Source organism: Streptomyces saintjeani, assembly GCF_055409605.1.
On the sequence record NZ_CP189624.1, the window covers coordinates 8,115,396 to 8,346,081 of the forward strand.

The 230,686-nt window shown below is 72.0% G+C and carries 129 protein-coding genes, 1 tRNA gene and 4 pseudogenes (2 of these 134 only partly in view); 83 read left to right on the forward strand and 51 right to left on the reverse strand.

Annotated features, from left to right (window positions below; genetic code table 11):
- The 3 genes from ACQCO7_RS36570 to ACQCO7_RS36580 all read right to left on the reverse strand — a co-directional run.
- On the reverse strand, positions 1–3,930 hold the 5' portion of the coding sequence (locus tag ACQCO7_RS36570; RefSeq protein ID WP_464077378.1) for a beta-ketoacyl synthase N-terminal-like domain-containing protein. The gene continues 618 nt to the left of window position 1, outside the view; the window shows 3,930 of its 4,548 coding nt (coding positions 1–3,930); it begins with the start codon at positions 3,928–3,930; the stop codon falls past the left edge of the window.
- 127 nt (positions 3,931–4,057) lie between these two features.
- Positions 4,058–10,672 carry an SDR family oxidoreductase gene (locus ACQCO7_RS36575; protein WP_464075828.1) on the reverse strand — a complete coding sequence of 2,205 codons (6,615 nt, stop codon included), beginning with the start codon at positions 10,670–10,672 and terminating at the stop codon, positions 4,058–4,060.
- Between the two features lie 450 nt (positions 10,673–11,122).
- Positions 11,123–11,701, reverse strand: a complete 579-nt coding sequence (locus ACQCO7_RS36580; protein ID WP_464075829.1) for a TetR/AcrR family transcriptional regulator — start codon at positions 11,699–11,701, stop codon at positions 11,123–11,125.
- Positions 11,702–11,891: 190 nt separating this feature from the next.
- On the opposite strand from ACQCO7_RS36580, the gene ACQCO7_RS36585 reads away from it, so the two are divergent.
- From ACQCO7_RS36585 to ACQCO7_RS36630, 10 genes are all read left to right on the forward strand, one after another.
- Positions 11,892–13,313 carry an MFS transporter gene (locus tag ACQCO7_RS36585; RefSeq protein ID WP_464075830.1) on the forward strand — a complete coding sequence of 474 codons (1,422 nt, stop codon included), beginning with the start codon at positions 11,892–11,894 and terminating at the stop codon, positions 13,311–13,313.
- Positions 13,314–13,358: 45 nt separating this feature from the next.
- Positions 13,359–13,432: transfer RNA gene (locus tag ACQCO7_RS36590), tRNA-Pro, on the forward strand.
- 174 nt (positions 13,433–13,606) lie between these two features.
- Positions 13,607–14,434 (forward strand): endonuclease/exonuclease/phosphatase family protein, encoded by an 828-nt coding sequence (locus tag ACQCO7_RS36595; protein ID WP_464075831.1) that lies wholly within the window; start codon positions 13,607–13,609, stop codon positions 14,432–14,434.
- Positions 14,431–15,249, forward strand: coding sequence for a hypothetical protein (locus tag ACQCO7_RS36600; RefSeq protein WP_464075832.1), 819 nt, complete (start codon positions 14,431–14,433; stop codon positions 15,247–15,249). Before ACQCO7_RS36595 ends, ACQCO7_RS36600 begins: the two co-directional genes overlap by 4 nt.
- On the forward strand, positions 15,242–15,985 hold the full coding sequence (locus ACQCO7_RS36605) for a phosphotransferase family protein (protein ID WP_464075833.1): 744 nt from the start codon (positions 15,242–15,244) through the stop codon (positions 15,983–15,985). The genes ACQCO7_RS36600 and ACQCO7_RS36605 overlap by 8 nt, the downstream gene beginning before the upstream one ends.
- Positions 15,986–16,017: 32 nt before the next feature.
- Positions 16,018–16,884 (forward strand): FkbM family methyltransferase, encoded by an 867-nt coding sequence (locus tag ACQCO7_RS36610; protein ID WP_464075834.1) that lies wholly within the window; start codon positions 16,018–16,020, stop codon positions 16,882–16,884.
- A 231-nt stretch (positions 16,885–17,115) separates the two neighbouring features.
- Positions 17,116–17,979, forward strand: coding sequence for a 3-hydroxyacyl-CoA dehydrogenase family protein (locus ACQCO7_RS36615; RefSeq protein ID WP_464075835.1), 864 nt, complete (start codon positions 17,116–17,118; stop codon positions 17,977–17,979).
- The gene (locus ACQCO7_RS36620; RefSeq protein ID WP_464075836.1) at positions 17,976–18,266 is read left to right on the forward strand and encodes an acyl carrier protein; all 291 of its coding nucleotides are present in this window, start codon (positions 17,976–17,978) and stop codon (positions 18,264–18,266) included. The genes ACQCO7_RS36615 and ACQCO7_RS36620 overlap by 4 nt, the downstream gene beginning before the upstream one ends.
- Before the next feature lie 2 nt (positions 18,267–18,268).
- Positions 18,269–19,381, forward strand: a complete 1,113-nt coding sequence (locus ACQCO7_RS36625; protein WP_464075837.1) for an acyl-CoA dehydrogenase family protein — start codon at positions 18,269–18,271, stop codon at positions 19,379–19,381.
- A gap of 28 nt (positions 19,382–19,409) precedes the next feature.
- Positions 19,410–20,492 (forward strand): HAD-IIIC family phosphatase, encoded by a 1,083-nt coding sequence (locus ACQCO7_RS36630; protein ID WP_464075838.1) that lies wholly within the window; start codon positions 19,410–19,412, stop codon positions 20,490–20,492.
- Between the two features lie 25 nt (positions 20,493–20,517).
- Here ACQCO7_RS36630 and ACQCO7_RS36635 read toward each other — a convergent pair whose 3' ends face one another.
- Positions 20,518–21,321 carry an AfsR/SARP family transcriptional regulator gene (locus tag ACQCO7_RS36635; protein ID WP_464075839.1) on the reverse strand — a complete coding sequence of 268 codons (804 nt, stop codon included), beginning with the start codon at positions 21,319–21,321 and terminating at the stop codon, positions 20,518–20,520.
- 185 nt (positions 21,322–21,506) lie between these two features.
- Positions 21,507–22,175 carry an O-methyltransferase gene (locus tag ACQCO7_RS36640; protein WP_464075840.1) on the reverse strand — a complete coding sequence of 223 codons (669 nt, stop codon included), beginning with the start codon at positions 22,173–22,175 and terminating at the stop codon, positions 21,507–21,509.
- Between the two features lie 425 nt (positions 22,176–22,600).
- On the opposite strand from ACQCO7_RS36640, the gene ACQCO7_RS36645 reads away from it, so the two are divergent.
- On the forward strand, positions 22,601–25,354 hold the full coding sequence (locus ACQCO7_RS36645) for a BTAD domain-containing putative transcriptional regulator (protein WP_464075841.1): 2,754 nt from the start codon (positions 22,601–22,603) through the stop codon (positions 25,352–25,354).
- Here the strand turns inward: ACQCO7_RS36645 and ACQCO7_RS36650 are convergent.
- Positions 25,321–26,634: an acyltransferase domain-containing protein gene (locus ACQCO7_RS36650; RefSeq protein WP_464075842.1), complete on the reverse strand. Its 1,314-nt coding sequence runs from the start codon at positions 26,632–26,634 to the stop codon at positions 25,321–25,323. The two genes, ACQCO7_RS36645 and ACQCO7_RS36650, sit on opposite strands and share 34 nt — an antisense overlap.
- 474 nt (positions 26,635–27,108) lie before the next feature.
- Here ACQCO7_RS36650 and ACQCO7_RS36655 point away from each other — a divergent pair, with 474 nt between their 5' ends.
- Entirely contained in the window at positions 27,109–28,179 is a 1,071-nt protein-coding gene (locus ACQCO7_RS36655; RefSeq protein ID WP_464075843.1) for a PucR family transcriptional regulator, read from the forward strand.
- A 15-nt stretch (positions 28,180–28,194) separates the two neighbouring features.
- Here ACQCO7_RS36655 and ACQCO7_RS36660 read toward each other — a convergent pair whose 3' ends face one another.
- The 4 genes from ACQCO7_RS36660 to ACQCO7_RS36675 all read right to left on the reverse strand — a co-directional run bounded on the left by ACQCO7_RS36660 (position 28,195) and on the right by ACQCO7_RS36675 (position 32,979).
- Complete coding sequence (locus ACQCO7_RS36660) at positions 28,195–29,310, reverse strand: substrate-binding domain-containing protein (protein ID WP_464077379.1); 1,116 nt, start codon at positions 29,308–29,310, stop codon at positions 28,195–28,197.
- A 96-nt stretch (positions 29,311–29,406) separates the two neighbouring features.
- Positions 29,407–30,498: an ABC transporter permease gene (locus tag ACQCO7_RS36665; RefSeq protein WP_464075844.1), complete on the reverse strand. Its 1,092-nt coding sequence runs from the start codon at positions 30,496–30,498 to the stop codon at positions 29,407–29,409.
- Complete coding sequence (locus tag ACQCO7_RS36670) at positions 30,498–32,051, reverse strand: sugar ABC transporter ATP-binding protein (RefSeq protein ID WP_464075845.1); 1,554 nt, start codon at positions 32,049–32,051, stop codon at positions 30,498–30,500. Before ACQCO7_RS36670 ends, ACQCO7_RS36665 begins: the two co-directional genes overlap by 1 nt.
- Before the next feature lie 133 nt (positions 32,052–32,184).
- On the reverse strand, positions 32,185–32,979 hold the full coding sequence (locus tag ACQCO7_RS36675; protein ID WP_464075846.1) for an IclR family transcriptional regulator: 795 nt from the start codon (positions 32,977–32,979) through the stop codon (positions 32,185–32,187).
- 178 nt (positions 32,980–33,157) lie between these two features.
- Here ACQCO7_RS36675 and ACQCO7_RS36680 point away from each other — a divergent pair, with 178 nt between their 5' ends.
- The 4 genes from ACQCO7_RS36680 to ACQCO7_RS36695 are packed head-to-tail and all read left to right on the forward strand — an operon-like array spanning position 33,158 to position 37,060.
- Positions 33,158–34,132: a cyclase family protein gene (locus ACQCO7_RS36680; RefSeq protein ID WP_464075847.1), complete on the forward strand. Its 975-nt coding sequence runs from the start codon at positions 33,158–33,160 to the stop codon at positions 34,130–34,132.
- Entirely contained in the window at positions 34,132–35,220 is a 1,089-nt protein-coding gene (locus ACQCO7_RS36685; protein ID WP_464075848.1) for an NAD(P)-dependent oxidoreductase, read from the forward strand. Before ACQCO7_RS36680 ends, ACQCO7_RS36685 begins: the two co-directional genes overlap by 1 nt.
- Positions 35,217–36,146, forward strand: coding sequence for an NAD(P)-dependent oxidoreductase (locus ACQCO7_RS36690; protein ID WP_464075849.1), 930 nt, complete (start codon positions 35,217–35,219; stop codon positions 36,144–36,146). The genes ACQCO7_RS36685 and ACQCO7_RS36690 overlap by 4 nt, the downstream gene beginning before the upstream one ends.
- Before the next feature lie 29 nt (positions 36,147–36,175).
- Positions 36,176–37,060: an NAD(P)-dependent oxidoreductase gene (locus ACQCO7_RS36695; RefSeq protein ID WP_464075850.1), complete on the forward strand. Its 885-nt coding sequence runs from the start codon at positions 36,176–36,178 to the stop codon at positions 37,058–37,060.
- A gap of 25 nt (positions 37,061–37,085) precedes the next feature.
- Here the strand turns inward: ACQCO7_RS36695 and ACQCO7_RS36700 are convergent, their stop codons facing one another.
- Together ACQCO7_RS36700 and ACQCO7_RS36705 are read right to left on the reverse strand one after the other, a co-directional pair.
- On the reverse strand, positions 37,086–37,280 hold the full coding sequence (locus ACQCO7_RS36700) for a ferredoxin (protein WP_464075851.1): 195 nt from the start codon (positions 37,278–37,280) through the stop codon (positions 37,086–37,088).
- A gap of 12 nt (positions 37,281–37,292) precedes the next feature.
- On the reverse strand, positions 37,293–38,480 hold the full coding sequence (locus ACQCO7_RS36705) for a cytochrome P450 (protein ID WP_464075852.1): 1,188 nt from the start codon (positions 38,478–38,480) through the stop codon (positions 37,293–37,295).
- Positions 38,481–38,692: 212 nt separating this feature from the next.
- Between ACQCO7_RS36705 and ACQCO7_RS36710 the strand changes: the two genes are divergently transcribed.
- Together ACQCO7_RS36710 and ACQCO7_RS36715 are read left to right on the forward strand one after the other, a co-directional pair.
- Positions 38,693–40,906: a helix-turn-helix transcriptional regulator gene (locus ACQCO7_RS36710; RefSeq protein ID WP_464075853.1), complete on the forward strand. Its 2,214-nt coding sequence runs from the start codon at positions 38,693–38,695 to the stop codon at positions 40,904–40,906.
- Positions 40,907–40,919: 13 nt separating this feature from the next.
- The gene (locus ACQCO7_RS36715) at positions 40,920–43,232 is read left to right on the forward strand and encodes an ATP-binding protein (protein ID WP_464075854.1); all 2,313 of its coding nucleotides are present in this window, start codon (positions 40,920–40,922) and stop codon (positions 43,230–43,232) included.
- Between the two features lie 20 nt (positions 43,233–43,252).
- On the opposite strand, the gene ACQCO7_RS36720 is transcribed toward ACQCO7_RS36715, so the two are convergent.
- A complete protein-coding gene (locus tag ACQCO7_RS36720) occupies positions 43,253–44,017 on the reverse strand; it encodes a thioesterase II family protein (protein ID WP_464075855.1) in 765 nt (254 codons plus the stop codon).
- Between the two features lie 6 nt (positions 44,018–44,023).
- Positions 44,024–49,678 (reverse strand): annotated as a pseudogene (locus ACQCO7_RS36725) (thioester reductase domain-containing protein); the annotation flags it as partial.
- A 278-nt stretch (positions 49,679–49,956) separates the two neighbouring features.
- Between ACQCO7_RS36725 and ACQCO7_RS36730 the strand changes: the two are divergent.
- The 11 genes from ACQCO7_RS36730 to ACQCO7_RS36780 all read left to right on the forward strand — a co-directional run bounded on the left by ACQCO7_RS36730 (position 49,957) and on the right by ACQCO7_RS36780 (position 117,326).
- A complete protein-coding gene (locus ACQCO7_RS36730) occupies positions 49,957–52,809 on the forward strand; it encodes an aminotransferase class III-fold pyridoxal phosphate-dependent enzyme (RefSeq protein ID WP_464075856.1) in 2,853 nt (950 codons plus the stop codon).
- A gap of 55 nt (positions 52,810–52,864) precedes the next feature.
- On the forward strand, positions 52,865–54,058 hold the full coding sequence (locus tag ACQCO7_RS36735; RefSeq protein ID WP_464075857.1) for an acyl-CoA dehydrogenase family protein: 1,194 nt from the start codon (positions 52,865–52,867) through the stop codon (positions 54,056–54,058).
- A gap of 28 nt (positions 54,059–54,086) precedes the next feature.
- Positions 54,087–55,436 carry a crotonyl-CoA carboxylase/reductase gene (gene ccrA / locus ACQCO7_RS36740; protein ID WP_464075858.1) on the forward strand — a complete coding sequence of 450 codons (1,350 nt, stop codon included), beginning with the start codon at positions 54,087–54,089 and terminating at the stop codon, positions 55,434–55,436.
- Positions 55,433–56,305 (forward strand): 3-hydroxybutyryl-CoA dehydrogenase, encoded by an 873-nt coding sequence (locus ACQCO7_RS36745; protein WP_464075859.1) that lies wholly within the window; start codon positions 55,433–55,435, stop codon positions 56,303–56,305. Before ccrA ends, ACQCO7_RS36745 begins: the two co-directional genes overlap by 4 nt.
- 56 nt (positions 56,306–56,361) lie before the next feature.
- Complete coding sequence (locus ACQCO7_RS36750; RefSeq protein ID WP_464075860.1) at positions 56,362–57,357, forward strand: 3-oxoacyl-ACP synthase III family protein; 996 nt, start codon at positions 56,362–56,364, stop codon at positions 57,355–57,357.
- A gap of 163 nt (positions 57,358–57,520) precedes the next feature.
- On the forward strand, positions 57,521–76,612 hold the full coding sequence (locus tag ACQCO7_RS36755) for a type I polyketide synthase (RefSeq protein ID WP_464075861.1): 19,092 nt from the start codon (positions 57,521–57,523) through the stop codon (positions 76,610–76,612).
- A 46-nt stretch (positions 76,613–76,658) separates the two neighbouring features.
- Entirely contained in the window at positions 76,659–97,280 is a 20,622-nt protein-coding gene (locus ACQCO7_RS36760; protein WP_464077380.1) for a type I polyketide synthase, read from the forward strand.
- A 21-nt stretch (positions 97,281–97,301) separates the two neighbouring features.
- Positions 97,302–113,114 carry a type I polyketide synthase gene (locus ACQCO7_RS36765; RefSeq protein WP_464075862.1) on the forward strand — a complete coding sequence of 5,271 codons (15,813 nt, stop codon included), beginning with the start codon at positions 97,302–97,304 and terminating at the stop codon, positions 113,112–113,114.
- Between the two features lie 297 nt (positions 113,115–113,411).
- Positions 113,412–114,530 (forward strand): sensor histidine kinase, encoded by a 1,119-nt coding sequence (locus ACQCO7_RS36770; protein WP_464075863.1) that lies wholly within the window; start codon positions 113,412–113,414, stop codon positions 114,528–114,530.
- Positions 114,531–114,680: 150 nt separating this feature from the next.
- The gene (locus ACQCO7_RS36775; RefSeq protein ID WP_464075864.1) at positions 114,681–115,904 is read left to right on the forward strand and encodes a DUF418 domain-containing protein; all 1,224 of its coding nucleotides are present in this window, start codon (positions 114,681–114,683) and stop codon (positions 115,902–115,904) included.
- A gap of 138 nt (positions 115,905–116,042) precedes the next feature.
- The gene (locus tag ACQCO7_RS36780) at positions 116,043–117,326 is read left to right on the forward strand and encodes a cytochrome P450 (RefSeq protein ID WP_464075865.1); all 1,284 of its coding nucleotides are present in this window, start codon (positions 116,043–116,045) and stop codon (positions 117,324–117,326) included.
- Here ACQCO7_RS36780 and ACQCO7_RS36785 read toward each other — a convergent pair.
- A complete protein-coding gene (locus ACQCO7_RS36785; protein WP_464075866.1) occupies positions 117,244–118,236 on the reverse strand; it encodes an EamA family transporter in 993 nt (330 codons plus the stop codon). The genes ACQCO7_RS36780 and ACQCO7_RS36785 overlap by 83 nt on opposite strands.
- 31 nt (positions 118,237–118,267) lie before the next feature.
- Between ACQCO7_RS36785 and ACQCO7_RS36790 the strand changes: the two genes are divergently transcribed.
- A complete protein-coding gene (locus ACQCO7_RS36790) occupies positions 118,268–118,879 on the forward strand; it encodes a MarR family winged helix-turn-helix transcriptional regulator (RefSeq protein WP_464075867.1) in 612 nt (203 codons plus the stop codon).
- A gap of 260 nt (positions 118,880–119,139) precedes the next feature.
- On the forward strand, positions 119,140–120,246 hold the full coding sequence (locus tag ACQCO7_RS36795; protein ID WP_464075868.1) for an NAD(P)/FAD-dependent oxidoreductase: 1,107 nt from the start codon (positions 119,140–119,142) through the stop codon (positions 120,244–120,246).
- Positions 120,247–120,296: 50 nt separating this feature from the next.
- Here ACQCO7_RS36795 and ACQCO7_RS36800 read toward each other — a convergent pair whose 3' ends face one another.
- From ACQCO7_RS36800 to ACQCO7_RS36845, 10 genes are all read right to left on the reverse strand, one after another.
- Positions 120,297–120,443 carry a hypothetical protein gene (locus tag ACQCO7_RS36800; protein ID WP_158002840.1) on the reverse strand — a complete coding sequence of 49 codons (147 nt, stop codon included), beginning with the start codon at positions 120,441–120,443 and terminating at the stop codon, positions 120,297–120,299.
- Between the two features lie 43 nt (positions 120,444–120,486).
- Positions 120,487–122,580, reverse strand: a complete 2,094-nt coding sequence (locus tag ACQCO7_RS36805; protein ID WP_464075869.1) for a GAF domain-containing sensor histidine kinase — start codon at positions 122,578–122,580, stop codon at positions 120,487–120,489.
- Between the two features lie 83 nt (positions 122,581–122,663).
- Complete coding sequence (locus ACQCO7_RS36810; protein WP_464075870.1) at positions 122,664–123,347, reverse strand: response regulator transcription factor; 684 nt, start codon at positions 123,345–123,347, stop codon at positions 122,664–122,666.
- A gap of 79 nt (positions 123,348–123,426) precedes the next feature.
- Complete coding sequence (locus tag ACQCO7_RS36815; RefSeq protein WP_464075871.1) at positions 123,427–124,548, reverse strand: NAD(P)-dependent alcohol dehydrogenase; 1,122 nt, start codon at positions 124,546–124,548, stop codon at positions 123,427–123,429.
- A gap of 126 nt (positions 124,549–124,674) precedes the next feature.
- Positions 124,675–126,237, reverse strand: a complete 1,563-nt coding sequence (locus tag ACQCO7_RS36820) for a GMC family oxidoreductase (protein ID WP_464075872.1) — start codon at positions 126,235–126,237, stop codon at positions 124,675–124,677.
- Complete coding sequence (locus ACQCO7_RS36825) at positions 126,234–126,767, reverse strand: VOC family protein (protein WP_464075873.1); 534 nt, start codon at positions 126,765–126,767, stop codon at positions 126,234–126,236. The genes ACQCO7_RS36820 and ACQCO7_RS36825 overlap by 4 nt, the downstream gene beginning before the upstream one ends.
- Complete coding sequence (locus tag ACQCO7_RS36830) at positions 126,764–127,162, reverse strand: hypothetical protein (protein ID WP_464075874.1); 399 nt, start codon at positions 127,160–127,162, stop codon at positions 126,764–126,766. The genes ACQCO7_RS36825 and ACQCO7_RS36830 overlap by 4 nt, the downstream gene beginning before the upstream one ends.
- Before the next feature lie 56 nt (positions 127,163–127,218).
- Positions 127,219–127,950: a cupin domain-containing protein gene (locus ACQCO7_RS36835; RefSeq protein WP_464075875.1), complete on the reverse strand. Its 732-nt coding sequence runs from the start codon at positions 127,948–127,950 to the stop codon at positions 127,219–127,221.
- The gene (locus tag ACQCO7_RS36840) at positions 127,943–129,157 is read right to left on the reverse strand and encodes a sedoheptulose 7-phosphate cyclase (RefSeq protein ID WP_464075876.1); all 1,215 of its coding nucleotides are present in this window, start codon (positions 129,155–129,157) and stop codon (positions 127,943–127,945) included. Before ACQCO7_RS36840 ends, ACQCO7_RS36835 begins: the two co-directional genes overlap by 8 nt.
- A gap of 875 nt (positions 129,158–130,032) precedes the next feature.
- Complete coding sequence (locus tag ACQCO7_RS36845) at positions 130,033–130,857, reverse strand: TetR/AcrR family transcriptional regulator (protein WP_464075877.1); 825 nt, start codon at positions 130,855–130,857, stop codon at positions 130,033–130,035.
- Positions 130,858–131,052: 195 nt separating this feature from the next.
- Between ACQCO7_RS36845 and ACQCO7_RS36850 the strand changes: the two genes are divergently transcribed.
- The 12 genes and pseudogenes from ACQCO7_RS36850 to ACQCO7_RS36905 all read left to right on the forward strand — a co-directional run.
- Entirely contained in the window at positions 131,053–131,166 is a 114-nt protein-coding gene (locus ACQCO7_RS36850) for a putative leader peptide (protein ID WP_319061084.1), read from the forward strand.
- A 100-nt stretch (positions 131,167–131,266) separates the two neighbouring features.
- A complete protein-coding gene (locus ACQCO7_RS36855; protein WP_464075878.1) occupies positions 131,267–132,142 on the forward strand; it encodes a glutathione S-transferase C-terminal domain-containing protein in 876 nt (291 codons plus the stop codon).
- 461 nt (positions 132,143–132,603) lie between these two features.
- Complete coding sequence (locus ACQCO7_RS36860; protein ID WP_464075879.1) at positions 132,604–133,581, forward strand: amino acid ABC transporter permease; 978 nt, start codon at positions 132,604–132,606, stop codon at positions 133,579–133,581.
- Positions 133,578–134,366, forward strand: a complete 789-nt coding sequence (locus ACQCO7_RS36865; RefSeq protein WP_464075880.1) for an amino acid ABC transporter ATP-binding protein — start codon at positions 133,578–133,580, stop codon at positions 134,364–134,366. Before ACQCO7_RS36860 ends, ACQCO7_RS36865 begins: the two co-directional genes overlap by 4 nt.
- A gap of 83 nt (positions 134,367–134,449) precedes the next feature.
- Complete coding sequence (locus ACQCO7_RS36870) at positions 134,450–135,469, forward strand: ABC transporter substrate-binding protein (protein WP_464075881.1); 1,020 nt, start codon at positions 134,450–134,452, stop codon at positions 135,467–135,469.
- Positions 135,470–135,658: 189 nt separating this feature from the next.
- Positions 135,659–135,748 (forward strand): putative leader peptide, encoded by a 90-nt coding sequence (locus ACQCO7_RS36875; protein WP_324610815.1) that lies wholly within the window; start codon positions 135,659–135,661, stop codon positions 135,746–135,748.
- A 106-nt stretch (positions 135,749–135,854) separates the two neighbouring features.
- Positions 135,855–137,057, forward strand: a complete 1,203-nt coding sequence (locus tag ACQCO7_RS36880; RefSeq protein WP_464075882.1) for an LLM class flavin-dependent oxidoreductase — start codon at positions 135,855–135,857, stop codon at positions 137,055–137,057.
- A gap of 20 nt (positions 137,058–137,077) precedes the next feature.
- Positions 137,078–138,451, forward strand: a complete 1,374-nt coding sequence (locus ACQCO7_RS36885; protein ID WP_464075883.1) for an NtaA/DmoA family FMN-dependent monooxygenase — start codon at positions 137,078–137,080, stop codon at positions 138,449–138,451.
- Positions 138,448–139,512: an LLM class flavin-dependent oxidoreductase gene (locus ACQCO7_RS36890; RefSeq protein ID WP_464075884.1), complete on the forward strand. Its 1,065-nt coding sequence runs from the start codon at positions 138,448–138,450 to the stop codon at positions 139,510–139,512. Before ACQCO7_RS36885 ends, ACQCO7_RS36890 begins: the two co-directional genes overlap by 4 nt.
- 18 nt (positions 139,513–139,530) lie before the next feature.
- Positions 139,531–139,812: pseudogene (locus ACQCO7_RS36895) on the forward strand (LLM class flavin-dependent oxidoreductase); the annotation flags it as partial.
- Positions 139,813–140,229: 417 nt separating this feature from the next.
- Positions 140,230–141,045 (forward strand): annotated as a pseudogene (locus ACQCO7_RS36900) (MsnO8 family LLM class oxidoreductase); the annotation flags it as partial.
- A gap of 782 nt (positions 141,046–141,827) precedes the next feature.
- Positions 141,828–142,046 (forward strand): annotated as a pseudogene (locus ACQCO7_RS36905) (hypothetical protein); the annotation flags it as partial.
- Positions 142,047–142,172: 126 nt separating this feature from the next.
- Here the strand turns inward: ACQCO7_RS36905 and absR1 are convergent.
- Complete coding sequence (gene absR1 / locus ACQCO7_RS36910; RefSeq protein WP_464075885.1) at positions 142,173–143,237, reverse strand: beta-glucuronidase AbsR1; 1,065 nt, start codon at positions 143,235–143,237, stop codon at positions 142,173–142,175.
- A 93-nt stretch (positions 143,238–143,330) separates the two neighbouring features.
- On the opposite strand from absR1, the gene ACQCO7_RS36915 reads away from it, so the two are divergent.
- Entirely contained in the window at positions 143,331–145,217 is a 1,887-nt protein-coding gene (locus tag ACQCO7_RS36915) for a helix-turn-helix domain-containing protein (RefSeq protein ID WP_464075886.1), read from the forward strand.
- 76 nt (positions 145,218–145,293) lie between these two features.
- Here ACQCO7_RS36915 and ACQCO7_RS36920 read toward each other — a convergent pair whose 3' ends face one another.
- Positions 145,294–147,897 carry a CHAT domain-containing protein gene (locus ACQCO7_RS36920; RefSeq protein ID WP_464075887.1) on the reverse strand — a complete coding sequence of 868 codons (2,604 nt, stop codon included), beginning with the start codon at positions 147,895–147,897 and terminating at the stop codon, positions 145,294–145,296.
- 309 nt (positions 147,898–148,206) lie between these two features.
- On the opposite strand from ACQCO7_RS36920, the gene ACQCO7_RS36925 reads away from it, so the two are divergent.
- The 3 genes from ACQCO7_RS36925 to ACQCO7_RS36935 are packed head-to-tail and all read left to right on the forward strand — an operon-like array spanning position 148,207 to position 150,772.
- Positions 148,207–149,634, forward strand: coding sequence for a S8/S53 family peptidase (locus ACQCO7_RS36925; protein ID WP_464075888.1), 1,428 nt, complete (start codon positions 148,207–148,209; stop codon positions 149,632–149,634).
- 35 nt (positions 149,635–149,669) lie between these two features.
- On the forward strand, positions 149,670–150,269 hold the full coding sequence (locus ACQCO7_RS36930) for an RNA polymerase sigma factor (protein WP_178855141.1): 600 nt from the start codon (positions 149,670–149,672) through the stop codon (positions 150,267–150,269).
- Positions 150,270–150,289: 20 nt separating this feature from the next.
- Positions 150,290–150,772: a hypothetical protein gene (locus tag ACQCO7_RS36935; RefSeq protein ID WP_464077381.1), complete on the forward strand. Its 483-nt coding sequence runs from the start codon at positions 150,290–150,292 to the stop codon at positions 150,770–150,772.
- An 18-nt stretch (positions 150,773–150,790) separates the two neighbouring features.
- Here ACQCO7_RS36935 and ACQCO7_RS36940 read toward each other — a convergent pair whose 3' ends face one another.
- From ACQCO7_RS36940 to ACQCO7_RS36955, 4 genes are all read right to left on the reverse strand, one after another.
- Complete coding sequence (locus ACQCO7_RS36940) at positions 150,791–152,005, reverse strand: cytochrome P450 (RefSeq protein ID WP_464075889.1); 1,215 nt, start codon at positions 152,003–152,005, stop codon at positions 150,791–150,793.
- A 49-nt stretch (positions 152,006–152,054) separates the two neighbouring features.
- Positions 152,055–152,852, reverse strand: coding sequence for an N-formylglutamate amidohydrolase (locus ACQCO7_RS36945; RefSeq protein WP_464075890.1), 798 nt, complete (start codon positions 152,850–152,852; stop codon positions 152,055–152,057).
- Between the two features lie 151 nt (positions 152,853–153,003).
- Entirely contained in the window at positions 153,004–155,220 is a 2,217-nt protein-coding gene (locus ACQCO7_RS36950; protein WP_464075891.1) for an NADP-dependent isocitrate dehydrogenase, read from the reverse strand.
- A gap of 117 nt (positions 155,221–155,337) precedes the next feature.
- Positions 155,338–156,402 (reverse strand): mechanosensitive ion channel family protein, encoded by a 1,065-nt coding sequence (locus ACQCO7_RS36955; RefSeq protein ID WP_464077382.1) that lies wholly within the window; start codon positions 156,400–156,402, stop codon positions 155,338–155,340.
- Between the two features lie 355 nt (positions 156,403–156,757).
- Between ACQCO7_RS36955 and ACQCO7_RS36960 the strand changes: the two genes are divergently transcribed.
- Together ACQCO7_RS36960 and ACQCO7_RS36965 are read left to right on the forward strand one after the other, a co-directional pair.
- Positions 156,758–160,534, forward strand: coding sequence for a hypothetical protein (locus tag ACQCO7_RS36960; RefSeq protein ID WP_464075892.1), 3,777 nt, complete (start codon positions 156,758–156,760; stop codon positions 160,532–160,534).
- Positions 160,524–160,865 (forward strand): hypothetical protein, encoded by a 342-nt coding sequence (locus ACQCO7_RS36965; protein WP_464075893.1) that lies wholly within the window; start codon positions 160,524–160,526, stop codon positions 160,863–160,865. Before ACQCO7_RS36960 ends, ACQCO7_RS36965 begins: the two co-directional genes overlap by 11 nt.
- Positions 160,866–160,903: 38 nt before the next feature.
- Here ACQCO7_RS36965 and ACQCO7_RS36970 read toward each other — a convergent pair whose 3' ends face one another.
- Positions 160,904–161,854 carry a lysylphosphatidylglycerol synthase transmembrane domain-containing protein gene (locus ACQCO7_RS36970; RefSeq protein ID WP_464075894.1) on the reverse strand — a complete coding sequence of 317 codons (951 nt, stop codon included), beginning with the start codon at positions 161,852–161,854 and terminating at the stop codon, positions 160,904–160,906.
- A 120-nt stretch (positions 161,855–161,974) separates the two neighbouring features.
- Here ACQCO7_RS36970 and ACQCO7_RS36975 point away from each other — a divergent pair, with 120 nt between their 5' ends.
- Complete coding sequence (locus ACQCO7_RS36975) at positions 161,975–163,909, forward strand: ABC transporter ATP-binding protein (protein ID WP_464077383.1); 1,935 nt, start codon at positions 161,975–161,977, stop codon at positions 163,907–163,909.
- Between the two features lie 70 nt (positions 163,910–163,979).
- Here ACQCO7_RS36975 and ACQCO7_RS36980 read toward each other — a convergent pair whose 3' ends face one another.
- The gene (locus ACQCO7_RS36980) at positions 163,980–165,371 is read right to left on the reverse strand and encodes an aminotransferase class V-fold PLP-dependent enzyme (RefSeq protein WP_464075895.1); all 1,392 of its coding nucleotides are present in this window, start codon (positions 165,369–165,371) and stop codon (positions 163,980–163,982) included.
- A gap of 291 nt (positions 165,372–165,662) precedes the next feature.
- Between ACQCO7_RS36980 and ACQCO7_RS36985 the strand changes: the two genes are divergently transcribed.
- The 3 genes from ACQCO7_RS36985 to ACQCO7_RS36995 all read left to right on the forward strand — a co-directional run bounded on the left by ACQCO7_RS36985 (position 165,663) and on the right by ACQCO7_RS36995 (position 168,116).
- Complete coding sequence (locus tag ACQCO7_RS36985) at positions 165,663–166,481, forward strand: acyl-ACP desaturase (protein WP_464075896.1); 819 nt, start codon at positions 165,663–165,665, stop codon at positions 166,479–166,481.
- 2 nt (positions 166,482–166,483) lie between these two features.
- A complete protein-coding gene (locus tag ACQCO7_RS36990; RefSeq protein ID WP_464075897.1) occupies positions 166,484–166,960 on the forward strand; it encodes an N-acetyltransferase family protein in 477 nt (158 codons plus the stop codon).
- A gap of 235 nt (positions 166,961–167,195) precedes the next feature.
- Positions 167,196–168,116: an SGNH/GDSL hydrolase family protein gene (locus ACQCO7_RS36995; protein ID WP_464075898.1), complete on the forward strand. Its 921-nt coding sequence runs from the start codon at positions 167,196–167,198 to the stop codon at positions 168,114–168,116.
- Positions 168,117–168,129: 13 nt separating this feature from the next.
- Here ACQCO7_RS36995 and ACQCO7_RS37000 read toward each other — a convergent pair whose 3' ends face one another.
- Entirely contained in the window at positions 168,130–168,789 is a 660-nt protein-coding gene (locus tag ACQCO7_RS37000; RefSeq protein WP_464075899.1) for a ScbR family autoregulator-binding transcription factor, read from the reverse strand.
- 105 nt (positions 168,790–168,894) lie between these two features.
- On the opposite strand from ACQCO7_RS37000, the gene ACQCO7_RS37005 reads away from it, so the two are divergent.
- From ACQCO7_RS37005 to ACQCO7_RS37020, 4 genes are all read left to right on the forward strand, one after another.
- A complete protein-coding gene (locus tag ACQCO7_RS37005; RefSeq protein WP_464075900.1) occupies positions 168,895–169,818 on the forward strand; it encodes a ScbA/BarX family gamma-butyrolactone biosynthesis protein in 924 nt (307 codons plus the stop codon).
- Positions 169,819–169,924: 106 nt separating this feature from the next.
- Positions 169,925–170,554, forward strand: a complete 630-nt coding sequence (locus ACQCO7_RS37010) for an aspartate/glutamate racemase family protein (RefSeq protein ID WP_464075901.1) — start codon at positions 169,925–169,927, stop codon at positions 170,552–170,554.
- Positions 170,555–170,663: 109 nt separating this feature from the next.
- Positions 170,664–172,115: an FAD-binding protein gene (locus ACQCO7_RS37015; protein WP_464075902.1), complete on the forward strand. Its 1,452-nt coding sequence runs from the start codon at positions 170,664–170,666 to the stop codon at positions 172,113–172,115.
- A 118-nt stretch (positions 172,116–172,233) separates the two neighbouring features.
- The gene (locus ACQCO7_RS37020) at positions 172,234–173,448 is read left to right on the forward strand and encodes a transglycosylase family protein (protein WP_464075903.1); all 1,215 of its coding nucleotides are present in this window, start codon (positions 172,234–172,236) and stop codon (positions 173,446–173,448) included.
- A gap of 102 nt (positions 173,449–173,550) precedes the next feature.
- Here ACQCO7_RS37020 and ACQCO7_RS37025 read toward each other — a convergent pair whose 3' ends face one another.
- A complete protein-coding gene (locus ACQCO7_RS37025; protein WP_464075904.1) occupies positions 173,551–174,705 on the reverse strand; it encodes a DMT family transporter in 1,155 nt (384 codons plus the stop codon).
- Between the two features lie 229 nt (positions 174,706–174,934).
- On the opposite strand from ACQCO7_RS37025, the gene ACQCO7_RS37030 reads away from it, so the two are divergent.
- The 6 genes from ACQCO7_RS37030 to ACQCO7_RS37055 all read left to right on the forward strand — a co-directional run bounded on the left by ACQCO7_RS37030 (position 174,935) and on the right by ACQCO7_RS37055 (position 182,332).
- Complete coding sequence (locus ACQCO7_RS37030; RefSeq protein WP_464075905.1) at positions 174,935–175,702, forward strand: (2Fe-2S)-binding protein; 768 nt, start codon at positions 174,935–174,937, stop codon at positions 175,700–175,702.
- A gap of 14 nt (positions 175,703–175,716) precedes the next feature.
- A complete protein-coding gene (gene glgA, locus ACQCO7_RS37035; RefSeq protein ID WP_464075906.1) occupies positions 175,717–176,877 on the forward strand; it encodes a glycogen synthase in 1,161 nt (386 codons plus the stop codon).
- A 52-nt stretch (positions 176,878–176,929) separates the two neighbouring features.
- Entirely contained in the window at positions 176,930–178,150 is a 1,221-nt protein-coding gene (gene glgC, locus ACQCO7_RS37040; RefSeq protein WP_409118945.1) for a glucose-1-phosphate adenylyltransferase, read from the forward strand.
- A gap of 136 nt (positions 178,151–178,286) precedes the next feature.
- Positions 178,287–179,891 (forward strand): wax ester/triacylglycerol synthase domain-containing protein, encoded by a 1,605-nt coding sequence (locus tag ACQCO7_RS37045; RefSeq protein ID WP_464075907.1) that lies wholly within the window; start codon positions 178,287–178,289, stop codon positions 179,889–179,891.
- Between the two features lie 63 nt (positions 179,892–179,954).
- Positions 179,955–181,433: an SDR family NAD(P)-dependent oxidoreductase gene (locus ACQCO7_RS37050; RefSeq protein ID WP_464075908.1), complete on the forward strand. Its 1,479-nt coding sequence runs from the start codon at positions 179,955–179,957 to the stop codon at positions 181,431–181,433.
- Between the two features lie 152 nt (positions 181,434–181,585).
- On the forward strand, positions 181,586–182,332 hold the full coding sequence (locus tag ACQCO7_RS37055; RefSeq protein WP_464075909.1) for a peptidoglycan recognition protein family protein: 747 nt from the start codon (positions 181,586–181,588) through the stop codon (positions 182,330–182,332).
- 330 nt (positions 182,333–182,662) lie between these two features.
- On the opposite strand, the gene ACQCO7_RS37060 is transcribed toward ACQCO7_RS37055, so the two are convergent.
- On the reverse strand, positions 182,663–184,378 hold the full coding sequence (locus ACQCO7_RS37060; RefSeq protein WP_464075910.1) for an IlvD/Edd family dehydratase: 1,716 nt from the start codon (positions 184,376–184,378) through the stop codon (positions 182,663–182,665).
- A gap of 47 nt (positions 184,379–184,425) precedes the next feature.
- Between ACQCO7_RS37060 and ACQCO7_RS37065 the strand changes: the two genes are divergently transcribed.
- Genes ACQCO7_RS37065 through ACQCO7_RS37075 form a run of 3 tightly spaced genes read left to right on the forward strand, consistent with a single transcriptional unit; the run spans position 184,426 to position 187,097 of the window.
- Positions 184,426–185,208: an IclR family transcriptional regulator gene (locus tag ACQCO7_RS37065; RefSeq protein ID WP_464075911.1), complete on the forward strand. Its 783-nt coding sequence runs from the start codon at positions 184,426–184,428 to the stop codon at positions 185,206–185,208.
- Positions 185,209–185,229: 21 nt separating this feature from the next.
- Positions 185,230–186,090 carry a fumarylacetoacetate hydrolase family protein gene (locus ACQCO7_RS37070; protein WP_464075912.1) on the forward strand — a complete coding sequence of 287 codons (861 nt, stop codon included), beginning with the start codon at positions 185,230–185,232 and terminating at the stop codon, positions 186,088–186,090.
- Positions 186,090–187,097: a zinc-dependent alcohol dehydrogenase gene (locus tag ACQCO7_RS37075; protein ID WP_464075913.1), complete on the forward strand. Its 1,008-nt coding sequence runs from the start codon at positions 186,090–186,092 to the stop codon at positions 187,095–187,097. The genes ACQCO7_RS37070 and ACQCO7_RS37075 overlap by 1 nt, the downstream gene beginning before the upstream one ends.
- Positions 187,098–187,262: 165 nt before the next feature.
- Here the strand turns inward: ACQCO7_RS37075 and ACQCO7_RS37080 are convergent, their stop codons facing one another.
- From ACQCO7_RS37080 to ACQCO7_RS37095, 4 genes are read right to left on the reverse strand one after another with little or no spacing between them, the layout of a single operon-like run.
- Complete coding sequence (locus ACQCO7_RS37080; protein ID WP_464075914.1) at positions 187,263–189,722, reverse strand: TIR-like protein FxsC; 2,460 nt, start codon at positions 189,720–189,722, stop codon at positions 187,263–187,265.
- The gene (locus ACQCO7_RS37085) at positions 189,719–190,720 is read right to left on the reverse strand and encodes an AAA family ATPase (protein ID WP_464075915.1); all 1,002 of its coding nucleotides are present in this window, start codon (positions 190,718–190,720) and stop codon (positions 189,719–189,721) included. The genes ACQCO7_RS37080 and ACQCO7_RS37085 overlap by 4 nt, the downstream gene beginning before the upstream one ends.
- Positions 190,717–192,885: a VMAP-C domain-containing protein gene (locus tag ACQCO7_RS37090; protein WP_464075916.1), complete on the reverse strand. Its 2,169-nt coding sequence runs from the start codon at positions 192,883–192,885 to the stop codon at positions 190,717–190,719. The genes ACQCO7_RS37085 and ACQCO7_RS37090 overlap by 4 nt, the downstream gene beginning before the upstream one ends.
- The gene (locus tag ACQCO7_RS37095) at positions 192,878–194,080 is read right to left on the reverse strand and encodes a hypothetical protein (RefSeq protein ID WP_464075917.1); all 1,203 of its coding nucleotides are present in this window, start codon (positions 194,078–194,080) and stop codon (positions 192,878–192,880) included. The genes ACQCO7_RS37090 and ACQCO7_RS37095 overlap by 8 nt, the downstream gene beginning before the upstream one ends.
- A gap of 175 nt (positions 194,081–194,255) precedes the next feature.
- Here ACQCO7_RS37095 and ACQCO7_RS37100 point away from each other — a divergent pair, with 175 nt between their 5' ends.
- Complete coding sequence (locus ACQCO7_RS37100; RefSeq protein WP_464075918.1) at positions 194,256–194,840, forward strand: TerD family protein; 585 nt, start codon at positions 194,256–194,258, stop codon at positions 194,838–194,840.
- A gap of 66 nt (positions 194,841–194,906) precedes the next feature.
- Here the strand turns inward: ACQCO7_RS37100 and ACQCO7_RS37105 are convergent, their stop codons facing one another.
- Positions 194,907–195,173 carry a GlsB/YeaQ/YmgE family stress response membrane protein gene (locus ACQCO7_RS37105; RefSeq protein ID WP_464075919.1) on the reverse strand — a complete coding sequence of 89 codons (267 nt, stop codon included), beginning with the start codon at positions 195,171–195,173 and terminating at the stop codon, positions 194,907–194,909.
- Positions 195,174–195,342: 169 nt separating this feature from the next.
- Positions 195,343–196,224, reverse strand: a complete 882-nt coding sequence (locus tag ACQCO7_RS37110; protein ID WP_464075920.1) for a helix-turn-helix domain-containing protein — start codon at positions 196,222–196,224, stop codon at positions 195,343–195,345.
- Between the two features lie 191 nt (positions 196,225–196,415).
- On the opposite strand from ACQCO7_RS37110, the gene ACQCO7_RS37115 reads away from it, so the two are divergent.
- The 4 genes from ACQCO7_RS37115 (at position 196,416) to ACQCO7_RS37130 (ending at position 203,029) form a co-directional block, all read left to right on the forward strand.
- A complete protein-coding gene (locus tag ACQCO7_RS37115) occupies positions 196,416–198,611 on the forward strand; it encodes an MMPL family transporter (protein WP_464075921.1) in 2,196 nt (731 codons plus the stop codon).
- A gap of 217 nt (positions 198,612–198,828) precedes the next feature.
- Complete coding sequence (locus tag ACQCO7_RS37120; protein WP_464075922.1) at positions 198,829–199,998, forward strand: sensor histidine kinase; 1,170 nt, start codon at positions 198,829–198,831, stop codon at positions 199,996–199,998.
- On the forward strand, positions 199,995–200,675 hold the full coding sequence (locus ACQCO7_RS37125; protein WP_464075923.1) for a response regulator transcription factor: 681 nt from the start codon (positions 199,995–199,997) through the stop codon (positions 200,673–200,675). The genes ACQCO7_RS37120 and ACQCO7_RS37125 overlap by 4 nt, the downstream gene beginning before the upstream one ends.
- 188 nt (positions 200,676–200,863) lie before the next feature.
- On the forward strand, positions 200,864–203,029 hold the full coding sequence (locus tag ACQCO7_RS37130; RefSeq protein ID WP_464075924.1) for an ATP-binding protein: 2,166 nt from the start codon (positions 200,864–200,866) through the stop codon (positions 203,027–203,029).
- A gap of 6 nt (positions 203,030–203,035) precedes the next feature.
- Here ACQCO7_RS37130 and ACQCO7_RS37135 read toward each other — a convergent pair whose 3' ends face one another.
- On the reverse strand, positions 203,036–203,599 hold the full coding sequence (locus ACQCO7_RS37135; protein WP_464075925.1) for an MBL fold metallo-hydrolase: 564 nt from the start codon (positions 203,597–203,599) through the stop codon (positions 203,036–203,038).
- 161 nt (positions 203,600–203,760) lie between these two features.
- Between ACQCO7_RS37135 and ACQCO7_RS37140 the strand changes: the two genes are divergently transcribed.
- Positions 203,761–205,119 (forward strand): alpha/beta fold hydrolase, encoded by a 1,359-nt coding sequence (locus ACQCO7_RS37140; RefSeq protein ID WP_464075926.1) that lies wholly within the window; start codon positions 203,761–203,763, stop codon positions 205,117–205,119.
- 68 nt (positions 205,120–205,187) lie between these two features.
- Here the strand turns inward: ACQCO7_RS37140 and ACQCO7_RS37145 are convergent, their stop codons facing one another.
- A complete protein-coding gene (locus ACQCO7_RS37145) occupies positions 205,188–205,577 on the reverse strand; it encodes a cold-shock protein (protein ID WP_029184760.1) in 390 nt (129 codons plus the stop codon).
- A 447-nt stretch (positions 205,578–206,024) separates the two neighbouring features.
- Here ACQCO7_RS37145 and ACQCO7_RS37150 point away from each other — a divergent pair, with 447 nt between their 5' ends.
- A complete protein-coding gene (locus ACQCO7_RS37150; protein ID WP_464075927.1) occupies positions 206,025–206,816 on the forward strand; it encodes a hypothetical protein in 792 nt (263 codons plus the stop codon).
- Between the two features lie 94 nt (positions 206,817–206,910).
- Here the strand turns inward: ACQCO7_RS37150 and ACQCO7_RS37155 are convergent, their stop codons facing one another.
- Positions 206,911–208,167 carry a right-handed parallel beta-helix repeat-containing protein gene (locus tag ACQCO7_RS37155; RefSeq protein WP_464075928.1) on the reverse strand — a complete coding sequence of 419 codons (1,257 nt, stop codon included), beginning with the start codon at positions 208,165–208,167 and terminating at the stop codon, positions 206,911–206,913.
- A gap of 219 nt (positions 208,168–208,386) precedes the next feature.
- The gene (locus tag ACQCO7_RS37160; RefSeq protein ID WP_464075929.1) at positions 208,387–208,791 is read right to left on the reverse strand and encodes a DUF5997 family protein; all 405 of its coding nucleotides are present in this window, start codon (positions 208,789–208,791) and stop codon (positions 208,387–208,389) included.
- Between the two features lie 57 nt (positions 208,792–208,848).
- Here ACQCO7_RS37160 and ACQCO7_RS37165 point away from each other — a divergent pair, with 57 nt between their 5' ends.
- Positions 208,849–209,571 (forward strand): LysR family substrate-binding domain-containing protein, encoded by a 723-nt coding sequence (locus ACQCO7_RS37165; RefSeq protein ID WP_464075930.1) that lies wholly within the window; start codon positions 208,849–208,851, stop codon positions 209,569–209,571.
- A 6-nt stretch (positions 209,572–209,577) separates the two neighbouring features.
- Here ACQCO7_RS37165 and ACQCO7_RS37170 read toward each other — a convergent pair whose 3' ends face one another.
- The 3 genes from ACQCO7_RS37170 to prcB all read right to left on the reverse strand — a co-directional run bounded on the left by ACQCO7_RS37170 (position 209,578) and on the right by prcB (position 213,915).
- Positions 209,578–212,343 carry a beta-L-arabinofuranosidase domain-containing protein gene (locus ACQCO7_RS37170; protein WP_464075931.1) on the reverse strand — a complete coding sequence of 922 codons (2,766 nt, stop codon included), beginning with the start codon at positions 212,341–212,343 and terminating at the stop codon, positions 209,578–209,580.
- A gap of 162 nt (positions 212,344–212,505) precedes the next feature.
- On the reverse strand, positions 212,506–212,982 hold the full coding sequence (locus ACQCO7_RS37175) for an Lrp/AsnC family transcriptional regulator (protein ID WP_010354673.1): 477 nt from the start codon (positions 212,980–212,982) through the stop codon (positions 212,506–212,508).
- Between the two features lie 93 nt (positions 212,983–213,075).
- Positions 213,076–213,915: a proteasome subunit beta gene (gene prcB / locus ACQCO7_RS37180; protein ID WP_464075932.1), complete on the reverse strand. Its 840-nt coding sequence runs from the start codon at positions 213,913–213,915 to the stop codon at positions 213,076–213,078.
- Positions 213,916–214,163: 248 nt separating this feature from the next.
- Between prcB and ACQCO7_RS37185 the strand changes: the two genes are divergently transcribed.
- Positions 214,164–215,426 (forward strand): FUSC family protein, encoded by a 1,263-nt coding sequence (locus ACQCO7_RS37185; RefSeq protein WP_464075933.1) that lies wholly within the window; start codon positions 214,164–214,166, stop codon positions 215,424–215,426.
- 149 nt (positions 215,427–215,575) lie between these two features.
- On the opposite strand, the gene ACQCO7_RS37190 is transcribed toward ACQCO7_RS37185, so the two are convergent.
- The gene (locus ACQCO7_RS37190; RefSeq protein ID WP_464075934.1) at positions 215,576–216,493 is read right to left on the reverse strand and encodes a sirohydrochlorin chelatase; all 918 of its coding nucleotides are present in this window, start codon (positions 216,491–216,493) and stop codon (positions 215,576–215,578) included.
- A gap of 184 nt (positions 216,494–216,677) precedes the next feature.
- Between ACQCO7_RS37190 and ACQCO7_RS37195 the strand changes: the two genes are divergently transcribed.
- The 7 genes from ACQCO7_RS37195 (at position 216,678) to ACQCO7_RS37225 (ending at position 228,729) form a co-directional block, all read left to right on the forward strand.
- A complete protein-coding gene (locus ACQCO7_RS37195; RefSeq protein ID WP_409118977.1) occupies positions 216,678–217,355 on the forward strand; it encodes a uracil-DNA glycosylase in 678 nt (225 codons plus the stop codon).
- A gap of 637 nt (positions 217,356–217,992) precedes the next feature.
- Complete coding sequence (locus ACQCO7_RS37200) at positions 217,993–219,474, forward strand: arabinofuranosidase catalytic domain-containing protein (RefSeq protein WP_464077384.1); 1,482 nt, start codon at positions 217,993–217,995, stop codon at positions 219,472–219,474.
- Between the two features lie 344 nt (positions 219,475–219,818).
- Entirely contained in the window at positions 219,819–221,243 is a 1,425-nt protein-coding gene (locus tag ACQCO7_RS37205; protein WP_464077385.1) for an arabinofuranosidase catalytic domain-containing protein, read from the forward strand.
- 150 nt (positions 221,244–221,393) lie between these two features.
- On the forward strand, positions 221,394–222,836 hold the full coding sequence (locus tag ACQCO7_RS37210) for an arabinofuranosidase catalytic domain-containing protein (protein WP_464077386.1): 1,443 nt from the start codon (positions 221,394–221,396) through the stop codon (positions 222,834–222,836).
- 50 nt (positions 222,837–222,886) lie between these two features.
- A complete protein-coding gene (locus ACQCO7_RS37215; RefSeq protein WP_464075935.1) occupies positions 222,887–225,289 on the forward strand; it encodes a ricin-type beta-trefoil lectin domain protein in 2,403 nt (800 codons plus the stop codon).
- Positions 225,290–225,331: 42 nt separating this feature from the next.
- Positions 225,332–227,314, forward strand: a complete 1,983-nt coding sequence (locus ACQCO7_RS37220; RefSeq protein WP_464075936.1) for an alpha-L-fucosidase — start codon at positions 225,332–225,334, stop codon at positions 227,312–227,314.
- 92 nt (positions 227,315–227,406) lie between these two features.
- Positions 227,407–228,729, forward strand: a complete 1,323-nt coding sequence (locus ACQCO7_RS37225) for a ricin-type beta-trefoil lectin domain protein (protein WP_464077387.1) — start codon at positions 227,407–227,409, stop codon at positions 228,727–228,729.
- Positions 228,730–228,783: 54 nt separating this feature from the next.
- On the opposite strand, the gene ACQCO7_RS37230 is transcribed toward ACQCO7_RS37225, so the two are convergent.
- The gene (locus tag ACQCO7_RS37230; protein ID WP_464075937.1) at positions 228,784–229,872 is read right to left on the reverse strand and encodes a WD40/YVTN/BNR-like repeat-containing protein; all 1,089 of its coding nucleotides are present in this window, start codon (positions 229,870–229,872) and stop codon (positions 228,784–228,786) included.
- A gap of 273 nt (positions 229,873–230,145) precedes the next feature.
- Between ACQCO7_RS37230 and ACQCO7_RS37235 the strand changes: the two genes are divergently transcribed.
- Positions 230,146–230,686, forward strand: the 5' portion of a protein-coding gene (locus ACQCO7_RS37235; RefSeq protein WP_464075938.1) for an Rv1733c family protein. The gene runs 107 nt beyond the window's last position; only the first 541 of its 648 coding nucleotides appear in the window; its start codon is at positions 230,146–230,148; its stop codon lies off the right edge, out of view.

Below are 230,686 nucleotides of genomic sequence, written 5' to 3' on the forward strand. Positions count from 1 at the left end.
GGCGTAGCGCGAACGCTCCACACCGGCCAGGGAGTTGCGCATGATCAGGTCCCGCGAGGCGAGGTCCGGCCACCGCTCGTGCACCAACGTCCAGCCGCCGGGGCGGAGTTCGGAGAGCGTGTGGCGTTCCGGGAAGCGTTCCACGGGGCGGGTGCGCGGGTCGTTGTCGAAACGGCGGTCCTGCCAGCCGGTGATCTCCGCCCAGAGCGTGCCGTCGACGGTGAGCTCGACGTCCGCCTCAAGGACGGTGTCGGTGAGCGCTGTGATCCTTACCAGGCAGGCGACTTGGGTGCCGGGGGAGGGGTGAGGGCCGTGGAAGCGGATCTCCCGGACACCGACCGGGAAGACGACCGTGCGCTCGGTGCGGGTCGCCATGATCCAGTAGCCGAGGAGCTGGCCGACGTTGTCCAGGAGGGCGCCGGGGGCCGGTGGGGTGGTGATGACGCCTCGGACGTGGCGGTCGCCGATCGCGGTGAGTTCGGTGACGCCCTGGAACGCCGGGCCGTGGAACATCCAGCGTTCTTCGTAGAGTTGGGCCGCAGTGTGGTCGGGGGTGCGTTCCGGGGCGGTGGGTGCGCTGCGAGGGGCGGGGTGCGGGTAGGCGGGGGCCAGTTCCACGGTCGCGCGGGCGCGGGGGCCGAAGGAGACCGCCAGGCGGTTCGTGGACCGGGTGGTGACGGTCACCGGGACGTCCACGGCCGGTGTGGCGGTGAGCCATTCCTCGAAGCGGGCGTCGTGGACGGCCACCGGGAGGAGGCCGGGGCGGGCTCGGGCGGCCGTGTCCATGATGTGCTGGACGATCGTGGTGGCGGGGACCACCGGCCAACGGTCCGAGACGTCGGGCCAGTTGGGGCGTTGGGGGAAGAAGCAGTGGTCCAGGAGGTAGGGCATGGTGTCGGGGGAGACGCGGACCGTGGTGTGCTGCGGGGTGTGCCGAGGGGTGGATCTGGCCGTCATCAGGGCGGTCGCCGTGGCGGCCGTCTCCCTCAGCAGCGCGCTGAGTTCGGCGGCGATCGGCAGGTCGGCGGCGATGGCGTCCAGCGGGTCGGAGGCTGGGCGGTCGAAGGCACGGCGGTCGGAGACTGGGCGCAGGACCGGGCGGGCCTCGGGCGGGAGTGAAACGAGGGCGCCGCTCAAGTCCAGGCGTACGGGGGCGGGTCGGGGGCGCGCGGGATCTGCCGTGGGCCGGTCGGCCGGGCGGCCTGGGGATGGGGGTGCCGGGCGGCGTGGGGACGGGAGTGCCGGGCGGCGTGGGGACGGGAGCGCCGGGGCCACCTGCGCCCCTGCCGCCCACAACGCCGCTGCCACGCGTCGGAGTTGGGGAAGGCCGTCGCGATGCGGGGAGTTGGCCGCGACCGTGAGGTGGTCCTGGGTGCCGAGGGTGTCGTCCACGAGGGAGCCGAGGCGGCCGGGGCCGACCTGGACGAAGACGCGGTGACCGGCGTCGTACAGGGCCTGGGTCAACTGGCGGAAGCGGACGGGCTCCAGGAGGTGGCGGACGAACAACGCCCGTATCGCGTCCGGGTCGTCGGGGAAGGGGGAGGCTGTGGTGCCGGACCAGAGGGGGACCGTCGGCGGGTGCAGGCGGAAGCGGTTCGCGGCCTGCTCGATGGGGGCGAGGTGGGGGCGGAGCATCGGGGTGTGGAAGCCCGAACGGAACGGCAGGACCTGGCTGATGACACCTCGGGCACGGAAGGCGCGGACGAACTCCTCGACCGCCGCGTCCGGGCCGCACACCATGGACTGACTGGGCGCGTTGTCGTGCGAGAGGACGATGTCGCCGTGCCCCGACTCGCTGATCGCGTCCAGGACTTGTCCGGCCGGTGCGCCGATCGCTCCGAACGCCAGGCCCGGGACGGTCACCGAGGCGGGGTCGAACCCGGCCATGAACGCGTCGACTTCGGCCCCGTCGTACAGGCCCGACGCGACCATCGCCGTCCACTCGCCGACACTGTGTCCGGCGACCGCGTCGGGGACGATGCCGCTGCGGCGCAGGGCCGAGTCCAGGAGGCGGCTGACGGTCACCACGTCGAAGCCGTGCCGGCCGACGTCGTCGACCTGCTCGCCGGGGGCGGGGAGAGCGGGGAGGCCGAAGTGGGCGGCGATGTCGTCGACGTGCGGGGTGAAGTCGACTTCCAGGCCGGGGAACAGGAAGGCGGTCTTTCCGTTGTCCCCGCCGAGCAGGGGAGCCGGCCGGAACCACACGTCGCTGCGGCCGTTCCAGGGGCGGGACTTGGCGGCGGCGCGACGGGCCAGGGTGAGGCGTTTGGCGGTGGGGTCCACGATCGCGAGGCGGGCCGGGCCCGCCGTGGGGTGGGGCAGGGCGGGGTCGAGACCGGTGGCGCGGAGGGCGGCGTCGTCCGCGTCGAGGAGCGCGGCGAGGGCGGTGGGGGAATCGGCGGCGAGGAGGAGGATGCGCTCGCTTTCGACGACCTTGACCCGAGCGGCGGCCTTTACGCTCGGGACGGCCCTGACCGGAGCGCTGGCGACGGCCTTGACCGAGGTGGCAGCACCCTCTTCCGGGACGGCTCCGACCGCAACACCCTTGATGTGTCCGCGAGTCGGCGACTCCAGCACCACGTGCCCGTTGATCCCACCGAACCCGAACGCGTTCACCGCCGCCCGCCGTACCTCCTCCTCCCACGGCTCCGCCTTCTCCAGCGGCCTGAACCGGGTCCGCGCCAGCGCGGGATGCGGATCGTCGCAGTGCAGCGTCGGCAGCAGCACCCCGTGATGGACGGCCAGCGCGGCCTTCACCAGCCCGGCGACCCCGGCGGCCGGCATCGCGTGCCCGATCATCGACTTGACCGACCCGATGACCGCGCCCCCGTCGTCCAGAGGTCCGCCGAACACCTCGGCCAGCGTGGCGAGTTCGGCCCCGTCACCGGCGGGCGTCGCCGTGCCGTGCGCTTCGAGGAGCCCCAGCGAACCGGGCGCCGACGGGTCGAGACCGGCGGCCCGCCACGCCTGGCGTACGGCGCGTGCCTGTCCGCCGGGGTCGGGGTTGACGAGGCCCGACGCGCGCCCGTCGCTGGAGATGCCGGTGCCCCGGATCACGGCGTACACCCGGTCGCCGTCGCGTTCGGCGTCGGCCAGCCGCTTGAGGACGACGACGCCGGTGCCCTCGCCGATGAGGATGCCGTCCGCGTCGCGGTGGAAGGGGCGGATGCGCTCGCTGGGGGAGAGGGCGCGGAGTTGGGAGAAGACGCTCCACAACGTGATGTCGTGGCAGTGGTGGACACCCCCGGCCAGCATCACATCGCAGCGCCCGGACGCCAGTTCGCCCACCGCCTGGTCGACGGCGACCAGCGAGGACGCGCACGCCGCGTCCACGGTGTACGCCGGTCCGCGCAGGTCCAGGCGGCTCGCGACCCGTGACGCGGCGAGGTTCGGCACCAGCCCGATCGCGGCCTCCGGACTGTCGGGCCCGAGCCGCTCGGTGAACGCCTCGCGTACGCGGTCGAGTTGACCGGCGGACAGGTCGGGCAGCAACTCGCCGAGTGTGCGCACGAGTTGGCCGGCCGTCCGGACCCGCTGGTCGAGCCGGACCAGCCCGGGAGTGAGGTAACCGCCCCGGCCCAGTACGACGCCGACCCGCTGCCGGTCGGGCAGTCGAGCGGCCCCGCCCGCGTCGTCCAGCGCGGCGGCGGCCACGTGCAGCGCGATGAGCTGGTCCGGTTCGGTGCCGGCGACCGACGCCGGCATGATCCCGAACCGGGTCACCTCCACCTCGGCGAGCCCGTCCACGAACCCGCCGCGCCGGCAGTACACCCGGTCCGCGACGGCCGGTTCGGCGGCGGTGCCGGGACGGTAGTAGTCGGCGTCCCAGCGGTCGGCGGGCACCTCGCCGATCGCGTCGACGCCGTCGCGGAGGTTGCGCCAGTAGGTGTCGAGGTCGGGGGCGCCGGGGAACAGCACGGACATTCCCACGATGGCGACCGGGACCTGACGGCCGACGGCGCCCTCGGCCGGACGGCCGCCCTGAGCCTGACGGCCGGTCCAGGCTTGACGGTCAGTCGGATCGGCGGCGTCTTCGGGGCCTTTGAGATCCACCCCGTCACCAGCCCGACGCCGTGTGCACGACCGCCGTCAGCGACGGATCGCCCCACGCCAACTCCCGCAGCAGCGCCGCCGTTCCCTCCTCCGGATCGATCAGCGCGACGCCGCGCCGCGCGTACTCCCGCGCCAACTCCGGCCCCACCATGCCCCCGTGGGCGGCATCGGGCGCCCACGGCCCCCAGTGCACGGTCAACGCCCGCAGCCCCGTACGCGCCGCCCACGCCGAACCCAGCGCCTCCAGCGCGTCGTTGGCAGCCGCGTAGTCGACCTGCCCGCGATTGCCCAGCACCGCCGAGATGCTCCCGAACAGCACCGTGAACCCCGGCCCGCCCGGCAGCTCCTCCAGCGCCGTCAGCAGCGCGTGCGCGCCCAGCGCCTTCGTCGCGTACACCCGCCGGAACGACTCCGGACTCTTCTCGGCGATCAGCCGGTCCTCGATCACCCCGGCCGCGTACACCGCACCGTCCAGCCGCCCGTGCTCGGCGTGGATCTCCTTCACCGCCTGCAACACGGCCTCGGACTCCCGGAAATCGACACTCCGGTACCGAACGGCACTGCCCAGAGCGGTCAGTTCGGCCAGCGTCCCCCGGATCTCCCGCTGCGCGAGCAGGAGTTCGGCCTCCCGGTTGACCTCCGCGAGACTCCCGCCCCGCGCGGCCAGGACGGCCCGCAGCTCGGCCGGGGTGCGCGCGACGGCCGTCGCCCGCTCCTCCGGACCGTCCGGTACAGGCGTACGGCCCAGCAGTTCGAGCCGGCACCGCGAGGCCCGCGCCAACGCCACGGCGCACTGCGCGGCGATCCCTCGCGCCCCGCCCGCCAGCAGCACGACGGCGTCCCGGTCGAGCCCCAGCGCGGCGGCCTCCGCGACCCCGTCCCCGGCGGGACCGGCCCCGGTGCTCCCGAGCGCCCCGAGCGGCGCCTCGGCCAGCTCGAACCCGTGCCGCCCAACTGCCCTCCACACCACGGCGGGTGACGCGTCGTCGGCCAGGATCTCGCCGATCACGGTGTCCGCCACGTCCTCGTCGACGTCCACCACCCGCGCCACCGTCCCCGGGAACTCCCGCGCCACGCTCCGGAACAGCCCGCGCAGCCCCACCGCGTCCCCGTCCACCGGCCGCACCGCCAAGAGCCACTTGGGCTCCCGGGCCAGCGCCGCCTTCAGCACCGCGAAGGCGTCCGGCAACACCGGCACACCGTCGGCCGCCCCCAGATAGATCACTCCGTCCACCGGGCCGTCGGCCTCGGTGAGGAGGTGTTCCATGTCCCGGACGGTGACCTCGGCGCCGTGCGCTGTCAGCCGGTCGGCGATGTCGGAGCCTTCGTCGCCGAGCAACACCCAATGGGTGCCCGCGAGTCGGGACGGCGGATGGTTGCCGGTGTCGAGCAGGACAGGGCGGAGGACGAGCCGTTTGGGTGCCTGGCCCGTCACCGGTTCCGCTGTCCGCGCGGGTTCCTCGCCGGCCACCGGTCCCGACAGCCGCGAGGTGAGCCAGTCGGTCACGGCGGCGGCCGTACGCGCCTTCGTCAGCTCCTCCAACTCGTCGTCCGCCAGGGCCGCGAGGTCGGTCGAGCCGCCGAGCCGACGGGCCAGTTCGCCCGCGATCTCGGCCCGTTTGATGGAGTCGATGCTGAGGTCGGCCTCCAGATCGAGGTCGGGCTCGATCATGTCGACGGGGTAGCCGGTGCGTTCGCTGATGATGTCGAGGACGACCTGGCCGACGTCCACGGCCTCCGGGGCCGGAGCCGGGGCGTTGACGGGGGCTGCCTCAACAGGTCTCTGCGGTACGGGAGTCGCCTCCAGGACCGGCATGGGTGGAGCCGCCGGTCTCTCCACCGCCCCCGTTCCGGCCCCTGCCCCGAAGTACGTGAGCAGCACGTCCCGTTGGGCCGCGATCATCTCCCGGCTGGTCCGCAGGAACTCCGCGATGAGGGCGTCCTGACCCTGATGGGGGTTCGTCGTCACGTTCGCCTCCGAGGAATCCAGGGACAGGGGGGAAGTCGTCTGTGCCACACGCCGGGCCGGTGTCAGTCCACCGGTCACCGGTTCGCCGTCGGCGGTCCGTACGAGCTGTCCGTCGACCGTCCAACCGGGCTGCTTCGGCGCCGGTGTGCGCACCGCGTCCACCGCTCCGCGTCCTCGCAGCAGCCACCCGGCCCGCACCGCCACCCCGGCGAGGGCGAGTTGAGCGAGCGCGTCGAGCCAGCCCCGCAATCCGCTGCCGGGGCGCGGCTCGCAGGCGACCGTCCGGTGTGGACGCTCTCCGAGCACCTGCCCGACCAGCCGCGTCAGCACCGACCCCGGCCCGGCCTCGACGAAGACGCGCGCGCCGGCCTCGTACATGGCCTCGATCTGGTCGGCGAAACGGACGGGGGAGCCGATCTGGGCGGCCAGTTCGGCGCGGGCCGCGTCGGGGCCGTCGCCGTAGGGGGCTGCCGTGCGGTTGGCCCAGACCGGGAACTCCGGGGCGTGGAAGGCGTGTTGGGCGAGGGCCGTGGCGAACCGGGGACCCGCGTCGGCGACGACGGGGCTGTGGAAGGCGCAGGCGACCGGGATACGGCGTGCGGTGAGCCCGGCCTCGCGCAGCAGCCGTACGGCTTCGGCGACCGCCTCCGTGGGGCCCGAAATCACTGTCTGGTCCGGCGAGTTGAGGTTGGCGAGCACCACGTCGCCCGCCTCGCCGAGGACGTGGGCGACCGTCGCCGCGTCGGACGACACCGCCGCCATCGTGCCCGGGTCGTCCCCGGCGGCGGCCAGGATCGCCGACGCCCGCTCCCCGCTCAACTCCAGCAGCGTTTCGGGGGAGATGACCCCGGCGGCGGAGAGGGCGACCAGTTCGCCGTAGCTGTGTCCGGCCGCCATATCGGGGTGGACCCCGGCGGCCGTGAGGAACGCGTACGCCGCCAACCCGGCGATGCCCAGGGCGGGTTGGGCGACGCGGGTGTCGGTCAGGGCGGCTTTCTGGCGGTCGCGGGTGGCGTCGTCGAAGGCGGCGGGCGGGTACATCGTCGGGGCGTGGGCTCTGCCCAGGTCCAGGTAGTGCCGGAGGCCGGGGAAGGCGATGAAGAGGTCGGCGAGCATGCCGGGGCGCTGGCTGCCCTGACCGGGGAAGAGGAAGGCGACCTTGCTGTCCGCCTCCGGCGAGGGCGCCGTGCCTGCGTCCGCCCCTGACGGGTGCACCTCCTCCAGCGCCTCCCGCAGCCCCCGCACCAACTCCCCCACGTCCGACGCCACCACCGCGAACCGCACCGGCTCCTCGCTCGCGTCCGCCCGCCGCGCCGCACTCAGCGCCAGATCCCGAAGCCGCCACGGCCCCTCGGCGGCCTTCAGCAGCTCCTCCACCCCCCGCCGCGCGGACGCCACATCCCGCCCCCGGAACAGGAACAGCTCGGCGGGCCACTCCGCGGCCCCCCGCACCCCCTCGTCATGAGCGGCGAGCACCACATGGAAGTTGGTCCCGCCGAACCCGAACGCGCTGACCCCGCCGATCCGTTGGCTCGCCGGACCGTCCCAGGGCCGGGCCTCGGACGAGAGCGCGAAGGGGCTCTCCCCTTCCTTCCAGGCCGAGTTGGGGGCCCGCACGTGCAGGGTCGGCGGCCGGACCCCCGTGTACAGCGCCAGCGCCGTCTTGATCAGCCCCGCCAGCCCGGCCGCGCACTTCGTGTGCCCGATCTGCGACTTGACCGACCCGAGCACACAACGTCCCGGCTCGGCGCCCGCGTTGCCGAACACCTCGGTGAGGATGGACAGTTCGGTCCGGTCCCCGACGACCGTCCCCGTACCGTGCGCCTCCACGATCCCGACCTCGGCCGGTGACACCCCCGCATTGCGGTACGCCCGTTCCAGCGCGGCCCGTTGACCCTCGGGCCGGGGTGCGGTCAGGCCCAGGGAGCGGCCGTCGCTGGAGGAGCCGAGTCCCTTGACGACGCCGTAGATCCGGTCCCCGTCGCGCTCGGCGTCGGCGAGGCGCTTGAGCACGACGCAGGCGACGCCCTCACCGAGCGCGATGCCGTCGGCGGTGGAGTCGAAGGCGCGGGAGCGGCCGGTGGGGGAGAGGGCGTGGACGGAGGAGAACAGGGCGAAGTCGTTGATGCCGTTGTGCAGGTCGGCGCCGCCGCACAGGACGACGTCGCTCGTCCCGGACAGCAGCTCCTTGCAGGCGACGTCCACCGCCGCCAGCGAGGACGCGCAGGCCGCGTCCACCGTGTAGTTGGCGCCGCCGAGGTCGAGGCGGTTGGCGATGCGGCCCGAGATGACGTTGGCGAGCATGCCGGGGAACGAGTCCTCGGTGAGGCGCGGGAGCTGGCCGTCCAGCGCCTGCGGGACCTCGCCGTAGTACGAGGGCAGGACGGAGCGTACGGTCGCCGCGTTCGAGAGGTCGCTGCCCGCCTCCGCGCCGAACACCACCGAGGTGCGCGAGCGGTCGAACTCCCGCCCCCCGTCGCCGTATCCGGCGTCGTCGAGCGCGCGCCGGGCGGCCTCCAGGGACAGCAGCTGGACCGGCTCGACGCTGCCGAGGGAGGTCGGCGGGATGCCGTACCGCAGCGGGTCGAAGGGGATGCGCGGCAGGAAACCGCCCCACTTGGAGTCGGTGGACGTGCCGTGGTGGACGGCGGGATCCCAGCGCTCCGGGGGGACTTCGGTGACCGCGTCGACGCCCGCGACGACGTTCGCCCAGAAGGAGGGGAGGTCGGGAGACCCGGCGAACATGCAGGCCATGCCGACGATCGCGACGTCCAGCGGCGCCGGTGCCTGCGGCTCGACCGCCGGGCGCGGCGAGACGCGTTCGGCGAGGAAGGCCATCGCGCCGGTCGTCACCGAGGCGTGCAGCGCGGCGATCGTCGTCGTACGGGAGCGCAGCACGGCCACCTCCCCGGCCATGAACATCCCCTCGGCGAGCTGCCGTTGCTCGTCCACGGACGCCAGCGCCCCGTCCTCGTCGCGCTCGACCCCCTTGCTGGCGATGCGCAGCCGGCCCACGTTCAGCCGCTCCAGCCGCTCCCACACCTCCCGCTCGGGCAGGCCCTCCGCCCGCAGCCGGGCCGCCTCCTCGCGGTAGCCGTCCGCGAACGGACTCGGCACGCACCGGGTGGCGTGACCCGGCGCCGACTCCAGCAGCGTCGTCGCCCCGGCGTCCAACACCCGTTCCTGGAAGAGGGGTTGGATGGCGCCCTGCCCGACGGCCTCCTCCGTGAAGAGGTACGCCGTCCCCATCAGGACGCCGACCGCAGCGCCCCGCGCGCTCAACGGGCCCGCGAGCGCCGTGACCATCGCCGCCGACCGCTCGTCGTGCACCCCGCCCGCGAAGAACACCTCCACGTCCGAGACGTCCCCGAAGTCCTCCAGGACCGCCAACTGGGCTTCCCACAAAGGGAACGCGGCGCGCGGACCGACGTGACCGCCGCACTCCGCGCCCTCGAACACGAACCGCCGGGCGCCCGCGTCGAGGAACTGCCGCAGCAGCTTCGGCGACGGCACGTGCAGGAACGTCCGGATGCCCGCCTCCTCCAACGCCCGTGCCTGGGACGGCCGTCCGCCCGCGATGATCGCGTGGGTCGGCCGGGACAGCCGTACCGCCTCCAGCTGGGCGGCGCGCAACTCCTCCGGCGCGAAGCCCAACACGCCTACGCCCCAGGGGTGTTCGCCCACCGCGTCCCGGGCCTGCGCGAGCATCGCCCGCGACCGCTCGCCGTTCGCCAGAGCCAGCGCGATGAACGGCAGTGCCCCTTCCTCGGCCACGGCCGCCGCGAACGCCGCCCGGTCGCTCACCCGCGTCATCGGCCCCTGGGCGACGGGGAGTTGAGTGCCCAGCGCCCGGCTCATCGCCGAATCCGGACCCAGCGTCCGCACGAGGCTGGCGTCGCGCAGGGCCGAGCCCACCGCGCCGCTCAACTCCCGTACCGTGCCGCGTACATCGCCCCACCGGTCGGCGAACCGGGCGGCGAGGAAGCCGTCCTGGCCCACCGGGAGCCGTACACCCCGGCGTTCCACGGCCCGGACGCCGTCCGTGACGGTCGACTCGGAGCCGTCCAACGTCCGGACGAGCGCGGCGAGTTGGTCGGGGAGCGACGATTCGGCCAGCAGCGCGAGCTGGGAGTCCAGGACGACCCCGGCCGCGCCGCCGGCGACCGCCGCCGCGGCCGTACGCGGTCCGATTCCGCCACCGGCCCACACCGGTACGTCGACCTCGGACAGGAGCTGCTGGAGGAGCACGAACGTGCTCAACTCGCCTACGGGGCCGCCGGATTCGGAGCCGCGTGCGATCAGGCCGTGGGCGCCGCGGGCGATGGCCGCGCGTGCCTGTGCGAGGTCGGTCACCTCGGCGAGGACCCGGTGGCGGCTCGAAGCCTCCCAACTGCGCTGAGCGGCAAGGACGATGGTCAGCTCACGGTCCGGCAGGTCCGCCGGGGTCAGCCGGCAGTGCGGACCCACCCGTACCCCGACCGGCGCCCGCCGTACCCGTTCCAGGGCCTCGCGTGCCGTGCGGTCGCCGTCGCCGAGGTCGAGGACGCCGAGGGCGCCGGACCGGGAGAGGGCGAGGGCGAGTAAGGCGTCGGGCCTGCCGAAGGGAGTGATGCCGATGATCATGTCCTCGGGGCGCACAGCGGGCGTCATGTCTCTCCAGAATCAACGCTTCGAGGAGGAAACTGCACAGTGGGGGGTGCGGGGACAGCAGCGGAAAACGGCAGGGTCGGACAACGGCTTCCCCGGCCATGCCATTTGGGCAGGGCTCGCCGGGGAAACGCCGGTCCGTCTTTCGGCGCGAGTGCGTGAAACGCTGGAAAGGTAGTGCGGTTATTACTCGCGGGTCAATAACCGCGCCGCCCCCTGATCGGCCGTCGAACCGATTCGGTCAGACGCAGGTCAGGGGGCAGCAGGGCGGAAAATGGACCAATCGTGGTGCGGGCGGGCGCCGTTCACGCCGGGCTCACGCCGCCGAAACACGGATGGTGGCGGGAAATGCGCTCGGATGGCCGCGCATGTCCGAAACGGCCCCCGGAATCAGGGCCGTTGATGACCGTCGCGGAAATTCCGTGTGGCGATCTCGGTGTGACCAGGAAAGGATCAGGCGGTCTTGCGGACCCCGTCGAGCGCGATCGACAGGACGCGCTCGCGCTGCGCGTCACTCGGGAAGTGGGTGGCGGTGACCCCCGCGACCAGCCGCAGCAGGTCCCCGAACTCCATGTCGCCGCGGGCCTCGCCGGCCTCCTGGGCGCGGAGGAACAGCGGGCCGCCCGACGCGTAGAGCGACTCGCGGCAGGCGTCGAAGATCTCGGACTCGTTCTCCAGCGCCTCGCGCACCGCGCGCTTGGTGACCATGTACGCGGTGAAGGCTTCCAGCCAGGTGACGACCGCGGGCCACGGCGGGAGGCCGGCGACCTCCTCGGCCGTCTCGCACAGGGCGTTGACCTCGTTCGCGTAGACGCTCTCGAACAGGGCGCGGCGGGTGGGGAAGTTGCGGTAGAGCGTGCCGATGCCGACGCCCGCGCGGCGCGCGATGTCCTCCAGGGACGCTTCGGAGCCGTTCTCCGCGAACGCCTCGCGCGCGGCGGCGAGCAGGGCGTCGTAGTTGCGGGCCGCGTCCTTACGGTGCGGGCGCTGGGCGGCGACGATCTCGGCGATGGGGTACGAGTGGGCGGTCACGGTGGCCTCCCGGGGCCGGTTCGGCGAAAGCGGAGGTTCATCTCCGGAACGCCTTGAAGCGGAGGGTTCCCTCCAGTAGAGTGGAGGCGTACCTCCACTTTACCAGTGGGCGGCCCGCCTTCCCCGCGCGGCCCCGCGGCGCTTCGCCGACCGCGGGTGCGGACCGCCCCCCTCTCCCGAGAGGTCCTCCATGCCTCGCACGTCCTCCCGTCTCACCTTCGCGGTCCTCGCGACAGGCGCGGGTGTGTTCGCCATGCTCCAGTCGCTCATCGCGCCCGCCCTGCCGACCGTGCAGCACGCCCTGCACACCTCGCAGTCGACGGTGACATGGGTGATGACCGCGTACCTGCTCTCCGCGTCCGTGTTCACCCCGATCCTCGGCCGCGTCGGCGACCTGATCGGCCGCAAGCGCACGCTCGTCGCCGTCCTGGCCGCCGTCCTCGTGGGCTGTCTGCTCGCCGCGCTCGCCCCCACCATCGGCGTCCTCATCGTCGCCCGCGTCATTCAGGGCATCGGCGGCGCGCTCTTCCCGCTCTCCTTCGGCATCATCCGCGACGAGTTCGCCGCCAAGGACGTGCCCGGGCGCATCAGCACCCTGTCCGCCGTCATCGCCGCGGGCGGCGGCGTCGGCATGGTCGCCGCCGGGCCGATCGTCTCCGCGCTCGACTACCGCTGGCTGTTCTGGATACCGGTCGCGATCGTCGCGGGGGCCGGGCTGATCGCCGTGCGGTACGTCCCCGAATCACCCGACAGGGCCTCGGGCACGGTCAGTTGGCTCGGCGCCGTCCTGCTGTCCGGCTGGCTCGTCGCCCTCCTGCTGCCGCTCAGCCAGGCGGGTACGTGGGGCTGGGGCTCGGCCCGCGTCCTCGGACTCCTCGGCCTCGCCGCCGTCCTCGCCGCCGCCTGGCTGTACGCCGAGTCCCGCGCCGCGAGCCCCCTCATCGACCTGAAGATCATGCGGCTGCCCGCCGTGTGGACGACCAACCTCGCCGCCCTGCTGTTCGGCGCGGGCATGTACGCGATCTGGTCCTTCCTGCCCGGCTTCGTCCAGACGCCGTCCAGCGCCGGGTACGGCTTCGGCGCCAGCGTCACCGCGTCCGGCCTCCTGATGCTGCCGATGCTCCTCGCGATGTTCGTCTCCGGCCTGCTCAGCGGACGCCTCGCGCCGCGCGTCGGCTCCAAGGCCCTCCTCGTCACCGGCGCCGGACTCGGCGCCCTCGCCCTCGGCTTCCTCACGCTCTGGCACGACACGCAGTGGCAAGTCGCCCTCGTCGCAGGCGTGTTCGGCCTCGGTATCGGGCTCGCGTTCGCGTCCATGGCGAACATCGTCGTGGCCAGCGTGCCGCCGGCGCAGACCGGGGCGGCGACCGGGATGAACGCCAACATCCGTACGATCGGCGGCTCGATCGGCGCGGCGGTCACGAGCGTCCTGGTGACCGGCCGCCTCCAGCCGTCCGGGCTCCCGTACGGCAGCGGCTACACCCACGGTTTCACCCTGCTCGCCCTGCTCTGCCTCGCGGCGGCCCTCGCGGCGCTCCTGGTCCCGACGGCCCGCTCGTCCCGCCCCTCGCCGCACTCCGCTCCGGCGAAGGCACCCGCTCCCGTGCGGTAAGGTTTACCTGCGTGTTCACACGGTCACCGACCGCGCGAACCGCACCGGGACGTGGCGCAGCTTGGTAGCGCACTTGACTGGGGGTCAAGGGGTCGCAGGTTCAAATCCTGTCGTCCCGACGGTGATGGCCGGAGGCCGTGTCAGAGAGATCTGGCGCGGCCTCCGTGCGTTCTGGGGGCGATTCGGGGGCCAGAAGGGCGAGCGGGCGGCGTGCACGGCCATTCCGGTGAGGAGGCCGGCGGGCTAAAATCGGCCGACGCACAGGGGCGGGCTGATGCGGGGGGCGGTCCTGCATGCGGATCATCAGCTGGAATCTTCTCGACGGCGGCAAGGGAAACGGCAGCCACAAGCGGCTGAACCGGGCGGTCGACATCGTGCACGCCTCCGCACCCGACCTCGTCTTCTTCCAGGAAGCGCGCGACTTCGACGCACACGGCTGCCGCCTGCTCGACGACGTAGGGGGCCGGCTGCGGTTGTCCGGGTTCCTGTCCCTGTCGGACAGCGGATACCACGTCGCCGCATTCGTACGACGGGATCTCGCCGTGACCTGCACCCGCTTCAGCCGTCCGGATTTCTTCCACGCGCTGATCGGTCTGCGCGTCGCGCTCCCGGACGGAGGCGTCCTCCACGCCCTGGGCGCGCACTGGTGTCCGGACTCCCCGGACGTCCGCCTGACCGAAGCGGTCAATCTGCTGAAGCTCGTCCGCGACGATGAGCCGACCCTGGTCGTCGGCGACCTGAACTCCCCGGACCCGCACGGCGATCACACGGCGGCGATGGCAGCGATGCGGCCCGAGGACCGTGCGCGCTACTGCGCGCCGGACGGCGGCGCGACCGCGGACACCCGCGCTCTTCGCCGACTGGAATCCGCCGGACTGGTGGACGTGGGGCGGCTGCACGGCTCGACCGGTCACACCCTGCCGACCGCGTTACCCGTGCCGGGGGCGGCTTTCTCCCCGCTACGGCTCGACTACTTCTACGCGACAGCCCAGTTGGCGGCCACGACCACGGACTACCGCGTCCTCAGGAACGCGGAGACCGACCGGATCTCCGACCACTACCCCATCGTGGTGGACCTGGACGTCACCCGGCTCGGTCCGGCCACGGCCGAGCCGTCATGACCGGCGTTCCGGAGCCTTCGAGACTGGAGAGCCGGAAAGTCCGGCGCCTGCTGCTCTGCTGCCTGGTCCTGCCTCCCGTCGCTTCGGTGGTCGCCTCGGCGATCGGGGCCCTGGACCTGACCGCGAGCCTGGCGATCATGGTCGGCGCCGACCTGACCCTCCTCACCATCCTGGTGGAGATCACACTCCAGGGCAGGGCCGCGCAACGCGCCGAGGTCAAGGCGTTCAGGAACGACGACGAAGCCGTGCCGTACCTGATCGCCCATGTCGTCCAGGAGCGCCCCCGCACGGTCGACCTGCTGGAGTACAGCGCGTTCGGAGCGCTGCCCCTGCTCGCGAAACTCGGTGAGGAGGGGTGCACGAGGCAGGTACGGCTGCTCGTCGCCCACCCGTCCGCCGCGATCAGCGACTACCAGCGGGACTACCGCCTCGCGGAGGGCCTGCGCGCGCTCGCGTACCGCATCCCGGCGGACCGCGCACGGAGCATCGGGCTCCAGATCAAGTGCTACTCGGAGACCGCTTCCCTGCGGGGGAGGCTCCTGGGCAAGGAGGTTCTGGCGGTCGGCTGGTACTCCTACGACGACCGCGGACTCGCCGACCCCGGGGGCCGGCCGCTGTCCGGCGGGTCCAACTCGCTCGTCGGCACCACCGTGCACAGCGCCGAGGGCCGGCACCTGATGAACCTCTACCAGCGCGTGTTCGAGAACCTGTGGCGGGACGCGGCCGAGCCCGACCAGGCGTGGGAGCCGTACCGCGGTGTGCTGCCGCACCTGCCCAGCGCGGAGTGGCTGACCGTGGTGCGGTCACATGCCTGACCCCTCCCGCACGGCGCCGGGCCGTCTGATCGCCGAGGGATGCGAAGCGCGGGTGTTCGGTCTCGACGAGGGGCGTGTCTTCCGGGTGAGCTGTCGTGGGTACGGCAGCGACGAGCGGACCTTCCGGGCCCATGCCGCGGCGTGGGAACACGGTGCCCCCGTCCCGCGTCCCTACGGACCGGCCCGCATCGGCGGGCTGCCGGGGCTGGTGATGGAACGTCTGGACCCCTCCCCTCTGCTGCACAGTCTGAGCAGGGCTCCGTGGACCGTGGTCACGGCCGGCCGCGTCCTGGGCGGCGTCCACGCGGCCCTGCACGGCGTGGCGGCACCCGCGTCGCTGCCCACGATGCACGACGTGCTGATGTCGCGCATCGCCCGCCGGGACCTGCCCCGCCACCGTCTGGAGCGGCTGGTGCGGAACCTTCCCACCGGGAGCCGGCTCCTGCACGGGGACTTCAACCCGGCCAACCTGCTGAGACGTCCCGCCACCGGGGCGTGGCTGACCGTCGACTGGTCCGGCGCCGCGCGCGGTTGCCCGGCCGCCGACGTCGCGCTCACCCTCGTCACCATCGCCCGTGGCGCGGCGCCGGCGGCGGCTCCGCGGTGGGCACGCGCGGCGGCGCCGGTGGGGCGACGGCTGTTGTCCCGTGCCTACCTCGACGGCTACCGGGCCCGGTGTCCTCTCGATCTGGACGCTGTACGGCAGTGGGCGGTGGTGTGGCGGTTGCTGCGGTGAGCGACGCCGGAAGACAGGGGCAGGAGGGGCACATGCACTCCGGGCAGGTCTGCCGTGAGTCCGGCGGCGCCGGTGGGGCGTTGGCGCGTCTCGCGCGGCTCGTTCCGGACCATGTGGCGTCGGGTCTCACCGGTCCGTGGTTCGGCGGCACGCGCAGGGCCGCCCTGGGCCGGTGGCTGCTGGGGCCGCTGCGCCGCCGGGACGTGGTCATTCCCTTCGGGGCCTGCGCGGGAATCCCGTTCAACGCCGGGGGTTCCGCCCCGAGTTTCGCCCTGGGGATCAGCGAACCCCATGTCCAGGCCGCGCTGCGTGATCTGCTCGGGCCGGGTGACGTGTTCTACGACATCGGCGCCAACGTCGGCTTCTACACGGCGCTCGGGGCGCGCCGCGTCGGCCCCGAGGGGCACGTCTACTCCTTCGAACCGCTCCCGGAGAACGTGGCGGCGCTGCGGCGCAACGTCGGCTTCTCCCGTTGGCCGAACGTGTCGGTGCTGGAATGCGCCCTCGCCGACCGGTCCGGACCGGCGATGCTCACACCGGCGGGGGAGCCCTTCTGGGCGCGGCTGAGTACGCTGCCCCCGCCGCCCGGGGCGCGCGCCGCGATCCCCGTCAGCTGCCGGTCCGTCGACGAGCTCGTCCAAGGCGGACAGATCGCCCTGCCGCACGTCGTGAAGATCGACGTGGAGGGCGCGGAGCTCGGGGTGCTGCGGGGCATGGTCGGCACGCTGCGTGCGGCCCGGCCCGTCATCGTGTGTGAGACGCACGGGACCGGGGAGGAGACGCGCGCCTTCCTCTCGGCGGCGGGCTACACCGTGGAGCCACTGCGGTACGGGTCCCGTTCCCGGCGCGGTGCGTCCCGCCATGTCCTCGCCGTCGCGGCCTCGGCGCTGAGGCCGTAGAGAGGGCCGGCCGGGCCGCGGCGTCACGTCGTCGTCCTCGCCCGGTGAAGGAACTGGCCGGACCGGCGAAGGGCCTTGGGGCGGGGCCCTCTTGGGACGGCTGCTCAGAGTTGCCGTCCCGGTTTGTGACTCCAGCGCGATCGGTCCGGGCGCGCGGTTGTGTTGACTGTGCACCGCATCATGCTGAACCTGCGGGTTTCGCGGGCTCGATCACGTGCGGACGGTGGTCAAGTGGGCACAGAGTCGGAGACATACCAACTGGGCGTCCTGGGCGCCGGTGTCATGGGTTCGGGTATCGCGGCTCTCGCGGTCGGGCACGGCGTACCCGTGGTCCTCGTGGACACCGATCCAGGGGCGCTGGCGCGTGCGGAGGCCGCCGTCGCCCACCAGGTGCGGCACGCCGCTCTGGTCGCGGCACTGCCCGCCGGGCCCCGGGGTGAGCTGATCCTCAGCACCTCCGCCGAGGACCTCGCCGGCGTCACGGCCGTCGTCGAGGCCGTCACCGAGGACTTCGCCGCCAAGACGAAGGCGCTGGCGGCGGCCACCGGAGCGGTCCCCGCCGGCACACCGCTGATGACGAACACCTCGGGGATCCCCGTCGACGAACTCGCCGACACCCTGCCCCGCCCCGGCGACGTCATCGGTACGCACTTCATGAATCCCCCGTACCTGATCAAGATGGTCGAGGTTAGCCGGGGACCGCGCACCGCCGGCGCGACCCTCGCGACCACCGAGCGGCTCCTCGCACGGCTCGCGCGACAGCCCGTGGTGGTACGCGACGCGCCCGGGTTCGTCACCAGCAGACTCCTGCACCCGATGATCAACGACGCGATCAGGGTGGTCGCCGAGGGTACGGCCCCGGCCGAGGTGGTCGACCTGCTGATGCAGGGCTGCCTGGGCTTCCCGACCGGACCTCTGCGCACGGCCGACCTGATCGGTCTCGACAACCTCGCCGACGCGCTCACCGCCCTGCACCTGCGGACCGGTGACGAACGCGCCGAGCCCTGCGCGCTGCTTCTGGAGAAGGTGCGCGCGGGCGACCTCGGCCGCAAGACGGGCCGGGGCTTCTACGACTACGGAGAGGGCATGAAGTGAGCGACACGGCAGCCGCCTCGGCGGACGAGGCGGAGGAGGCGGAGATCTCCGCCTCGCTGACGCGCTATCTCCACGAGCGGCTGAAGGTCGAGGTGGCGCCCGACGACGACCTGTTCGCCGCGGGTCTCGCCAACTCGATGTTCGCCATGGAACTCGTCGTCCACCTTGAGCAGACGTTCGGTGTGATGGTCGAGGGCCAGGACCTGAAACTCGACAACTTCCGCAGCGCCCGGTCCATGGCGGGACTCGTCACCCGGCTCCGTACGACCGCGGCCGGAGGCGTCTGACCATGAGCGTCGCCGTCACCGAGGAGACCGGCGAACGGGCACTGATCGCCCGGCTCGTCGGTGACCGGCCCGGGGCCTGGGACCTCGCCGGGGAGATTCCCGCTGAGGTGCTGCGGGAACTGGGCCGGCGGGGCCTGCTGTGCGCCCAGGTCCCCGAACGGTACGCCGGACGCGGGTACACCAGTGAGCGCAACGGTGAGCTGACCGCGTACGTCGGCAGCCTGTGCGGTTCCCTGCGGAGCGTCATGACCTCCCAGGGCATGGCCGCGTGGACCGTCCAGCGGCTCGCCGACGCCGGGCAGCGCCAGGCCCACCTGCCCCTGCTGACCGGCGGCCGGCTCGCCGCGGTCGCCTTCAGCGAACCGGAGGCGGGCAGTGATCTGTCCGCCATCGGTACCCGGATCGTCGCGGACGGGGACGAGGTGGTCGTCGACGGGACCAAGGTCTGGGTGACCGGAGCGTGGTACGCGGACCTGGTGCTGGTCGTCGGCCGGTACGCCGATGGGGCCGGTGTCGTCGTCGTCCCCGCCGACGCGCCGGGGGTACGGATCGAGAAGGTCGCCGACCCGCTCGGCTGCCGGGCCGCCGGACACGCCTCGGTGCGGCTGGACTCCGTCCGGCTGCCGTCGTCCGCGCTGCTCGGCGGTGGCGGGCAGCCGCTGTCCCTGCTGGTCACCACAGCGCTCGCGTACGGCCGGATGTCCGTGGCGTGGGGCTGCGTCGGCATTCTGCGCGCGTGCCTGGACGCGGTCGCCGCGCATGCCCGTACCCGGTACCAGTCCGGCCGGCCGCTGGCCGAGCACCAGCTCGTCGTCCGGCACCTGGCCGAACTGCTGGTGGCCGAACAGTCCGCGACCCGGGTCAGCGAGCACGCCAGTCGCTGCTGGGACGCCGGTGCCCCCGACCAGGTCACGGCGACCGTCCTGGCCAAGTACCTCAGTTCCGGACACGCCGTCCGGGGCGCGGCGTCGGCCGTGCAGGTCCTCGCCTCGGCCGGGGCGACGGACGGTCACGTGGTGGCCCGCGCCTACCGCGACGCGAAGTTGATGGAGATCATCGAGGGCAGCAGCGAGATCTGCCAGCTGATTCTCGGGCAGCACGCCCTGTCCCGGTGACATGCGCCCAGGAGGATGGGAGACGCCGATGTCCGGCAACACGCCGCCGTTGGTGAAGTGTCTGGTGTGGGACCTCGACAACACCTTGTGGCAGGGCACGCTGCTGGAGGACGCCCAGGTCCGCTTCGACGAGGCGGTACGGGAGGTCGTGGAGCGTCTCGACGAACGCGGCATACTCCAGTCGATCGCCAGCAAGAACGACCACGACCTCGCCTGGCAGCGGCTCGAAGAACTGGGCGTCGCCGACTACTTCGTCGTACCGAAGATCGGCTGGCGGCCGAAGTCGGAGTCGGTCCGGCGCATCGCGGAGGAACTCCGGTTCGCCCACAACACCCTGGCGTTCGTCGACGACCAGCCGGCCGAGCGCGCGGAGGTGGCCTTCCACCTGCCCGAAGTCCGCTGTTACCCGAACGGGCAGGTCCTTTCCCTCCCGGAGCTGCCGGAGTTCACCCCGGCCCGTACGACCGCCGACGCGCGCCACCGTCGTTCCCTGTACCAGGCCGGCTTTCGCCGGCAGGCGGCGCAGGAGGATTTCGAGGGTGCGGACAGCGCCTTCCTGCGCACCCTGGACATGGAACTGCGCGTCGGTCACGCCAGTGCCGAGGACCTGGCCCGGGTCGAGGAACTCACGTTGCGGACCAGCCAGATGAACGCGACGGGCGTGCACTACCCGGACCACGTGCTGCGCGGGCTCGTCGACGACCCCAGCCATGCCGTCCTCGTGGCCACCCTGACCGACCGGTTCGGGACGCACGGTGCGATCGGAGTGCTGCTGCTGCGGACGCAGGCGCGGGTGTGGCACCTCAAACTGCTGGCCACCTCCTGCCGCGTGGTGTCCTTCGGGATCGGCGGTGCCATCCTCAACTGGCTCATCGACACGGCCTATGAGGCCGGCGTGCACATGGTCGCCGACTTCCGCCGGACGGAGCGCAACAGGATGATGGACATCGCCTACAGGCTGGCGGGGTTCACCGAGGAGAGCTGCTCCTGCCTGGGCCCGGAGCACCTCGTGCCGGGTCCGCGGGACGACGGCGTCGTCAGGCTTCACCTGGTCCCGGAGCGCAGGACGGTCCCGGACACCATCAGGCTCGTCCCCCCGTCCCTGAAGTGACGGGGTTCACGACCCGGACCGCGGGTCACCAGGTGCCGCGGGCCGGCACGAGTGAGGTGCCGGGGTTCCAGTCGAGGGAGGTGTCCTGATTGAGGATGTGCAGGTAGAGATTCCGCAGGTCCTGGCTCGGCTCGTGGCCGAGTTGCTGGACGAGCGCGAGCCGGGCGCGGCGGTAGACGGCCAGGGCGTCGAGCTGCCGTCCGCATCGGTACAGGGTCACCATGCACTGAGCGGTGATGCGTTCGTGGGGGACCGGGACCTCGGTCAGGGAGACCAGGTCGGCGACGATGTCACGGTGTCTCCCGTAGGACAGCGCGATGCCGAAGAGGTCCTCCAGCACGCTCTGGCGCTGGTGTTCCAGGGCGCGCAACTCGGGCCAGGACACGCCCGACTCGGCCAGGTCCTCCAGCACCGGCCCCCGGGACAGAGCCAGAGCCGCCCGCAGGGCGCGGGTCGCCGTGACCGGGGATCCGGCGTGGAATGCCTCCCGGGACTGGCCGATCAGGGTGAAGAACCGCGTGCAGTCGAGCCGCACGGGGTCGACGTGCAGCGTGTAGCCGCCGTCGCCGGTGACGAGTTCCAGTCGGGCGTCGGAGACGGACGCGCCGGCCAGCCGGGCGCGGAGCCGGGATATCGCTTTGTGCACCATTTTGCCGGCCGTCGCGGGAGGGCTGTTTCTCCACAGGGCGGCCACGAGCCTGTCGGTGGTGACGACGCGATTGTTACGCAGAAGCAGCATCCCGAGGGCTGTGCGCTGGTGAGTTCCGGCAAGGGCGATGGGGGTGTTGTCGGCTACTACCTTCAACGGACCGAGTACAAAAAAATACATTTTTTGCTCTTCCGGTTCTTACTCTTTCGGCCGCAGAAATGACCTGAGGGTTTTCCGTGTCTGGTTACCGGCAGGCTAAGTCAGGGCTTCCATCGGCCCGGGTCGTGGACGTGCTTCTCGATCCTACGACCTTCAAGTACCCCTCGGTCGGGGTCTCCACTCCAGAGGAGAGGTGTGAACGGTTCTCAGGGGGTGCGCTTGCGGGCGAGCGTGATTCCGTCGGCCATGGGGAGGAGCGAGATCTCGACGCGTGGGTCGTGGTGGAGGAGGGTGTTGAGTTCGCGTACGGCGGTGGTGTCCGCGTGCCGGTCGGCGGGGTCGGTGACCCGGCCGAAGAGGACGGTGTTGTCGAGGACGGCGAGTCCTCCTGGCCGCAGGAGGCGGAGGGCTGTCTCGTAGTAGTGGGGGTAGCCGGCTTTGTCGGCGTCGATGAAGACGAGGTCGACGGTGGACTCGCCCTGTTCGTGGAGGAGGGCGGTGAGGGTGTCGTGGGCGTCGCCGATGCGGACGTCGATGAGGTGGTGGACTCCGGCGCGTTTCCAGTACGGGGCGGCGTAGCGGGGCCATTTGGGGTTGACGTCGCAGGTGATGAGCCGGCCGTCGGGGGGGAGGGCGCGGGCGAGGCAGAGGGTGGCGTAGCCGGTGAAGGTGCCGATCTCGACGACGGTGCGGGCCTGGACGAGTCCGGCGAGGAGTCCGAGGAGCTGGCCTTCCTCGGGCATGACCTGCATGGTGTGGCCCATGGGGAGTTCCCCGGTGTCCGATCGCAGGTCGGCGAGGACGTCGTCCTCGCGCAGGGAGATGTCGCGGATGTAGGTGAGCAGTTCTGCGGAGAACTCCGTCTGGTCTGCCACGTATCGGATCCTTCCTCGGGCCGGGGAGCCGGCTGAGCTGCGAGTTATGCGCATTGTGTGCAGATGATGAACAATTCGAGAACTTGTCCGCTTCGCGGCTCTTCGGGGGTTGTGGCGTGTTGAAAATTGTCGGTCAATATTGACCCAGAGGTCTGGTTTTTGGGTCCGAGGTGATGTGTATGTTCACTTCATGCCCTGTGTATAGCCGACGGCGTGAGGGGTGAGTCGTGGAATTCCAGGTCCTGGGTTCGCTTCGAGTGCTCTGTGGCAACGGTGAGATTCCGCTTCCCGGGGTAAAGAGTCGTGCCGTGCTCGGATATCTGCTCCTGCATCCCAATCAGGTTGTTTCGAGCAGTGCCCTGACCGCCGCATTGTGGAACGGAAGGGAACCCGCTTCCGCCCGCAAGATTCTTCACAATTCCGTGATGCAGGTGCGCAAGACGCTTTCCGGTCATCCCAAGGACCGGAACGGGGCCGCGGTGGAACTGCTGACGCGGGCTCCGGGGTATCTGCTCAAGGTCGGCGAAGAGCTGATCGACGTGACGCGTTTCGGATCGCTGGTGCGACGCGGTCGCACGCTGATGGCCGAAAGGGCACCGGAGCGGGCCGCGGCGGCCTTCCGGCAGGCACTGGACCTGCGCCACGGGGAGGTGCTGGTGGACCTGGTCGAGGCCGGTATCTCGTGGCCCGAACGGGACGCCGTCGAGAACGCCTGCCTGGACGCCTTCGAGGACTACGCCGAGGCGGAGCTGATGTGCGGCCGGCACGAGGAAGTGCTGGTGGAGCTCCAGAGGCTGACCTTCGCCACGGGACAGCGTGAACGGCTGCTGGGCCTGTGCATGATGGCGCTGGTCCGGTGCGGCCGGCAGGCGGAGGCCCTGGAGATGTACGAACGCCGGTGCGCCGTACTGGAACAGATGTTCGGCGTCGAACCCGGCCCCGAACTGCAACGGCTGCACCACGCGATCCGTACCCGCGACCCCGTCCTGCTGCTGCCCGGCGCCGGTTCGGGATGGTCCCGGACCGGTGGACCGGCCACGGCCCCGCAGCACGGGAACGCACGGGACGCCGGACCTTCGCGGCGGTTGCCCGGCGCCGCGGCGCCGGCTCCCGGACACGCCGACCGGATGCCGGCGGAGCGCAGGCAGGTGAGCCTGCTGCACGTGCGTGTCCTGTGGCGGTGGAGGGACCTCGACACCTTCCCCGAGTCCGTCGAGGAGAGGCAGACGCAGATGCACGCCGCGGTCCAGGAGGAGGCCGGCCGTTTCGGCGGAACCGTCCTGTCCCGGACGGGGGCCGACTGGCTGGTGGCCTTCGGCGCCGACTCCTGCCGCGGCGACGACCCGTACCGTGCCGTCCTGTGCGCGCTGGCCCTGCGCGCCCGGTTCGCCCACGGCGACCACGACGCCGGAATGGCCGACGACTACCCGGCGACGGACGGCGGGGTACTCGTCGTCGTCGCCTCGGGGCTCGCCCTCGTACGCGCCAGGGCCGACGGCGGGCCGCCGGCCGTCAGCGCGGCGGCCGGCGAGAGGTGCGCCTTCCTGCTGCCGTACGTCCAGCGCGACGAGATATGGGTCTGCGACCGGACCAGGCAGGCCACCGAGACCAAGGTCGTCTACCAGCGCGCCCAGATCCAGAGCGTGGTGTGGAACGCGATCGGCGTCCAGCCCTACGGCCGCGACCTGGCCGTTCCGCACGTGACGGTCGGCCGCGACCGGGAACGCGCGCAGCTGAACGCGGAGCTGGGCCGCTTCCTCGGCGGAACCGGATCCCACCTCGTCACCGTCGCCGGCGGCCCGGGCACGGGTAAGACCCACCTCACCGCGCACCTCCTGCGGACCGTCCGGCAACGGTCGGCGCACGAACCGGCGCCGCCCATCGTGCGGCTGCCCGCCGTGCTGGACGACTGGTCCCTGGCACACGCCCTGCGGGAATGCTGCGGCATCACCGCACACGATCCTCAGGACGTGGCGCGGACGAAACTGGACCGGACGGTCACCGACACGGCCCGCACACCGGACGAGGCGGACCGGACCCGCGCCGCGCTCCTCCCGCTCCTGGAACGGACACCGGGCCGCGACCGCTCCGGCGGAGGCAACGCCGACCGGCCCCAGGCCCTGATGACCCTGCTGGAGTCGCTGGCCCTGTCGCGCCGGCTCGTCCTGGTCGTCGACGACGTGGAGTTCGCCGACCCCCTGGTCCTGGATTTCGTCGACCGCCTCTCGGACCCGTCCGCTGGCGCCTCGGTGTTCGTGGTCGCCGACGCGCGCTACGAGGCACGGGAGACCCGGCCCTCCTGGTTCGGAACCCGGCGGCACGGCACGACGGTGACCGTGCCGCCCCTTCCGGACCGGCACCTGGACACGCTGTGGGGCCACCTGCTCCGCCACGCCGGCCTCGTCCCCTGCCCGCTGGAGGGGAACGCCGAGAACGCCGCCCCGGACGACCTGCTCACCGGGCTGCGCCGCGTGCTCGTGCCGGTGTGCGCGGGCGTCCCCCTGATCGCCCACGACTACGTACGGTTGATCCGGGACGCCCTGCGGCCCGGCGGCGAGGCCACGGCGGACGACACGCACGCCGAACGCCTCGTCCGCGCCGTACCCCCCACCCTGCGATGGCAGTCCGAGGCCGCGCTGGACCGGCTGCCGGGCGCACTGCGGGGCACGCTCCAGGACGCCGCCACCGTCGGCACCGTCGTCTGGGCCGAGGCCGTCGCGGCGGCCGGTGGCCGGGACCCGGCGGAGGTCCGTACCGATCTCGACGACCTGGTGCACCGCGGTTTCCTGTCCGCCGAGGACGGCGACACGCCCTGCCGGCATCCGCACTACGTCTTCCGCGACGCCGTCGACCGCCATGTCGCCTACGCGCGCCTGCCGCTCCAGGCGTGCGCGCAGAAGAGCGCCGACTACGCCCTGTGGATCGCGGGACACACCCCCGGCCAACGGGCGGAGTTCCTCCGGCACCGCGCCTGGAGCAACGGGCTGCCCCTCCCCGAGCCCGGTGACGCCGCCGGGACCCGGAAGCCCGACCACCAGACCCCGGCCGACCTGCCCCGCTGGTACCCGCACCAGCTGCTCCCCCTGGTCGAGGGGCTCAGGGCACGGCTCTACCACGACCAGGAGACGAAGACGGCGTTCCCGCTTCAGCATGACGCGCCCTGCCCCGCCTTCCCGTAGAGGCGCCGCCAGTCCACGGGCAACCCGTGCACATGGGCGTCCGCGAGCGCGGTGACGAAGCGCCGCATCCCCCCCTCGCCGCGCCGCAGGCTGGCGAGCAGCGACACGGGGACCCCCGCCTGGTCGGCGGTCTCCTGGAGGCCGAGGTTGAGCACCGGCTGCGGACCGCACTCGACGAACGCGTCGTAGCCGTCCGCGAGGAGCGCCGCCACCGTCTCGTGGAAGCGCACCGGCTCCCGGAGATTGCGGTACCAGTAGTCGCCGCCGAGCTCGGCCGGGTCGATCCGCCCGGCGGTGACACTGGAGTAGAAGCCCACGGCGGTGTCGCACGGGCGGGTCTCCTTCGACAGGCGCAGGACCTCGTCCCGGATCGCCTCCACATGGCCGGAGTGGGCGGCGAAGTCGACTCCCGGCAGCCGCCACCGCAGGATCCGGGCGGCCGAGAGAGCCGACTCGAAACCGGTGAGCGCGTCCAGGTCGCCGGAGACGGTCAACGCGCCCGGGCCGTTGACGGCGGCCACCCACAGCCGCCCCTCGTGGCCCGACAGCATCTCCCGCACCTGCCCGCCGGAGCCCATGACGGTGACCATGGCCCCGTCGCCGCGGATCGCGTCCAGCGCCCGGCTGCGCAGGGCGACCAGCCGCGCCGCGTCCTCCAGCGAGAGCGCCCCCGCCACGTGCGCGGCGGCGATCTCGCCCTGGGAGTGCCCGACGACGGCGGCCGGCTCGATCCCGAACGAGCGCCACAGGGCGGCCAGCGACACCATGGTCGCGAACAGCACGGGCTGCACGACATCGACCCGGTCCAGCGACGGCGCACCGCCGAGGCCCGTCAGCACCTGCTCCAGCGACCAGTCGACGTAGGGGGCCAGCGCCCGCTCACAGGCACGGACGCGCTCGGCGAACACCGGCGCCGAGCGCAGCAGGTCCGCGGCCATCCCGGGCCACTCGGTGCCCTGACCGGGGAAGACGAACACCGCCCGGCGGCCCGCCTCGCCCGTACCGGTGAGGAGGTTGGGTGCCTGCCGGCCGGAGGCGAGCGCGTCCAGCCCCGCCAGCAGCCCTTCTCGCGTGTCGTCGACGACGACCGCGCGCTCCCCGGACGACGCGGCGCCGGCGACGAGCCGTGCGCCGATCTCGGTCTTCGCCGTGCCCGGGTCCGACCGGACCTGCCTGCTCAGCCTGGCGGCCCGGGCGGCCAGGCCGGCGCCGGTTCTCGCGGACAACACCCAGGCCACCGGTACGGGGGCGGAGTCCTTGCCGTCGGCCTCGTGGCCCATGGGTTTTCCCTTCCGTCGCAGGAGATTCTAGGTAACGCCGGGCAACTCATGGCTCATTGCAGGGTATGAGTTACTCGGCTTATCACTGATACTCGGCAATTACCCAGTGATTCCTCGGCCCCGATCGCGGGGTGATATCTTTTGGATCACCGAGTCGCTCCCTATGGTCGGGACCATTTCCGCAGATGAAATGGAAACGCTGGAGGATGCGTTTTGATACATTTGCTGCGCCCCGTTGACCAAGAGGCGCTGAATCGGTCGGCCGTCGGCGCACCACTGCTCGACCAGGCGATTTCCTTGGTGGGCCCGGCAGCGGTGGGCTGGGTTGTGGAGAAGAGCCGGGTTCTGGTCGACCGGGTTGCCGCGAAGCGCGATTTCGAGGATCTCGGCTCCCGCGCCGAGCCCCGCCTTTTCGAGGCGGTCTCTCTGTGGGGACTGCTGCGGTTGGGCGGTCTGGATACCCTGCCGGAAAGCGTGAAGAACGAAATCGGTGACACGGTCCGCAAGGGTGTCGAATCCGGCATGCACGTCGAACAGCTGCTGCGCCGCGTACGTTTCATTCACGCGGAACTCATGCAGGAGTTCTTCGATTTCTGCGCCGCCGCCCTGCCCGTGGCGGAGCGCCCGGCGGCGATGCAGCGGCTCTCCGCGGAACTCTTCGACGGCATGGAGCGGCTGGTCCTGTTCGTCGGCAACACCTTCGCCCAGTGCCGGGCGCGCTGGCTCACCGGAGTCGCCCGAGGGCGGATCACTCTCGTCAACGCGATCTTGGAGGGCCAGCCGGTCGACCTGGCGAGCACGGTGCAGCGCCTCGGCTACGACCTGACGCTGCACCACGTCGCCCTGATCGTCGCCTGCGAGGAGCCCGTACCCGACCGGGTCGGCGGGATGAAGGACACGGCACTGAATCTGCTGGAGGCGGCCGGCTGCTCCTCCACGTTCCTGCTGCCCGTCGGCACCACCCGGCTGTGGGCCTGGGGAGGCCGCAGCACCGCCCGTCCCACGGCCTTCCGAAGCATCGAGAAACCGCTCGCGGTACCCGCCCACATCCAGGTCTTCTCCGGACTCCCGGGCGACGGCATCGCCGGCTTTCGCCGGTCCCACTTCCAGGCGCGCGCCTGTGAACCCCTGGAGACGGTGGGGGAGACCCGGCCCGCCGGCGTCCGCGACTACGGCGCGCTGGAACTCCTCCTGCTGCTCGGCAACGAGATGGCGGCGGCGACGGACTTCGTCGTGCGTGAACTCGGCCCGCTGGCCACCGACGACAAGGCCACCGCCGCGCTCCGGGAGACGGTCCTGTGCTACCTGGAACAGGAACGCAGCGTGGCCGCGACCGCCGAACTCCTCTACGTCGCCAAGAACACCGTCCTGTACCGCGTCAGGAAGGCCGAGCAACTGCTCGGCACGTCCCTGCGCGAACTGGGCGAGGACCGGCTCCGGCTGCACAGCGCGCTCTACCTGGTCCAGAAACTCGGCACCACCATGCTCGTCCCCCGGGACCGGGAGACACCGCCCGCCGCCCTGCCGAGCCGCCGCTCCGCCTGACCGCGAAACCGGGGGTCACTTCCCCCAGAGTTTCCGGTATCCCTCGCGGTACCCCGCCGGGTCCCAGGAGGACGTGCCGCCGGCGTTGTCGGCCGTGCTGATGTGGGCGGGAGCGACGTAGCCGCTGGCCGGTGCGCCGGAGAAGGAGCGGTTGAACTCGTCGACGATCTGCCAGCCCTGTTCCGAGAGCGGTTCGGGGACCGTCGCCGACTGGAACTGCCCGCTGTCGATGCGCTGGAAGGCGGACGGGTCGCCGTCGCCCGCGCCGATGTTGAACGGGGCTCCGCCGCCCTGTCTGCCCGCCGCCCGCAGCGCGGGTGCGGCGTCGGCGAAGTAGAGGTCGTTGATGGCGACGGAGTGCGTCCACCTGGTCCCGTGCCGGGACAGCAGCGCGGACACTTCCTGGGGCGTGCGGCTGCTGGCGTCGGCGATGGGGATGTTGGACGTCGTCAGGACCTTGACGTCGGAGCAGGTGGCGAGTTCCTTGACGATCAGGTCCGACTTGCCCTTGGCGAACGGGATGGAGGCGTCGGTGAAGACCACCACCCCGGCCCGGCCGTTGGACTGGCTGATGACCCAGTCGGCGCTGATCCTCGCGACGTCCTCGACCTTGGTGGTGATGTTGCTGAAGAGCTTGGGGCTGGTGCTGGGGCCCGGTGTGCCCACGGCGTGCCAGCCGATGAGCGGGATGCCGGCGGCGTCGGCCTGGGCGACCTGCTGAGCGGTCGACCTGGGGTCGAAGCCGGACAGGACGATGCCGTCGGGTCTGACGGCGACGGCCTGGCTGAGGGCCGCCTGGATGCCGGCCGGGGTGCCCTGGCCGTCGATGATCCGTACGTTCCAGCCGATGGCCTTTGCGGCTTCCCGCACACCGTCGGCGGTGCCCGCGACGCCGGGGTTGGTCATGCTCTGGGCCACGTAGACGATGTTCTTGCCGGACACCGCCCTGGGGCCGGTGGTCGGGCCGTTCCAGGGGGCGTTGACGTCTTCGGCCGCTTTGACGGCCGTCCTGGCCCGGGCGAGAGCGGCCGGGCAGCCGGCCTTCGCGGAGGATGCGGTGCCGGTGGCGGCGGCTTCCGAGCCGCGAGTGCAGCCCGAGGCGAAGGCGGTGACCACGGCGAAGGCGGCGATGGCCCTCAGTGGCACCGCGCGGGCGACCTGGTGGGTCACGGCGAGGCTCCTTGCTGACATGCGGAAGGGGGAAGGGGTGCTCATCAGGAGGGGGCGTCAGGAGGAAACGTTCCCGGCGCGCAGCCTGCGGCGGGCGGAGTAGCCGGCCAGGCCGACCGCGAGAAGAAGGGTGCCGCCGTTGAACAGGGACGTGGCCCAGAACTCGGCCCCCAGCTGCTGGATGCCGGCGAGACCGATGGCGAGGACGGAGACGGCGACCACGGTGCCGGCGGCGTTGGCGCGGCCGGGCCTGATGGCGGTGGAGCCGAGCAGCGCGCCGACGAAGGCGGGCAGCAGGTAGTCCATGCCGACACTGGGGTTGCCGATCTGCTGCTGGGAGGCGAGCAGGACTCCGGCGCAGCCGACCACGGTCCCGGAGCCGGCGAAGGCGTAGATGCCGTACCGGCGGGTGGGGATGCCGACCAGGTCGGCGGCCCGGGCGTTCGAGCCGATGACGTACAGGTAGCGGCCCAGCGGCAGCCGCTCCAGGAGCAGCCACAGGACGACGGCGAGGCCGAGGACGTAGAAGGCGGACACCGGCAGGCCGAGGAACTTCGAGTCGTACAGGTCGGTGAAGGCGGCGGGCAGTCCCTGCGGGCCGGGGACGATGCGGGCGCCGTCGGTGATCCAGCCGGTGCAGGCGTAGAGCACGCTGCCGGTACCGAGGGTGGCGATGAACGAGTCGATCCTGGCGAACTCCACCAGCAGGCCGTTGAACACGCCGACGACGCAGCCGCCGCCGACGACGGCCAGGCAGGCCAGCGGCCAGGGCCAGCCGTCGTTGACGATCAGCTGCATCGTCAGCACGTGGGCCAGACCGAGGCCGTAGCCGACGGACAGGTCGAACTTGCCGGTGACGATGGGGATCATCGCGCCGAGCGCGAGCATGGCCGGGATCGACTGGTTGGACAGGATCGAGGAGATGTTGTCGAGGGTCGGGAACGTGTCCGGCAGGGCGAGGGAGAAGACCAGGAAGAGCAGGGCGGTGAGGGTGAGCAGTCCGTAGGTGCCGATCAGGTGGCCGAGGCCCGCGCGACGGGAGGTGCCCTCCGGGGCGGCGGCGGTCGTGCGGGGGCGCGTCTTGGTGTCCTGGCCACCGCCGGACTCGGGCTGCTGCGGGCTGCGGGAGGATCCGGTCTCGATGGCCATCAGTGATCGCCTGTTCCGGTCAGCGCCGGCATGGCCGACGCGGCCTGGGTGAGTTCGGTGACGGTGAGGGTGTCGCCGGACAGTTCCGTCGTCGCGGCGCCCCGTACGAAGACCAGGGCGCGGTGGCAGACGTCGGCCACCTCCTCGAAGTCGGTCGAGATGAGGAGGACGGCGAGCCCTTGGGCGAGGGCGTCGTCGAGGAGCCGGTAGATCTCGGCCTTGGCGCCGACGTCGACGCCCGCCGTCGGCTCTTCGAGGATCACCACGCGGCGGCTCAGCCGGAGCCATCGGCCGATCATGACCTTCTGCTGGTTGCCGCCGGACAGGGTGGCGATCGGTGCCTCCGGGGCGGCGGGGCGGACGCCGAACCGCTCGATGAGCGAGCGGGCTTCGGCGCGCTCCCGCCGGGGGCTGATCCAGTGCCAGGGGGAGCGGGTGTCGACGCGCGGATTGGCCAGGAAGTTCTCCCGCACGGTGAGTTCGAGGGCGCAGCCCTCCTCCTGCCGATTGCTGGTGACGAAGCCGATTCCCGCGTCCACGGCGGCGGCGACCGACTCCGGGTGGTAGGGCCGGCCGTCGAGCAGCGCCCGGCCGCCGGTGAGGGGCCGGGTGCCGGCGAGGGCGCGGCCGAGGTCGAGGTGGCCGGCTCCCGTGAGGCCGACCATGCCGAGGATTTCCCCGGCGCGCAGTTCCAGGCCGACGGGTCCGGCGCCCTCGGTGGTGACGTCGGTCAGCCGCAGCACGGTGGTGGCCGCGGCCCCGGTGGTGCGGGGGCCGGGCGGCCGGTGGCTCTCCGGTTCGTGGCCGACGATGTCGCGCACGAGCCGGTCGGGACGGTGTTCGGCGAGGACGCCCTGGCTGATGAGACGGCCGTCGCGCAGGACCGCGAAGCGGTCGGCGACCCGGTAGATCTCGTCGAGGCGGTGACTGACGTAGACGATGGCGTGGCCACGGTCGCGCAGGGTGTGCAGGACGTCGAAGAGCCGGACGCAGTCCGCGGCGGGCAGGCTCGCGGTCGGTTCGTCGAGGACGATGAGACGGGCGCGGGTGGACAGCGCGCGGGCGATGGCGACGAGGGAGCGTTCGGCGCGGGTGAGGTCGGCGACGGCCGCGTCGGGGTCGAGGTGGCCGGCCACGATGTCCAGCGCCTCGACGCAGCGCCGGCGGACCTGCCGCCAGGAGACCAGGCCGGCGCGGCGGGGGTAGCCGGTGCCCAGGGCGACGTTCTCCGCCACCGTCATCCACTCCACCAGACCGAGGTCCTGGTGGATGAAGGACATCTCGGCGGACGCGGCGTCCGTGCCGAGGGGGTGGCCGGCCACGGTGATCCGGCCTTCGTCGCCGCGGTGGACACCGGCGAGGATCTTGATGAGGGTGGACTTTCCGGCGCCGTTGTGGCCCAGCAGAGCCAGGACGCTGCCCGCGTGCAGGTCGAGGTCCACGTCGGCGAGGGCCAGGGTGCCGCCGAACCGCTTGGACAGTCCGCGGATCGTCGCCAGCGGGCGGGAGGCCGGGGGGTTGGGGGGAGCTGTGTCGTCGGGAGCGTCGTTCACAGACTTCTCCGGAATGTGCAGGCCGAGGACCGATCCAACGGCTCGACCAACATCCTGAACTCGGCCCAGCATTGTGGTCAATCCCCGTGCCGGCTTTTATTCCCTCAAGCGGTTCCCGCTCCCGCCCGTGGGCTCATCCGCCGCCGGGGCGTGCTCCCGGCGGGAGCATGGGGTTCTCCAGTCCCGCCGCGATCGTCCGCAGATCCTTCAGCAGCGCCTCGCGCAGCCCGTCGTCGAGCCGCGCCTTGAGCACGGTGACACTGATGGCGAACATCGCCGAGTCGGTACGGAACCCGCTGACCGGCACGGCCAGGCAGACGACGCCCGCCGTGGCCTCCTCGTCGTCGATCGCGTAGCCCCGTTCCCGGGTTCTCGCCAGGTCCTCCAGCAGCGCGGGCGCGGAGGAGAGGGACCGCTCGCTCAGCGCGGGCAGGGTACGGCCGCGCAGCCGGTCCTCGGCCGCCGCCGGATCCAGGGTCGACAGGATGGCCTTCCCGGTCGCCGTGCAGTTGGCCGGGAAGCGGTCGCCGATGTTGGCGGTGAGCCGCAGCGGCTGAGTGCCGTCGTACCGGGCCAGGTAGAGCACGTCCAAGCCGTCCAGGACGGCGACGCGGGCCGTCTCCCGGGAGACGTGCGCGGTGCGCCGGCACAACTCGTAGAAGTCACGGACCTGATCCACCGTGGACAGGTAGCGGCCACCGAGTTCGACCAGCTTGCGGCCCAGGCCGAAGCCCGCTTCGTGGCGCGTGATCATGCCCGCGGCCTCCAGGGAGACGCAGAGGTTGCCCGTCGAGGATTTCGGCAGCCCCAGGATCCGGGCGATCTCGCTGACGGAGAGGCGGCGGCCCTGCGCCTCACCGAGCGTGTCCAGGATCGCCACGGCCCGTGTCACCGCCGGGACAAGGCTTTCCGGGTCGCTTGCGTTCACCCGCAACTCCATCCATCATTCTGTCTGTCGTACAGCATGCTGTGATTGTCTCTCGTATCTCACCGAACGACAATGCCGTCGGCGCACGCTTTGCGGTGAGTCCCGCCGAAGCCCCGACCGTGGTGCGCCTTCCGGACCGGCCGATGACATCCTCCGAGCCTTGGAGCGCTGAGCAGCGATGACCAGCAGCCCTTCCGATTCCCTGCCTCCTCTGGCCTCTTCCGTCTCCCCCGACAACGGACCGCACCTCTCGCGCGAGGAGTTCGACACCCTCTTCGAGACGGTGCGCGCCTGGGGCCACTGGACCCCCGCCGACCGCGGCGCGTGGAACCGGGTCACCCCGGCACATGTCCAACGCGCCACCGCTCTCGTCCGCAGCGGAACCACCGTCCCGATGGCCCTGCCCTGGAACACGACGGCGGGACCCGACAACGGCAGACCCGCCCTGCACCACATGACCGACCTCGGCGACGTGGAGAGCCCCGAGCCGTCCTGCCACAAGGACTTCATCGCCGTCGACTACCACGGCAAGGGCGTCAGCCACCTCGACGCGCTCTCCCACATAGCCTACCGGGGGCAGCTCTACGACGGCCGGACAGCCCGCGAGGTCGTCGACGCGGCCGGCGCCCGCTTCGGCGCCGTATCGGCCCTGGGCGCCCTGGTCACCAGAGGCGTCCTCATCGACCTGCCCGCCGCCCTCGGCGTCGACTGGCTCGAACCCGGAACGGCCGTGCACGCCGAGGACCTGCTCGCGGCGGAGCAGGCGCTCGGCGTGACCATCGGCGAGGGCGACGCGGTGCTGCTGCGCTCGGGACACTTCCGGCGCCGCGCCGAACTCGGGGCGTGGAACCCCGACGACGCGAGCGCCGGCCTCCACGTCGACGCCGTACCCCTGCTGGCCGAGCTCGGCATCGCGCTGCTCGGCGGGGACGGCGACAGCGATGTACGGCCGTCCCCCGTCGAGGGCCTGCACTCTCCCGTCCACGCCCTCGCCATCACCGCCATGGGCGTCCCCCTGCTGGACAACCTCGACCTGGAGGCGCTGTCCACCGCCTGCGCCACGGAGGGCCGTTACGAGTTCCTGCTCGTCGTGGCACCGCTGAACATCCCCGGCGGCACGGGCTCGCCCGTCAACCCGGTCGCGGTGCTGTGATGCCGGGTCCCCAGCCGGCCGGAAGCCGGTTCACCGTCGGCGTCAGCCACGACTTCCTCGGCGGCGACGGCCGCAACGTGTGGGGAGACATCCGGCTGAGCGAGCTGGACGCCGCCGGGATCGCCTGGCGTTACCTGCCCCGCGACACGGACGAACTCCTCGCGGCGGACATCGACGGCCTGGACGCCGTCCTGTTCGCGGCACCCTCCGTCACCGCCCGCACCTTCGCCGGCACCGGCCGGCCCCCGGTGCTGCTCGCCCGCTTCGGCGTCGGCTACGACGCGGTCGACCTCGACGCCTGCACCCGGCACGGCGTCCTGGTGAGCATCACCCCGGACGGAGCGCGGCGCCCCGTCGCCACGGCCGCGCTCACCCTGCTGCTGGCCGTGCTGCACAACGCCACCGCCAAGGACCGGCTGGTACGGGAGGGACGCTGGGCCGAGCGGGAACGGTGGATGGGGCGCGGGCTCACCGGCCGCCGCGTCGGACTGTTCGGCCTCGGCAACACCGCCCGCGATCTGGTCGGGCTGCTGCGGCCGTTCGAGGCCGACATCATCGCCTGCGACCCCTACTGCCCGCCGGAGACCGCGGCGGAACTCGGGGTACGTCTCACCGACGCGGACACGGTGATGGCCGAGTCGGACGCCGTGATCGTGATGTGCGCCCTGACCGAGGAGACCTTCCATCTGGTCGACGCGCGCAGACTGTCCCTGATGAAGCGTACGGCGGTCCTCCTCAACGTCGCCCGAGGCCCGATCGTCGACGAGACGGCCCTGATCAAGGCGCTGCGCGACGGACGCATCCGAGGGGCCGGACTGGACGTGTTCGAGACCGAGCCCCCCGACCCCGGCAACCCGCTGCTGCGCATGGACAACGTCGTCCTCAGCCCGCACAGCCTCGCGTGGACGGACGAGATGTCCGTCGGCAACGGCGGCAGCGCGGTCCGCGCCATCCTCGACGTGGCGACCGGCAGACTGCCCCGCTTCGTCGTCAACCGGGATGTGCTCGACCACCCGGGCCTGTCCGGGCGCCTGAGTGAACTGGCCGCCCGCAGCGGGCTGTTCACCGATGCGGAGCTTTCCACATGACCTCGCCGTCCACAGGGTCCGCACGGTCCGCGACGGTCGGCTTCGTCGGACTCGGAGCGATGGGGCTGCCGATGGCCGTCGGCCTGGCCGGGGCCGGCTTCGACGTCCTGGCCTGGAACCGAGGCCGGCCGGCGCTCGACTCGGCCGTCGCGGCCGGCTGCCGTGCCGTGGAGCACCCCCGACAGATGGCGGCCACGGCCCCCGTCGTCCTCACCATGCTCCCCGACCTGCCGCAGGTGCGGGACGTCCTCGACGGGCCGGACGGACTGCTGGCCGGCCCGGCACCGGCCCCGCACACCCTCGTCGTGATGGGCACCGTCTCCCCGGCCGGGGTCCGCGACCTGGCCGACGAACTGCGACCGCGCGGCCTCACGGTCGTCGACGCCCCGGTCAGCGGCGGCGTGACCGGCGCCCGTGACGCCTCCCTGTCCATCATGGCGGGCGGCCCGAAGGAAGCCGTCGAACAGGTCCGCCCGTATCTCGCCGCGATGGGGTCGACCGTGCGCCGCATGGGAGACACCGGAGCCGGATCGCTCGCCAAGGCGTGCAACCAACTCGTCGTCGCGGGAACCCTGGTGGCCCTCGCCGAGGCCGTCGTGCTCGGCGAGCGCGGCGGCCTCGAACCGGCGGCCCTGCTGGAGGTCCTGGCGGGCGGGCTCGCCGCCTCCGAGGTGCTGGCCCAGAAACGGCACCGTCTCGCCGACGGCGACTTCACCCCGTCAGGACCCGCGCGCTATCTCGACAAGGACCTCGGCTTCGTCCTGGAGAGCGCCGCCGACGTACGCGTCACGCTGCCGCTGTCCGACACCGTCGCCCGGCTGTACGCGGCGGTCACCGCCCAGGGCCTCGGTGACCTGGACAACAGCGTCGTCCTGCGACTCCTGCGCGAGGGCCACGGCCTCCCGCACCCCACGGCAGAGGACTGAACAGTGCAGACGGAATCCGAGGAGGCCTGATGCCGGGGAACGGGGAGGTAGGGGTGGCCGGACTCGGCGTCATGGGCTCGGCGATCGCCCGCCGGCTCCTGCGGCGCGACCGCGCGGTGCGGGTGTACGACATCCGGCCGGACGCCGTGGCGGCCCTCGCCCGTGAAGGGGCGCTCACCGCGAAGACGGCGGCTCGACTGGCCGGGGCCCGCACGGTGATCCTGTCCCTCAACACCGCTGAGATCGTCGACCACGTGGTGTTCGGCCCGGACGGCGTCCTCAGCGCCGCGCCGGACGGTGTGCTCGTCATCGACATGTCCAGCATCGACCCCGGCAGCACCCGCGCATTCGCCGAGCGCGCGGGGCGGCTGGGCGCGGGCTGGGTCGACGCGCCCCTCTCCGGCGGGGCTCCGGGGGCCGAGCGCGGCGACCTGACCCTGATGCTCGGAGGCGAGGAGAAGGACGTGGAGCGGGCCCGGCCCGTCCTCGCCGCACTGGCGGCCCGGCTGACCCACCTCGGGCCCGCCGGATCCGGACAACTGGTGAAGTCCGTCAACCAGGTGCTGGTCGGCTGCGGATTCGCCGCGCTCGCCGAGGCGGCGGCCCTGGTACGGGCGGCGGGTCTGCCACCCCGGCAGGTGCTCGGCGCGCTCAGCGGCGGCAGGGCCGACTCGGCGCTGCTCCAGGAGTTCTTCGTCAAGTTCGCCGAGGCCGACCTCTCCCCGACCGGACGCGTCAGCAACATGGCCAAGGACCTGGAGGCCGCCCGCGACCACGCGCGCTCGGCCGGCGTGCCGCTGCCGGTCACCACCTGCGTCGCCGAACTGCACCGCTGGCTCACCGCGGCCGGCCACGGCGACGCCGACAACGCCGCGCTGATGCACTACTACGCGCCCCGGGAGATACGGCCGTGAGGGCTCCCGCACCGCCCGCCGCAGCTCAGTCTTCGGAGATGCTGATGGCCCGGACCGGGCAGACGCGGACGGCCTCCCGAACCAGCGGGTCCCCGGCGCCGTCCTCGCGGCCCGGCAGCAGCTCGCTGAGACCGTCGTCGTTCTGGGTGAAGACACCGGGTGCGGTCAGGGCGCACTGGGCCGCGCCGACACAGGTGTCCTGGTCGATCTCGATACGCATGTCGGCCAACCCCTACCAGGTCACGGGAAGTTCGAGCATTCCCTGAATGGTGTCGCCCGGCTTGAAGGGGATCTCCTGCGCGGGCGCGGCCAGCCTCAGGTCGGGCAGCCGTTCGAAGAGTGTCCGCAGCGCGATCTCCATCTCGGCCCGCGCCAGGTTCTGCCCGAGACACTGGTGGACGCCGAAGCCGAACCCCAGGTGCTGACGGGCCGGGCGGTGCCAGTCCAGCTCATCGGGGTGGTCGAAGACATCGGTGTCGCGGTTGATGAGGGACGGCGTGAAGACGAGGCCCTCGCCGGCCCTGATCGTCGTACCGGCGATCTCGATGTCCTCGACGGCCAGCCGCAGGAGCCCGTCCGCGATGGCCAGGAACCGCATCAGCTCGTCCACCGCGGCGGGCCACAGGGACGGGTCGGCGCGCAGTTCGGCCAGCTTGTCCGGGTGCTGGAGCAGGGTGAAGGTGCCGAGCGAGAGCATGTTCGCCGTCGTCTCGTGTCCGGCCACCAGCAGGATGAACGCCAGGGCGACCAGGTCGGCCCGCTCCATCGCCCCTTCGACCAGCTGTGACCGGATCAGGTCGTCGAGCAGCCCGGCACCGGGCGTCACCTGTTTGCGGTCGATCAACTCGCCGAGATACGTGTCGAGTTGGGAGCCCGCGTCAAAGGCGTCCTCGGGCAGGCCGCGCGACATCCTGCGGCACTGCGCCTCGAAGAACTCGTGGTCCTCGTACGGGACGCCGAGCAGCGAACAGATCACCATCGACGGCACGGGCAGCGCGAAGGCGCTCACCAGTTCGGCCGACGGGCCCTGTGCCACCATCGCGTCGAGCAGCTCGTCGACGGTCCGCTGGATCTGCGGCCGGAGTTCAGCCGTCCGCTTGAGCGTGAAGCTCGGGATCAGCGTCCGCCGTTGGACGGCGTGCTCGGGATCGTCTATGCCGCACACCGTCGGACGGCGGTCCCGGACGCCCGTGGCGAAACGCGGGTCGGGGATCGGGAAGCCGTCGCGCCACGCCTCGACGGACACGCGCTGGTCGACCATCAGCTCGCGGGCCACGGCATGGCCGGTGACCACCCACACCTCGCGGCCGTCGAACAGGGTGATCCGTGACAGCGGCCGTGACAGTTCCTCGTAGGCGGCGGGCGGGCGATAAGGACAGGTGCGGTTCTGAGGAAAAGGCAGAGCGGCGGACTGTGTCATCGGTGACCTCGCAGGCGAAGGGCTGGAGTCGGCCTTCGGGCAGTAAACAGGCGGCGCCGGCCGGCCCGTTCGCGTCACGGTGCCAAAAACGGCCCCGTCTCTGGTCGCCCGGACCAATCCCGTCGGGCCCTTGGTCCGCGTCACCAGATTCGGGCGCGACGTTGGGACCGCGGAGCGAGAACCCGCACGCGCGCGGATTGTCTACTCACCGCATGCTGAGCTCGCGACCCGCCCCACCAGCGGTACGGCCGACCGCAGGGTTCCTGGACGACGGTCCGCCGGTGAGACCGGGTTCGTTCGTCGGCCGCCGCGGCGAACTGCGCAGGGTCCGGCAGGCGGCCGGCAGACACCGGCTCGTCACCCTGACCGGGCCGGGCGGATGCGGCAAGACCCGGTTGCTGGCGGAGGCCCTGCGCGGCTCACTCGCACGCACCGGCCAGAACGTGTGGTGGGTGGACCTCGCATCGGTGACGGTCGACGACATGCCGGCCGACAGGCTGGTCTCCACCATCGGTGACCAGCACGCCGTGCTCGCCCTGGACACCTGCGAGCGCGCCCTCGAACCCTGCGCCCGGCTCGTCGCCGAACTGACCGACCGCTGCCCGGGGCTACGGATCCTGGCCACCAGCCGGGAGGCACTGGCCCTGCCCGGCGAAGCGGTCGTCCCGGTGCCGCCCCTCTCCGTCCCCCCACCAGGGCAACGCCTGAGCCCCCGGGAGCTGCGGCGGACCGACGCCGTCCGGCTGTTCGTCGACAGGGCTCGCGCCGTCGCACCCGACTTCGAGCTGACCGAGGCCAACGCCGCTGCCGTCGGCACACTCTGCGCTCACCTCGACGGTCTTCCCCTCGCCATCGAACTCGCCGCGAGCCGGGTGGCGCGACAGCCGGTGGACGAGATCCTCCCCACGCTGTACCGCGACACGGATGCCTCCCACCGGCAAGCGAGCCTGCGCACCGTCGTCGACGGGAGCTACCAGTTGCTCGGCGCACGCCACCGGGCCGTGCTGCGCAGGCTGTCGGTACTGCCGCAGGACGCCGCCTTCGACGCCGCGGAGGCGGTGTGCGCCATCGGCGGCGTATCGGCGGCCGAACTGCCCGGTCTGCTGGCGGATCTCGCGGCGAAATCGCTGCTCACCCGATGCCCGCCGGCCGCCGGGGGCGGAATCCGGCAGCTCGGGACCGTCCGGCGGTACGCCGCCGACCGCCTCGTCGAGGCCGGCGAGCAGGCCGCCGCCCGGCAGGCCCTGATCACCTGGCTGGGCGACCGCGCGACGGAGTTCGTCCGGACCGGGTACGTACCGGAGGAGACGGCACGCTGGGTCGCCGCGCGGAGCGAGTACCTGGCCCTGGCGGTCAGTTGGACCGCCGACGGAGACCGACGTCACCTCGCCCTGGCCACGATGTTCGGCTGGCACCTGGCACGGGCCGGCGATCTCCGGGCCGCCGAGCGTGTTCTGGAGCAGGCGTCGCTGCGGTCACCGTCCGCGCCGCATCGTGATGTGCTCCTCACCCATCTCGCCGGGGTGCGGTTCTCCTCGGGCGCGCGGGCGGCCGGGATCCGGGGCCTGGAGCAGGCGGTTGCGGCGCTCGAACAGGCGGGGAACGACGCCGGTCTCGCCACGGCGCTGCTGGCCCTCGGCGCCGCACGCGCACGCGAAGGCGAGGTGGCACCGGCGGTACGGCACTACGAGGACGCGTCGGCGTTGCTGGCCGCGCGCGGCGAGCACGCCGGCGTCGCCGCTTGCCGGCTCTACCTCGCCTGGCTCGCGGCGCGGCGCGGGGACACCGATCGCGCGGAGCGGACCACCGAACAAGCGCTGCCGGTGCTCCGCCTGTACGGCGAGTCGCGCCTGGTGTCGTTCGGGTGGTGCACCGCCGGCACCGTGGCGCTGGCCCGGGGCGATCTCGTGACCGCGGAGTCGGTGTTCTCGCAGGCCGTCGAGTGCTCCGAGGACGAGGAACTGTCGCCCGCGCTGGACGGACTGGCGGCAGTGGCCGCGAGCACGGGCCGGCACCGGCGGGCCGTCGTCCTCAGGGCGGCGGCAGCAAGGCTCACGCGCCCGCTGTCCACCTCGCCGTGGCACAGCCTGTTCGCCGGCAAGCCGCTCGTCACCGGCCCCCTGCTCGAAGCGGATACGTACCGCGCCGCCGAGCGGCTGGCATGCGGGATGACCCGTCAGCAGCTCCTCGACTACGTGCACGGCGGCACCGCACGTCCCGCCACCGCCGAGCCACCGCTGAGCCGGCGGGAGAACCAGGTCGCCGAGTTCGTCGCGGCCGGGCTGACCAACCGCGGGGTCGCGGCGAGGCTCCAGATCTCGGAGCAGACCGTCGGCTCCCACATCACCAGCATCTACTCCAAACTGGACCTGGGTTCTCGCTGCGAGCTGGCGACGTGGCTCGCGGCCAGAGCCTCCGGCGAGTGAGGGCGGGACCGCGATGACGGCAACCTGGTCGCGGTGCTCGTCCTGCGGAGGCCCGCTGCCCACCGGGCGGCCCGGTCCGGCCGCGACGTACTGCTCCAACGCGTGCCGGCAACGGGCCCATCGCCGGCGTCGGCACGACCGGACAGCGCCCGGTGCCGCCGCCGGCACCGGCAGCGTCCGAGCCCTCCAGCCGACGGCCGACAGCTTCGTCGGCCGCGAGACCGACATCGCGCACGCGGGACAACTCCTCCGGCGCCACCGGCACATCACGCTCGTGGGACCGCCGGGCGTGGGCAAGTCCCGGCTGGCCCGCGAACTCGCCCACCGGACCAGGCAGTCCTATCCGGGCGGCGTGTGGCGCCTGGACCTGGGCGCCGTCACGCAGCCGGCCGAGGCCCGCGCCGACATCGCCGGGGCGCTGCGCCTCGGGCGGCTTCCCGCGCTGGTCCTGCTGGATGACTGCGACGAGGCCCTCGACGTGGCCGCCGAGCTGGCCGGGTACGTGTCCTGCCGGTGGCCCCACGCGACGACCCTGCTCACGAGCCGGGAACCGGTACGGCTCGCCGACGAGATGCCGGTGCTGGTCGGCCCGCTGCCCGCCGCTGGACGGGCCGACCGGGACACGCCCGTCAGCGCCGCCGTCCGCCTGTTCGTCGAGCGGGCCTGTGCCGCCGATCCCTCCTTCGCCCTGGACCCGGGCAACGAGGACGACGTGGTCCGCCTGTGCGCACGCCTCGACGGCCTGCCGCTGGCCATCGAGTGCGCCGCACGCAGAGCCGGGTTCTTCACGCCGGGAGAGATTCTCGAACGGCTCGGCGACGGACTCGACCTGCTGAGCGGGCCCGGCCGGTGCCAGGGCCCGCGCGAGGCTCTCCAGCGGAGCTACCGCCTGCTCGACCGGGGCGAACAGGCGGTGCTGCGGCGGCTGTCCGTGCTGGGCAGCGAGTTCGACCTGCCCGATGCGACGCTGGTCTGTGCGGGCGGGGACGTTCCCGCCGCCTCCGTCGGTGAACTGGTCGCCCGCCTCGCGGTGAAATCCCTCGTCTCCGTCGCCGGCGGGAGATACCGCCAGCTGAACGTGGTGCGCGGGTTCGGCCGTGACGTCCTCGCCGCCGAGGGCGAGGACGCCGACGTACGCGACCGGTGGGCCGCCGCGCTCGTCCGCGACATGGAACGGGACGACAGCACGAAACCGCACGTCGCGGCGGACCCCGAGACCCTGCTGGATGCCTGTGCCTGGGTGAGTGACCGCCGTCCTGAGTGGACGGGGCCCCTTGCCGTCGCGCTCGGCCGCGGCCTGCTTGGGCACGGCCACGTCCGGCCGTCCGACTACGACCTCGTGCGGTCCGCGCGCACCGTGGTCCCGCCGGCCTCTCCGTGGGCGGGTCCCCTGCTGGTGGAGTGCGCCGCACTGGCCGGCTGGGTCGGCGACAGCGCCGGCGCCCTGACGTTCGCGCTGGACGGCATCGAAGCCGCGCGTGCACCGGGCCGGCCGGCGCTGCTGGCCCGGGCGCTGCTCGAACTCGGTGCCGCGTACTCCTCGGCCGGTGAACTCGCCCGCGCCGGACGCTGCTTGGAGGAAAGCCTCGCCATGAACCGCGCGGCCGGACAGGAAGGACAGGCCGGCGTGTGCCTGTACCGGCTGGCGGCCAACGCCCTGTCCCTCGGGGACGCCCACCGCTGCGGCGCCCTGGCCGCGCAGGCCGTCGCGTCACTGAAGGTGTCGGGCCCCCGCCCGATGCTGCTGCTCGGCCTGCACCTGGTCGGTCATGCGGCCGTCGTCCGAGGCGACGCCGAACACGCGCGGGCGCGTTTCGCCGAAGGACTCGACGCGGCCGGGGGACTTCCCTGGGCCGCCGGTCTCATGCTGGAAGGCATGGCCGTCGGATCCGTACGGGACGGGTACGCGGCGCAGGGGCTCTACATCGGCGGCGCGGCACATCGCTTCCGCACCGAGGTCCCTCAACCCGGGCCGGGATGGGACCGGCTGGTGAGGACAACCCTGGAGCGTGCCCGCGGCGAGGTCGACGTACGGGAGAACCAGCGGATCGGCGCGGCAGCGGCCCGGGCGACGGTCCAGGACATGGTGGCCTACGTCCGGCCGCACGGGGCGTCCGACGACGACCCGACGGCACGTCCCCTCCTCGCCGAAGGGGAACGCGACCTGCTCACGCTGGTCGGGCACGGGCTGACCAACGCGCAGATCGCGCGGCGGCTGCGGATCTCACCGCGCGCGGTCGCCTACCGGCTGACCGGCGTGCGCCGCAAGCTCGGCCTGCGTTCGCGGACCGACCTCGCCGTATGGGCGGGCCGCGATTCCGGCTGAGGACGGCGTGGGGCCCTGTACTAGACGCGGTACGGGGACGCGGGGACGAGGACCTCGGTGATCGCCCGGATGACCTGCGCGCTATGGGCGTTGAGGTAGAAGTGGCCACCGGTGTAGGTCCGCAGGGTGAACGGCCCGTTCGTCTGTTCGCGCCAGTCGGCGGCCTCGTCGGGAGTCACCCGGGGGTCGCTGTCGCCGAGGTGGGCGTGGATCGGCGTTTCGAGCCGAGGACCGGGTACGAAACGGTAGGTCTCGACGGCGGTGTAGTCCGACCGCAGCGTCGGCAGGAACAGCCGCACCAGTTCGTCGTCGCCGAAGACCCGTTCATCGGTGCCGCTGAGCTTCTTGACCTCCGCGAGGAGCCCGGCGTCGTCGCGCAGGTGCACGGTTTCCGGGCGGATGCGGGTGGGGGCGACCCGGCCGGAGACGAACAGGGCGAGGGCCACCGTGCCGGCTCGTTCGAGCCACCGGGCCACCTCGAAGGCGACGCTGGCGCCCATGCTGTGCCCGAAGAGGACGGTGGGCCGGTCGAGCCACGGCAGCAGTACCGACGCGATCGTCTCGGCGAGGTCCACGATGGACGTGACACCGGCCTCGTGCCGCCGGTCCTGCCGGCCCGGGTACTGGATCGCCAGCACCTCGGCCCCCGGAGCCAGCGCTTTGGCGACCGGGAGGAAGTAGCTGGCCGAACCGCCGGCATGCGGAAAGCACACGACCCGGTACGGCGCGTCCTCGGCGTCGGCGAACCGGCGGATCCACCGGCCGTCGTCGTCGTTCCTCTCCATCATCCGTCACTTCTTTCCGTCGTCGAGAAAAGCGGGAAAAGCAGGGAAATAGCCGGATTCGGCGAAGAAGCGCGCATACAGTCCGAGAAGCTCGGGGGTGATCTCGGGACAGGTGATGCCGGATCCGGCGAGGGCCCGTTCGGTCCCGCCGACGTCGACGGGGACATGGCTCGCCTCGCCCAGCTTCATGAACACGCTGAAGACATCGATGACCGGGAACAGCGCGTTGTCGCGGTCGGCCCGTACGGTCGCCACGAAGTCGGCCCAGGGCACGTCGTCGAGCGGATAGCCGGATGCGCGGAGCCGGGCCGCCATCTCCCGGAAACCGGCCGGCTTGCGGTTCTGGAGGTGGAACGTCCGGCCCGTCGCCGACCGGGTCCGGGAGAGCTTCACCATGGCCGCCGTGACGTAGTCCACCGGGACCATGCCGATCAGCGCGTCGGCATCGGACGGCAGCGCCCCCGCCTGAATGCCGCCCTTGAGACTCAGCCAGATGAAGTCACGGGTCTGGCACGCCCCGTTGAGCTGGTCACCGCACACGACGTCGGCTCGGTAGACCGTCACCGGCACGCCGCGGCTCCTGGCGATGTCGATCATCCGCTCCGCCACGTACTTGCTCTGGGTGTACCCGGTCGGAAGCTCCGAGCCCGGCCCCGTGGGGTCGTTCGGTGCCAGCGCGCCACCGTGCGGCGCGCGGCGCGCGAAGACACCGGTCGACGAGAGGTAGTGCACCGGCACCGAGCGATACCGGGTGGCCAGCCTCAGCACCTCCTCGGTACCGGTGACGTTGGCCGCCTTCAGCGCCGAGTACGGCTGGAGCCAGTTGACGTTGGCGCCGACGTGGTAGATCACGTCGGCCGTGCGGGCGAGCGCGTCGTACGTCTCCGGCGCCAGACCGAGGCCGGGCCGGGCGAGGTCGCCGACGACGACCGCGAGCCGCTTCGCGTCGATCTCGTCCCAGAGCCGGTACCCCGTCAGGGCGGCGCGCAGGCGCTCGAACGCGGTCGCCTCGTCCTCGGCGCGGACGAGACAGTGGACCTTCGCCCCGGTCGACCGCATCAGCTCCCTGAGCAGGAAGGCTCCGACGAACCCGGTCGCGCCGGTCAGGAACACGGTGCCGGCGTCCGCGGGAACCGGGGCCGCCTCGACGGGCGCGGCCACGTCGGCGGCGAGCCGGATCTCCGCGTCGAAGTCCACGCCGGCCGGTGACGGGTCCGCGGGTGCCGGCGAGCCGCCCACCAGCTCGGAGTGCAGGTGCTCGACCAGCGCCGTGAGGTTCTCGTGGTCGAACAGCGCACTCGGAGACAGGCGCACACCGGTCGCCGTGCTCAGCCGGTTGCTGAGCTCGACGGCGGTGAGGGAGTCGAGGCCCAGCTCGGTGAACGGATGGCCGGGATCGATGCCGGTGAGGTCGTCGTGGCCGAGGGTCGCGGCGAGCTCGGTGTGGGTGTGGTGGAGGAGCTGCCGGTGCTGTTCGCCGTGGGACAGACCGGTCAGCCGCTGGAGCAGGGGCGGGGCCGCGTCGTCCGCGCCGGCCGGGGCGAGGGTGTGCCGGGCCTCCGACAGGTCGGCCAGCAGGGGGCTGGGACGTTGCGCGGTGAAGGCCGGGACGAACCGCCGCCAGTCGGTGTCGGTGACCGTCAGCAGCGTGTGACCGTCGAGCAACGCCTGTTCGAGCGCGGTGATCGCGGGCTCGGGGTCCATCGGCCGGAGCCCGATGCGGGCGAGGTGTTCCAGCACCTCCTGGCCGGCCAGGCCGTCGCTGCTCCAGGTGCCCCAGGCGATCGAGGTTGCGGTCAGGCCCCGGCTGCGGCGGTAGCCCGCGAGGCCGTCCAGGAACGCGTTCGCGGCGGCGTATCCGGGGGAGCCCGCGCTGCCCCAGCTGGACGCGCCGGACGAGAACATCACGAACGCTTCCAGGTCCAGGCCCAGTTCTCCGGTCAGCTCGTGCAGGAGCCACGCGGAACCGGCCTTGGCCCGCCACAACCCCGCCAGCCCCTCGGCGGTGATCTCCCCCACGGGGGCGTCCCCGTCGCCCACCCCCGCCGCGTGCACCACCGCCGTCAACGGGAACTCGCCGGGGATCGCACCGAGTACGGCCGCCAGCCCCGCACGGTCCGCCGCATCGCACGCGGCCACCGTCACCCGCGCCCCCGCCTCTTCCAGCCGGGTCCGCAGGCTGGCCGCACCGGTAGCGGCCATGCCACGACGCGACACCAGCACGACGTGCTCGGCGCCCCGCGCCACCGCCCAGCGCGCCATGTGCGCCCCCAGCGCCCCCGTCCCGCCGGTGATCAGCACCGTTCCGCGCATCACCCATGCGCGGTCGCCGCGCCCGGTGCCCGGGGCCGACCGCACGAGCCGCCGCGCGAACACTCCGGCCGGGCGTATCGCGACCTGGTCCTCGCCCCCCGGTCCACCGGACACCACCGACCGGAGCCGCCCGGCAACCTCCCGGTCGATCCGCTCCGGCAGGTCGACCAGCCCGCCCCACCGGTGCGGCAACTCCAGCGCCGTGGCCCGGCCCAGCCCCCACAACGCGGTCTGCTCCGGCGAGCGCACCGTGTCTTCCGGGTCCCCCGGCCCGACCGCGACCGCGCCCCGGGTCAGACACCACAGGGGTGCCGTCACCCCCGCCCCGGCCAGGGCCCGCACCAGCCACACCGTGCCCGCCAGGCCCACCGGCACGGACCCGGCGACACCGTCCCCGAGGCCCAGCAGCGAGACGACGGCGGTCACATCGCGGACCCGCGCGCCGGCCACCGCGTCCACGACCGCCTGTTCACCACCGGCCGGATCCACCTCGACCGGCACCGCCGCTCCCAGACCCGACGCCGCCAGCTCCTTCCACTCCGCGGACACACCCGGGGGGACGACCACCAGCAAGGTCCCGTCCCGCGCCCCGGCAGCGGGCGCCTCCCAGGGACGCCACCGGTCCTCGTACCCCCACGACTCGGGCGTCCCCGCCGCCGGGGAGGACGCACCGGAACCGCCGGCCCGCGCCGGTGCGAGCCAGTACGGCCTGCGCTGGAAGGGGTACGTCGGCAGGTCGATCCGGCGCGAGCCGGTACCGGCGAACACCGAGCGCCAGTCGATCCCGGTGCCGAGGACGTGAGCCTGGGCGAGCCCGGTGAGCAGCGTCCGCACCTCCGGCCGGCCGCGCCGTTGCAGTGCGACGAATCCCGCGTCCACGCACTCCCGGCCCATCGCGGCCAGGACACCGTCCGGCCCGACCTCGATGAACCGGGTGACGCCCTGGTCGTGCAGCCGGCGCACCTGATCGGCGAACCTGACCGGCCGCCGCACGTGCCCGATCCAGTAGTCCGGCGTGGACACCTCACTCGCCGGCGCGGCCATGCGGACAGCCGGTGTCCCGAACGCGAGCCGGCCCGCTGCTTGTGCGAACTCGTCCAGCATCGGTTCCATCAGCGGCGAGTGGAACGCGTGACTCACCTTCAGCCGGCTCACCTTGTGGCCGCGGTCGGACAGCGTGCGCGCGAGCGAGGACACGGCGTCCCCGCCGCCGGAGAGCACGACGGACCGGGGGCCGTTCACCGCCGCGATCCCCACCTCAGGGCCGCGCCCGGCCAGCAGCGGCAGCACCTCGTCCTCGGCGGCCTGGACGGCGAGCATCGCACCCCCCTCGGGAAGTGCCTGCATCAGCCGTGCCCGCGCCGCGACCAGAGCACACGCGTCCGGCAGGGCGAGCACTCCCGCGACGTGCGCCGCGGTGAGCTCACCGACCGAGTGGCCGGTCACGTAGTCCGGTGTGACACCCCAGGACGCGAGCAGCCGGAACAGCGCCACCTCGAACGCGAACAGCGCCGGCTGCGTCCACTCGGTGCGGTCCAGGCCCGCGCCCCCGAACACCACGTCCTTCAGCGCCCCCGGCAGCAGTCCGGCGAAGCCGTCGCACACCTCCTCGAAGGCGTCGGCGAACACCGGGAAGGTCTCGGCGAGTTCACGGCCCATCCCGGCCCGCTGCGCCCCCTGCCCGGTGAACAGGAACGCCGTCTGCCCCTCACCGGCCACTCCGTGCGGCGTCGTGGCGCCGGGGGCGCCGTCGGCGACGGCTCGCACGCCCGCGACGAGGTCGCCGACGTCCTTGCCGAGCACCGCGGCCCGGTGCTGGAAGGCGGTCCGCCCCGTCGCCAGCGAGTACGCGACGTCACGGGCCTCGACATCGCCCGCGGACTCCACGAAGGACACCAGCCGGGCGGCCTGTGCGCGCAGTGCCTCGGGAGTCCTCGCGGACAACAGCCACGGAACGACCGGCAGCGTGCGGCCGGCGTCGGCGTCGGTGTCGGCGGTGGCCGGTTCCGCCTCGGGTGCCTGTTCGAGGACGATGTGCGCGTTGGTGCCGCTCACGCCGAAGGCCGACACGGCGGCGCGGCGGGGCCGGCCGTCGTCCGGCCAGGGCAGCGCCTCGGTGAGCAGCTCGACCGTGCCCGCCGACCAGTCGACGTCGGAGGTGGGTTCGCCGGCGTGCAGGGTGCGCGGCATGACCCCGTGCCGCAGCGCCATGACCGCCTTGATCACACCGCCCACACCGGCCGCCGTCTGGGCGTGACCGATGTTCGACTTCAGGCTCCCCAGCCGGACGGGGCGCTTCGCGGTGTGCGCCTGGCCGTAGGTCGCGAGCAGCGCCCGCGCCTCGATCGGGTCGCCCAGCCGGGTTCCGGTGCCGTGCGCCTCGATGAGATCGACGTCCGAGGGGGCCAGCCGGGCGTTCGCCAGCGCCTGCCGGATCACCTGTTGCTGTGCCATGCCGTTCGGCGCGGTCAGCCCGTTCGACGCGCCGTCCTGGTTCACCGCCGAACCGCGCAGCACCGCCAGCACCGGATGCCCGCTCCGCTGAGCGTCCGACAGCCGCTCCAGCAGCACCATCCCCACCCCCTCGGCGAAGCCCATGCCGTCGGCCGCGCTGGAGAACGCCTTGCACCGCCCGTCCGGGGACAGGCCGCGCTGCCGGCTGAACTCGACGAAGAAGCCCGGGTTGGCCATCACCGTCGCACCACCGGCCAGCGCCAGGGACGACTCGCCGCGCAGCAGTGAGTGAGCGGCCAGATGCAGCGCTACCAAGGACGACGAGCACGCGGTGTCCAGCGTGATCGCGGGCCCCTGTAGTCCGAGTGTGTACGAGATACGGCCGGACGCCACGCTCGACGACGTACCGGTCATGAGGTAGCCCTCGGTGGCCGCCTCGGACTCGTCGCCTATCCCGTAGCCGTTGTAGAGGACGCCCGCGAACACGCCGGTGGCGCTGCCCCGCAGGGAACGAGGATCGATTCCGGCGTGCTCGATCGCCTCCCAGCCGGTTTCGAGCAGCAGACGCTGCTGGGGATCCATCGCCAGCGCCTCACGGGGGGACGTCCCGAAGAACGCGGCGTCGAACCCCTTGACGTCGGAGAGGAAGCCACCGCCGCGGTTGTAGAACGTGCCCGCCTTGTCAGGGTCGGGGTCGTAGCCGCTCAGGACGTCCCAGTCCCGGTCCGCCGGCATCTCGCCGATGGCGTCGACACCGTTCGACACGAGGTGCCACAGCTCCTCGGGCGACGACACGCCACCGGGGTATCGGCAGCTCATTCCGATGATCGCGATCGGCTCACGGGGGAGCGACTCCAGCTCCGCTATCCGCGCTTCGGCCCTGTGCAGGTCGGCGGTGACCCACTTGAGATAGTCGAGGAGCTTTTCCCGTTTTTCCATCGATGGCCGATCCTTTTCCCGTGTCCCGGCGAGACTGACCCACGATGAGCGTGGGTGTTCTCCCGGCGCCGGGGCAATCAGGGTTTTGGGAAACCCGACCCGTAACACGGGCGTGCGTTACGGGTCGCGCTTCCCGAACCCCCTATTGCGGGCGCTTCACCGGGCCACGGACGATGCCAAGGCACCGAGGACCGGAGACCGGTCGCGGGACGAGACGCACGTGAGGAGCCATCGTGGCAGGTCCGACCCGTTTCTCCGACGCGAGCCTGACCGAACTGCTCGGCGCCTTCGGGACCGACGTCGAGTACGTCCGGGGGAAAGGCGACACACTGTTCCATCGAGCGAGCGACGGAACAGAGATCGCTGTACTGGACCTCCTGAGCGGAGTCGGATCGCTCATTCTCGGGCACAATCACCCGGACCTCGTGGACGAGGCGAAGAGATTCCTGGACGCCGATTCCCCCGTCCACACCCAGATGTCCGTGCACGGAGGCGCCGACGAGGTCGGGCGTCTGCTCAACGAGATCATCCACCGTGAATTCCCCGGCGCGGAGGACTATCTGATATTCCTCGCCAACTCCGGCGCGGAGGCGGTCGAGGGAGCGGTCAAGCACGCGGAGTTCGACCGGCTGCACAGGGCGACGCGGCTGCTGGAGGACATCGAGTGCAACGCCGGCGACGCGATCGCCGCCGTCCGCAGCGGAGCGGTCCGGCTGCCGGACAGCCTGTCGTCGCTCCCCCCGGGTCACCCGGTGCCCACCACCGTCGAGGAACTCGAGCGCGTCCTCGCCGATCTGCTCGCCGGCAACCGGGAGAAGCTCGGCAGGCCCCCGGTCTTCTTCGCCCTGGAACGGAGTTTCCACGGCAAACTCGTCGGCAGCGTCCAGCTGACCCACGGCCCCTCCTACCGCGCGCCGTTCGCGACGCTCGGTCTCGCCACCCGGTTCGTACCGCCCGACCAGCCGGACGTCCTGCGCACGATCGCCGACGAGGAGCGGGTCACGGTGCTCGACGTCGTGGCCCGCGACGGCCGCATCGACATCGTCGAACGGGACTTCCCGGTCTTCGCCGCACTCATCGTGGAACCGGTCCAGAGCGAGGGCGGCATCCACGTCCTCACCGAGGAGTTCGCCACCGCCGTACGGGCGATCTGCGACGACATCGGCTGCCCGGTCGTCGTCGACGAGATCCAGAGCGGAATGGGCCGGTGCGGAGCGTTCTTCGCCGGCTCGCTCAACGGTTTCCGCGGCGACTACATCACCCTGTCCAAGTCACTGGGCGGGGGGCTCGCGAAGGTGTCGGCGACCCTTGTCCGCGCGTCGCTGTACCGCAAGGAATTCGAGTTCGTCCACAGCTCGACGTTCGGCCGGGACGGCTTCTCCACCGCCATCGCCCTCAAGACGCTGCGACTCCTCGAAGCGGACGGCGGGAAAGCCTACGAGCGCGCCGCCGAGCGGGGCGAACGCCTGCTGCACATGCTGCGTGGTCTCGCCCGCGCGTATCCCGACGTCATCGCCGACGTCCGCGGTCGCGGGCTGCTGATCGGACTCGAGTTCACCCCGCAGTACACCGCGACGTCGGCGATCATCAGGCAGCACGCGCTGACCGGTACCTTCGGCCAGCTCGTCGCGGGCTACCTGCTGCGGGTGCACGGCATCCGCATGCTGCCGACCGGCAGCGCACCCAACGTGCTGCGCATCGAACCGTCGATCTACCTCGGCGACGCCGAGATCGCCCAGCTCGAAAAAGCGCTCACCGAACTCTGCGCGGTACTGCGCCACCAGGACGCGCTGCACCTCGTCCATCCGGTGATCTCGCCGCAGACGCGGCCGGCCGTCGCGGTCAGGGACTTCTCGGCGACACCTGACGACCAGCCCGGTCAGCCGGACGACCAGCGCCCGGCGCGCAAGGTCGCCGTCATCAGCTACCTGCTGACCCCCGGCACACTGCGTGAACTCGACCCCTCACTCGGCGAACTGGACGACCGCCAACTGGAGACGTACGGCCGCAGGCTCGAACCGCTCAGGGCGATGCCACCCCTGCCCCCGACCCGGATCGACTCCCCGCTCGGCACGTCGGTGGAGCTCACCGTGTACCCGCTGGCCGTCACGTCGCAGCGGATGGCCGAGCGCATCCGGCAGGGACGGCACGCGGAGATCCGGCAGGACGTCGAGGCGTACGCGCGCATCATCAGGGACCTCGGCTGCGAGATCGCCGGGATCGGCTTCCACGCCGGAACGGCCACCGGCCGCAGCGCCGCCCGCGTCCCCGGGATCACGTTCACCTCCGGCCTGGCACTCACCATCGCGACCGCGCTGCGGGACCTGACGGCCGCGGCCGAGGAACGGCACGGCGGACTCGACGGGCTCACCCTGGCGGTGCTCGGCGGGGCCGGGCGCGTCGGCTCCACTTGCGCGGCACTGGCGGCGGAGGACGTGTCGAAGATCGTTCTCGTGGGCAGCGGCCGTGACGGCAGTGAGCAGCGGCTGCGCGCCGCGGCTCACCGGGTCTACCAGGAAGCCTGGTCACGCATCGCCGAGGGCGGGGAACTGACCGGCATTCCCGCGCTGCTGGGGAAAGAACCACTGATCGACGGCTGGCTGCGGGAACAGCGTCCCGGCGCCGAACCCAGCGGTGAACTCATCGCCCGGTACCTCCAGGACCGGTACGGAACCGATCCGTACGTCGCGGTCACCGACGCTCTCTCCGCGCTCGCGGAAGGCCACCTGGTGCTGTCGGCGGTGACGACTCCGACACCGGCCCTGACCGGCAAGCACCTTCGCGAAGGCGCGGTCGTGTGCGACGTGGCCGTGCCGGCGAGCACCGTGGACAGCGCCGCACTGCTGCGCGACGGCATCCGCTACGTCCGCAGCGGCGTCCTGGCGGCACCCGGCGGGGCCGGTCTGCCCGCCGGCGCACGAGGCGGCCTCGGCGACGGAGAACTGTTCGCGGGGATGGCCGAGGCGGTCGTGCTGGGGCTGGCTGAAGCCGGCCCCGAACGGTTCGGCGGCGCGGTCACCCGGTCCCAGGCGCACGACATCCTCGCGCTGGCCCACCGGCACGGGTTCACGCAGACCACGTTCTGAGGCGTCGGCCTCGAACGCCACGCAGAACTCCGACACCTCCCGAGGAGAAGAAACCATGACCGCAGACTCCGGCGCCCCGGGGCCGACCGCCTCGGCCGAACTGGTCGCGAAGGCCCATGAACTGACCCCGTTCCTGCGCTCCCACTCCGAGATCTCGGAGCGCGAGCGCACCCTCGCGCCCGAGGTCGTGACGACGCTGCGCGACGCGGGCTTCTTCCGGCTGACGACCCCGGCGAAGTTCGGCGGCCACGACCTCAGCCTGTCCGCCCAGATGGAAGTCATCGCGGCGGTGGCCAGGGGATGCGCGTCGGCGGGGTGGGTCCTCGCGGCCGAAGCGGCGTCGACGATGCTCGTCCACATCGTCTCGGAGGCAGCGATGGCGGAAGCCTTCGACGGCCGGCCGGACACGCTGATGCTGTCCACCGCCGTGGACCTGACCACGTCCACGGTGACGCCGACCGAGGGCGGCTTCCTGGTCTCGGGGCACTGCCGCTTCGCGACGGGAGCCGAGATCTCCGACTGGGCGCTGGTGACCTCGCTGGTGTTCAAGGCCGGCGACGAGGACCGCGTGCTGAGCTGTGTGCTGCCGATGAGCGAGGTGACGGTCGAACGGACGTGGAACATGTCCGGCATGAGCGGCACGGGAACCCACACGATCGTCCTCGACAACGTGTTCGTGCCGGAACACAGGACCCGGCAGTTCATCGTCTCCGAGGTGTACGCCAGCGACGAGGACGAGCGGCCGTCGTACTTCGTCCGGGCCAGCCTGACGACCCTCGCGGCGCTGGTCGGCGCGGCCCGGGGCGCGCTCGACGTCGTCCGGGAGAAGTTCTCGAAGGACCCGGCCGAGACGGACAAACCGACCGACTTCAGGGGCGCCGCCGCCATGGAGTCACCGGGCATCCGCCTGTGGTTCGCCGAGGCGGCACACCTGATCGACAGCAGCATGCTGCACCTGATGCACGCCGCGGGCCGGCTCGACGGCGTCGGATACGAGGAACCCGTCGAGTGGCTGGAACGCGCCGAGCTCAGGATGCACGCCTCCTCCTCGGTCCGGCTCGCACGCGAGGGCATGGAGAAGCTGCTCGACATCAGCGGTGCGCGTGGCTTCGCGCTGGCGAACCCGCTCCAGCGCTACTGGCGTGACCTCGCCGTCGGCAGCCGCCACGTCTCCTTCCACGCACCGACCGCGCTGGAGGACTACAGCCTCGCGCTCTGGGGGAAACGGCCCTCGCTCGTTCTCATCTAGCCGACCGGGCCGAGGAGGAAAGGACGCTATGGACACGCTATCCGAGGCTGTGCTGGCCGGTGCCTCGCCGGAGGAGCTGGAGCGCATCGCGCCACCGCCCGAGTACCTCGCCGCGCATCTGCGCGCCGAGGACGTCGATATGTTCCGCGGCGTCGCCGACAAGGACGTACGCAAGTCGCTGCGCGTCGGCCGGGTGCCGATGCCCGAACTCGCGCCGGACGAGGTGCTCGTCGCGGTGATGGCCAGCGCCATCAACTACAACACGGTCTGGTCGGCGATGTTCGAGCCGATCCCGACGTTCAGGTTCCTGCGCCAGCTCGCCCGCCGGGGCGGCTGGGAGGCCCGGCACGACCAGCCGTACCACGTGGTCGGGTCGGACGCGGCGGGCGTGGTGGTCCGGACCGGGTCCGGCGTCCGCCGGTGGAAGACCGGCGACCACGTGGTGGCCAGCCCGATGCATGTGGACAGCGAGGAACCGATCGCGCACGCCGACGGGATCCTCGGCGAGGAGCAGCGGGCGTGGGGGTTCGAGACCAACTTCGGCGGTCTCGCGCACTACGCGGTGGTGCGCGCGACCCAGCTGGCGCCCAAGCCGGCGCACCTGAACTGGGAGGAGGCGGCCAGCAACCCGCTGTGCGCCAACACCGCCTACCGGATGCTGGTCAGCGACCGCGGCGCGCGGATGAAACAGGGCGACGTGGTGCTGATCTGGGGCGCCGCCGGCGGTCTCGGCGCGTACGCGGTGCAGCTCGTGCGCAACGGCGGCGGCATCGCCGTCGGCGTGGTCAGTTCGCGGGAGAAGGCCGACCTGGTCCGCAAGCTCGGCTGCGACGTGGTGATCGACCGGCACGAACTGGGCATGCCGGCGGACGGCCGGCCCACCCCCGAGCAGACCATCGAGGTCGGCAAGCGGCTGGGGTCGATCATCCGGCGGGAGGTCGGCGAGGACCCGCACATCGCCTTCGACCACGTGGGCCGCTCGACGTTCGGGATCTCCGTCTTCGTGGTCCGCCGCGGCGGCACCGTCGTCACCTGCGGATCGAGCAGCGGCTACGACCACGCCTTCGACAACCGCTACCTGTGGATGCGGCTGAAGCGGATCGTCGGCAGCCACTCGTCCAACCTCCAGGAACACGCCGAATGCAACCGGCTCCTGTCGCTCGGCAGGATCCAGCCGGCGCTGAGCGAGGTCCACCCGCTGGAGGCGGTCGGCGAGGCCGCCCGCCTGGTCCAGACCAACTCGCACGCCGGGAAGGTCGGCGTGCTCTGCCTCGCACCCGAGCACGGCATGGGTGTCACCGACCCGGAGCGGCGCGCCGCCATCGGGGAGGACCGCATCACCCTGTTCCAGCGGGCCGCCGCGGCCGGTGCACGATGAACACGCCGCAGTGGCTGGGCCGCGTCGGCGTGGTGGGCTGCGGGGTGATGGGCACCGGCGTCGCCGAACTCTGCGCCGTCCGGGGCCTGGACGTCGTCGTCTTCGGACGCCGGGAGACCTCGACCGACGACGCGCGCGAACGCCTGGCCCGATCGCTGGACCGCGCCGTGAGCAAAGGCCGGACGACCGAGGCGGACCGCAAGGAAGCACTGTCCCGCATCTCGTTCACCACGGACCTCGGCGCACTCCACGACTGCCGGATCGTGGTCGAGTGCGCGCCGGAACAAGAACCCCTCAAACGGGAGATCTTCACCGCGCTGGACCGCATCGTCACCGACGACGACGCCGTCCTCGCCTCGGTCACCTCCTCGATCCCGATCACCCGCCTGGCCCGCGCGACCTCACGGCCCGCCAAGGTCATCGGCACCCACCTCTTCAACCCGGCACCGACCATGCCGCTGGCCGAACTGATCCCCACCCTGCTGACCGACGACGAGACGGTACGGCGGGCCGAGGAGTTCCTCGGCGGCACGCTCGGCAAGCAGGTGATCCACGCGCCGGACCGCGCGGGCTTCCTGGTGAACACCCTGCTGGTGCCGTACCTGCTGTCCGCCGTCCGCATGGTCGAGATGAACGCCGCCTCGGCCGCCGACATCGACCGGGCCATGATGGGCGGCTGCGGGCACCCGATGGGACCGCTGGCGCTGATCGACCTCATCGGCCTCGACGTCATCGCCGAGGTCGCGAACAGCCTGTACGAGGAGTACAAGGAGCCGCTCCACGCCCCGCCCCCGCTGCTGTCGCGCATGGTCGAGGCCGGGCTGCTCGGCAAGAAGACCGGGACCGGCTTCCACACCTACCGGACGTGACCGCTCCCGGGCCTTGACGGCCCGTGCGAGCCCCGACTGTTCACAAGGAGATCGGCATGCCGGTAGGCATCCTGGGAATTGGTTCGTATCTGCCGGAGAACGAGGTCTCCAGCGCGGACATCGCGCAGCGCGTCGGCGTCACCGAGGAGTGGATCCTCAGCAAGACGAAGATCGAGTCACGGCGTTTCGCCGCCGACGACGAGGCGACCTCCGACCTCGCGGCCCGCGCCGCGCGCGCCGCGCTGGCCTCGGCGGGGCTGACCCCCGACGAGATCGGCACGATCATCGTGTCGACGTCCACACCGGACTCCCCGCAACCGGCGACGGCATGCCTCGTCCAGAACCTGCTGGGCGCCCGGCGCGCCGCCGCGTTCGACGTGAACGCCGTGTGCAGCGGCTTCGTCTACGCACTGGCCCTCGCCGAGGGCCTGATCGCCGCGGACCCCGGCCGGCGCGTGCTCGTCGTCGCCGCCGACCTGTACTCCCGGTCGCTGGACTTCGGCGACCGCCGAACCGCCGTACTGCTCGGCGACGGCGCCGGCGCGGCGGTCGTCGGGGAGGTGGGCGAGGGCTACGGCATCCAGCGCATCGACCTGGCGGCGCACGGCGACCTACAGGCGCTGATCCACGTCCAGGCGGGCGGAACCCGTCGCCCGGCCTCGCACGAGACGGTGACCGACGGCGGGCACTTCTTCCGGATGGAGGGTCGGCGCGTACGGGAATTCGTCCTCGAACACGTGCCGCCGGCGCTCGCCCACCTGGTGAAGGAGGCGGGAGTCCCGCCGACGGAGGTCGGCCACCTCGTCCCGCACCAGCCCAACGGCGCGATGCTCGACGAACTGGACAAGCTGTCCGGATTCCCCAACGCGCGCCTGCACCGCACCGTGGAGCGCTACGGCAATGTCGGCAGTGCCTCCGTGCCGGTGACCCTGGACGCCGCGCACCGCGAGGGCGCCCTGAACGACGGCGACCTCGTGCTGCTGACCTCGTTCGGCGGGGGCATGTCGACCGGGCACTGCCTGCTGCGCTGGCGGCACCCCGGAACACGGTGACCCCGGAGCGACGGCGACGGGAGTTCTCCGGGTACGGACGCGATCCGCGCGCGGACGTCCGGGTGCCCGCGCCGCCGCGTTCCCCGCTGCCGGCCCGGACGGTCCAGGGCACCGGTCGTGGTGCGCCGTGAAACCAATGGTCCAGCACCTGCTCGGCCCTTGAATGCAGGATCCGCCCGCTGTTTTGGGCTGGCGAACCTATGGAGCCGATCCGGCCGAGCTGTTTACTCCCAAGGGCGCGAATCCACCCAGGTCTTGTCGGCAAGGGGCAGCGATGAACGGTGTTGACGTAGCACTCACGGCCGATGGGACCGATGCTGGCGAGATCGCCGTCGTCGGCCTGTCCTGCTGCCTGCCGAAAGCGGCCGGTCCGGCCGAGTTCTGGCGGCTGTTGCGTGAGGGCGTCGACGCGACCGGCGCAGCGCCGGACGACCGGTGGGCCGGCGATACGCACTCCCCCCGCCGCGGCGGGTTCCTCGACCGGATAGACCAGTTCGACGCGGATTTCTTCGGGATCTCCCCGAAGGAGGCCGTGGCGATGGACCCGCGACAGCGGCTCCTGCTGGAACTGAGCTGGGAGGCGCTGGAGGACGCGCGGATCGTCCCGGCGACACTGCGCGGCAGCCGTACGGGCGTGTTCGTCGGCGCGATGGGGGACGACTACGCCGTTCTGATGAGCCGTCTCGGACAGGAGGCGATCGGCCAGCACACCCTGACGGGGTCCAGCCGCGCGATCATCGCGAACCGCGTCTCGCATTTCCTGGGACTGCGCGGACCGAGTCTGACGGTGGACACCGCGCAGTCCTCGTCGCTGGTCGCCGTGCACATGGCCTGTGAGAGCCTGCGGCGCGGCGAGTCCACCGTGGCCGTCGCGGGCGGGGTGAACCTCAACATCCTGGCCGAGAGCACTGTCAGCGCCTGGAAGATCGGGGCACTGTCGCCGGACGGGCGCTGCTACACGTTCGATGCGAGGGCCAACGGCTACGCCCGCGGTGAGGGCGGCGCGGTGGTCGTGCTGAAGAAGCTGGCCGACGCACTCGCCGACGGGGACAAGATCTACTGCGTCATCGCCGGTGGCGCGGTCAACAACGAAGGCCACGGCGACGGCGACGGCAGCGGCCTGGCGGTCCCCAGCCGGTCGGCCCAGGCGGACGTCATCCAAGAGGCGTACCGGCGCGCCTCGATGGACCCCGCCGAGGTGCAGTACGTCGAACTGCACGGCACGGGTACCAAGGTCGGCGATCCGGTCGAGGCCGCCGCGCTCGGCGCCGCGCTCGGCACCCGGCGTCCGGCCGATTCCCCGCTGCTGGTCGGTTCCGTCAAGACCAACGTCGGTCACCTGGAGGGCGCGGCCGGTATCACGGGGATGCTCAAGGTGGTGCTGAGCCTCCGGCACCGCCTGCTTCCGCCCAGCCTCAACTTCGTGGAAGCCGGTCCGGACATCCCGCTGGACGAGCTTCGGCTGCGCGTGCATACCCGCCTCGCGGAGTGGCCCGAGCAGGGGCGGCGGCTGGTGGCCGGGGTGAGTGCGTTCGGGATGGGCGGAACGAATTGTCATCTGGTACTGGCGGAGGCGCCTGTTCGGGTCCCTGAGGGGGAGCCTGTGGCGTCGGCCGTGCCAGGGGTGGTGCCGTGGGTGTTGTCGGGCAGGTCGGAGTCGGCGTTGCGGGAGCAGGCGCGGCGGCTTGTGGCGCATGTGGAGGCGGATGCGGGGCTGGACCCGGTGGGTGTGGGTGCGGCGTTGGTGTCGACCCGGGCGAGTTTTGAGTACCGGGCGGTGGTTCTGGGCGCGGGCCGTGGTGAGCTGATCGCGGGGTTGGCCGGGCTTGCGGCGGGGGAACCGGGTGCTGGGGTGGTGGCTGGTCAGAGCGCGGCCGGTGGGCGTGGTGTGGTGTTCGTGTTCCCCGGTCAGGGTTCGCAGTGGGTCGGTATGGCGCGGGGACTGCTGCTGTCCTCACCGGTGTTCGCGGAGCGGATGGGGGAGTGTGCTCGGGCGTTGGCGCCGTTCGTGGAGTGGGATCTGCTGGAGGCGCTGGGGGACGAGGAGGCGTTGGGGCGGGTGGATGTGGTGCAGCCGGTGTTGTGGGCGGTGATGGTGTCGTTGGCGCAGGCGTGGCGGTCGTTGGGGGTGGTGCCGGCTGCGGTGGTGGGGCATTCGCAGGGGGAGATCGCTGCGGCGTGTGTGGCGGGTGGGCTGTCGTTGGCGGATGCGGCCAGGGTCATCGCGGTGCGCAGCCGGCTGCTCGCCGAGTCACTGGCCGGGCGGGGCGGGATGGTGTCGGTGCGATTGCCGCTGGCTGCGGTGGAGTTGTTGATCGCTCGGTGGGAGGGGCGGTTGTCGGTCGCGGCGGTCAACGGGCCCTCGTGGGTGGTGGTGTCCGGGGACGCCGACGCCGTTACGGAGCTGGTCGTCGCGGGCGAGGCGGAGGGCTTCCGGACTCGCCGGATGGACACGGACTGCGCGGGACATTCTCCGCAGGTGGAGGAGATCAGGGCCGAGCTGGTCGGGGCTCTGGCGGACATCGTGCCGGTGGAGGGGAGTGTTGCGTTCTATTCCACGGTTACGGGTGAGCTGACGGATACCCGTGAGTTGGATGCGGAGTACTGGTACCGCAATGCGCGGGAGACGGTGCGGTTGGCGGGCACGACCCAGGCGCTGGCTGCGGCTGGCTACGGGGTGTTCGTTGAGGTCAGTCCGCATCCGGTGTTGGTTCCGAGTCTGGAGGAGACGCTGTTCGAGTCTCATCCGGGGGCGGTTGTGACGGGGACGTTGCGTCGGGGTGAGGGCGAATCAGAGCAACTGCTGGCTGCTGTGGCTCGGTTGCACACTCGTGGTGTCCCGGTGGACTGGGCCGCGATAGTGGGCCAGGGTCCGGCGATCGAGTTGCCGACGTATGCGTTCCAGCGTGAGCGGTACTGGCCGGAGGCGGTGTCCGAGCCCGTGGTGGGGGCGGACGATGAGTTGTGGTCGGTGGTGGAGGGGTCGGATGTGGGGTTGTTGTCGGCGGAGTTGGGGGTCGATGAGCGGGCTTTGGGTGAGGTGGTGCCGGCGTTGGCGGCGTGGCGTGAGCGTCGTCGGGCTGGGTCGGTGGTGGAGGGGTGGCGGTTTGCGGAGAGCTGGAAGCTGTTGCCCGGGGCGTCTGGGGGTGTGTTGTCGGGTGGTTGGCTGGTGGTGGTGCCTGTCGGGTGGGGTGAGGATGCGTGGGTGGCTTCGGTGGTGGGGGCGTTGGGTGCTGGGGTGGTGCGGCTGGAGGTGGCCGGGGACACGGATCGTGCCGAGTTGGCTGGGCGGTTGGCGGATCTGCCTGAGCTGGCTGGGGTGGTGTCGTTGCTGGGTGTGGTCGAGGAGGCGTGTGCGGGGTTCGGTGCTACGCCGGTGGGTCTGGCGGGGACGGTGGGGTTGGTCCAGGCGTTGGGGGACTGTGGGATCGGTGCGCGGGTGTGGTGTGTGACGCGGGGTGCGGTGTCGGTGGGGTCGGGGGATCTGTTGGTGAGTCCGGTGCAGTCGGCGTTGTGGGGGTTGGGGCGGTCTGTGGCGTTGGATCTGCCGGGTCGGTGGGGTGGGTTGGTCGATCTGCCTGCTGTGCTCGACGGACAGACCGGTGGGTTGTTGCGGCGGGTCCTGACGGGTGATGAGGATCAGGTGGCAGTGCGGGGGTCGGGTGTGTATGGGCGTCGTCTGGTCCGGGCCGGGGGTGCGGAGGCGGGTGCTGGGGTGCGGCTGAGTGGTTCGGTGCTGATTACGGGTGGGACGGGGGGTCTGGGTGGTCATGTGGCGCGGTGGGTGGTGGCGCGTGGTGCTGAGCATGTGGTGTTGGTGAGCCGCCGGGGTCTGGAGGCTCCGGGTGCGGTGGGTCTGCGTGAGGAGCTTGAGGCGCTGGGTGTGCGGGTGACGGTGGAGGCGTGTGATGTCGCTGACCGGGAGGCGCTGGCGGGGGTGCTGGGGCGGGTGCCGGCGGAGTGCCCTTTGACGGCGGTGGTGCATGCGGCGGGGATCGGTGACGGGTATGTGCCGGTGGGGGAGTTGGAGCCGGGGCGGTTGGATGGGGTGTTGCGGGCGAAGATGGTGTCTGCGTGGCATCTGCATGAGTTGACGGCGGGGCTGGACCTTGAGGCGTTCGTGTTGTTCTCGTCGGGTGCGGCGAGTTGGGGTGCTGGGGGGCAGGCGGCGTATGCGGCGGCGAATGCTTTCCTGGACGGGCTGGCGGGATATCGGCATGGCGCGGGGCTTGCTGCGACGTCGATCGCCTGGGGTCTGTGGGCGGGTCCGGGCATGGGGGCGGCCGGCGTTGAGTCTGTGGAGGGGTACAGGCGGCGTGGTGTGTTCCCGATGGAGCCGGAGTTGGCGATGGCGGCTCTGGAGGGGGCGGTGCGCGACGGTTCGGTGACTCTCACGGTGACGAACACCGACTGGGAGACGTTCGCGCCGAGTTTCACGGTCGAGCGGCCGAGTGCTCTGTTCTCAGGCATTCCGGAGGCGCGCAAGGCACTCGCCCGGCCGGGTGGTGAGTCGGCGTTGCGGCGCAGGCTGGCCGGGCTGGGGGAGAGGGAACGTACGCGGGCGCTGCTGGATCTGGTGCGGCGGGAAGCTGCGGTCACTCTCGGTTTCGACAACGCTGATGCTCTGCCGGACGGGCGGGCCTTCCGCGATATCGGTTTTAGCTCGCTGACCGAGGTGGAGCTGCGGAACAAGCTGGCGGCGGCTACCGGTCTTGTGCTGCCCGTGAGCCTGGTCTTCGACTACCCGACCCCGGCCGTGCTGGCTGAGCATCTGGGGGCGGAGCTGCTGGGTTCGGAAGCGCAGGTCATGGCTCCCGTTGTGGTGAAGGCCGAGCCGGACGAGCCGATCGCCATCGTCGGGATGGGCTGCCGGTTCCCGGGTGGGGTGTCGTCGCCGGAGCAGTTGTGGGCTTTGCTCGCGGGTGGTGTTGACGCGATCTCGGCGTTTCCGACGCAACGTGGCTGGGATCTGGTCGGTGACGGTTTTGCCCGGGTGGGTGGGTTCGTCGAGGACGTGGCGGGGTTCGACGCGGGGTTTTTCGGGATTTCGCCGCGTGAGGCGTTGGCGATGGATCCGCAGCAGCGGTTGTTGCTGGAGACGGCGTGGGAGGCGTTGGAGCGGTCCGGGATCGACCCGAACACGCTGAAGGGCAGCAAGACCGGCGTGTTCGTGGGCGGGACAGATTCCAGTTACGACACTGTCGGGGATGCCTCGGCCGAACTGGACGGATACCGGCTCACCGGTGGTTCGAGCAGCGTGTTGTCGGGGCGGATCGCGTACGTGCTGGGGTTGGAAGGGCCTGCCGTGACGGTGGACACGGCGTGTTCGTCGTCGCTGGTGGCGTTGCATCTCGCGGCCCAGGCACTGCGGTCCGGCGAGTGCTCGATGGCGCTGGCCGGTGGTGTGACGGTGATGGCCACACCGGAGATCTTTGTCCAGTTCGCTGCTCAGGACGGGCTGGCGGGGGATGGTCGCTGCAAGGCGTTCGCCGCGTCGGCCGACGGCACCGGGTGGGCTGAGGGCGTCGGGTTGGTGGTGGTGGAGCGGTTGTCTGATGCCCGGCGCAATGGGCACCGGGTGTTGGCGGTGGTGCGGGGTTCGGCGATCAACCAGGACGGCGCCTCGAACGGGCTGTCGGCGCCGAACGGTCCCTCCCAGCAGCGGGTAATTCGTCAGTCGTTGGCCAACGCCGGTCTGACCGCCACCGAGGTGGACGTGGTCGAGGCGCACGGTACGGGTACTCGGTTGGGGGACCCGATCGAGGCCCAGGCCCTGCTGGCCACCTACGGGCAGGAGCGGCCGGTGGATCGTCCGCTGTGGTTGGGGTCGCTGAAGTCCAACATCGGTCACACCCAGGCGGCTGCCGGTATCGCTGGTGTGATCAAGATGGTGCTGGCGATGCAGCAGGGTGTGTTGCCGCGGACATTGCATGTGGACGAGCCGAGCCCTGAGGTGGACTGGTCGTCTGGTGCGGTGGAGTTGCTGACGGAGCAGCAACCGTGGCCGGTGGTGGATCGGCCGTGGCGGGCGGGGGTTTCTTCGTTCGGGGTCAGTGGCACCAACGCCCACCTCATTCTGGAGCAGGCTCCTGAGCTTGAACCGGCCTCCCGTGTGGAGGTGGAGCCGGTGGTGGTGCCGTGGGTGCTGTCGGCGAGGTCGGAGTTGGCGTTGCGGGAGCAGGCGCGGCGGCTTGTGGCGCATGTGGAGGCGGATGCGGGGCTGGACCTGGTGGGTGTGGGTGCGGGACTGGTGTCGACCCGGGCGAGCTTTGAGCATCGGGCGGTGGTTCTGGGCGCGGGCCGTGGTGAGCTGATCGCCAGGCTGGCCGGGCTTGCGGTGGGGGAACCGGGTGCTGGGGTGGTGACCGGCGGGGTCGGTCAGAGTGCGGCTGGCGAGCAGGGCGTGGTGTTCGTGTTCCCTGGTCAGGGTTCGCAGTGGGTGGGTATGGCGCGGGGACTGCTGACGGCTTCGCCGGTGTTTGCGGAGCGGATGGGGGAGTGTGCTCGGGCGTTGGCGCCGTTCGTGGAGTGGGATTTGTTGGAGGTGTTGGGGGATGAGGGGGCGTTGGGGCGGGTTGATGTGGTGCAGCCGGTGTTGTGGGCGGTGATGGTGTCGCTGGCGCACGTGTGGCAGTCGTTCGGGGTGACACCGGCTGCGGTGATGGGGCATTCGCAGGGCGAGATTGCTGCGGCCTGCGTGGCGGGCGGACTGTCGCTGGACGATGCGGCCAGGATCGTCGCGGTGCGGAGCCGGATGATCGCGGGGTCGTTGGCGGGTCGGGGCGGGATGGTGTCGGTAGGGCTGCCGCTGGCTGAGGTGGAGTCGTTGGTGGCCCGGTGGGAGGGGCGGTTGTCGGTCGCGGCGGTCAACGGGCCGTCGTCGGTGGTGGTGTCCGGGGACGCCGGCGCGGTGGCCGAACTGGTCGCGGCGGGCGGGGCGGAGGACTTCCGGGCTCGCCGGGTCGAGGTGGACTACGCGTCGCATTCCCCGCACGTGGAGCAGATCGAGGCGGAGCTGGTCGAGGCACTGGCCGGGATCACTCCGACCGAGGGCACGGTCGCGTTCTACTCCACCGTGACCGGTGAGCTGACGGACACCCGTGAGCTGGACGCGGGCTACTGGTACCGCAATCTGCGGGAGACGGTGCGGCTGGCCGACACCACCCGGGCACTGGCCGAGGCCGGCCACGGGACATTCGTAGAGGTCAGCCCCCACCCGGTGCTGACCCCCAGCCTGGAGGAGACGCTGTTTGAGTCTCATCCGTCGGCGGTTGTGACGGGGACGTTGCGCCGGAGCGAGAACGACCCCGAACAACTGCTGGTTGCTGCGGCACGGTTGCACACCCGTGGCGTCCCGGTGGACTGGGCCGCGATAGTGGGCCGGGGTTCGGTGGTCGATCTGCCGACGTATGCGTTCCAGCGTGAGCGGTACTGGCCGCGTCCCCGGGTTGTGGCCGGCGATGTACGGGGCGCCGGGTTGGTGTCAGTGGGTCATCCGTTGCTGGGTGCGGCGGTGGAGTTGGCCGGTGATGAGGGTGTGGTGTTCACCAGCCGCCTGTCTCTGGCTTCGCACGACTGGCTGGCCGATTACATGGTGAATGGTGTGGTGGTCGTGCCGGGCACCGCGTTCGTGGAACTGCTGGTGCGGGCTGGTGACGAGGTCGGGTGTGGTGTTCTGGAGGACTTGGCGTTGGAGCGGCCGTTGGTGCTGTCCGAGCGCGGGGCTGTGCAGGTGCAGGTGGTGGTCGAAGCACCGGCAGAGTCGGGTCGTCGTGCGGTGAGTGTGTACTCCCGGCCGGAGGAGGAGGTGGGCTGGATACGGCACGCCGGCGGAACGCTGACGGCGTCAGGAGTTTCCGCGCCGGTGTGGCAGGACGTGGCATGGCCGCCTGCGGGAGCGGAACCGGTGCCGGTGGACGGGTTCTATGAGGACCTGGCCGAGACGGGCTACGGATACGGGCCGGTCTTCCAGGGGGTACGGGGGGTATGGCGGCGGGGTGAGGAGGTCTTCGCCGAGGTGCGGCTGTCCGACGAAGTGGCCGAGCGGGCGGGGGAGTTCGGGATCCATCCGGCGTTGTTCGACGCCGCTCTGCATGCCGCCGTATTCCTGTCTGGTGATGTCGAGGGTGGGCTCCCGTTCGCGTGGGGCGGTGTGTCGCTGCACGCCTCGGGCGCACGGTCGCTGCGGGTACGGCTGTCGGAGACTGAGAGCGGCGTGCTCCGTCTGGATGCGGCTGATGACACGGGTGCTCCGGTGGTGTCGGTGGAGTCGGTGGAGCTGCGGCGGGTGTGGTCGGAGTTGCTGGAGTCCGGGGATGAGCGGCGGTCGTTGTTCAGTGTGGAGTGGACGGTGTTGCCGGGTGTCGGGGACGAGGGACCGGTTGGGTCGTGGGCGGTGATCGGTGCTGGTGGGCTGGATGTGGAGTCGTTGGGGGTGCCGTGTTATGCCGGGGTGAGTGATCTGGTGGAGGCGGGTGTGCCGGTGCCGGATGTGGTGGTGGTTGCGTGTGTGGGGTTGTTGGAGGGTGATCGGGGTGTGGGTGCGCGGGTGTTGACGGGGCGGGTGCTGGGTGTGGTGGGGGAGGTGTTGGCCGAGGAGCGGTTGGGTGGGTCGCGTCTGGTGGTGGTCACGTGTGGTGCGGTGGCGACCGGGGTTGGGGAGGATGTGCCGGATCTGGCGGGTGGGGCGGTGTGGGGGTTGGTGCGTTCGGCGATGGCTGAGCATCCCGGGCGGTTGGTGTTGGCTGATGTGGAGTCGTTCGTTGGGGATGTGCCGGTGGTGGTGGGGCTGGCGGGTGGTGATGAGCCTGAGTTCGCGGTGCGTGGTGGTCGGGTGCTGGTGCGGCGGCTGGCCCGTCCGGATGCCGGGGCGTTGGCGGTGCCGGTAGGCGGTGGTCTTGTCGGGGACGGCACGGTGTTGGTCACGGGTGGGACCGGCACGCTGGGTGGTCTGTTGGCGCGGCATCTGGTCGACCGGCACGGGGTACGGCATCTGTTGCTGGTGAGCCGTCGTGGGCTGGACGCTCCCGGCGCGGCGGACCTGGTGGCTGAACTGGGGTCGGCCGGGGCGAGTGTGACCGTGATGGCTTGTGACATGGCGGACCGGGACGCCGTCGCGGAGCTGGTCGCCGGGGTGCCGCAGGAGCACCCTCTCACCGCGGTGATTCATGCGGCGGGTGTGCTGGACGACGGGACGATCATGTCGTTGACGCCGGAGCGGGTGGATACGGTGATGCGTCCGAAGGCGGATGCGGCGTGGTATCTGCACGAGGCGACCGCGGGGCTGGACCTGGCCGCGTTCGTTCTGTTCTCCAGTTTCGCGGCTACCTCGGGTACTCCGGGGCAGGGCAACTATGCCGCGGCCAACGCGTTCCTGGACGCGCTGGCGTTGCACCGGCACGCGCAGAGTTTGCCGGCTGTGTCGTTGGCGTGGGGCTGGTGGGCCGATGCGAGTGGCATGACGGGGGGCCTGGGCCGGAGTGACCGTGTCCGGCTGGGCCGGGCCGGGGTGCGCGCCATGTCGGCGGCGGAGGGGCTGGCGTTGTTCGACCTGGCCTGCCGGCGTCCGGAGGCGTATCTGGTTCCGGTCGGGCTCGAACTGCCGCGACACAACGGGTCTGAGCCGGTGCCGCCGTTGTTGCGGGGCCTGGTGGCGGGTGGGACGGCCCGGCCGGTTGCCCGTGCGGGTGTTCGGGACGGTTCCGGTCTGGCTGGGCGGCTGGTCGGTCTGACCGCTGCTGATCAGCAGCGGCTGCTTCTTGATCTGGTGTGTGGTCATGTCGCCACCGTTCTGGGACACGCCTCCGCAAGGGTCGTCGATCCCGAGAAGGCGTTGCGGGACATGGGCTTCGACTCGTTGACGACGGTGGAGTTGCGTAACCGGCTGGCGGCGGCGACGGGGCTGCGGCTGCCCGCGACGCTGGTATTCGACCATCCGACCGTGTCGCGGCTGGCCACCTACCTGCGACAGCAGCTGACCGGCACGGTCGAGGCCGCGCCGGTGGCTCCCGTTGTGGTGAAGGCTGAGCCGGACGAGCCGATCGCCATCGTCGGGATGGGCTGCCGGTTCCCCGGCGGGCTGTCGTCGCCGGAACAGTTGTGGGATGCGGTGATGTCCTCGGCTGATGTGGTGGGTGAGTTCCCTGGTGATCGGGGCTGGGATCTGGTCGGTGACGGGTTCGCCCGGCTGGGTGGGTTCGTCGAGGATGTGGCCGGGTTCGACGCGGAGTTCTTCGGAATCTCGCCGCGTGAGGCGTTGGCGATGGATCCGCAGCAGCGGTTGTTGCTGGAGACGGCCTGGGAGGCGCTGGAGCGGTCCGGGATCGACCCGAACGCGCTGAAGGGCAGCAGGACCGGGGTGTTCGTGGGCGGGGCCGGTTTTGGGTACGACACTGTCGGGGATGCCTCGGCCGAACTGGACGGATACCGGCTCACCGGTGGCGCGGACAGCGTGTTGTCGGGGCGGATCGCGTACGTGCTGGGGCTGGAAGGGCCCGCGATCACGGTGGACACGGCGTGCTCGTCGTCGCTGGTGGCCCTGCATCTCGCGGTCCAGGCACTGCGGTCCGGGGAGTGTGATCTGGCGCTGGCCGGTGGTGCGACGGTGATGTCCGCACCGCGCATCTTTGCCGAGTTCGCCGTTCAGGACGGACTGGCGGCCGATGGCCGCTGCAAGGCGTTCGCCGCGTCGGCCGACGGGGTCGGGCTCGCGGAAGGCGCCGGGTTGGTGGCGGTGGAGCGGTTGTCTGATGCCCGGCGCAATGGCCATCGGGTGCTGGCGGTGGTGCGGGGTTCGGCGATCAACCAGGACGGCGCCTCGAACGGCTTGGCGGCGCCGAGTGGCCCGTCGCAGCAGCGGGTGATCCGGCAGGCGTTGGCCAGTGCTGGTGTGACCGCCGCTGAGGTGGATGTGGTGGAGGCGCATGGCACGGGTACTCGGTTGGGTGACCCGATCGAGGCCCAGGCCCTGCTGGCCACTTATGGGCAGGGCCGGCCGGCGGATCGTCCGCTCTGGCTGGGGTCGCTGAAGTCCAACATCGGTCACACCCAAGGCGCGTCAGGAGTGGCCGGTGTGATCAAGATGGTGCTGGCGATGCAGCACGGGCAACTGCCCCGCACCTTGCATGTGGACGAGCCGAGCACGGAAGTGGACTGGTCGGTCGGCGCGGTGGAGTTGCTGACGGAGCAGCGGCCGTGGCCGGTGGTCGGCCGGCCGTGGCGGGCGGGGGTGTCCTCGTTCGGGATCAGCGGCACCAACGCCCATGTGATTTTGGAGCAGGCTCCTGAGCTTGAACCGGCCTCTGATGTGGATGTTGTTGCTCCGGTGGTGGTTCCGTCGGTGGTGCCGTGGGTGTTGTCGGCGAGGTCGGAGTCGGCGTTGCGGGAGCAGGCGCGGCGGCTTGCGGCACACGTGGAAGCTGATCCGGGACTCGACCCGGTCGAGGTGGGTGCGGCACTGGTGTCGACCCGGGCGAGTCTGGAGCACCGTGCGGTTGTCCTGGGCACGGACAAGGATGAGCTGATCGCGAGGCTGACCGGGCTTGCTACCGGAGAACCGGGCACCGGGATAGTGACCGGCAGGGCTGGCCAGAGCACGGCCGGTGGGCGTGGTGTGGTGTTCGTGTTCCCCGGCCAGGGTTCGCAGTGGGCGGGTATGGCGCGGGGCCTGCTGGTGGCTTCCCCGGTGTTCGCGGAGCGGATGCGGGAGTGCGCTCAGGCGCTGGCCCCGTTCGTGGAGTGGGATCTGCTGGAGGCGCTGGGGGACGAGGAGGCGCTGGCACGGGTCGAAGTGGTGCAGCCGGTGTTGTGGGCGGTGATGGTGTCGTTGGCTCAGGTGTGGCAGTCGCTGGGCGTGACACCTGCCGCAGTGGTGGGGCACTCGCAGGGCGAGATCGCGGCGGCCTGCGTGGCGGGCGGACTGTCGCTGGCCGACGCGGCCAGGATCGTCGCGGTGCGCAGCCATCTGCTTGCCAGGTCGCTGGCCGGGCATGGCGGGATGGTGTCGGTGCGGCTACCGCTGGTCGAGGTGGAGTCGTTGATCGCCCGGTGGGAAGGACGGTTGTCGGTCGCGGCGGTCAACGGGCTCTCGTGGGTGGTGGTCTCCGGGGATGCGGAGGCGGTGACCGAGCTGGTCGTGGCGGGTGAGGCGGAGGACTTCCGGGCCCGCCGGATGGACACCGATTGCGCGGGGCACTCCGCGCAGGTGGACGAGATCAGGGACGAGCTGGTCGAGGCTCTGGCAGACATCGCCCCGGTGGAGGGCACAGTTGCGTTCTACTCCACGGTGACCGGTGAGCTGACGGACACCCGTGAGCTGGATGCGGGCTACTGGTACCGCAACCTGCGGGAGACGGTACGGCTGGCCGAGACCACCCCGGTGCTGGCCACGGCCGGCTACGGGGTGTTCGTGGAGGTCAGCCCGCACCCGGTGCTGGTTCCTAGCCTGGAAGAGACGCTGTTCGAACCTCATCCCGCGGCGGTTGTGACGGGGAGCCTGCGCCGGGACGAGAACGAACTTGAGCAACTGCTGACCGCACTGTCCACTCTCCACACCCACGGCGTCCCGGTGGACTGGTCCGCGGTAGTGGGCCGGGGTTCGGTGGTGGAGTTGCCGACGTATGCCTTCCAGCACCAGCGGTACTGGCCGCGTCCCCGGGCTGTGGCCGGAGATGCACGGGGTATGGGGTTGACGTCGGTGGGTCATCCGTTGCTGGGTGCGGCGGTGGAGTTGGCTGGTGGTGAGGGTGTGGTGTTCACCAGTCGGCTGTCTTTGGCTTCGCATGAGTGGCTGGCCGATTACGTGGTGGATGGTGTGGTGGTGGTGCCGGGCACGGCGTTCGTGGAGCTGGTGGTGCGGGCTGGTGACGAGGTGGGGTGTGGTGTTCTGGAGGACTTGGCGTTGGAGCGGCCGTTGGTGTTGCCGGAGCGTGGGGCTGTGCAGGTGCAGGTGGTGGTCGGGGCGCCGGTGGAGTCGGGTCGTCGTGCGGTGAGTGTGTACTCGCGGCCGGAGGAGGAAGCGGGCTGGACACGGCACGCCAGCGGAACGCTGACTTCCGAGGCAGCGGCGGTGGGTGCGGAGTTGACGGCATGGCCGCCTGCGGGAGCGGAACCGGTACCGGTGGACGAGTTCTATGAGGACCTGGCCGGGACGGGCTACGGATACGGGCTGGCCTTCCAGGGAGTACAGGTGGTGTGGCGGCGAGGCGAGGAAGTCTTCGCCGAAGTACAGCTGCCCGACGAAGTGGCCGAGCGGGCGGGGGAGTTCGGGATCCATCCGGCACTGTTCGACGCTGCCCTGCACGCTGCCGTATTCCTGTCTGGTGATGTCGAGGGCGGGCTCCCGTTCGCGTGGAGCGGTGTGTCCCTGCACGCCTCGGGCGCACGGTCACTGCGGGTGCAGTTGTCCGCGACTGAGGACGGTGGGCTCTGCCTGGATGCGGCTGATGACACCGGCGCCCCGGTCCTGTCGGTGGACTCGCTGACACTGCGACCGTTGCGAGCGGAACTGCTGGAGTCCGGGGATGAACAGCGCTCGCTGTCCAGCCTGCCACGGCATGGTGGGCGGTCCCGGCCGGTTGCCCGTGCGGGTGTTCGGGACGGTTCCGGTCTGGCTGGGCGGTTGGTCGGTCTGACTGCTGCTGATCAGCAGCGGCTGCTTCTTGATCTGGTGTGTGGTCATGTCGCGGCCGTTCTGGGACACGCCTCTGCGGGGGCCGTTGACGCCGAGAAGGCGTTGCGGGACATGGGTTTCGATTCGTTGACGACGGTGGAGTTGCGTAACCGGCTGGTGGCGGCGACGGGGCTGCGGCTGCCTGCGACGTTGGCGTTCGACCACCCGACCGTGTCGCGGTTGGCCACCCACCTGCGACAGCAGTTGACCGGCACGGTCGAGGCCGCGCCGGTGGCTCCCGTTGTGGTGAAGGCCGAGCTGGATGAGCCGATCGCGATTGTGGGGATGGGGTGCCGGTTCCCGGGTGGGGTGTCGTCGCCGGAGCAGTTGTGGGCTTTGCTCGCGGGTGGTGTTGACGCGATCTCGGCGTTCCCGACGCAGCGTGGCTGGGATCTGGGTGGTGACGGTTTTGCTCGGGTAGGTGGTTTTCTCCATGAGGCGGCGGAGTTCGACGCGGGGTTCTTCGGGATTTCGCCGCGTGAGGCGTTGGGGATGGATCCGCAGCAGCGGTTGTTGCTGGAGACGGCGTGGGAGGCGCTGGAGCGGTCCGGGATCGACCCGAACACGCTGAAGGGCAGCAGGACCGGGGTGTTCGTGGGCGGGGCCGGTTCGGGTTACGAGGCTGTCGGGGGTGCCTCGGACGAACTGGACGGATACCGGCTGACCGGTGGTGCGGGCAGCGTGTTGTCGGGGCGGATCGCGTACACGTTGGGGTTGGAAGGGCCTGCGGTGACGGTGGACACGGCGTGTTCGTCATCGTTGGTGGCGTTGCACTGGGCTGCGCAGGCGCTGCGGTCGGGGGAGTGTGATCTGGCGCTGGCCGGTGGTGTGACGGTGATGGCCACACCAGGGGTCTTTGCCGAGTTCGCCGTTCAGGGCGGGCTGGCGGCCGATGGCCGCTGCAAGGCGTTCGCCGCGTCGGCCGACGGCACCGGGTGGGCCGAGGGCGTCGGGTTGGTGGCGGTGGAGCGGTTGTCTGATGCCCGGCGTAATGGTCATCGGGTGTTGGCGGTGGTGCGGGGTTCGGCGGTGAATCAGGATGGTGCCTCGAACGGGTTGTCGGCGCCGAACGGTCCGTCTCAGCAGCGGGTGATCCGTCAGGCGTTGGCCAGTGCCGGTGTGACCGCCGCCGAGGTGGACGTGGTCGAGGCGCATGGCACCGGTACTCGGTTGGGTGACCCGATCGAGGCCCAGGCGCTGTTGGCCACCTACGGGCAGGACCGGCCGGCGGATCGCCCGCTGTGGCTGGGGTCGCTGAAGTCCAACATCGGTCACACCCAAGGCGCGGCAGGTGTTGCTGGTGTGATGAAGATGGTGTTGGCGATGCAGCGGGGTGTGTTGCCGCGGACGTTGCATGTGGATGCGCCGACGCCTGAGGTGGACTGGTCGTCTGGTGCGGTGGAGTTGTTGACGGAGCAGCGTCCGTGGCCGGTGGTGGACCGGCCGTGGCGGGCGGGGGTGTCCTCGTTCGGCGTCAGCGGCACCAACGCCCATGTGATTTTGGAGCAGGCTCCTGAGCTTGAACCGGTCTCCGATGTGGTGGTGTCGCCGTCGGTGGTGCCGTGGGTGTTGTCGGCGAGGTCGGAGTTGGCGTTGCGGGGGCAGGCGCGGCGGCTGGCGGCGCACGTGGAGGCGGATCCGGGTCTGGACCCGGTCGATGTGGGTGCGGCGTTGGTGTCGACTCGGGCGAGTTTGGGGCACCGTGCGGTGGTCCTGGGTGCGGGTCGGGACGAGTTGATGGCGGGGCTGGCCGGGTTGGCTGTGGGGGAGCCGGGTGCCGGGGTGGTGACCGGGGTGGCTGGTGCGGGTGGCCGGACGGCGTTCTTGTTCACGGGTCAGGGTGCGCAGCGTGTGGGGATGGGGCGGGAGTTGGCGGGTGAGTTTCCGGTGTTCGCGGAGGTGTTCGGGGAGGTGTGTGCGGGGTTTGAGGGTTTGTTGCCGGGGTCGTTGGAGGAGGTTGTCTTCGGTGGGGATGAGGGGCGGTTGAGGGAGACGGGGTGGGCGCAGCCGGCGTTGTTCGCTTTCGAGGTGGCGGTGTTCCGGTTGTTGGGTTCGTGGGGTGTGGTACCTGATTTTGTGGTGGGGCATTCGGTGGGGGAGTTGGCGGCGGCGTATGTGGCGGGTGTGTGGTCGTTGCGGGATGCGTGTCGGGTGGTGGCGGCGCGGGCGGGGTTGATGCAGGCGTTGCCTGCTGAGGGGGTCATGCTGGCGGTGGAGGCGAGTGAGGCGGAGATCGTCTCGGTGGCGGGTGAGGTTGAGGGATGGGGTGAGCTGGCTGCTCTCGCGGCGGTCAACGCCGCCCGCTCCGTGGTGCTGTCGGGTGATGCCGGGGTGGTGGGGGCGATGGGTGAGCTGTGGCGCGCTCAGGGCAGGAAGGTGCGGCGCCTGAGGGTCAGTCACGCGTTCCATTCGCCCCTGATGGACCCGATGCTTGCGCCGTTTGCCGAGGTGCTGGGGCAGGTGGAGTTCAAGGAGCCGTCGGTGGGGATGACGGTTCCGGCCGCCCAGGTGTGCGGTCCGCAGTATTGGGTGCGGCAGGTGCGTGAGCCGGTGCGGTTCGCGGACATGCTGGGGGAGTTGGGTGTTGGGGGTGTGACGCGTTTCGTTGAGGTGGGTCCGGACGGTGTGCTGAGCGGGTTGGGGTCGGGTGCGGTGGACGGGTTGTTCGTCGCGGTCCAGCGTCGGGACCGGCCTGAGGTCCATACGGTCATGGCCGCACTGTCCACGTTGCACACCCACGGCGTCCCGGTGGACTGGTCTGCGGTGGTGGGCCGGGGTTCGGTGGTGGAGTTGCCGACGTATGCGTTCCAGCGTGAGCGGTACTGGCCGCGCTCCCGGGCTGTGGCCGGAGATGCACGGGGTATGGGGTTGACGTCGGTGAGCCACCCGTTGCTGGGTGCGGCGGTGGAGTTGGCCGGTGATGAGGGTGTGGTGTTCACCAGCCGCCTGTCTCTGGCCTCGCACGACTGGCTGGCCGACCACGCAGTGCGGGGTGTGGTGGTGGTGCCGGGCACGGCGTTCGTGGAGTTGCTGGTGCGGGCTGGTGACGAGGTGGGGTGTGGTGTTCTGGAGGATCTGGCGTTGGAGCGGCCGTTGGTGTTGCCGGAGCGCGGGGCTGTGCAGGTGCAGGTGGTGGTCGGGGCGCCGGTGGAGTCAAGCCGTCGTGCGGTGAGCGTGTATGCGCGCCCGGAGGAGGAGACGGACTGGGCACGGCATGCCGGTGGGACGCTGGCTTCCGAGGCATCCGTGCCGGTGTGGCAGGAAGCGGTGTGGCCGCCAGCAGGAGCGGAACCGGTGCCGATGGACGGGTTCTATGAGGGCCTGGCCGGGACGGGTTACGCATACGGCCCGGCCTTCCAGGGACTGCAAGCAGCATGGCGGCGAGGCGAGGAGGTCTTCGCCGAGGTGCGGCTGCCGGAGGAAGCGGCCGAGCGGGCAGGTGAGTTCGGTATCCACCCGGCGCTGTTCGACGCCGCCCTGCACGCCGCCGCGTTCCTGCCCGCAGGCGGTGAAGGCGGGTTCCCGTTCTCCTGGAGCGGAGTGTCGCTGCACGCCTCGGGCGCACGGTCGCTGCGGGTACGGCTGTCGGTCACTGAGGACGGCGCACTCTGCCTGGACGCGGTTGACGAGAGCGGCGTCCCGGTGGTGTCGGTGGATGCGTTGGTGTTGCGGCCGGTGGGGGCAGGGCTGCTGAGGTCCGGGGTGGGGCAGCGGTCGTTGTTCAGTGTGGAGTGGTCGGTGTTGCCCGATGTCGAGGGTGAGGTGTCGGCTGGGTCGTGGGCGGTGATCGGTGCCGGTGTGCCGGATCTGGAGTCGCTGGGGGCGTCGTGTTACGCCGGGGTGGCCGATCTGCTGGAGGCGGTGGGGGCGGGTGCGCCGGTGCCTGAGGTGCTGGTGGTTGCCTGCGTGGGTTCGGTGGAGGGTGATCGGGGTGTGCAGGCGCGGGTGCTGACCGGTCGGGTGTTGGGTGTGGTGGGGGAGGTGCTGGCGGAGGAGAGGCTTACCGGGGCTCGGCTGGTGGTGCTGACGCGTGGGGCGGTGGCTGCCGGGGCTGGTTTGGATGTGCTGGATCTGGCGGGTGCGGCGGTGTGGGGGTTGGTTCGTTCGGCGATGTCCGAGCATCCCGGTCGGTTGGTGTTGGCTGATGTGGAGTCGTGGGTTGGTGATGTGCCGGTTGTGGTGGGGTTGGCGGGTGGGGATGAGCCTGAGTTCGCGGTGCGTGGTGGTCAGGTGCTGGTGCGGCGGCTGGCCCGTCCCGACACCGGCGCGCTGACCCTGCCTGTTTCTGACGGCCTTGCCTGGGACGGCACGGTGCTGATCACTGGTGGGACCGGCACGCTGGGTGGTCTGCTGGCGCGGCACCTGGTCGACCGCCACGGAGTGCGGCATCTGACGCTGGTGTCCCGGCAGGGGCCGTCCGCGTCGGGGGCGCGGGAACTGGTCGAGGAACTGACCGGACTGGGCGCCCAGGTACGGGTGGTGGCGTGTGATGTATCGGACCGGGACGCCGTCGCCGAACTGATCGCCGGGGTACCGGAACAGCATCCCCTGACCGCGGTGATCCACACGGCGGGTGTGGTGGACGACGGGACGATCATGTCGTTGACGCCGGAGCGGGTCGATGCCGTGATGCGTCCGAAGGCGGACGCGGCGTGGTACCTGCACGAGGCGACCGCCGGGCTGGACCTGGCCGCGTTCGTCCTGTTCTCAAGTTTCGCGGCGACTTCGGGTGCTGCGGGGCAGGGCAACTATGCCGCGGCCAACGCGTTCCTGGACGCTCTTGCGTCGCACCGGCAGGCGCAGGGTTTGCCGGCTGTGTCGTTGGCGTGGGGCTGGTGGGCCGATGCCAGTGGTATGACCGGGCATCTGGGCGACAGCGACCATGCCCGGCTGGGCCGGGCCGGGGTGCGTGCCATGCCGGCGGCGGAGGGGCTGGCGTTGTTCGATCTGGCTTGCCGACGCTCGGAAGCGAATCTCGCCCCGATCCGGCTCGACCTCCCACGACATGGTGGATCCGAGCCGGTGCCTCCGCTGTTGCGGGGGTTGGTGGCCGGTGGACCGGCCCGGCCGGTCGCCCGAGCGGGTGACCAGGACGGCTCCGGCCTGGTCCAGCGGCTGGCGGCCCTGACCACCGCCGACCAGCAACGGCTTCTTCTCGATCTGGTGTGTGGCCATGTCGCGACCGTCTTGGGGCACGCCTCGGCAGGGGGCGTCGATCCTGAGAAGGCGTTGCGGGAGATGGGCTTCGACTCGCTGACGACGGTGGAGCTGCGCAACCGGCTGGCGGCAGCGACAGGTCTGCAACTGCCCGCCACGCTCGCGTTCGACCACCCGACGGTGTCGCGGCTGGCCGGATATCTCCACACCCGGCTCGCGCCCACAGCGGACGCCGACTCGGCCGAGGCGCGGCTGCGTGAAGCGCTCGCCTCGATCCCCTTCACGCGGTTGCGGGACGCAGGACTGATGGACGTGCTGCTGCGGCTGGCCGGCGCGAGCGAGGACGACGCGCCCACGAACACGGAGAAACAGCTCGACGAGATGGACGCGGAAGCGCTCATCGACTTTGTCCTGGACGAAAGGCACTGAGATGACGGTTTCGCAGGACAGGCTTCTCGAAGCGCTCCGTGAGTCGGTGAAGGAGACCGAGCGACTCCGCCGCCGCAATGCCGAACTGACCACACCGGAGCCGATCGCGGTGGTCGGGATGGCATGCCGCTTTCCCGGCGGGGTGACCTCGCCCGAGGATCTCTGGCGGCTGCTCAGCGACGGAGCGGACGCGATCTCCGAGTTTCCCGACGACCGCGGCTGGTCGCTGGACACCCCCGACGACACGGACTCCGACCGCCGCGGCACCAGTTACACCCGGCACGGCGGTTTCCTTTACGACGCTGCGGAGTTCGACGCGGGGTTCTTCGGTATCTCGCCGCGTGAGGCGTTGGGGATGGATCCGCAGCAGCGGTTGTTGCTGGAGACGGCGTGGGAGGCGTTGGAGCGGTCCGGGATCGACCCGAACACGCTGAAGGGCAGTAAGACCGGTGTGTTCGTGGGCGGGGCAGTCTCCGGGTACGACACTGTCGGGGACGTCTCGGGCGACGCCGAGGGCTACACGTTGATCGGCGGCGCGAGCAGCGTGCTGTCGGGGCGGATCGCGTACACGTTGGACTTGGAGGGGCCCGCGGTGACGGTGGACACGGCGTGTTCGTCGTCGCTGGTGGCGCTGCATCTGGCGGCCCAGGCGCTGCGGTCCGGCGAGTGCACGATGGCGCTGGCCGGTGGTGTGGCGGTGATGGCCACGGCGGGGATCTTTGGCGGGTTCGCCACGTATGGCGGGTTGGCGGGGGACGGCCGCTGCAAGGCGTTCGCCGCGTCGGCCGACGGTACTGGGTGGGGTGAGGGTGCCGGGTTGTTGGTGGTGGAGCGGTTGTCTGATGCCCGGCGTAATGGTCATCGGGTGTTGGCGGTGGTGCGGGGTTCGGCGGTGAATCAGGACGGTGCGTCGAACGGGTTGACCGCGCCGAACGGTCCGGCGCAGCAGCGGGTGATCTTGCAGGCGTTGGCCAGTGCTGGTGTGACCGCCGCTGAGGTGGATGTGGTGGAGGCGCATGGCACGGGTACTCGGTTGGGTGACCCGATCGAGGCCCAGGCCTTGTTGGCGACTTATGGGCAGGACCGGCCTGCGGATCGTCCGCTGTGGCTGGGATCGGTCAAGTCCAACATCGGTCACACGCTGGCGGCTGCTGGTGTCGCGGGTGTGATGAAGATGGTGTTGGCGATGCAGCGGGGTGTGTTGCCGCGGACGTTGCATGTGGATGAGCCGACGCCTGAGGTGGACTGGTCGGCGGGTGCGGTGGAGTTGCTGACGGAGCAGCGTCCGTGGCCGGTGGTGGATCGGCCCTGGCGGGCGGGGGTGTCTTCGTTCGGGGTCAGCGGCACCAATGCTCACGTGATTTTGGAGCAGGCTCCGGAGTCAACGCCGGTCTCCGACGCGGATGTTGTTGCTCCGGTGGTGTCGTCGTCGGTGGTGCCGTGGGTGGTGTCGGGGCGGTCGGACTCGGCGTTGCGGGAGCAGGCGCGGCGGCTGGCGGCGTATGTGGAGTCGGATGCGGGGCTGGACCCGGTGGACGTGGGTGCGGCACTCGTGTCCACTCGGGCGAGTCTGGAGCATCGGGCGGTGGTGCTGGGCGCCGACCGCGATGAGTTGATCGCCAGGTTGGCCGGGTTGGCGTCCGGTGAGCCTGGTGGGGGTGTGGTGTCCGGGGTGGCTGGTCGGGGTGTGGTTGGTGGGCGTGGTGTGGTGTTTGTGTTCCCTGGTCAGGGTTCGCAGTGGGTCGGTATGGCGCGGGAACTGCTGGTGTCTTCACCCGTCTTCGCGGAGCGGATGGCGGAGTGCGCTCGGGCGCTCGCTCCGTTCGTGGAGTGGGATCTGTTGGAGGTGTTGGGGGATGAGGGGGCGTTGGGGCGGGTTGATGTGGTGCAGCCGGTGTTGTGGGCGGTGATGGTGTCGCTGGCGCACGTGTGGCGGTCGCTCGGGGTGGTGCCGGCTGCGGTGGTGGGGCACTCGCAGGGGGAGATCGCGGCGGCGTGTGTGGCGGGTGGGCTGTCGCTGGATGATGCCGCGAGGATCGTCGCGGTGCGGAGCCGGATGATCGCGGGGTCGTTGGCGGGTCGGGGCGGGATGGTGTCGGTGGGGCTGCCGCTGGCTGAGGTGGAGTCGTTGGTGGCCCGGTGGGAGGGGCGGTTGTCGGTCGCGGCGGTCAACGGGCCGTCGTCGGTGGTGGTGTCCGGGGACGCCGGGGCGGTGGCCGAACTGGTCGTGGCGGGGGAGGCGGAGGGTTTCCGGGCTCGCCGGGTCGAGGTGGACTACGCGTCGCATTCCCCGCACGTGGAGCAGATCGAGGCGGAGCTGGTCGAGGCACTGGCCGGGATCACTCCGACCGAGGGCACGGTCGCGTTCTACTCCACCGTGACCGGTGAGCTGACGGACACCCGTGAGCTGGATGCGGAGTACTGGTACCGCAATCTGCGGGAGACGGTGCGGCTGGCCGACACCACCCGGGCACTGGCCGAGGCCGGCCACGGGACGTTCGTCGAGGTCAGCCCTCATCCGGTGCTGACTCCCAGTCTGGAAGAGACCCTGTTCGAGTCCCACCCGGCGGCGGTCGTGACCGGGACGTTGCGTCGGGAGGGGAACGAGTCCGAGCAACTGTTGACCGCTGTGGCCCGGTTGCATGTGCGTGGCGTGCCGGTGGACTGGTCCGCGATCGTGGGCCGGGGTTCGGTGGTCGATCTGCCGACGTACGCCTTCCAGCGTGAGCGGTATTGGCCGGAGCCGGTGGCGGGGTCTGAGTCAGCGGGTGGGGTGGATGACGAGTTGTGGTCGGTGGTGGTGGGGGCGGATGCAGGGGCGTTGTCGGCCGAACTGGGGGTCGATGAGCGGGCTTTGGGTGAGGTGGTGCCGGCGTTGGCGGCGTGGCGTGAGCGTCGTCGGGCTGGGTCGGTGGTGGAGGGGTGGCGGTTTGCGGAGAGTTGGAAGCTGTTGCCCGGGGTGTCTGGGGCTGTGCTGCCGGGGAGTTGGCTGGTCGTGGTGCCCGCCGGGTCTGCGCAGGACACCTGGGTTGCTTCGGTGGTGGGGGCGTTGGGTGATGGGGTGGTGCGGTTGGAGGTGGACGATGACGTCGATCGTGCTGTGCTGGCGGGTCTGCCTGAGCTGACGGGTGTGGTGTCGCTGCTGGGTCTGGTCGAGGGGGCGTGTGCGGAGTTCGCGGCCACGCCGGTGGGTCTGGCGGGGACGGTGGGGTTGGTGCAGGCGTTGGGTGATTGCGGGATCGGTGCGCGGGTGTGGTGTGTGACGCGGGGTGCGGTGTCGGTGGGGTCGGGGGATCTGTTGGTGAGTCCGGTGCAGTCGGCGTTGTGGGGGTTGGGGCGGTCTGTGGCGTTGGATCTGCCGGCTCGTTGGGGTGGGCTGGTCGATCTGCCTGTCGCGGTCGATGAGCGGGTGGGTGGGTTGCTGCGGCGGGTCCTGACGGGTGATGAGGATCAGGTCGCGGTGCGGGAGTCGGGTGTGTACGGGCGTCGTCTCGTTCCGGCAGGGGGCAGTGGGGCAGGTGCTGAGGCACGGCTACGGGGTTCGGTGCTGATCACGGGTGGGACGGGAGGTCTGGGCGGGCATGTGGCGCGGTGGGCCGTGGCGCGTGGTGCGGAGCATGTCGTACTCGTCAGCCGCCGGGGTGAGCAGGCTGAGGGTGTGGCGGGTCTGTGTGAGGAGTTGGTGGGGCTGGGTGCGCGGGTGACGGTGGAGGCGTGTGATGTCGCTGACCGGGAGGCGCTGGCGGGGGTGCTGGGGCGGGTGCCGGGGGACTGCCCTTTGACGGCGGTGGTGCATGCGGCGGGGATCGGTGACGGGTATGTGCCGGTGGGGGAGTTGGAGCCGGGGCGGTTGGATGGGGTGTTGCGGGCGAAGATGGTGTCGGCGTGGCATCTGCATGAGTTGACTGCTGGGTTGGACCTGGCGGCGTTCGTGTTGTTCTCGTCGGGTGCGGCGAGTTGGGGTGCTGGGGGGCAGGCGGCGTATGCGGCGGCGAATGCTTTCCTGGACGGGTTGGCGGGTTACCGGCATGGTGCGGGGCTTGCTGCGACGTCGGTGGCGTGGGGGTTGTGGGCTGGGCCGGGGATGGGTGCGGCGGGTGCCGAGTTCGTGGAGGGGTATCGGCGGCGTGGTGTGCTGGCGATGGAGCCGGAGTTGGCGATGGCGGCTCTGGAGGGGGCGGTGTGCGACGGTTCGGTGACTCTCACGGTGACGAACACGGACTGGGAGACGTTCGCGTCGAGTTTCACGGTCGAGCGGCCGAGTGCGCTGCTGTCGGGTATTCCGGAGGCGCGTAAGGCGCTGGCCGGGCCGGGTGGACGGCCGGGTGGTGAGTCGGTGTTGCGGCGCAGGCTGGCGGGGTTGGGGGAGAGGGAACGTGCGCGGGCGCTGCTGGATCTGGTGCGGCGGGAAGCTGCGGTCACTCTTGGTTTCGACAATGCTGATGCTCTGCCGCAGGGGCGGGCTTTCCGTGATGTCGGTTTTGATTCGCTGACGGCGGTGGAGCTGCGGAACAAGCTCGCCTCGGCCACGGGGCTTGTGCTGCCTGCGAGCCTGGTCTTCGACTACCCGACCCCCGTCGCGTTGGCCGACCATCTGGGTGCGGAGTTGCTGGGCACGGTCGAGGCCGCGCCGGTGGCTTCCGTTGTGGTGAGGGCTGAGCCGGATGAGCCGATCGCGATTGTGGGGATGGGGTGCCGGTTCCCGGGTGGGGTGTCGTCGCCGGAGCAGTTGTGGGATGTGGTGGTGTCGTCGGCTGATGTGGTGGGTGAGTTCCCTGGTGATCGGGGCTGGGATCTGACCGGCGCTGATTTTGCCCGGGTGGGTGGGTTTGTCGAGGATGTGGCGGGGTTCGATGCGGGGTTTTTCGGGATTTCGCCGCGTGAGGCGTTGGCGATGGATCCGCAGCAGCGGTTGTTGCTGGAGACGGCGTGGGAGGCGTTGGAGCGGTCCGGGATCGACCCGAACGCGCTGAAGGGCAGCAGGACCGGGGTGTTCGTGGGCGGGACTGTTTCGGGGTACGAGGCTGTCGGGGGTGCCTCGGGCGACTCCGAGGGGTACATGCTGACGGGCGGCGCGGGCAGCGTGTTGTCGGGGCGGATCGCGTACACGTTGGGGTTGGAAGGGCCCGCGGTGACGGTGGACACGGCGTGTTCGTCGTCGCTGGTGGCGTTGCATCTCGCGGTCCAGGCGTTGCGGTCCGGTGAGTGTTCGATGGCGCTGGCCGGTGGTGTGACGGTGATGGCCACACCACGGGGCTTTGCCGAGTTCGCGATTCAGGGCGGGTTGGCGGGGGATGGTCGCTGCAAGCCCTTTGCCGCGTCGGCTGACGGCACTGGGTGGGGTGAGGGTGCCGGGTTGTTGGTGATGGAGCGGTTGTCTGATGCCCGGCGTAATGGGCATCGGGTGTTGGCGGTGGTGCGGGGTTCGGCGGTGAATCAGGATGGTGCGTCGAACGGGTTGTCGGCGCCGAGTGGTCCGTCGCAGCAGCGGGTGATCCGTCAGGCGTTGGCCAGTGCTGGTGTGACCGCCGCTGAGGTGGATGTGGTGGAGGCGCACGGCACGGGTACTCGGTTGGGTGACCCGATCGAGGCCCAGGCGCTGCTGGCCACCTACGGGCAGGAGCGGCCGACGGATCGCCCGCTGTGGCTGGGGTCGGTCAAATCCAACATCGGTCACACACAGGCGGCCTCCGGTGTTGCTGGTGTGATGAAGATGGTGCTGGCGATGCAGCGGGGTGTGTTGCCGCGGACGTTGCATGTGGATGCGCCGAGCCCTGAGGTGGACTGGTCGTCTGGTGCGGTGGAGTTGTTGACGGAGCAGCGGTCGTGGCCGGTGGTGGATCGGCCGTGGCGGGCGGGGGTGTCCTCGTTCGGAGTCAGTGGCACCAACGCCCATGTGATTTTGGAGCAGGCTCCTGAGGTTGAACCGGCCCCTGGTACGGATGTTGTTGTTCCCGTGGTGGTGCCGTGGGTGTTGTCGGCGAGGTCGGAGTTGGCGTTGCGGGGGCAGGCGCGGCGGCTTGCGGCGCATGTGGAGGCGGATCCGGGTCTGGACCCGGTCGATGTGGGTGCGGCGTTGGTGTCGACTCGGGCGAGTTTGGGGCACCGTGCGGTGGTCCTGGGTGCGGGTCGGGACGAGTTGATGGCGGGGCTGGCCGGGTTGGCTGTGGGGGAGCGGGGTGTCGGTGTGGTGACCGGGGTGGCTGGTGTGGGTGGCCGGACGGCGTTCTTGTTCACGGGTCAGGGTGCGCAGCGTGTGGGGATGGGGCGGGAGCTGGCGGGGGAGTTTCCGGTGTTCGCGGAGGTGTTCGGGGAGGTGTGTGCGGGGTTTGAGGGTTTGTTGCCGGGGTCGTTGGAGGAGGTTGTCTTCGGTGGGGATGAGGGGCGGTTGAGGGAGACGGGGTGGGCGCAGCCGGCGTTGTTCGCTTTTGAGGTGGCGGTGTTCCGGTTGTTGGGTTCGTGGGGTGTGGTACCGGATTTTGTGGTGGGGCATTCGGTGGGGGAGTTGGCGGCGGCGTATGTGGCGGGTGTGTGGTCGTTGTCGGATGCGTGTCGGGTGGTGGCGGCGCGGGCGGGGTTGATGCAGGCGTTGCCTGCTGAGGGGGTCATGGTGGCGGTGGAGGCGAGCGAGGCGGAGATCGTCTCGGTGGCGGGTGAGGTTGCGGGGTGGGGTGAGCTGGCTGGTGTCGCGGCGGTCAACGCCGCCCGTTCGGTGGTGGTGTCGGGTGATGCCGGGGTGGTGGGCGCGATGGGTGAGCTGTGGCGCGCTCAGGGCAGGAAGGTGCGGCGTCTGCGGGTCAGTCACGCGTTCCATTCGCCCTTGATGGACCCGATGCTTGCGCCGTTTGCCGAGGTGCTGGGGCAGGTGGAGTTCAAGGAGCCGTCGGTGGGGATGACGGTTCCGGCTGCTGAGGTGTGCAGTGCGGGGTATTGGGTGCGGCAGGTGCGTGAGCCGGTGCGGTTCGCGGACATGTTGGGGGAGTTGGGTGTTGGGGGTGTGACGCGTTTCGTTGAGGTGGGTCCGGACGGTGTGCTGAGCGGGTTGGGGTCGGGTGCGGTGGACGGGTTGTTCGTCGCGGTCCAGCGTCGGGACCGGCCTGAGGTCCATACGGTCATGGCCGCACTGTCCACGTTGCACACCCACGGCGTCCCGGTGGACTGGTCCGCGATCGTGGGCCGGGGTTCGGGTCCGGCGATCGAGTTGCCGACGTATGCGTTCCAGCGTGAGCGGTATTGGCCGGAGCCGGTGGCGGGGTCTGAGTCAGTGGGTGGGGTGGATGACGAGTTGTGGTCGGTGGTGCGGGGGGCGGATGCAGGGGCGTTGTCGGTCGAACTGGGGGTCGATGAGCGGGCTGTGGCCGAGGTGGTTCCGGCGTTGGTGGCGTGGCGTGAACGTCGGCGGGCTGGGTCGGTGGTGGAGGGGTGGCGGTTTGCGGAGAGTTGGAAGCTGTTGCCCGGGGTGTCTGGGGCTGTGCTGCCGGGGAGTTGGCTGGTCGTGGTGCCCGCCGGGTCTGCGCAGGACACCTGGGTTGCTTCGGTGGTGGGGGCGTTGGGTGATGGGGTGGTGCGGTTGGAGGTGGACGGTGACGTCGATCGTGCTGTGCTGGCGGGTCTGCCTGAGCTGACGGGTGTGGTGTCGCTGCTGGGTCTGGTCGAGGAGGCGTGTGCGGAGTTCGCGGCCACGCCGGTGGGTCTGGCCGGGACGGTGGGGCTGGTCCAGGCGTTGGGGGACTGTGGGATTGCTGCGCCGGTGTGGTGTGTGACGCGGGGTGCGGTGTCGGTGGGGTCGGCTGATCGGGTTGTCAGTCCGGTGCAGTCGGCGTTGTGGGGTTTGGGGCGGTCTGTGGCGTTGGATCTGCCGGGTCGGTGGGGTGGGCTGGTGGATCTGCCGGTGGTGTTCGACGAACGGGTGGGTGGGTTGTTGCGGCGGGTCCTGACGGGTGATGAGGATCAGATCGCGGTGCGGGGGTCGGGTGTGTACGGGCGTCGTCTGGTCCGGGCCGGGGGTGCGGAGGCGGGTGCTGGGGTGCGGCTGAGTGGCTCGGTGCTGATTACGGGTGGGACGGGGGGTCTGGGTGGTCATGTGGCGCGGTGGGTGGTGGCGCGTGGTGCTGAGCATGTGGTGTTGGTGAGCCGCCGGGGTCTGGAGGCTCCGGGTGCGTCGGGTCTGCGTGAGGAGCTCATAGCGCTGGGTGTGCGGGTGACGGTGGAGGCGTGTGATGTCGCGGACCGTGAGGCGTTGGCGGCCGTACTCGGTGCGATCCCCGGTGAGTTTCCGTTGACGGCGGTGGTGCATGCGGCGGGGATCGGTGATGGGCATGTGCCGGTGGAGCAGTTGGAGGCCGGGCGGTTGGATGGGGTGCTGCGGGCAAAGATGGTGTCTGCGTGGCATCTGCACGAGCTGACTGCTGGGTTGGAGCTCCAGGCGTTTGTGCTGTTTTCTTCGGGTGCGGCGAGTTGGGGTGCTGGGGGGCAGGCGGCGTATGCGGCGGCGAATGCTTTCCTGGACGGGCTGGCGGGGTATCGGCGTGGTGCGGGGCTTGCTGCGACGTCGGTGGCGTGGGGGTTGTGGGCGGGTCCGGGGATGGGTGCGGCGGGTGCCGAGTTCGTGGAGGGGTATCGGCGGCGTGGTGTGCTGCCGATGGAGCCGGAGCTGGCGATGGCGGCTCTGGAACGGGCGGTGTGCGACGGTTCGGTGACTCTCACGGTGACGAACACGGACTGGGAGCGGTTCGCGCCGAGTTTTACCGTGGAGCGCCCGAGTGCGCTGCTGTCGGGTATTCCGGAGGCGCGCAAGGCGCTGGCCGGGCCGGGTGGACGGCCGGGTGGTGAGTCGGCGTTGCGGCGCAGGCTGGCCGGGCTGGGGGAGAGGGAACGCGCGCGGGCGTTGCTGGACCTGGTGCGGCGGGAAGCGGCGGTCACTCTCGGTTTCGACAACGCTGATGCCCTGCCGCAGGGGCGGGCTTTCCGTGATGTCGGTTTTGATTCGCTGACGGCGGTGGAGCTGCGGAACAAGCTCGCCTCGGCCACGGGGCTTGTGCTGCCTGCGAGTCTCGTCTTCGACTACCCGACCCCCGTCGCGCTGGCTGAGCATCTGGGTTCGGAGCTGCTGGGCACGGTCGAGGCCGTGTCGGCGATGCCGGTGACCACGGTGGCGGTGGACGAGCCGATCGCCATCGTCGGCATGGGCTGCCGCTTCCCCGGCGGAGTAGAGAGCCCTGAACAGTTGTGGGCTTTGCTCGCGGGTGGTGTTGACGCGATCTCGGCGTTCCCGACGCAGCGGGGCTGGGATCTGGTCGGTGACGGTTTTGCCCGGGTGGGTGGGTTCGTCGAGGATGTGGCGGGGTTCGACGCGGGGTTCTTCGGGATTTCGCCGCGTGAGGCGTTGGGGATGGATCCGCAGCAGCGGTTGTTGCTGGAGACGGCGTGGGAGGCGCTGGAGCGGTCCGGGATCGACCCGAACCTGCTGAAGGGCAGCAGGACCGGGGTGTTCGTAGGCGGGACAGGTTCGGGATACGACACTGTCGGGGGTGCCTCGGGCGACGCCGAGGGCTACATGCTGACCGGCGGCGCGGGCAGCGTGTTGTCGGGGCGGATCGCGTACACGTTGGGCTTGGAGGGGCCGGCGGTGACGGTGGACACGGCGTGTTCGTCGTCGTTGGTGGCGTTGCACTGGGCCGCGCAGGCGTTGCGGTCGGGGGAGTGTGATCTGGCGCTGGCCGGTGGTGTGGCAGTGATGGCCACTCCGGGGATCTTTGCCGAGTTCGCTGTTCAGGGTGGGTTGGCGGGGGATGGTCGCTGCAAGGCGTTCGCCGCGGCGGCTGACGGCACTGGGTGGGGTGAGGGTGCTGGGTTGTTGGTGGTGGAGCGGTTGTCTGATGCCCGGCGTAATGGTCATCGGGTGTTGGCGGTGGTGCGGGGTTCGGCGGTGAATCAGGATGGCGCCTCGAACGGGTTGTCGGCGCCGAACGGTCCCTCCCAGCAGCGGGTGATCCGTCAGGCGTTGGCCAGCGCCGGTGTGACCGCCGCCGAGGTGGACGTAGTGGAGGCCCACGGCACCGGTACTCGGTTGGGTGACCCGATCGAGGCCCAGGCCCTGCTGGCGACCTACGGACAGGACCGGCCGACGGACCGTCCACTGTGGCTGGGATCGGTCAAATCCAACATCGGTCACACACTGGCCGCCGCCGGTGTCGCCGGTGTGATCAAGATGGTGCTGGCGATGCAACACGGCCAACTGCCCCCCACCCTGCATGTGGATGAGCCGACGCCTGAGGTGGACTGGTCGGCGGGTGCAGTGGAGTTGCTGACGGAGCAGCGTCCGTGGCCGGTGGTCGACCGACCGTGGCGGGCAGGTGTGTCCTCGTTCGGGATCAGCGGCACCAACGCCCACGTCATCCTCGAACAGGTCCCTGAGCTCGAACCGGTCTCCCGTGTGGAGGTGGAGCCGGTGGTGGTGCCGTGGGTGCTGTCGGCGAGGTCGGAGTTGGCGTTGAGGGGGCAGGCGCAGCGGCTGGCGGCACACGTGGAAGCTGATCCGGAACTGGACCCGGTCGACGTAGGCGCGGCATTGGTGTCCACCCGGGCCGGACTGGAGCATCGGGCGGTGGTCCTGGGCGCGGGCCGTGATGAGTTGATCGCGGGGTTGGCCGGGCTTGCGGCTGGGGAGCCGGGTGCTGGGGTGGTGACCGGCGGGGTCGGTCAGAGTGCGGCTGGCGAGCAGGGCGTGGTGTTCGTGTTTCCTGGTCAGGGTTCGCAGTGGGTGGGTATGGCGCGGGGACTGCTGACGGCTTCGCCGGTGTTCGCGGAGCGGATGGGGGAGTGTGCTCGGGCGTTGGCGCCGTTCGTGGAGTGGGATTTGTTGGAGGTGTTGGAGGTGTTGGGGGATGAGGGGGCGTTGGGGCGGGTTGATGTGGTGCAGCCGGTGTTGTGGGCGGTGATGGTGTCGCTGGCTCAGGTGTGGCGGTCGTTCGGGGTGACACCGGCTGCGGTGATGGGGCACTCGCAGGGCGAGATTGCTGCGGCCTGCGTGGCGGGCGGACTGTCGCTGGCCGACGCCGCCAGGATCAGCGCCGTGCGCAGCCGGATGATCGCCGGGTCCCTGGCCGGGCGGGGCGGGATGGTGTCGGTGGGGTTGCCCCGGGCCGAGGCGGAGTCGTTGATCGTCCGGTGGGAGGGGCGGTTGTCGGTTGCTGCGGTGAACGGGCCGTCGTCGGTGGTGGTGTCGGGCGACCCCGAGGCGCTGGCCGAACTGGTCGTGGCGGGCGGGGCGGAGGACTTCCGGGCTCGCCGGGTCGAGGTGGACTACGCGTCGCATTCCGCGCACGTGGAGGAGATCGAGGCGGAGCTGGTCGAGGCTCTGGCGGACATCGCGCCGGTGGAAGGGAGTGTCGCGTTCTACTCCACGGTGACGGGTGAGCTGACCGACACCCGTGACCTGGACGCGGGCTACTGGTACCGCAATCTGCGGGAGACGGTGCGGCTGGCGGATACGACCCGGGTGCTGGCTGCGGCCGGTCATGGGGTGTTCGTAGAGGTCAGCCCGCACCCGGTGCTGACTCCCAGCCTGGAGGAGACGCTGTTCGAGTCTCATCCGTCGGCGGTTGTGACGGGGACGTTGCGTCGGGGTGAGGGCGAATCAGAGCAACTGCTGGCTGCTGTGGCCCGGTTGCACACTCGTGGTGTCCGGGTGGACTGGTCCGCGGTGGTGGGCCGGGGTTCGGTGGTGGAGCTGCCGACGTATGCGTTCCAGCGTGAGCGGTACTGGCCGCGTCCCCGGGTTGTGGCCGGCGATGTGCGGGGTGCCGGGTTGGTGTCGGTGGGTCATCCGTTGCTGGGTGCGGCGGTGGAGTTGGCTGGTGGTGAGGGTGTGGTGTTCACCAGCCGCCTGTCTTTGGCTTCGCATGACTGGCTGGCCGACCACACGGCACGGGGTGTGGTGTTGCTGGCCGGCACCGCGTTCGTGGAACTGGTAGTGCGGGCTGGTGATGAGGTGGGGTGTGGTGTTCTGGAGGATCTGGCGTTGGAGCGGCCGTTGGTGCTGTCCGAGCGCGGGGCTGTGCAGGTGCAGGTGGTGGTCGGGGCACTGGTGGAGTCGGGTCGTCGTGCGGTGAGTGTGTACTCCCGGCGGGAGGAGGAGGTGGGCTGGACACGGCACGCCAGCGGAACGCTGACTTCCGAGGCAGCGGCGGTGGGTGCGGAGTTGACGGCATGGCCGCCTGCGGGAGCGGAACCGGTACCGGTGGGTGACCTTTACGACGGCCTGGCCGAGGCCGGTTACGGATACGGGCCGGCCTTCCAGGGACTGCGGGCGGCGTGGCGGCGGGGCGAGGAGGTCTTCGCTGAAGTGCGGCTGCCGGACGAGGCGGCTGAGCGGGCGGGGGAGTTCGGTATCCACCCGGCGTTGTTCGACGCCGCCCTGCACGCTGCTGCGTTCCTGCCCGCAGGGGGCGAGGGCGGGCTCCCGTTCGCGTGGAGTGGTGTGTCCCTGCATGCGTCGGGCGCACGGTCACTGCGCGTACGGCTGTCGGTGGCCGGGGACGGTGGGCTCTGCCTGGATGCGGCTGATGACACCGGCGCCCCGGTGGTTTCGGTGGACTCGTTGGTGGTACGACCGGCGCCGCAGGGTCAGTTGAGTTCACCTGGGTCTGGCCAGGACAATCTGTTCAGCGTGGACTGGATCGTCAAGCCTGCGGTCCCGACCGGGACCGAGAGCTCGCCGCGGTGTGTGGTGGTGGGTGCGGGCGGTCAGGACCTGGCGAAGACGCTGGGAGTGGCCTGGTATCCGGAGCTGTCCGAGTGCCCTGAGACGGATCTGGTTCTCCTGCCTGCGGGCGCTGGTGCGGACGGCGGTGATGTGGTTGCGGCGGTGCGTTCTGAGGTGTGCCGGGTGCTGGAGTTGGTGCAGCAGTGGCTGGCTGATGAGCGGGGTGATGCGCGGTTGGTGGTGGTGACCCGGAATGCGGTGTCCACGGGGACGGGTGACCGGGTGGAGGACGTGGCCGGGGCCGGGGTGCAGGGGTTGGTGCGGTCGGCGCGGTCGGAGCATCCGGGCCGGTTCGGTCTGGTCGACGTGGACGGCAGTGCCGAATCCTGGCAGTGTCTGCCCGCTGTACTGAGCGGGACGGCCGATGACGAGGACGGGTTCGAGCTGGCGGTGCGGGCCGGGCAGGCGTACGCCCCCCGGCTGGCGCCGACGCGTACCCGTGAGGTGCTGACTGCGCCGGAGGGTGTGGAGGCGTGGCGGCTGGGGATGGCGGGTCAGGGCAGTGTGGACGATCTGGTGATCGTGCCGTCTCCCGAGGCTGAGGTGCCGCTGGAAGCGGGGCAGGTGAGGATCGGGGTGCGTGCGGCGGGGCTGAACTTCCGCGATGTGCTGAATATGTATCCGGGTGAGATACCGGTGTTGGGTGCTGAGGTGGCGGGTGTGGTGCTGGAGACGGGTCCGGGTGTGACGGGGTTCGTTGCGGGGGATCGGGTGATGGGTATGGCGGTCGGTGGGTTCGGTCCGGTGGTGGTGGCGGATGCGCGGTTGGTGGTGCCTATTCCGTGGGGGTGGTCGTTCGCGCAGGCTGCGGGGGTGCCGGTGGTGTTTTTGACGGCGTGGTACGGGCTGCGGGAGACGGGGCGTTTGGCGGCGGGGCAGCGGGTGCTGGTGCATGCCGCGGCCGGCGGTGTGGGAATGGCCGCGGTCCAGCTGGCCCGGCTGTGGGGCGCGGAGGTCTTCGCGACCGCGAGTGAGGGCAAGCAGGACACGGTGTGCGGTCTGGGAGTGGCGCGGGATCACATCGCGTCGTCGAGGACCACGGAGTTCGCCGGCCGGTTCACGGAGATGGACGTGGTCCTCAACAGCCTGGCGGGCGAGTTCGTCGACGCGTCGCTGGGGGTTCTGCGGGAGGGTGGCCGGTTCGTCGAGCTGGGCAAGACCGACATCCGTGACACGGACGCGATAGCCACCACGCACCCCGAAGTGAGCTATCACGCGATCGACCTCGAGATCGACCTGGACGTGGTCGGGGGCATGCTCGCCGAGCTGGCGGAGCTGTTCGAGGCCGGCGTACTGTCCCCCCTGCCTACCCGGACATGGGACGTGCGGCAGAGCCGTGACGCCTTCCGCTACATGGCGCAGGCCCGGCACGTGGGCAAGATCGTGCTGACCGTGCCCCAGCAACTGGACCCCGAGGGCACGGTGTTGATCACCGGTGGCACCGGTGGTCTGGGCGGCCTGCTGGCACGGCACCTGGCCGACCGGCACGGCATACGGCACCTGACTCTCGTGTCACGCCAGGGGATCGCCGCGCCGGGGGCGCGGGAGCTGGCCGAGGAACTGACCGCACTGGGTGCCGAGGTGCGGGTGGTGGCGTGCGACGTTTCGGACCGGGACGCCGTCGCCGAACTGGTCGCCGGGGTCCCGCAGGAGCGTCCGCTCACCGCAGTGATCCATGCGGCGGCTGTGCTGGACGACGGAACGATCACGTCGTTGACCCCGGAACGCATCGACACCGTCATGCGTCCGAAGGCGGACGCTGCGTGGTACCTGCACGAGGCGACCGCCGGACTGGACCTGGCCGCATTCATCCTCTTCTCGTCTGTGGCGGGTGTGTTCGGTGGGGCTGGAGTGGCGGGGTACGCGGCGGCGAACTCCGTGCTGGACGCGATGGCTCAACAGTGTGCCGCCCGGGGCGAGCCCGTCGTGTCGCTGGCCTGGGGCTTGTGGGGCGATGCCAGCGGAATGATGGGGCGTCTGGGCCAGACCGATCTCGTCCGGTTCGGCCGGGCCGGGGTGCGCGCCCTGCCGGCGGCGGAGGGGCTGGCGCTGTTCGACCTGGCCTGCCGACGCCCGGAAGCGCACCTGGCTCCGGTCGGGCTCGAACTGTCACGGCACAACGGGTCCGAGCCGGTGCTGCCGCTGTTGCGGGGCCTGGTGAGTACCGGCGGGCGGGCCCGGCCGGTTGCCCGTGCGGGCGTCCAGGACGGCTCCGGTCTGGCCGGGCGGCTGGCCGGCCAGACCGCCGATGACCAGCAACGGCTGCTTCTCGATCTGGTGCGTGGCCACGTCGCCCCGGTTCTCGGGCATGCCTCTGCACAGGACATCGAGCCTGACAAGGCGTTCCGGGACATGGGCTTCGACTCGTTGACGACGGTGGAGCTGCGCAACCGGCTGGCGACGGCGACGGGGCTGCGGCTGCCAGCGACGTTGGCGTTCGACCATCCGACCGCCTCGCGGCTGGCCACCTACCTGCGGCAGCGGTTGACCGACACAGTCGAGGCCGTGTCGGTGATGCCGGTGACCACGGTGGCGGTGGACGAGCCGATCGCCATCGTCGGCATGGGCTGCCGCTTCCCCGGCGGAGTAGAGAGCCCCGAACAACTGTGGGACCTGCTCACCGGCGGCGTCGACGCCACCTCGGCGTTCCCGACACAACGCGGCTGGGACCTGGCCGGCGACGGTTTCGCCCAGATGGGTGGGTTCCTCCACGAGGCGGCGGGGTTCGATGCGGGGTTCTTCGGGATTTCGCCGCGTGAGGCGTTGGGGATGGATCCGCAGCAGCGGTTGTTGCTGGAGACGGCGTGGGAGGCGCTGGAGCGGTCCGGGATCGACCCGAACACGCTGAAGGGCAGCAGGACCGGCGTATTCATGGGCGGGACAGGTTCGGGATACGACACTGTCGGAGGCGCCTCGGGTGACGCCGAGGGCTACACGCTGACCGGCGGCGCGAGCAGCGTGTTGTCGGGCCGGATCGCGTATGTGCTGGGGTTGGAAGGGCCCGCGGTGACCGTGGACACGGCGTGTTCGTCGTCGCTGGTGGCGTTGCATCTCGCGGCCCAGGCGCTGCGGTCCGGCGAGTGTGATCTCGCATTGGCCGGTGGTGTGACGGTGATGGCCACACCAGGGGTCTTTGCCGGGTTCGCCATGCAGGGCGGGTTGGCGAGCGATGGCCGCTGCAAGGCGTTCTCCGTGACCGCTGATGGGGTCGGGCTCGCGGAAGGAGCCGGGTTGTTGGCGGTGGAGCGGTTGTCGGACGCCCGGCGCAACGGTCATCGGGTGTTGGCGGTGGTGCGGGGTTCGGCGATCAACCAGGACGGCGCGTCGAACGGGCTGACCGCACCGAACGGTCCGTCGCAGCAGCGGGTGATCCGGCAGGCGTTGGCCAGTGCTGGTCTGACCGCGGCCGAGGTGGACGTCGTGGAGGCGCACGGTACGGGTACTCGGCTGGGGGATCCGATCGAGGCCCAGGCGCTGCTGGAGACCTATGGGCAGGACCGGCCGGAGGGTCGCCCGCTGTGGCTGGGGTCGCTGAAGTCCAACATCGGTCACACACAGGCCGCCGCCGGTGTCGCCGGTGTGATCAAGATGGTGCTGGCGATGCAACACGGCCAACTGCCCCCCACCCTGCATGTGGATGAGCCGACGCCTGAGGTGGACTGGTCGGCGGGTGCGGTGGAGTTGCTGACGGAGCAACGGTCGTGGCCGGTGGTGGACCGGCCGTGGCGGGCAGGGGTGTCCTCGTTCGGGATCAGCGGCACCAACGCCCACGTCATCCTCGAACAGGCCCCTGAGCTTGAACCGGCCTCCCGTGTGGAGGTGGAGCCGGTGGTGGTGCCGTGGGTGTTGTCGGCGAGGTCGGAGTTGGCGTTGCGGGGGCAGGCGCGGCGGCTGGCGGCGCACGTGGAGGCGGATCCGGGTCTGGACCCGGTCGATGTGGGTGCGGCGTTGGTGTCGACTCGGGCGAGTTTGGGGCACCGTGCGGTGGTCCTGGGTGCGGGTCGGGACGAGTTGATGGCGGGGCTGGCCGGGTTGGCTGTGGGGGAGCCGGGTGCCGGGGTGGTGACCGGGGTGGCTGGTGCGGGTGGCCGGACGGCGTTCTTGTTCACGGGTCAGGGTGCGCAGCGTGTGGGGATGGGGCGGGAGCTGGCGGGGGAGTTCCCGGTGTTCGCGGAGGTGTTCGGGGAGGTGTGTGCGGGGTTTGAGGGTTTGTTGCCGGGGTCGTTGGAGGAGGTTGTCTTCGGTGGGGATGAGGGGCGGTTGAGGGAGACGGGGTGGGCGCAGCCGGCGTTGTTCGCTTTTGAGGTGGCGGTGTTCCGGTTGTTGGGTTCGTGGGGTGTGGTACCGGATTTTGTGGTGGGGCATTCGGTGGGGGAGTTGGCGGCGGCGTATGTGGCGGGTGTGTGGTCGTTGTCGGATGCGTGTCGGGTGGTGGCGGCGCGGGCGGGGTTGATGCAGGCGTTGCCTGCTGAGGGGGTCATGGTGGCGGTGGAGGCGAGCGAGGCGGAGATCGTCTCGGTGGCGGGTGAGGTTGCGGGGTGGGGTGAGCTGGCTGGTGTCGCGGCGGTCAACGCCGCCCGTTCGGTGGTGGTGTCGGGTGATGCCGGGGTGGTGGGCGCGATGGGTGAGCTGTGGCGCGCTCAGGGCAGGAAGGTGCGGCGTCTGCGGGTCAGTCACGCGTTCCATTCGCCCTTGATGGACCCGATGCTTGCGCCGTTTGCCGAGGTGCTGGGGCAGGTGGAGTTCAAGGAGCCGTCGGTGGGGATGACGGTTCCGGCTGCTGAGGTGTGCAGTGCGGGGTATTGGGTGCGGCAGGTGCGTGAGCCGGTGCGGTTCGCGGACATGTTGGGGGAGTTGGGTGTTGGGGGTGTGACGCGTTTCGTTGAGGTGGGTCCGGACGGTGTGCTGAGCGGGTTGGGGTCGGGTGCGGTGGACGGGTTGTTCGTCGCGGTCCAGCGTCGGGACCGGCCTGAGGTCCATACGGTCATGGCCGCTCTGTCCACGTTGCACACCCACGGCGTCCCGGTGGACTGGTCCGCGATAGTGGGCCGGGGTTCGGTGGTCGACCTGCCGACGTACGCCTTCCAGCGTGAGCGGTACTGGCCGCGCTCCCGGGCTGTGGCCGGAGATGCACGGGGTATGGGGTTGACGTCGGTGGGTCATCCGTTGCTGGGTGCGGCGGTGGAGTTGGCTGGTGGTGAGGGTGTGGTGTTCACCAGCCGCCTGTCTCTGGCCTCGCACGACTGGCTGGCCGACCACGCAGTGCGGGGTGTGGTGATCGTGCCGGGCACGGCGTTCGTGGAGTTGCTGGTGCGGGCTGGTGACGAGGTGGGGTGTGGTGTTCTGGAGGATCTGGCGTTGGAGCGGCCGTTGGTGTTGCCGGAGCGTGGGGCTGTGCAGGTGCAGGTGGTGGTCGAGGCACCGGCAGAGTCGGGTCGTCGTGCGGTGAGCGTGTACTCCCGGCCGGAGGAGGAGACGGACTGGATACGGCACGCCGGCGGAACGCTGACGGCGTCAGTAGTTCCCGCGCCGGTGTGGCAGGAAGCGGTGTGGCCGCCTGCGGGAGCGGAACCGGTACCGGTGGATGACCTTTACGACGGCCTGGCCGAGGCCGGTTACGGATACGGGCCTGCCTTCCAGGGACTGCGGGCGGTGTGGCGGCGGGGCGAGGAGGTCTTCGCCGAAGTGCGGCTGCCGGACGAGGCGGCTGAGCGGGCGGGGGAGTTCGGGATCCACCCGGCGCTGTTCGACGCCGCCTTGCATGCCGCCGTATTCCTGCCCGGTGATGTCGAGGGCGGGCTCCCGTTCGCGTGGGGCGGTGTGTCGCTGCACGCCTCGGGCGCACGGTCGCTGCGGGTACGGCTGTCGGTGATCGGGGACGGCGCGCTCTGCCTGGACGCGGTTGATGACACCGGCGCCCCGGTCCTGTCGGTGGACTCGCTGACACTGCGATCGGTGCGGGCGGAGTTGCTGGAGTCCGGGGCCGAACAGCGCTCGCTGTTCAGCGTGGACTGGATTCTCAAGCCTGCTGTCCCGGCTGAGAGTGGGGGTTCGTTGCGGCGGTGTGTGGTGGCGGGTGCCGGTGGCCAGGATCTGGCGGCGATGTTGGGGGTTGCCTGGCATTCGGAGTTGTCTGAGTGCCTGGAGGCGGATCTGGTTCTCCTGCCCGTGGGCGCTGGTGTGGACGGTGGTGATGTGGCTGCGGTGGTGCGTTCTGAGGTGTGCCGGGTGCTGGGGTTGGTGCAGCAGTGGGCGGCCGATGATGAGCGTGGTGGTGCGCGGTTGGTGGTGGTGACCAGGGGTGCGGTGTCCACGGGGACGGGTGACCGTGTGGAGGATGTGGCCGGGGCCGGGGTGCAGGGGTTGGTGCGGTCGGCGCGGTCGGAGCATCCGGGCCGGTTCGGTCTGGTCGATGTGGACGGCAGCGTCGAATCGTGGCAGTGCCTGCCCGCCGTACTGAGCGGGACAGCCGATGACGATTTCGAGCTGGCCGTGCGGGCCGGGCAGGCGTACATCCCCCGGTTGACGCCGACGAGCGTGGGTGAGGCGTCGGCCCCGTCAGTGGAGACACGACCGGTGGATCCTGAGGGCACGGTGCTGATCACGGGTGGGACCGGGACGTTGGGTGGGTTGGTGGCGCGGGATTGGGTGGAGCGTCACGGAGTACGGCATCTGCTGCTGGTGTCGCGGCAGGGGACGGCCGCGCCGGGCGCGCGGGAACTGGTCGGGGAACTGGCCGAACTGGGCGCCCAGGTAAGGGTGGTGGCGTGCGATGTGTCGGATCGGGCGGCGCTGACCGCTGTGCTTGACGCGATCCCGGATGAGCATCCGTTGACGGCGGTGGTGCATACGGCTGGTGTGGTGGACGACGGGATGGTGACGTCGTTGACGCCGGAGCGGGTCGATGCCGTGATGCGTCCGAAGGCGGACGCGGCGTGGTACCTGCACGAGGCGACCGCCGGGCTGGGCCTGGCCGCGTTCGTCCTGTTCTCGTCCACGTCGGGTGTGCTGGGTGCGGCTGGGCAGGCGGGGTACGCGGCGGCGAACTCCGTGCTGGACGCGATAGCCCAACAGCGTGCCGCTCGTGGCGAGGCAGCCGTGTCGGTGGCGTGGGGCATGTGGGCGCCGGCCAGCGCGTTGACCGGGCAACTGTCGCAAACCGACCGCCGCCGGATCAGTGCGACGGGAGTTGTGCCGCTGGCGGCGGAGGAAGGAATGGTGCTGCTGGACCGTGCCGTACGGTCGGGGCGGTCGTTCGTGGCGGGGATGCGCTGGGATCCGGCCGGTGTGCGTGCTGGTCAGCCGTTGTCGGGGCTGTTGCGCGGCCTGGTGCGGGGCCCGGTCCGCCGTAGGAGTCTCGCCACTGAGCGGGATGGCGAGACGGCGGGTGCGGCGTTGCGGCAGCGTCTGGCTGGTCTCTCGGCTGCCGATGCTCACGCCGTGTTGGCGCAGGTGGTCACCACGCACACGGCGACAGTTCTGGGACATGCCACCCCGGAGTCGATACAGGCCACTTCCGCGTTCCAGGAACTGGGCTTCGACTCGATGACCGCCGTCGACCTGCGTAACCGGCTCAACACGGTTACTGGTCTGCGGTTGCCGGCCACGCTGGTGTTCGACTACCCCACACCGGACACAGTGGCCGACCACCTTCGGTCGGAGCTGCGCCCCGACATCCTGGCGGCGGAGCCGTCCGAGGATACGGACGCCCGTCTCGGAGAGACCCTGGCGACCATCCCTGTCAGCCGCCTGCGGAAGGCGGGTCTCCTGGACCTGCTGCTGCGACTCGCTGGTGAGGACGGCGAGGTCGCGCAGACCGCCAAGTCCGGCGATGAGGTCTCGATCGACGAGTTGGACGGCGAGAGTCTGCTGCGCCTGGCCGCCGAGAACACCACGAACTAGCGACGATCGAAAGGCAATCCGATGAGTGACTCCATCGAGAAGTACGTTGAAGCGCTGCGGTCGTCGCTGAAGGAGATCGATCGACTGCGCAAGCAGAACGAGCAGCTCGCCACGGCCAAGGTCGAGCCGGTGGCCATCGTGGGGATCGGGTGCCGGTTCCCGGGTGGGGTGTCTTCGCCGTCGGATCTGTGGGATGTGCTGGTCGGCGGGGTGGACGCCATTTCCGGGTTCCCGGTGGATCGGGGCTGGGATCTGACTGACGGTGGTTCCGGCAAGGGCGGCTTTCTCCATGACGCGGCGGAGTTCGACGCGGGGTTCTTCGGGATCTCGCCGCGTGAGGCGTTGGCGATGGATCCGCAGCAGCGGTTGTTGCTGGAGACGGCGTGGGAAGCGCTGGAACGGGCCAGGATCGACCCGCACTCGTTGAAGGGCAGCAAGACCGGCGTGTACGCCGGGCTGATGTACCACGACTACAGCGAACCATTGCGGGCGGCGGCAGATGAAGTAGGAGGAATTCTGGGGATCGGTACCGCAGGAAGTGTGTTGTCGGGGCGGGTCGCGTACACGTTGGGCTTGGAGGGGCCTGCGGTGACGGTGGACACGGCGTGTTCGTCGTCGCTGGTGGCGTTGCATTTGGCCGCGCAGGCGTTGCGGTCCGGGGAGTGCGATCTGGCGTTGGCCGGCGGTGTGACGGTGATGGCCACACCGGGAGCCTTTGCCGAGCAGGGAGGGGTGGCGAGGGACGGCCGGTGCAAGTCCTTCGCCGCGTCGGCCGACGGCACAGGGTGGGCCGAGGGCTCCGCGTTGGTGGTGGTGGAGCGGTTGTCGGACGCTCAGCGCAACGGCCACCAGGTGTTGGCGGTGGTGCGGGGTTCGGCGATCAATCAGGACGGTGCGTCGAACGGGTTGACCGCGCCGAATGGTCCGTCGCAGCAGCGGGTGATCCGTCAGGCGTTGGCCAGTGCTGGGCTGACTGCGGCTGAGGTGGACGTCGTGGAGGCGCACGGTACGGGTACTCGGTTGGGGGACCCGATCGAGGCTCAGGCGCTGCTGGCGACCTATGGGCAGGGTCGGCCGGAGGGTCGTCCGCTGTGGCTGGGGTCGCTGAAGTCCAACATCGGTCACACCCAAGGTGCGGCGGGGGTGGGTGGTGTGATCAAGATGGTGTTGGCGATGCAACACGGGCAGCTGCCCCGCACTTTGCATGTGGGTGAGCCGACGCCTGAGGTGGACTGGTCGTCTGGTGCGGTGGAGTTGTTGACGGAGCAGCGGTCGTGGCCGGTGGTGGATCGGCCGTGGCGGGCGGGGGTGTCCTCGTTCGGGGTCAGCGGTACCAACGCCCACGTGATTCTGGAACAGGCTCCTGAGGTTGAACCGTCCTCCCGTGTGGAGGTGGAGCCGGTGGTGGTGCCGTGGGTGTTGTCGGCGAGGTCGGAGTCGGCGTTGCGGGAGCAGGCGCGGCGGCTTCTGGCACACGTGGAAGCTGATCCGGGACTGGACCCGGTCGATGTGGGTGCGGCGTTGGTGTCGACCCGGGCGAGTCTGGAGCACCGTGCGGTGGTGCTGGGCGCGGGTCGGGATGAGCTGATCGCGGGGCTGGCTGGGTTGGTGGCGGGGGAGCCGGGTGCTGGTGTGGTGGCCGGGCAGGGTTCAGCTGGTGGGCGTGGTGTGGTGTTTGTGTTCCCTGGTCAGGGGTCGCAGTGGGTGGGTATGGCGCAGGGGCTGCTGGTGGCTTCCCCGGTGTTCGCGGAGCGGATGGGTGAGTGTGCTCGGGCGTTGGCGCCGTTCGTGGAGTGGGATCTGCTGGAGGTGTTGGGGGACGAGGAGGCGTTGGGGCGGGTTGATGTGGTGCAGCCGGTGTTGTGGGCGGTGATGGTGTCGTTGGCGCAGGTGTGGCAGTCGCTCGGGGTGACACCGGCTGCGGTGGTGGGGCATTCGCAGGGCGAGATTGCTGCGGCCTGCGTAGCGGGTGGGCTGTCGCTGGCCGATGCGGCCAGGATCGTCGCGGTGCGCAGCCGGATGATCGCCGGGTCTCTGGCGGGGCGGGGCGGGATGGTGTCGGTCGGGCTGCCCCGGGCTGAGGTGGAGTCGTTGATCGTCCGGTGGGAGGGGCGGTTGTCGGTTGCTGCGGTGAACGGTCCTTCGTCGGTGGTGGTGTCGGGCGACCCCGAGGCGCTGGCCGAACTGGTCGTCGCGGGCGGGGCGGAGGGTTTTCGGGCTCGCCGGGTCGAGGTGGACTACGCGTCGCATTCCGCGCACGTGGAGCAGATCGAGGCGGAGCTGGTCGAGGCTCTGGCGGACATCGCGCCGGTGGAAGGGAGTGTCGCGTTCTACTCCACGGTGACGGGTGAGCTGACGGACACGCGTGAGCTGGACGCGGGCTACTGGTACCGCAATCTGCGGGAGACGGTGCGGCTGGCCGACATCACCCGCGCGCTGGCCACAGCCGGCCACGGGACATTCGTAGAGGTCAGCCCCCACCCGGTGCTGACCCCCAGCCTGGAAGAGACCCTGTTCGAGTCCCACCCGGCAGCGGTTGTGACGGGGACGTTGCGCCGGAGCGAGAACGACCCCGAACAACTGCTGGCTGCTGTGGCTCGGTTGCACACTCGTGGTGTCCCGGTGGACTGGGCCGCGATAGTGGGCCAGGGTCCGGCGATCGAGTTGCCGACGTATGCGTTCCAGCGTGAGCGGTACTGGCCGGAGGCGGTGTCCGAGCCCGTGGTGGGGGCGGACGATGAGTTGTGGTCGGTGGTGGTGGGGGCGGATGTGGGGTTGTTGTCGGCGGAGTTGGGGGTCGATGAGCGGGCTTTGGGTGAGGTGGTGCCGGCGTTGGCGGCGTGGCGTGAGCGTCGTCGGGCTGGGTCGGTGGTGGAGGGGTGGCGGTTTGCGGAGAGCTGGAAGCTGTTGCCCGGGGCGTCTGGGGGTGTGTTGTCGGGTGGTTGGCTGGTGGTGGTGCCTGTCGGGTGGGGTGAGGATGCGTGGGTGGCTTCGGTGGTGGGGGCGTTGGGTGCTGGGGTGGTGCGGCTGGAGGTGGCCGGGGACACGGATCGTGCCGAGTTGGCTGGGCGGTTGGCGGATCTGCCTGAGCTGGCTGGGGTGGTGTCGTTGCTGGGTGTGGTCGAGGAGGCGTGTGCGGGGTTCGGTGCTACGCCGGTGGGTCTGGCGGGGACGGTGGGGTTGGTCCAGGCGTTGGGGGACTGTGGGATCGGTGCGCGGGTGTGGTGTGTGACGCGGGGTGCGGTGTCGGTGGGGTCTGGGGATTTGTTGGTGAGTCCGGTGCAGTCGGCGTTGTGGGGTTTGGGGCGGTCTGTGGCGTTGGATCTGCCGGGTCGGTGGGGTGGGTTGGTGGATCTGCCGGTGGTGTTCGATGAGCGGGTGGGTGGGTTGTTGCGGCGGGTCCTGACGGGTGATGAGGATCAGGTCGCGGTGCGGGGGTCGGGTGTGTATGGGCGTCGTCTGGTCCGGGCCGGGGGTGCGGAGGCGGGTGCTGGGGTGCGGCTGAGTGGTTCGGTGCTGATTACGGGTGGGACGGGGGGTCTGGGTGGTCATGTGGCGCGGTGGGTGGTGGCGCGTGGTGCGGAGCATGTCGTACTCGTGAGCCGCCGGGGTGAGCAGGCTCCGGGTGCGTCCGGTCTGCGTGAGGAGCTCATAGCGCTGGGTGCGCGGGTGACGGTGGAGGCGTGTGACGTCGCGGACCGTGAGGCGTTGGCGGCCGTACTCGGCGCGATCCCCGGCGAGTGTCCGCTGACGGCGGTCGTGCACGCGGCCGGGATCGGTGACCATCATGCGCCGGTGGAAGGGCTTGAGTTTGAGCGGCTGGATGCGGTGCTGCGGGCGAAGATGGTGTCTGCGTGGCATCTGCATGAGTTGACGGCGGGGCTGGACCTTGAGGCGTTCGTGTTGTTCTCGTCGGGTGCGGCGAGTTGGGGTGCTGGTGGGCAGGCGGCGTATGCGGCGGCGAATGCCTTCCTGGACGGGCTGGCGGGTTACCGGCATGGCGCGGGGCTTGCCGCGACCTCGGTGGCGTGGGGGTTGTGGGCGGGTCCGGGCATGGGTGCGGCCGACGTTGAGTCTGTGGAGGGGTACAGGCGGCGTGGTGTGCTGGCGATGGAGCCGGAGTTGGCGATGGCGGCTCTGGAGGGGGCGGTGTGCGAGGGTTCGGTGACTCTCACGGTGACGAACACGGACTGGGAGACGTTCGCGCCGAGTTTCACCGTGGAGCGGCCGAGTGCGCTGCTGTCGGGTATTCCGGAAGCGCGCAAGGCACTCGCCCTGCCGGGTGCGGGGACTGGTGGTGAATCGGCGCTGCGGCGCAGGCTGGCCGGGCTGGGGGAGAGGGAACGTACGCGGGCGTTGCTGGATCTGGTGCGGCGGGAAGCTGCGGTCACTCTTGGTTTCGACAATGCTGATGCTCTGCCGCAGGGGCGGGCTTTCCGTGATGTCGGTTTTGATTCGCTGACGGCGGTGGAGCTGCGGAACAAGCTCGCCTCGGCCACGGGGCTTGTGCTGCCTGCAAGCCTGGTCTTCGACTACCCGACCCCGGTCGCGCTGGCTGAGCATCTGGGTTCGGAGTTGCTGGGCACGGTCGAGGCCGTGTCGGCGATGCCGGTGGCCACGGTGGCGGTGGACGAGCCGATCGCCATCGTCGGCATGGGCTGCCGGTTCCCCGGCGGGCTGTCGTCGCCGGAGCAGTTGTGGGATGCGGTGGTGTCCTCGGTTGACGCGATGAGTGAGTTCCCTGCGGATCGCGGCTGGGATCTGGTCGGTGACGGTTTTGCCCGGGTGGGTGGGTTCGTCGAGGATGTGGCGGGGTTCGATGCGGGGTTCTTCGGGATTTCGCCGCGTGAGGCGTTGGCGATGGATCCGCAGCAGCGGTTGTTGCTGGAGACGGCCTGGGAGGCGCTGGAGCGGTCAGGGATCGACCCGAACGCGCTGAAGGGCAGCAAGACCGGGGTGTTCGTAGGCGGGGCAGTTTCGGGATACGAGACCGTAGGCAATGTCTCGGACGAGGCGGACGGATACCGGATCACCGGTGGCGCGAGCAGCGTGTTGTCGGGCCGGATCGCGTACGTGCTGGGGTTGGAAGGGCCTGCGGTGACGGTGGATACGGCGTGTTCGTCGTCGTTGGTGGCGTTGCACTGGGCCGCGCAGGCGCTGCGGTCGGGGGAGTGCGATCTGGCGCTGACCGGTGGTGTGGCGGTGATGGCCACACCGGGCGCCTTTGCCGAGTTCGCCACACAGGGCGTGTTGGCGGGCGATGGCCGCTGCAAGTCCTTCGCCGCGTCGGCCGACGGCACCGGGTGGGGTGAGGGTGCTGGGTTGTTGGTGGTGGAGCGGTTGTCTGATGCCCGGCGTAATGGGCACCGGGTGTTGGCGGTGGTGCGGGGTTCGGCGATCAACCAGGATGGCGCCTCGAACGGGTTGTCGGCGCCGAACGGTCCCTCCCAGCAGCGGGTGATCCGGCAGGCGTTGGCCAGTGCTGGTCTGACCACGGCCGAGGTGGACGTGGTCGAGGCGCATGGCACCGGTACTCGGTTGGGTGACCCGATCGAGGCCCAGGCCCTGCTGGCGACCTACGGACAGGACCGGCCGGAAGACCGTCCACTGTGGCTGGGATCGCTGAAGTCCAACATCGGTCACACCCAGGCGGCTGCCGGTGTCGCCGGTGTGATCAAGATGGTGCTGGCGATGCAACACGGCCAACTGCCCCGGACGTTGCACGTGGACGAGCCGACGCCTGAGGTGGACTGGTCGGCCGGCGCGGTGGAGTTGCTGACCGAACAACAACCGTGGCCGATGGTCGACCGGCCGTGGCGGGCTGGCGTGTCCTCGTTCGGAGTCAGTGGCACCAACGCCCACGTCATCCTCGAACAGGCCCCCGAGCTTGAACCGGCCCCCCGTGCGGAGGCGGAGCCGGTAGTGGTGCCGTGGGTGCTGTCGGCCAAGTCGGAGTCGGCGTTGCGGGACCAGGCACGGCGGCTCGCGGCACACGTGGAAGCTGATCCGGAACTGGACCCGGTCGACGTAGGCGCGGCATTGGTGTCCACCCGGGCCGGACTGGAGCACCGTGCGGTTGTCCTGGGCACGGACAGGGACGAGCTGATCGCGAGGCTGACCGGGCTTGCTACCGGAGAACCGGGCGCCGGGGTAGTGACCGGGGTAGCCGGTCAGAGCACGGCTGGCGGGCGTGATGTGGTGTTCGTGTTCCCCGGCCAGGGCGCACAGTGGGCCGGTATGGCCCAGGAACTGCTGGTGTCCTCACCCGTGTTCGCGGAGCGGATGCGGGAGTGCGCTCAGGCGCTGGCCCCGTTCGTGGAGTGGGATCTGCTGGAGGCGCTGGGGGACGAGGAGGCGCTGGCACGGGTCGAAGTGGTGCAGCCGGTGTTGTGGGCGGTGATGGTGTCGCTGGCGCACGTGTGGCAGTCGCTCGGGGTGACACCGGCCGCGGTGATGGGGCACTCGCAGGGCGAGATCGCGGCGGCCTGCGTGGCGGGCGGACTGTCGTTGACGGACGCCGCCAGGATCATCGCGGTGCGCAGCCGACTGCTCGCCGAGTCCCTGGCCGGGCGGGGCGGAATGGTGTCCGTGCGGCTGCCCCGGGCCGAGGCGGAGTCGTTGATCGCCCGGTGGGAAGGACGGTTGTCGATCGCGGCGGTCAACGGACCCTCGTGGGTGGTGGTCTCCGGCGACGCCGAAGCGGTCACGGAACTGGTCGTCGCGGGCGAGGCGGAGGACTTCCGGACCCGCCGGATGGACACGGACTGCGCGGGACATTCCCCGCAGGTGGACGAGATCAGGGACGAGCTGGTCGAGGCTCTGGCAGACATCGCCCCGATGGAGGGGACGGTCGCGTTCTACTCCACGGTGACTGGTGAACTGACCGACACCCGTGAGCTGGACGCGGAGTACTGGTACCGCAACGCGCGGAAGACGGTACGGCTGGCCGAGACCACCCCGGTGCTGGCCACGGCCGGCTACGAGATGTTCGTAGAGGTCAGCCCCCACCCGGTGCTGACCCCCAGCCTGGAAGAGACCCTGTTCGAGTCCCACCCGGCGGCGGTTGTGACGGGGACCCTGCGCCGGGGCGAGAACGAACCCGAACAACTGCTGACCGCACTGTCCACTCTCCACACCCACGGCGTCCCGGTGGACTGGTCCGCGGTGGTGGGCCAGGACTCGACGGTCGAGCTGCCGACGTATGCCTTCCAGCACCAGCGGTACTGGCCGAGTCCCCGGGCTGTGGCCGGCGATGTACGGGGCGCCGGGTTGACGTCGCTGGGTCATCCGTTGCTGGGTGCGGCGGTGGAGTTGGCCGGTGGTGAGGGTGTGGTGTTCACCAGCCGCCTGTCTTTGGCTTCGCATGACTGGCTGGCCGACCACACGGCACGGGGTGTGGTGTTGCTGGCCGGCACCGCGTTCGTGGAACTGGTAGTGCGGGCTGGTGATGAGGTGGGGTGTGGTGTTCTGGAGGATCTGGCGTTGGAGCGGCCGTTGGTGCTGTCCGAGCGCGGGGCTGTGCAGGTGCAGGTGGTGGTCGGGGCACTGGTGGAGTCGGGTCGTCGTGCGGTGAGTGTGTACTCCCGGCGGGAGGAGGAGGTGGGCTGGACACGGCACGCCAGCGGAACGCTGACTTCCGAGGCAGCGGCGGTGGGTGCGGAGTTGACGGCATGGCCGCCTGCGGGAGCGGAACCGGTGCCGGTGGACGGGTTCTATGAAGCCTTGGCCGAGACAGGCTACGGATACGGCCCGGCCTTCCAGGGGGTACGGACGGTATGGCGGCGGGGCGAGGAGGTCTTCGCCGAAGTGCGGCTGCCGGACGAGGCGGCTGAGCGGGCGGGGGAGTTCGGTATCCACCCGGCGTTGTTCGACGCCGCCCTGCACGCCGCCGCGTTCCTGCCCGCTGGGGGCGAAGGCGGGCTCCCGTTCTCCTGGAGCGGTGTGGCCCTGCACGCATCGGGTGCACGATCACTGCGAGTACGACTGTCGGAGACTGAGGACGGCGGGCTCTGCCTGAACGCGGCTGATGACACCGGCGCCCCAGTGCTGTCGGTGGACTCGCTGACACTGCGACCGTTGCGAGCGGAACTGCTGGAGTCCGGGGCCGAACAGCGCTCGCTGTTCGGCGTGGACTGGATTCTCAAGCCTGCGGTCCCGACCGGGGCCGAGAACTCGCCGCGGTGTGTGGTGGCGGGCGCGGGCGGTCAGGACCTGGCGAAGACGCTGGGAGTGGCCTGGTATCCGGAGCTGTCCGAGTGCCCGGAGACGGATCTGGTTCTCCTGCCTGCGGGCGCTGGTGCGGACGATGGTGATGTGGCTGCGGTGGTGCGTTCTGAGGTGTGCCGGGTGCTGGAGTTGGTGCAGCAGTGGCTGGCTGATGAGCGGGGTGATGCCCGGTTGGTGGTGGTGACCCGGAATGCGGTGTCCACGGGGACGGGTGACCGGGTGGAGGACGTGGCCGGGGTACAGGGGTTGGTGAGGTCGGCGCGGTCCGAGCATCCGGGCCGGTTCGGTCTGGTCGACGTGGACGGCAGCGTCGAATCGTGGCAGTGCCTGCCCGCCGTACTGAGCGGGACAGCCGATGACGAGGACGGGTTCGAGCTGGCGGTGCGGGCCGGGCAGGCATACGCCCCCCGGCTGACGCCGGCGCATACCCGCGAGGTGTTGACGCTGCCGATGGAGACATGGCGGCTGGGGATGGCGGGTCAGGGCAGTGTGGACGATCTGGTGATCGTGCCGTCTCCCGAGGCTGAGGTGCCGTTGGAAGCGGGGCAGGTGAGGATCGGGGTGCGTGCGGCGGGGCTGAACTTCCGCGATGTGCTGAATGTGCTGGGTGTGTATCCGGGTGAGGCGCCGGTGCTGGGTGCGGAGGTCGCCGGTGTGGTGCTGGAGACGGGACCGGGTGTGACCGGTTTCGTCCCGGGGGATCGGGTGATGGGTATGGCGGTCGGCGGGTTCGGCCCGGTCGTGATGGCGGACGCGCGCCTGATAGCACCCATCCCGCAGGGCTGGTCGTTCGCGCAGGCGGCCGGGGTGCCGGTGGTGTTCCTGACGGCGTGGTACGGGCTGCGGGAGACGGGGCGTTTGGCGGCGGGGCAGCGGGTGCTGGTGCATGCCGCGGCCGGCGGTGTGGGAATGGCCGCGGTCCAGCTGGCCCGGCTGTGGGGCGCGGAGGTCTTCGCGACCGCGAGTGAGGGCAAGCAGGACACGGTGTGCGGTCTGGGAGTGGCGCGGGATCACATCGCGTCGTCGAGGACCACGGAGTTCGCCGGCCGGTTCACGGAGATGGACGTGGTCCTCAACAGCCTGGCGGGCGAGTTCGTCGACGCGTCGCTGGGGGTTCTGCGGGAGGGTGGCCGGTTCGTCGAGCTGGGCAAGACCGACATCCGTGACACGGACGCGATAGCCACCACGCACCCCGAAGTGAGCTATCACGCGATCGACCTCGAGATCGACCTGGACGTGGTCGGGGGCATGCTCGCCGAGCTGGCGGAGCTGTTCGAGGCCGGCGTACTGTCCCCCCTGCCTACCCGGACATGGGACGTGCGGCAGAGCCGTGACGCCTTCCGCTACATGGCGCAGGCCCGGCACATGGGCAAGATCGTGCTGACCGTGCCCCAGCAACTGGACCCCGAGGGCACGGTGTTGATCACCGGAGGCACCGGTGGTCTGGGCGGCCTGCTGGCACGGCACCTGGCCGACCGGCACGGCATACGGCACCTGACTCTCGTGTCACGCCAGGGGATCGCCGCGCCGGGAGCGCGGGAGCTGGCCGAGGAACTGACCGCACTGGGCGCCGAGGTGCGGGTGGTGGCGTGCGACGTGTCGGACCCGAACGCCGTCGCCGAACTGGTCGCCGGAGTGCCGCAACAGCACCCGCTCACCGCGGTGATCCACGCGGCGGCTGTGCTGGACGACGGAACGATCACGTCCTTGACCCCGGAACGCATCGACACCGTCATGCGCCCGAAGGCGGACGCGGCCTGGTACCTGCACGAGGCGACCGCCGGACTGGACCTGGCCGCATTCATCCTCTTCTCCAGCTTCTCAGCCACCTCCGGCGCCCCGGGTCAGGGCAACTACGCCGCCGCCAACGCGTTCCTGGACGCGCTGGCGTTGTACCGCCACGTGCATGGCCTCCCGGCCGCGTCGCTGGCCTGGGGCTGGTGGGCCGACACCAGCAGCATGACCGGTCTGGGCCACACCGACCACGCCCGGTTCGGCCGGGCCGGGGTACGTGCGATGCCGGCGGCGGAGGGGCTGGCGTTGTTCGACCTGGCCTGCCGGCGCCCGGAGGCATATCTGGTCCCGGTCGGGCTCGAACTGCCACGGAATGGCGGGTCGGTGCCGCCGTTGCTGCGAGGGTTGGTGGCCGGCGGTCCGGCGCGACCGGTCGCCCGTGCGGGCGTCCAGGACGGCTCCGGCCTGGTCCGGCGACTGGCCGGCCTGACAGCCGCCGACCAGCAGCGACTGCTGCGTGACCTGGTGTGTGGCCACGTCGCCACCGTTCTGGGACACGCCTCCGTGGAAGCCGTCGACCCCGAGAAGGCATTGCGGGACATGGGCTTCGACTCGTTGACGACGGTGGAGTTGCGCAACCGGTTGGCAGCGGCGACAGGTCTGCGGCTCCCCGCGACGCTGGCGTTCGACCACCCGACCGCCTCGCGCCTGGCCACCCACCTGAGGCAGCAGTTGCTGGGCACGGTCGAGGCCGCGCCGGTGACGCCGGTGACGCCGGTGGACGAGCCGATCGCCATCGTAGGGATGGGCTGCCGCTTCCCCGGCGGGGTCGAGAGCCCCGAACAACTGTGGACCCTGCTCACCGGCGGCGTCGACACCATCTCGGCGTTCCCGACACAACGCGGCTGGGACCTGACCGGCGACGGGGCCACCCAGACGGGTGGGTTCCTCAAGGACGTGGCGGGGTTCGACGCGGGGTTCTTCGGGATCTCGCCGCGCGAGGCGCTGGTGATGGATCCGCAGCAGCGTTTGCTGCTGGAGACGGCCTGGGAGGCGCTGGAGCGGTCCGGGATCGACCCGAACGCGCTGAAGGGCAGCAGGACCGGCGTGTTCGTGGGCGGGACAGGTTCGGGGTACGACACGGTCGGGGACGCCGCGGACCAAGTGGACGGATACCTGCTCACCGGTGCCGCGAGCAGCGTGCTGTCGGGCCGGATCGCGTACACGTTGGGCTTGGAAGGGCCTGCGGTGACGGTGGACACGGCGTGCTCGTCGTCGCTGGTGGCACTGCACCTCGCGGCCCAGGCGCTGCGGTCCGGCGAGTGCTCGATGGCGCTGGCCGGTGGCGTGACCGTGATGGCCACACCGGGGGTCTTCATCGCCGGGTCCGCCATGCAGGGCGGTGTGGGGGGCGATGGCCGCTGCAAGGCGTTCTCCGCGACCGCTGATGGGTTCGGGGTCGCGGAAGGCGCCGGGTTGTTGGTGGTGGAGCGGTTGTCGGACGCCCGGCGTAATGGTCATCGGGTGCTGGCGGTGGTGCGGGGTTCGGCGATCAACCAGGACGGCGCGTCGAACGGGCTGACCGCACCGAACGGTCCGTCGCAGCAGCGCGTGATCCGGCAGGCACTGGCCAGCGCCGGTGTGACCACCACCGAGGTGGACGTCGTGGAGGCGCACGGTACGGGTACCCGGCTGGGAGACCCGATCGAGGCCCAGGCCCTGCTGGCCACCTACGGACAGGACCGGCCGGTGGATCGCCCGCTGTGGCTGGGATCGGTCAAATCCAACCTCGGTCACACCCAGGCCGCCGCCGGTGTCGCCGGTGTGATCAAGATGGTGCTGGCGATGCAACACGGCCAACTGCCCCGGACGTTGCACGTGGACGAGCCGACGCCTGAGGTGGACTGGTCGGCGGGTGCGGTGGAGTTGCTGACCGAACAACAACCGTGGCCGGTGGTCGGCCGGCCGTGGCGGGCAGGGGTGTCCTCGTTCGGGATCAGCGGCACCAACGCCCACGTCATCCTCGAACAGGCCCCCGAGCTTGAACCGGCCTCCGATGCGGTGGTGTCGCCGTCGGTGGTGCCGTGGGTGCTGTCGGCGAGGTCGGAGTCGGCGCTGCGGGACCAGGCGCGGCGGCTTCTGGCACACGTGGAAGCTGATCCGGGACTCGACCCGGTGGACGTCGGTGCGGCACTGGTGTCCACCCGGGCGGGTTTCGGGCACCGTGCGGTCGTCCTGGGCACCGACCGGGACGAGCTGATGCGGGGCCTGCGCGGGCTGGCCGCCGGGGAAGCGGGGACCGGTGCGGTCACCGGTGACGGCGCGGGAGGAGCCGGTCGAGTCGTCTTCCTGTTCGCGGGCCAAGGGCCGGGCTCGATCGCCTGGTGTGTGCGGACGGCCCGGGAACTGGCCGCGGAGTTCCCGGTGTTCGCCGAGGCGTTCGACGAAGTACGCGCGCAGTTCGCCGAGTGGCTGCCGGGGTCCCTGGAACCGGTGGCCACCGACGACGAACTCGTCGATCCGGGATGGGCGCGAGCGGCGTTGTTCGCGTTCGAGGTCGCCATGTTCCGGCTGCTGTCGTCGTGGGGCGTCACGCCGGACTATGTCGCCGGGCACTCGACCGGCGAAGCGGTGGCGGCCTACGTGGCGGGAGCGTGGTCGTTGGACGATGCCCGCAGGGTGGTGACCGCCGGGGACGACGGGAACGGGAAGGCGGCTGCCGGGAGCCCGGTGCCCAGGTCTTCGCGGATCGTGCTGGTATCGCTGGAGAGCGGCGAACCCGTGCGGGAGCGGCCGGAGTTCGCCGTAGCGGACACGGAGCGACCGGCACGGTTCGCCGAAGCCGTGGGCTGGTTGCGTGAGCAGGGAGCGACCCGGTTCGTGGAGCTGGGCCCGGACGCGGCGCTGACCGGACTTCGGCCGGACGGCGTGGACGCCGAGTTCGTCGCCATGCAGCGGCAGGACCGGCCTCAGGTGTACGAGGCCATGGCGGCGCTGGCGTTCCTGTACACCCGCGGGGTGACCGTCGACTGGCGGGCGATGTTCGCTCGCTCAGGCGCACGGCGGGTCGAGTTGCCGACGTACGCGTTCCAGCGGGAACGGTTCTGGTCGCTGGCCTCGGGAACGGGCGGGGTGGCCGGTGCGGGCCTGGCCACGGCCGGTCACGCTCTTCTCAGTGCGATGGTGCGGCTGGCCGACCGCGATGAACTGGTGTTCACCAGCCGGTTGTCGCAGGCCACCCACCCGTGGCTGGCTGATCACCGCCTCGGTGCGACAGCTGTTCTGCCGGTGACGGCGCTCGTCGACATAGCGATGCGGGCGGGTGACGAGGCCGGGTGCGCTGTCCTGGAGGAGCTGACCGTCCACGCGCCCCTGGTGGTTCCCGACCACGGCGCGGTTCAGGTGCAGGTCGTGGTCGGCAGCCCCGACGAGGAGGGCAGGCGCCCGATCGCTGTGTACTCGCGCCCGGAGAACACGGACGACGAGTGGCTTTCGTACGCCACCGGTCTGCTCGCCGCGCTGGGCGGCGAGCCCGGGTGGACCGAGCGGACCTGGCCGCCGGCGGACGCCCGGCCGGTACCGGTCGAGGACGCCTACGACATGCTCGCCGAGCGTGGGTACCGGTACGGGCCGGTGTTCCAGGGACTGCGAGCGGTGTGGCGCCGGGCCGACGTGGTGTTCGCCGAGGTCGCCCTGCCGCAACGGGCGACCGGGGAGTCCGCCCGGTTCGGCGTTCACCCGGCCTTGCTGGACGCGGCCCTGCACCCGCTGCTGATCGCGTCCGAGGACATCCGGCTGCCGTCGACGTGGACGAATGTCTCGCTCCACACCACGGGCACGACCGCGTTGCGGGTCGCCCTGACCCCGGCAGGCGACGGCGACGGGTACCGGCTCGACGTGGCCGACGAAGTCGGCAACACCGTGGCGACGGCCCAGATCTCACGGTGGGAGCGGGTGTCCACCGAAGCCCTCGCGGGGAAGCGGGGCGACGAGGACGACCTCCTGCGGGTGGAGTGGGCGCCGGCCGGATCTCTGGAGGACACCGGGGAACACGAGGATTCGGTGGCGCTGCTCGGTGAAGTGAGCGGGGAGCTCTCGGAGGCGGGATTCCTGCGGTTCGGCGATATCACCGAGGCCGCCCTGTCCTACGAGCCCTGGGACATCCTGGTCGCCGAATCGCCTGCGGACGGTGAGCTGCCGTCCGTGGCGCATCGGGCGGTACGGCACGTGCTGACCCGGCTCCAGGAGTGGGTCACCCGGGACGACCTGCCCGACAACCGGCTGGTGGTGGTCACCCGGGGGGCCGTCGCCGCGAGCGAGGGCGAGGCCGTGGTGGATCTCGCGGGTGCGGCGGTATGGGGACTGGTGCGGTCGGCCCAGTCGGAGCACCCGGACCGGATCACCCTGGTGGACATCCCCGATGGCGGGTCGGTGCCGTGGGCGCGCATAGCCGCAGCCGCCGCGATCGAGCCGCAGCTGGCGGTGCGTGACGGTGAGCTGTTGGTGCCCCGGCTGGTCCGGACGACCGGCGGTGGGACGGTCCGGCCGGCGCCGGCCGGACGGGGCACTGTGCTGGTGACCGGGGGCACGGGCGCGTTGGGAGCACTGTTCGCCCGGCATCTGGTCACCCGCCATGGCGTACGGCACCTGGTTCTGGCCAGCCGTCGCGGGGCCGAGGCGCCGCAGGCGGACGTGCTGCGGGAAACGCTGGCCGAGCTGGGCGCACAGGTGGAGTTCGTCGCATGCGACGTGGCGGACCGCGAGTCGGTCGCCCAACTGCTGGCCGGGATCGGCGAGGAGCACCCGCTGGTCGGGGTGGTGCACGCGGCCGGAGCACTGGACGACGGGGTGGTCACGTCCTTGACCGGTGAACGGGTCACCGAGGTCCTGCGGCCGAAGGCCGACGGAGCCTGGCACCTGCACGAGCTCACCCAGCATCTGGATCTGGACCTGTTCGTCCTGTTCTCCTCGGTGTCGGGAGTCCTGGGCATCCCGGGACAAGCCAACTACGCGGCGGCGAACGCGTTCCTGGACGGCCTGGCCGAGCACCGCCGGGCACGCGCCCTGCCCGCCGTCTCCCTGGCCTGGGGTCTGTTCGACGACACCGCCGCAGCGGCCAAGCAGTTGGGGCTGCGGCCGATCACCACCGAGACGGCGGTCCGGCTGTTCGACCAGGCGTTGCCCGACGGTCCGGCGGCGGTCGTCCCCGCGCCGCTGGATCTGGGCCGCCTCGGACAGGAAGCCGTCCGGGTGCCCGCGCTGTTGCGTTCCCTGCTGCCGGCTCGGGCGCCCCGGGGCACCGGTGCCGAGGCCGGTGCCGAGGAGTCGCTGACCGAGCGGCTGGCCGGGATGCCCAGGAGCGAGGCCGAGCAGTACGTGCGGGATCTGGTGCGCCGCGAGACGGCGACGGCATTGGGGTACGCCAGTGCCGGCGAGGTCGCGCCGGAGGTCTCCTTCCGGGACGCCGGGTTCGACTCGCTGGCAGCGGTGCGGTTCCGCAACCAGCTGGTCGACAAGACCGGCCTGGCCCTGCCCACCACGCTGGTGTTCGACCACACCTCGCCCGCCGTCCTCGCCGACCACCTCGTCGGCCGGCTGGTCGTCACCGGGGAGAGTCCCGAACAGGCTGTGCTGGCCGAGTTGGACAGGCTGGAAGCGGTACTGATGTCCCTGCCGGCGGGACCGGGTGCCGACGGGCACCCCGAGACCGAAGCGATCGCTTCCCGGCTCGACGCGGTGGTGTCGCGATGGCGAACCGCGTTCCGCCCCAGCGGCACCGACGACCACGCCGAGACGGTGACCAGGCTTCAGGACGCGACCGAGGAGGAGGTTCTCGACTTCATCGACCGGCAGTTCCGTCGCGACGAACGGTAGGAGTCCAGCGTTCCGCCGAGGGGCCGACACCTGCCAGGTCCCCCCGACCGGCGGGGGGTACCCCGCCGTGTGGCTGGAGCTTGTGCGCGTCGGACGGCCGGCGGTTCCGGGGGCTTTAGGGTCGGTGCGACAGGGGCCGGACGAGCTGGGTGAAGGCGGGGCGTGCGTGACGCGGGCGGTGGTGGTGGCGAGGCCGGGCAGCCGGAAGCACACCGGGGAGGGGGTTCCTGCTCCGGCGGGGGTACGGGGGGACAGCGGCGCCCGGCACGCCGTACCCCCGTCGTCGGGGGCCCCGCGATGAACCGTGTCCGCGCGCTGTGGGACCGCGTACCCGCGCCGGTCGTCGATCTCCTGTTGGTCGCGGCGGCGGCCGTGGACCTGCGGCTGAACCTGTGGGACGACACGCGCCTCGGCATCGCGCTGGCCGGGCTCGGTGTCGTCGCGCTGGCCCTGCGGCGCCGGTTCCCGCTCGTCGTGTTCCTGCTCACCGTGCCCAGCGCGCTGACGCAGCCCGTCGCCGTCGCCCCGGTCGTGGCGCTGTTCACGCTGGCCGAGCGCTCCCGCGACCGGCGGCTGCTCGCGGGGTGCGTCGCCCTGACCGCCGTGGCGAACAGCACCCCGTGGCCGCTGGAGAGCCTCACCGGCGTCGGCCGGACCATGACGCTGGTGACCTTCGTGTACGGCCTGGCGATCGCCGCCGCCCCGGTCCTCATCGCCCAGCTCCTCCAGACCCGCCGGGACCTGGCGCGCCGGCTCGTCGAGATCGAGGAGGCCAGGGAGCACGAGCGGGCCCTGCACGCCCAGGCCGTCCTCGCCCGGGAACGCGCCCAACTGGCACGGGAGATGCACGACGTGGTCTCGCACCAGGTCAGCCTCATCGCCGTACAGGCCGGCGCCCTCCAGGTCGCGAGCAAGGACGTGGACGCCAAGGAGGCCGCCCGTACGATCCGTTCGCTGAGCGTCACCACTCTCGACGAACTGCGCACCATGGTCACCCTGCTGCGCGCCTCCGGCGGCAGCACCACCGAGCTGACTCCCCAGCCCACCCTGGCCGACCTGCGCACTCTCGTGGAGTCGAGCGGCACCCACGTACAGCTGACCGGCGAGCTGCCGCCCGCCGTCGGCACCCCGGCCCAGCGCGCCGTCTACCGCACGGTCCAGGAGGCGCTGACCAACGTCCGCAAGCACGCCCCCGGCGCGACGGCCCGCGTGGAGCTGTGGCAGGACGGCGACGACATCGGCGTGACCGTCACCAACACCGCGTCCACGCGCCCCTCCCTGGCCCTGCCCGGCTCCCACCAGGGCCTGGTCGGCCTGCGGGAACGGGCCGACATCCTGCACGGCACGCTGGAAGCGGGGCCGACCGGGCAGGGGGGTTACCGGGTGAGCCTGCGCATCCCGCTCGACGGGGACTGAGCGGGGGCTGTCCTCCGGCAGGGCTGCCCGCCCGGTCACCGGGGGACAGCAGGCTCCGCCGGACGGCGGGGACGTACCCCCCGACCGGCGGGGCCGGTACCGACGGGTGCCGGATGGTCCGCCCCCGGGTGCCCGCGCGAGATTCTTCCCATGACCGATGCGCAGCCGCTGCTGAAGCCGTCCGCCCCGCAGGAGAACCCTCCGCCGCCGCCCCGGCCGGCCCCCGGACCGTCCGGCCCCTCGACGGGACGTCTCGTCGGCGTGGACCTGGCCCGCGCGCTGGCCGTGTTCGGCATGTACGTCGTGCACATCGGGCCCCCGCTGTCCGCGACGCACGGCGTGGCGAGCTGGGTCCGCTACCTGGCGGACGGCCACTCGTCGGTCCTGTTCGCCACCCTCGCCGGGTTCTCCCTGACGCTGCTCGCCGGCCGCCGCGAGCCGAGGACCGGCCTCGCGGGCCGGCAGGCGAAGGTCCGGATCGCGATCCGCGCCGTGATCCTGATCGCCCTCGGCACCGTGATGGCGATGGAGTACGGCGGGGTGATCATCCTCGCTTTCTACGGCGTCTACTTCCTGCTCGCTCTCCCCTTGGTGCGCCTGAGCGCCAGGGCACTCGCGGTCACCGCCGCGGCTCTCGCCCTCGTCACCCCGCAGCTGGCGTTCGCCCTGAACACCGTGCTGACCGACTCGGTCCAGCAGAGCGTCAACGCCTACGACCCGCTCCACCGGCTCAGCGGCGTCGGTGTGCTCGACCTGCTGTTCACCGGTTTCTACCCGACGATCACCTGGATGGCGTTCGTGGTCGCCGGCATGGCGCTGGCCCGCCTCGACCTGTCCGCGCCCGTGGTCCGGCGGCGCCTGGCCGCGCTCGGCGCCGCCCTCGCCGTGGCCGCGTACGGCCTGTCCCTGCTGTTCGCCGGCCAGGGCGCGCTGAGGAGCACGGCGGAGGACGGGGCGTCGTCCGGCGGCTCCGGGGCGATGCCCATGGACGGCGGGGCGCTCTCGGCCTCGTCGCTCCTGACGGCCGGGCCGCACAGCGGCACCACGTTCGACATCGTCGGCAGCGTGGGCGTCGCGATCCTGGTGATCGTGGGCGCGACCGCGCTGATCGACCGCCTCCCGCGCCTGGGCCGCCTGCTGCGGCCGGTCATCGCTGTGGGCACCATGTCCCTCACGGCCTACGTCGGCCACTTCGTCGCCCAGTCCGTGCTGTCCACGTCCGGCGGGGACGGCTCCCAGCAGTCCTGGACGCCGCTGCTCTGTTACGTCCTCGGGGCGATCGTGTTCGCCGGGATCTGGTCCCGCTTCTTCCGGCGCGGCCCCCTGGAGTACCTGCTCAACACCGCGACCAGACCGGCGAAGTACGTCCGGTGAGACCCCGCGGCGGTGTTCCCGAGCGTCCCCGGGAACGCCGTCGCGGCTGCACACGAGGAGGCCGTCTCCCACCGTGTCGCCCCGGTCACCCGCCGCTATCATGTGGGCCGTCCGCAACACGCCCAGCGGGAGGTCGAGTTGACCCGTGCAGTGCCGGAGTTGTCCGAGGCCGAGGTGGTGGCCTGGCGGGAGAGCGGGGCATCGGTCGTCGAACTGCTGGGGCGCGCCCAGCGGTTGGGGCCGGTCGGCGGGATCCGGCTGGGGGACCGGCCCGTCGTGCTGGTGACCGGGGCGCAGGAGGTGCGGCACGTGCTCGCCCGGCATCCGGAGCGGTACGTGAAGCGGTCGCACCGGCTGCGGCCCCTCCTCGGGGACGGGGTGCTCACGGTGGACGGGGAGGCATGGCGGGGGCAACGGCGGCTGTTCCAGCCCAGGTTCACGGTGCAGGGGGTCCGGCGGTACGAGCGGGCCATGCGGGACGCCGTCGAGGAGGTGGCCCGGTCGTGGGGGGAGTCCGCCCGGAGCGGGCGGCCCCGGGATCTCGTCGCCGACATGCGGCGGTTCACCATCGACGTGATCTGGCGGGCCACCGCCGGGCTGCCCCTCGACGACACCACCCACCGGCAACTCCTCGCCGCCGCGCGCATCGTCGCCGCGATCTCCGCGCTCGGGGCGACCGACCCCACGCACTGGCCGGCCGACCTCGCCGAGGTCGACGCGGCGGCCGGGCGCGCCGTCGCCGCCGCCCGCGTCAACGGGGACCCCGGGATCCTCGACGCGCTGCTCGACACCGTCGAACTTCCCGACCCCGACGGGCGGTTGGTGCGCGACAACTTCGTCACCTTCCTCGTCGCCGGGTACGAGACCACTGCCGCCACGCTCAGTTGGCTCCTGCTGCTTCTGCACGACCACCCCGGGCACCGGGAGTGGGCGCTCGCCCAGGGGCCCGCCGGGTCGCCCGCGCGTACGGCCGCGATCCGGGCGCTGATCAGCGAGACGCTGCGGCTCTACCCGGCCGCGCTGCTGATGTTCCGCAACGCCACCGAGGACGACGTCCTCGCCGGGTGCCGGATCGAGGCGGACGCGACGGTCGCGCTCTGCGCGTACCTCACGCACCGCGACCCCGAACTCTGGCCCGAGCCCGAGCGGTTCGTGCCGCAGCGGTTCCATGGGGCGGCTCCTCGTCCTGCCCTCGGTGCGTACTACCCGCTCGGGCTCGGGCCGCGTACGTGTCTGGGGGCGCAGTTCACGCTTCAGGAGATGGCGTTGCTCGCGGAGGCTCTGTTGCCGGCTTTCGAGTTCACGGTCGTGGGGGAGCGGCCGGAGCCCGCGTTCGACGTCACGATCCGGCCGGGTGGGCCGATGGCCGCGACGGTGAGGGCTCGGGGTGGGCGGGACTGTTCGGTGCCGGTTCTTCCTTGACCGGTGCCTTCCGGTCCGGCGGCATCCCCTTTTTTCTGTCCGTTGCCCGGTTCGCCTCGCTTTCGGCTCGGCCCGGTCTTCCCAGCACCACCCCTGCCAGCACCAGCACCAGCCCGCCCAGTTGGCGCCCGCTCAGGCTGTCTCCCGCGACCGCCGTGCCCAGGAGTACTCCCGTCACCGGGTTCAGGAGCCCTATCAGCCCGACCGTCCCCGCAGGGAGATGCCGTAGCCCCGCGAACCACACGGCGAACGCCAGGGCCGTGGCTATCAGGGACGTGTAACCGACCGCGAGGAGCGCCGGACCGGAGAGCGCGGGCGGGCCGCCCTCCACCACGGCGGCGACCGGGAGCAGGAACAGGCCGCCCGCGGTGAGCTGCCACGCCGTCGCCGCGAGGACGTCGACCCCGGAACCCCAGTGCTTCGTGAGGACGTGCCCGAACGACGAGACCAGCATCGCCGCGGCCGAGGCGAGGACGCCCACGAGGTTCGTCCCGTCCGCGCCGGTGAACAGCATCAGGCATACGCCGGCCAGGCCGACGGCGGCGCCCGCGAGGTGCGCGGACCGGGGGCGCTCGGCGACCATGCCCCACGCGATCAGCATCATCGTCAGCGGGGACACCGCCATCACCGTCGACGCGACGCTCGTCGGGAGCAGTTGGGAGGCGACGTACACGAGGACGAAGAACACGCTCGCGTTGAGCAGGCCCAGTACGGCGGAACGCCCCCACCACACGCCGTGCGGCAGCCGCCGGCGCAGGACCAGAAGAACCAGCCCCGCGGGCAGCGCGCGCAGGGCCGCGCCGTACAGCGGGCTGTCGGGCGGCAAGTACTCATGCGTCACGAAGTAGTTCGCGCCCCACGCCACCGGCGCGAGCGCCGTGAGAAGGGTCCACCGCACATTCGCTTCCATGGAAGGCAATGTAACTTCCCGGGAAGGTATTATGGAAGACGTGGACGAGAACACTCGCTCGAAAGAGTGGCAGACCGAGGATCGGGGAACCGGGGAGCGCGGGGCCGGGGAGGACCGGGGCGAAGACGCGCGGTCGCAGGACCGTGTCGCCCGCATCCAGGCCGACTGGCGTCGTGAGCGGCCCGACCTCGACGTCTCCCCGCAGGGCGTGATCGGCCGGCTGCACTCCCTCGCGGGCCGCCTCACCGACGAACTGTGCCTGGTCTACGGGCGGTACGGCCTGGGGGAGGGTGAGTTCGACGTCCTGTGCGCACTGCGCCGCGCGGGAGCGCCGTACGAAAGAGCGCCCGGTGAACTCGCCGCGCACACGATGGTCACCACCGGCGCGATGACCAAACGCATCGACCGCCTGGAGCGCGCCGGCCTCGTCACCCGCCGCCGCGCGAGCGACGACCAGCGCGGCCGGATCGTCGCCCTCACCCCACCCGGCCGAGACCTGATCGACCGGGCCTTCACCGACCACATGCGCAACGAACGCAGATTGCTGGACGTGATGACACCGGCCGAGGCGGCGATCCTCGAACAACTCCTCGGAGTATGGCTCGCGAGGCTGGACGGCACCCACACACCGACCGACTCCTGATCACGCACCAGCCGAGCGGACACCACCGAGACCGGCGACGCCCACACCGACCGGCCACGCGCCCTCGCCGATCCAACGCCCCCCGACCCCGCCCTCCCGCCAACTTCACCCCCCGCCCCGTGCTTTCACGGTATGCCCACCGCTCCTCACCGTTTCTTTAGATTTCAAAAGCTACGCTCGCGGTCAAGTCGAGCGGCCGAAAACGGCCCCCACGCCGCGGCGCTCGCGTGTTGCACCCCCACAGGTACAGGAGACAGGCCGTGCGCGACGGCGACGTAGTGGTGATCGGCGGCGGGTATGCCGGAGTCCGGCTGGCCAAGCGGCTGGACGCGAGCGCGCGGGTGACTCTGATCGACCGTAAGGAAGTCTTTTTTCACCGGATCGCGTCCCTGCGCGCGGGCGTGGACCCCGAGTGGACGTCGACGCCGTTCATCCCGTACGACCGGCTGCTGACACACGGGAGGATCGTCGTCGGCAAGGCGCTGCGCATCGACACGGACGCGCGCAGCGTCGTACTGGCGACCGGCGAGAGGATCCCGTACGACGTCCTGGTCGTGGCGACGGGCGCGGACTACCCGGAGCCCGCGAGGTTCACCGGGACGACCGTCGAGGAGGCGTCGAAGGCGTTCGTCGCGCACCAGCAGAAGATCGCCGGGGCGGGGCACGTACTGATCGTCGGCGGCGGCCCCTCCGGCGTGGAACTCGCCGCGGAGATCCGCCTCGCGCGCCCGCACGCGCGCGTGACGCTCGCCCACGCGGGCGAGGCGCTCCTCGACGCGACCGGCAGCGCGTGGGCGGGCCGCAAGGCGCGCAACTGGCTGGAGTCCCACGACGTCGACGTACGCCTCGGCTCGTTCATGGCCCCCGGCACCGAGTTCGGCGTCTACAAGGACGCGCAGGGCGGCACCATGACGGCGGACGTCTCCTTCTGGGCCACCGGCATCACCCCGAACACCCTGTGGCTGCGCCTCGCGGGCCATGGCGACTGGCTGAACCCGGCGGGACACATCAAGGTCGACCGCGCACTGCGCGTCACCGGCCTGCGCGACGTCTTCGCCGTCGGCGACGTCAACGACGCGGCCGACCAGAAGATCACCCAGGCCGCGATCGCCCAGGCCGACCTCGCCGCGCACAACATCCGCGTCCACCTCACCACGCAGGGCCGCCACCGCAAGGAACCCCGCCTCTACCGGGCCCCCCACCGCAGCCCCCTCATCGTCCCCTTCGGCGGCGCCGACGGCCTCACCCTCGTACCCGTACCGGGCGGCGAGAGCGCGGTGCTGGGGAGCCGGACGACGACGCTCGCCAAGGCGAAGACGCTGATGACGCCGTACATGCGGCGGCAGCTGGGGTACACGGCGGCGTGACGCGAGGAGGCCGCCCCGCGCGGAAGCGGGGCGGCCTCGGACGGCGGAGGTCAGTTCTTCTGCTGCGCGCACTGCGGGAACTGCGGGCACTTGGCGAGCTTCGCCCTCGCGCCGGGAAGGCGCACAGCCGCGGCGAACTTCATGGCGCGCGCCAGCACCTTGTCCTTCAGCGAACGCGCGGACGGGTTGCGATGCATGTCCATCTCCCTTCGCCACCGCCTGTGCGGGGCTTGCTCTCACTCACGAGTCTTCGGTGCCCGTGGCCCCGGACGCATGGGGCGCACGTCCCGACCCGGTCCCGTACCCGACCGGGAACGCCGCGTCCACGACCGTCCCGTCCACGCTGCTGGTCAGGGCGAACGACCCGCCCAGCTCCTCCGACCGCTGCGCCATGGAGCGCAGCCCCACCCCCGGGCAGTCCCGGTGGGAGGGGAAGCCGTCCCCGTTGTCCGAGATCCGCAGGGTCACCCGGCCGTCCGACGCGGACACCAGCGCCTGCGCCCAGTCGGCGTGGGAATGACGCACCACGTTGTTGAGCGCCTCGGAGGCGATCCGATACACCGCCACCTGGAGCGCGGCCGGCAGCGGGGGCAGCGGGTCCGGGTCCACCGCGACCCCGATGCGCAGACTGCGGCTGCTCAGATGGGCGGCCAGCTGCTGGAGCGCCCGCGTCAGGTCGGCGCCGTCCAGCGCGGCCGGCGCCAGCCCGTCCGTGATGTGCCGCAGCTCCTTGATCGCGTACCCGATACCGCCGGAGACCTCCGACAGCGGCTGCGCGACCTGAGCCGACGCGCCGCGCCGTACCGCGTCGACCTGGAGGCGCAGCCCCGACAGGGCGGGCCCGAGTCCGTCGTGCAGCTCGTGCCGCAGCCGGCGGCGCTCCTCCTCGCGCGCGTGGATGAGCTGTTCGCGGCTGCTCTGGAGGTCCTGGTGGAGCCGGGAGCCGGCCAGCGCGGGCGCCGCCTGCTCGGCGAGAACCTGCACGGCCTCCCGGTCCTGCGGGTCCAGGGCCAGCTCACCGGCGCGCGGCGCCACGGTCAGTCGTCCGATCTCCTCCCCCCGGTAGACGATCGGGAAGTGCTCGGCGCCCGGCCCCGGGTCGTCGATCCGCACCAGTTCGCGCGGCCCGTGATGGGTGTCGACGGTGACGGAGGCCGCCGGCAGCCCCAGGGTGCGGACGACGGTGTCGCCGAGCAGCTGCGGGGTGTCCCCGGGGTCCGGGGCGCGGCTGAGCCGCTCGGCGAGGTTGCGCACCACCTGGTAGGGGTGCGCGCGGTCGCCGTAGAAGTAGTGGTCCATCACGCGCTGCGCCCAGTGGTACGTCGGACGCAGCAGCACCCCCAGGACGAGGCCCAGGGCGCAGGCGGGCAGCAGTTGCCCGGCCTCGCCGGTGTGCGGGGCCAGCCACAGCAGGATGCCCGCGACGGCCGTGGCCGCCGCCAGCAGGAGGAACGTCAGCAGCAGGACCGCGAGGATCCGGCGCGCGGCCCGGTCGAGGTACCAGGTGCGCGCGCGGGCGGTGAGGTAGCCCAGGCACAGCGGCCAGGTCACCGCGGCGGCGTACCGCAGCGGGAGGTCGACGGAGTCCGGCATGGCGACCCGGAACGTGAGCAGCGTCCACAGCGCCCACACGGCGTGCGGCACCGACACCCACCAGGTCTCCCGCCGGTAGTCCGCCGACAGCGCCATCCGCGCCGCCAGCACCAGCAGGGCGAGCGCCAGCGCGATCTGCGTCCCGTTGGTGTTGACCCAGCCCATGACAGGTTCCGTACCGGTCCAGAAGTCCGCCCACGCGCCCCGCGCCATCGGGTTGCGCACCCCCATCACGGCGCCGATGACGGCCGACCACAGGTACAGCTCCTGGGCGACGCACAGCACCAGCATCCCCAGCACGCACCCGCGCGCCCACGCACCGCGCAGCCGCCCGTCCGGCAGCCAGACCGGCTGCGTGAGCAGCAGCAGCGCGAACAGCGTGTAGAACAGCAGGTCGGCGAGGAACGCGGGCCAGGCCAGCGAGGCGGGCAGCAGCCCCACGGCGATCGTGATCAGCAGGGTGTCGGCGACCGTGACGGACGCCCCGGCGGTCAGCAGCAGCCACCCGAAGACCTTGCCCGAGCGGCGCGAGAGGAACAGCATGCCCGCCAGCGAGAACCCGAACCCGAGCAGCAGGTTCTGCACCGCGTAGTGGAATCCCCGGTACGACGTGACGGTGTCGACGTGGGTGAGGGTGAGCACGGACCAGGCGGCGCCCGACAGGACGACGACCACGCACACCAGGTACGCCGGAAGCAGCTCCCGCCCCGTCCCGGGAACCTTGGTGTCGCTCGCGCCCATGTCCACTCCTCGCCGTCGCCGACCGGAACCGTCAGCCTCACCCACCCGCTGTCCCGGACGCATGAGGCACCGGTCCCGACCCGCTACCGCTCCTCGCCGAGCCCGGCGTCCCGCGCGCGGGCGACGGCCTCCGCGCGGGTGGCGACGTGGAGCTTCTCGAAGATGTGCGTGACGTGGTTGCGGACGGTCTTCTCGGAGAGGACGAGTTCGCGGGCGATACGACGGTTGTCGAGCCCGCGCGCGATGAGCCCGAGGACCTCGCACTCGCGCGCGGTCAGCGCCGGGAACAGCTGCTCGGCGTCCCGCCGCCGCGACCCCGCGACCAGCGTGCTGAGCCGCGCCGCCACCCCGGCCCCGAACACCGCGCCGCCCGCCGCGACGGTCCGTACGGCGTGCAGGACCTCCTCGGCGGCGGCGCCCTTGACGATGTAGCCCCGCGCGCCCGCCTGGAGGGCGGCGAGGAGGTCGCCCTCGTCGTCGGACATGGTGAGGGTGAGGACGGGCAGCCCGGGGTGGTCCTCGGCGAGGGAGCGGATCGCGGAGATGCCGGAGCCGTCGGGCAGCCCCAGGTCCATGATGATCACGTCGGGGGTGCTCGCGGACACCGCCGCCGGGACCTCGGCGACCGTCTCCGCCTCCGCCACGACGACCACCTCGCCGAGACTCTCCAGCGCCGCTCTCAGCCCGCTGCGGAACAGCGGATGGTCCTCCACGACAAGCGCCCGCAGCACGGACCGGTCCACGGGCGACGGGGCATCCTCGTTCACTCTCGAACGGTAGTCCCTCGGAGGCGAGGTCGTCATATTTTCGGCCGATACGTCAGCTTCTGTGCGGTATATGCGACGCTCACGGCATCAGCAGCACCGGCTTCACCGCCTCCCCCCGCACCGCCGCCGCCCCCGCCTCCTCGACCGCCTCGAACGGGAACACCGACACGATCGCGTTCACCGGCAACCGCCCCGCCAGATACAGCTCCACCAGCGCCGGCACGAACACCCGGGGCACCGCCTCCCCCTGATTCACCCCCACCACCCGCGGCCCCCGGTCCAGCATCCCCGGCACGTCGAACGCCGCCTCGGTCCCGGCCGGCGGCGCCCCCACCACCCCGCACACCCCGCTCACCGCGAGCCCGTCCACGGCCTGCCGCAGCACCTTCGGCACCCCGCTCGTCTCCAGCGCCCGCTCCGCACCCCGCCCGCCGGTCAGATCCCGTACGGCGCTCAGCGCGTCGTCCTCGTACGGGTTCACAGCGTCGGTCGCCCCCAGCCGCCGCGCCAGCGCCAGCCGACGGGGGTCCGGATCGACGGCGATCACCCGCGTCGCCGCCGTCAGCCGCGCCGCCATCACCGCCGCGAGCCCCACCGAGCCGACGCCGTACACGACGAGCGTGTGCCCCGCCTCGGGCCGCAGCACGTTCAGCACCGACCCGGCGCCCGTCTGCACCCCGCACCCCAGCGGCGCCAGCACCTCCGGCGGCAGCCCGGCGGGGACGGGGACGACACCCCGCTCACCGGTCAGCGCGAGCGTCGAGAACGACGACTGCCCGAAGAAGTGCCCGTGCAGCGCTTGACCGGCACGCCGGCCCGTCCCTCGCACCGTCGCGCTGCCGTCCAGCCTGCTTCCGCCGGACAGGTTCAGCGCGGGCCAGTGCGCGCAGCGCACCGGGCGGCCGGTCAGACACGCGGCGCAGTGTCCGCACGACGCGAAGCTCAGGACGACGCTGTCGCCGGGCGCCACGGACGTGACCCCGGCGCCGACCGCCTCCACGGTCCCCATCCCCTCGTGACCCAGCACCGCCGGAACGGGGAACGGGGTGTGGCCCGCGCGGACACTGAGGTCGGTGTGGCAGATGCCGGCGGCCCGGACCCGGACGAGGACCTCGTCGGGGCGGGGGTCGTCGACGTGGATCTCCTCCAGGACGAAGGGGGCGTTGTGGGCGCGGACCACGGCCGCGGTGGCGGTGTGCATGGAGGGCTCCGGGGGGGCGGATGCTGTGCAACAGGGCGTGTTTCAGGGGGTGTTGGTGGGGAGGGCTGGATCGCGCGCCGCCTTCACGGCGGCACGCACGGGCTTTTACGGCAGCACGCACGGCTTTTACGGCAGTACCCCGCCCTCCCGCACCACCCGCAGCGCCTGCGCCGCGATCGTCAGCGTCGGGTTGACCGCCGCCGACGACGGGAAGAAGCCGCCGTCGACGACGAAGAGATTCGCCACCTCGTGGCTGCGGCAGTACGGGTCGAGGACGGACCGCGCGGGATCGGCCCCGGCGACGGTCGTCCCGCACTGGTGGCCGGTCGCCTCCACACCCAACTGGCGGGAGAACACGAGGGGATAGCCGGCCCGGCGCATCATCGAGGCGGCGGCGCGGACCAGCTTGCGGTGGGTGCGGGTGTTGGTGGGGTGCCAGCGTACGGTCACGTCGTCGGCGCCGGGGCCGGGCAGGACGCGGTTCTCCGGGTCGGGGAGGTCCTCCGACATCACCCACCAGTCGACGCTGCGCGCGGCCAGGGCGCCGAGCAGCCGCCGGGGGAGCCGGGGACGGCCGGCGGCGAGCGTGGCCTCGTACACCTTGCCCATCAACTGGAGGTTGCCCAGTGGGTGCCGGCCGTGCGGGCCGTCCGGGAGGTAGAAGTCGTTGACGGCCAGGGTCTTCTGGAACGTCACGGGGTTGCGGCGGCGCGGATCGACCGCCATCAGCACGGAGTTGTTGTGCAGCATGAGGTTGCGGCCGACGAGCCCGCTGCCGTTCCCGAGCCCGTCCGGGTGCGCGGCGCCGCCCGAACGCAGCAGCAGGACGGCCGAGTTGACGGCCCCGCACGCCACCACCACGGTTCCGGCCCGCAGTCGGACCGCACGCCCGTCGCGCACCGCGTCCACGGACGTCACCCGCTTGCCGCCGGGGTCCGTCCGCAGCCGCACAACTCGCGTACGGGTGAGGAGTCTCACCGTCGGCGTGCGCAGTGCGGGACGCAGGGCGCGGGTCTCCGCGTCGCTCTTCGCGCCGACCCGGCACGGGAACGCGTCACAGGTGGCGCACCGCTCGCACGCCCCGCCCGGCGCCAGGTCGACGCCGAGTTCGACGGGGTAGGGGTGCAGGCCCTGCGCCGTGAGCCGGTCGGCGAGTTCGGCGATGACCGGCTCGTGCGGCACCGGCGGCCACGGGTACGGGGTGCTGCGCGGCGGGCCGCTCGGGTCGGTGCCGTCGGCGCCGTGGACGCGGTAGAGGCGCTCGGCCTCCGCGTAGTACGGCTCCAGGTCGCCGTACGCGAACGGCCAGGCGGGCGAGGTGCCTTGGAGGTGCTCGACCGCCCGGAAGTCGCTCGCACGCAGCCGGGGGAGGGCGGCGCCGTACACCTTCGTGGTGCCGCCGACGCCGTAGAAGCCGCCGGAGGTGAAGCGGCGGCCCTCGGCCGTGTGCCAGGAACCCGTGTTGTGGTAGCGGCCCTGCTCGAACACCGCCTCGGGGGACCAGTTCTCGGGCTCGCGGGGCAGGAAGTCACCCCGCTCGACGACGAGTACGCGCGCCCCGGTCGAGGCCAGCGCCCAGGCGGTGGTGGCACCGCCCGCGCCCGATCCGACGACGAGGACATCGGCTTCGTACACCTCCCGCTCCTCCGTGACGACCGGCGGTGAGCCGGGACCCCAGACGCCGGTCATGACGCGGCCCTCGGCGGGTCGTAGAGGCGGACGGATGTGCTGTCGTGGAAGGGGAGTTGCTCGGGGATCTCGGAGAGTTCGAGGTGGAGGCCGAAGGGGGTGTGCAGGTAGATGAACCGGACGCCCGCGATGGGGCCGTCGGTGACGGTCTGCGGATCGCCGAGGGCGACTACCCCGTCGTACGCGGTGAGATGGTCCAGCGAGGCGGCCAAGTCCGTGGTGGCCAGGGCGAGATGGTGGCCGCCCCAGTCGCTGTTGCGGGGGTAGACGCGGCGCTGGTCGGGGGACGTGTACTGGAACAGCTCGACGTTGGTGACCGGGCCGAGGCGCAGCATCGCGATGTGCGCGACGGCGTCGCGGTGGACGCCGAGCTGGCGCAGCATCCACAGGCCGGCCGGGTCCTCGACGGGGCCGGTGAGATAGGCGAGTCGGGCGCCGAGGGCGTCGGTGAAGAAGGTCACGGCCTGGTCGAGGTCGGGGACCGTGTACGCGACGTGGTGGACGGCGCCGACGCCGGGGACGGTGATCATGGCTGGTCCTTGCGGGAGTCGGGGGACGTGCTGGGGGTGCGGGCGGGCAGGACGCGGGTCACGGAGGCCGGGCCGAGCGTCAGACACAGCAGCCGGGCGCCGTGCCGGCCCGCGGTGAGGGTGGTGGCGCCGCCGTGCGGGGCGAGGACGAGGCCGCCCGCGGTGAGCGGGACGGGACGCCGGTCGGCGTGCACCGTTCCCGTCAGGACGTACCAGACGGTCTCGGTGCCGCCGACGCCGGCCGGCTCCCAGCGGGTGCCGGGGGACAGCTCGACCTCGTCGAACGCCTCGCACTCGCTGTGCAGCATCCCCCGCCGGGCGAGGCAGCGGACGGCTGCCCGCTCCTCGCCCGGCCCGAACAGGACGGCGCTGGACGGTCCGTCGTGGACGATCACGGCCGACTCCCTTTCTGTCGAGGTGAGTTGAGCGATCTCTGTGGAGGCGGGTCGAGCTACGCCGCGAACCGGCGCTCGTCCGGCAGCGGGACATCCAGGACGGCGTGGAAGAACTCCATGCCGCCGTCCCCGGCCCACAGCCGCACCGTCCCGCCCAGCGGCAGGGTCAGCGCGGTCCCCGAGGCCAGCCGGACCTCGCGGTCGGCGGTGCGGGCGACCCCCGTGCCGCTCAGCACGAACACGGTGTGCTCGGTGCCGCGCGCCGCGAACTCCACGCCCGCGTGCGGCGGGAGGTCCTGGACGCGGATGGTGCGCAGCGGCCCGGTGAGGACGCTCCGGGCGTCCAGCGGACCATGGGCGCGCAGGTCGCGTACGACGATGCTGTTCACGGAAGGCTCCTCCTCCTCCGGAGACCGGCGGGGCCTCGGGAAGACCGCGGGCAACTCCACCACCAGCCAGGACAGCGGCCGTTGCCCGGTGTTGTGCAGCGCGTGCCGGGAACCGATCCCGGTGAGGACCGCGTCCCCGGCGCGCACCGGATGCGCCACGCCGTCGAGGTGGATCTCACCCCGGCCGCGCAGCAGGAAGTACAACTCCTCGGTGCGGGAGTGCAGATGCTCCCCGCTGACCCCGCCCGGCGGCAGCCAGGCCCACTCGACGGCCTCCCAGCCGCCGTACAGACCGGTCCGCCGCGCCAGGCAGGACCAGCGGGAGATCCCGTCCGTGTCGTGCACGCCGTGCACCACGGCGGGGGCGTGCACGTCGGCCACTACGAGTGCGTCACGCATGGGACCGCACCTCCTTCGCGGCGCGCGCCAACTTCTGGGCCGCGCCCGTGATCTCACGATCCGTCAGGTCGTTCACGAACACCGCGTCACCGATGCCGACCGGCAGCGGCAGCCGCTGCATGCCGTCCCGGTGGCGGACCGTGTCCGCGAGGGCGGAGCGGAGCAACTCCGGCTCCAGCAAGGGGTGGTGGACCGGCAGACGCAGGGCGCGCATCGTGTCCAGGACACGTGTGCACTGACGGTCCGTCATGAGGCCGCGCCCGCGCGCGATCACGGTGGTCAACGCCATGTCGAGGTTGACCGCCTCGCCGTGCAGCAGGGCGGGCAGGGCCCGCATCTCCAGCGTCGGGCTGAAGGAGTGGCCGTAGTCGACGACCCGCTCCAGGCGGTGTTCCCACAGGTTGTCGTGGAGTTCTTCGAGCATCCCGTGCACCGCGCGGGCCAGCACGTGGTGTGCCGTGGTCCGCAGCGGGCCGTCCGCCTGGAAACGGCCGGCCAGCAGGCGCTCGCCGCTGCTCTCCAGCAGGTCGAACAGGTCGCGGTCCTTGATCAGGGCGATCTTGAGGATCTCGGCGAGGCCGTTGGCGACGTGCCGCTCGTCGAGCGTCGCGAGGAACGCCGGGTCCAGGAGCGTCTCCGCCGCCGGGTGGTACGTACCGAGGCGGTTCTTGCCGGCGCCGAAGTTCACGCCGGTCTTCGCGCCGACCCCGGCGTCGACCAGGCCGATCAGCGTGGTCGGCACCCGGACGTACGGCGTGCTGCGCCGGTACAGGCTGCACGCGAGGCCCACGATGTCCAGCAGGACGCCGCCGCCGATCGCCACGACCGGCTCGCGCCGGCGGTCCAGACCGAACCGGTCCATCGCGTCGACCACGGAGTACACGGAGTCCATCGTCTTCAGGCGCTCGTGCGCGGGGAGCACGTGGACGGTGTACGACGCGTGCCGGGCGGCTTCGCAGTAGGCGCGGAGCCGCGCGCCGTACAGCCGGTCCACGTCCTCCTCGACGACCAGCAGCCGCCGGGCCGGGATGTCCTCACCGTCCGGGAGTCCGGCGCGGGCGAGGGCGGGATTGCGGGGGTCCAGAACGCCGGGGGCGAAGCGGACCCGGTAGCTCACGGGCTTCGCGGTGGCCACGGTCCAGCTGCGCGCGGGGCCGGGGCCGTCCGTGGTGGTGAGGCCGTGGGTGGTGGGAGGGGGGAAGGGCATGGCGGGTCCTTGGGGGGTGGGGTCGGGCTGGGGGTGGTGCTGAGGCCGGCGGGGTGTGAGTTCGTGCCGGCGTTGGGTGAGAGTGGGATCGGGTCGACTCTGGTGGGGTGCGGGATCGGGCTGGTGGTGGGTGAGGGTGGGATCGGGCCGGCTCTGTCGGGGTGCGGGATCGGGCTGGTGGTGACGAGGTGCGAGTTCGGACCGACGCTGGGTGGGGGTGGGGTCGGGCCGACGAGGTGCGCGTTCCGGCCGGTGGTGACCGGGGGCGAGCCCGGGCCCGTGGCTGCGGAGTGCGGGGTTGAGCTGAAGGCGATGAGGCGCCCGCGCTCCGCATGAGACCGGCGGAGGCACCGGGGCGGTCTCATGCGGGCGGGGCCGGGAAGCCGGACCGGTGGTCGCTCTCGCCTGCCGCCGGTGCGCCGCACCCCTACGGCGCCCCCGTCGGCGGCCGGCGTCGCGGGCAGCTCGCGGGGAGCGTGCCGGCCGGTCCGGCTGGTCTGTGGGCAGGGGCTCCGTGGCGATCCTGGTGGCGCCTGTGCTGTCCGCCATCTGACCCACCACCTTCGGAATCGGCCCTGTCGGAACCTTGCTCATCCAAAGTCCCCCGCCCGGGGTCCCGGGGGCTTGAGCCTCCGGCCCTGTCGAGGCCCTGCCCGGGCCCGGCGGGACATGGGACCGGGGCCCGGTGGGCGTGGGGCAGCGGGGTGGGGGTGGGTTCGGGGGTGGGGTGGGATCGAGGTCCCGGGAGCGGAGGGGGGGACGGTCAGGGACGACCCCTGGGGACCGTCACACCGGGGGATGCCGGCGCGCTGCGGTGGTGCGCGCTGCGAAAACCCCCGCACACCGTGTGTACGGGGGTTCCGGATCGCACGCGGTCAGGCGGATTCGTGGGTCGCCGGTTCCGAAGCCGGCTTGCGGGACGTGGACTTGGTGGTCCTGGCCGTAGGGGACTTGGCGGCCGTACCCCGCGAAGTGGTCGCCTTACGGGCCGGAGTTGCCTTCTTGGCCGGGGAAGCAGCGGGATCGGCCGCGGGAACCCCCGTGATGCCGCCCACGCAGAACGCCCAGACCTCCTCCGCCGAGATGGGCGAGGGGTGCGCGCCGACGGGAGCGGCGGGGCCACGGGCCGTGAACATCGCCGTCTGCATGATGAGGGAGGCGACGTGGCGGGGCCTGGGAGCCGTGGCCTGACCTGCGGCGACCGCCTCTTCGACCAGCTTCGTGAAGAAGCCGAGCAGGGGCAGGTGAGCGGTGGCGACCTGGTCGGGGTGGGTGACCAGGAGCTGGATCGCGAAGTCCGTGAACAGGGGCGACTGCGCACCGGGTCCGGGCTCGGAGGAGCGGTGGAGGAGGTCGACCGCGATCCGCAGCCTCTCCAGGGGATCCCGGCCGGCCGCGGCGGCCTCCCGGATCTCCCCGGCCGACCTCGACAGCGCGTCCTCGAAGAGAGCGAGCAGCAACTCGTGCTTGCCGCCGAAGTGTTGATAGAAACTGCGCAGCGACTGACGCGAACGCTCCACGACCTCCTGCACGGTGAAGTCGGTGGTGCCCTTGTCGGCGATCAACTCCTGTGCGGCGTCGAGGAATCGCTGCACGCGCTGCTCCGCGCGAAGCTTCGCGGCCCGGGTGGACCGCTCGACGGCGCGCTGCCGCCAGGCGGGCTCCGGGCTCTCGGCCGGTTCTGCGGGGACGGCACTCATGAGCAGAACGCTACTCCGCGCAGGTGAAAAGCGAGGCCGTTCCCCCTGACGAATTCCTCTACCCGGAAAACGAGACCGACATGTCCGCCACCAAGAACACCGTTCTCGGACGGTCACCCCTCGGACGCCCTCTTGACGCACCCAGGGCCTCGATCGACACTCGAACCGGGAATCCTAGTGAACAGGTAGGGAATCATGGGGCGCCTGGAGCCGACCGTCAGCCGGACGAGCCGCACGGCCTGGTCGTCGCCCCTTCTCACCTCCCGCCGTCACATCGACCTGCTGCGCGTGTGCAGCGCACAACGCTGACCCGAGCGCCTTCTCAGGCCCCCGCTTTCCAGGTCCCCACCCCCTCAGCCGCCGCAACCGCCGCGCGCTCACCCCCGCGCGCCCGCCCCCGGGGAGACTCATGTCCATCACACCGCTGGCCGCCCACGCGTACGACCGCCCGGCCCCCGCCTTCCGGGGCCGCATCGGCCGCGACGCCCGCAGCGGCCACTACGCCGTGCCGCGCCGCTACCGCCTCCACCTGTCCACCGCCGACCCCGACGGCCTGGGCATCGCCGTCACCCACAGCCTGCTGCGCCTGGACAAGGCGTGTCCGGTCACCTTCCTGCCCGCCGTCCCCGACTGTCCCGACGGCGGCCACGCGAGCCTGCGCCCGCTGTACGATGCGAGCGCGCACCGCTACCGGGGCCCGGCCCTCGCCCCCGTGCTGAGCGACGACTGGTCCGGCCGCATCGTCTCCACCCACGGCCCGGACATCGCCCGCGACCTGGCCCGCCACTTCGGCGGCGGCAGGCCCTCACTGCACCCCTGCGGCACCGAGCGGGAGATCGAGACGGCCGTACGGCTGTGCGCCGAGGTCGAGCGCTCGGCCCAACTCGCCGGTGAGGCAGGCGTGCCGGAGCCGGGACACGCACTCGGCGCCCTCCTCGACGCGCTCGGCGGCCTGGAGCAACGCCTCGGCGCCGGACCGTATCTGACGGGCGATCAAGTCACGGCAGCCGACGTCGACTTGTGGGTCACCCTCGTCCGGCTCGACACCGTGCACCGCCACCACCTCGACGCCGGAGCCGTCCAGCAGGTCGCCGCCCACCACGCCCTGTGGGCCTACGCCCGCCGCCTCACCGCCCACCCCGCCTTCGGCACCCACCTCGACCTCGACGGCATCGACCGCCGCCACCGCGCCCGCTGCCAGGGCCTCGAAGCCGCCGGCTCCGCTGTCCAGATCCTGGACTGGGCGGCGTACAAGGCCGACGGAAACCGGACCCACCAGGGCTGATCCGGTCCGAAACCTGGACGACCGTTGACAACGGTCCGGGCAACTGGCTTAACTGCGGCCCGGAAACGGTCTTCCGACTCCGCGCCGCACCTCACCGACGGCCACCCCGGCCGCCGCACGAAGCAGAAGCAGAGGACGACATGTACGCAGCTCCCAGGACGGCGCCCCGCCGCTCCCCGGGCTGCGTACGCCCGTACCTCAGCCACCTCGTCGCGAACCGCGCCGTCGATCTCCTGCGCGTCAGCAGCGCACTGTGTACCGCACCGGGCCGTGCCCGCTGTCGGGTCTGACCTCGAAGCCAGACCCGACCGCAGCGCCCTCGCCGGCCACCGCACTCGCGGTGCGCCGCCCGCCGCCCTCGACCCCGGTCCCGTACACAGCCGTCGCACGCCCCCTCCCACCGGAGCCGTGTGCCCACGGCCCGTGACACCGGGGCAGCCCGCCTCCCGCCGGAGCCCCTCATGAGCGAATCACCGGGCGCCGTGTCCCTCGCCACGGCACCGCCACCCGACGTACCGTCAAAAACCCTCACCGCACAGCGAGTTCAGCCACTGCGCCGCCCCGGACGCTGGATCGCCACCGCGATCGTCCTGGTCCTGGCCGCCCAGTTCGTCCACGGCCTGGTCACCAACCCCTTCTACCAGTGGGACCGCTTCGGCTACTGGTTCCTGCGCCCGACCATCCTCGACGGACTCCTCGTCACCCTCGAAGTCACCGCCTACAGCGCGGTACTGGGTCTGTTCGGCGGCATCCTCCTGGCCCTCGCCCGGCTCTCGAAGAGCCCGGTGCTGCGAGCCGTCAGCTGGGTCTACATCTGGGCGTTCCGCTCGGTGCCGCTCATCGTGATCCTGCTGTTCCTCTACAACTTCAGTGCCCTGTACCAGACGTTGAGCGTCGGCGTCCCCTTCGGTCCCGCCTTCTTCACCTTCGACGAGTCCCGCCTCGCCACCGACATGGCCATCGCCGTCGTCGGACTCAGCCTCCACGAGGCCGCGTACGCCGCCGAGGTCGTCCGGGGCGGCATCCTCTCCGTCGACCAGGGCCAGCACGAGGCCGCCGCCGCCCTCGGCCTCCCCAAGGGCTACCAGTTCCGCCGGGTGGTCTTCCCGCAGGCCCTGCGCTCGATCGTGCCGAACTACGTCAACCAGCTGATCGGCCTGGTCAAAGGCACCTCGCTGGTCTTCTACGTCTCCCTCCTCGACCTCTTCGGCGCCGCGCAGACCATGGGCTCCACCTACCCCGGCGACATCGTCCCGCTGCTGCTCGTCGTCACCGTCTGGTACCTGATCCTCACGAGCCTCGTCTCGGTCGTCCAGTTCTACGTCGAGCGGCACTACGCGCGCGGCGCCACCCGCACCCTGCCGCCCACCCCGCTCCAGCAACTGCGCGCCTCCTTCGGCCGGTTCAGGGAGCGCCTGCGCAAGGAGGCCGCCGTATGAGCGCCGCCACCGCCACCGTCGCCGCGCCCGCCGCCGTCGAACTCCACGGCGTCCACAAGTGGTTCGGCACCCACCAGGTCCTCGACGGCATCGACCTGACCGTCCGGCCCGGCGAAGTCACCGCGCTGCTCGGCCCGTCCGGCTCCGGCAAGTCCACGCTCCTGCGCGTCATCAACCACCTGGAGAAACCCGAACGCGGGTACGTCAGCGTCAACGGCGAACTCATCGGCGTACGCCGGCACGGCGACCGGCTACGGGAGTTGAGTGAGCGCGCCATCCTCACCCAGCGCGCCGGGATCGGGTTCGTCTTCCAGAACTTCAACCTCTTCCCGCACCTCACCGTGCTGGACAACGTCGCCGCCGCCCCCGTCGCCACCGGCCGCCTCGCCAAGCCGGCCGCGCTGGAACTCGCCCGCGAACTCCTCGACCGCGTCGGCCTCGCGGACAAGTCGGCTGCTTATCCACGGCAGTTGTCCGGCGGACAGCAGCAGCGCGTCGCCATCGCACGCGCCCTCGCGCTGCGCCCCGGCGTCATCCTCTTCGACGAGCCGACCTCCGCGCTCGACCCCGAGCTGGTGGGTGAAGTCCTCGCCGTCATCAAGGACTTGGCGACCAGCGGCACGACGCTCCTGATCGTCACGCACGAGATCGGCTTCGCCCGCGAGGTGGCCGACCGGGTGGTGTTCCTGGACGCCGGGAAGATCGTCGAACAGGGGCCGCCGGAGCAGGTGCTGGACAGGCCGCAGCACGAGAGGACCCGCGACTTCCTCGCCAAGGTCCTCTGAACCGGAGGTGCCTGACTCGGTCAAGGCCCCTTGAAATCAACCCCGTTGACCTCCGTACGACCCACGAATCCCTAAGGACAGCCATGCCCGCGCCCCTCTCCCGACGTGCCCTGATCCGAGGCATCACCGCGACGGCCGCCGTCGCCACCCTCGCCGGCGGGCTCGCCGCCTGCGGCGGGGACAGCGAGGCCGCCACCGCCGCCGACACCTCCGGCTCCGTCACCATCGGCCGCGTCTCCAACGGGGCCGCGAAAGAAACGGCGTTGAAGGTCTCCGAGGTGAAGTCGATCAGCGCCGAGGTGCCGGAAGCGATCCGCAAGCGCGGCACCCTCGTCATCGGCAGCGGCTCCCTGCCCTCGGGCTCCGCGCCGCTCGGCTACATCGGCGACGACCAGAAGACCCTCACCGGCGCCGAACCCGACCTCGCCCGCCTCGTCGCCGCCGTCCTCGGACTCAAGCCCGAGAACAAGCGGTTCACCTGGGAGAACCTCTTCGTCGGCATCGACAGCGGCAAGGTCGACATCGGCTTCTCGAACATCACCGACACCGAGGAGCGCAAGCAGAAGTACGACTTCGCCTCCTACCGCCAGGACAACCTCGGCTTCGAGAAGCTGAAGTCCAACTCCTGGACGTTCGACGGCACTTACCGCAGCCTCGCGGGCAAGACCGTCTCCGTCGGCGCCGGCACCAACCAGGAACGCCTCCTCCTGGAGTGGCGGAAGAAGCTCAAGGCCGAGGGCAAGAACCTCAGCATCAAGTACTTCCAGGACAGCAACAGCACCTATCTCGCCCTGAACAGCGGCAAGATCGACGCCTACCTCGGCCCCAACCCGAGCCTGTCGTACCACGTCACCCAGACCGCCAAGTCCCCCGCTCCGACCGCCATCGCGGGCACCTACTCCGGCGCCGGCGAGACCCTCCAGGGCCTCATCGCGGCGACCGTCAAGAAGGACAGCGGACTCGTCGAACCGGTCGCCGACGCCATCAATCACCTCATCGGCAACGGCCAGTACGCCCAGTGGCTGGACTCCTGGAACCTCGCGAACGAGGCCGTCACCAAGTCCGAGATCAACCCGCTCGGCCTGCCCCTCACCAACTCCTGACGACTCGTCGGCTTCCCCCGGCCGAAAGGACTTCGCCTCGGTAAGGCCCCGGCCGGGGCCGCAGAATCGATTTCGCACAAAAGTTCGGAAATTTCCCGGGAACCGGGAACACGGCGGGCGAACGGCCCGTTGTGAGGGATGAGAGCCACGATCGGGCCGCACAGAGCGAGGACGAAGGAGGGAACGGCAGTGACCGACATACACATACGCCACTCCGCGCACCTCCACTCCCGGCCCCACATCGACCTCCTGCGCGTGGCCGGCGCGCTCTGTAGCTGACCCCAGCGCTTCAGCACCCGCACGCCCCACCCCAGCCTTGCCGCCGTGCCCGTGTCCCGGGCGGGCCCGGCGTCCTCGTACGGACCTCCAGGAAGGCACTCCACCCGTGTCCCCTTCTTCTCCCGCACCCCTGCACCTCGCGGTGGCCCTCGACGGCACCGGCTGGCACCCCGCCTCCTGGCGCGAGCAGGTCGCCCGCCCCCGCGCCCTGTTCACCGCCGGATACTGGGCCGACCTGGTCGCCGAGGCCGAGCGCGGCCTCCTCGACTTCGTGACGATCGAGGACGGCCTCGGCCCCCAGTCCTCCCGCCTCCTCGACCCCGACGACCGCACCGACCAGGTACGAGGCCGGCTGGACGCGGTCCTGATCGCCTCCCGCGTCGCCCCGCTCACCCGGCACATCGGCCTCGTCCCCACCACCGTCGCCACCCACACCGAGCCCTTCCACATCTCCAAGGCGATCGCCACCCTCGACTACGTGAGCACCGGCCGCGCGGGCCTGCGCGTCCAGATCACCGCCCGCCCGAACGAGGCAGCGCACTTCGGCCGCCGCACGATCGAGCGCATCGAGTCGTACGACGACCCGGACACCCTCGCGGTGGTGACCGACCTGTTCGACGAGGCCGCCGACTACGTCGAAGCCGTCCGGCGCCTGTGGGACAGCTGGGAGGACGACGCGGAGATCCGCGACGCCGCCACCGGCCGCTTCGTCGACCGCGAGAAACTCCACTACATCGACTTCGAGGGCCGCCGCTTCAGCGTCAAGGGCCCCTCCATCACCCCCCGCCCGCCCCAGGGCCAGCCCCTCGTCACGGCCCTCGCGCACGCGACGGTGCCCTACCGGCTGGTGGCGCGCGCGGCGGACGTCGGCTTCGTCACCCCGCACGACACCGGCCAGGCCCGCGCCATCGTCCAGGAGATACGCACCGAACAGGAGGCCGCGGGCCGGGCCGCCGATCCGCTGCACGTCTTCGCCGACCTCGTGGTCTTCCTCGACGACGACCCCGCAAAGGCGCGGGCACGCCGGGCCCGGCTCGACGAGGCGGCGGGCGAGCCGTACACGAGCGACGCGCGGATCTTCGCCGGCAGCCCCGCCGAACTCGCCGACCTCCTCCAGGAGTTCCAGACGGCCGGCCTCACCGGATTCCGGCTGCGCCCCGCCGTCGCCGGCCACGACCTGCCGGCCATCGGCCGGGGCCTGGTCCCCGAACTCCAGCGGCGCGGCGCCTTCCGTACGGCGTACGAGGCCGACACCCTGCGCGGGCTGCTCGGCCTGACGCGTCCCGCCAACCGTTACGCAGCCCTCTGAGCGCGAGGAAGAGACCGACGATGAGCAAGCCGCTGAAGCAGATCCATCTCGCCGCGCACTTCCCCGGCGTCAACAACACCACCGTCTGGAGCGACCCGCAGGCGGGCAGCCACATCGAGTTCAGCTCCTTCGCGCACCTCGCGAAGACCGCCGAACGCGCCAAGTTCGACTTCCTGTTCCTCGCCGAGGGCCTGCGCCTGCGCGAACAGGGCGGCAAGATCTACGACCTCGACGTGGTCGGCCGCCCCGACACGTTCACCGTGCTGGCCGCGCTCGCCGCCGTCACCGACCGGCTCGGACTGACCGGCACGATCAACTCGACGTTCAACGAACCGTACGAGGTGGCACGGCAGTTCGCGAGCCTCGACCACCTCTCCGACGGCCGCGCCGCGTGGAACGTGGTCACCTCCTGGGACGCGTTCACCGGCGAGAACTTCCGGCGCGGCGGCTTCCTCCCGCAGGACGAGCGCTACTCCCGCGCCAAGGAGTTCCTCGCCACCACGCAGGAGCTCTTCGACTCCTGGCAGGGCGACGAGATCCTCGCCGACCGGGCCACGGGCACCTTCCTGCGGGACGCGCGGGCCGGTTCCTTCGTCCACACCGGACAGCACTTCGACATCCACGGCCGGTTCAACGTGCCGCGCAGCCCCCAGGGCCGCCCGGTGATCTTCCAGGCCGGGGACTCCGAGGAGGGCCGCGAGTTCGCCGCCGCCGAGGCCGACGCCATCTTCAGCAGGTACGCGCAACTGGAACAGGGCCAGGCGTTCTACACGGACGTCAAGAGCCGCCTCGCCAGGTACGGCCGCCGCGCCGACCAGCTGCTGATCCTGCCCGCCGCGACCTTCGTCCTCGGCGACACCGACGACGAGGCCCGCGACGCCGCGAAGGAGGTGCGCCGGCAGCAGGTCAGCGGGGCCACCGCGCTCAAGCACCTGGAGTTCGTCTGGAACCGCGACCTCTCCGCGTACGACCCCGAAGGACCGCTGCCCGAGATCGATCCGGACGTCAGCGCCGAGCACATCTCGCGGGGCCGCGCGCAGGTCAGGATGTACCGCGACCCGCTCGCCACCGCCCGCGAGTGGCGGGAGCTGGCCGAGGCCAACAAGTGGTCCATCCGCGACCTCGTCATCGAGACCGGCAACCGGCAGAACTTCATCGGCACCCCCGAGACCGTCGCCCGCACGATCAACGAGTACGTCCAGGCGGACGCGGCCGACGGGTTCATCCTCGTCCCGCACATCACCCCCGGCGGACTCGACGACTTCGCCGACCAGGTCGTCCCGCTCCTCCAGGAACAGGGCGTCTTCCGCACCGACTACGAGGGCACCACCCTGCGCGACCACCTCGGCCTCGCCCACCCCGACGCGGCGCGCGACACCCGGGCCGCGTCGTGAGGTTCCTCGCGATCACCCTCATCGTCCACCGCCCCGACCCCGCGACCGGCGTCCAGAAGTCCACGCAGGACCGGTTCCGGGAGGTCCTCGACAACGCGCTGCTCGCCGAGGAACTGGGCTTCGACGGCTTCGGCGTGGGGGAGCGGCACGAACGCCCGTTCATCTCCTCCTCGCCCACCGTCGTCCTCAGCCACGTCGCCGCCCTCACCCGCCGCATCCGCCTCTTCACCGCCGTCACCACCCTCAGCCTCCTCGACCCGGTCCGCGCCTACGAGGACTACGCCACCCTCGACCACCTCTCCGGCGGCCGGCTCGACCTGATCATCGGCAAGGGCAACGGCGCCGCCCAGCGCGAGCTGTTCCAGGTCACGCCCGAGGACCAGTGGGACCGCAACGCCGAGAGCTACGAGGTGTTCCGGCAGCTGTGGCGGCAGGACAAGGTCACCGCCGACACCCGCTTCCGGCCGCCCCTCACCGACGCGGAGGTATGGCCGCGCCCCTACCAGCAGCCGGTGCGCGTGTGGCACGGCAGCGCCACCAGCAAGGAGTCCGTCGACCTCGCCGCCCGCTACGGCGACCCGCTGTTCTCGGCGAACGTCACCCACCCCATCGAGCCGTACGCCGAGTTGATCCGCCACTACCGGGAGCGGTGGGAGCACTACGGGCACGACCCGGCGGCGGTCGCGGTCGGCGCGGGGTCGGCCGGGCTGTACGTGGCACGGACCTCGCAGGAGGCCGTCGAGACGTACCGGCCCGTCTTCGAGAGCACCCGGGACTTCCAGCGCGCCGCCGGACTGCCCGTCGTGTTCGAGACCGTGGAGGACTTCGTCGAGCGCAGCTCCGCGCTCATCGGCAGCCCCCAGCAGGTCATCGAGAAGGTCCACCGCTACCACGCCGAGTTCGGGCACACCGTCCTGCACGTCCACGCGGACGCTGGCGGGCTGACCGACACCCGGCACCGGGACTCCCTGGAGCGGTTCCAGAGCGAGGTGGCGAGCGTGCTGCGCAAGGAGATCCCCGACCCGCCGTTCGACTGGGCACCCGTACCGCCCGCCGCCTGACAGAAGGAGGACACGTCCATGCCCGGTACGCCCCTCGGCATCCTCGACCTGGTGCCGGTCCCCTCCGGTTCCACCGCCGCCGACGCCCTGCGCAACTCCATCGACCTCGCCCGCCACGCCGAACGCCTCGGCTACACGCGGTACTGGTTCGCCGAGCACCACCTCAACCCCGGCGTCGCCGGCACGTCCCCGGCGATCCTCCTCGCCCTCACCGCCTCCGCGACCTCCACGATCCGCCTCGGCTCCGGCGCCGTACAACTCGGCCACCGGACCGCGCTGAGCACGGTGGAGGAGTTCGGCCTGATCGACGCGCTGCACCCGGGGCGGCTGGACCTGGGGCTGGGGAGGTCGGGGGCACCGAGGAGAGGGACGGCGTCGCCAGGGGCTCCGGGAGGAGCGGCGGGGGAGGGCCGGGCTTCTGGGACGGGGCCGGGTGGGGAGCCGACGGCAGCGGGCCGGGTTTCCGGGGCGGTGCGCGGGGAGGAGGGGCGTGCGCGGGGCGGCGCGGGAGGGCTGTCGGGGGAGGAGCGTTCCGGAGAAGCGCCGGGTGGGGGTGGGTTGACGGCGGAGAGCCGGGCTTCCGGAGTGGGGGCGGGTGAGGAGGCGCTGGTGGTGGAGGGTCCGGCTTCCGGAGCGGCGCCCGGGAAGGCGCGTACTCGGGGTGACGTGGGAAGGCCGGTGGGGGAGCGGGCTTCCGGAGCGTGGGCAGGGGAAGAAGGGCGGGGCGATCGGGGCGTGGCCGGAGCGGGCGCATCGCGCAGGGGGCCCGTCGTTGGTGGTCGTGCTCCCAACGGGCTGCTCGTCCCGCCCCCGTTCTCCTTCGAAGCCGTTCTGAAATCACCCCGGTTCGCGCTTCAGCGTGGGCTGCTCCAGCTTCCCGGGGCGCGGTCGCAGGATTACGCCGGGCAGATCGACGACCTTCTCGCGCTCCTCGCGGGGACGTACCGTTCGGCGGACGGGGAGGAGGCGCATGTCGTGCCCGGCGAGGGGGCCGGCGTCGAGGTGTGGATCCTCGGCAGCAGCGGCGGGGAGAGTGCCGAGGTCGCCGGGGCGCGGGGACTGAGGTTCGCCGCGAACTACCACGTCAGCCCGGCGTCCGTGCTGGACGCGGTGGACGCGTACCGGGAGCACTTCGAGCCGTCGGCGGCCCTGGACCGGCCGTACGTCAGCGTCTCGGCGGACGTCGTCGTCGCCGAGGACGAGGCGCGGGCCCGCGAACTCGCCACCGGCTACCCCCTGTGGGTGCGCAGCATCCGCACCGCCGAGGGCGCCATCCCCTTCCCGACCCCCGAGGAGGCCCGCGCCCACACCTGGACCGACGAGGACAGGGCCCTCGTACAGGACCGGGTCGACACCCAGCTCGTCGGCACCGCGGCCCAGGTCGCCGACCGCCTCGAACAACTCCAGGAAGCCACGGAAGCGGACGAACTCCTCGTCACGACGATCACCCACGACCACACCGACCGCGTCCACTCCTACCGCCTGCTCGCGCGGGAGTGGGCCCGCAGAGGTCACTCGGCCGAGTCGAGCTGACGCTCGGGCGCCCCCACGGCCGGCCCGCGGACAACCTCGCCGCCGCCCGGGTGGCGCGGGTCTCCGCCCCGGTCCCCCCAGGCGCGCACCCGCACGGGAGCCGGCTCGGCCGTGCATCGGCCGAATGACCGAGGCGACGACGGGGCCGGGCCCTGTTTCCCGGGGGCGCCGCTCGCCGGTGAGAGGGCGGGTGCCCCCTCGGCGGCCCCGTTCCCCGGGCGGTTCTCCCCGGGCGTCATCCCGTGAGCTGACGCGGCGGCATACCTGAGGCTGACGGAACGGCCGCTCGCGTCACCCTCAGGTGGTCGGCTTTTCGGCCGATACGCGGGACCCGCCCGAACCGGATCATGGCGCGGACCCCGCCGGTGCGGATTCCTCGCCGGCGGGCGCGGACCGACACACCCCCGAAGCCGCCGCTCTCTCACCTCACCGGGACCACCCCACCATGCTCCGCACAGCCCTCCGCAACGTCCTCGCGCACAAGGCCAGACTGCTGATGACCCTGCTCGCCGCCCTGCTCGGCGTGGCGTTCGTCTCCGGCACCCTGGTCTTCACCGACACCTTCGAGAACGCCTACCGCACCCAGGCGGCCAGGAGCTACGCCCACGTGGACGTCGAGGTGACATCGACGACCGTCCTGGTCACCATGGTGGCCGCCTGGCTGCCGGCCCGCCGCGCCGCGAAGATCCCGCCGGTCGCGGCGATCGGCAGCGCCCACCTGCCGGCCACCACCAAGTCCCTGGTCGTGCGGAACTCCCTCGGCGGCATCGTCGCCCCGCTCGGCGGTCTTCGGCGCGGTCGTCGGGATCGGGCTCGGAGCCTTCCTGGGCCGGGCCGTCTGCGAGAACTCGAAGGCGGACATCCCCGGATACGCGCTGGTGCTGCCGTGGGGCAGGTCCGCGCTCCTCCTCCTGCTGGCGGCGCTGGTCGGCATGCTGGCCGCTCTGTGGCCCGCCCGCAGCGCGGCCCGGCTGAACATGCTCACCGCCATCACGACCGAGTGGACGGAACGGAATACCGTACGGCCGAAGGGGCGTCACCCCGCCGGTGTGGCCGGGCCGTCCGCCCTCCCCCGAGAGCGGACGGCCCGGCCTTTCCCCCGGCGCCGGACCATGGTCCACGAGCGGTCACCAGCACATGACCGCGCTCCTCCCCGCCCCCCAGGCCGAGTACAGGCGCATACGGACGAAGTACCGCCGCCCCTTCACGAGCCGCACCCGCAGCGACGCGTTCTCCTGCGTCCCCCCGTCGTCGTCCCCCGCGAGGAAACGCGGCTCCCCCTCGCGCTCCTCGAAGAGGACGACGACGGTGTCGCAGTCGCCGAACGCGGCGAGCCGGTAGTCACGGGTCTCGGACGGCTCCAGCGCGAAGTCCGCCTGCTCACCCGGCCCCAGGGCCAGCGGCGCCGACCGGAACGGCACGAGCGAGGCGGGCCGGGGCGTGAGCGGCGGCGGGTACCAGCGCTGCACGAACTCCTTGTCCAGCGTGGACAGCGCGCCCGGCGGATGCACGCCCTGCCGGAACTGCTCGGGCTCCAGGATCAGCCCCGCCGGGAAGGGGTACTCCATCACCGACTGCGGGTCCCACACCGTGCCGTTGACCTCCGTCACGTCCAGCTTGCGCAGGATGTTGACGTACGTCCGCTCCCGGCTCCAGTGGTTCGGCGGGCCCGCGAGGTCCGCGTACACCGCCTCCTCGTCCCAGTGGATGCCCGCGTACGGGCTCTGGTGCTCGTGCTGCATGCCCAGCGCGTGGCCGATCTGGTGCAGGGCCGTCGCCCGCTCGCCCGGGGCCGTGAGATCCCAGCCGAAGTTCATCGTCCGCTCGTGCAGCCCCACGAGCAGCGCCTCGCGGCCGACGGCCGACCAGGAGCCGTCGCTCTCCTCGAACCCGATGCGGACCTCGGCCTCGGACCGGTCGGCGACCTCCGTGAACGTCACGCCGATGCCGAGGTCCTGCCACTCCCGGAAGCAGTCCCGCACCACGTCGCGCTGCGCCTCGCCGCCCGCCCACGAGACCCGCCGGCTCCCCCCGGTGCCGGCGTTCTCGGAGTCGAAGAAGCAGTAGTGCAGGACCGTGCCGTTCACCCACATCCGCCGCCCGCTCATGAGCGCGCCGAGCCGCTCGGCGGCCAGTCCCGGGGTGAACCCGGGCTCAGGCTGCCGGACGAGCGAGCAGTAGCGGGCGGTCATGGGTCCAGCGTGCCCGGTCCAAGGTCACCGCGCCTGAGTCGGGAGCTACTCAAGTCGCCTGTATCAGACCTGAGTACCCCCGCTCATGATGACGTGACGACTCTCGGACCCGACCCCAAGTCCCTCGACCGGCCGTGGCCGTTCACCGGCCGTGAGGAGGAACTCGCCCTGATCCGCCAGGCCCTGACCGCCGCCCGCCCCGGCATGATCCTCACCGGCCCGGCCGGCCACGGCCGCACCCGCCTCGCGGCGGAGGCGGTGAAGGACCTCGAACCCGGGAGCGCGCGGGGCGGATCGAGGGGGGCGCGCGGAAGATCCGCGCGCGGAGCGTTCCCGGGAGCGCGGGGCGCCGGCGCGCGCGGGGCGCGGGGGCGTGCGGCGGCTGCCACCGGGCCGCACGGGCGGGGCGTCACCGCGCCGGTCACCGACGGTGCGGCCGACGCCCTCCGCGACGGCCCCGCAGGCGCCCGCCCGCGCGTGCACACCCCCGGCGCCAAGCCCCACCCCTACGCGCGCGTCTCCGGCACCCCCGAGACCCGTCACCTCCCCTTCGCCGCCTTCGCCCACCTCCTCCCCGAGGACGTCACCCTCCACCGCGCGGTGGAACTCCTCGCGCCCGTGCGCCTGTTGCTCGTCGACGACGCGCACCTCCTGGACGACGCCTCCGCCGCCCTCGTCCACCAGCTCGCCGTGCAGGGCCGCACCCGCCTCCTGGTCGTCACGACGGAAGGAGCCCCCGCCCCTACCCCGATCACCCGCCTGTGGACCGACGGACTCCTCCCGAGGCTCGTCCTCGGCCCCCTCCCGTACGACGCGACGGCCCAGCTCCTGTCGTCCGGCGCGGGCGTCCCCCTCGACGCGCTCACCGTCGACCGCCTCGACCGCCTGACCCGGGGCGACCTCAGACTCCTGCGGGACCTGGTGGACGCCGTACGCGAACAGGGGCTGCTGGAGCCGTCCGGGGACGACGCGTACGCCTGGCGGGGCCCCGTCCCCCTCACCCCGGCCGTCCGCGAACGGGCGTCCGGCGTCCTCGCGCGCACGGACGCCGACCGCGAGACCCTCGACCGGCTGGCGTTCGCGGAACCCCTCCCCGTGCGGGCCGGGAAGCTCGACCTGGACGTCCTGGAGCGCCTGGAGGCCGACGGCCTCATCGCGGTCGGCGACGACACGGCCGTACACCTCGCGGACCCCCTGCACGGGCCCGTCCTGCGCGCCGTCGCGGGCCGGCTGCGGACGCTCCGGCTGACCGGCGAGCGGGAACCGTACGGCGTGGCGCTCGCCGAGGAGTCCGCCGAACTGGTCCGGCGGATCGGCGCGGCGGACGTCCGCGACACGCGCGCGCCCGTGGGGGAGTGGCTCGTCGCCGAGGGCGAACCGGTGCCGCCGGTCCACGCGTGCGTGCGCGCACGGTTCGCGCGACTGCGCGGCGAACTGCGGCAGGCCGCCTCCTGGGCGCGCGAGGGGCTGCGCCACAGCCCCGCCGACCCCGACTGCCGTACGGAGCTGGCACGGGCCGAGGAGGGCGGCGTACGGCTCGATGAGATGGCGGCGGACGACGGGGTGTTCGCCCACTACGCGCGGGCGCTCGCGCAGGGCGACGCGACCGCGCTGGACGAGGTGGCGGGGGAGCTGGAGGAGCGGGGCTTCCTCCTGTACGCCGCCGAAGCCCGCACCCGCGCCGCCCACGCCCACCGCGACCCCCGTGCGGCCCGGGCGGCGCGCACGCGCGCTGTCGCGCTGGCCCGCCGCTGCCAGCCCTCCGGCACCCCCGTACTCTCGGGCCTCGCCCTCGACGACCTCACCGCCCGCCAACGCCAGATCGTCACCCTGGCGGCGGCGGGCCTGAGCAACCGCCAGATCGCGGAACGACTGACCCTGTCGATCCGAACGGTCGGCAACCACCTGTACAGCGCGTACACGCGACTGGGGGCGAGCGACAGGGGCGCGCTGCCGTGGGTGGTGGGGCAACCGGCGTGAGGGAGTCCACGGGGTATGCTGACGCACGCGCGGAGCGCCCCCTCACCCCGCCCCAAGCGGCCCCGGCAGCACCGCCTCACGCCGCCCCGAACGCCGTGAACGCCCACCCCGTCGCCTGGTGCAGCGCATCCCCCGGCACCGCCCCGCGCGCGTCCCGCAACGCCTCCGCCAGCGAGCGTCCGTCCGCGAGACTCTTGTGGAGGGCCAGCATCAGCGGGACCACCGCCGCGTCGTTGACGGGCGCGCTGCTCGCCAGGACGCCCGCCGTCCCCAGCGGGAGCAACGCCGTGACCAGGCCCAGGAGTTCGTCCGCGCCGACCGAGGCGAGGCGGGCCGTGTCGCAGCTGGAGAGGATGATGCGGTGGGGACTGCGGTCGAGGCGTTCGAAGTCGTGGACGATCAGGGGCCCGTCGGCCATGCGGAGGGACGAGAACAGGGGACTGTCCGCGCGGAACGTGCCGTGCGCGGCGATGTGCGCGAGCGCGGCCCCGTCCAGTTCGTCGAGCACCCGGGGGACGCGCGCCTCGTCGTGCTCCAGGACGACGGGACGGCCGTACCGGCCCGCGACCTCCGGCACCTCGGCGCCGCCCGTCGCGAGCCCGGGACCGCGCACGAGGACGTGCCGTCCCCCGGCCGGCGCGGGTGTCTCCTTCGCGCGCAGCCAACTGCTCGCGGACGGCGACACGCTGAGCACGCGCTCGCGCAGCGCGGGCAGCAGCGCCCACGGCACCCGGTGCAGGCGCGCGGGAGGCACGACGACCACAGGCCCCTCGCCGAGCCGTTCCGCGGCGGGACCGAGGAGCAGTTTCTGGAGTCGGCGCCCCATCTCCTCGACGAGCGGCAACCGCCCCTCCGCACCCGGGTGCGCGAGGCGCCGCAGGGTCGCCTGGACGTGCTCGGCCTCCCGCTCCGCGTCCGCGAGCATCCCGCCCGCGAACCGCCGCACCCGCCCGCCCCCGACGAGCAGCACCTGCACGCGCCCGTCGAGCACGGCGAGTTCGACGAGCCGCCCGTCCCCCAGCCGCTCCAGGAGCCGCGCCACGTCGAACCGGTGGCCGTCCCCGGGGGACTCGCCCCGGATGTGCAGGGTCCGGGACCTGATCTCCTGCTCCAGACGCCGCTGCTCGCGCTCCAGGGCGGGCAGCGGGCGCCCGGAGATGCGGGCCTGCTCCGCCTGGTCGGCGATGACGCGGAAGGCCGTCAGACCGCTCAGGAGGGCCGCGTCGGCGGGCGGCCTGGTCGGCGGCGCCGACAGCACCGTGGCCCGCCACCGCTCGCTCCACAGCAGCAACTGGCGCGGCCCGCCCCCCTCCAGGCTCACCTGCTGGGCGAGCGCGGCGAGTTCGGCGCCCTGCGCGGTCGCGCGGGCCCGCAGCTCGGAGGCGCCCAGTGTCATCCGGTGGTCGTCGAGGACGTCGAGACCGCGCCGGCACGCCTCCAGGACACCCCGCCCCGAACCCGCCGCGCGTGCGCGCAGGGCCTGCGCCGCCCACCCCGTCACCCGGGCCAGCGGAGGCCCGCTGCGGCGGCTGCGGGCGGCCAGCGAGAGATACCGCTCGGCGTCGGCCGTCCAGTCCAGGACCAGCGCGATACGGCCCGCCAGCAGCCACGCCTCGGGCGCTGCGGGCGCACCGAACGACGCGAGCCGTCCGGCGACCTTCGCGGCGTCCGCGACGAGCCGCCCCGACGCCCGCCCCGCCGTCAGCTTCGCCTCGATCAGCACCAGTTGGGCGTGCGTCTCCCACCAGGACCGCCGCTGCGCCGCGAACAGCCGCACCGCGACCGCCGAGCGGGCTATCGCCGTGCCGGTGTCGCCCGCGTGGCGCGCCGCCTTCGCCGCCGTCAGCAGGAGTTCCGCCTTGCGCGTCGACTGCCCCCGGATGCCGTCCAGGACGGCGATCGCCGCGTCCGCCTCGGCCAGCGCCTCCGGGGCGAGGCCCGCCGCCATCAGCACCTCGCAGCGCCGGATGTTCAGCATGATCCCGGGCGTGCCGAGCTTCGCGTACCGCTCCTCCGCGTCGTCCAGCAGGCTCAGCGCGCGCGGGATGTCGCCGGAGCGGAACGCGGCGATGCCCTGGCTCTCGACGGCGTCCGCCTTGTCGTGCTCCTGCCCGGTGGTGTCCCACAGGGCCTGCGCCGCCGCGTAGTCCGCGTCCGCCCGGTCCACCGCGCCCAGTGCCAGATGCACCGTCGCGCGCAGGTTCAGCGCACGCGCCGTCCAGATCGTGTCGCCCACCTGACGCAGCACCGGCACCGCACGCCGCAGGTCCTCCAGCGCCTCCGGGTGATGCCCGAGGACCTCCCACGAGTACGCCCGCCGGAACAGCACCCGCGCGCGGGTGAGACCCGTACCGCGCTCCACGCCCCGCTCGAACGCGGCAAGGCCCTGCCGGGTACGGCCCGCGTGCACGAGGGCGACGCCGAGCGTGCCCAGGATGTCCGCCTCCCGGTCGGCGGAGTCGGCGCGCGCCGCCAGCACGCGCGCGCGGCGCAGATGCTTCAGCGCGAGACCCAGATCGCCCCAGTCCCGCTGCCAGATCCCGATCACCTGATGGGCGATCGAGGCGTGCAGCGCCGGCGGATCGGCGCGGAGCAGTTCCTCCGCCCGCGCCAACGCCTCATGAGGGGCGGCGAACACCAGAGGCAGCAGTTCGAGGACCGGTTCGTGTGCCGCTGTCACCCCACGGATGGTATCGGGCAGCGGAGCGCATCACACCGGTTGGTGCGCTTCCGGCACAGCGCCCCGCCACCGGCCCCCGCCGGACACACCGCGTGCACTCCGGCGCACGGCGCTGCGCGCGCCCCCGGCACGCCCGCACACCACCCCGCGGCCCCGTGGCACCGGCCCGCCTGCGGCGACACCCCCCCCGCCGCACCGCCCCGACCTCCGGCGAAACGATCCTTCACGCGGAACGCCGGCTTCCCCTGTATCAACCGCCGCCCTCGCTGCTCTCACTGACGACCATCGCCTCAGGGGAAGAGGACAGCCATGGCGCCACAGCGATTCCAGGAGCAGTTCGACCACATGCAGCGTTCGATGCCGGACGTGCCGCTCGCCATGGGCCCCGACGATCTCGGGGAGTTCGTCTACGAGAAAGGCGTCGTCCTCGCACGCGACGGCGACGAGGCGCGCCTCGTCGAGGACACCGTGCGCGCGCACTTCACCGAGGCGGCCGGCCTGACCGCCGACCACGTCCGCCGCGCGGGCCCCGAGACCAACCGCTCCGGCATCACCCGCATCCAGGTCGGCGACCCCGGCCAGGGCGTCCGCGCGGGCGGTGACGACCAGACCGTCGCCCACGCGCTGCGCGCCCTCAGCGCCCGAGAGGGCCGCGCCGGACGCCGCCTGATCAGCCGCAACCACGTCGTCCACATCGCCACCAACGCCTGTCCGGGCGACGAACCGGTGCCCGCCGTCCGCACCGAGGGCACCAACCCGGCACCCGCCGACGCCGTCCACGACCCCGACACCGCCGTCCGTGTCCTGGTCGTCGACAACGGCCTCACCCACGACTACCGCGCCTGCCCCGGCCTCGGGAACGTCACCGGCGACGCGCAGCTCCGCGAGACCGACGACCACGGCGTCCTGCGCCAGTACGTCGGCCACGGCACGTTCATAGCGGGCCTGCTCACCGCCGTCGCCCCCAACACCGACGTCACCGTGCGCGGCACCCTCAACGACGCGGGCGCCATCCTGGAGTCCGAGTTCGGCGAGCGTCTCTTCGACGCCGTGGCCGACGGCTGGCCCGACATCCTCAGCCTCTCCGCCGGCAGCGTCAACGGCCGCACCGACGGCCTCCTCGGCGTCGAGGCGTTCATGACCGCCCTCCAGACCCAGCGCACCCTGCTCGTGGCCGCCGCCGGGAACGACAGCAGGGCCACGCCGTTCTGGCCCGCCGCCTACGCGGGCCTGCCCGAGCACGCCGACTCCGTCCTGTCCGTCGGCGCCCTGCGCGCGGACGGCGCGTTCGGCGCCTGCTTCACCAACTACGGCCCCTGGGTGAAGGTCTACGCCCCCGGCGAGCGCCTCGTCAGCGCCCTCACCGGTTTCGACGCCCCCGTGCCGTACGTCTACCAGCACTCCACGTACGACACCTGCCGCTTCGGCTTCGGCTACGCCTGCACCTGCTGCACCCCCCGGCACACCGGCGTCCTCAGCGACCCCGACGAGAAACCCGATCAGGTGATGTTCGAGGGGTACGCCGCGTGGAGCGGCACCTCCTTCGCCACCCCCCTGGTCGCGGGACTCGTCGCCGCCTGGATGACCGCGAGCCGCGAGAGCGACCCGCGCACGGCGGCCCGCGGCCTGCTCACCGCCTGTGCGGACTTCGCCGAGGTGCGCGGCGCGCACGTGACGGCGCTGCGCCCGCCGACCTGGCTCCCGGCCGTGGCCGGGCAGCTCGTCGCCCACTCATGAGGGCCGTCGCCACCCCCGTCACGGCGTACGATGACATGCCGTACACGAGGGGTGGGGCCGTGGACCGTACTGATGTCGGCGCGCTCGTCCAGGCCGCGATCGACGGTGACGCGGCGGCCTGGAAAGCGTTGGTGGAGGGGCTCAGCCCGCTGGTCTGGTCGGTGGTGCGCGCGCACCGGCTCTCCGAGGCCGACGGGCACGAGGTGGCCCAGACCGTGTGGCTGCGCTTCGCCCAGCACCTGCACCGCATCCGGGAGCCCGAGAAGGCGGGCGCCTGGCTGGCGCGCACCGCGCGCAACGAATGCCTGAAGGTCATCAAGGGCCTCAGGCGCCTCACCCCTACCGACGACCCCCAGGTCCTGGACCGGGTCAGCGAGGACCGCACCCCCGAGCAGTCCGTCCTCGACTCCGAGGAGGCCGCCGCGCAGAGCGAACGCGTGCGCCGCCTCTGGCAGGAGTTCGACGCCCTCGGCGAACGCTGCCGGGAACTGCTGCGGGTGCTCATCGCCTCGCCCCCGCCCAGCTACCAGGAGGTGGCGGACTCGCTCGGCATCGCCGTCGGCAGCATCGGCCCGATGCGCCAGCGTTGCCTGCGCCGTCTGCGCGCCCGCCTGGACGCCCGGGGGCCGCAGTGAACCACGACGTGTACGACGGAATGGACGAGCCGATGAACGACGCCCCCCACGGCGACGAGCCCGGAGACGACTTCGCGGACGACTGCCTGGAGGAGGAACTGCGCCAGGCCGCCGCGATCCTCGACCCGGTGCCCCCGGAGGTGTACCGCACCGCCCTGGAGGCGTACGCCCTGGTCGACCTCGACGCCAAGATCGCCGGGCTGACCTTCGACTCGCTGACCCACGGCATCCCCGTGCGGGGGGAGACGGACGGGCCGCGCATGCTGACGTTCGTCACCGGCGAGCTGACGGTCGACGTCGAGGTCACCGCGCACGGCATGTTCGGCCAGCTCATGCCCCCGCAGACGGCCCGTATCGAGGTCCTCGGCGGCTCGCGCGCGAGCCACGCGCTCGACGCCGACGAACTCGGCCGGTTCACCAGCGACGACCCCCTCTCCGGCCCGTTCGCGCTCAGAGTGCGGGCCGGACAGGACGTCGTCGTCACCGAGTGGCTGCGGGCCTGAGGGTGTACGGGCCGGCCCTCACCAGGTGACCGGCAGCGTCCGCGGTCCCCGGATCATGGTCTTCTCGCGCCACTCGACCTGATCCGCGGGCACCGCGAGACGCAGCCCCGGCAACCGCCTCGGCAGCGTCTCCAGCAGCAGATCGATCTGGAGGCGCGCGAGGACCATGCCGGTGCAGTGGTGCGCGCCGTTCCCGAACGCCAGGTGCGGGTTCGGGTCCCGGCCGACATCGATGACGTCCGGCTCCGGGAAGACCTCCGGATCGCGGTTGGCGGCCAGGTACGACACGTACACCGGCTCGCCCGCGCGGATCACGTGCCCCGCCAGCTCGACGTCCTCCAGAGCGATCCGCGCCAGGCCCACACTGCTGCGATGCGGGATGTAGCGCAGCAGCTCGTCGATCAACACGCCGCGCGCGTCCGGGCGTTCCCGCATCCGCACCAGCAACTCCGGGCGGGTCAGCAGCAGATACAGCATCTGGCCGACGTTGTGCGTCACCGCCTCACCGCCGATCTGCAACGGACCCGCCAGGCCGACCGCCTCCTCCTCGCGCACGTCCCCGCGCGCGACGGCCGCGCCCAGCAGCGCGTACACGTCCTCGCCGGGCTCCTGCGCGCGGGCGCGGATCGTCTCCGTGATCCAGCCGTACAGCCCCTCCTTCGCCCTCCCCGCGCCAGCCGCGCCGCCCGACGTCGAGATGATCTCCCGCGTCCACGCGTGCACCCGCTCCCGGTCCGCCTCGGGGACCCCCATCACCTCGCTCACCACCGCCAGCGGGAACGGCTCCAGCACGCGCGCGACGAGATCGGCGGGCGGGCCGTCCCGCACGACGCCGTCGACCAGCCCGTCCAGCATCGCCTGGGCCACCGGGCGCAGCCGCTTCATGCCGCCCACCGTGAACGCCCCCGCGACCGCCCTGCGCAGCCGGTTGTGGTCCGGCTGGTCCGCGAACGCCAGCGAGCCCGGGCGCGGCGCGAAATGCGGGGCCATCCTCGTGACCTGGCACTTCGTGACCTCCGCGCGGCTGAAACGGGGATCGTTCGTCACCGTCCGCACATCGTCGTACCGCGTCGCCAGCCACGCCCAGCCCTCGCCGAACGGCAGCCGGATCCGGGTCAGCGGGCCCTCCCGCATCAGCTCCGCGAGGAACGGGTCGAACGCCGTGCCCTCCAGGTCGGGGGTGGGCCAGTCCCGTACGGCCGGCGGGGCCGGTGTCGTCATCTCCTCGGTCATGCGTCCACCCTCACCGGGGGAGGGCGGTGTGTCGCGCGGGAGTGCTGCGTCAGCGTGAGACCGCGTCCACGAGAGCGGCCAGCGCCGCCGCGACGCCGTCCAGACCGGGACCCGCCTCGCCGCCGGGCTCCGTCATGTAGACGTCCCGGCGGACCTCGATCATCAACGCCGTCACCCGGGCGTCCACCCCGTAGTACTCCAGGGGTACGTACGTCCCGCTGAACGGGCTGTCCAGCCCCACCTCGAACCCCGCGAACGCGTCCCGCGCGGCGGCGAGCAGCGCCGGGGGCGTGTGGAAGGAGTCGGTGCCCAGGCACACGGCGGGCCGCTCGCCGGCCGCGTGCAGCTCGTACGGCAGGGGCTCGCTGGGGTACGAGTGCACGTCGATCACCACCGCCCGCCCCGTCGCCTTCAGCCGCTCGGCGACGGCGTCGGTCATCGCGCGCGCGTACGGACGGAAGTAGCGCCGGACCAGAGGCTCCGGGTCGACGGTGTCGTCCCGGAGGACCTCCCGGTGAGTCGTCCGGGTGTAGACGGCGCCCATCCCCACCACCCGCATCTCCTCCCGCTCGTCCGGGAACCGCTCCGGGTCCACGACCAGCCGCGACAGCAGGTTGACGAACCGCCACGGGCGCACAGCCGACCCCTCCGCCGCCCGCTCCGCGATCCGCGCGGTGTGCGCGTCCACGATGTGATCCGACTCCCGCTCCAGCGCGGCGTCCCCCAGCACGATCCCCTCCCGCACCCCCGCCGGGATCTCCCGCGCCGAGTGCGGCACATGCAGGATCACGGACGACCCCTCCGCACCGGGGAGGTACGCGAAGGAGGACGGTACTGCGCTGGTCACGGCTGCTCCCGGGGCGTTGTCAGTGGCGTGGTGCGCCTTGGGACAGCTCCGCCCCGGCCGGAAACCTCCCGGCCGGGGCGGAGCTGTGCTCACCGGCACCGGATCAGCGCCTCACGGGCGCCGACCCGGTGCCGTACACGGACAAGCGGCCTCAGAGCGCTGCCAGCGCCGCGTTCCACGTCGCCGACGGGCGCATGACCGCCGCCGCCTTCGCCGGGTCGGGCTGGTAGTAGCCGCCGATGTCGGCCGCCGAGCCCTGCACGGCGTTCAGCTCGCCGACGATCTTCTCCTCGTTCGCCGCGAGGGTCTCCGCGAAGGACGCGAACGCCTTCGCGAGGTCCGCGTCCTCGGTCTGCGCGGCCAGCTCCTGCGCCCAGTACAGGGACAGGTAGAAGTGGCTGCCGCGGTTGTCGATGCCGCCGACGCGCCGGGTCGGGGACTTGTCCTCGTTGAGGAAGGTCGCCGTGGCGCGGTCGAGGGTGTCGGCGAGGACCTTGGCCTTCGGGTTGTTCGTGACCTCGGCGTACTGCTCCAGGGACGGCACCAGCGCGAAGAACTCGCCGAGCGAGTCCCAGCGCAGGTAGTTCTCCTTGACGAGCTGCTGCACGTGCTTCGGCGCCGAACCGCCGGCACCCGTCTCGAAGAGGCCGCCGCCCGCCATCAGCGGGACGACCGACAGCATCTTGGCGCTGGTGCCCAGCTCCAGGATGGGGAAGAGGTCGGTCAGGTAGTCGCGCAGCACGTTGCCGGTGACGGAGATGGTGTTCTCGCCGCGCCGGATGCGCTCGATGGAGAACTTGGTGGCGTCGACCGGCGCGAGGATGCGGATGTCCAGGCCCTCGGTGTCGTGCTCCGGCAGGTACGCCTTGACCTTCTCGATGATCACGGCGTCGTGGCCGCGGTCCTCGTCCAGCCAGAACACGGCCGGGTCACCGGTGGCCCGCGCACGCGTGACGGCGAGCTTCACCCAGTCGCGGATCGGCGCGTCCTTGGTCTGGCAGGCGCGGAAGATGTCGCCCTCGGCGACCTCCTGCTCCAGCACGACGTTCCCGGCCCGGTCGACCAGGCGGACCGTGCCGGCGGCCTTGATCTCGAAGGTCTTGTCGTGGGAGCCGTACTCCTCGGCCTTCTGCGCCATGAGGCCGACGTTCGGGACGGAGCCCATCGTCGACGGGTCGTAGGCGCCGTGCGCGCGGCAGTCCTCGATGACGGCCTGGTAGACGCCCGCGTACGACGAGTCGGGCAGGACGGCGAGGGTGTCGGCCTCCTGGCCGTCCGGGCCCCACATGTGGCCGGACGTGCGGATCATGGCCGGCATCGAGGCGTCGACGATGACGTCGGACGGCACGTGCAGGTTGGTGATGCCCTTGTCGGAGTCGACCATCGCGAGCGCGGGGCCCTCGGCCAGCTCGGCGTCGAAGGACGCCTTGATCGCGGCACCGTCGGCGAGCGCGTCGAGACCCTTGAGGATGCCGCCGAGACCGTCGTTCGGGGTCAGACCGGCGGCGGCCAGCGCAGCGCCGTACTGGGCGAACGTCTTCGGGAAGAACGCGCGGACCACGTGGCCGAAGACGATCGGGTCGGAGACCTTCATCATCGTCGCCTTGAGGTGCACGGAGAACAGCACGTCCTCCGCCTTGGCGCGGGCGATCTGCGCGGTGAGGAACTCGCGCAGCGCGGCCACGTGCAGCACGGACGCGTCGACGACCTCGCCCGCCAGGACCGGTACGGACTCGCGCAGCACGGTCGTCGTGCCGTCGGCGGCGGCCAGCTCGATGCGCAGCGCGCCCGCCTCGGAGATCACGACCGACTTCTCGGTGGAGCGGAAGTCGTTCTCGCCCATCGTCGCGACGTTCGTCCTGGACTCGGGGGTCCAGGCGCCCATGCGGTGCGGGTGGGTCTTCGCGTAGTTCTTGACCGACGCGGGGGCGCGGCGGTCGGAGTTGCCCTCGCGCAGGACCGGGTTCACGGCGGAACCCTTGATCTTGTCGTAGCGGGCCTGGATCTCCCGCTCCTCGTCGGTCTTCGGGTCGTCCGGGTAGTCCGGCAGTGCGTAGCCCTGGCCCTGGAGCTCGGCGATCGCGGCCTTCAGCTGCGGTACGGACGCCGAGACGTTCGGCAGCTTGATGATGTTCGCGGCCGGCGTCTTGGCCAGCTCGCCCAGCTCGGCGAGGGCGTCCGGGATGCGCTGGTCCTCGGTGAGGTGCTCCGGGAACACGGCGATGATGCGCCCGGCCAGCGAGATGTCCCGGGTCTCCACAGAGACGCCCGCCTGGCCGGCGTACGCCTCGACCACCGGCAGGAACGAATACGTCGCCAGGGCCGGGGCCTCGTCAGTGTGGGTGTAGATGATGGTCGAGTCAGTCACCGGGTGCTCCGCTCCACGTCTGCAACATTGCTCGACATCAAGATATCTCGTGACGCGAGCGGGCTCGACAGGGGTCCGCACGCCGCCGGCGCCGACCCCCTCCGGCAAGGACGTTTCCTAGGAAGCCGCCTCCCGCTGCTGCGGTATCACCAGCGACCCCTGCTGCAACGACACGTTCCGCGCGGGCGCCGGAATCCTGATCCCCTCCGCCCGGTACCTCTTGTGCAGCCGCTTGATGAACTCGTGCTTGATCCGGTACTGGTCGCTGAACTCCCCGACCCCCAGGATCACCGTGAACCCGATGCGGTTGTCCCCGAAGGTGTGGAACCGGACCGCGGGCTCGTGGTCCGGTATCGCCCCGGTGATCTCCGTCATCACCTCGGAGACGACGTCCATGGTGACCTTCTCGACCTGGTCGAGGTCGCTGTCGTACGCCACCCCCACCTGCACGAGGATTGTCAGCTGCTGCTCGGGCCGCATGAAGTTGGTCATGTTGGCCTTGGCGAGCTGCCCGTTGGGGATCACGATGAGGTTGTTGGAGAGCGCGCGGACGGTCGTCTGACGCCAGTTGATGTCCTCGACGTACCCCTCCTCGCCGCTGCTCAGCTTGATGTAGTCGCCGGGCTGGACGGTCTTCGAGGCGAGGATGTGGATGCCGGCGAAGAGGTTCGCGAGCGTGTCCTGGAGCGCCAGCGCGACCGCGAGACCGCCGACGCCGAGGGCGGTCAGCATCGGCGCTATCGAGATGCCGAGCGACTGGAGCATCACGAGGAACCCGATCGCGAGGATCAGCACCCGCGTGATGTTCACGAAGATCGTCGCGGACCCGGCGACCCCGGGCCGCGACTGGGTGATCGTCTGCATGAACCCGGCGACGACCCGCGCCACCGACACGGTCACCACGAAGATCAGCACGACGGTGAACGCCTGGCTGGCCGTCCGGTGCCACACCTTCGCCAGCGGCAGCACGGCCGCCCCCGAGGCGACGCCCCCGGCGACCGCCGCCCACGGCAGGACCCCGCGCAGCGCGGCGACCATCACGTCGTCGCCGCCCCACTTCGTGCGCTTGGCGTGCTTGCCGAGCCACAGCAGCAGCGACCGCGACAGGAACGCGACCAGCAGCCCGGACCCGACCGCGATGCCGGCCAACACCGCGTCGTGCACGGTGAGTTCACGGGTCAGCACGGGCCACCTCCCGCCAACTCGCCCATAAGAGGCCGGATGTGAAATGTCGTCACCTGGTCACCTGCTCGATTCCGGGATGTGCTGAGCCGCCCGCGAGAGGGGCGTGATCATCCATCCTGCCGTATCCGGGAAAGACCTTTCGCAAGCCCTTTCGATGTGTCAGGATCTGCGCGTTCAACGGGGGAAGAGGGCGGCCGTCCACGCACGACCACAGCGACGGCCCTGCCTGATTCAAAGAGATTCTTCACGCGCCGCGTGGCGCTGTCATGCCCGCCGTCGGCTGCCCGACGGCCCGTCCTGACGTCACGCGTGCCCGCTTCCTCCTGGTACGTACGACCTGAGAGGGAGCCACGTGACCAGACATCCACGCTTAAGACGAGGCATCGCGGGAACGGCGCTGACCACCGCCGTCTCCCTGCTGACCGGCCTGGCCTACGCCCTGCCCGCGCGGGCCGCCGACCCGCTGCCGGACAACGGCGCCGGAGCCCGCATCACCTTCGGCCAGAGCCCGCGCGCCGACCGCTGCGAGGTGGGCCACGCCCTCCACATCGGCGGCGCCGCCGTCAAGGCCGCCGCGTCGAAGGCCCTGGGCGGCACCGACGCCGACCTGGCCGCCGCCCTGCTGCGCAAGGACAACATCTACCCGAGCCCCCTGGACGACGCCCTGCGCGCCGACCGGGCGAGCGCGGTCGCCTACGTCCAGGGCGCCGACACCCGCAAGAAGGGCTGGGAAGCCCTGAACCGGCCGTACGCGATGAGCGCGACCGGCTCCACCGGGATGTCGCTGCACGCACCGGAGTTCGACGCGGGGATCCGGGCCTTCACGCTCGACACCCAGGAGGCGCTGTACGACACGTTCGGCCAGGACGGCCGCAGCGCGCCGAGCGCCGCCTCCCTGGACGCGGCCCGCAGACTCGCCGCGTCCCTGAAGGGGAAGAGCCCGGCGGGCGACGACCAGCTCGCGGACTTCACGCTGTACCCGAGCAACGTCGAGGGACCCTTCAACTCGATCACCTCCAGCGACATCGCCCGCTATCTGCGCCAGGGCGGCTTCCCGGCGCAGGCGCCGGCCGACGGCTCGGCCGAGTACCGCACCGAGGTCGAGACCCTCAAGGTCTCCTGGGCCGCCTGCGACAGCTGGAACCCGCAGGACCCGCGCCGCGTCCTCGCGCCGGTGACGGCGAGCGCGTACGCCGAGTGGGAGGCGGAGTACGCCGGGCAGGCCAAGCCGCGCGCCGACATCATGGCCGCCGAGACGACGGCCGCCGCGCAGGCGCAGAAGGCCACCGACGCGATGATCGAGTCGATCGGCCAGGCGTGGCTCGCGGACCAGATCCTGACCTGGCAGAAGTTCTGGGCCGGGAAGCCCGCAAACGACCCGAACCGCCCGGCGAAGGCCCTGTTCACGCAGGCCGGCACCGACCTCACCAAGGCCCGCGACAAGGCCGCAGCCCAGGTCACGCTGGCCAACGCCGCCGTGTCGGCCGCGAAGACCGCCGCCGACAAGGCAGCCGCCGCCCAGACCAGCGCGTACGCCATCGCCGACACCGCGAAGACGCCGCGCGGCCGGGGTCTGCTCTACGCCCAGCAGTCGGCGCAGGTCGTGAAGGCGTCGTACGCCGCGACCCAGGCCGCCGCGAAGGCCACGCTGACCGCGCTGAACGCCGCGAAGGCGACCGCCGCCGACAGCAAGGCGCAGCTCGCGCTGTCGCAGACGCAGGCGCACGCCATCAACACCGAGTTCCGGCGGGCCGCCGCCGAGGAGGCGGCGGCTCAGGCGAAGGCCGCCGCCGACGCGGCCGACGCGCAGGCCAAGGAGGCCGCCGCCAACGCGGCGAAGGCCAAGGCCGCGCAGACCACCGCCGAGGCCGCCGAGAAGACGGCCCAGGCGGGTGCGGCGACCGCGAAGGCGGCCCGCGCGACCGCCGAGGCGGCTTCCGCGACCGCTGCGGCCGAGCACGCCAACGCGACTCGTGAGCGCGGGAAGGCGCAGGCAGCCGAGACCCGCGCACAGCAGGACGCGGCGACAGCGGCGACGGCCCGCTCCGCCGCCGACTCCTCGGGTGCCACCGCCCAGGCCGGGTACGCGACCGCGATCGCCGCCCAGCAGCGGGCGTACGAGGCGAAGAACCGCGCCCAGGACGCCCAGCGCGACAAGCAGGCCGCGCTGTCCCGGGCCGCCGCGCTCGAAGCCGCCGCAGCCGCCGCCGAGGGGACGGCCGCCGCGCAGGAGACACGGGCCGCCGCCACCGAGGCGCGGTCCGCCGCGAACACGGCGACCTCCGCCGCCGCGAGCGCCCAGCAGGAGGCCGCCACGGCGACCACGGCGGCCGTCGCCGCCCGCGCCGCGTCCGTGCGGGCCGACGCCGCCGCGTACCGGGCGGAGTCCGCCGCCGCGACCGCACAGGCCGCCGCGCAGACCACCCACGCGGCGGCCGTCACCGCGCACGCCGCCGCCGCTACGGCGATCGAGGCGTCCAAGGCCGCGCAGCAGAACGCCGAGAACGCGGAGGTGGAGGCCAAGAAGGCCGCCGCAGCCGCCGTCACCGCCCGCACCCAGGCGACCGCCGCACGCGACGAGGCGAACAAGACCGCGTCCTGGGCGGCCGTCACCGCCGGGTACGCGTACGCCGCCGCCGAGCACGCCGGCGCCGCCCGCGACTCGGCGGCCGAGGTGATCAAGCCGGCCAACGAGGCCATCAACATCGGCACCGCGTACAAGGAGACCGACTCCTCCGCCGCGTACGCCGTCCTGATCGGCCAGACCTCGCTCACGCTCGCCGAGCAGCAGGCCGCCGCCGCGAAGGCCAAGTCCGACGACGCCGCGAAGGCCGCCGCCACCGCGAAGGCCCTCGCCGACAAGGCCGACGCCGACGCGAAGGCGGCGGCTAAGGCAGCGGCAGCGGCGGCAGCCGACGCGGCCCGCGCCGCGGCGGCCGTCACCGCCGCACGGGCCTCGGCGGCAGCCGCCGCGAAGTCCGCCGAGGCCGCCAAGAAGGCCGACGCGAACGCCCAGGCGTACGACGTCCAGGCGGGCTCCGACGCGTCCGCCGCCCAGTCCGCCGCGTACACCGCGCGCTCCGAGGCGAACGCCGCCGACGGCGAGGCCACCGAGGCCGAGCGCGACGCGGCCGGCGCCCGCTCCGCCGCGCAGGCCGCCGAGAACGACGCGGCGAGCGCGCGGACCACCGCGACCGAGGCCGAGAGCGACGCCACCGGCGCCGAGGCCGCCGCCAAGGACGCGCAGGGCTCCGCCAAGGACGCCGACGCCGCCGCCGACGCGGCCGAGGAGGAGTACCGCAAGCGGATCGAGGCGGACCGCGCCGGAGCCGCGACCGGCACCCCCGACTCGGGCCCCGGGCTGAACGCGAGCGACGAGGCGCTGCTGCTCAAGGAGTGCGGCCAGTCCTGCGTGGACGACTACCGCTCCGCGAAGGCGCTGGCGTCCCTGGACGTCATCGACTGGGTCAAGCAGAACGGCGCGGACATCCTCCTGGAGTTCATCGGCGAGAAGGACCTCAAGCGCTGCCTGGGCTCCGGCGACGTCGAGAGCTGCCTGTGGACCATCGTCAACGGCCTCGGCATCGTCTTCGCCGTCGGCAAGATCCCCGCGCTCGGCAAGGCGATCGTCAAGGTCGGCAGCGGGATCGCGAAGTTCCTCGACGACGTCGTACAGGCGAAGCACACCCTCGACCGGCTGCGGAAGCTGCTGGAGACCCTGAAGAAGGGGCAGACGGTCGCGCAGTGCCTGCTGAGCCTCGCGGACGCGACGGTGGGGTTCGCGCCGGCCGCTTCCAGGTCGTCGCTCGCCGCGGCGGCTCCCGCGAAGTTCTGCATGAAGTCGGCGATCGGCAAGGACAAGAGGCTCAGCAACCTGGCCGAGCTGTCGACCAAGAACGAGAAGGTCCAGGCCGACCTGAACGCCCTGTTCCGCAAGCTGATGGAGGGGAACTTCAACCCCGGCATCAGCAACGGCGGACTCTCCAACGGCATCAGCTACGCACGCACCAGGGACGGTGCACGGCTCTTCTACCGGAAGCTGGGTGACACGATCGAGATCGTCGGCAAGTCCGACAAGAAGTACGAGGACAAGGTCATCGCGCGGCTGAAGGAGATCTATGGAAATTGAGGTCGACGAACCGTTCTGGACGGTCCGCAGACCCCAGCTCACCTTCCGGTTCACGGTCGGTGAACCCACGGCCCCCGCGACCCTCGACGACGGTGACACGCTGGTCACCGGACCCGGCGGTGAGCAGTGGTTCGCCACGATCATGACCCCGGACCGGATCCGCCGGATCATGGACCGCTGGCGGGACACCGGCGAGAGTCTCGCAGGCGCTTATTTCCAGATCCCGAGCCTCGTCATCGTCCGCGAACCCGGCGTGGAGTCCATGGTCCGGGCCGTCGAGGACCTGTACGAGGAGTACGGCACCCTCGACGACATCTTGCCGAGACTCTGAGAAGGTGCGCCCGTCTCATCCGGAGGCGGGCGCACCGCCTATATGACCTTCCACCGCACCAGCGCCCCCAGCGTCACCGCCCCCGGCACCAACGGCACCCACACCGTGATCACCCGGTACGTCAGCACCACAGCCGTCGTCAGCGCCAGCGGCCCGCCCGCCGCCACCAGCGCGATCACCAGCGCCGCCTCCACCGACCCGATCCCGCCCGGCGTCGGCACGAGAGCCACCGCGACGGTCGCCGCGAGATACGCGAGCGCCATGTGCAGGGCCGGCACCGGCAGCTCCAGCGCCCGCCCCACGGCGACGAGTCCGGCCGCCTGCAACAGCGGGAAGGCCAGCGACCCGCCCCACAGCGCCAGCGCCCGCCCGGGACACGTGTGCACGGACCGCGCCTCCGCGAGCGCGGCCCGCAGGAACGTCACGACGGACGCGCGCAGCCGCCGTACGAAGGACAGCGCGACGGCGACGACGACCGCGCCCCCGGCGACAGCCGCGAGGAGCGGACCGGCGTCCGTGCCGGGCAGCAGCGTGCCCAGCCGCAGCGCGTCGGGGAAGGCGAGCAGCAGCGCGGCCAGCAGACCGACCCGCGCGACGCTCTCCGCGAGGAGATACAGCGCGAGGGCCGCCGAGGAGCGGGCCAGCGGCACCCCGCACACGGTCATGAACCGCAGGTTGACCGCGCCGGCACCGAGGCCGGTCGGCAGCAGGTGGTTGGCGGCGCCGGCCGCGAACTGGGTGGCCAGCAGCCGCCGCCGGGGCAGCCGCTGCGACACCGCGCCCTGCCGGGTGACGGCGGAGGCGACCCAGGTCAGACAGGTCGCCCCGGCGGCGGCGAGCAGCCAGGGCCACTCGGCGTCGTGGAGGTGCCCGAACCCCTCGGCGAGGACACCGCGGTGGCGGACCGCGACGACGGCGACGAGGACGACGGGGACCAGACACAGGAGCGGGCGCAGGGGAAGGCGCCGGGGTGCGATGGGGACGGTCACGTCGGTAGAGGTTCTCCACCCGGACACAACGGGGGGTTGCGGACGCGAGGACAGCGCATGACGAACGCCCACACCCTTGACCTCAAGATTGGTCGAGGTCCTACGGTCGTCCCCATGAGCATGGAGACCACCGCCTGGGCGCAGTTGCAGAGCGCCATGACCGCCCGCACCGGGGACGGCAGACCGTTCGACCGCTCCACCCTGCGCCGCATCGGCGCGTTCGCCCGCCCGCACCGCAGGAGGATCGCGCTCTTCGTCGTGCTCGGGATGGTGACCGCGCTCCTCGCGGTCGCCGGACCCGTGCTCGCCGGACGCGTCGTCGACACGATCGTGTCGCACGGCCGGCCCTCCGTCGTCGTCCGGCTCGCGCTGTTCATCGCCGGGATCGCGATCCTCGAAGCGGCCCTCGGCATCCTGGGCCGGCGGCTCTCGGCGACGCTCGGGGAGGGGCTCATCCTGGATCTGCGCACGGCCGTGTTCGACCATGTGCAGCGCATGCCGGTCGCGTTCTTCACCCGCACCCGCACGGGAGCGCTGGTCTCCCGGCTCAACAACGACGTGATCGGCGCCCAGCGCGCCTTCAGCAACACCCTCTCCGGCGTCGTCAGCAATATCGTCACCCTCCTCCTCACGCTCGCCGTGATGCTCACCCTGTCCTGGCAGGTCACGCTCCTCGCGCTGGCGCTGCTGCCGGTGTTCGTGATCCCCGCGCGGCGCATGGGCGCGCGGATGGCCGGCATGCAGCGCGAGGCCGCGACCCTCAACGCGGCGATGGGCACCCGGATGACCGAGCGGTTCTCCGCCCCCGGCGCGACCCTCGTCAAGCTCTTCGGGCGCCCCGAGGAGGAGTCCGCCCAGTTCGCCGACCGCGCGTCCCGCGTCCGCGACATCGGGGTCCGTACCGCGACCGCCCAGTCCGTCTTCATCACCGCCCTGACCCTGGTCTCCGCGCTGGCCCTCGCGCTCGTGTACGGCCTCGGCGGGCGGCTCGCCCTCGGCGGCACCCTGGAGCCGGGCGCCGTCGTCTCCCTCGCGCTGCTCCTCACCCGCCTGTACGCGCCGCTCACCTCCCTCGCGGGGGCGCGCGTCGAGGTGATGAGCGCGCTGGTGAGCTTCGAGCGCGTCTTCGAGATCCTGGACCTGAAGCCGCTGATCGCGGAGAAGCCCGGCGCCGGTGAACTCCCGCCGGGGCCGGTCGCGGTGGAGTTCGACGACGTCCGCTTCGGCTACCCCGCCGCCGACCGTGTCTCCCTCGCCTCCCTGGAGGAGGTCGCGGCGCTCGACACGCGGGGCGGTACGGAGGTCCTGCACGGGCTGACGTTCCGCGCGGAACCGGGCCAGACCGTCGCCCTCGTCGGCTCCTCCGGCGCCGGGAAGTCCACCATCGCGCAGCTCCTGCCGCGCCTGTACGACGTCGACTCCGGCGCCGTACGCGTCGGCGGCGTCGACGTCCGCGACGTCACCGCGCGCTCCCTGCGCGAGACCGTCGGCATGGTCACCCAGGACGGCCACCTCTTCCACGACACGGTCCGCGCGAACCTGCTCCTCGCGGCACCCGACGCGACCGAGGCCGACCTGTGGGACGCCCTGCGCCGGGCCCGCCTCGACACGCTGGTCCGTGAACTCCCCGACGCGCTCGACACGGTCGTCGGCGAACGCGGCTACCGCCTCTCCGGCGGCGAACGCCAGCGCATGACCATCGCCCGCCTCCTCCTCGCCCGCCAGCGCGTCGTCATCCTCGACGAGGCGACGGCCCACCTGGACAACACGTCCGAGGCGGCGGTCCAGGAGGCGCTCGCGGAAGCCCTCGCCGACCGCACGGCCCTGGTCATCGCCCACCGCCTCTCCACGGTCCGCTCGGCCGACCTGATCCTCGTCCTGGAGGCCGGGCGGATCATCGAACGGGGCACACACGAAGGGCTGCTGGCGGCGGAGGGACGGTACGCGGAGCTGTACCGGACCCAGTTCGCGGGACGGGAGGACAAGGCGGGGGCCGGGGCGGCCGGGTGCTTCGCCTGCGAGGAGGAGGCGGGGGTGAAAGAGGCGGTGGTGTAGGGGAGTTGGGACCGGCCGTACGGCGCCGGGGGTGCGCCCCCCGGGCGCCAACAGCCGCGTACGCCGCCCCTCAGCAGCCCACCCGGGGCCCGAACACCCCCTCCGTCCCCCGCGCCACGACCTCCGCGCACACCTCCAGCAGCCGGTCCACGTCCCGTGAGTTCGTCGCCACCCCCATCGACGCCCGCACCGCCCCCTGCGCCTGGACGGCGAGTCGGCGCAGATACGCGTCGACATCCGACGGAGTCCCCCGCACCAGCGCCTCCCGGACCACCTCCGGCGTCATCCCGTTGGCCTCCTCCGCGACGCCGGGGTTGCAGAAGCAGCCCGTGCGCAGGCTGATCCGGGCCTCGGCGGCGGCCCGTTGGAGGGCGCGTTCGTCGATGGGGGAGCCGTCCGGGCGCAGGAGGTTGAAGGTGACCGTGGGACCCCGGTCCCGGGCGGCGAGGGGGCCGAGGACGCGGACCGCCGGTTCGCCGCCGGGGTGGCGCAGGGCCGTCAGCCCGTCCAGGAGCCGGACGGTGAGCCGGGTGACGTGGTGGTGGACGGCGTCGTAGCCGATCGCCCGGTGCCAGGCGACCGCCGCCGTCACGTCGGGCAGCGCGAGGAAAGGGAGGGTGCCGTCCTCGAAGCCCTCCGGCGCGGGCGCGGGCAGATGCCAGTCGGTGTGGGAGGAGGAGGCGCGGACGGTGCCGCCCGCGAACCAGGGCCGGTCGAGGTCCGCGAGGGCGTCGCGGCGGGCGATCAGGCAGCCCACGCCGGTCGGGAAACCGGTGATCTTGTACCAGGACAGCGCGACGAAGTCGGCGGGGACGGCCGTCAGGTCGAGCGGCCCGGTCGGCAGGTACGCGGCGGCGTCGAGCGCCACCCGCCACCCCCGGCGCCGCGCCTCACCGGCCCACTCCAGCGGATGCCGTACACCCGTCGCGTTCGACTGCGCCGGGAACGCGAACAGCCCCCGCCCGCCCGCGTCCAGACACGCCGTCACCGCCTCGGTCCGCGTACGGAACCCGGGCCCCAGCGGTACGACCCGCACCGGCGCGCCCGCGCGCGTGGCGTACCGGCGCATCCCCAGCACCGAGTTGTGGTCGTCCCCGAGGAACGCGAGCGGCGCGCCAGGACCGAACGGGTACGCCTCGGCGACCAGGCGCAGGGCCGCCGTCGCGTTCGGCGTGAAGACGGCGACGTAGTCCTCCGGGGACGCCCGGCAGAACGACAGCGCCGCCCGGCGGGCCTCCTCCACCAGCCGGGTCGAGGCGAGCGAGGCGGGGCTCGCCGTGTGCGGATTGCCGTACACGCCCGAGGCGAGCCGGGCCGCGCCGCCCCGGACCAGGGAGAGCGGGGGCAGGGCCGCGCCCGTGTAGTCCAGATAGGCGTGGTCCTCCGCGTCCAGGTACGGGAACTCCTTCTCGCGCAGGGCGTCGACGTGGCACGCGCGGTCCGCAAGGGATGTGGTCGGCATCTCGGAACCTCCTCACCCGTTTCCGAAAATCCTTCCGGAAACGAGCCGATAAAACCCACGGGAAATGATCCGACGTGACGCAAGAACGCATGGTCCGTATTTCGCCCCTTCCGGGTGAAACATGGGCCGGGGAACACTCCGTCCAGCGGAAACGGGCCGTCGGCGGCCCCCTGGTCATGGCAACCTGCGACGCGGGAACGATAAGGACCATTATGGGCCGCGTTCCTTCGGTACGGACGAAAAACACGGTCCGCCCGCCCCTCCCTCCGTAATTCGAACCGGGACATCGACATGCCGATCGATCTGCGCGCGGAACTCGAACCCCGCGTCGCCCGCCGCCTCGACGACCACCTGACGGCCGCCCGGGACTGGATGCCGCACGACCTCGTGCCCTGGTCCCTCGCCTGGGACTTCGACAGCTCCCCCTGGCACCCCGGACAGTCCCGGCTGCCCGAACCCGCCCGCACCGCGCTCACGTCCCTCCTCGCCGAGGAAGAGGACCTGCCCCGCCGGCACGCCGACCTCGCCGCCGTCTACGGCCGGCGGGGCGCCTGGGCGCGATGGCTGCACCGCTGGACCGCCGAGCAGCAGCGCCACGGGACCGCCCTGCGCGACTACCTCCTCACCACCCGCGCCGCCGACCCGGCCGAGCTGGAGCGGGCCCGGCTGCGGACCCTGTGCGCGGTGCGCGGGGAGCCGGTGCGCGACCTCGCCCGCACGCTCGCGCGGCTCGCCGTCCAGGAGGAGGCCGCCGCCGTCCGCTACCGGGCCGTCACCGGCGTACCCGACTGCTGCGGGGCGCTGCTCGCGCGGATCGCCGAGGACAAGGAACTCCACGCGCGCTTCCACCGTTGTCTCCTCGACGACGCCCTGCTGATCGACCCCTCCCGCACGGTCGCCGCGATCTGCGCCGAACTGCTCGCGCCCGAGCTGTCCGACGGGTACGGCCTCGGGGTCCACCTCGACCGGGTGGTCCGGCCGCTCCTCGGCCACTGGCGCCTGTCCGAGCTGCCGGGCCTCTCCTCGGACGCGCTCCGGCATCTCGACGCGGTCGACGCGCTGCTGAGCACACCCGCCGGGGCGCCCCTCGCCGTCGGCGGCCTGCTGTGACCGTGTCCGTCCGCACCGGGGACACCGGCGACTACGACGCCGTCCGCGCGCTGCACGTGCGCTGCTCCGTCGCGACCCGGGCGCGGCGCTACCACACCGGGACGCCGCAGCTCACGCGGGACGCGTGGGAGCGGATGAGCGGGCCCCTCGCCGGGTGCACGCTCCTCGCGACGCCCTTCGGGCTGCCCGAGCGGGTCGTCGCGGTGGGGCATCTCCTCTACGAACGCCACCCCGACGTCGCCGAGCTGGCCGTCCTCGTCGAGGACACCTGGCAGTCCCACGGGCTCGGCGGCGTCCTGTCCCGGCGGCTCTACGGGCTCGCCCACTTCATGCGGGTCCGCACGATCGTCGCCTACGTCGCCACCGACAACATCCGTGCCCGCCGCATGGTCCAGGGCCTCGCCCGCACCGCCGGCGGCCACGGCCCCGACGTCCACCTCCTCTCCGATTCCGACGTCCTCGAAACGGTCCTCTCCTAACCGCCGCGGAAGGTCTTTGATGCGCTGGTCCCGCCCTGCACGTTGGCTGACGGTCTGGTACGCGCGGGTGTTCCTGCGCTCACTGCGGCATCTGGACCCGCGGGGGGTGCATCGGGTCAACGGGGTTTATGTGCCGGGGGGCCGGGGGGAGAGGGCGGGGGCTTCTTCGGGTGGGGGTCCGGTCGGCGGCACGGGTACGGGGGTGAGGTCGCGTCTGTGTCCCGGGGAGGTCGGGGTGGTGAGGTCGGTGGGGGTGGCGGTCGCCGTGGTGTCCGGCGGGGCCGGGACGGCCGGTGAGCGCGGTGTCGGTCCCTCGGCGGGGTCCGGCGGGCGTTTCTCCGGGTGTGCCGGTGACGCGATCCGGCTGGTGGTCGTCGGGGACTCCACCGCGCTCGGGATCGGGGTGGGGGAGGCGCGGCAGGCGCCGGGGGCCGTGCTGGGGCAGTGGCTCGCCGAGGAGACGGGGCGGGCCGTACGGGTGTGGGTGTACGGGCGGTTCGGGGCCACGACGTCGTCGCTCGCGGGGAAGGTCGAGCAGGCGGTGAGCGTGCGGCCGGATCTCGTGGTCGTGCTCACGGGGGCCAACGACAGCCTGTTGCCGGTGCCGTTGGGGCGGGCCGCGCGGGCGCTCGGGCGGCATGTGCGGCGGCTGGTGGGGGAGGGGGCGGCCGTGGTGGCGGCGGTGAGTCCCGACGCCGGGTGCGGGGGCGCGCTCCCCGGGTTCCTCGGCCGGCTGCTGTCCCTGCGGTGCCGGAAGCTGGGCCGGCTCCAGGCACGCCACGCGTTGAAGAGCGGCGCGCGGATCGTCTCCTTCCGCGACGACGACTTCCGTACGCACCGTTCCCGGCTGATCGCGTCCGACGGCTTCCACCCCTCGGCGGCGGGCTACGAACTCCACGCGGGCCGCCTGATGCACGCGATGCTGGCGTCCCTCGCGAACCGCCAACTCCCGGCGGTCCACGCGGCCTTGTGCCTACGCCGCACCGACTCCCTGCGCTCGACGTCCCGCCGGGTCGCCCGTACCCCCAACTCCCACGCCGTGCCCACCACTTCGAGCGGCGAGTACGAGGTACAGGTACTCCCGCCGAAACGCCGGCGCCGGGGGTTCGTGCCGGGCCAGACGGAGGGGAAGACGGAGGCGCGCACGGAGTCCTGAGGACGCGCCCCCCTCACCCCACCCCCACCGAGACTCCCTTTCCCCGGGGAACCCCCAACTCCCGTGCCCGGCACAGGCACCCCTCCGTGTCGGGGCGGGACTGGAGGGCCGGGAGGAGGAGGCGCCACATGTCGGTGACCGCCTCCTCCACGTCCTCGCGGCGCGAGAGCGCGTCGGAGACCGTGTGGGTGCCGAAGAACGCGGCGATCACGGTGCGGGCGGCGCGAGGGATGTCGACGGTGGGGGAGAGTTCACCGGCGGCCCGGGACTCGGTGAGGATGTCCGCGACCGTGGAGATCCAGCCCACGAACGGCACCGGCAACTCCGCGGAGATCACGTGCCGTTCGTTCCAGAGCCGGTTCCCGGCGCGGACCACGGGGTCGTCGCGGAACTCCCGGGCGACCTCGAAGCTGAGCAGGACGAGCCGCTCCAGCGCGCTGCCGCCCCGCCGCAGGCACCCGGCGACGAGGGGCGGCCAGTGCGCGAAGTGCGCCCCGACGAGACTGCGCGCGAGATCCTCCTTGCTGCCGAAGTGGAAATAGAGCGCCCCGCTCGTGTACCCGCTGGCCTTCGCCATGTCGGAAATGCTGGTGCCCGCGTATCCGTACTCCTCGAAGAGTCTCGCGGCGGCCACGAGAATGGCCTTCTTGGTCGTCTCCGCGCGTTCCTGCATCTCCGCCTCCGGGTCCTGGGATGGCTCCTCCGCCTTTCAGGTGATCTATAGGCGTCGGCGGGAAATGTCAGCAGCGACACGACTAATCATTGTTTTCATGATTTTATGTCTGAAACTCTTGTCATTCAGCCCGACTTGTCCGTCGTCCCACAGGCCCCGGCCTGGGACCGTACGGTCCCCCGCCACCTGGTCCACCGCCGCTCGGTCGCGGAGGTCCTGCTCACGGACGCGCTCAGAGTCTCGGACACCCGCTTCCTGGTCGCCGCGCAGTGGCCGCTGCGCCACTCCACGTTCCGTCCCGACCCCGAGGGCCGCCACGACCCGGTGTTCGTGGTGGAGACGATCCGTCAGATGGGCCTGCTGATCCCCCGCGTGTTCCTGGGCAGCCCCCCGGACACCCGCCTCCTCCTCAGAACCGTCGGCTTCACCCTGGACCCCGCCGCCGAACCCCGCACGGCGTACGGCGCGAGCGACGTCCTGTGCGAGGCGCAGCTGTCGGACGTACGCCAAGTTCCGTCCCGTCCGGGCCCGTTGTCGCTGTCGATGAAGGTCACGTTCTCCTGCGCCGGTGTCCCCTTCGGCCACGCGGAGGGCCGCCTGCGCACCCTGACCCCGCACCAGTACACCGCCCTGCGCACCGGCCGCGCCCAGCGCCCGCCGCTCGGCCTCGCCGGGGAGCGCCCCGGACCCGCCGAGGTCGGGGTGGCCGGCGAGGGCGGGGTGATGGTCCGCCGGGCACCGGACGGCACCGTACGCGTCGACCCCGCCGACCTCGGCCACCCCCTCTTCTTCGACCACCCCAGCGACCACGTCCCCGGCATGGTCCTGCTGGAGTCGGCACGCCAGGCCGCGTGCCTCGCCCTCGGGCGCGGGGCCAGGCTCCTCGGCGCGGACCTGAGGGCGACCGGCTTCACGGAGTGGACGCCCGAGGCGAGCATCGAGTGCGCGCCGGAGGAGGGGGGCTGGGGCTTCAAGGTCGTCCAGGAGGGGGTGGCGACGGCGGCGGGGACGCTGACTTTCGGACGCTGACCGCGCGATCACCGAACCGGCCCGCGAGGGCCACGGCACCGGCCGGGAAGCCGTACGGGACCGCCCGCCGGCCACCACCCGGCGGCAAGGCCCTAAGGTCACCCCCATGCGCCTGGCCCTCCTGCACACCTCCCCCGCCCACGTCCCCGTCTTCGACGCCCTGCGCGACGAACACCACCCGGCCCTGGCCCTGCGCCACCACGTGGACGAGACCCTCCTCGCCAGGGCCCGCGTGCAGGGCCCGGAGGCGGTCGCGCCCGCCGTGCGGGAGGCGTTGGAGCGGGCCGTCGCACAGGGCGTGGACGCGGTGCTGTGCACGTGCTCGTCGATCGGCGGGGTCGCGGAGGAACAGGGCGGGGGACTCGCCGTACCCGTCATCAGGGTGGACCGCCCGATGGCCGCCGAGGCGGTCGCCGCCGGGGAGCGGATCGTCGTCCTCGGGACGGTCGCCAGCACGCTCGCACCGACCGCCGCCCTGGTCACCGAGGAGGCGGGCGGCCGTCCGGTCGCCGTGCGGACGGTCCTCGTCGAGGGCGCCTGGGAGCTGTTCGAGGCCGGGGACGCGGAGGGGTACGCCCGTGCGGTCGCCGACGCGGTGGACGCGGTGACCGGCGCCGACGCGATCGTGCTGGCGCAGGCGTCGATGGCCCCGGCGCAGGGCCTCGCCCGGACACCGGTACCGGTGTTCTCCAGCCCCCGGCCGGGTCTCGCGGCAGCCGCCGCACAGTGTGCTTGAAACCACAAGGATCTGGTGATCAAGACCGTCCTACTATGAGCCTCCGACGACTTGATGCCCTTTCAGGCCGCCCCCACCAGGGGCCGAAAGACCGGACGAGGCGAGGCACATGACCCCCACACCCTCCCGACGCACCCTGCTCCAGGGCCTGGCCACCGGTACGGCCGTGGTCGCGTTCGACCCCTTCACCCGCAGCTGGGCCGCGACGGCCGACAGCGCCTTCGCCCAGGTCCCGCCCCTGGACGGCACCCTGCTCACCGACCCCGCGTCCCTCGCGGCGGCGGCCGACGACTACGGCCACATCGTGCACCGCACCCCGGCCGCCGTCCTGCGCCCCGGCTCGGTCGACGACGTCGTCACGATGATCCGCTTCTGCAACACCCACGCCATCGACGTCGCCCCGCGCGGCCAGGGCCACGGCACCTTCGGCCAGGCCCAGGTGCCGGACGGCGTGATCATCGAGACGAGCCCGCTGAACCACATCGGCACCCCCGACAACGGCAGGGTCACCGTCGGCGCGGGCGCCGTGTGGAGCGACGTCCTGCGCGCGACCCTCCGGCACGGCCTCACACCACCGGTGTTCACCGACTACATCGAGCTCTCCGTCGGCGGCACCCTCTCGGTCGGCGGCATCGGCGGCCAGACCCATCGACACGGCGCCCAGGTCGACAACGTCCTCGCCCTCGACGTCGTCACCGGCGCGGGCGAACGCGTGCACTGCTCCCCGACCCGCCGCGCCGACCTCTTCCACGCCGTCCTCGCGGGCCTCGGCCAGTGCGCGGTCATCGTCGCCGCGACCCTGCGCCTGGTCCCGGCCCCCACCGCCGCGACGGTCCGCCACTACCTCCTCCCGTACACCGACCTCGACACCTTCCTCACCGACCAGCGCACCCTCACGCGGGAGCGCCGCTTCGACTACGTCGAGGGCCAGGTCACCGCCGACGAGAACGGCGCCTTCACGGCGTACGTCCTGGAGGCCGTCGCCTACGACGCCGAGGTCCCGGAAGCGACGCTGCTCGCGGGTCTGTCGTACGACCCGGCGGGCGTGCAGCGGACCACGCCGACGTACTTCGACTTCGTCAACCGGGTCGGGCCGGTCGCCGAGGAGCTGAAGAAGTCCGGGATCTGGGCGTACGCGCACCCCTGGCTGAACCTGCTGGTCCCGGGCGAGCGGACCGCCGAGGTGACCCGGGAGATCCTCGCCGGGGTCACCGCCGCCGACGTCGGCGCCGGGCTGATCCTGCTCTACCCCCTCGACCGGGCCCGCCTGCACACCCCGCTGCTGCCCATGCCGGACGACCCGGTTCCGTACCTGTTCGCGATCCTCGCGGCGACCCCGCCCGCCGACACGGCCACCGTCGACCGCCTCCTCGCCGCCAACCGCGCGGCGTACGACAAGACCGCGGCGGCCGGCGGGACGCAGTACCCGGTGGGGTCCATCCCGTTTCGGCCGCAGGACTGGCGCACGCACTTCGGTGCGGTCTGGCCGCAGCTCGCGGCGGCGAAACACACGTACGACCCCCGGGGTGTCCTCGTGCCGGGGCAGGGCGTCTTCGGCTGAAACGCGGTGACATGAGTCGAACCGACCGGGGTAGAAGAGCGGCTGATTCGCGGTCTTGCCCTGGCCGGTTCGCACCGCTTACTTTTTGCCCTCCTGACGCCTGTACAGGGGGTTCACCATGGCCGTACGCGGCCGGCACCGCCGATACCAGCCGACCCGGATCAACCGTGCTTCGCTCACCGTCACCGCAGGTGGCGCCGGTATGGCGCTGCCCCTCATGGGCGCCGGCACCGCGCACGCCGCCGATGTCCACACCTGGAACAAGGTCGCGGCCTGCGAGTCCACGAACAACTGGAGCATCAACACCGGCAACGGCTACTACGGCGGCCTCCAGTTCACCCGGTCCACCTGGGAGGCGTACGGGGGTCTGCGGTACGCGGGGCGCGCGGATCTGGCCACCAAGGACCAGCAGATCGCGGTGGCCGAGAAGGTCCTCGACGGCCAGGGGCCCGGCGCGTGGCCGGTGTGCTCGGTGCGGGCGGGGCTGACGCGGGGCGGGGACACGCCCGACATCGAGCCGGTCGCGCAGAAGAAGGCGGCCCCGAAGAAGGCGGCCCCGAAGAAGGCGGCCCCGAAGAAGGCGGCCAAGAAGTCCGAGGCGCCGGACGTCAGAGCTCAGGCGACCCCGCAGTCCCGTGCCGGGCGCACCGAGATGTACACCGTCGTGCACGGCGACACGCTCTCCGGGATCGCGGACGAGCGGGACGTCCGGGGCGGGTGGCGGGGGCTGTACGCCGCGAACCGCAGGACCATCGGCGGCGACCCCGATCTGATCCTGCCGGGGCAGCGGCTGAGCCTGGACGGGAAGAAGGCCGCCCAGGCGAAGGCACCGGCCAAGACCAAGCCTCATGCCAAGCCGCAGAGCAAGCCGCAGGCGAAGGCCACGCCCAAGGCGACCAGACCGAAGACGGTCACGAGCGAGCGGGGCGGTTCTCTCGTCGCCCCCGTCAACGCCGACACCGGTACGCGCTACCACGCCACCGGGTCCTCCTGGTCGAAGGGCTACCACACCGGCGTCGACTTCCCCGTCCCCACCGGGACCTCCGTGAAGGCGGTCGGCGCGGGGGAGGTCGTCACCGCAGGGTGGGGCGGCTCCTTCGGCTACCAGGTCGTCATCCGGCACGCCGACGGTCGCTACACCCAGTACGCCCACCTCTCGGCGATCTCCGTCAGGGACGGGCAGTCGGTCGGCGCGGGTCAGCGCATCGGCCGGTCGGGGTCCACGGGGAACAGCACGGGGCCGCACCTGCACTTCGAGGTACGGACAGGGCCCGGCTTCGGGTCCGACGTCGACCCGGTCGCGTACCTGCGGGCCGGGGGCGTCAAGATCTGAGCGGTCCAGGCGTCGTCCGGTTCGCCCGCGCGCGGGCCGGCGCCGTCAGGATCCGGCCGCACCGGTCCCGGTGCCGTCCGGTTCGCCCGCCCGTCGGCGCCGTCAGGATCTGACCTTCGCGCGGTGCCGGTCGGTGGCCCGGACGGCCAGGGACAGGCCGTCGTAGTAGAGCCGGTACGTCCCGTCCGCGAGGCGGGCGGACTCGTCGGCCGACACCCATGCGGGCGTGCCCTCCGGCACCTGTGCGGGGCCCGGCTTCGGGAGGTCGTCCGCCCGGGCGGCGGGGCGGGTCTCCGGCAGCTCCTCGCGGGCGGCCGGTGCCGACTGCTCGGGCAGCGTCGGCAGCAGGGCGTCGCCGGGCTCCCGGGCTGGCTCGGCGGGCCCCTCCTGCGCCGGTTCAGCCGTCTCCTGCGAGTGCTCGCGGGCCAGCCGCTCCGTCGTCAGCAGGATCAGGCCGCCCGCCGCGACGACGCCGCAGCCCAGCGCCAGGGCGGTGCCTGTCGCGCCGTAGCGGAACGTCTCGCCGAACATCGTGATCCCGACGGCCGCCGCGACCACCGGGTTGACGACGGTCAGCGTCGACAGCGGGGCCGCGAGGCCCGCGCCCCGGTAGGACGCCTGGGACAGCAGCATCCCGGCGGTGGCGAGGACACCGATCAGGACCAGGGTGGGCAGGTCACCGGCGGTGACACCGCCCGCCCAGTCGACGGCGACCGTCTTCGTGAACACCGAGGACATGCCGAACGCGATACCGGACGCCGTCGCCAGCAGCATCGCGCGGACCGCCGGATGCCGGTGCACCGCGCGCGCGGCGACCATCAGCGCGGCCACCGCACCGGCCGTGGCCGTCGCGACCGCGATCCGCTCGGGCGTCGTCAGGGACTGCGAGTCGGAGGCGCCGACCAGGGCCAGCAGGCCCGCGAGGCCGACCGTCGCCATCAGGGCGCCCCGCCAGGCCGTCGCCCCCGCGCGCTGCTTCACGAACAGGGCCGCCATCGGCAGCGCGAACACGATCGTCAGCGCGCCCAGCGGCTGCACGAGACTCAGCGGGCCGTACGCCAGCGCCACCACATGCAGGACCCCGCCCATGCCGTTCAGCGCGACCGCGCCCCACCACGCCGGGCGGCGCAGCGGAGCGTACTGCCCGGGGGAGGCGCTCGGGGAGGAGAGCGCCACCTGCTCCTGCACGATCGCGCCCGCGGCGTACGCCACGGCAGAGATCAGCGACAGGACCACGGACAACGCGAGGGCGCTCATGAGCTGCTCCTCTGCGTGAGGCGGGGGCACCAGGCCCGGCGCGGCGAACGGTCGGCTTCCATGACAACCACGATGCCCTGTCGATCTGTTCCTGTCGTCGTACCTGAGCACTCATTGCGTCGTACTACTCAGGGAGTACGTGAGGACTGCATCCCCCACCTTGGGTGGGGGTACGTACGCCGCCGGGCCGAGTCTCCCTCTCCGACCGTTCTTGGTACTACTGCTTTTCGTGGACCACGAACCCGGCCTCGACCCCGCCCTCGCCGCGCTGCGCCCGCTCGGCGGTTTCTTCGTCCTGCGCACCCTCCTAGACGAGGCAGGAGACCCGCCAGGCCCGCTGCCGACCCTCGCCGACGCGTACGACAACCAGTCGTCGGACGTTTACGGAAATCCGCTGACTTTCCGTGTCCGCAAGGTCGCCGGAAGTGTCCGCGCCCCCGAGGATCGGGTCGCCGCCTCCCTCGCCCACCAGTCCCTGGCCTCCCGCCTCTGGTCGATCGCCCTGGGCTCGGCCGCCCTCCTCGGTCGCCTCCCCGACCTCGACCCCGCCCTCCTGCGCTGGAACCCCGACGCGTCCGCCCCGGACGACCTGTGGCTCACCGAGGTCCGCCCCCGCCCGGTCGCTGGCCTCGCCGCCCTCATCCTCGACGCCCACCTCGAACCGCTGGCCGCCGCCCTGCACACCCACCACCGCATCGCCCCCGGCCTCCTGCGCGGCAACGCCGCCTCCGCCCTCGCCGGAAGCGCCCGCCAGCTGACCTCGTGGGCCCGGCAGCACGGCCGCAGCGACGTCGCCGCCACCACGCGCGCGCTGACCGCCGAACTCTTCGCCCACCCGCTCCTCGCCGGCACCGGAACCTTCACCGGACCCCGGTTCCGGCGCGGCAGCTGCTGCCTGTACTACCGGGTGCCCGGAGGGGGCCTGTGCGGCGACTGTTGTCTCGACACTCTTCCCCGCGCGCCCCGTCTGGGTGACCATGAGGGAACTGGCCGCTGAGAAGGGGGCTTAGGTTGCGAGTGGGCCTGCTGACCCGGGAGTACCCGCCGGACGTGTACGGCGGCGCGGGCGTCCATGTGGAGTTCCTGGCACGGGAGTTGAGACCGCTCGTCGACCTCGACGTGCACTGCTGGGGCGAGGGCCGCGCCGACGGCGTCCTGCGCCACCGGCCCTGGTCGGCGCTGGACGGCGCGAACGACGCACTGCGCACATTTTCCGTCGACCTCGCCATGGCCGCCGGACTCGAAGGGTGCCGGCTCGTCCACTCGCACACCTGGTACGCCAACCTCGCGGGCCACTTCGCGAAGCTCCTGCACGGCGTGCCGCACGTGATGACCGCGCACTCCCTGGAACCCCTGCGCCCCTGGAAGGCCGAGCAACTCGGCGGCGGATACGCCCTGTCGAGCTGGGCCGAGCGCACCGCGATCGAGGCCGCCGACGCCGTGATCGCCGTCTCCGGGGCGATGCGCGAGGACATCCTCGCCTGCTATCCGGCGCTCGACCCGGACCGCGTACGCGTCGTCCACAACGGCATCGACACCGGGCTGTACCGTCCCGACCACGGCACCGAGGCCCTCCAGCGCGCCGGACTCGACCCCGACCGGCCCTACGTCCTGTTCGTCGGCCGCATCACCCGGCAGAAGGGCGTCCCCCATCTGCTGCGCGCCGTACGGGACATCGACCCGCGCGCGCAGGTCGTGCTGTGCGCGGGCGCCCCCGACACCCCGGAGATCGACCGTGAATTCCGGGAGCTGTACGAGGAGTTGAGCAGCGTCCGGGACGGCGTGCACTGGATCCCGAAGATGCTGCCGCGCCCCGAGGTCATCCAACTCCTCACGCACGCAGCCCTGTTCGTGTGCCCCTCGGTCTACGAGCCGCTGGGCATCGTCAACCTGGAGGCGATGGCGTGCGGGACGCCGGTCGTCGCCTCGCGGGTCGGCGGGATCCCCGAGGTCGTCGACCACGGGCGTACCGGTCTGCTCGTCGAACTCGGCGATTCGGACGGCGAGTTCGAGGCCGGGCTGACCCGCGCGATCGACTCCGTGCTCGGTGATCCGGACGCGGCGCGGCGGATGGGGGAGGCCGGACGGGCCCGCGCCGTCGGGGAGTTCGGGTGGGACGCGGTGGCCCGGCGTACTGTCGCGCTCTACGCGGAGATCCTCAAACAGGGTTGAGCCGCCTCGCCGTGGGGCAATCAAGGGGAACCATAGGGTGAGGGGAGCGGCCATGCGTCGTGGTGGACCTTCGGTGCTCGGGATCGTTCTGGCGGGCGGTGAGGGCAAACGGCTGATGCCGCTGAGCGCGGACCGGGCGAAACCCGCGGTCACCTTCGGGGGGACGTACCGACTGGTGGACTTCGTCCTGTCGAATCTTGTCAACGCGGACATCCTGCGCATCTGCGTGCTCACGCAGTACAAGTCGCACTCGCTGGACCGGCACATCACGACCACCTGGCGGATGTCGAGCCTGCTCGGCAACTACGTCACACCGGTCCCCGCGCAGCAGCGGCTCGGGCCGCGCTGGTACCTCGGCAGCGCGGACGCGCTCCTCCAGTCGCTCAACCTCGTCCACGACGAACGGCCCGAGTACGTCGCGGTGTTCGGCGCGGACCACGTCTACCGGATGGACCCCCGGCAGATGCTCGCGCAGCACATGGAGTCCGGCGCGGGCGTCACCGTCGCGGGCATCCGCGTGCCGCGCACCGAGTCCTCGGCCTTCGGGGTCATCACCCCCGGCAGCGACGGGCAGGTCGTCGAGCGGTTCCTGGAGAAGCCTCTCGACCCGCCCGGCCTCGCGGACGACCCCGACACCGTGTTCGCCTCCATGGGCAACTACATCTTCACCACCAAGACCCTCATCGAGGCGCTCCAGCGCGACGCCGAGGACGAGAACTCCGTGCACGACATGGGGGGTTCGATCCTTCCCCAGCTCACCGCGCGCGGGGAGGCGTACCTGTACGACTTCAGCCAGAACCACGTGCCGGGCGAGACCAGCCGGGACCGGGGGTACTGGCGGGACGTCGGGTCGCTCGACGCGTACTACGACGCGCACATGGACCTCATCGCCGAGCGGCCCGCGTTCAACCTCTTCAACCGGAGCTGGCCCATCTACACCCACGCCAACCAGCTCTCCCCGGCGCGCTTCAACGCGGGCGGCATGGCCAGCGAGTCGATCATCAGCGCCGGATGCCTGATACGGGGGCAGGTCACGCGGTCCGTGCTGTCGCCGGGGGTCGTGGTGGACCCCGGGGCGGTGGTGCAGGGGGCGGTGCTGCACGACAACGTCCGGATCGGGCGGGGGGCCGTGGTGCGGGGGGCCGTGCTGGACAAGAACGTCGAGGTTCCGCCGGGGGCGACGATCGGGGTGAACCCGGAGCGGGACGGGGAGCTGTACACGGTGTCCAAGGGCGGGGTGATCGCGCTGGGGAAGGGCCAGATCGTGAGCTGAGGGGCGGGGTGCGGCGGGAGTGACGGCAGCGGCGACTTAATCCGTTGTTAACTGAGCGTAGCTTGATCGTACTTGACCGTAATCGGTCGAACGGGTTTGACTGCTGCTCCACCCGTCGCCGACGCGAGGCAAGCCCTTGACTGCCGACCTGCTCGCACCCCTCGATCTGGCGTTCTGGAACCTGGAGACCGCCGAGCACCCCATGCACCTCGGCGCCCTCGGCGTCTTCTCCGCGCACTCGCCCACCGCGGGCGCCCACGCGGCCGACCTCCTCGCGGCCCGCGCCGCCGGAGTCCCGGGCCTGCGCATGCGCATCCGCGACACCTGGCACCCCCTCGCCTTCGGCGCCGCCGTCCGCGAACCCGCCCCCGGCTTCGACCCCCTCCACCACGTCGTCCTGCACGCCCCCACCCCCGACTTCCAGACCGAGGCGGGCCGCCTCATGCAACGCCCCCTCGACCGGACCCGGCCCCCGTGGGAGGCCCACGTCCTGCCGGGCGAGGACGGCGTGACCTTCGCGGTCCTCTTCAAGTTCCACCACGCCCTGGCGGACGGCCTGCGCGCCCTGACGCTGGCGGCGGCGGTGCTGGACCCGATGGAGGGTCCTGAGCCCCGCAGGCGGAGGCGGGACGAGGAGGAGGCGACGGGCGTACGGCGGCTGGCGGGGATGGTGCGGGCGGCGCTGCCGGGGCCGGTGCGCGATGCGCTGAGCGGTGCGGCACAGCCGTCCGCCCCGTCGGCCGACGCCCCCTCCGGGCCGGCCCGGAGGGGCGCCGCATCGCTGCTGGGCGCCCTGTCCGTCGCCGCCCGGCACGCCGCCGCCCCCTTCGCCGCCGCTCTCTCGGGCACAGCCCGCCGGACCGCTCCCCTCCTCGACGCCGTCGCCGAGCCGCTCGCCGACGCCCTCGCCGGGGCCGCCGCGCTCCCCGGCCGTGTCCAGGGCGCCCTCTCCGGCACCGGACGCGCCCTCGACATCGGCGCCTCCGTCGCCGTGTCCGGGCTCGCCGTCCGCTCCACCCCGGCGCTCACCTCCGAGCCCACCGGGACGCGCCGTACCGCCGGGGTCGTCATCGACGTCGACGACGTGCACCGGGTGCGCAAAGCCGTCGGGGGGACCGTCAACGACGTACTGATCGGGGTCGTCGCGGGGGCGCTGCGGCGGTGGCTCGACGAACGCGGGGACGGGAGCACGGGGGTGGTGCCCCGGGCGCTCGTGCCGGTGTCGCAGCGCCGTCCCCGTACCGCTCATCCGCGGGGGAACCGGCTCTCCGGGTACCTCGTGCGGCTCCCCGTCGACCAGGCGGAGCCGCTCGCGCGCCTCGCCGCCGTACGGACCGCGATGGACCGCAACAAGGACGCCGGACCCGGCCGGGGCGCGGGAGCCGTCGCGCTGCTCGCCGATCATGTGCCCGCGCTCGGGCACCGGCTCGGAGGGCCGCTCGCCGGGCAGGCCGCGCGGTGGTGGTTCGACGTGCTCGTGACCAGCGTGCCGCTGCCCGGCGTGGCGCTGAGGCTCGGCGGGCACCCCGTCGTCGAGGTGTATCCGTACGCGCCCCTCGCGCGCGGACAGGCGCTCGCCGTCGCGCTGTCCAGCTATCGCGGACGCGTGCACGTGGGGCTCGTCGCGGACGGCGCGGCCGTCCCCGATCTCGACCGGCTCGCGGCAGCCGTGACCGCCGAGGTGGAGACGCTGGTCACGGCGACCGCCACGGGTTTGGAGGACGGGCCCGGCGCTCCGTAAAATCATCCGTTCGAAAGCGGACGCGACCGGCGCGCCGCACGGCGAGTCGAGGAACACAGCGCGATGACGGTGACAGAGGACGGCGAGGCCGTGTACGGCCCCGGGATCGACCCCGAGCGGCTTGCCGTCTGCCTGAGCGTGCTGGACGAGCTGGACAAGCTCGACGTGGACCACCCCGACGCCATCGCCGTGCGCCGCGCCACCGCCGGCATCTACCGCACGGTCAAGCAGCGCCGCAGGCAGGAGCGCCGCGCCGCGAAGACCGCGCACGACAAGTCGGTCACCGAGGCCACCGCGACCGGCTCCGCCCAGCGCATCGACGACGAGACGGAAGGCATCCTGCCGTCCTCGGTCACCGAGGCCGGGAAGATCGCCGGAGTCCTCCAGCGCCCGCGCTCCTGCTACACCTGCAAGACTCGGTACGTCGAGGTCGACTACTTCTACCACCAGCTCTGTCCGGACTGCGCGGCCCTCAACCGCGAGAAGCGGGACGTCCGCGCCGACCTCACCGGCAAGCGCGCGCTGCTCACCGGCGGCCGGGCCAAGATCGGCATGTACATCGCGCTGCGCCTGCTGCGCGACGGCGCGCACACCACGATCACCACCCGCTTCCCCAAGGACGCCATCCGCCGCTTCAAGGCGATGGACGACTCCGCCGACTGGATCCACCGCCTCGAAGTCGTCGGCATCGACCTGCGCGACCCCGCCCAGGTCGTCGCCCTCGGCGAGCGGATGACCGAGGCCGGGCCGCTCGACATCCTCATCAACAACGCGACCCAGACGGTACGGCGCCTGCCGTCCGCGTACGCCGCCCTCGTCGACGGCGAGTCCGCGCCGCTGCCCGCCGGGGAACTGCCCGCGCACCACGTCATCGGCGCGTTCGGGTCCGGCGCGGTCGACGGGATCGCCGCGCTGCCGCTCGGGTCGTCCGGGATCGACGCGCAGAAGGTCGCCGACCTCGCCCTCGTCGCCGGGAACGCGAGCGTCGAGCGGCACCTCGACGGGACCGCCATCGACGCGGGCGGGCTCGTCCCCGACGTCGTCGACACGAACACCTGGGTCCAGTCCATCGAGCAGATCTCGCCGGTCGAGCTGCTCGAAACCCAACTCTGCAACTACACCGCGCCGTTCATCCTCATCAGCGCGCTGCGGCCGATCATGGCCGACGCCGCGCGCAAGGCGGTCAGCAAGCGCGCCTACGTCGTCAACGTCTCCGCCATGGAAGGCGTGTTCGGCCGGGGCTACAAGGGCGCCGGGCACCCCAACACCAACGCCGCCAAGGCCGCGATGAACATGGTCACCCGGACCAGCGCGGACGAGATGTTCCAGACCGACGGCATCCTCATGACGTCCGTCGACACCGGCTGGATCACCGACGAGCGGCCCCACTACGACAAACTGCGCCTCGCCGAGGCCGGGTTCCACGCGCCGCTCGACCTCGTCGACGGGGCGGCACGGGTGTACGACCCGGTCGTGCGCGGGGAGGCGGGGGAGGACGTGTACGGGGTGTTCCTCAAGGACTACGCGCCCGGGAAGTGGTAGGGGCGGGTTTCTCCGAGAGGTAGGGAGCTGACCAGCGTTTTCAGGCCAGGTTCGAATGTCGTGGCGGTGAGTTCGGGGGTGCGGGGAAGGTGGGGATGTCGCACCACAGCGACACCCTTCCTCGTGTCACGACGACAGGACAGGACCGGGTCATGGGACGTTCGGAACTCTCCGCTTCCGGTGGGGCCTTTCTGCCGGGGCGCCGCAGCGTGCTCCTGGGGGCGCTCGGCGCCGCCGCCGTAGGCGTACTGACCGCTCGACCGGCGTTCGCCGCAGCCGCGCCGGGCTACACCTTGCTGACCCGCGCCGACTGGGGCGCCGACGAATCACTCCGGTTCGCCGCCGACGGCACCGAGAAGTGGCCGCCGGAGTACTACCCCCTCCAGACGGTCAGCATCCACCACACCGCCGACGGCAGCACCGACCCAGATCCGGCGGCCCGGGTCTGTGCCATCTACCGCAACGACGCCACCGGCAAGGACTTCGGCGACATCGGCTACCACTACCTGATCGACGAGAACGGCCGTGTCCACGAAGGCCGTTGGTCCGGCACGGACGGCGCCCCGGCCCACGACGCCACGGGCCGCCTGGTGACCGCGGCCCACATAGGCGGCTACAACTCGGGCAACGCGGGCATCGCCCTGCTCGGCACCCTGACCTCGACCCCGGCATCACCGGCGGCCCGGGCAACCCTGATCCGCCTCCTCGCGGACCTGGCCACACGCCACACGCTCGACCCCCTCGCCACCGTCCTCTACCGCAACCCGATCAGCGGAGCCACCCGAACCGTCCCCACGATCAGCGGCCACAAGGACTGGGCGGCCACCCTCTGCCCCGGCACGGTGCACGCGGATCTCCCGGCGATCCGCCGAGAGGTCGCCGCGCTGCTCGACGGCTGAGGGCCTGGAGTCCCCAGGAGCTCAAGGGAGTTGCCGTCCGTGCGATGAGATCCGGCCGCGTCGACCCGAACGGACACCAGGGTGACGACCAGCACGACTTCCCGGCTCCACACCACCGTGGACGCCCTGCGGGACGATCGACGAGGCGACCGCCGCAGCCGCGCGGACGGAGGGCGTCCACGGTGAATTCGTGGACTCCCCCTGGCCCTGTCCCCCCAGAACCTCTACTGCATCGGCCTCATCCTGGAAACCCCCGTCTACCTGGACCGCCCCACGCGACCGTCGCCCTCCTGAGCTGGGCCGGGATCGGTGGCTCGGACTGAGTGCCGTTCAGTGCGACTCCCGGCTCACCTCGCTTCCGCTCGATCCCACCAGGAAGTCGAGGTCCGCGCCGGTGTCCGCCTGGAGGACGTGGTCGATGTAGAGGCGTTCCCAGCCTCGGCGGGGGCTCGCGTAGGCCGCTGTGGTGGAGGTGGGGGGTTTCCGGCGGGAGAGTTCCGTCTCGGGGACGTCGATGTCGATGCGGCGTGCGGGGACGTCGAGTTGGATGATGTCGCCCGTGCGGACCAGGGCCAGCGGGCCGCCCGCCGCCGCTTCGGGGGCGACGTGCAGGACCACCGTGCCGTACGCCGTGCCGCTCATGCGGCCGTCGCAGATGCGGACCATGTCGCGGATACCTTGCGCCAACAGCTTCTTCGGGAGGGGCATGTTCGCCACCTCCGGCATGCCCGGGTAGCCCTTCGGGCCGCAGCCGCGCAGGACGAGGACCGAGTCGGCGTCCACGTCCAGGTCGGGGTCGTCGATGCGGGCGTGGAAGTCCTCGACGGAGTCGAAGACCACGGCCCGGCCCCGGTGCCGGAGGAGGTGGGGGGAGGCCGCGGCCGGTTTCAGCAAGGCGCCGTCGGGAGCCAGGTTGCCGCGCAGGACGGCGATGCCACCCTCGGCCACCAGGGGTTTCGCGCGAGAGCGGATGACCTCGGCGTCCCAGATCGCCGCGTCGGACAGGTACGACACCAGAGGGGCGCCGGTGACCGTCAGCGCCGTCGGGTCGAGCAGGTCCCGCACCTCGCGCAGGACCGCCGACAGGCCACCCGCCCGGTGGAAGTCCTCCATCAAGTACCGCCCGGCGGGCTGGAGATCGACCAGAACGGGGACACGGGAGCCGATGCGGTCGAAGTCGTCGAGGGTCAGGTCGATCCCCAACCTCCCGGCGACGGCGAGAAGATGGACGACCGCGTTGGTGGAGCCGCCGATCGCCGCGAGGGCGACGATCGCGTTGTGGAAGCTCGCCTTCGTCAGGAAGGTCCCGGGACGCCGGTCGGCGGCGACCATCTCCACCGCCAACTTCCCCGTCCCGTGGGCCGCTTGGAGGAGACGGCTGTCCGGCGCCGGAGTGCCCGCGACGCCGGGTACGACGGTCCCGAGCGCCTCGGCGACCAGCGCCATCGTGGACGCCGTACCCATCGTGTTGCAGTGGCCCTTGCTGCGGATCATCGCCGACTCGGAGCGGGTGAAGTCGGCCTGCGAGAGGGTCCCGGCGCGGACCTCCTCGGAGAGTTTCCACACGCCGGTGCCGCAGCCCAACAGGGCGCCCTGGAAAGTGCCGTTGAGCATGGGACCGCCGGGGACGACGACCGCGGGGAGGTCGACGGAGGCCGCTGCCATGAGGAGTGAGGGGATCGTCTTGTCGCAGCCCCCCAACAGGACCACGCCGTCGATGGGGTTGGCGCGCAGCATCTCCTCGGTGGCCATCGCGGCCATGTTCCGCCACAGCATCGCGGTCGGGCGGACCTGCGTCTCGCCGAGCGACACGACGGGCAGGTCCAGCGGGACGCCCCCGGCCTCGTAGACGCCGTTGCGGACGGACGCGGCGACCTCGTCGAGGTGCGCGTTGCACGGCGTGAGATCGGACGCCGTGTTGGCGATGGCGATCTGCGGGCGGCCCGTGAACGCGTCGTCCGGGACTCCCCGGCGCATCCACGCCCGGTGGATGTACGCGTTGCGGTCCTGGCCCTCGTACCACTGAGCGCTGCGGAGCGTCACCATGAAGCGCCTTCCAATAACCGACACGCAGGTCTAACCTTTGGAACGCCATGGAGCATACGCAGACGTACGACGGACCGACAGACCCCGGAGCCGACCGGCTCGTGGGGGCGGACCGGGTGCTCGCGGTCCTCAAGGAACTCGCCCGCCACCCGGGCGGCGTCGGCCTGGACGAGCTGACGCGCGTGATCGGCAGCCCGAAGCCGACCGTGCACCGCGCCCTGAGCGCCCTGCGCCGCGCGGGCCTCGCCGACCAGGACGCCCCCGGCCGGTACGTGCTCGGCGACGAGTTCCTGCGCATGGCGTTCGCGCACCACGAGGCCCGCCCCGACCACGTCCGCGTCCGCCCGGTCCTCGAAGCGCTCGCCCACCGCTTCGGCGAGACCGCGCACTACGCCGTCCTCGACGGCCACGAGGTCGTCTACCGCGCCAAGGTCGACCCCCCGTCCGGCGCGGTCCGCCTCACCTCCACGATCGGCGGACGCAACCCCGCCCACACCACGGCCGTCGGAAAGCTGCTGCTGGCAAGGGAGTTGACCACGCTCGCGGCCGTCGAGGCGTGGATCGGCGATCGCACGCTGGAACGCCGCACCCCCCGGACCCGCTGTACGGCGGAAGAGCTGTACGCCGAACTGGCCGTGACCCGGCAGCGCGGCTACGGCCTCGACGACCAGGAGAACGAGACCGGCATCCACTGCCTCGCCCTCCCCGTGTACCTGACCTCGCCGTCCACCCCCTCGGGCGCGGTCAGCGTCAGCGCGCTCGCCTACCGCTCGCCCCTCGCGGCGATGATCGACGCCCTCGACGACATCCGTGCCCTGCTGCCGAGTTGACCTCTCAGGAGACGAACCCCCATGCACCTCATGCGAATTGGCGCCCCCGGCGCGGAGAAGCCCGTCGCGCGGATCGACGACGACACGTACGTCGAACTCGCCGACCTCGTCACCGACTTCGGCGAAGGCTTCTTCGGCGGCGGCGGAATCGACCGTATCCGCCCCGTGGTCGCCGAGCGCGCCGCGGCCGGCCGGGTCTCCCGCTTCGCCGGGGAGCGCATCGGCGCCCCCATCGCCCGCCCGCACCAGATCCTCTGCATCGGCCTCAACTACCGTGACCACGCCGCCGAGTCGGGCATGGCCGTCCCCGACGAGCCGATCCTCTTCACCAAGTCCCCGAACACGCTGATCGGCCCGAACGACGACGTCCGCATCCCGCGCGGCTCCACCAAGACCGACTGGGAGGTGGAGCTGGGCATCGTCATCGGCAAGCGCACCAGCTACCTCGACTCGGTGGCGGACGCCCGCGACGCCATCGCCGGGTACGTCGTCGTCAACGATGTCAGCGAGCGCGCCTTCCAGTTGGAGCGCGGCGGCCAGTGGGCGAAGGGCAAGTCCGCCGAGACCTTCAACCCGGCCGGACCCTGGCTCGCCACCGCCGACGAGATCGACGACGTCCTCGCCCTCGACATGTGGCTCGACGTCAACGGCACCCGCCGCCAGACCGGCAACACCAAGACGATGATCTTCGACCCGTACTTCATCGTCCACTACCTCAGCCAGTTCCTCACCCTGGAGCCCGGCGACCTCATCAACACCGGCACTCCGCCCGGCGTCGGCATGGGCCTCACCCCGCCCGTCTACCTCAAGCCCGGCGACACGATGGAGCTCGGCATCACCGGCCTCGGCACCCAGCGCCAGCACGTCATCGCGCCCCGCTGATGCGCGCGTTCGTCCTCACCGCCCCGGGCGCGTACGAGGTCGCCGACCTCCCCGCGCCCGAGGCGGCACCCGGCGAAGTCGTCGTCGACGTCGAACGCGCCGGGGTCTGCGGCACCGACGTCGAGTTCTACACCGGCCACATGGCCTACCTCCACCAGGGCCACGCCGCCTACCCGCTGCGCCCCGGCCACGAATGGTGCGGGCGGGTCTCGGCGGTCGGCCCCGGCACCGACCGCGCCTGGCTCGGCCGCCGCGTCATGGGCGACACCATGCTCGGCTGCGGAGACTGCCGCCGCTGCCGGCGCGGCCACCAGCACGTGTGCGACCGACGCCAGGAAGTCGGCGTACGGGGCGGCCGGGCGGGCGCCCTCGCGGAACAACTCGCCGTCCCCGCCGGCTCGTTGCACGCCCTGCCGGACGAAGTCGACGCCGAGCTGGGCGCGTTGGTCGAGCCCGGCGGCAACGCGCTGCGGGCCGCCCGCGCGACCGGCGCGGGTGCCGACGACCGGGTCCTGGTCCTCGGGCCGGGCACGATCGGCCTCCTCACGGCCCTGTTCCTGCGGGCCCAGGGCGCGGAGGTCCACCTCCTGGGCGTCACCCCCGAGTCCCTCTCCTTCTCCCGCGCTCTCGGCTTCACGCATGTGTGGCAGTCCGTCCCGGATCTGCCGTACGACGCCGTCGTGGACGCCTCGACGGCCACCGAACTCCCGGCGCGGGCACTGGAGTCGGTGGAGCCGTCCGGGAGGCTCGTGTACATCGGGCTGGCCCGGGAACCCAGCCTGATCGACACGCGGACCCTCGTCCTCAAGGACGTCACGGTGACCGGGATCCTGTCCGCGTCACCGGGGCTCGACCCGGCGATTCGGGCCTACGCGGAGGGAGTTGTGGACCCACGGCCGCTCGTCGCCGCGACCGTGGGCCTCGATCAGGTGGGGGCCGTCCTCGGGGGCAAGCGCCCCGTGGAGAGCGGCCCTGGGCCCAAGGTGCTGGTGGATCCGGCGCGTTAGCCCGACCGGCCCGCCCCCGCACAGCGCTGCCGCCGCGCTGTGCAGGTTCTTCGCAGCCGACGCCGGCCCCTCCGTCTGCGGGTGACTCGCGTCGAGATCTGCTTCGGGGCGCCCGCTTCGGCACGGCCCGACGACACGCGGTGGCTGAGGCGGGCCCGGCTCTCTTCAGGCGTGAGGTGCCGGGGCGGTGCTCGGGGGGTCCTCCGTGTCGCCCGCCCTGCGGCTGCCAGGGGGGCCGAAAGCGCTCGGCAGACTCGTGAAGTCCGTGTGGACCCCGGGGTCCAGGTAGGTGTTCTCGGCCCTCTCGACGATGTGCCGGGCGATGTGTAGCACGGCCTTGTTGTAGTCGCTGCGGAAGGTGCTCAGTTTCATGAGTCCGTACATGCCGTAGTGCCGGTATCTCTCCGGTTGTTCGGGGCTGAAGTACTGCACCTCGCTGACGACGCGCGGGAGTGTGCGTTCCTCCATCGGTGTCCACAGGATCGGGACGATCGGGAGCGCCGGGGCGTACTGCTTGTGCCGTGCGGTCGCCGTGCGCTGTGCGAAAGCCCACCACTCCCTGCCGCACCACTCGCTGGTGACATAGCGGGGCGAGAGGAGCGGTACGAACACCCGGCAGGTGCCGAGCGCGTGCGCCAGTTCGTCGTTCCAGATCCGCCCGGCGGTGAGCGACCGGTCCATGAATCCGGCGGAATCGGGCAGCGCCGTCATGCTGAGGATGTGGCTGCTCAGGTCGCGGAAGAGACGGTGCGCCCAGAGGTCCGGTTCGCCGGCGTCGGAGGCGCTGCGGGGGACGGGGGCGTAGCTCAGGAAGAAGTACGGCCGCGCCGAACTCGCCTCCGGGGAAAGGTACTTGGGGGCCGGCCGGTAGTGGTGGGCCAGCTCCGGCCGGCCCAGCGCCCTGGCCAACAGCAGCAGCACCGCGCACAGTTCGTCCCGGGAGCCCCGCACCTCACCCGCCTGGACCAGCAACTCCGCCGCGACCCGAACCCCCGTCGCCCCCTGGCGCGCGGCGGCCTCCTCGACCCAGTCCAGCCGGGGCAACTCCAGCGCGTCCAGCACGACGTCCAGTGGCCGCACCAGCGAGGAGAGCGGCACCTGGCGTACCCCTCCGGACGTCCACCGCGCCCCGACGCTCCCGAGCCGCAGATCCCCCCGTGCCCGCAACGGCCCCGCCGGATCCGACACCAGCGCCGCCCCCACCCCGGCCGAGGGATACCGCCCCGCCAGATACCGCGTCACCTGATCCCGGGTGGCCCGCTCCTGCGACCTCCGCACCAGCTCCCGCAACTCCTCGGCGATCCCCGGCGGAAAGGCGAACGCCCGATGGTTCCAGGGCAACGCCTCGTGCGGCAACGGATCGGCCCCGTCGGGCAACACGGGCGCGTACGGCGCGAGCATCCCCGAGAGGAACACCTCGGCGAGGTGCTCGGGCCCGGACTCGGGCACGGCGGACCGCTGCACCAGCCGCATCAACGGCACGGTCAGAGCGGTCCCGGCGCAGGCGAGGTGCGCGGCGAGCCGCCGAGCCTCGTCGGAGGCGCCGGAGAGAAAGTCCTCCAGCGCGTCTTCGGACGACTCCTCCCGCGAAGCCGGAACCCCGTCCAGCTGCTCCGCATCGTAGAAATGCAACGCCACTTCCCCCACCGGCGCCCCCACCAACCGTGCCCACCCCCGTACAGAAGTACCCCGCATGACATCCACCACCGGCACGGGAGGCACCGGCACGGCCAACGCTCCCCGCCCCACCTTCGGATGCCGCAACCGGAGCTGGTGATTGGCGGCGGCGGGCCGCGCGGCCGACGCCATCAGCCGGACCGTGGGCAACCCGGTCCCCGCCCACGTCTCCACCGGCAGCACATGAAACACAGCGGTGGGCCCCTTCACCGCCCACCCCGCCAACACCCTTTGCACGGCCCCGCTCTGCCACTGGTACCCGACCCCGTCGGTGAGCACGACGAGCAACGTCCGCTCCCCGGGCCCCGGATGCGCGGGCGGAGCCCCCTGCCGGTACGGCTCGGCGGTCACCCGGGGCCCCGCGGGATCGTCCGTGTCCATCCCCAGCAGCCGAATCCGCCGGAACGCCCGCAACCGGTGCAGCTCCTGGTGCAGTTCGAGCGCGGCGTCGTGCCACACGGCCATGGACACCCCGTCGTCCACGACGAGCGTGAGATCGAGCAGCGGCTCCCGCGCGGGTGCGAGAACGACGTCCCGGAACCCGTCGGCGATCGCGTCGACCGTGGCCCCGACATCGAGCCGCAGCGCGGTACGGGACCGTACGGAGGACCGCAGTGGCCGCAACGACCGGGCCAGCGCACGGGCGTCGGGCAGCGCCCGGGGCGTGGGCAGCCGGGTCGGCGACACGGCGGTCGCGGCCCCGTCCCCCCAGTCCGCAGCGGCGTAGAGGGGACGGGCCGCGGCGGACCCCGGGTCGCCGGGCCCCCGCCCGCCCCGCTCCCGCCCCGGCGCACGCGCACCCCCCGCAGGCACCGCCGCGTCCTGCGAAGCCCCCGCCCGCTGGACCGGCGTACGCGGACGGGCCGCGAGCCACAGGATGTCGGCGAGTTCCTCCGGCGTCGCGTCGTACCCGGCGGCGGCGAGGGCCGCGTGCAGGAGGTCGATCACGGGACGGGGTCCGTGCCGTCGAGGGGGCGCAGCACGGCCCGCAGGACGTGCGGTTCGAGGGAGACGGTGTTCAGCCGCAGGTGGATCGCGTTGAGGAGCTGGTCCGTGGCGAGCCGCCCGCCGCGCCCCGCGTCGTCGAACTCGGCGATCATCTCCTCCACGGCGGCCACCGTCTGCGCGTCGGCCCCGGTGAACTCGGCCCCGAACTGGGCCCGTACGACGTCCTTGAGGTGGTCGGGGTCGGGGTCGCGCAGGTCGAGGCGGACGCAGCGGCGCAGGAACGCGGGCGGGAAGTCGCGCTCGCCGTTGCTGGTGATGACGACGACCGGGAACTCCTGGCAGTACACCCACCCGTCGACGACGGCCGCCTTCGGCGCGGGCTCCCCGTCGAGGGGAGCCCGGTAGGGGACCGGCCGGGTCAGCGTGACCTGCGCCTCCCGGTCGCCGGTCGCCTCGGAGCTGCGGCTCAGCTCCGGGATCTCGAACGCGCCCTCCTCGAACACCGTCAGCAGGTCGTTCGGCAGGTCGATGTCCCCCTTGTCCAGCTCGTCGACCAGCAGGACACGCGGGGCGCCCGGTGCGGAGGCGAGCGCGGTGCCGAGCGGCCCGAGCGCGACGTACCGCTCCACCGGCGGCATACGGGACGGGTCGGCCGTCGCGTCGCGCAGGCGGGCCACCGCGTCGTACCGGTAGAGCGCGTCGGTGAGCATCGAGCGGGAGTTGACGGCCCAGTGCAGGACCTCGCCGAGGCCGAGGTCGTCGGCGATGGCGTGCGCCAGCGACGACTTGCCGACCCCGGGGAAGCCGGTGACCAGCAGCGGGCGCCGCAGGTGCAGGGCGGCGTCCACGACGGCGGCGTCCTCCGGGCGGATCACGTACGCCGGGCGGGCGGGGCGCTGTTCGCCGAAGCGGCGCCAGGGCGGGCCGGGCGGCAGCGGCACGGGCAGGCTGTCGTGCGGGTGGCGGAACAGCCCGCCGGGGGAGTCGGCGCTGGTCACGGGCGTGGTGTCCTTCCGGGAACGCGCGGGCGTGGCCGGGGCGGCAGCCGGCCGGGGTCGTCCCACAGCAGCACCAGTCCGGGCGCGGACCCGTCCCGGTCGCCGCGCAGGTCGCGGACCTCCTCGGGCAGCAGCCTCGGCGGGACGCCGGTCCGCAGGTCGGTCAGGTCGCCGCCCTGCCGTACGCCGTCGACGCGCCGGTGCCAGGTCATCACCGGCACCCCGGCCTCCGCGCAGTACGCCAGCGCCGGTGTGAACTCCCGGCAGTCACCGGAGAGTTCGACACACCCCACGTCGGGGGCGGCGGCCAGCGCGGACCGCAGCCCCGCCAGGTCCCCGGCGTCCCGCCGCAGCCAGTGGTGGTCGCCCGCCGCTGCGTCGTGCCCGCAGGCCAGCCACCGCCGCTCCCACGGCGTACGCCGCCCCACGCACCGCACGACGACGGTGGCGACCTGCCCGAGCGCCGTGTTGTCGACGCCCCGGTGCCGGACCGGTATCCGCTCGACCTGGAGCTCCAGCTGGCCGTGCGGCAGGAAGAACTCGACCCCGAGCTCGTGCCGTGCGCCGAGGAGCGGCTCGATCAGCTCGGCGAGCGTCAGCTGGGTGCGCCGCCAGTTCGCCGGCCGCGCCCCCGGCAGCCGCTGCGGGCGCTGCTCGGCCGGGTCCACCAGCCAGGCGGCCGGCGTGTAGCGGCCCTCGCCGGCCGCCGCCTCCGGGTCGTCCACGTCGAGCAGGACCAGCAGCCACGCCTTGCCGCCCCGCCGCCGTACGGCCTCCTGACCGGCCGCCGTCACCCGCGCCCTGAGCGCCCCCGCGTGCCCGGTGCGCCGCGCCACGTCCGCGCCCCACCGGATCAGGCCCGCGCCGTCCCCGGTCCGCGCCTCCGCCTCCGCCGCCACCAGCGAGGTGAACCGCAGCAGGGGCGGCAGCGCGATGTCCTTGCCGCAGCCGGCCGCCTCCAGGGAACGCAGCAGCGCGTCCGTGCCGTCCGTCGCCGTCACGTGGTGGCGCAGCCGCCGGTCGTACAGCGCCGTCGCCCGCACGTCCGGCACGGCGGCCAGGAGCGCGGTCAGGCGGGCGTGCTCCTCGTGCGTGAGGAACTCGTTGGGCCGCAGGTCCCGGCCCGCCGCGCGCAGATCGCCGGGCAGCAGGTCGACGAGCGTGGGCACGCCGTGCGGGGTGCGGGCGGCGGCCGTCACGATCTGCCGCGCCGTCGGCTCCCCGGCCCCGTCGCTCACCGGCACCACCACCGGCGCCCGCTCCGCGAGCAGCCGCGCGCACCGAGCCCGCGCCGCCCCGTCCGGCAGCACCGCGTCCAGCAGCCCCGCCAACGCCACCTCCTCGGCCGTCGGTGGCACCAGGAACTCGCCCGACACGGCCGTACGCCCGTCCCAGTTACGGCGCGACAGGCTCGGCTTCTGCGCGGTCAGCCGCTTCTCGCGCAGCACGGCGAACTCGGCGTCCACCTGGTCGCTGACCCGGTGCAGGTCGGGCAGCACGTCGTGCGAACCGTCGTCCAGGAAACGCAGCAGCGTACGCGAGAACAGGCTCGCCGCCTCGCCGGGCCCCCAGCTCTCCGCCGGGGCGACCCGCGCCCGCTGGCCGGTGCTGCACGCGTGCAGGACGAACAGGCCGCGCTCGGTGACACGGGGACCGTTGGTCGCCACGTCGACCATGTGCAACTCGCCCCCGCGAGGCTGGTTCTGACACGCGTTCAGGGCGACCGCGACCTTCGGCACACCGCGCCCCTGGCGGGCCCCGACCCGGGTGGACTGGAGCGCGAGCTGCAACGCGTCCACGTCCACGACGTGCTTCGTCGTCGGGGTGCTGTCGGCGAGGAGGAGTACGTGGCTGCCGCTGCCGTCGATCAGGCCGTGACCCGACCAGAACACCCACAGGAGGTCGGCCTCCAGGTCCGCCATGCCTTCGAGGAAGTGCTGGGTGATCGCGGGGTAGGACACCTCGCGCCAGTCGGTGCCGGCCAGTCGGGTGGGGTCGAGGGGGGAGGCGAAGACGGTGATGTTCCCGGCGGGCACTCCGCAGCCGTGCACGAGCCAGGACATGAAGGCGGACGCGTCCGCGCAGGGGCCCTGGACGTTCCAGTCGGGGTCCTTGTATGCCTCCACGGCGACGATCAGGGCGTGCGTACGGCGCGGGTCAGCCATCGGCGTCCCCGAACAGCTCCCGCTCCAGCGCGCGGTACAGCGGGGCGTGGTCCCAGTACGCCGAGTGCGCGCGCAGCAGCGGGCGGCGGGTGTCGACGGCGACGTCCGTGACCCGGTCCGCGCCGAACACCGGGGCGGCGACGTGGGCCAGCGGGTCGCGCGGGTCGTACACGTTGATCCAGTGCCGGGGGAACGTCGCGGGCAGCGGGGCGCCGACCGGCAGCGAGTGCAGGGCGTCCAGCTCGTACAGGAACGGCGCCTGCGAGCCGACCGTCACCAGCGCGCGGACCTTGTCCCGGAGGTCCTCCGTGGCCAGCAGGTCCACGCAGGCGACGCCGCCGAGGCTGTGCGCGAGGAGGACGACGGGCGGTGGCGCGGCTTCCACGACGTCCCGGATGTGCCGGCGCAGCCCCGCGCCCCGCGCCTGGTAGCGCAGGACGTCCCCGATCGGCGGCGCCGCCTGCGCGCTCAGCTTCGTCCGGCTCCTGCGCACCCGCCACGACGCGGCCCACTCCGTACCCCGCCAGAACGGCAGCCACACCGGGCGCGTCACGTCCGACACGACGCCCAGCGCCGCGCCCGGTTCCCCCAGCGCCCGCAGCACCACGCCGAGCAGCTCCTCCACACCGCGCCCGTCGAGACTCGCGCCCGCCGCGTCCCAGCGCAGGTCCGCCGAGGCCAGCGCCGAGGCGACCACGGCCCGCGCGGTGACCTGACGGACGGTCGTGACCTGGGCGGTCGTGTCCGGCAGCAGGGCCGTCAACGCCTCGCCGACCTCGCGGGCCGCCCCGGCGATGTCCTCGGGGAGGAGGCCGTGCGTCTGCGCCGCCTGCCGTACGGCGGGGTCCTCGGCCAGGTCCGCCAGCAGCGGGGCGAGTTCCTCCACGGGGGTGAGGTCGCGCGGCGGTACGTACGCGCCGGTGCCGCGCTCGTCCTCCTCCGCCAGCAGCCGGAGTTCGGCCAGCGGGTCGGCGTCCAGGAGGCCCCAGGACGCCAGCCGGATGTCCTCGCGCGGGCGGGTCGGCAGTGAGGCGCCGTCCAGGTGGAGGCGGGCGCCGTGCTCCTCGCCCCAGAAGCAGGGGACGGGGGTCAAGTCGCGGTCCAGCTCGGCGAGGTGACGGGAGACCAGGGTGAACAGGGAGGCGTACCCGTCCTCGCGTACGCCTGTGCCGTGGACCAGAACAACGCTCGTCATCGCGCCCCCCGCCGCCGAATTCCGGGGTCAGTGTGGCAGAGGCGGGGCGGGGGCGGGCCTTGTTTGTGCGGTTTCGTGCGGGGTACGCCTCCAGATCGATTTCTACAGTGCTGTAGATTTTACCTCGGGTTTGCCGGGGTCCGCCCGGGCCCGCGACGAGAGAGCGAGGTGACCCATGTCCGTCGACATGACGAAGGGTCAGCGGATCAGCCTGAACAAGTCGGACGGCGGTGCGCTGACGTCCGTCCGGATGGGGCTGGGGTGGCAGGCCGCCCAGCGCAAGGGGTTCCTGGCGAAGCTCGCCGGGCCCAGGGAGATCGACCTCGACGCGTCCGCGCTGCTCTTCGCCGACGGCCGGCTCGTGGACGTCGTCTTCTTCCAGCACCTCGTCAGCGACGACGGGTCCGTACGGCACCTCGGTGACAACCTCACCGGGGGGAGCGGGGCCGGCGGGGACGACGAGGTCGTGCTCGTGGACCTCGGGCGTGTGCCGGGGCACGTCGACCAGATCGTGTTCACCGTCAACTCGTTCACCGGGCAGACCTTCGCCGAGGTCGAGAACGCGTTCTGCCGCGTCGTCGACGAGGTCACCGGGAAGGAACTGGCGCGGTACACGCTCAGCGGGGGCGGCGCGTACACCGCGCAGATCATGGCCAAGCTGCGGCGGACCGGCGGGGGCTGGCAGGTCGAGGCGATCGGGGAACCGGCCACGGGGCGGACGTTCCAGGATCTGCTGCCGGCGGTCTCCGCGCACTTGTGAGACGTACGGGGCCCCGCGAGCCCGCCGGAAACCGGGCTCGCGGGGCCGGGGTGCCGTTCTCCGGCGTCAGTCCCGGGAATTGCCGAACAGCAGGCGGTAGCCGACGAGCAGGACCAGTGAACCGGCTATCGCCGCGCCCCACGTGTAGAGGTCGAAGAAGTCCTTCACGACCGGGCGGTCCAGGAACTTCGAGGACAGCCAGCCGCCGATGAAGGCACCCGCGATCCCGATCAGGGTGGTGCCGATCAGGCCGCCCGGGTCACGGCCGGGCAGCAGGATCTTGGCGATCGCTCCGGCGAACAGGCCCAGGATGACCCAGCTGATGATGCCCACGTTGACCTCCGTAGGGGGCGGCGAGCGGTCACGCCGCCGGCGTTCAAGGTTTGCGTACTTGCGCAATCCTATGAATAACGCGGACGGCCTGACCAGGGTTTCCCGCCCCCTGGTGCCGCCCCGTCGAGGTTCTGTCGCAAGATCAGGACATAAGCGAGCCCGGAACCCGTCACCCCTGATGCGCGCGCCGGAACTCCCCCGGCGTCACCCCCGCCTGCCGCGCGAAGAACTTCCCGAAGTTCGTCGCCTCCGAGAAGCCCAGCCGCCGCGCCACCACCGACACCGGCTCGTCCGTGTGCGCCAGCAGCCGCCGCGCCTCCAGCGCCACCCGCCCGTCGATGACCTGCTTCACCGGCACCCCGGTCGCCGCGAGGCACGCCCGCGTCAGCGTCTTGACGGTGTATCCGAGGCGCCGCGCGTAGTCCTCGGCCCGCCGCGTCACCGCGTACGACACCTCCAGCTCGGCCCGCAGCCGTACGTACACCTCGCTCCCGGCGGCCTCCTCGCCGCCGTCCCCCGGCAGCCGGTCCACCTGCAACAGCAGCGCGGCGAGCAGGAGCCGGAGAATCTCCGGCGACACCCGGCCCGGCCGCGTGGACTCGGCCCGCAGCTGGGCCAGCAGCGTCGAGAGGGCCGCGTACTCCCGCCCCGTACCGAGCTGCCGGCAGACCGGCCCGCGCCACTCGCGCACCAGCCGCTCCACCCCCGCGACGGCGGGCGGGAACTCCGCCGTGAACATCAGGTGGACGCCGTCGAGCGCGCCGCCCGCCCCGAAGCGCTGCACCTGCCCCGGCCGGATCCACAGCAGCGTCCCCGGCCGGCAGGCGTACGTCACGAAGTCCACCGCGTGCTCCCCGGTCCCCGCCGTGACCAGCGTGACCGTGTGGAAGCCGACCCGGTGCACCCGCTCCAGGACACGGCCGGCCGTCCGCTCCCGCACCGCGCCAAGACCGGCGATCTCGAAGCCGGGAACCGGCGCGAGCGGCGGGTTGAACCCGAACCCGGGGATCGCTTCCACTGTCCTGCCCTGTTCCTGTCCGATTCCGACCACGGGAACCACCCGGCTCACCGAGATTATGACGCCGGTCCGGAACCCGGATGTCATACCTGAGGAGGAGCCGCACCGCCCCGCCTGGTGCCGTCGCACCAGCTCCGACTGCCAGTAGAGGCACGATGCCCGGACCGGGTGCCGGGGGCGAACCTGTCAAGGTCCCCGCACCTTGACCTGGAGAGACCCTTTCCGTGGCTACCTTTCTCTACCGCATGGGCCGCACGGCCTTCCGACGACGCTGGCTGGTGGTGCTGCTCTGGGTCGCCCTGCTCGGCGGGCTCGGCGCGGGAGCCGTGAGCGCGCCCGCCGCCGAGGACAACGGCACCTCGTTCATGCCCGGTATCGAGGCGCAGAAGGCGTTCGACCTGATCGGCCAGCGCTTCCCGGGCCGCGACTCCAACGGCGCGAACGCCCGCATCGTGTTCGTCGCGCCCAAGGGCGAGAAGGTCACCGACGGCGGCAACAAGGCCGCCATCGACCAGCTCGTACGGGAGGCCGGAGACGGCTCCAAGGTCGAGCAGGCCGTCGGCCCCTTCGCCGCCGGAGCCGTCAGCAAGGACGCGACGACCGCGTACGCGCAGGTCACCTACAAGGTGAAGGCCGACGACCTCACCGACGCCGACAAGTCCGCCCTGGAGAAGGTCATCGACCGGGCCAGGGACTCCGGGCTGACCGTCGAGGCCGGCGGCAACGCGCTCGGCTCCCAGCCCGCCGCCGGGGGCTCCTCCGAGGTGATCGGCGTCGCGCTCGCCGCCGTCGTCCTGCTCATCACCTTCGGCTCCCTCGCGGCGGCCGGACTGCCGCTGCTCACCGCGATGGTCGGGGTCGGCGTCAGCATGGCCGCGATCATGGCGGTCGGCAGCCTCTTCGGGCTCACCGCGACCACCGGCACCCTCGCCACGATGCTCGGCCTCGCCGTCGGCATCGACTACGCGCTGTTCGTCGTCTCCCGCTACCGCGAGGAGCGCGCGGCCGGACGCGAACCCGCCGAGGCCGCCGGGATCGCCGTCGGTACGGCCGGCAGCGCCGTCGTCTTCGCCGGGCTGACCGTCGTCATCGCGCTCGCCGGGCTCTCCGTCGTCGGCGTGCCGATGCTGACCAAGATGGGGCTGTGCGCGGCGGGCGCGGTCGTCGTGGGCGTGCTGGTCGCCCTCACGCTCGTGCCGGCCCTGCTCGGCATGTGGCCCAACGCTGCGCTGTCCCGGAAGGTCCGCCGCAACAAGGACCGTCGCGCCGATGAGGAGAACGGCGGCTCGCGCTGGGCGCGGTTCGTGCTGCGGCGGCCGGTGCCCGTGCTGCTCGCCTGCGTCGCCGGGCTCGGGGTCATCGCGATCCCCGCCGCGCACCTCGAACTCGGCATGCCGGGCGATGAGGCGAAGCCGACCTCGACGACCGAGCGGCGTGCCTACGACGACCTCGCGCGGGGGTTCGGGCCCGGGTTCAACGGGCCGCTGACCGTCGTCGTCGACGCGAAGGGCGCGAGCGACGCGAAGGGGGCCGCCGCCGGGATCGCCGCGAGGATCAAGGACACGAAGGGCGTCGTCTCCGTCACCGAGCCGCGCTTCAACCAGGCCGGTGACACGGCCCTGTTCTCCGCCGTGCCGTCCACCGGGCCCAACGACGAATCCACCAAGGACCTCGTCCAGCACATCCGGGGCGAGCGCGCGGCGGTCGAGCGGGAGACCGGGGCGACCTTCGAGGTCACCGGCACCACGGCCATGAACATCGACGTCGCGCAGGCCCTCCAGGACGCGCTGGTGCCCTACCTCGTGGTGATCGTCGGGCTCGCGCTGATCCTGCTGCTGCTCGTGTTCCGGTCCCTGCTCGTCCCCGTGAAGGCCGCGTTCGGGTTCCTGCTGTCCGTGCTCGCCTCGCTCGGCGCGGTCGTCGCCGTCTTCCAGTGGGGCTGGGGCGCCTCCCTCATCGGCGTCGAGCAGACCGGGCCGATCATGAGCCTGATGCCGATCTTCCTCGTCGGCATCGTCTTCGGCCTCGCGATGGACTACGAGGTGTTCCTCGTCGCCCGGATGCGCGAGGCGTACACCCACGGCGAGTCCGCGCCGAACGCCGTCGTCAGCGGCTTCCGGCACAGCGCGCGCGTCGTGGTCGCCGCCGCCGTCATCATGATCGCCGTCTTCTCCGGCTTCATCGGGGCGGGCGAGTCCATGATCAAGACGATCGGCTTCGGCCTCGCGATCGCCGTCCTCTTCGACGCGTTCGTGGTCCGCATGGCGCTGGTCCCGGCGGTCCTGGCGCTCGTCGGGGACAAGGCGTGGTGGCTGCCCGGATGGCTCGCGCGGGTGCTGCCCCGGGTGGACGTCGAGGGGACGGGGCTGCGGGCCGGGGAGCCGGAGGAGGTACGGGAGGCGGAGACCGTACGGGTCTGAGGAGCGGGGCGGTACGGGGGCCCCGAATCGCGTACGGCGCCGGGGTTCCCGAGCCGTACGCGATTCGGGAGCGCCGAGCTCTACGGGGCCGAGGGCGCCGAGTCTTGCGGGGCCGCGCCTCGCGAGCCGTCGGGCCGAGTCCCGTACCGTCCCCGGCCGCTCCGTCTGACAGCATGATTCCCCCCGCCCCCCAGCCCTCTTCCTCCGGAGAACCCTCGTGAACACCCGGCGCCTCCACGCACCCGCCGCCGACGTCTGGCTGATGGTGACCACTGTCGCCCTCGGCGTCGGCGGGAGCGCGCTGAGCACCGGGTGGCGGTTCGGTGAGGGGCACCTCTTCCCGGCCGCCGTGCTCGCGACCGTCGCGGGGGTCGCCCTGCCCTGGCGCCACCAACGGCCCCTCGCGGTCGTCACGCTCACCACGGCGTGCGCGATGTGCCAGGGCCTCCTGGGCATGCTGGTCACCCCGCTGCTGACGGCCCCGATGACGGTCGCGCTGTACTCCGTCGGCGTCCGCGAGGACCTCAGGGTCCGGCGGACCGCCATCCTGATCTCCGGGCTCGGCATGGCCGCCAGCGGCATCGCGCTGACCCTGCGCGACCACGAGTTCTTCCTCACCGTCGTCAACCCCGTCGCCTGGGCGCTGCTGCCGGTCGCGTTCGGCAGCTACGTACAGGTTCGCCGCGCGCTGGCCGCCTCCCGCGCCGAACAGACCGTACGCGCGCGCGAGGAGGAGGCCCACCGGCGGGTCATCGAGGAGCGGATGCGTATCGCGCGCGAACTCCACGACGTCGTCGCCCACCACCTCGCCCTCGCGAACGCGCAGGCCGGCACTGCCGCGCACCTCAAGCGCAGCAACCCCGAGCAGGCGTTCGCGATCCTCGACGAGCTGTCCGGCACGACGGCCTCCGCGCTGCGCGAGCTGAAGGCGACCGTCAGCGTCCTGCGCCAGACCTCCGACGGCGAGAACCTCGCACCGGCACCGGGTCTCGCCCGCCTGCCCGAGCTGACCGCGTCCTGCGCGGCGGCGGGCGTGACGGTGAGTGTCGTCGTCGACGGCACCGCGCGGGACCTGTCGCCCGCCGTCGACCTCACCGCGTACCGCATCGCGCAGGAGGCCCTCACCAACGTCACGAAGCACGCGGCCGTTCCCGAGGCGGAGGTACGGCTCGCGTACACCGACCGGTACGTGACCCTGACCGTGCGCAACGCCCCCGGCGCCGTACGGCCTCGCGGCGGACACGGCTACGGCCTCATCGGCATGCGCGAACGCGCCCTCTCCGTCGGCGGCACCTTCCACGCCGGACGGCGGCCCGACGGCGGGTTCGAAGCCGCCTGCACCCTGCCCCTGCACCACCGCGACCCCGACGGAGGCGACGGCCCATGACCACGCGCGTCCTGCTCGCCGACGACCAGGCGCTCCTGCGCGCCACCTTCCGCATCCTCGTCGACTCCGACCCCGGCATGACCGTCGTCGCCGAGGCGGCGGACGGCCGCGAGGCCGTCGACCTCACCCGCGAACACGCCCCCGACGTCGTCGTCATGGACATCCGGATGCCGGGTACGGACGGTCTCGCGGCCACGGCGGAGATCTGCGCGGACGCCTCCCTCGCCTCGACCCACGTCCTGATCCTCACGACGTTCGAGGACGACGAGAACGTGGCCCGGGCCCTGCGCGCGGGCGCGGGGGGCTTCCTGGGCAAGGACGTCGGCGCGGACGTCCTCCTCTCCGGCATCCGTACGGTCGCGGCGGGCGAGTCCCTGCTGTCGCCCGCCGCGACCCGCACCCTGATCACCCGCTTCCTCACGACCCCGGACCCGGCGCAGGCCCTGGCCCCTCCGGCTCTCCTCACCACGCTGACCGACCGCGAACGCGAGGTCATGTCGCTCGCGGCGCTCGGGAAGTCCAACGCGGAGATCGCCGAGCAGCTGGTGCTGAGCCACCTGACCGTCCGCAGCCACATCCAGCGGGCGATGACGAAGCTGCACGCCCGGGACCGGGCCCAACTGGTCGTCATCGCCTACCAGTCGGGGCTGGTGGAGGCGAAGCCGCCGGGGAGGTGACCGGGTCCGTTCGCCTGTTCCCCCGTCCATCCGCACGGGTGATCCCACCCGTGGCGGCGCCACCCGGCGCAAGGGTGCCGCGTTGGGGTCCGTGACGACAGTGCAGTGACGGTTCTGCAACCGGGCCGCCGATCGGCTCCCGACCCCCGGTCCGCTGCCGTCCCGCTCGCGAACACGCAGGTCACGGTATGGAGAGTTACAACGTGTGGACATGTGCCGACACCCTCGGGACCCTGCCCGCGCCCCGGCGCGGACGAACGGTCGACGGAGGCATGCTCGGCCGCGCATCCGAACTGGCGGACCTGCGTGCGGCACTCGCGGCGCGCCGCCTGGTGACGGTGACGGGTGCGGCGGGGATGGGGAAGAGCAGGCTGGCGCGGGCGGCGGCGGGGCCGGGGGCCGTGGTGTGGGTGGGGGAGAGCGGGGAGGGGAGGCTGGCGGAACGGGTGGCGCGGGCGGTGGGGGAGGCGAGAGCGGGGGGACCGGAGGGGTGTGTGCTGGACGAGGCGGGTGTGGAGGCGGCTCATCCGCTGCGGGAAGCCAGGGCCGGAGGGCCGGAGTGCTGCGTGCTGGACGAGGCTTCCGCGGACGCGGCCGGGCGGCGCGCGGTCGTACGGTCCGGTAGCCCGGTCGGTCACCCGCGGTCCCGCGCGGCGGACACCCCCACCGCCCCCCGCTCCGCGCGCACGCCGGAGCGCTCACCGGCTCACGCGACCACCCGCCCCGACCCCGTGGCCGCCCTCCGCGCCCTCGCCGCCCCCCACCCCCTCCTGGTCCTCGACGGCGTGGACCCCGTCCACACCGAGTGCGTCGGCCTCGTACAGCGCCTCCTGATGGACGTACCGACCCTCAGGGTCCTCGTCACCGCGCGCAAAGCCCTCGGCCTGGGCGAGGAGCACGTCCTGAAACTCGGCGCGCTGGGCCTGCGCGGCCCGGCCGTGGAGCTGTTCCTCGACCGCGCCCGCACCGCGACCGGACGTGAACTGGGCAGCGACGACCTGGCGGTGGCGCAGCGGATCTGCCGGCTCCTCGAAGGCGTCCCCCTGGCCATCGAACTCGCGGCGAGCCAGCTCACCCGCCACTCGGCCACCGACCTCGCCGCACGCCTGGAACGCGACCAGTGCTGGCTCACCGGCCCCCACCCGGGCCCCCGCAGACACCGTTCCCTGCGGGACGCGGTCGGCGCCGGATACCGCCTGTGCGAACGGGAGTCGAGGGTGGTCTGGGCCCGCGCGAGCGTCTTCACGGGCTCGTTCACGGAGGCGACGGCGGTCTTCGTGTGCTCCGGCGCCGGCGTGGAACCGCACCAAGTCCCGGGCCTGCTCGCTCAGTTGGCGGCATCGGGCGTACTGGAGACCCTCGGGGAGCCCGGCGGCGTACGCCTCTCCCGCTACCGGATGACCCGCGCGGCCCGGGACTTCGGCGCGGAACGCCTGCGCGAGGCCGGCGAGTCGGCGGTCGCGTACGAACGGCACGCCCTGCACTACCGTCGCGTCGCGGCCGTCGCGGAGAACCTCTGGACCAACGGCCAGCAGCGCCAGGCGGTCCGGCTCGTCCGCGAGGAGTACGACGACCTCACCGCCCTCGTCCGGCACGCGCACGCCCGCCCCGGGCACGTCGAGGCCGCGCTGGAGACCGTCGTCGACCTCTGGTTCTGGTGGGCCGTCCACGGCCACGCGGCGCAGGGCCGCGCCCACCTGCGCCGGCTGCTGCCGCTGGCCGACCCCGGCGGCCCGCTGCTCCCGCGCGCCCTGTGGCTCACGGCGTGGCTCGGCACCGCCGACCCCGAGGCGGCCCGCGAACTCCTCGGCCGCGCCTGGACCGGCGCGGTGCTCGCGGGCGACGACGCGACGGTCGGCCGGATCGCCCACGTCGAAGGCGTACTGGCCTGGCGGGACGGCTCCCTCGGCGTCGCCGAGTCCTGCTTCGCGCAGGCCGCCGACCTGATCCCGCCGGGCGCACCCGGCGGCCCCGCCGGGCCGGTCAGCCTCGCGGCCCTGGCGATCGTCCAGTCGTACCGCTCCCCCCGCGCGGCCCGCCGCACCGCCCACCGCGCCCTGTGCACCCCCGGCGCCGACTCCTGGTCCACCCTCCTCTCCCGCTACGCCCTGGCGGTCACCGACCACCCCACCCACCCCGCCCGGGCCTGGCACCGCGCCCGCCGGGCCCTGTCCACGATCGACACCCACATCGACGCCCCCCAGGGCACCGCGGCTCTCCTGCGCCTGATCGCGGACGTGGAGTGCGGACGGGTGGGCGACGGCGGGATCAGGGCCTTCGTGCCGGCGGGGGCGGAGGGGGTACGGGAGGCGCCGGTCCCGGGGGCGGTGAACACGTCCTCGCCTGCGAACTGACGCGGTTCAGGCGGGTGTCCCCGCGTCCGGTACGAACGCGGCGCCGTGCCCCGGCACGATCAGCGCGGGTTCCATCGCCAGCACCTTCGCCCGCGACTCGTGCAGCAGGCCGGGGCTCGCCGCGAACGGGTCCTCCGCCGGGCCCTCCGCGCTCCACCACAGGTGCGTGAAGACGACCAGCCCGTCCCGCGTCTCCACCAGCGTGCTGATGTCCTCGGCCGTGTGCCCCGGCGTCGCGGCGAGCCGGATCGACGGCGACAGGAAGAGCCCGTCCGCCGGCCGGTCGGTCCACACGTCGTTCTGGTAGGTCGCCCAGTGGTCGTGGAACCGGGCCACCGGGAACAGCGCCGCGTTCAGCGTGTGGTCGGGGTGGTGGTGGCTGAACACGACGTCCGTGACCTGGGCGGGGCTGACCCCCTCCGCGGCGAGCGGATCGAGGATCAGCCCCCGGTCGGCGACCATGCCGGGGTCCACGACGACCACGGTCTCGCCGTCGCGCACGAGGCTCACCGTGCTGGCGGTGCGCGGTCCGACGTAACCGGACGTCAGGACGCGGAAGGTGGCGCTCATTCGCGGAACCCTAGCCGCCGGATGCCACGGCGCACAGGGGTGTGCGTGGGCCGGAAGCGATCCCCCGGGACAATTGATGTTGTGCAAATCGTTGACGGCAATGAGAAAACGGCCCTAGATTCCGTGCGCTCCCCCTTCCCCCTGACAGGAGCCCGACACCCATGCGAACCCGCTCCCGCACCGCCCTGACGGCCTTAACGCTCAGCCTCGCCGCCGTCCTCGCCGCCCCGCCCGCGCACGCGGACACCCCGGCCCCGGCCCGCCTCACCGGCACCCTCGCCGACGGCGCCACCTGGATCGCCGACGTCCCCGCCGCCTGGAACGGCACCCTGCTGATCTTCAGCCACGGCTTCGGCCCGACCGTCGCCCGCAACGCCCCCTCCGAGGCCGTCCGCCTCGACCTCCTCGCGCGCGGGTACGCGCTCGCGGGATCGTCGTACGACCCGAACGGCTCGATGTGGGCCCTGGAGAGCGCGGAACGCGACCAGTTCCAGACGATCGACGCGGTCACCGCCGAGATCGGCCGCCCCGCGCGCGTGCTCGCCGTCGGCCAGTCCATGGGCGGCCTCGTCAACGCCCAGCTCGCGCGCGACGGCGCCGGACGCATCGACGGCGCCCTCGGCCTGTGCGGACTCGTCGCCGGCGCCACCGACCTCGACAACTACCAGCTCGACGCCGAGTACACGATCGCGAGCCTCCTGCTGCCCGGCGAGGACGTGAAGCTCGTCGGCTTCGCCTCCGCCGCCGAGGCCGCCACCACCGCCCAGCGCCTCACCGACGCCGTGAACGCCGCCCAGAAGACCCCTGAGGGCCGCGCACGCGTCGCCCTCGCCGCCGCCTTCCTCAACCTCCCCGCGTGGGCGCCCGGCGAGGACAAGCCCGCCCCCACCGACTGGGCCGCCCAGCAGGAGCAGCAGTACGCCTGGTTCGCCCAGGGCATCCTGTCCTTCGTCGAGGGGGGCCGCTACGCGATCGAGCAGTCCGTGGGCGGCAACAACTCCTGGACCAAGGGCGTCCGGTACGACCGGCTGCTCGCCGGTTCCGTCCACGCGCCCCAGGTCCGCGCCCTGTACCGGGCCGCCGGACTCGACCTGCGCGCCGACCTCGCCCGGCTCACCGCGCGCGCCGGCATCACCGCCGACCCGGCAGCCGTCCGCACGGCCGCGCGCACCTCGTCGGTCGGCCAGGGCCTCGCCGTACCGCTGCTGAACGTGCACACGATCGCCGACAACCTCGTGCCCGTCGAACAGGAGAGCCGCTTCGGCGCGCGCGTACGCGCGGTGGGCGACGGCGCGCTGCTGCGCCAGGCGTACGTCGACCGGCAGGGGCACTGCGCCTTCACCACCGCGGAGACCGTGGCCGCCCTGCACGCGCTGGAGGACCGTGTCGACAGCGGCCGTTGGGGCGCCTCCGCGACGGCCGCCGCGCTCCAGACCTCGGCCACCGCCCTCGGCCTCGACGGCGCCGCCTACCTCCCCTACCGGCCCGCCCCGCTGACGGTCGGCAGGGACCGCCACTGACGGACAGCGCCGGGACATGACCGAGGGGCGGGCGATGAGATCATCGCCCGCCCCTCAAGCCTGCCGGATCAGCCCTCGACCCAGCCGTGATGCTTGGCGAACTGCGCGAGGCCCTGACGCACCTGGAGGATCTGCTCGCCCGTGAGCGAAGCGGCGGAGGACAGCAGCGTCTCCGTCACCTCCCGGGTGAACTCCTCGGTGTTCAGGACGTCGCACAGGACGTCGTCGTCCGGCGTCAGCGGCTTCCCGTCGGCGCCGCGTGCGAGCCGCACGTCGGACGCCTTCGGACCGCGTTCGCCGTCCTCGATCTCGAACTCCACGGCAACGCCGCGGCGGATCTGCGATTCAGGCATCAACATGTCATTGACGTGCAGGAAGACATCTTCCCCGCCGTCATCGGGAGAAATGAATCCATAACCCCGCGCGCTGTCGAAGCGCACCACACGACCGGCAACCATCCCGACCCCCAACAGCCTCGAAACACCCACTCCGGTGAACTTGTGGCAGATCGTAACCAAGGCGGGCCCCTGAGGGCGACTCCCGGGCGTTCACTGTGCGCGATACGGGGTGGTCGACGACTCGGTCACGCTCTGCGCGGCGGGACACGGATCGCCTCGCCACCCATTAAGCGTACGGCCCCGGCCCGCCCTCCCGCACCGGTCGGCGGACGAATCCGGACGAGCCGGCGCGCCGTCAACCGCAGTCCCCTCACGGAGAGTTCACGCGCGCGGGCCGCGCGAACGGCGGTTCACCCGTATGAGGTGCGGATCCGCCGCGCGAGACGCCGCGTGCCCGGTGCACAACCGCCCGCCCTGTGATGTCCGGCACATCGGCGGGGCCCGGGTGGGTGACCGGACCGCGCGGCTGACGGACACGGCGCCGGCGGGGCCGTATAGAGACCTGCCATGCGGACACGACGACTCTCCCGGCTCCCCCTCGCCGCGCTCGCCCTGAGCGCCCTCCTGACGGCCTGCGCGGGCCCCGGCGACACGGTTCGGCCCCTCACTGCCGACGAGGCCCAGCGGCTGGCCCTGGCGCGCTTCAGGACGTACCGGACCGGCACGGCGGCGATGGACCTGCGGGTCGCCGCGCCCGGCGGGACCACCGAGGTGCGCGCCGTCGTCGACCACCGCGCGCACCGCGCGGTCGGCTGGTACGACGCCGACGGCGCCCCGAAACTGCTCGCCTGGAGCCCCGAGGGGCTGGCGGTCGCGAAACGCGGCACGTACGGCGCGCCCGCCGCGAAGCCGCCCACCGGGGACGCACCGCGCGGGGACGCCCCGCGGGAGACGGCCCTGCGCGAGGCCGCTCTGCGGGAGGCCGCCCGCCTCAACGCCGCCTCCTGGGACCGCCGCCCCTACGGCCGCGCCCCCCTCGACATGGCCCTCCAGCTCGCCCTCTCCCTCGCCGCCGACCGCCCCGACAACGCCCAGCTTCTCGCCCAGTCAGGACCCCTGCACCTGCGCGAGGACACCATCGACGGCCGCGCCTACGACGTCCTCGCCGGTCCCCGCCCGCGCCCCGCCGCCACCGGCCGCCCCCTCACCGGGCGTTCACCCGTCACGTACTGGGTCGACGCGGAGGGAGTCGTACGGCGCGTGTCCGCGCGCCTGGGGGACGCGCGGACGGTGACGCTCGACCTGACGGGGGAGCGGGTGCGGGGGAGCGTCCCCAAGGGGCCGTGGGACGGAAAATGACCGGAACGCGGCCCCCTGCGGGGACGCCGATGTGATCGAAAATGACCAGTTCGACGCCCCCTGAGGGAGCCGCGTTCCGCACATCCGCGATCACCTACGACGGCACCCGGTACGCCCGTACGTCCACCCGCCCCGGCAGCCCCGCCGCCGCCCGCGCGGGCGCGTCCGGCGCGTCCGGCAGGTTCGGCTGGGCGGGCGGCGCGGGCGCGTCCTGGAACGAGACGCCGGGAGGCGCCGCGACGACCGGGACCGCCCCCAGCGCGCGGCCCGTCGGCCCGGACGCGTCCGGCGCCGGAGCCCCGCACCCGTCCCGGCCCGGCAGCCGCTCCGGGCTGCGCCGCGCCTCCCTGTTGCGCACGAAGCAGTTGCCGCCCGCGTTCCCCGTCGCCAGCACCAGGTCCGCGCCGTTGCCCGACACGCGGTTGTCGCGCACCGTGTTGTCGCGCGCCGGGTACCCCTGGACGTCCGCGAGCACCACCCCCGCCGCCCGGTTCCCGGTGACGAGGTTGCGCTCCACGACGTTCTCCCGGCCGCCGCCCGACCCGATGCCGATGCCGAAACCGCCGTCCGCCTGCTCCGGGCTGCGCGGGTCGTTGTTGTCCGTGAACGCGTTCCCCGCGACGACCGCGCCGTGCTGCGGGCCCAGCGCCTCCAGGTCGTTGGAGTTGAGGGTCAGCCCGACCCGGTTGCGGGACGCCCGGTTGCCCAGCAGGTACAGCCGCTCCGAGGCGTTCGTGACCTCCAGGCCGACCGCGTTGTGCTCGACCACGTTGTCCCGCACGACCGTGTCGCACGGCCGGCACTGGCCGACGTAGATCCCCGAGTCCGCCTGGCCCGACGCGTACGACCGCTCGATGATCCCCGCGCGCGCGTCGAACGCGTAGATCCCGTACAGGGCGTTGTTGTACGCGGTCACGTACGACGCCCGGAACCCCCGCAGCGGCGGGAACCTGGCCGTGTCCAGCGGGTCGTACGCCGAACCCCCGGCCCGGCCCGCCTGGAGCCGCTCGTCGGTCACGCCGGTGAACAGGACGCCGTTCGCCAGGTGGTTGCGGACGGTGAGGTTCTCGACGACGGCCTCCGCGCCGGTCACGGTGACCCCGTTGGCCCGCTTGAACTCACCGTCGATCACGACCCGGTTGCGGTCGGTCCCCCGCAGCACGACACGCGGCTTGGCGACGGTCACGGACTCCCGGTACACCCCCGGCGACACGAGCACCAGCCCGCCGTCCCGCACCATCTCGACGGCCCGCCGCACGGACGAGGCGTCCTGCGGTACCCGGACGACAGCCGCCGTACCGCCGCTGCCGGCCCCCTGGGCCCCCTCGTCACCGCCTCCGGAACATCCCACGGCTCCCACCGCGACGACAGCTGTCAGACACCAGCGGGCGAGAGCCCGGACACCGGGAAGAAAGAGAAGATTTCGCACGGACGCACATCTATCGCCCCGAGCCCCGGGCCGACAGCACCGACGCCCCGCGACACGCCTCCGGTTTGGACCGGGGGCGTGTCCGGCCGTGGCGAGGAGGGGCCGCCGGGGGTGCGGGACGGCGGCCAGGTCCCCTACGGCTCAGTCCTGCTCCAGGTCCGCCTTCGCCGCGCGCTCCTCGTCCCGCTTCCTGAGCCGCGCCGCCTCCTTGCGGACCTCCGCCTGCGTGGCGCGCTCCTTCTCCAGCCAGGACGGCATCTCGTCGCGCAGGGCCTCGATCTCGGCGCTGGTCAGCGGGTCGGTGACACCGCCGCGGGCCAGGCCCGCGATGGAGACGCCGAGGCGGGCGGCGACCACGGGGCGGGGGTGCGGGCCGTCCAGTCGCAGGTCCTGAAGCCACTGCGGGGGGTTCTCCTGGAGCTCGGTCAGCTCGGCGCGGGAGACGACACCCTCCTGGAACTCGGCGGGGGTGGCGGGGAGGTACACGCCCAGCTTCTTCGCCGCGGTGGCGGGCTTCATCGTCTGGGCGGTCTGGTGCGACTTCATGGGCCCAGGGTATCCGCCGCCGGACAGAGGTCCGAACACAGCCGGTAACCTTGCGGCGTGACTGACTCGGCGGATTCCCCCACGTTCCGGCTCGCCTACGTACCCGGCGCGACCCCCGCCAAGTGGGCGCGCGTCTGGGCCGAGCGCTACCCCGGGGTCCGCCTCGCCCTTCTCCAGGTGACCTCCACCGAGGTGTCCGACGCCCTGCGCTCCGGCACGGCCGACGCCGGCCTCGTACGGCTCCCCGTCGACCGGACGACGTTCAGCGCGATCCCCCTCTACACGGAGACGACGGTCGCCGTCGTCCCCAAGGACCACGTCTTCACGGCCGCCGAGGAGATCACCCTCGCCGACCTCGCCGACGAGACCGTCCTCCACCCGAAGGACGACGTCTTCGACTGGGACCAGCCCCCCGGCGAACCGGCCTTCGAACGCCCCGAGACGACGGCCGACGCGATCGACCTCGTGGCCGCGGGCATCGGCGTCCTCATCGCCCCCCAGTCCTTGGCCCGCCTCCACCACCGCCGCGACCTCACGTACCGCACGATCACGGACGCCCCCCAGTCGACGGTGGCCCTCTCCTGGCCGGAGGAGGCGACGACGGACCTGGTGGACGACTTCATCGGGGTGGTGCGCGGGCGGACGGTGAACAGCACGAGGGGCCGGACCAAGGAGGAGCCGAAGAAGGCGCCGGTGAAGAAAGCCCCGGCGAAGAAGGCGGCGAGCGGCAGGAAACCCGCACGGAAAACCACGAGCCCCAAGCCGCGCCGCCGCAAGTGACAGTTCCTAGGACACGTACGTCGCGCGCTGTGCCGTAGCGACGGTCACCTCTCCGTCCGAGGCTCCCAGCAGCCCGCCGGTGACCCACGACGCGACCACCGCCCGCACCCGCTCCACCAACGCCCCCTTGTCCGCGAACGGCGCTCCCGCCCACACCTCGTCGAGCAGTGAACTCCCGTCCCCCTTCACGGGATTGGCGACCTCGGAATCCACGCCCCCGAACACCACTCGCCCTTCTACCCGCCGCACATACACATGCGAGGGCTCCTCGGTCCCCTCGAAGAACGGCGCGAACTCCACACCGCCCAAGGAGAAGTGCAGCGGCTTGCCCTCGACTGCCGTGAACGAGGACGCCAGATCCCCCGACAAGGCGGCATTCCGGTACAGCGCGACGGGAAGATACGACGTGGACGCACTGCGCGCGACGAGATTCACCGGCCCGTAGAACACCGACTGCACGGACGGGTCGTCCGGCGTCCGCTCCACCCGCATCCGGAACGGCACCTCCACCCGCACCACATCCCCGTCCCGCCACTCCCGCGACACCCCGAAGTAACTCCCCGGCACCGGACTCCCGCTCACCGCCTGCCCGTTGACGGAAACCCGGAACCCGTCGACGGCCCACACCGGCACCCGCAGACGCACCTCGAACCGCCCGCCGCCGCGAACCGTGAGAGTCGTCCCCTGCTCGAAGGGGAAAGCGGTGTCCTGCACGACACGAACCCCCTTCGACGCCCACTCAAGCGTGGACGGCGAGAAGAGATTGACGTACAGCGAACTCCCGTCGGCGGCAACGAAATACACCGTGTCCTGGTATTTCGTGGCGCTCTCCAGCCCCGTACCCTCACAGCACGTGGTGCCCTGCTTGGGCGTGTAGTCCCGCACCTGCCCAGGATTCAGCCCGAGGAAGTACGTGACGAGAGGCTTCTCCGCGTCGGCGGCATCCCGCTTGGACCCGAGCACCTGGTTGAACAGGGCCCGCTCGTAGTAGTCCATGTACTTCGCGTCCCGCGCGTGCAGGAACAACGCCCGGCTCAGCTTCAGCATGTTGTACGCACAGCAACTCTCCGCCGACGCACCGCTGATGACCCCGGCGACGACATCCCGCGCCCGCCAGAACTCCGCGTCGCTGGTCCCGCCGATCGCGTACATGCGATGCGGTACGACCATGTCCCAGAAGTTCCGCGCGGCGGCCAGGTACCGCTCCTCGCCGGTCGCGTCGTACAGCCGCAGGTACCCGGTGAAGATCGGGATGTGCTGGTTGGCGTGCAGCCCGTCGAGGACGTCGGTGTTCGCGGCGCACGCGTCGATGAGCCGGTCGAGGTCGAACAGCCGCGCCAGCGCCAGGTGTTGGGCCTTGTCCGTCAGGTCGTACAGATCGCACAGCGCCTCGACGATCCCCCCGAACTCACCGCTGGAGAACAGCCCCCACATCCGCTGGAGCGTCGCCTCGGGCAGCTTCGACAGCCGGGAGTGCATCCAGTCGGCCATCCCGCCCGCGAGGTCGAGCGCCCGCGCGTCCCCGGTCGCGGCGTACGCGTCGAGCAGCCCGCGCAGGATCTTGTGGGCCGTGTAGTACGGCGCCCACACCTTCGAGTAGTCGCTCGCGGTCATCGACTCCAGCTGGATGAACTGCGTCTCGGGATACGCCGCGAGGAACCCGGCATGGCTGGGGGAGCCCCAGGTCCGCCGCAGGGCCGCGGTGAGACCACGCCCCGAGGAGTCCGCGAACGTACTGCCTGACGTCTCGTCGAACCGGTACGAGGCAAGGTCTCCTGAACCTCTGCCGCTCTGAAGTCCCGTGATCTCGGCGGCGGTCAGCGCACGCGACCACACGTCGAACCCGCCGAAGGCCCCCGCGAACACCGGATCGCCGGAGTAGTTGGACCGCCCTAGCCAGTTGTTGGTGAGCGTCCCGAGCGCGGCCGGCGTCAGGGTCATCGCCGAACTCCGGCCCACCGCCTGCCCGTTGACGTACAGCGTGCCGACCCCGCCGCCGATCGTCACCGCGAGGTGGCTCCACCGGTCCAGCGGCAGCGCGGCCGTACCGTCGATGCCCTGCTCGCCACCGGCCCCGCTCGTGGTGATCGCGAACCGGGGTACGCCGGCGGCGCCTCGGGCCGTGAGATAGAGGTAGCGCGTCGTGCCGTCGCCGAAGTCGAAGACGCGGGCCCAACTCCCGTCGTGCGCCGGTCTGATCCACGCCGCGAGCGTCACCGACGAGGCGCCGCCCAGGACTTGGGCGGGCAGCTCGACGTACTGGTGGGAACCCCGCACGTTCTCGGCGGCCGTCCCGAACCTGCCCCGCACGCTGAGCACTTGGGGTGCGCGGCGCAGGGCCTCGCGGGACTCGGTCAGGGCGCCGACGATCGTGCGGATCTTCTCCGCGTACACCGCGTCCCCGGTGCTCGCGTACGCCTGGGACAGCATCGTCAGGAAGTGGCCCGTGTAGTGGCCGCGCAGATTCCCGTTCGCCTCGCCGTCGAGGCCCTCCCAGCCGCCGGGGGCGACCGCGCCGAGCGTGGCGAGACCGGCGTTCGCGCGGAACACCTGGAGCAGCCGGTTCACGTCGTACCCGCGCGCGTGGTCCAGCATCAACCGCCGCTTGTCCGCGAGGAGTCCGGGGCCCAGGGAGACCTTGTCCAGCGGGAGGGGGAGCAGGGGCCGGGCGGCGGGGGCGGCGGACGCGTGGCCCGCGCCGGTGGTTCCGGATGCTGCGGCGGCGATCATCGCGCTCCTGAGGAGGGTGCGTCGGGAGAGGGGCGGGGCCATGTGCTCCTCGATTCTGCGGCTGCGGGGGTGCGAGGGGCGTTCGAGATTTCGGGTGCCGTTCGAGAGGTCGTCCAGAAGATAGGCAGGGGGCAGCGGGACGTCAACGGGAGGGACGGGTACGGAAGTTTCGGCGCGGCCCGGCCCTCCGTCAGCCTCCGGCGCCTACTTCGCCGCCGCCCGCCCCACCGACTCCACCAGCGGCAGCAACCGGTACGGCACCCTCTCGCGCAACGCGACCTCCGTCCGCGTACGCACCACCCCGGGAACGCTGATCAGCTTCTGGATGACGTCCTCCAGATGGAGGTTGTCCCGCGCGACGACCCGCGTCAGCAGATCCCCGCCACCCGTGATCGAGAACGCCTCGACGATCTCCGGTACGGCGGCCAGGGCCTCGCCGACGTCGTCGAGGTGGCCCTGTGTGACCTCGATGTGCACGAACGCGAGCACCGGGTGGCCGAGCGCGCCGGGGGAGAGGGACGGGCCCGTACCGGTGATCACCCCGTCGCGCTCCAGCCGGTCGAGGCGGGCCTGGAGCGTGCCCCGGGCGACCCCGAGGATCCGCGCGTACTCGCGCACGCTGGTGCGCGGCTGCTCCAGCAGCAGCCGCAGGATGCGGGTGTCGAGCTCGTCCACCGCCATGCCGTCGGCCTTCCCGGTGCGCTGATGATCACCGGCGACTGTACCAATGGCCCGGTGCGGGGGCCTGCGGTGAGCGCCCGGCGCCCCGCCACCTCACAGCACCGGCGCCCGAGGCCCGTCCGGTGCGGCCCTGCGGCCCTCCACCACCGTCCGCGACACCTCCGCGACCTCCGCCGCCTCCAGCAGCCGGAACCCGTCCGCCGTCACCAGCGAGACCAGCGGGAACAGGCGGCGCGAGAGGTCGGGGCCGCCGGTCGCCGAGTCGTCGTCGGCCGCGTCGTACAGCGCCTGCACGACCGCCGTGACCGCGTCCGCCTCGCTCATCCCCGGCCGGTACAGCTTCTTCAGCGAGCCGCGCGCGTACACCGAACCCGACCCGGTCGCCGCGAACCCCGAGGACTCCTCGGACCGGCCGCCCGTCACGTCGTACGTGAAGATGCGGCCCTCGCCCCGGTCCACGTCGTACCCGGCGAAGACCGGCACGACCGCGAGGCCCTGCATGGCCATGCCGAGGTTGCCGCGCACCATCGTCGTCAGGCGGTTCGCCTTGCCGTCCAGGGACAGGGCGGTGCCCTCGATCTTCTCGTAGTGCTCCAGCTCCAGCTGGAAGAGCCGGACCAGCTCGATCGCGAAGCCGAGCGTGCCCGCGATGGCCACCGCCGAGTACTCGTCGGCCGCGAACACCTTGTCGACCTCGCGGTTCGCGATCACGTTCCCCATCGTGGCCCGCCGGTCGCCCGCGAGGAGCACGCCGTCCGCGTACGTCGCCGCGACGATCGTCGTACCGTGCGGCGCCTCGAAACCGGAAACCCGCGGGAGCGCGCGGCGCGACGGCAGCAGCTCGGGGGCCTGGGCGCCGAGGAAGTCCAGGAAGGACGACGATCCGGTGGCCGTGAACGCGGACGGCAGCGCGCCGTCGGGCTGGTGGCTCATGGGGCTCCCTTTCTGTCGGGTCGTGATCGGCCTACCCGACCGGCCGCCCGCGTATGCGCCGGGCGCGCGGATGGTCCGTTGGCCTGGCGCTGGACCATGGGAGGCCGAATTGGCTGAGCCAATGGACCACTCGATCCGAGGGCACTTGAGCCAGAAGGTCGCAGATGGTCTGATAATCGCGTCAATGGCGCTGCGGAGACCCGCGGCGCCTTTCTCGTGCCGGAAGAGACGCAAGGGGTGGACGGCAGATGCTGAGGAAGGTGTTCACGGCTCCCGACCCGGGCCGGCTGAGGCTGCGCGCCGCCTCCCGGGCCGTCCTCGGCGTCGGCCTCGCCGTCGTGGCCTGCGCCGTCGCCGGGCACTCCCTGGTCGCCGCCGTCACGGGCGGCCTCGCGGCCATCCTCGCCCTGTTCACCGTGACGGACGCGACCGTACGGGGCCAGGCCGTCACGACCGCGCTGCTCCCCGCCGCAGGGCTCCCGGTCTTCGCGCTCGCGGCGGAGGTCCACGACCGGCCCCCGGCCCGTGGCCTCGCCTTCCTCGCGATCATCGGCGCGGGCGTGTACGCCCGCCGCTGGGGTCCGCGCGGCCACGCCCTCGGCGTCTTCGCGTTCATGGCGTTCTTCGTGACCCTGGTCCTCGGTACGACCCCGGCGCACCTGCCCGAGCTGTACGCCGCCGTCCTGCTCTCCCTGCTGGTCGCCGCCACCGTCCGCTTCGGCCTGTGGTGCTACGAACGCGGCCTCCCCACGCCCCCCGCCGTGACCGTCCCCGGCCTGGCCCGCGTCACCTCCCGCCAGGCCGTCCAGGCGACCGCCGCCGCCGCCCTCGCCCTCCTCGCCGGCCAGGCACTCTCCCCCGACCGCTGGTACTGGGCCGTCGGCGCGACCTGGTGGATCTTCGTCAACACGACGTCACGCGGCGAAACCCTGGTACGCGGCTTCCGCCGGGTCCTGGGCACGGTGGTGGGCATCGCCGTGGGCCTCCTGATCGCCGTCCCCCTGAACGGCGCACCCGTCCCCACGGCGATCGGCCTGACGGCGGCGGTCTTCGGCGTCTTCTACACGGCGGCGGTGTCGTACACGTGGATGATGCTGTGGGTGACGCTGCTGGTGGAACTCCTGTACGGAGTCCTGGGCGTCCTGACCCCGTCGCTCCTGGCCCTGCGCCTCGCGGAAACGGGCCTGGGCGCCCTGGCCGCAGCCCTGGCCGTCCTCTTCGTCCTCCCCAACACGACGAACATGGTGACGGACGCGTGGATCCGCAGGACGTTGCAGGCGGTGCACGCGGGGAGGACGGCGGAACTGGAAGCGCTATTGCCGAGGGTCCGCCAGGCGGTGGCTCCCTTGATCCACCCGCTGAACCCACTGAGGGAACGCAAGGCGAGGGCACACCAGGCCCTGACACTGCTGGACACGTGCGCGAGGGAAATCCGCACGTCGACGAACGGCACACCGTCGACGCACCTGCAAGAGGCGGAGCAGGCGCTGGCAGGACTACTGACCCGCTGAGGACGAAGTTTTTTAGGGGCGCGGGGAACTGCGCGAACAACCACGAAGCACCTGCACCCGCCGCACAACCTGTACTGGCACCCCAATAGGCGAAGGGCCCACCCCCACAAGGGAAGTGGACCCTCCGGACGTACCGCGTCCGTGCTTGCTCAACGCGCCGCAGGTGCCTGTTGAGGTGCGATCCCCAGCGCAGTCGTGTACTTGGCCAGCGCCAGCTTCCCGATCGCCGGGTACGGCCCGAGCGCCTCCGCAGCCGCGCAGTCCACCTCCTTGGCCGCCTCCTCCACCACGACGGAGTCGATCTCGGGCCCGATCAGATACGGCGCGAGCGCGAGCTGCTGAGACCCGGAAGCCCGCAACTGCTCGGCGACGGAAGCCACGGACCCTTCCTGGTCCAGCGCCGCGGCCATCACCGGCACCGCGAGCCGCGCGGCGAGCAGCATGCCGGTGATCCCGGCGGCCTGCACCGCCTCGTCGCCCCCGACGGACGCGAGGATGATCCCGTCCGCGGCGGTGGCGACGGTGAACAGCCGCGCCCGGTCCGCGCGCGCGAGCCCGGCCTCGGAGAGGCGGACGTGCAGCGCCTCGGCGAGCAGCGGGTGCGGACCGAGGACGTCGGTCAGATCGGCCGCGACCTTGCTCTCCATCACGGCCTGCCGGACCTGCCGCAGCAGCGCGCTGTCCGGCCCGGCCAGCAGCGGTACGACGACGGCCACGGGCCCGTCGGGCTGCTTGACGTCGTGCCCGGCGGCCAGCGCCTGCTCGTACCGCGCCGCGCGCTCGTCGGAGGCGTGCGCGAGGACCGCCTGGAGGGTCGGGTACTCGGTGTCGTCCCCGTCCAGGTACCCGATGCGCGCGTCGAGGCCGGGGAGTTCGGAGCGGGCGATGCTCACGATCTCCTCGGCGAGGCCCCGGGTGGCTTCGCCGGGCGTACCCGGCACCGCGAGGACGAGCGCGGGTGCGCCCTCGGGAGCCGCCAGAGGCTCGGGTCGGCGGTGCCGCCCGGGCTGACGGGGGCGCGGCATTCGTACGGGCAGGCCGGACGCGGGCCCAGTGGGGGAACTCATGGCGCCGCATGTTACTGGTTTCCCGGGTTCCCCCGTTCGGGGAGGGTGAGGGTGAGCGGTATCCGTCCTGTTTTGTCTGATGAGTTACGTGCGGATCAGACGTGATCAGCATGATTTTTGGGTGACTTGTCCTGGTCGGGCCGTACTCGACCGCCGCCGATCCGACCCCGTAGGGTGACGCGTTGTGGCACCACGACCTTTGCATGAACTTGTTGAAGACGGCTGGGCGAAGGCTCTCGAACCCGTGGCCGGACGCATCGCGGAGATGGGGGACTTCCTCCGGGCGGAGATAGCGGCGGGCCGGACCTACCTCCCGTCCGGGGCGAACGTCCTGCGGGCCTTCCAGCAGCCCTTCGACGACGTCCGGGTCCTGATCGTCGGACAGGACCCCTATCCCACGCCGGGGATGGCGATCGGGCTGAGTTTCGCGGTCTCGCCCGAGGTGCGGTCGCTGCCGGGGAGCCTGGAGAACATCTTCCGGGAGATGCACACCGACCTCGGGCTGCCCAGGCCGTCGAACGGGGACCTGACGCCGTGGACGCGGCAGGGTGTGCTGCTGCTCAACAGGGCGCTCACCACCGCTCCCCGCAAGCCGGGCGCGCACCGCGACAAGGGCTGGGAGGCGGTCACGGAGCAGGCGATACGGGCGCTGGCGGGGCGCGGAAAGCCGCTCGTGTCCATCCTGTGGGGCCGCGACGCCCGCAACCTCCGCCCCCTGCTGGGCCAGTTGCCGGCGATCGAGTCGGCACACCCCTCCCCGATGTCCGCCGACCGAGGCTTCTTCGGCTCCCGCCCCTTCAGCCGCGCCAACGAACTGCTCGTACAGCAGGGCGCCGAGCCGGTGGACTGGCGCCTGCCGTAAGCGGTGACGCGGGTGAGCCCGCGAAGATCTCGTCCACCGGCGCGGTACGCAGGGCGCCGCTCCGGTGGTTCATATGCCGGTGGAATCAGGCGAATCGGTTCGACGTAAGCGCTTCGACACCCGGCCGCGAGCGGTGGCGCGCGCGCCGGTGAACCGCCGTACGTCGTACGGCTCACCGGCACGTGGCGCGAGGCCGGGGCGCGGCGGCCGATGACCCCTCGCCCGCCCTCCTGGTCCGACCGTTCGGTCGCCCCGCTGCTCATCGGCACGCCGCGCGGACACCGGCCGTTTCCGCCGCGAGGGCCCGGCGGGCACCTGCGTCGGGTTCCCCCGCCCGCCGCGCCGCAACTTTTCGACGGCGCAGATGCCTTGCGGAACACCGCGATCAGCAGTCGAATCGATTCGGCGCCAAGGTGCGCAGACGGAGCCTCCCCACCACGGACAGCCCCGTGACGTCGAGGGCACCATCTCCCCTCCGCGACCTTTCCGCGTTCCCCCGCACAACGGCACGTTCCAGCGCGCCCGGCAATCGCCGGCGCCGTCCCCACGACCCGACCGGCGGACGCCGAGACGGTAGGGAGACCAGATGAGAGCCGTACGAACGAGACACCACCCGCCGTCGGACCGCGACGGCGTCATGCCCGCACCCGCCCACCCGGCCCGGCGGGCGTTCGCCCGGGCCACCGCCGCAGTCGTGCTCCTGTGCGGAGCCCTGGCCGGTGCCACCGCCACGGCGGGGCAGGCCGGGGCGGCCACGTCCGGCCCGTGCGACCTCTACGCGGCCGGGGGCACCCCGTGCGTGGCGGCGCACAGCACGACGCGGGCGCTGTACGCCGCGTACAACGGGCCGCTCTACCAAGTCCGGCGCGCCTCGGACAACACCACGCGCGACGTCGGCGTCCTGGCGGCGGGCGGCTACGCCGACGCGGCCTCCCAGGACGCGTTCTGCGCGGGCACGACCTGCCTGATCACGGTCGTCTACGACCAGTCGGGCCGGGGCAACCACCTCACCCAGGCGCCGGGCGGCGGCGCGGCGGGAGGCCCCGACAACCTCGCGAACGCGACCGCCGCGCCCACGACGGTGGGCGGTCACAAGGCGTACGGCGTCTTCGTCGCGCCCGGCACCGGCTACCGGAACAACCGCACGAACGGCATCGCCACCGGTGACAGCCCCGAAGGCATGTACGCGATCTTCGACGGGACGCACTACAACGGCGGCTGCTGCTTCGACTACGGCAACGCCGAGACGGACAGCAACGACGACGGCAACGGCACCATGGAGGCCATCTACTTCGGCAACATCAAGGTCTGGGGCTACGGCAGCGGCAACGGTCCCTGGATCATGGCCGATCTGGAGAACGGCCTGTTCTCGGGCGTGAACCAGCACTACAACGCGAACGACCCGACGATCAGCCACCGGTACACGACCGCCGTCGTCAAGGGCGGCCCGAACCACTGGGCGATCCGCGGCGGCGACGCGCAGTCCGGCGGCCTGTCCACCTTCTACGACGGGGTGCGTCCCAACGTCGCGGGCTACAACCCGATGCGCAAACAGGGGGCCATCATCCTGGGCATCGGCGGCGACAACAGCAAGGGCGCCCAGGGCACCTTCTACGAAGGCGTGATGACCACCGGCTATCCGTCGGACGCCACCGAGAACGCCGTCCAGGCGAACATCACCGCCGCCGGATACAGCACCTCCACGGGCGGGACGAGTACGGGCGCGCTGCACGCGGTGGGCGCCGGCAAGTGCCTCGACGTGCCGAACTCGTCCACCACGGCGGGCACCCAGCTCCAGATCCGGGACTGCTCCGGGGGCGCCAACCAGACCTGGACCCGGACGTCGTCCGGCCAGCTGACGGTCTACTCCGGCAGCGGCCAGATGTGCCTGGACGCCTACGGGGGCCAGACCTCCGCCGGTACGAAGGTGGTGACCTGGCCGTGCAACGGCGGGGCCAACCAGCAGTGGCAGCTGAACCCCGACAGCGCGGGCGGCACGGTCACGGGTGTCCAGTCCGGCCTCTGCCTGGACGTCACCGGGGCCTCCACAGCCAACGGGGCCCTGACGGAACTCTGGACGTGCAACGGCGGTTCGAACCAGCGCTGGAACCTCGGCTGACCTGACCGACGGCGGTCCGCACGGACACACCCGCGCCCGGCATGACAGCCGTCGCCGGACGCGGGTGTCGTCATGCCCTCATACCTCCCTGACCAGCAGATACATGGGATGTATGGGATCCGAAATCGCTGAGACAGGTCTATTGACAGGGTATTGAGCCTGTGGGACCACTGACGACATGGGATGTCTGAGTGCTCCATGACACCCCGTTCGCACCGGCACGGCACTCCCCACCCCCCACCTCCACGCCCAGCCGAGGACACAGGATGCACTCTCCATCCGCTCCGCCCCGCAGCCTCGCGGCTCGCCTCTCCCGCTTACCGGCCCCGGCCGTGATCGGGGTGCTGGCCCTGCTGGCCATGCTCCTGGCCGCCGCGCCCACCTGGCCGGCCCCCAAGTCCGGCCCGGCGCTGGTGAGTTCGGCGTCCGGACGCTGTCTCGACGTCAAGGGCGGGACCGACACCCCGGGCACGGCGCTGGAGATCCGGGACTGCGGCGACCAGGCCGGCCAGGCATTCCAGTTCGGTACGGCCGGCGAGCTGAGGACGCTGAACGGCACCCGGTGCGCGGACGCCGTCGACACCCGGACCACGCCCGGAGCCCCCGTGGTCATCCGCGCCTGCGACGGACGGGCGACCCAGGTGTGGCGGCAGAACACCGACGGCTCCGTCACCGCCACCGCCTCCGGATTCTGCCTGGACGTCAGCGGGGCGGCCACCGCCAACGGCACCCCGGTCATCCTGTGGACCTGCAACGGCCAGAGCAACCAGAAGTGGACCACGTCGACGCCCCCACCGGCGGGCGGCTTTGGCCCGTGCGACCTCTACGCGGCGGGCGGCACGGCCTGCGTGGCCGCGCACAGCACGGTGCGCGCCCTCTACGGCTCGTACAACGGCTCCCTCTACCAGGTCAGGCGCGCCTCCGACAACGCCACCAGGGACATCGGCGTACGGGCACCCGGCGGCTTCGCCGACGCCGCCGCGCAGGACGCGTTCTGCGCGGGCACCACCTGCGTGATCACCGTCGTCCGCGACCAGTCAGGACGCGGCAACGACCTGTGGTACCAGGGCTCGGCCCAGGTCCCGGGCTCCAGCCAGAGCAGCCCCGCGAAGGCGACCTCCGAGTCGCTCACGGCGGGGGGCACCAAGGCGTACGCGCTGTACATCAACCCCGGGAACAGCTACTGGCGCGACGGCCACCTCACGGGCGTACCGACCGGCGCCGCACCCGAAGGGGCGTACATGGTCACCAGCGGCACCCACGTCAACGCGGGCTGCTGCTTCGACTACGGCAACAGCGAGACGACCCGCAAGGCCGACGCGGCCGGGGCGATGGACGCGATCAACTTCGGCACCGAGTGCTGGTTCGGCGGCTGCGCAGGCGGCGGCCCCTGGGTACAGGCCGACCTCGAATGGGGCCTGTACTCCGGCGGCAGCCAGTCCTGGAACCCGGGCCAGCGGGCGTTCCCGAACCGGTTCGTCACCGCGATGCTCAAGAACAACGGCACCTCGCGGTTCGCCCTCAAGGGCGGCAACGCCCAGTCCGGCGGCCTGACCACCCTCTGGGACGGCGGTCTGCCCGGCGGCTACAGCCCCATGAAGAAGCAGGGCGCCATCGTCCTGGGCAGCGGCGGAGACTGCTGCAAGCCGGGCGGCGGCGCCAACCTGAGCGCCGGCACCTTCTACGAAGGCGCGATCGTCGCCGGCTACCCCTCCGAGGCGACCGACAACGCGGTGCAGGCCAACATCACCGCCGCCGGCTACCGCTGACGGCTCCTCACCTTCCGCACCTGCCCCCGGCAGCCTCGGTGCCGTCCCCACGGCACCGCCATCAAGGAGGTCTCCTTGCCCGCAGCAGCAGCAACAGCGACCGACCGCCGGCCGAGGCGATTCCCGGTGGCGCTCCTGATCGCCCTGGTGATGGCCCTCGCCGCGCTGGGCACCCCGGCGTTCGCGACCTACACCCGCGGCGAGGCACCCGCCGCCGCGGACGCCTCACTTCCCTGCGACCTCTACGCCGCGGGCGGCACGCCCTGCGTCACGGCGCACGCCACGACCAGGGCGCTCTTCGCGGCGTACAACGGGCCGCTCTACCAGATCCAGCGGTCCTCCGACCGCGCCTACCGCGACATCGGGTTGCTCGCCCCGGGCGGCTACGCCGACGCCGCCGCACAGGTCTCGTTCTGCGCGGGCACCTCGTGCACCATCACGAAGATCTACGACCAGACGACCCGGCACAACGACATGCCCATCTCCTGGGGCGGCTTCTGGAAAGGGCCGGGACCGGGCGGCGCGGACGTGGGAGCCGACGCCATGGCCCTGCCGGTGACCGCCGCCGGACACCAGGTCTTCGGCGTCAAGGTCACCCCCGGCGTCGGCTACCGCGTCGACCACGCGAGCGGCGTCCCCACCGGCTCCCAGCCCGAGGGCCTCTACATGGTGACGTCGTCGAACTACACCAACCAGTGGTGCTGCTTCGACTACGGCAGCGGCGAGAACTCCCACACCGACACCGGCAACGCCACCATGAACGCCATCTACTGGGGCAACGCCTGCTGGTTCAAGAACTGCACCGGCAGCGGGCCGTGGGTCGAGGCCGACCTGGAGAACGGCATGTTCCACACCAACACCGGCTCCAACAAGGACCCCAACAACCAGGGCGTGCACCTCCCGTTCGTCAGCGCGTGGCTGAAGAACAACGGCACCAGCAACTTCACCCTGAAGTACGGCAACGCCGCCACCGGCGGGCTGACCACCACCTTCTCCGGCCCCCTGCCGGCCGGCTACTCCCCGATGAAGGTCGACAGCTCCGTCCTCCTCGGCACCGGGGGCGACAACAGCGTCTCGGGCCAGGGCGAGTTCTTCGAGGGCGCGATCACGGCGGGCTACCCCTCCGACGCCACCGAGAACGCCGTCCAGACCGGCGTCACCGCCGCCGGCTACGGCACGCCGAACGGCGGAGGCACCACCACCGGCGCGCTGCACGCGGTGGGCGCGGGCAAGTGCCTGGAGGTGCCCGGCAGTTCCACGACACCGGGGACGCAGACACAGATCCGGGACTGCTCCGGCGCCGCCAACCAGACCTGGACGCGCGGCGACTCCGGCGAACTGGCCGTCACCCTCGCGGGCAACCGCCTGTGCCTCGACGCCTCCGGGCAGGGCACCAGCAACGGGACCAAGGCCATCACCTGGACCTGCAACGGCCAGAGCAACCAGCACTGGACGCTCACCCCCGGCACCACCGTCACCAGCGCCCCGTCCGGACTGTGCCTGGACGTGTCGGGCGCCGCCACCGCCAACGGAACCCCCGTACAGCTGTGGACCTGTAGCGGCCAGGCCAACCAGAAATGGACGCTGAACTGACCGCACGCCGAGCGCCCCTGACCCCACCGACCCGCGAAAGGAACCCCACCGTGTCCGCATTCAGACGGCTGCTGCGGCGCCTGCGTGTCCCGACGGCCGTGCTCACGGGCCTCCTGCTGGCCGCCGGCGGCCTCGTCGGCACGGCCGCCACGCCGGCCCAGGCCGCCACCTCGATCACGGTCAACGGCACGTCCGGCGGCCGGACCTTCGACGGCGTCGGCGCGATCAGCGGCGGAGGCGGCAACAGCAGACTCCTGATCGACTACCCCGAGCCCCAGCGCGGCCAGGTCCTCGACTACCTCTTCAAACCGGGCTACGGCGCCTCCCTCCAGATCCTCAAGGCCGAGATCGGCGGCGACACCAACTCCACCTCCGGCGCCGAACCGAGCCACCAGCACACCCGTTCCGACCTGAACTGCGACCGGGGCTACGAATGGTGGCTCATGGAGCAGGCCAAGGCCCGCAACCCCGCCATCAAGCTCTACGGCCTCGCCTGGGGCGCGCCCGGCTGGATCGGCGGCGGCAACTTCTGGTCCACCGACATGGTCAACTACCTGGTCTCGTGGCTGGGCTGCGCCAGACAGCACGGGCTGACCATCGACTACCTCGGCGGCTGGAACGAGCGCGGCTACAACGTCTCCTGGTACGTGCAACTGCGAGGCGCGCTCAACGCCGGCGGCTACGGCAACGTCAGGATCGTCGCCGCCGACTCGGACTGGGCCGTGGCGGGCGACATCAACTCCAACGCGGCGTTCCGGGCGGCGGTGGACAGCATCGGCACGCACTACCCCTGCGGCTACCGGTCCGCACAGACCAACTGCTCGGTGCCGTCGGCGGCCACCTCCACCGGCAAGCAGCTGTGGGCCAGCGAGAACGGCTCGGACGACTACAACGCGGGCGCGCCGGCCGTGGCCCGCGGCATCAACCGCGGCTACATCGACGGCCGGATGACCGCCTACCTCAACTGGCCGGTGGTCGCCGCGATCACCCCCAACCTGCCGTACCCCACCATGGGTCTCGCCCTGGCCGCGCAGCCGTGGTCCGGGCACTACGCGGTCGGCAAGAACACCTGGGTCATGGCGCACACCACCCAGTTCACCGCCCCCGGCTGGAAGTACCTCGACTCCTCCAGCGGCTACCTCGGCGGCAACCGGAACAACGGCAGCTACGTCTCTCTGAGGTCCCCCGGCACCTCCGACTACTCCACCGTCATCGAGACGATGGACGCCGGCAGCGCCCAGACCCTGGACCTGAATGTGACCGGCGGCCTGTCGAACGGAACCGTCCACGTCTGGTCGACCGACGTCAACTCCACCAACCCGGCCGACCAGTTCGCGCACACCGCCGACATCACGCCCTCCGGCGGCTCCTTCAGCCTGACCGTGCAGCCCCACCGCGTCTACACCCTCACCACGACGACCGGCCAGGGCAAAGGCACCGCCACCGGCCCCGCCCAGGGCGCCATGAGCCTGCCGTACAGCGACTCCTTCGACAGCTACGCCACCGGCACCGAGGCGAAGTACCTCATGGACTGGCAGGGCGCCTTCGAGGTGACGGCCTGCGGCGGCGGACGCGGCGGCAGGTGCGTACGCCAGATGAGCCCCCAGAAACCGATCACCTGGGACGCGCTGTCCGACCCGCACGCCCTGCTCGGCGACGTCGGCTGGGGCAACTACACGGTGTCGTCCGACGTCCTGCTCGAACAGCCGGGATACGTCGAGCTGATCGGCCGCGCGAACGGCCAGGACTACAGCAGCACCGGCGGGCTGAACGCCTACCACCTGCGGGTCAGCGACACCGGGGCCTGGCAGCTCCTCAACTCGAACACCAACGCGAGCGTCGCCACCCTCGCGCGCGGCACGACCGGGGCGCTCGGCACGGGCCGGTGGCACACCCTGTCCCTCACCATCTCCGGCACCACGATCACGGCGGCCATCGACGGCGCGACGGCCGGTTCCGCGAGCGACCGCACCTGGGCGGGCGGTCAGATCGGCTACGCGACCAGCCAGGGCGAGACGGCGCAGTTCGACAACCTGTCCCTCACTCCCGGCAGCGGCGGCGGGGGAGGCGGTACGACCGGACCGATCGTCGGGGTCGCCTCCGGCCGGTGCGTGGACGTCCCCAACCAGTCGCAGACCCCCGGCACCCAGGTGGCGCTGTGGGACTGCAACGGCGGCGCCAACCAGCAGTGGGCGTCCACCACGGCCGGTGAACTGCGGGTCTACGGCAACTCCTGCCTGGACGCGGCGGGCACCACCACCGGCGCCAAGGCCGTCATCTCGGCGTGCACGGGCGCCGCCGGCCAGAAGTGGACGTTCCACGACGACGGCACCATCACCGGCACCCCCTCCGGCCTGTGCCTGGACGCCACCGGTTCGGGAACCGCCAACGGCACCCTGCTGGCGCTGTGGACCTGCACCGGAGCCGGCAACCAGAAGTGGACGCGCGACTGACCGGCGCACCCATTCCGCCGCCCGACCCCTAAGGACACCCGCATGACCTCCACCCCCCACCCCCTCAGCCGCCGCCGGCTGCTCGCGGCGACCGGTGCGGCCACCGCCCTCGGCCTGCTGCGGTTCGCCCCGCAGGCCGCCGCCACCGACGGCCCCTCCAGCTACACCGCGAGCTGGGCCTCCGTCGACCAGCACCCCCCGTCCCCGGCCTGGTTCCAGGACGCCAAGTTCGGCATCTACTACCACTGGGGAGCCTTCAGCGTCCCCGCGTTCGGCAACGAGTGGTACCCGCGCAACATGTACGTCGGCGGCTCGAACGAGAACCGCCACCACATCGCCACCTACGGCGACCCCTCGGCGTGGCCGTACCACAACTTCATCGACGGCGCCCGCGACAAGGCGGGCACCTTCGTCCAGTTCGCCCCCAAGCTCGCCTCGCAGGGCGGGAACTGGGACCCCGACGCCTGGGCCAGGCTGTTCAAGGCCGCGGGCGCCCGGTTCGCCGGACCCGTCGCCGAACACCACGACGGGTTCTCGATGTGGAACAGCCGAGCGAACCCCTGGAACTCCGTCCAGCACGGACCGAGACTCGACCTGGTCGGGCTGCACGCCCAGGCCATCCGGGGGCAGGGCCTGAAGTTCATGGCCTCGCTGCACCACGCGTACCACTTCAACGGCTACTACGACCACGTCCCCGGCCAGTCCGACCCGGCCCTGCGCATCCTCTACGGCCAGCAGGGCACGGCCGCCGAGAACAAGCTCTGGTACGACAAACTGACCGAGGTCATCGACGGCTACCAGCCGGACCTGCTCTGGCAGGACTTCGACCTGAACCTCGTACAGGAGTCCTACCGGCTCCAGTTCCTCGCGCACTACTACAACCAGGCCGTCGCCTGGAACAAGGACGTGGCCGCGACCTACAAGGACGGCCTCAACAACAAGGGCGAGGTCTTCGACTTCGAGCGCGGCGGCCCGGCGGGACTGCTCACCCCCTACTGGCTGACCGACGACAGCATCTCCTCCTCCAGCTGGTGCTACACCGTGGGCATCGGCTACTACACGACGCAGGCACTGCTGCACGCGCTGATCGACCGGGTCAGCAAGGGCGGCACCATGCTGCTGAACATCGCGCCGACGGCCGACGGCACCATCCCCTCGGGCCAGCAGTCGATCCTGCTCGGCATGGGCGACTGGCTCGGCCGCTTCGGCGAGGCCGTCTACGGCACCCGCACCTGGACCAGCTACGGCGAGGGCCCCACCAAGATGGGCGGCGGCTCGTTCAGCGGGCCGGTGGCCGGGAAACCCCAGGACGTCCGCTTCACCCGCAGCCAGGACAACAAGGTCCTCTACCTCACCGCGCTGGGCTGGCAGGGCGCCACCCTGACCGTCACCACGCTGAGCTCCGGCCGGTTCAACCTCGGCACCCTGACCGCCGCCCAACTGCTGAACAACACCGCCGGGACCTACACCAACCTGCCCGCCCCGACCCAGGACGCCTCCGGCCTGCACTTCGCCATGCCGTCGTCGAACCCGCCGTACAGCGCCCTGGCCTACACGGTGAAACTCACCTTCTCCGGCGAGATCCCCGTCCTGGGCGCCCCCGGCGGCTCCACGTCCTGGGCGCGGATCACCAACGCGACCAGCGGGCTGGCCCTGGACAGCGGAGGGAACGTCGCTTCCGGCTCCAACCTCAAGCAGTGGACGTACGACGGGAGCAGCAACCTCCAGTGGCAGTTGACCGACCTCGGCACCGGCTACTACCGCCTCACCAACCGCACCAACGGCATGGCCGCCGACAGCTGGGGCAACTCCGCCAACGGCGCTCCCGCCCGGCAGGAGGCGTGGAACGGCGGCGTCAACCAGCAGTGGTCCCTCAACAGCCTCGGCGACAACCGCTACCAGATCGTCAACCGGGGCACCGGCACGGCCCTCGACGGTGCCGGCAGCACGACGTCCGGCGCGACCGCGGTGCTGTGGACGCCCAACTCCAGCAGCAACAACGCGTGGACGCTCACCACCGTCTGAAGCACCTGTCTGAAGCACCCGCACTCCGAACACGGAAGAAGGAGAGCATGAACAAGGAGAGCAGGGAGAGCAGGAAGCGGCGTCCGCTTCTGATGTCCTTAGCGGCGGCGGCACTTCTCGTCGTGTCCGCCGCGGGCACCGCGTTCAGCAGCACCCCCGAAGGGCCCGCGTCCGCACCCGCACCGGCCGCGCGCCCCCTCGCCGCGCCCAGCTCCGGCTGCGGCAAGGCCCCGACGCTGACGAGCGGCACCCGCACGATCCAGGCCGCGGGCCAGAACCGCACGTACATCCTGCGGATCCCGGCGAACTACGACAACAACCGCGCCTATCGGCTGTACTTCGGCTTCCACTGGCTCGGCGGTACGGCCAACGACGTCGACTCGGGTGGGTCGGACGGCTACAACTGGTCCTACTACGGGCTGCGGCGCCTCGCGGACCAGGCGAACAACGGCACGATCTTCGTCGCCCCGCAGGGCAACAACAACGGCTGGGCCAACCCCAACAACCAGGACCTGGCCTTCGTCGACGCCATGGTCGACCAGCTCAAGTCGGGGCTGTGCGTCGACACCACCCAGGTGTTCGCCGGCGGCTTCAGCTACGGCGGCGGCATGTCGTACGCGATCGCCTGCTCCCGGGCGAACGTCTTCCGCGCGGTCTCCGTCTACTCGGGCGCGAACCTCAGCGGCTGCAACGGCGGCACCCAGCCCATCGCCTACATGGGGCTGCACGGAATCCAGGACAACGTCCTGCCCATCCAGAGCGGCCGGGACCTGCGCAACACCTTCGTCCGCAACAACGGCTGCACCCAGCAGAACCCGCCGGAGCCGGCCGGCGGCAGCCGGACGCACATCATCACCGCCTACTCCGGATGCCGGGCCGGATACCCCGTCGTGTGGGCCGCGTTCGACGGTGGACACGACCCCGGTCCCGTGGACGGCGGCGGCAGCGGCTGGCGGACCTGGACGTCGGCGGCGGTGTGGCAGTTCTTCACCCAGTTCGGCTCGACCCAGCAACCCCCGCCCACCGGCGGCACCGGGCGGATCGTCGGCCAGCAGTCCGGGCGCTGCCTCGACATCAACGCCTCCACCACGGCCAACGGCACCCAGGCCCAGCTGTGGGACTGCAACGGCGGCACCAACCAGCAGTGGACCTACAGCTCCGGCAAGCAGTTGACGGTCTACGGCAACAAGTGCCTGGGCGTCGGCCAGTCCGCCGGCAACGGTACCCCGGCGGCGATCTTCGACTGCACCGGTCAGCCGGACCAGCAGTGGAACATCAACGCCGACGGCACGATCACGGCCGCGCAGTCCGGGCTCTGTCTCGACGCCAGCGGCCAGGCCAGCGCCAACGGGACGAAGATCCAGGTGTGGAGCTGCTCGGGCGGCGCGAACCAGCGGTGGACGCAGCAGAGTTGACGCACCGGGGCCGGGCTCGCGTGGTGGCGGGCCCGGTCCTCTCGGACGTCGTCCTCACCCCACCACCGCCGCCCGGACACACAGCACATCCGGCAGATGCGACGCCAGCTGCCGCCACGTGTCCCCCTCGTCGGCCGACGCGAACACCTCGCCGTTGCGGTTGCCGAAGTAGACACCCGCCGGGTCCGCGTCGTCCGTGCACAGCGCGTCCCGCAGCACCGTGCCGTAGTGCGCGGCCTGCGGGAGGCCCGCGCTCAGCGGCTCCCACGTCTCGCCCGCGTCCGTCGTACGGAACACCCGGCAGCGGTGGTCCGCCGGGACCCGGTCGGCGTCCGCCGTGATCGGGAAGACGTACGCCGTACCGCCCCGGTGCGGGTGCGCGGCGACCGCGAAGCCGAACGTCGACGGCAGCCCCGCGCCGATGTCCTTCCAGTGCGCGCCCCCGTCGTCGCTGCGGTACACGCCCCAGTGGTTCTGGAGGTACAGCCGGTCCGGGTCCGCCGCGTCCCGCGAGACCTTGTGCACGCACTGGCCGAACTCCGGGTCCGGGTCCGGCAGGAACACCGCCGAGACGCCCGAGTTGGACGGCGCCCAGCTCGCCCCGCCGTCCGTCGTACGGAACACGCCCGCCGTCGACACCGCGACCGTCACCGCGCGCGGGTCGCGGGCGTCCGTCAGGACCGTGTGCAGGCCCTCACCGCCGCCGCCCGGGACCCACTTCGAGCGCGTCGGGTGCTCCCACAGCGGCCGGACCAGCTCGAAGCTCTCGCCCCGGTCCTCCGAGCGGTACAGCGCCGCCGGTTCCGTGCCCGCGTACACCACGCCCGGTTCGGCCGCCGCCGGGTGCAGTTGCCAGACGCGCTCCAGCGAGGCATCCGTGTCCTGCGGGAACTTCACCGCCGGCTTCGCCGGTTCCGTCCATGTCCGCCCCAGGTCGTCCGAGTGGAACACCGACGGGCCCCAGTGCGCGCTGTCGCCGCCGGCCAGGAGGCGCGGCGATGCGTCCCTCGTGTCGATGGCGACCGAGTAGATCGCCTGCGCGTTGAAGTACGGGCTCTCGTCGAACTCCCACTCCGTGCCGCTTTTTCTGCGCCCGATGAACAGGCCCTTGCGGGTTCCCACGGCGAGCAGTACCTCGGTCATTTCCGGTCACCTCCGCGACGTCTTTGTCCCAGCACCGGCCAGTCTGCACCCCGCCACTGACAGTCACCTCCGGAGTCCGCATCGCCGCAGGTCAACGGTGTCGGACAGAGATTCGAGCACCTCTCCTCGGGCACATTCCGGCGGACGCCTGCGCGGGTGGCGGGGTGCGTGGGAACGTCGGGTCACACGACTCGCCCTGAGCATCCGGGCGGCTCGCTTCGTATGGAAGTGCGGTCGGGGGATGTTCGCGCGCTCATGAGGAGGAAGCCTGCGATGGCGTTCCGTGGTCCGGGGATGTGGCTGTGGCGCGATCGGCGTCCGCAGGGGTCGGTGTGGCGTGATCGGCGGGCGCGGGTGCTGCTGTGGCGCTGGCGGCGCAATCCCCTCAGACGGCGTTCCGACGTCGTCGAGGCGTGGGTGCTGCTCGGGGCGTGGGTGTTCGCCGTCCTGACCGGGGTTCTCGCCGGGTGGGCCGCCGCGGACAGCATGGAACGGGGGCTCGCGCGCGAGCGCGCGGAGTGGCACACGGTCGAGGGGACCCTCACGGAGTCGGCTCCGCCGCCGTCCGCCGATCCGCAGAGCCCCGCCCGTACGGAGCAGCTCTGGACCAAGGTCACCTGGCCCGGGCCCGACGGGATACCCCACTCCGGCCAGGTCCGGGTCCCGGCAGGCAGCTCCGCGGGCACGCACGTCCAGGTCTGGACCGACGCCCAGGGCCGCCTCGTCACCGAGCCGACCACCCCTTCCCAGGCCCGCCTGCGCTCCACCCTGGTCGGCACCCTCGCGGGCACCGCGACGGCGGCGGTCCCCTTCA

Coding starts and splice junctions, on each gene's coding strand:
- ACQCO7_RS36840 (WP_464075876.1), bottom strand. CDS start 129,157: ATGCCCTTCCCCCCTCCCACCACCCACGGCCTCACCACCACGGACGGC.
- ACQCO7_RS36695 (WP_464075850.1), top strand. CDS start 36,176: ATGCCGGGGAACGGGGAGGTAGGGGTGGCCGGACTCGGCGTCATGGGC.
- ACQCO7_RS36585 (WP_464075830.1), top strand. CDS start 11,892: ATGCCTCGCACGTCCTCCCGTCTCACCTTCGCGGTCCTCGCGACAGGC.
- ACQCO7_RS37100 (WP_464075918.1), top strand. CDS start 194,256: ATGTCCGTCGACATGACGAAGGGTCAGCGGATCAGCCTGAACAAGTCG.
- ACQCO7_RS37140 (WP_464075926.1), top strand. CDS start 203,761: ATGCGAACCCGCTCCCGCACCGCCCTGACGGCCTTAACGCTCAGCCTC.
- ACQCO7_RS36850 (WP_319061084.1), top strand. CDS start 131,053: ATGGGGCGCCTGGAGCCGACCGTCAGCCGGACGAGCCGCACGGCCTGG.
- ACQCO7_RS37055 (WP_464075909.1), top strand. CDS start 181,586: ATGGGACGTTCGGAACTCTCCGCTTCCGGTGGGGCCTTTCTGCCGGGG.
- ACQCO7_RS37015 (WP_464075902.1), top strand. CDS start 170,664: ATGACCCCCACACCCTCCCGACGCACCCTGCTCCAGGGCCTGGCCACC.
- ACQCO7_RS36625 (WP_464075837.1), top strand. CDS start 18,269: ATGAGCGTCGCCGTCACCGAGGAGACCGGCGAACGGGCACTGATCGCC.
- ACQCO7_RS36715 (WP_464075854.1), top strand. CDS start 40,920: ATGACGGCAACCTGGTCGCGGTGCTCGTCCTGCGGAGGCCCGCTGCCC.
- ACQCO7_RS37190 (WP_464075934.1), bottom strand. CDS start 216,493: ATGAGTTCCCCCACTGGGCCCGCGTCCGGCCTGCCCGTACGAATGCCG.
- ACQCO7_RS36595 (WP_464075831.1), top strand. CDS start 13,607: ATGCGGATCATCAGCTGGAATCTTCTCGACGGCGGCAAGGGAAACGGC.
- ACQCO7_RS37170 (WP_464075931.1), bottom strand. CDS start 212,343: ATGGCCCCGCCCCTCTCCCGACGCACCCTCCTCAGGAGCGCGATGATC.
- ACQCO7_RS36690 (WP_464075849.1), top strand. CDS start 35,217: ATGACCTCGCCGTCCACAGGGTCCGCACGGTCCGCGACGGTCGGCTTC.
- ACQCO7_RS36635 (WP_464075839.1), bottom strand. CDS start 21,321: ATGTATTTTTTTGTACTCGGTCCGTTGAAGGTAGTAGCCGACAACACC.
- ACQCO7_RS37145 (WP_029184760.1), bottom strand. CDS start 205,577: ATGGTTGCCGGTCGTGTGGTGCGCTTCGACAGCGCGCGGGGTTATGGA.
- ACQCO7_RS37210 (WP_464077386.1), top strand. CDS start 221,394: ATGGCCCTCGCCGCGCTGGGCACCCCGGCGTTCGCGACCTACACCCGC.
- glgC (WP_409118945.1), top strand. CDS start 176,930: ATGCGTCGTGGTGGACCTTCGGTGCTCGGGATCGTTCTGGCGGGCGGT.
- ACQCO7_RS37050 (WP_464075908.1), top strand. CDS start 179,955: ATGACGGTGACAGAGGACGGCGAGGCCGTGTACGGCCCCGGGATCGAC.
- ACQCO7_RS37225 (WP_464077387.1), top strand. CDS start 227,407: ATGTCCTTAGCGGCGGCGGCACTTCTCGTCGTGTCCGCCGCGGGCACC.
- ACQCO7_RS36975 (WP_464077383.1), top strand. CDS start 161,975: ATGGAGACCACCGCCTGGGCGCAGTTGCAGAGCGCCATGACCGCCCGC.
- ACQCO7_RS37090 (WP_464075916.1), bottom strand. CDS start 192,885: ATGGCTGACCCGCGCCGTACGCACGCCCTGATCGTCGCCGTGGAGGCA.
- ACQCO7_RS36600 (WP_464075832.1), top strand. CDS start 14,431: ATGACCGGCGTTCCGGAGCCTTCGAGACTGGAGAGCCGGAAAGTCCGG.
- ACQCO7_RS36650 (WP_464075842.1), bottom strand. CDS start 26,634: ATGGGCCACGAGGCCGACGGCAAGGACTCCGCCCCCGTACCGGTGGCC.
- ACQCO7_RS36815 (WP_464075871.1), bottom strand. CDS start 124,548: ATGCACACCGCCACCGCGGCCGTGGTCCGCGCCCACAACGCCCCCTTC.
- ACQCO7_RS37020 (WP_464075903.1), top strand. CDS start 172,234: ATGGCCGTACGCGGCCGGCACCGCCGATACCAGCCGACCCGGATCAAC.
- ACQCO7_RS36980 (WP_464075895.1), bottom strand. CDS start 165,371: ATGCCGACCACATCCCTTGCGGACCGCGCGTGCCACGTCGACGCCCTG.
- ACQCO7_RS37010 (WP_464075901.1), top strand. CDS start 169,925: ATGCGCCTGGCCCTCCTGCACACCTCCCCCGCCCACGTCCCCGTCTTC.
- ACQCO7_RS36860 (WP_464075879.1), top strand. CDS start 132,604: ATGAGCGAATCACCGGGCGCCGTGTCCCTCGCCACGGCACCGCCACCC.
- ACQCO7_RS36865 (WP_464075880.1), top strand. CDS start 133,578: ATGAGCGCCGCCACCGCCACCGTCGCCGCGCCCGCCGCCGTCGAACTC.
- ACQCO7_RS37175 (WP_010354673.1), bottom strand. CDS start 212,982: ATGGCGGTGGACGAGCTCGACACCCGCATCCTGCGGCTGCTGCTGGAG.
- ACQCO7_RS36825 (WP_464075873.1), bottom strand. CDS start 126,767: ATGATCACCGTCCCCGGCGTCGGCGCCGTCCACCACGTCGCGTACACG.
- ACQCO7_RS36700 (WP_464075851.1), bottom strand. CDS start 37,280: ATGCGTATCGAGATCGACCAGGACACCTGTGTCGGCGCGGCCCAGTGC.
- ACQCO7_RS36745 (WP_464075859.1), top strand. CDS start 55,433: ATGAACACGCCGCAGTGGCTGGGCCGCGTCGGCGTGGTGGGCTGCGGG.
- ACQCO7_RS36765 (WP_464075862.1), top strand. CDS start 97,302: ATGAGTGACTCCATCGAGAAGTACGTTGAAGCGCTGCGGTCGTCGCTG.
- ACQCO7_RS36940 (WP_464075889.1), bottom strand. CDS start 152,005: ATGACCGAGGAGATGACGACACCGGCCCCGCCGGCCGTACGGGACTGG.
- ACQCO7_RS36855 (WP_464075878.1), top strand. CDS start 131,267: ATGTCCATCACACCGCTGGCCGCCCACGCGTACGACCGCCCGGCCCCC.
- ACQCO7_RS37220 (WP_464075936.1), top strand. CDS start 225,332: ATGACCTCCACCCCCCACCCCCTCAGCCGCCGCCGGCTGCTCGCGGCG.
- ACQCO7_RS36835 (WP_464075875.1), bottom strand. CDS start 127,950: ATGCGTGACGCACTCGTAGTGGCCGACGTGCACGCCCCCGCCGTGGTG.
- ACQCO7_RS37000 (WP_464075899.1), bottom strand. CDS start 168,789: ATGCAGGAACGCGCGGAGACGACCAAGAAGGCCATTCTCGTGGCCGCC.
- ACQCO7_RS37185 (WP_464075933.1), top strand. CDS start 214,164: ATGCTGAGGAAGGTGTTCACGGCTCCCGACCCGGGCCGGCTGAGGCTG.
- ACQCO7_RS36735 (WP_464075857.1), top strand. CDS start 52,865: ATGACCGCAGACTCCGGCGCCCCGGGGCCGACCGCCTCGGCCGAACTG.
- ACQCO7_RS36870 (WP_464075881.1), top strand. CDS start 134,450: ATGCCCGCGCCCCTCTCCCGACGTGCCCTGATCCGAGGCATCACCGCG.
- ACQCO7_RS36705 (WP_464075852.1), bottom strand. CDS start 38,480: ATGACACAGTCCGCCGCTCTGCCTTTTCCTCAGAACCGCACCTGTCCT.
- ACQCO7_RS36665 (WP_464075844.1), bottom strand. CDS start 30,498: ATGGCCATCGAGACCGGATCCTCCCGCAGCCCGCAGCAGCCCGAGTCC.
- ACQCO7_RS36755 (WP_464075861.1), top strand. CDS start 57,521: ATGCAGGATCCGCCCGCTGTTTTGGGCTGGCGAACCTATGGAGCCGAT.
- ACQCO7_RS36720 (WP_464075855.1), bottom strand. CDS start 44,017: ATGGAGAGGAACGACGACGACGGCCGGTGGATCCGCCGGTTCGCCGAC.
- ACQCO7_RS37160 (WP_464075929.1), bottom strand. CDS start 208,791: ATGAAGTCGCACCAGACCGCCCAGACGATGAAGCCCGCCACCGCGGCG.
- ACQCO7_RS36750 (WP_464075860.1), top strand. CDS start 56,362: ATGCCGGTAGGCATCCTGGGAATTGGTTCGTATCTGCCGGAGAACGAG.
- ACQCO7_RS37095 (WP_464075917.1), bottom strand. CDS start 194,080: ATGACGAGCGTTGTTCTGGTCCACGGCACAGGCGTACGCGAGGACGGG.
- ACQCO7_RS36965 (WP_464075893.1), top strand. CDS start 160,524: ATGGAAATTGAGGTCGACGAACCGTTCTGGACGGTCCGCAGACCCCAG.
- ACQCO7_RS37005 (WP_464075900.1), top strand. CDS start 168,895: ATGTCTGAAACTCTTGTCATTCAGCCCGACTTGTCCGTCGTCCCACAG.
- ACQCO7_RS36610 (WP_464075834.1), top strand. CDS start 16,018: ATGCACTCCGGGCAGGTCTGCCGTGAGTCCGGCGGCGCCGGTGGGGCG.
- ACQCO7_RS37065 (WP_464075911.1), top strand. CDS start 184,426: ATGGAGCATACGCAGACGTACGACGGACCGACAGACCCCGGAGCCGAC.
- ACQCO7_RS37070 (WP_464075912.1), top strand. CDS start 185,230: ATGCACCTCATGCGAATTGGCGCCCCCGGCGCGGAGAAGCCCGTCGCG.
- ACQCO7_RS36985 (WP_464075896.1), top strand. CDS start 165,663: ATGCCGATCGATCTGCGCGCGGAACTCGAACCCCGCGTCGCCCGCCGC.
- ACQCO7_RS36790 (WP_464075867.1), top strand. CDS start 118,268: ATGGAAGACGTGGACGAGAACACTCGCTCGAAAGAGTGGCAGACCGAG.
- ACQCO7_RS36685 (WP_464075848.1), top strand. CDS start 34,132: ATGCCGGGTCCCCAGCCGGCCGGAAGCCGGTTCACCGTCGGCGTCAGC.
- ACQCO7_RS37130 (WP_464075924.1), top strand. CDS start 200,864: ATGGAGAGTTACAACGTGTGGACATGTGCCGACACCCTCGGGACCCTG.
- ACQCO7_RS36575 (WP_464075828.1), bottom strand. CDS start 10,672: ATGACGCCCGCTGTGCGCCCCGAGGACATGATCATCGGCATCACTCCC.
- ACQCO7_RS37025 (WP_464075904.1), bottom strand. CDS start 174,705: ATGAGCGCCCTCGCGTTGTCCGTGGTCCTGTCGCTGATCTCTGCCGTG.
- ACQCO7_RS36785 (WP_464075866.1), bottom strand. CDS start 118,236: ATGGAAGCGAATGTGCGGTGGACCCTTCTCACGGCGCTCGCGCCGGTG.
- ACQCO7_RS37150 (WP_464075927.1), top strand. CDS start 206,025: ATGCGGACACGACGACTCTCCCGGCTCCCCCTCGCCGCGCTCGCCCTG.
- ACQCO7_RS36605 (WP_464075833.1), top strand. CDS start 15,242: ATGCCTGACCCCTCCCGCACGGCGCCGGGCCGTCTGATCGCCGAGGGA.
- ACQCO7_RS36925 (WP_464075888.1), top strand. CDS start 148,207: ATGGCGCCACAGCGATTCCAGGAGCAGTTCGACCACATGCAGCGTTCG.
- ACQCO7_RS36805 (WP_464075869.1), bottom strand. CDS start 122,580: ATGGGCGCGAGCGACACCAAGGTTCCCGGGACGGGGCGGGAGCTGCTT.
- ACQCO7_RS36845 (WP_464075877.1), bottom strand. CDS start 130,857: ATGAGTGCCGTCCCCGCAGAACCGGCCGAGAGCCCGGAGCCCGCCTGG.
- ACQCO7_RS36935 (WP_464077381.1), top strand. CDS start 150,290: ATGGACGAGCCGATGAACGACGCCCCCCACGGCGACGAGCCCGGAGAC.
- ACQCO7_RS36800 (WP_158002840.1), bottom strand. CDS start 120,443: ATGCATCGCAACCCGTCCGCGCGTTCGCTGAAGGACAAGGTGCTGGCG.
- ACQCO7_RS37135 (WP_464075925.1), bottom strand. CDS start 203,599: ATGAGCGCCACCTTCCGCGTCCTGACGTCCGGTTACGTCGGACCGCGC.
- ACQCO7_RS37060 (WP_464075910.1), bottom strand. CDS start 184,378: ATGGTGACGCTCCGCAGCGCTCAGTGGTACGAGGGCCAGGACCGCAAC.
- ACQCO7_RS36930 (WP_178855141.1), top strand. CDS start 149,670: ATGCCGTACACGAGGGGTGGGGCCGTGGACCGTACTGATGTCGGCGCG.
- ACQCO7_RS37075 (WP_464075913.1), top strand. CDS start 186,090: ATGCGCGCGTTCGTCCTCACCGCCCCGGGCGCGTACGAGGTCGCCGAC.
- ACQCO7_RS36680 (WP_464075847.1), top strand. CDS start 33,158: ATGACCAGCAGCCCTTCCGATTCCCTGCCTCCTCTGGCCTCTTCCGTC.
- ACQCO7_RS37230 (WP_464075937.1), bottom strand. CDS start 229,872: ATGACCGAGGTACTGCTCGCCGTGGGAACCCGCAAGGGCCTGTTCATC.
- ACQCO7_RS36775 (WP_464075864.1), top strand. CDS start 114,681: ATGACCGATGCGCAGCCGCTGCTGAAGCCGTCCGCCCCGCAGGAGAAC.
- ACQCO7_RS37200 (WP_464077384.1), top strand. CDS start 217,993: ATGCCCGCACCCGCCCACCCGGCCCGGCGGGCGTTCGCCCGGGCCACC.
- ACQCO7_RS36770 (WP_464075863.1), top strand. CDS start 113,412: ATGAACCGTGTCCGCGCGCTGTGGGACCGCGTACCCGCGCCGGTCGTC.
- absR1 (WP_464075885.1), bottom strand. CDS start 143,237: ATGACCGCCCGCTACTGCTCGCTCGTCCGGCAGCCTGAGCCCGGGTTC.
- ACQCO7_RS36885 (WP_464075883.1), top strand. CDS start 137,078: ATGAGCAAGCCGCTGAAGCAGATCCATCTCGCCGCGCACTTCCCCGGC.
- prcB (WP_464075932.1), bottom strand. CDS start 213,915: ATGAGCCACCAGCCCGACGGCGCGCTGCCGTCCGCGTTCACGGCCACC.
- ccrA (WP_464075858.1), top strand. CDS start 54,087: ATGGACACGCTATCCGAGGCTGTGCTGGCCGGTGCCTCGCCGGAGGAG.
- ACQCO7_RS36645 (WP_464075841.1), top strand. CDS start 22,601: ATGCAGGTGCGCAAGACGCTTTCCGGTCATCCCAAGGACCGGAACGGG.
- ACQCO7_RS36820 (WP_464075872.1), bottom strand. CDS start 126,237: ATGACCGGCGTCTGGGGTCCCGGCTCACCGCCGGTCGTCACGGAGGAG.
- ACQCO7_RS37125 (WP_464075923.1), top strand. CDS start 199,995: ATGACCACGCGCGTCCTGCTCGCCGACGACCAGGCGCTCCTGCGCGCC.
- ACQCO7_RS36710 (WP_464075853.1), top strand. CDS start 38,693: ATGCTGAGCTCGCGACCCGCCCCACCAGCGGTACGGCCGACCGCAGGG.
- ACQCO7_RS36630 (WP_464075838.1), top strand. CDS start 19,410: ATGTCCGGCAACACGCCGCCGTTGGTGAAGTGTCTGGTGTGGGACCTC.